This window comes from Enterobacter sp. BIGb0383, from assembly GCF_003751845.1.
Lineage (GTDB): Bacteria > Pseudomonadota > Gammaproteobacteria > Enterobacterales > Enterobacteriaceae > BIGb0383.
This window is the reverse complement of sequence record NZ_RJKQ01000002.1, coordinates 803,084-1,033,769: the sequence shown is the minus strand read 5'-3', so window position 1 is coordinate 1,033,769 and position 230,686 is coordinate 803,084. Positions and strand designations below refer to the sequence as shown.

Annotated in this window: 203 protein-coding genes, 1 tRNA gene, 1 other RNA gene, 2 pseudogenes and 1 riboswitch (2 of these 208 cut by a window edge); of the genes and pseudogenes, 111 read left to right on the top strand and 96 right to left on the bottom strand. The window is 57.5% G+C overall.

What is annotated here, in order from left to right; translation table 11 throughout:
- The 6 genes in view from apaH to lptD are tightly spaced (at most 53 nt apart) and all read right to left on the bottom strand, a layout consistent with a single transcriptional unit that may run on beyond the window.
- A protein-coding gene (gene apaH / locus EDF81_RS13195; protein ID WP_123348576.1) for a bis(5'-nucleosyl)-tetraphosphatase (symmetrical) ApaH crosses the window boundary here: on the bottom strand, positions 1-774 show its 5' portion. 84 nt of this gene lie to the left of the window's left edge; only the first 774 of its 858 coding nucleotides appear in the window; it begins with the start codon at positions 772-774; its stop codon lies beyond the left edge, outside the window.
- A 4-nt stretch (positions 775-778) separates the two neighbouring features.
- The gene (apaG, locus tag EDF81_RS13190; RefSeq protein ID WP_123348575.1) at positions 779-1,156 is read right to left on the bottom strand and encodes a Co2+/Mg2+ efflux protein ApaG; all 378 of its coding nucleotides are present in this window, start codon (positions 1,154-1,156) and stop codon (positions 779-781) included.
- Positions 1,157-1,159: 3 nt separating this feature from the next.
- Complete coding sequence (gene rsmA / locus EDF81_RS13185) at positions 1,160-1,981, bottom strand: 16S rRNA (adenine(1518)-N(6)/adenine(1519)-N(6))-dimethyltransferase RsmA (protein WP_123348574.1); 822 nt, start codon at positions 1,979-1,981, stop codon at positions 1,160-1,162.
- Positions 1,978-2,970 carry a 4-hydroxythreonine-4-phosphate dehydrogenase PdxA gene (gene pdxA, locus EDF81_RS13180; protein ID WP_123348573.1) on the bottom strand — a complete coding sequence of 331 codons (993 nt, stop codon included), beginning with the start codon at positions 2,968-2,970 and terminating at the stop codon, positions 1,978-1,980. The genes rsmA and pdxA overlap by 4 nt, the downstream gene beginning before the upstream one ends.
- A complete protein-coding gene (gene surA, locus EDF81_RS13175) occupies positions 2,971-4,263 on the bottom strand; it encodes a peptidylprolyl isomerase SurA (protein WP_123348572.1) in 1,293 nt (430 codons plus the stop codon). It abuts the gene before it with no gap.
- 53 nt (positions 4,264-4,316) lie between these two features.
- On the bottom strand, positions 4,317-6,713 hold the full coding sequence (lptD, locus tag EDF81_RS13170; RefSeq protein ID WP_123348571.1) for an LPS assembly protein LptD: 2,397 nt from the start codon (positions 6,711-6,713) through the stop codon (positions 4,317-4,319).
- A gap of 183 nt (positions 6,714-6,896) precedes the next feature.
- On the opposite strand from lptD, the gene djlA reads away from it, so the two are divergent.
- Positions 6,897-7,712, top strand: a complete 816-nt coding sequence (gene djlA / locus EDF81_RS13165; protein ID WP_123348570.1) for a co-chaperone DjlA — start codon at positions 6,897-6,899, stop codon at positions 7,710-7,712.
- Positions 7,713-7,754: 42 nt separating this feature from the next.
- On the opposite strand, the gene EDF81_RS13160 is transcribed toward djlA, so the two are convergent.
- Positions 7,755-8,456, bottom strand: a complete 702-nt coding sequence (locus EDF81_RS13160; protein ID WP_123348569.1) for a response regulator — start codon at positions 8,454-8,456, stop codon at positions 7,755-7,757.
- Positions 8,446-10,083: a sensor histidine kinase gene (locus tag EDF81_RS13155; RefSeq protein WP_123349057.1), complete on the bottom strand. Its 1,638-nt coding sequence runs from the start codon at positions 10,081-10,083 to the stop codon at positions 8,446-8,448. The genes EDF81_RS13160 and EDF81_RS13155 overlap by 11 nt, the downstream gene beginning before the upstream one ends.
- A gap of 348 nt (positions 10,084-10,431) precedes the next feature.
- On the opposite strand from EDF81_RS13155, the gene EDF81_RS13150 reads away from it, so the two are divergent.
- The 8 genes from EDF81_RS13150 to citG are packed head-to-tail and all read left to right on the top strand — an operon-like array spanning position 10,432 to position 17,799.
- Positions 10,432-11,799: a 2-hydroxycarboxylate transporter family protein gene (locus EDF81_RS13150; protein WP_123348568.1), complete on the top strand. Its 1,368-nt coding sequence runs from the start codon at positions 10,432-10,434 to the stop codon at positions 11,797-11,799.
- A gap of 22 nt (positions 11,800-11,821) precedes the next feature.
- Positions 11,822-12,685, top strand: a complete 864-nt coding sequence (locus EDF81_RS13145) for a fumarylacetoacetate hydrolase family protein (RefSeq protein WP_123348567.1) — start codon at positions 11,822-11,824, stop codon at positions 12,683-12,685.
- An 18-nt stretch (positions 12,686-12,703) separates the two neighbouring features.
- Positions 12,704-13,729 (top strand): [citrate (pro-3S)-lyase] ligase, encoded by a 1,026-nt coding sequence (gene citC / locus EDF81_RS13140; RefSeq protein ID WP_123348566.1) that lies wholly within the window; start codon positions 12,704-12,706, stop codon positions 13,727-13,729.
- 23 nt (positions 13,730-13,752) lie between these two features.
- Positions 13,753-14,046, top strand: coding sequence for a citrate lyase acyl carrier protein (gene citD, locus EDF81_RS13135; RefSeq protein ID WP_123348565.1), 294 nt, complete (start codon positions 13,753-13,755; stop codon positions 14,044-14,046).
- Entirely contained in the window at positions 14,043-14,918 is an 876-nt protein-coding gene (citE, locus tag EDF81_RS13130; RefSeq protein ID WP_123348564.1) for a citrate (pro-3S)-lyase subunit beta, read from the top strand. The genes citD and citE overlap by 4 nt, the downstream gene beginning before the upstream one ends.
- A 10-nt stretch (positions 14,919-14,928) precedes the next feature.
- Entirely contained in the window at positions 14,929-16,452 is a 1,524-nt protein-coding gene (gene citF, locus EDF81_RS13125; protein ID WP_123348563.1) for a citrate lyase subunit alpha, read from the top strand.
- Positions 16,452-16,991, top strand: a complete 540-nt coding sequence (citX, locus tag EDF81_RS13120) for a citrate lyase holo-[acyl-carrier protein] synthase (protein WP_123348562.1) — start codon at positions 16,452-16,454, stop codon at positions 16,989-16,991. The genes citF and citX overlap by 1 nt, the downstream gene beginning before the upstream one ends.
- Positions 16,969-17,799 carry a triphosphoribosyl-dephospho-CoA synthase CitG gene (gene citG / locus EDF81_RS13115; protein ID WP_123348561.1) on the top strand — a complete coding sequence of 277 codons (831 nt, stop codon included), beginning with the start codon at positions 16,969-16,971 and terminating at the stop codon, positions 17,797-17,799. The genes citX and citG overlap by 23 nt, the downstream gene beginning before the upstream one ends.
- Positions 17,800-17,829: 30 nt before the next feature.
- On the opposite strand, the gene rluA is transcribed toward citG, so the two are convergent.
- The 6 genes from rluA to araB all read right to left on the bottom strand — a co-directional run bounded on the left by rluA (position 17,830) and on the right by araB (position 27,989).
- Entirely contained in the window at positions 17,830-18,489 is a 660-nt protein-coding gene (gene rluA / locus EDF81_RS13110) for a bifunctional tRNA pseudouridine(32) synthase/23S rRNA pseudouridine(746) synthase RluA (RefSeq protein ID WP_123348560.1), read from the bottom strand.
- Between the two features lie 12 nt (positions 18,490-18,501).
- Positions 18,502-21,408 carry an RNA polymerase-associated protein RapA gene (gene rapA / locus EDF81_RS13105; RefSeq protein ID WP_123348559.1) on the bottom strand — a complete coding sequence of 969 codons (2,907 nt, stop codon included), beginning with the start codon at positions 21,406-21,408 and terminating at the stop codon, positions 18,502-18,504.
- A gap of 177 nt (positions 21,409-21,585) precedes the next feature.
- Positions 21,586-23,979, bottom strand: coding sequence for a DNA polymerase II (polB, locus tag EDF81_RS13100; RefSeq protein ID WP_123348558.1), 2,394 nt, complete (start codon positions 23,977-23,979; stop codon positions 21,586-21,588).
- A gap of 42 nt (positions 23,980-24,021) precedes the next feature.
- Positions 24,022-24,717, bottom strand: a complete 696-nt coding sequence (gene araD, locus EDF81_RS13095) for an L-ribulose-5-phosphate 4-epimerase (RefSeq protein WP_123348557.1) — start codon at positions 24,715-24,717, stop codon at positions 24,022-24,024.
- A 49-nt stretch (positions 24,718-24,766) separates the two neighbouring features.
- On the bottom strand, positions 24,767-26,269 hold the full coding sequence (gene araA, locus EDF81_RS13090; protein WP_123348556.1) for an L-arabinose isomerase: 1,503 nt from the start codon (positions 26,267-26,269) through the stop codon (positions 24,767-24,769).
- A 10-nt stretch (positions 26,270-26,279) separates the two neighbouring features.
- Positions 26,280-27,989: a ribulokinase gene (gene araB, locus EDF81_RS13085; protein ID WP_123348555.1), complete on the bottom strand. Its 1,710-nt coding sequence runs from the start codon at positions 27,987-27,989 to the stop codon at positions 26,280-26,282.
- Between the two features lie 339 nt (positions 27,990-28,328).
- On the opposite strand from araB, the gene araC reads away from it, so the two are divergent.
- Together araC and EDF81_RS13075 are read left to right on the top strand one after the other, a co-directional pair.
- Positions 28,329-29,180 carry an arabinose operon transcriptional regulator AraC gene (gene araC, locus EDF81_RS13080; RefSeq protein WP_123348554.1) on the top strand — a complete coding sequence of 284 codons (852 nt, stop codon included), beginning with the start codon at positions 28,329-28,331 and terminating at the stop codon, positions 29,178-29,180.
- 155 nt (positions 29,181-29,335) lie between these two features.
- Positions 29,336-30,106 (top strand): DedA family protein, encoded by a 771-nt coding sequence (locus EDF81_RS13075; RefSeq protein WP_123348553.1) that lies wholly within the window; start codon positions 29,336-29,338, stop codon positions 30,104-30,106.
- Here EDF81_RS13075 and thiQ read toward each other — a convergent pair.
- The 4 genes from thiQ to sgrR all read right to left on the bottom strand — a co-directional run bounded on the left by thiQ (position 30,100) and on the right by sgrR (position 35,212).
- A complete protein-coding gene (gene thiQ / locus EDF81_RS13070) occupies positions 30,100-30,801 on the bottom strand; it encodes a thiamine ABC transporter ATP-binding protein ThiQ (protein ID WP_123348552.1) in 702 nt (233 codons plus the stop codon). The two genes, EDF81_RS13075 and thiQ, sit on opposite strands and share 7 nt — an antisense overlap.
- Positions 30,785-32,395, bottom strand: a complete 1,611-nt coding sequence (gene thiP / locus EDF81_RS13065; protein WP_123348551.1) for a thiamine/thiamine pyrophosphate ABC transporter permease ThiP — start codon at positions 32,393-32,395, stop codon at positions 30,785-30,787. The genes thiQ and thiP overlap by 17 nt, the downstream gene beginning before the upstream one ends.
- Positions 32,371-33,354 carry a thiamine ABC transporter substrate binding subunit gene (gene thiB / locus EDF81_RS13060; RefSeq protein WP_123348550.1) on the bottom strand — a complete coding sequence of 328 codons (984 nt, stop codon included), beginning with the start codon at positions 33,352-33,354 and terminating at the stop codon, positions 32,371-32,373. The genes thiP and thiB overlap by 25 nt, the downstream gene beginning before the upstream one ends.
- Before the next feature lie 31 nt (positions 33,355-33,385).
- Positions 33,386-33,486, bottom strand: a riboswitch (TPP riboswitch).
- Between the two features lie 67 nt (positions 33,487-33,553).
- The gene (sgrR, locus tag EDF81_RS13055) at positions 33,554-35,212 is read right to left on the bottom strand and encodes an HTH-type transcriptional regulator SgrR (RefSeq protein ID WP_123348549.1); all 1,659 of its coding nucleotides are present in this window, start codon (positions 35,210-35,212) and stop codon (positions 33,554-33,556) included.
- Between the two features lie 88 nt (positions 35,213-35,300).
- Between sgrR and sgrT the strand changes: the two genes are divergently transcribed.
- Both sgrT and EDF81_RS13040 read left to right on the top strand, forming a co-directional pair.
- Positions 35,301-35,453 carry a glucose uptake inhibitor SgrT gene (gene sgrT, locus EDF81_RS13050; RefSeq protein WP_123348548.1) on the top strand — a complete coding sequence of 51 codons (153 nt, stop codon included), beginning with the start codon at positions 35,301-35,303 and terminating at the stop codon, positions 35,451-35,453.
- Positions 35,454-35,697: 244 nt separating this feature from the next.
- Entirely contained in the window at positions 35,698-36,876 is a 1,179-nt protein-coding gene (locus EDF81_RS13040) for a sugar efflux transporter (RefSeq protein ID WP_123348546.1), read from the top strand.
- A gap of 41 nt (positions 36,877-36,917) precedes the next feature.
- On the opposite strand, the gene leuD is transcribed toward EDF81_RS13040, so the two are convergent.
- The 5 genes from leuD to leuL form a co-directional block, all read right to left on the bottom strand.
- Positions 36,918-37,523 carry a 3-isopropylmalate dehydratase small subunit gene (leuD, locus tag EDF81_RS13035; RefSeq protein ID WP_123348545.1) on the bottom strand — a complete coding sequence of 202 codons (606 nt, stop codon included), beginning with the start codon at positions 37,521-37,523 and terminating at the stop codon, positions 36,918-36,920.
- 10 nt (positions 37,524-37,533) lie between these two features.
- The gene (leuC, locus tag EDF81_RS13030) at positions 37,534-38,934 is read right to left on the bottom strand and encodes a 3-isopropylmalate dehydratase large subunit (protein ID WP_123348544.1); all 1,401 of its coding nucleotides are present in this window, start codon (positions 38,932-38,934) and stop codon (positions 37,534-37,536) included.
- Positions 38,935-38,936: 2 nt separating this feature from the next.
- Entirely contained in the window at positions 38,937-40,028 is a 1,092-nt protein-coding gene (gene leuB, locus EDF81_RS13025; RefSeq protein WP_123348543.1) for a 3-isopropylmalate dehydrogenase, read from the bottom strand.
- Positions 40,028-41,599 (bottom strand): 2-isopropylmalate synthase, encoded by a 1,572-nt coding sequence (gene leuA / locus EDF81_RS13020; protein WP_123348542.1) that lies wholly within the window; start codon positions 41,597-41,599, stop codon positions 40,028-40,030. Before leuA ends, leuB begins: the two co-directional genes overlap by 1 nt.
- Before the next feature lie 93 nt (positions 41,600-41,692).
- A complete protein-coding gene (gene leuL, locus EDF81_RS24375) occupies positions 41,693-41,779 on the bottom strand; it encodes a leu operon leader peptide (RefSeq protein ID WP_123348541.1) in 87 nt (28 codons plus the stop codon).
- A gap of 564 nt (positions 41,780-42,343) precedes the next feature.
- On the opposite strand from leuL, the gene leuO reads away from it, so the two are divergent.
- The 23 genes from leuO (at position 42,344) to mutT (ending at position 69,692) form a co-directional block, all read left to right on the top strand.
- Positions 42,344-43,288 carry a transcriptional regulator LeuO gene (gene leuO, locus EDF81_RS13010; RefSeq protein WP_123348540.1) on the top strand — a complete coding sequence of 315 codons (945 nt, stop codon included), beginning with the start codon at positions 42,344-42,346 and terminating at the stop codon, positions 43,286-43,288.
- A 458-nt stretch (positions 43,289-43,746) separates the two neighbouring features.
- Positions 43,747-45,471, top strand: a complete 1,725-nt coding sequence (gene ilvI, locus EDF81_RS13005) for an acetolactate synthase 3 large subunit (RefSeq protein WP_123348539.1) — start codon at positions 43,747-43,749, stop codon at positions 45,469-45,471.
- Entirely contained in the window at positions 45,471-45,965 is a 495-nt protein-coding gene (gene ilvN / locus EDF81_RS13000; protein ID WP_123348538.1) for an acetolactate synthase small subunit, read from the top strand. The genes ilvI and ilvN overlap by 1 nt, the downstream gene beginning before the upstream one ends.
- A 304-nt stretch (positions 45,966-46,269) precedes the next feature.
- Positions 46,270-47,274, top strand: a complete 1,005-nt coding sequence (gene cra, locus EDF81_RS12995; protein ID WP_123348537.1) for a catabolite repressor/activator — start codon at positions 46,270-46,272, stop codon at positions 47,272-47,274.
- Positions 47,275-47,867: 593 nt separating this feature from the next.
- Positions 47,868-48,326, top strand: coding sequence for a division/cell wall cluster transcriptional repressor MraZ (gene mraZ, locus EDF81_RS12990; RefSeq protein WP_123348536.1), 459 nt, complete (start codon positions 47,868-47,870; stop codon positions 48,324-48,326).
- 1 nt (position 48,327) lies between these two features.
- The gene (gene rsmH / locus EDF81_RS12985; protein ID WP_123348535.1) at positions 48,328-49,269 is read left to right on the top strand and encodes a 16S rRNA (cytosine(1402)-N(4))-methyltransferase RsmH; all 942 of its coding nucleotides are present in this window, start codon (positions 48,328-48,330) and stop codon (positions 49,267-49,269) included.
- Positions 49,266-49,631: a cell division protein FtsL gene (gene ftsL, locus EDF81_RS12980; RefSeq protein ID WP_123348534.1), complete on the top strand. Its 366-nt coding sequence runs from the start codon at positions 49,266-49,268 to the stop codon at positions 49,629-49,631. The genes rsmH and ftsL overlap by 4 nt, the downstream gene beginning before the upstream one ends.
- Positions 49,632-49,646: 15 nt before the next feature.
- The gene (locus EDF81_RS12975; protein WP_123348533.1) at positions 49,647-51,413 is read left to right on the top strand and encodes a peptidoglycan glycosyltransferase FtsI; all 1,767 of its coding nucleotides are present in this window, start codon (positions 49,647-49,649) and stop codon (positions 51,411-51,413) included.
- Positions 51,400-52,887, top strand: coding sequence for a UDP-N-acetylmuramoyl-L-alanyl-D-glutamate--2,6-diaminopimelate ligase (murE, locus tag EDF81_RS12970; protein WP_123348532.1), 1,488 nt, complete (start codon positions 51,400-51,402; stop codon positions 52,885-52,887). The genes EDF81_RS12975 and murE overlap by 14 nt, the downstream gene beginning before the upstream one ends.
- Complete coding sequence (murF, locus tag EDF81_RS12965; RefSeq protein WP_123348531.1) at positions 52,884-54,242, top strand: UDP-N-acetylmuramoyl-tripeptide--D-alanyl-D-alanine ligase; 1,359 nt, start codon at positions 52,884-52,886, stop codon at positions 54,240-54,242. The genes murE and murF overlap by 4 nt, the downstream gene beginning before the upstream one ends.
- Positions 54,236-55,318 carry a phospho-N-acetylmuramoyl-pentapeptide-transferase gene (mraY, locus tag EDF81_RS12960; RefSeq protein ID WP_123348530.1) on the top strand — a complete coding sequence of 361 codons (1,083 nt, stop codon included), beginning with the start codon at positions 54,236-54,238 and terminating at the stop codon, positions 55,316-55,318. Before murF ends, mraY begins: the two co-directional genes overlap by 7 nt.
- Positions 55,319-55,320: 2 nt before the next feature.
- Entirely contained in the window at positions 55,321-56,637 is a 1,317-nt protein-coding gene (gene murD, locus EDF81_RS12955) for a UDP-N-acetylmuramoyl-L-alanine--D-glutamate ligase (RefSeq protein WP_123348529.1), read from the top strand.
- Entirely contained in the window at positions 56,637-57,881 is a 1,245-nt protein-coding gene (ftsW, locus tag EDF81_RS12950) for a cell division protein FtsW (RefSeq protein WP_123348528.1), read from the top strand. Before murD ends, ftsW begins: the two co-directional genes overlap by 1 nt.
- Positions 57,878-58,945: an undecaprenyldiphospho-muramoylpentapeptide beta-N-acetylglucosaminyltransferase gene (gene murG / locus EDF81_RS12945; RefSeq protein ID WP_123348527.1), complete on the top strand. Its 1,068-nt coding sequence runs from the start codon at positions 57,878-57,880 to the stop codon at positions 58,943-58,945. Before ftsW ends, murG begins: the two co-directional genes overlap by 4 nt.
- Positions 58,946-59,021: 76 nt before the next feature.
- Positions 59,022-60,497, top strand: a complete 1,476-nt coding sequence (gene murC, locus EDF81_RS12940) for a UDP-N-acetylmuramate--L-alanine ligase (protein ID WP_123348526.1) — start codon at positions 59,022-59,024, stop codon at positions 60,495-60,497.
- Complete coding sequence (locus EDF81_RS12935) at positions 60,490-61,410, top strand: D-alanine--D-alanine ligase (RefSeq protein WP_123348525.1); 921 nt, start codon at positions 60,490-60,492, stop codon at positions 61,408-61,410. Before murC ends, EDF81_RS12935 begins: the two co-directional genes overlap by 8 nt.
- 1 nt (position 61,411) lies before the next feature.
- Complete coding sequence (gene ftsQ, locus EDF81_RS12930; protein ID WP_123348524.1) at positions 61,412-62,242, top strand: cell division protein FtsQ; 831 nt, start codon at positions 61,412-61,414, stop codon at positions 62,240-62,242.
- A complete protein-coding gene (gene ftsA, locus EDF81_RS12925; RefSeq protein WP_123348523.1) occupies positions 62,239-63,495 on the top strand; it encodes a cell division protein FtsA in 1,257 nt (418 codons plus the stop codon). Before ftsQ ends, ftsA begins: the two co-directional genes overlap by 4 nt.
- Positions 63,496-63,558: 63 nt before the next feature.
- Positions 63,559-64,710 carry a cell division protein FtsZ gene (gene ftsZ, locus EDF81_RS12920; RefSeq protein WP_123348522.1) on the top strand — a complete coding sequence of 384 codons (1,152 nt, stop codon included), beginning with the start codon at positions 63,559-63,561 and terminating at the stop codon, positions 64,708-64,710.
- Positions 64,711-64,810: 100 nt separating this feature from the next.
- Positions 64,811-65,728 (top strand): UDP-3-O-acyl-N-acetylglucosamine deacetylase, encoded by a 918-nt coding sequence (gene lpxC, locus EDF81_RS12915; protein ID WP_123348521.1) that lies wholly within the window; start codon positions 64,811-64,813, stop codon positions 65,726-65,728.
- 239 nt (positions 65,729-65,967) lie between these two features.
- A complete protein-coding gene (gene secM / locus EDF81_RS12910; protein WP_123348520.1) occupies positions 65,968-66,474 on the top strand; it encodes a secA translation cis-regulator SecM in 507 nt (168 codons plus the stop codon).
- 60 nt (positions 66,475-66,534) lie between these two features.
- Positions 66,535-69,240, top strand: a complete 2,706-nt coding sequence (secA, locus tag EDF81_RS12905; protein ID WP_123348519.1) for a preprotein translocase subunit SecA — start codon at positions 66,535-66,537, stop codon at positions 69,238-69,240.
- Between the two features lie 59 nt (positions 69,241-69,299).
- Positions 69,300-69,692 (top strand): 8-oxo-dGTP diphosphatase MutT, encoded by a 393-nt coding sequence (mutT, locus tag EDF81_RS12900; RefSeq protein WP_123348518.1) that lies wholly within the window; start codon positions 69,300-69,302, stop codon positions 69,690-69,692.
- Here the strand turns inward: mutT and yacG are convergent.
- The 3 genes from yacG to coaE are packed head-to-tail and all read right to left on the bottom strand — an operon-like array spanning position 69,689 to position 71,264.
- Positions 69,689-69,883: a DNA gyrase inhibitor YacG gene (gene yacG, locus EDF81_RS12895; protein ID WP_123348517.1), complete on the bottom strand. Its 195-nt coding sequence runs from the start codon at positions 69,881-69,883 to the stop codon at positions 69,689-69,691. The two genes, mutT and yacG, sit on opposite strands and share 4 nt — an antisense overlap.
- A 17-nt stretch (positions 69,884-69,900) precedes the next feature.
- Positions 69,901-70,644, bottom strand: a complete 744-nt coding sequence (gene zapD, locus EDF81_RS12890) for a cell division protein ZapD (protein ID WP_123348516.1) — start codon at positions 70,642-70,644, stop codon at positions 69,901-69,903.
- Positions 70,641-71,264 carry a dephospho-CoA kinase gene (coaE, locus tag EDF81_RS12885; protein ID WP_123348515.1) on the bottom strand — a complete coding sequence of 208 codons (624 nt, stop codon included), beginning with the start codon at positions 71,262-71,264 and terminating at the stop codon, positions 70,641-70,643. The genes zapD and coaE overlap by 4 nt, the downstream gene beginning before the upstream one ends.
- 221 nt (positions 71,265-71,485) lie before the next feature.
- On the opposite strand from coaE, the gene EDF81_RS12880 reads away from it, so the two are divergent.
- The gene (locus tag EDF81_RS12880) at positions 71,486-72,529 is read left to right on the top strand and encodes a GMP reductase (protein ID WP_123348514.1); all 1,044 of its coding nucleotides are present in this window, start codon (positions 71,486-71,488) and stop codon (positions 72,527-72,529) included.
- A gap of 34 nt (positions 72,530-72,563) precedes the next feature.
- Here the strand turns inward: EDF81_RS12880 and hofC are convergent, their stop codons facing one another.
- From hofC to nadC, 4 genes are all read right to left on the bottom strand, one after another.
- Positions 72,564-73,763 carry a protein transport protein HofC gene (hofC, locus tag EDF81_RS12875; protein ID WP_123348513.1) on the bottom strand — a complete coding sequence of 400 codons (1,200 nt, stop codon included), beginning with the start codon at positions 73,761-73,763 and terminating at the stop codon, positions 72,564-72,566.
- Positions 73,753-75,120 (bottom strand): type II secretion system protein GspE, encoded by a 1,368-nt coding sequence (gspE, locus tag EDF81_RS12870; RefSeq protein ID WP_123348512.1) that lies wholly within the window; start codon positions 75,118-75,120, stop codon positions 73,753-73,755. The genes hofC and gspE overlap by 11 nt, the downstream gene beginning before the upstream one ends.
- Complete coding sequence (ppdD, locus tag EDF81_RS12865; RefSeq protein WP_123348511.1) at positions 75,117-75,575, bottom strand: prepilin peptidase-dependent pilin; 459 nt, start codon at positions 75,573-75,575, stop codon at positions 75,117-75,119. The genes gspE and ppdD overlap by 4 nt, the downstream gene beginning before the upstream one ends.
- Positions 75,576-75,759: 184 nt before the next feature.
- The gene (nadC, locus tag EDF81_RS12860; protein WP_123348510.1) at positions 75,760-76,653 is read right to left on the bottom strand and encodes a carboxylating nicotinate-nucleotide diphosphorylase; all 894 of its coding nucleotides are present in this window, start codon (positions 76,651-76,653) and stop codon (positions 75,760-75,762) included.
- An 87-nt stretch (positions 76,654-76,740) separates the two neighbouring features.
- Here nadC and ampD point away from each other — a divergent pair, with 87 nt between their 5' ends.
- Both ampD and ampE read left to right on the top strand, forming a co-directional pair.
- Complete coding sequence (gene ampD, locus EDF81_RS12855; RefSeq protein ID WP_123348509.1) at positions 76,741-77,283, top strand: 1,6-anhydro-N-acetylmuramyl-L-alanine amidase AmpD; 543 nt, start codon at positions 76,741-76,743, stop codon at positions 77,281-77,283.
- Position 77,284: 1 nt separating this feature from the next.
- Positions 77,285-78,139: a beta-lactamase regulator AmpE gene (gene ampE / locus EDF81_RS12850; RefSeq protein ID WP_123348508.1), complete on the top strand. Its 855-nt coding sequence runs from the start codon at positions 77,285-77,287 to the stop codon at positions 78,137-78,139.
- An 18-nt stretch (positions 78,140-78,157) separates the two neighbouring features.
- On the opposite strand, the gene EDF81_RS12845 is transcribed toward ampE, so the two are convergent.
- From EDF81_RS12845 to aroP, 3 genes are all read right to left on the bottom strand, one after another.
- Positions 78,158-79,108 carry a family 43 glycosylhydrolase gene (locus EDF81_RS12845; RefSeq protein ID WP_123348507.1) on the bottom strand — a complete coding sequence of 317 codons (951 nt, stop codon included), beginning with the start codon at positions 79,106-79,108 and terminating at the stop codon, positions 78,158-78,160.
- On the bottom strand, positions 79,108-80,514 hold the full coding sequence (locus tag EDF81_RS12840) for a glycoside-pentoside-hexuronide (GPH):cation symporter (RefSeq protein ID WP_123348506.1): 1,407 nt from the start codon (positions 80,512-80,514) through the stop codon (positions 79,108-79,110). The genes EDF81_RS12845 and EDF81_RS12840 overlap by 1 nt, the downstream gene beginning before the upstream one ends.
- Positions 80,515-80,688: 174 nt before the next feature.
- Positions 80,689-82,029, bottom strand: a complete 1,341-nt coding sequence (aroP, locus tag EDF81_RS12835; RefSeq protein ID WP_123348505.1) for an aromatic amino acid transporter AroP — start codon at positions 82,027-82,029, stop codon at positions 80,689-80,691.
- 539 nt (positions 82,030-82,568) lie between these two features.
- On the opposite strand from aroP, the gene pdhR reads away from it, so the two are divergent.
- From pdhR to acnB, 6 genes are all read left to right on the top strand, one after another.
- Positions 82,569-83,333: a pyruvate dehydrogenase complex transcriptional repressor PdhR gene (pdhR, locus tag EDF81_RS12830; protein WP_123348504.1), complete on the top strand. Its 765-nt coding sequence runs from the start codon at positions 82,569-82,571 to the stop codon at positions 83,331-83,333.
- A gap of 159 nt (positions 83,334-83,492) precedes the next feature.
- On the top strand, positions 83,493-86,156 hold the full coding sequence (gene aceE / locus EDF81_RS12825) for a pyruvate dehydrogenase (acetyl-transferring), homodimeric type (RefSeq protein ID WP_123348503.1): 2,664 nt from the start codon (positions 83,493-83,495) through the stop codon (positions 86,154-86,156).
- A gap of 14 nt (positions 86,157-86,170) precedes the next feature.
- A complete protein-coding gene (gene aceF / locus EDF81_RS12820; RefSeq protein ID WP_123348502.1) occupies positions 86,171-88,051 on the top strand; it encodes a pyruvate dehydrogenase complex dihydrolipoyllysine-residue acetyltransferase in 1,881 nt (626 codons plus the stop codon).
- Positions 88,052-88,250: 199 nt separating this feature from the next.
- Complete coding sequence (gene lpdA / locus EDF81_RS12815; RefSeq protein ID WP_123349056.1) at positions 88,251-89,675, top strand: dihydrolipoyl dehydrogenase; 1,425 nt, start codon at positions 88,251-88,253, stop codon at positions 89,673-89,675.
- Positions 89,676-89,993: 318 nt separating this feature from the next.
- Complete coding sequence (traT, locus tag EDF81_RS12810; protein ID WP_123348501.1) at positions 89,994-90,725, top strand: complement resistance protein TraT; 732 nt, start codon at positions 89,994-89,996, stop codon at positions 90,723-90,725.
- A 344-nt stretch (positions 90,726-91,069) separates the two neighbouring features.
- Positions 91,070-93,667: a bifunctional aconitate hydratase 2/2-methylisocitrate dehydratase gene (gene acnB / locus EDF81_RS12805; protein WP_123348500.1), complete on the top strand. Its 2,598-nt coding sequence runs from the start codon at positions 91,070-91,072 to the stop codon at positions 93,665-93,667.
- Positions 93,668-93,710: 43 nt separating this feature from the next.
- Here the strand turns inward: acnB and hemW are convergent, their stop codons facing one another.
- Genes hemW through EDF81_RS12780 form a run of 5 tightly spaced genes read right to left on the bottom strand, consistent with a single transcriptional unit; the run spans position 93,711 to position 97,024 of the window.
- Positions 93,711-94,853: a radical SAM family heme chaperone HemW gene (hemW, locus tag EDF81_RS12800; RefSeq protein WP_123348499.1), complete on the bottom strand. Its 1,143-nt coding sequence runs from the start codon at positions 94,851-94,853 to the stop codon at positions 93,711-93,713.
- Entirely contained in the window at positions 94,846-95,439 is a 594-nt protein-coding gene (gene rdgB, locus EDF81_RS12795) for an RdgB/HAM1 family non-canonical purine NTP pyrophosphatase (RefSeq protein WP_123348498.1), read from the bottom strand. Before rdgB ends, hemW begins: the two co-directional genes overlap by 8 nt.
- An 8-nt stretch (positions 95,440-95,447) precedes the next feature.
- Complete coding sequence (yggU, locus tag EDF81_RS12790) at positions 95,448-95,738, bottom strand: DUF167 family protein YggU (RefSeq protein WP_123348497.1); 291 nt, start codon at positions 95,736-95,738, stop codon at positions 95,448-95,450.
- Entirely contained in the window at positions 95,735-96,301 is a 567-nt protein-coding gene (locus tag EDF81_RS12785; protein WP_123348496.1) for a YggT family protein, read from the bottom strand. Before EDF81_RS12785 ends, yggU begins: the two co-directional genes overlap by 4 nt.
- A gap of 18 nt (positions 96,302-96,319) precedes the next feature.
- Entirely contained in the window at positions 96,320-97,024 is a 705-nt protein-coding gene (locus EDF81_RS12780; protein ID WP_123348495.1) for a YggS family pyridoxal phosphate-dependent enzyme, read from the bottom strand.
- 17 nt (positions 97,025-97,041) lie between these two features.
- Here EDF81_RS12780 and EDF81_RS12775 point away from each other — a divergent pair, with 17 nt between their 5' ends.
- Positions 97,042-98,022: a type IV pilus twitching motility protein PilT gene (locus EDF81_RS12775; RefSeq protein WP_123348494.1), complete on the top strand. Its 981-nt coding sequence runs from the start codon at positions 97,042-97,044 to the stop codon at positions 98,020-98,022.
- Positions 98,023-98,025: 3 nt separating this feature from the next.
- Here the strand turns inward: EDF81_RS12775 and EDF81_RS12770 are convergent, their stop codons facing one another.
- Entirely contained in the window at positions 98,026-100,284 is a 2,259-nt protein-coding gene (locus tag EDF81_RS12770; RefSeq protein WP_123348493.1) for an FAD-dependent oxidoreductase, read from the bottom strand.
- Between the two features lie 69 nt (positions 100,285-100,353).
- On the opposite strand from EDF81_RS12770, the gene EDF81_RS12765 reads away from it, so the two are divergent.
- Complete coding sequence (locus tag EDF81_RS12765; RefSeq protein WP_123348492.1) at positions 100,354-101,046, top strand: IclR family transcriptional regulator; 693 nt, start codon at positions 100,354-100,356, stop codon at positions 101,044-101,046.
- 139 nt (positions 101,047-101,185) lie between these two features.
- On the opposite strand, the gene ruvX is transcribed toward EDF81_RS12765, so the two are convergent.
- From ruvX to metK, 8 genes are all read right to left on the bottom strand, one after another.
- A complete protein-coding gene (gene ruvX / locus EDF81_RS12760; protein WP_123348491.1) occupies positions 101,186-101,605 on the bottom strand; it encodes a Holliday junction resolvase RuvX in 420 nt (139 codons plus the stop codon).
- Positions 101,605-102,168, bottom strand: coding sequence for a YqgE/AlgH family protein (locus EDF81_RS12755; RefSeq protein ID WP_123348490.1), 564 nt, complete (start codon positions 102,166-102,168; stop codon positions 101,605-101,607). Before EDF81_RS12755 ends, ruvX begins: the two co-directional genes overlap by 1 nt.
- A gap of 101 nt (positions 102,169-102,269) precedes the next feature.
- Positions 102,270-103,217: a glutathione synthase gene (gene gshB / locus EDF81_RS12750; RefSeq protein ID WP_123348489.1), complete on the bottom strand. Its 948-nt coding sequence runs from the start codon at positions 103,215-103,217 to the stop codon at positions 102,270-102,272.
- A gap of 156 nt (positions 103,218-103,373) precedes the next feature.
- Positions 103,374-104,105 (bottom strand): 16S rRNA (uracil(1498)-N(3))-methyltransferase, encoded by a 732-nt coding sequence (gene rsmE, locus EDF81_RS12745; protein WP_123348488.1) that lies wholly within the window; start codon positions 104,103-104,105, stop codon positions 103,374-103,376.
- A gap of 69 nt (positions 104,106-104,174) precedes the next feature.
- Entirely contained in the window at positions 104,175-104,882 is a 708-nt protein-coding gene (endA, locus tag EDF81_RS12740; RefSeq protein ID WP_123348487.1) for a deoxyribonuclease I, read from the bottom strand.
- Between the two features lie 94 nt (positions 104,883-104,976).
- Complete coding sequence (locus tag EDF81_RS12735; protein ID WP_123348486.1) at positions 104,977-105,477, bottom strand: SprT family zinc-dependent metalloprotease; 501 nt, start codon at positions 105,475-105,477, stop codon at positions 104,977-104,979.
- A 75-nt stretch (positions 105,478-105,552) separates the two neighbouring features.
- Positions 105,553-106,947 carry a sugar porter family MFS transporter gene (locus EDF81_RS12730; RefSeq protein WP_123348485.1) on the bottom strand — a complete coding sequence of 465 codons (1,395 nt, stop codon included), beginning with the start codon at positions 106,945-106,947 and terminating at the stop codon, positions 105,553-105,555.
- 335 nt (positions 106,948-107,282) lie between these two features.
- Positions 107,283-108,437: a methionine adenosyltransferase gene (gene metK, locus EDF81_RS12725; RefSeq protein WP_123348484.1), complete on the bottom strand. Its 1,155-nt coding sequence runs from the start codon at positions 108,435-108,437 to the stop codon at positions 107,283-107,285.
- Between the two features lie 625 nt (positions 108,438-109,062).
- Between metK and yqgB the strand changes: the two are divergent.
- From yqgB to speB, 4 genes and pseudogenes are all read left to right on the top strand, one after another.
- Positions 109,063-109,170, top strand: a pseudogene (gene yqgB, locus EDF81_RS24260) (acid stress response protein YqgB); the annotation flags it as partial.
- 157 nt (positions 109,171-109,327) lie between these two features.
- Positions 109,328-111,304, top strand: a complete 1,977-nt coding sequence (speA, locus tag EDF81_RS12710) for a biosynthetic arginine decarboxylase (RefSeq protein ID WP_123348483.1) — start codon at positions 109,328-109,330, stop codon at positions 111,302-111,304.
- Between the two features lie 151 nt (positions 111,305-111,455).
- The gene (locus EDF81_RS12705) at positions 111,456-112,187 is read left to right on the top strand and encodes a hypothetical protein (protein WP_123348482.1); all 732 of its coding nucleotides are present in this window, start codon (positions 111,456-111,458) and stop codon (positions 112,185-112,187) included.
- A 135-nt stretch (positions 112,188-112,322) separates the two neighbouring features.
- A complete protein-coding gene (speB, locus tag EDF81_RS12700; protein WP_123348481.1) occupies positions 112,323-113,243 on the top strand; it encodes an agmatinase in 921 nt (306 codons plus the stop codon).
- Between the two features lie 41 nt (positions 113,244-113,284).
- Here speB and EDF81_RS12695 read toward each other — a convergent pair whose 3' ends face one another.
- Positions 113,285-114,043: a M48 family metallopeptidase gene (locus EDF81_RS12695; RefSeq protein WP_123349053.1), complete on the bottom strand. Its 759-nt coding sequence runs from the start codon at positions 114,041-114,043 to the stop codon at positions 113,285-113,287.
- Between the two features lie 247 nt (positions 114,044-114,290).
- Between EDF81_RS12695 and tkt the strand changes: the two genes are divergently transcribed.
- The 7 genes from tkt to EDF81_RS12655 all read left to right on the top strand — a co-directional run bounded on the left by tkt (position 114,291) and on the right by EDF81_RS12655 (position 122,625).
- The gene (gene tkt, locus EDF81_RS12685; protein WP_123348480.1) at positions 114,291-116,282 is read left to right on the top strand and encodes a transketolase; all 1,992 of its coding nucleotides are present in this window, start codon (positions 114,291-114,293) and stop codon (positions 116,280-116,282) included.
- A gap of 287 nt (positions 116,283-116,569) precedes the next feature.
- Positions 116,570-117,589, top strand: a complete 1,020-nt coding sequence (gene epd / locus EDF81_RS12680; protein ID WP_123348479.1) for an erythrose-4-phosphate dehydrogenase — start codon at positions 116,570-116,572, stop codon at positions 117,587-117,589.
- An 81-nt stretch (positions 117,590-117,670) separates the two neighbouring features.
- Positions 117,671-118,834, top strand: coding sequence for a phosphoglycerate kinase (gene pgk, locus EDF81_RS12675; protein WP_123348478.1), 1,164 nt, complete (start codon positions 117,671-117,673; stop codon positions 118,832-118,834).
- Between the two features lie 95 nt (positions 118,835-118,929).
- Positions 118,930-120,009 carry a class II fructose-bisphosphate aldolase gene (gene fbaA / locus EDF81_RS12670; protein WP_123348477.1) on the top strand — a complete coding sequence of 360 codons (1,080 nt, stop codon included), beginning with the start codon at positions 118,930-118,932 and terminating at the stop codon, positions 120,007-120,009.
- A gap of 158 nt (positions 120,010-120,167) precedes the next feature.
- Positions 120,168-121,028 carry a small-conductance mechanosensitive channel MscS gene (locus tag EDF81_RS12665; protein WP_123348476.1) on the top strand — a complete coding sequence of 287 codons (861 nt, stop codon included), beginning with the start codon at positions 120,168-120,170 and terminating at the stop codon, positions 121,026-121,028.
- A 142-nt stretch (positions 121,029-121,170) separates the two neighbouring features.
- Entirely contained in the window at positions 121,171-121,806 is a 636-nt protein-coding gene (gene argO / locus EDF81_RS12660) for an arginine exporter ArgO (protein WP_123348475.1), read from the top strand.
- Positions 121,807-121,896: 90 nt separating this feature from the next.
- Positions 121,897-122,625 carry an oxidative stress defense protein gene (locus EDF81_RS12655; RefSeq protein WP_123348474.1) on the top strand — a complete coding sequence of 243 codons (729 nt, stop codon included), beginning with the start codon at positions 121,897-121,899 and terminating at the stop codon, positions 122,623-122,625.
- 31 nt (positions 122,626-122,656) lie between these two features.
- On the opposite strand, the gene EDF81_RS12650 is transcribed toward EDF81_RS12655, so the two are convergent.
- Positions 122,657-123,550, bottom strand: a complete 894-nt coding sequence (locus EDF81_RS12650; RefSeq protein WP_123348473.1) for a LysR family transcriptional regulator ArgP — start codon at positions 123,548-123,550, stop codon at positions 122,657-122,659.
- A gap of 166 nt (positions 123,551-123,716) precedes the next feature.
- Between EDF81_RS12650 and rpiA the strand changes: the two genes are divergently transcribed.
- A complete protein-coding gene (gene rpiA, locus EDF81_RS12645) occupies positions 123,717-124,376 on the top strand; it encodes a ribose-5-phosphate isomerase RpiA (protein ID WP_123348472.1) in 660 nt (219 codons plus the stop codon).
- A 265-nt stretch (positions 124,377-124,641) separates the two neighbouring features.
- On the top strand, positions 124,642-125,874 hold the full coding sequence (serA, locus tag EDF81_RS12640) for a phosphoglycerate dehydrogenase (RefSeq protein ID WP_123348471.1): 1,233 nt from the start codon (positions 124,642-124,644) through the stop codon (positions 125,872-125,874).
- Between the two features lie 37 nt (positions 125,875-125,911).
- On the opposite strand, the gene EDF81_RS12635 is transcribed toward serA, so the two are convergent.
- From EDF81_RS12635 to zapA, 3 genes are all read right to left on the bottom strand, one after another.
- On the bottom strand, positions 125,912-126,508 hold the full coding sequence (locus EDF81_RS12635) for a 5-formyltetrahydrofolate cyclo-ligase (RefSeq protein WP_123348470.1): 597 nt from the start codon (positions 126,506-126,508) through the stop codon (positions 125,912-125,914).
- Positions 126,509-126,525: 17 nt separating this feature from the next.
- Positions 126,526-126,709, bottom strand: a non-coding RNA gene (gene ssrS, locus EDF81_RS12630) — 6S RNA.
- A 41-nt stretch (positions 126,710-126,750) separates the two neighbouring features.
- Positions 126,751-127,080 carry a cell division protein ZapA gene (gene zapA / locus EDF81_RS12625; protein ID WP_123348469.1) on the bottom strand — a complete coding sequence of 110 codons (330 nt, stop codon included), beginning with the start codon at positions 127,078-127,080 and terminating at the stop codon, positions 126,751-126,753.
- A 166-nt stretch (positions 127,081-127,246) separates the two neighbouring features.
- Between zapA and EDF81_RS12620 the strand changes: the two genes are divergently transcribed.
- From EDF81_RS12620 to gcvP, 7 genes are all read left to right on the top strand, one after another.
- The gene (locus EDF81_RS12620) at positions 127,247-127,825 is read left to right on the top strand and encodes a YecA family protein (RefSeq protein ID WP_123348468.1); all 579 of its coding nucleotides are present in this window, start codon (positions 127,247-127,249) and stop codon (positions 127,823-127,825) included.
- 38 nt (positions 127,826-127,863) lie between these two features.
- Positions 127,864-129,177, top strand: coding sequence for a Xaa-Pro aminopeptidase (gene pepP / locus EDF81_RS12615; RefSeq protein WP_123348467.1), 1,314 nt, complete (start codon positions 127,864-127,866; stop codon positions 129,175-129,177).
- Complete coding sequence (gene ubiH, locus EDF81_RS12610; protein WP_260232704.1) at positions 129,174-130,355, top strand: 2-octaprenyl-6-methoxyphenyl hydroxylase; 1,182 nt, start codon at positions 129,174-129,176, stop codon at positions 130,353-130,355. The genes pepP and ubiH overlap by 4 nt, the downstream gene beginning before the upstream one ends.
- A gap of 35 nt (positions 130,356-130,390) precedes the next feature.
- Complete coding sequence (gene ubiI / locus EDF81_RS12605; protein WP_123348466.1) at positions 130,391-131,593, top strand: FAD-dependent 2-octaprenylphenol hydroxylase; 1,203 nt, start codon at positions 130,391-130,393, stop codon at positions 131,591-131,593.
- A 423-nt stretch (positions 131,594-132,016) separates the two neighbouring features.
- Positions 132,017-133,111 (top strand): glycine cleavage system aminomethyltransferase GcvT, encoded by a 1,095-nt coding sequence (gcvT, locus tag EDF81_RS12600; RefSeq protein WP_123349051.1) that lies wholly within the window; start codon positions 132,017-132,019, stop codon positions 133,109-133,111.
- A 23-nt stretch (positions 133,112-133,134) separates the two neighbouring features.
- On the top strand, positions 133,135-133,524 hold the full coding sequence (gcvH, locus tag EDF81_RS12595; protein WP_123349050.1) for a glycine cleavage system protein GcvH: 390 nt from the start codon (positions 133,135-133,137) through the stop codon (positions 133,522-133,524).
- 65 nt (positions 133,525-133,589) lie between these two features.
- Positions 133,590-136,463, top strand: coding sequence for an aminomethyl-transferring glycine dehydrogenase (gene gcvP, locus EDF81_RS12590; RefSeq protein ID WP_123348465.1), 2,874 nt, complete (start codon positions 133,590-133,592; stop codon positions 136,461-136,463).
- A gap of 50 nt (positions 136,464-136,513) precedes the next feature.
- On the opposite strand, the gene EDF81_RS12585 is transcribed toward gcvP, so the two are convergent.
- Positions 136,514-137,443: a LysR family transcriptional regulator gene (locus EDF81_RS12585; RefSeq protein ID WP_123348464.1), complete on the bottom strand. Its 930-nt coding sequence runs from the start codon at positions 137,441-137,443 to the stop codon at positions 136,514-136,516.
- Positions 137,444-137,604: 161 nt separating this feature from the next.
- Between EDF81_RS12585 and EDF81_RS12580 the strand changes: the two genes are divergently transcribed.
- From EDF81_RS12580 to EDF81_RS12570, 3 genes are all read left to right on the top strand, one after another.
- Positions 137,605-138,801 carry an MFS transporter gene (locus EDF81_RS12580; protein ID WP_260232703.1) on the top strand — a complete coding sequence of 399 codons (1,197 nt, stop codon included), beginning with the start codon at positions 137,605-137,607 and terminating at the stop codon, positions 138,799-138,801.
- Complete coding sequence (locus EDF81_RS12575) at positions 138,794-139,633, top strand: SDR family NAD(P)-dependent oxidoreductase (protein ID WP_123348462.1); 840 nt, start codon at positions 138,794-138,796, stop codon at positions 139,631-139,633. The genes EDF81_RS12580 and EDF81_RS12575 overlap by 8 nt, the downstream gene beginning before the upstream one ends.
- Before the next feature lie 65 nt (positions 139,634-139,698).
- Positions 139,699-140,442 carry an SDR family oxidoreductase gene (locus EDF81_RS12570; protein WP_123348461.1) on the top strand — a complete coding sequence of 248 codons (744 nt, stop codon included), beginning with the start codon at positions 139,699-139,701 and terminating at the stop codon, positions 140,440-140,442.
- A 34-nt stretch (positions 140,443-140,476) separates the two neighbouring features.
- Here the strand turns inward: EDF81_RS12570 and EDF81_RS12565 are convergent, their stop codons facing one another.
- Positions 140,477-141,910, bottom strand: a complete 1,434-nt coding sequence (locus EDF81_RS12565; RefSeq protein ID WP_123348460.1) for a 6-phospho-beta-glucosidase — start codon at positions 141,908-141,910, stop codon at positions 140,477-140,479.
- A 116-nt stretch (positions 141,911-142,026) separates the two neighbouring features.
- Complete coding sequence (locus EDF81_RS12560) at positions 142,027-142,755, bottom strand: MurR/RpiR family transcriptional regulator (protein ID WP_123348459.1); 729 nt, start codon at positions 142,753-142,755, stop codon at positions 142,027-142,029.
- A 51-nt stretch (positions 142,756-142,806) separates the two neighbouring features.
- Here EDF81_RS12560 and yqfB point away from each other — a divergent pair, with 51 nt between their 5' ends.
- Positions 142,807-143,118: a N(4)-acetylcytidine aminohydrolase gene (yqfB, locus tag EDF81_RS12555; RefSeq protein ID WP_123348458.1), complete on the top strand. Its 312-nt coding sequence runs from the start codon at positions 142,807-142,809 to the stop codon at positions 143,116-143,118.
- A gap of 164 nt (positions 143,119-143,282) precedes the next feature.
- On the top strand, positions 143,283-143,951 hold the full coding sequence (locus tag EDF81_RS12550) for a hemolysin III family protein (protein WP_123348457.1): 669 nt from the start codon (positions 143,283-143,285) through the stop codon (positions 143,949-143,951).
- Between the two features lie 22 nt (positions 143,952-143,973).
- On the opposite strand, the gene ygfZ is transcribed toward EDF81_RS12550, so the two are convergent.
- Complete coding sequence (gene ygfZ / locus EDF81_RS12545; RefSeq protein ID WP_123348456.1) at positions 143,974-144,957, bottom strand: tRNA-modifying protein YgfZ; 984 nt, start codon at positions 144,955-144,957, stop codon at positions 143,974-143,976.
- A gap of 220 nt (positions 144,958-145,177) precedes the next feature.
- Between ygfZ and sdhE the strand changes: the two genes are divergently transcribed.
- Together sdhE and EDF81_RS12535 are read left to right on the top strand one after the other, a co-directional pair.
- Positions 145,178-145,444, top strand: coding sequence for an FAD assembly factor SdhE (sdhE, locus tag EDF81_RS12540; RefSeq protein ID WP_123348455.1), 267 nt, complete (start codon positions 145,178-145,180; stop codon positions 145,442-145,444).
- Positions 145,425-145,841: a protein YgfX gene (locus tag EDF81_RS12535; RefSeq protein ID WP_123348454.1), complete on the top strand. Its 417-nt coding sequence runs from the start codon at positions 145,425-145,427 to the stop codon at positions 145,839-145,841. Before sdhE ends, EDF81_RS12535 begins: the two co-directional genes overlap by 20 nt.
- A 3-nt stretch (positions 145,842-145,844) precedes the next feature.
- Here the strand turns inward: EDF81_RS12535 and fldB are convergent, their stop codons facing one another.
- On the bottom strand, positions 145,845-146,366 hold the full coding sequence (gene fldB, locus EDF81_RS12530) for a flavodoxin FldB (RefSeq protein ID WP_123348453.1): 522 nt from the start codon (positions 146,364-146,366) through the stop codon (positions 145,845-145,847).
- A gap of 138 nt (positions 146,367-146,504) precedes the next feature.
- Here fldB and xerD point away from each other — a divergent pair, with 138 nt between their 5' ends.
- The 6 genes from xerD to EDF81_RS12500 all read left to right on the top strand — a co-directional run bounded on the left by xerD (position 146,505) and on the right by EDF81_RS12500 (position 153,273).
- Positions 146,505-147,401 carry a site-specific tyrosine recombinase XerD gene (gene xerD / locus EDF81_RS12525; RefSeq protein ID WP_123348452.1) on the top strand — a complete coding sequence of 299 codons (897 nt, stop codon included), beginning with the start codon at positions 146,505-146,507 and terminating at the stop codon, positions 147,399-147,401.
- 22 nt (positions 147,402-147,423) lie between these two features.
- Positions 147,424-148,137 carry a bifunctional protein-disulfide isomerase/oxidoreductase DsbC gene (dsbC, locus tag EDF81_RS12520; RefSeq protein ID WP_123348451.1) on the top strand — a complete coding sequence of 238 codons (714 nt, stop codon included), beginning with the start codon at positions 147,424-147,426 and terminating at the stop codon, positions 148,135-148,137.
- Between the two features lie 5 nt (positions 148,138-148,142).
- Positions 148,143-149,876: a single-stranded-DNA-specific exonuclease RecJ gene (gene recJ, locus EDF81_RS12515; RefSeq protein WP_123348450.1), complete on the top strand. Its 1,734-nt coding sequence runs from the start codon at positions 148,143-148,145 to the stop codon at positions 149,874-149,876.
- A 90-nt stretch (positions 149,877-149,966) separates the two neighbouring features.
- A protein-coding gene (gene prfB / locus EDF81_RS12510; RefSeq protein WP_123348449.1) for a peptide chain release factor 2 occupies positions 149,967-151,065 on the top strand; the annotation gives its coding sequence in 2 pieces (ribosomal slippage) (positions 149,967-150,041 and positions 150,043-151,065; 1,098 coding nt in all).
- A gap of 9 nt (positions 151,066-151,074) precedes the next feature.
- Positions 151,075-152,592, top strand: a complete 1,518-nt coding sequence (gene lysS / locus EDF81_RS12505) for a lysine--tRNA ligase (protein ID WP_123348448.1) — start codon at positions 151,075-151,077, stop codon at positions 152,590-152,592.
- Between the two features lie 147 nt (positions 152,593-152,739).
- Complete coding sequence (locus EDF81_RS12500; protein WP_260232702.1) at positions 152,740-153,273, top strand: hypothetical protein; 534 nt, start codon at positions 152,740-152,742, stop codon at positions 153,271-153,273.
- Here EDF81_RS12500 and idi read toward each other — a convergent pair.
- A complete protein-coding gene (idi, locus tag EDF81_RS12495) occupies positions 153,191-153,745 on the bottom strand; it encodes an isopentenyl-diphosphate Delta-isomerase (RefSeq protein ID WP_123348447.1) in 555 nt (184 codons plus the stop codon). The genes EDF81_RS12500 and idi overlap by 83 nt on opposite strands.
- 153 nt (positions 153,746-153,898) lie before the next feature.
- Here idi and actS point away from each other — a divergent pair, with 153 nt between their 5' ends.
- The 6 genes from actS (at position 153,899) to EDF81_RS24255 (ending at position 158,742) form a co-directional block, all read left to right on the top strand.
- Entirely contained in the window at positions 153,899-154,642 is a 744-nt protein-coding gene (gene actS / locus EDF81_RS12490; protein WP_260232714.1) for an amidase activator ActS, read from the top strand.
- A gap of 78 nt (positions 154,643-154,720) precedes the next feature.
- Positions 154,721-154,794: transfer RNA gene (locus EDF81_RS12485), tRNA-Gly, on the top strand.
- A 114-nt stretch (positions 154,795-154,908) separates the two neighbouring features.
- Positions 154,909-156,531, top strand: a complete 1,623-nt coding sequence (locus EDF81_RS12480; protein ID WP_123348445.1) for a site-specific integrase — start codon at positions 154,909-154,911, stop codon at positions 156,529-156,531.
- Positions 156,524-157,183: a DUF4145 domain-containing protein gene (locus tag EDF81_RS12475; protein ID WP_123348444.1), complete on the top strand. Its 660-nt coding sequence runs from the start codon at positions 156,524-156,526 to the stop codon at positions 157,181-157,183. The genes EDF81_RS12480 and EDF81_RS12475 overlap by 8 nt, the downstream gene beginning before the upstream one ends.
- Positions 157,184-158,062: 879 nt before the next feature.
- Positions 158,063-158,548: a hypothetical protein gene (locus EDF81_RS12470; RefSeq protein WP_123348443.1), complete on the top strand. Its 486-nt coding sequence runs from the start codon at positions 158,063-158,065 to the stop codon at positions 158,546-158,548.
- A gap of 2 nt (positions 158,549-158,550) precedes the next feature.
- Complete coding sequence (locus EDF81_RS24255) at positions 158,551-158,742, top strand: hypothetical protein (RefSeq protein ID WP_123348442.1); 192 nt, start codon at positions 158,551-158,553, stop codon at positions 158,740-158,742.
- Here EDF81_RS24255 and EDF81_RS12460 read toward each other — a convergent pair.
- Entirely contained in the window at positions 158,723-159,031 is a 309-nt protein-coding gene (locus EDF81_RS12460; protein WP_123348441.1) for a hypothetical protein, read from the bottom strand. The two genes, EDF81_RS24255 and EDF81_RS12460, sit on opposite strands and share 20 nt — an antisense overlap.
- A 221-nt stretch (positions 159,032-159,252) precedes the next feature.
- On the opposite strand from EDF81_RS12460, the gene EDF81_RS12455 reads away from it, so the two are divergent.
- A complete protein-coding gene (locus EDF81_RS12455) occupies positions 159,253-159,744 on the top strand; it encodes a hypothetical protein (protein ID WP_123348440.1) in 492 nt (163 codons plus the stop codon).
- A 64-nt stretch (positions 159,745-159,808) separates the two neighbouring features.
- Complete coding sequence (locus EDF81_RS12450) at positions 159,809-160,789, top strand: hypothetical protein (RefSeq protein ID WP_123348439.1); 981 nt, start codon at positions 159,809-159,811, stop codon at positions 160,787-160,789.
- Between the two features lie 495 nt (positions 160,790-161,284).
- Here the strand turns inward: EDF81_RS12450 and EDF81_RS12445 are convergent, their stop codons facing one another.
- The 20 genes from EDF81_RS12445 to EDF81_RS12350 form a co-directional block, all read right to left on the bottom strand.
- Entirely contained in the window at positions 161,285-161,701 is a 417-nt protein-coding gene (locus EDF81_RS12445) for a hypothetical protein (protein ID WP_123348438.1), read from the bottom strand.
- 136 nt (positions 161,702-161,837) lie between these two features.
- A complete protein-coding gene (locus tag EDF81_RS12440; RefSeq protein ID WP_123348437.1) occupies positions 161,838-162,908 on the bottom strand; it encodes an ABC transporter ATP-binding protein in 1,071 nt (356 codons plus the stop codon).
- Positions 162,901-164,670, bottom strand: coding sequence for an iron ABC transporter permease (locus EDF81_RS12435; RefSeq protein ID WP_123348436.1), 1,770 nt, complete (start codon positions 164,668-164,670; stop codon positions 162,901-162,903). Before EDF81_RS12435 ends, EDF81_RS12440 begins: the two co-directional genes overlap by 8 nt.
- Before the next feature lie 89 nt (positions 164,671-164,759).
- Positions 164,760-165,848: an ABC transporter substrate-binding protein gene (locus tag EDF81_RS12430; protein ID WP_123348435.1), complete on the bottom strand. Its 1,089-nt coding sequence runs from the start codon at positions 165,846-165,848 to the stop codon at positions 164,760-164,762.
- A gap of 167 nt (positions 165,849-166,015) precedes the next feature.
- Entirely contained in the window at positions 166,016-166,717 is a 702-nt protein-coding gene (locus tag EDF81_RS12425; RefSeq protein ID WP_123348434.1) for a response regulator, read from the bottom strand.
- A complete protein-coding gene (locus EDF81_RS12420; protein WP_123348433.1) occupies positions 166,710-168,362 on the bottom strand; it encodes a sensor histidine kinase in 1,653 nt (550 codons plus the stop codon). Before EDF81_RS12420 ends, EDF81_RS12425 begins: the two co-directional genes overlap by 8 nt.
- Before the next feature lie 222 nt (positions 168,363-168,584).
- On the bottom strand, positions 168,585-170,183 hold the full coding sequence (locus EDF81_RS12415; RefSeq protein WP_123348432.1) for a methyl-accepting chemotaxis protein: 1,599 nt from the start codon (positions 170,181-170,183) through the stop codon (positions 168,585-168,587).
- A 101-nt stretch (positions 170,184-170,284) separates the two neighbouring features.
- Positions 170,285-171,349, bottom strand: coding sequence for an alpha/beta fold hydrolase (locus EDF81_RS12410; RefSeq protein ID WP_123348431.1), 1,065 nt, complete (start codon positions 171,347-171,349; stop codon positions 170,285-170,287).
- A 296-nt stretch (positions 171,350-171,645) separates the two neighbouring features.
- A complete protein-coding gene (locus EDF81_RS12405; protein ID WP_123348430.1) occupies positions 171,646-173,145 on the bottom strand; it encodes a helix-hairpin-helix domain-containing protein in 1,500 nt (499 codons plus the stop codon).
- Between the two features lie 27 nt (positions 173,146-173,172).
- Positions 173,173-174,870, bottom strand: coding sequence for a PP2C family serine/threonine-protein phosphatase (locus EDF81_RS12400; RefSeq protein ID WP_123348429.1), 1,698 nt, complete (start codon positions 174,868-174,870; stop codon positions 173,173-173,175).
- Complete coding sequence (locus EDF81_RS12395; RefSeq protein WP_123348428.1) at positions 174,870-175,910, bottom strand: TerY-C metal binding domain-containing protein; 1,041 nt, start codon at positions 175,908-175,910, stop codon at positions 174,870-174,872. Before EDF81_RS12395 ends, EDF81_RS12400 begins: the two co-directional genes overlap by 1 nt.
- Positions 175,911-176,007: 97 nt before the next feature.
- Complete coding sequence (locus EDF81_RS12390) at positions 176,008-176,646, bottom strand: VWA domain-containing protein (RefSeq protein ID WP_123348427.1); 639 nt, start codon at positions 176,644-176,646, stop codon at positions 176,008-176,010.
- Positions 176,646-177,287, bottom strand: a complete 642-nt coding sequence (locus EDF81_RS12385) for a TerD family protein (protein ID WP_123348426.1) — start codon at positions 177,285-177,287, stop codon at positions 176,646-176,648. The genes EDF81_RS12390 and EDF81_RS12385 overlap by 1 nt, the downstream gene beginning before the upstream one ends.
- Before the next feature lie 25 nt (positions 177,288-177,312).
- The gene (locus EDF81_RS12380) at positions 177,313-177,951 is read right to left on the bottom strand and encodes a VWA domain-containing protein (protein WP_123348425.1); all 639 of its coding nucleotides are present in this window, start codon (positions 177,949-177,951) and stop codon (positions 177,313-177,315) included.
- Positions 177,952-178,226: 275 nt separating this feature from the next.
- Positions 178,227-178,691 carry a tellurium resistance protein TerW gene (locus EDF81_RS12375; RefSeq protein ID WP_123348424.1) on the bottom strand — a complete coding sequence of 155 codons (465 nt, stop codon included), beginning with the start codon at positions 178,689-178,691 and terminating at the stop codon, positions 178,227-178,229.
- A 176-nt stretch (positions 178,692-178,867) separates the two neighbouring features.
- Positions 178,868-179,824, bottom strand: a complete 957-nt coding sequence (locus EDF81_RS12370; RefSeq protein WP_123348423.1) for an HpcH/HpaI aldolase/citrate lyase family protein — start codon at positions 179,822-179,824, stop codon at positions 178,868-178,870.
- Positions 179,824-180,903, bottom strand: a complete 1,080-nt coding sequence (locus tag EDF81_RS12365) for a cysteine protease StiP family protein (protein ID WP_123348422.1) — start codon at positions 180,901-180,903, stop codon at positions 179,824-179,826. The genes EDF81_RS12370 and EDF81_RS12365 overlap by 1 nt, the downstream gene beginning before the upstream one ends.
- Entirely contained in the window at positions 180,903-181,676 is a 774-nt protein-coding gene (locus tag EDF81_RS12360) for a hypothetical protein (RefSeq protein WP_123348421.1), read from the bottom strand. The genes EDF81_RS12365 and EDF81_RS12360 overlap by 1 nt, the downstream gene beginning before the upstream one ends.
- Positions 181,669-182,805, bottom strand: a complete 1,137-nt coding sequence (locus tag EDF81_RS12355; protein WP_123348420.1) for a phosphoribosyltransferase domain-containing protein — start codon at positions 182,803-182,805, stop codon at positions 181,669-181,671. Before EDF81_RS12355 ends, EDF81_RS12360 begins: the two co-directional genes overlap by 8 nt.
- 11 nt (positions 182,806-182,816) lie before the next feature.
- Complete coding sequence (locus EDF81_RS12350) at positions 182,817-183,875, bottom strand: ATP-grasp domain-containing protein (RefSeq protein WP_123348419.1); 1,059 nt, start codon at positions 183,873-183,875, stop codon at positions 182,817-182,819.
- A gap of 319 nt (positions 183,876-184,194) precedes the next feature.
- Here EDF81_RS12350 and EDF81_RS12345 point away from each other — a divergent pair, with 319 nt between their 5' ends.
- The 7 genes from EDF81_RS12345 to EDF81_RS12315 all read left to right on the top strand — a co-directional run bounded on the left by EDF81_RS12345 (position 184,195) and on the right by EDF81_RS12315 (position 190,085).
- Positions 184,195-184,776 (top strand): TerD family protein, encoded by a 582-nt coding sequence (locus tag EDF81_RS12345; RefSeq protein WP_123348418.1) that lies wholly within the window; start codon positions 184,195-184,197, stop codon positions 184,774-184,776.
- Positions 184,776-185,942, top strand: coding sequence for a TerD family protein (locus tag EDF81_RS12340; protein WP_123348417.1), 1,167 nt, complete (start codon positions 184,776-184,778; stop codon positions 185,940-185,942). Before EDF81_RS12345 ends, EDF81_RS12340 begins: the two co-directional genes overlap by 1 nt.
- Positions 185,943-185,964: 22 nt before the next feature.
- Entirely contained in the window at positions 185,965-186,420 is a 456-nt protein-coding gene (locus tag EDF81_RS12335; protein WP_123348416.1) for a tellurite resistance TerB family protein, read from the top strand.
- A gap of 23 nt (positions 186,421-186,443) precedes the next feature.
- Positions 186,444-187,499 (top strand): TerC family protein, encoded by a 1,056-nt coding sequence (locus EDF81_RS12330; RefSeq protein ID WP_123348415.1) that lies wholly within the window; start codon positions 186,444-186,446, stop codon positions 187,497-187,499.
- 35 nt (positions 187,500-187,534) lie between these two features.
- Positions 187,535-188,113: a tellurium resistance membrane protein TerD gene (terD, locus tag EDF81_RS12325; protein WP_123348414.1), complete on the top strand. Its 579-nt coding sequence runs from the start codon at positions 187,535-187,537 to the stop codon at positions 188,111-188,113.
- 65 nt (positions 188,114-188,178) lie between these two features.
- Positions 188,179-188,754, top strand: coding sequence for a TerD family protein (locus tag EDF81_RS12320; protein ID WP_123348413.1), 576 nt, complete (start codon positions 188,179-188,181; stop codon positions 188,752-188,754).
- 83 nt (positions 188,755-188,837) lie between these two features.
- Entirely contained in the window at positions 188,838-190,085 is a 1,248-nt protein-coding gene (locus EDF81_RS12315) for a VWA domain-containing protein (RefSeq protein ID WP_123348412.1), read from the top strand.
- A 30-nt stretch (positions 190,086-190,115) separates the two neighbouring features.
- Here EDF81_RS12315 and EDF81_RS12310 read toward each other — a convergent pair whose 3' ends face one another.
- The gene (locus tag EDF81_RS12310) at positions 190,116-190,787 is read right to left on the bottom strand and encodes an HAD family hydrolase (protein WP_123348411.1); all 672 of its coding nucleotides are present in this window, start codon (positions 190,785-190,787) and stop codon (positions 190,116-190,118) included.
- Between the two features lie 156 nt (positions 190,788-190,943).
- Between EDF81_RS12310 and EDF81_RS12305 the strand changes: the two genes are divergently transcribed.
- From EDF81_RS12305 to EDF81_RS12275, 7 genes are all read left to right on the top strand, one after another.
- Positions 190,944-192,200, top strand: coding sequence for a nitrate regulatory protein (locus EDF81_RS12305; RefSeq protein ID WP_123348410.1), 1,257 nt, complete (start codon positions 190,944-190,946; stop codon positions 192,198-192,200).
- A 284-nt stretch (positions 192,201-192,484) separates the two neighbouring features.
- Positions 192,485-193,744: a CmpA/NrtA family ABC transporter substrate-binding protein gene (locus EDF81_RS12300; RefSeq protein ID WP_123348409.1), complete on the top strand. Its 1,260-nt coding sequence runs from the start codon at positions 192,485-192,487 to the stop codon at positions 193,742-193,744.
- A gap of 10 nt (positions 193,745-193,754) precedes the next feature.
- Positions 193,755-194,639, top strand: coding sequence for a nitrate ABC transporter permease (ntrB, locus tag EDF81_RS12295; RefSeq protein ID WP_123348408.1), 885 nt, complete (start codon positions 193,755-193,757; stop codon positions 194,637-194,639).
- A gap of 10 nt (positions 194,640-194,649) precedes the next feature.
- Positions 194,650-195,444 carry an ABC transporter ATP-binding protein gene (locus EDF81_RS12290; RefSeq protein ID WP_123348407.1) on the top strand — a complete coding sequence of 265 codons (795 nt, stop codon included), beginning with the start codon at positions 194,650-194,652 and terminating at the stop codon, positions 195,442-195,444.
- A gap of 16 nt (positions 195,445-195,460) precedes the next feature.
- Entirely contained in the window at positions 195,461-198,373 is a 2,913-nt protein-coding gene (gene nirB / locus EDF81_RS12285) for a nitrite reductase large subunit NirB (protein WP_123348406.1), read from the top strand.
- A gap of 9 nt (positions 198,374-198,382) precedes the next feature.
- Positions 198,383-202,153 carry a bifunctional nitrate reductase/sulfite reductase flavoprotein subunit alpha gene (locus tag EDF81_RS12280; RefSeq protein ID WP_123348405.1) on the top strand — a complete coding sequence of 1,257 codons (3,771 nt, stop codon included), beginning with the start codon at positions 198,383-198,385 and terminating at the stop codon, positions 202,151-202,153.
- 179 nt (positions 202,154-202,332) lie between these two features.
- Positions 202,333-202,827, top strand: a complete 495-nt coding sequence (locus EDF81_RS12275) for an ATP-binding protein (protein ID WP_123348404.1) — start codon at positions 202,333-202,335, stop codon at positions 202,825-202,827.
- Between the two features lie 23 nt (positions 202,828-202,850).
- Here EDF81_RS12275 and EDF81_RS12270 read toward each other — a convergent pair whose 3' ends face one another.
- Positions 202,851-203,591, bottom strand: coding sequence for an EAL domain-containing protein (locus tag EDF81_RS12270; RefSeq protein WP_123348403.1), 741 nt, complete (start codon positions 203,589-203,591; stop codon positions 202,851-202,853).
- A 634-nt stretch (positions 203,592-204,225) separates the two neighbouring features.
- On the opposite strand from EDF81_RS12270, the gene EDF81_RS12265 reads away from it, so the two are divergent.
- Positions 204,226-205,866: a PilZ domain-containing protein gene (locus EDF81_RS12265; protein ID WP_260232701.1), complete on the top strand. Its 1,641-nt coding sequence runs from the start codon at positions 204,226-204,228 to the stop codon at positions 205,864-205,866.
- A gap of 11 nt (positions 205,867-205,877) precedes the next feature.
- Here EDF81_RS12265 and EDF81_RS12260 read toward each other — a convergent pair whose 3' ends face one another.
- The 9 genes and pseudogenes from EDF81_RS12260 to EDF81_RS12220 form a co-directional block, all read right to left on the bottom strand.
- On the bottom strand, positions 205,878-206,867 hold the full coding sequence (locus EDF81_RS12260) for an aldo/keto reductase (protein ID WP_123348401.1): 990 nt from the start codon (positions 206,865-206,867) through the stop codon (positions 205,878-205,880).
- A 34-nt stretch (positions 206,868-206,901) separates the two neighbouring features.
- Positions 206,902-207,752, bottom strand: a pseudogene (locus tag EDF81_RS12255) (aldo/keto reductase).
- A 126-nt stretch (positions 207,753-207,878) separates the two neighbouring features.
- Complete coding sequence (locus EDF81_RS12250; protein WP_123348400.1) at positions 207,879-208,943, bottom strand: alpha/beta fold hydrolase; 1,065 nt, start codon at positions 208,941-208,943, stop codon at positions 207,879-207,881.
- Positions 208,944-208,967: 24 nt separating this feature from the next.
- Positions 208,968-209,558, bottom strand: coding sequence for a flavodoxin (locus EDF81_RS12245; protein ID WP_123348399.1), 591 nt, complete (start codon positions 209,556-209,558; stop codon positions 208,968-208,970).
- 13 nt (positions 209,559-209,571) lie between these two features.
- Positions 209,572-210,336 carry a carboxymuconolactone decarboxylase family protein gene (locus tag EDF81_RS12240; protein WP_123348398.1) on the bottom strand — a complete coding sequence of 255 codons (765 nt, stop codon included), beginning with the start codon at positions 210,334-210,336 and terminating at the stop codon, positions 209,572-209,574.
- Positions 210,314-210,793: a cupin domain-containing protein gene (locus tag EDF81_RS12235; protein ID WP_123348397.1), complete on the bottom strand. Its 480-nt coding sequence runs from the start codon at positions 210,791-210,793 to the stop codon at positions 210,314-210,316. Before EDF81_RS12235 ends, EDF81_RS12240 begins: the two co-directional genes overlap by 23 nt.
- Positions 210,794-210,889: 96 nt before the next feature.
- Positions 210,890-212,335, bottom strand: a complete 1,446-nt coding sequence (locus EDF81_RS12230; RefSeq protein ID WP_184999508.1) for a heavy metal sensor histidine kinase — start codon at positions 212,333-212,335, stop codon at positions 210,890-210,892.
- Entirely contained in the window at positions 212,328-213,026 is a 699-nt protein-coding gene (locus EDF81_RS12225) for a heavy metal response regulator transcription factor (RefSeq protein ID WP_123348396.1), read from the bottom strand. The genes EDF81_RS12230 and EDF81_RS12225 overlap by 8 nt, the downstream gene beginning before the upstream one ends.
- 16 nt (positions 213,027-213,042) lie before the next feature.
- Positions 213,043-214,176, bottom strand: coding sequence for an aldo/keto reductase (locus tag EDF81_RS12220; protein ID WP_123348395.1), 1,134 nt, complete (start codon positions 214,174-214,176; stop codon positions 213,043-213,045).
- A gap of 208 nt (positions 214,177-214,384) precedes the next feature.
- Between EDF81_RS12220 and EDF81_RS12215 the strand changes: the two genes are divergently transcribed.
- Positions 214,385-215,434 (top strand): alpha/beta hydrolase, encoded by a 1,050-nt coding sequence (locus EDF81_RS12215; protein ID WP_184999509.1) that lies wholly within the window; start codon positions 214,385-214,387, stop codon positions 215,432-215,434.
- 110 nt (positions 215,435-215,544) lie between these two features.
- On the opposite strand, the gene EDF81_RS12210 is transcribed toward EDF81_RS12215, so the two are convergent.
- A complete protein-coding gene (locus tag EDF81_RS12210) occupies positions 215,545-216,132 on the bottom strand; it encodes a TetR/AcrR family transcriptional regulator (protein WP_123348394.1) in 588 nt (195 codons plus the stop codon).
- Between the two features lie 115 nt (positions 216,133-216,247).
- Between EDF81_RS12210 and EDF81_RS12205 the strand changes: the two genes are divergently transcribed.
- Both EDF81_RS12205 and EDF81_RS12200 read left to right on the top strand, forming a co-directional pair.
- Positions 216,248-216,841, top strand: a complete 594-nt coding sequence (locus EDF81_RS12205) for an NAD(P)H-dependent oxidoreductase (protein ID WP_123348393.1) — start codon at positions 216,248-216,250, stop codon at positions 216,839-216,841.
- 195 nt (positions 216,842-217,036) lie between these two features.
- Positions 217,037-217,894: a sugar phosphate isomerase/epimerase gene (locus tag EDF81_RS12200; protein ID WP_123348392.1), complete on the top strand. Its 858-nt coding sequence runs from the start codon at positions 217,037-217,039 to the stop codon at positions 217,892-217,894.
- A gap of 52 nt (positions 217,895-217,946) precedes the next feature.
- Here EDF81_RS12200 and EDF81_RS12195 read toward each other — a convergent pair whose 3' ends face one another.
- From EDF81_RS12195 to EDF81_RS12180, 4 genes are read right to left on the bottom strand one after another with little or no spacing between them, the layout of a single operon-like run.
- Positions 217,947-218,771: an alpha/beta fold hydrolase gene (locus EDF81_RS12195; RefSeq protein ID WP_123348391.1), complete on the bottom strand. Its 825-nt coding sequence runs from the start codon at positions 218,769-218,771 to the stop codon at positions 217,947-217,949.
- A 32-nt stretch (positions 218,772-218,803) separates the two neighbouring features.
- A complete protein-coding gene (locus tag EDF81_RS12190; RefSeq protein WP_123348390.1) occupies positions 218,804-220,447 on the bottom strand; it encodes an MFS transporter in 1,644 nt (547 codons plus the stop codon).
- Positions 220,434-220,853, bottom strand: a complete 420-nt coding sequence (locus tag EDF81_RS12185; RefSeq protein WP_123349048.1) for a DoxX family protein — start codon at positions 220,851-220,853, stop codon at positions 220,434-220,436. The genes EDF81_RS12190 and EDF81_RS12185 overlap by 14 nt, the downstream gene beginning before the upstream one ends.
- A 4-nt stretch (positions 220,854-220,857) precedes the next feature.
- Positions 220,858-222,735, bottom strand: coding sequence for an amidohydrolase (locus EDF81_RS12180; RefSeq protein ID WP_123348389.1), 1,878 nt, complete (start codon positions 222,733-222,735; stop codon positions 220,858-220,860).
- 293 nt (positions 222,736-223,028) lie between these two features.
- Between EDF81_RS12180 and EDF81_RS12175 the strand changes: the two genes are divergently transcribed.
- From EDF81_RS12175 to EDF81_RS12155, 5 genes are read left to right on the top strand one after another with little or no spacing between them, the layout of a single operon-like run.
- On the top strand, positions 223,029-223,715 hold the full coding sequence (locus EDF81_RS12175) for a hydrolase (protein WP_123348388.1): 687 nt from the start codon (positions 223,029-223,031) through the stop codon (positions 223,713-223,715).
- 59 nt (positions 223,716-223,774) lie between these two features.
- Positions 223,775-223,930, top strand: a complete 156-nt coding sequence (locus EDF81_RS12170; RefSeq protein WP_123348387.1) for a DUF1427 family protein — start codon at positions 223,775-223,777, stop codon at positions 223,928-223,930.
- Between the two features lie 13 nt (positions 223,931-223,943).
- Positions 223,944-224,207 (top strand): XapX domain-containing protein, encoded by a 264-nt coding sequence (locus EDF81_RS12165; protein ID WP_123348386.1) that lies wholly within the window; start codon positions 223,944-223,946, stop codon positions 224,205-224,207.
- A 20-nt stretch (positions 224,208-224,227) separates the two neighbouring features.
- Positions 224,228-224,593, top strand: coding sequence for a response regulator transcription factor (locus tag EDF81_RS12160; protein WP_123348385.1), 366 nt, complete (start codon positions 224,228-224,230; stop codon positions 224,591-224,593).
- A gap of 6 nt (positions 224,594-224,599) precedes the next feature.
- Complete coding sequence (locus tag EDF81_RS12155) at positions 224,600-230,146, top strand: ATP-binding protein (protein ID WP_123348384.1); 5,547 nt, start codon at positions 224,600-224,602, stop codon at positions 230,144-230,146.
- Here the strand turns inward: EDF81_RS12155 and EDF81_RS12150 are convergent.
- Positions 230,143-230,686 carry the 3' portion of a response regulator transcription factor gene (locus EDF81_RS12150; protein WP_123348383.1) on the bottom strand. 77 nt of this gene lie beyond the right edge of the window, so the window shows 544 of its 621 coding nt (coding positions 78-621); the start codon falls outside the window, past its right edge; it ends in the stop codon at positions 230,143-230,145. The genes EDF81_RS12155 and EDF81_RS12150 overlap by 4 nt on opposite strands.

Genomic DNA, 230,686 nt, shown 5'->3' with positions numbered 1-230,686 from the left:
CCAGCGCAGGCAGGTCAGATCGCCTCCCCAGCAGCAGCCGGTATCAAGCGCGTAAATGCCTTCCGGCGTGCCTTTTCCATCCAGCGAGGCCCAGTGCCCGAAGGCAATACTGTACTCTTCGCTAACCGGTCCCGGGATCGCAAACCACGGCTTCAGCGGCGGCGGGGCATGCTCCGGCGACTCTTTGCTGTACATCTCCAGTTGGCCGTTAGGGAAGCAGTAGCGCATCCGGGTAAAGACGTTGGTGATAAAGCGCAGTCGGGCCAGGCCTGACAGCTCCGGCGACCAGTTATTGGGCAGGTCGCCGTACATCGCATCGAGGAACAGCGGGTAGGCGTCGCTGGCCAGCACCGCTTCCACATCGCGGGCGCAGGCTTTTGTCGTGGCGAGATCCCACTGAGGCGTAATGCCCGCGTGGGCCATCATCAGCTTTTTCTCTTCGTCGATCTGTAAGAGCGGCTGACGGCGTAGCCAGTTAAGCAGGTCATCCGCATCCGGTGCCTCAAGCAGCGGCGTCACGCGGTCTTTCGGTTTATTGCGGCTAATACCGGCATAAACCGCCAGCAGATGCAGGTCATGATTCCCCAGCACCATCCGCACGCAATCGCCCAACGACTTCACAAAGCGCAGCACATCCAGTGAGCCGGGACCACGGGCAACGAGATCGCCCGTCAGCCACAGCTCGTCGTTTTCAGGCGAAAAATTGACCTGTCGCAGCAGGGCGAGCAGTTCATCGTAGCAACCGTGAACATCGCCAATAAGATAGGTAGACATGGGATTAATGGATTAGAGTTGAGACAGCCAGCCGGAAGACCGGAATATCGAGCGTAAAGGCATTACCCTGGTCATCGACCATCTGGTAGTGGCCCTGCATGGTACCCAGCGGCGTTTCAATGACCGCGCCGCTGGTGTACTGGTATTCGTCGCCGGGGGCGATATGGGGCTGAACGCCGACCACACCTTCTCCCTGGACTTCGGTTTCCTTACCGTTGCCGTTGGTGATCCGCCAGTAGCGGCTCAACAGCTGGACGGGCGTCCGCCCCAGATTGCGGATGGTGACGGTGTAGGCGAAAACATAGCGCTCATCGTCGGGCGAAGACTGCGACTCAATATAGACGCTCTGCACCTGTACGCAAACTCGGGGCGAATCGATCATCTGTTATTTCTCCTTCGGCGGCGCGTTGTCGACCAGGTAGTTTGCCAGCTGGCAATACTGGGCGACGGAGACGTTCTCGGCACGTTTTGCCGGGTCGATACCCAGCCCGGTCAGTACCTCGGCGGTAAACACATTCCCGAGGCTGTTACGAATCGTTTTACGGCGCTGGTTGAACGCTTCCGTGGTCAGACGGCTAAGAACACGGATATCTTTCACCGGATGTGGCAGGGTGGCATGCGGCACCAGGCGGACCACGGCAGAATCAACTTTCGGCGCCGGCGTGAAGGCCGTCGGCGGCACTTCAAGGACCGGAATAACCTGGCAATAGTACTGCGCCATCACGGTTAATCGACCATACGCCTTACTGTCTGGTCCTGCAACCAGGCGGTTGACCACTTCTTTCTGCAGCATAAAGTGCATATCGGCGATAGCATTAGCAAAGCTGAAAAGATGGAACATCAGCGGCGTAGAGATGTTGTACGGCAGGTTACCAAAGACGCGCAGCGGCTGGCCCATCTCTTCGGAAAGCTTACCGAAGTCCATGGTCATCGCATCCTGCTGATAAATGGTCAGCTTAGGCGCGAGGAACGGGTGGGTCTGCAGACGTGCTGCCAGGTCGCGGTCCAGCTCGATAACGGTCAGCTTGTCGAGGCGTTCGCCGACCGGCTCGGTCAGCGCGCCCAGGCCCGGGCCGATTTCAACCATAGCCTGGTTTTTCTGCGGATTGATGGCCGAAACAATGCTGTCGATCACAAACTGATCGTTGAGGAAGTTTTGCCCGAAACGTTTACGGGCTAAGTGGCCCTGATGGACTCGATTATTCATTTAGTGTTAACAATCATTTTGATGGCGAGATTAAGCGCCGTAATAAAACTGCCGACGTCCGCCTTGTTCTGGCCCGCCAGTTCAAGGGCGGTACCGTGGTCGACGGACGTGCGAATAAAGGGCAGGCCGAGGGTGATGTTCACGCCGCGACCAAAGCCCTGGTATTTTAGCACGGGCAGGCCCTGATCGTGATACATCGCCAGCACCGCGTCGGCGTGCTCAAGGTATTTCAACTGGAAAAGGGTGTCTGCGGGCAGCGGACCGCTGAGTCGCATCCCCTGCGTACGCAGGTTTTCCAGCACGGGGATAATGGTATCGATCTCTTCCATTCCCATATGCCCGCCTTCTCCCGCATGCGGGTTAAGGCCGCATACCAGAACGTGGGGATCGCCAATACCGAACTTTTCCCGCAGATCGCGATGCAGGATGGTGATGACCTCCTGCAGCAGATCGGGGGTAATCGCCCGGGCCACATCCTTCAGAGGAAGATGAGTCGTGGCGAGTGCAACCCGCAGCTCTTCGGTCGCCAGCATCATCACGACTTTAGGCGTCGCTGAGCGGGCTTCGAAAAACTCCGTATGCCCGGTGAAGGGAATACCGGCGTCGTTAATCACCCCTTTATGTACCGGCCCGGTGACCAGGGCGGCAAACTCGCCGCTCATACAGCCATCGCAGGCGCGGGACAGGGTATCAACCACGTACTGGCCGTTATCGACGCAGAGTACGCCGGGCGTTACCGGAGCATAAAGTGGCTGAGAGAGCAGGGTGAGGGTCCCGGCACGCTGAGGCTGCGCAGGGCGCGTTGCATCATAAGGGATAAGCGACAGGGGCAGGGCGAGCATTGCCGCCCGCTCCTGTAATAGCGTGGCATCTGCACAGACAACCAGCTCAACCGGCCAGTCACGCTGGGCAAGCTGGATAACCAGGTCCGGACCAATCCCGGCGGGTTCGCCGGGGGTCAGGATAAGACGCTGTGCAGGGGCTGCCATTTAGTTGCTCAGCACCTTCACATAGGCGCTGGCGCGCTGTTCCTGCATCCAGACGGCCGCTTCTTCAGAGAACTTGCGGTTCATCAGCATGCGATAGGCACGATCTTTCTGCGCCGCATCGGTCTTATCGACGTTGCGGGTGTCCAGCAGCTCAATTAAGTGCCAGCCGAAGGAGGAGTGAACCGGACCGCTGGTCTGGCCTTTGTTCAGCTTCAGGATGGCATCGCGGAACGCCGGATCGTAGACGGTCGGGGTTGCCCAACCCAGGTCACCGCCCTGGTTTGCAGAACCCGGATCCTGGGAGAACTCTTTAGCCGCATTGGCAAACGTGGTTTTCCCGGTCTTAATATCGGCGGCGATCTGCTCCAGCTTCATGCGGGCCTGATCGTCAGACATGATCGGTGACGGCTTGAGCAGAATATGGCGGGCGTGAACTTCAGTCACCGACATGGTCTGGCTCTGGCCGCGCAGATCGTTAACTTTAAGGATGTGGAAACCGACGCCGGAGCGGATCGGACCCACGATATCGCCTTTCTTCGCCGTGCTCAGCGCCTGGCCGAAAATAGACGGCAGCTCCTGAATACGGCCCCAGCCCATCTGGCCGCCCTTCAGGGCCTGCTGATCGGCAGAGTAGGCAATCGCCAGCTTGCCGAAGTCGTCGCCGTTGCGCGCCTGGGCAATAATCGCGTTAGCCTGATTAGCCACTTCGCTAACCTGCTCTGAGGTCGGGTTTTCCGGCAGCGGCAGCAGGATGTGGCTCAGATTCAGCTCGGTGCTGGCATCATTCTGGTTGCCTACCTGCTGCGCCAGCGCGTCGACTTCCTGCGGGAGGATCGTGACGCGGCGACGCACTTCGTTATTACGGACTTCGGAGATCAGCATCTCTTTGCGGATCTGACCGCGATAGGTGCTGTAGCTCAGGCCATCGTAGGCCAGGCGGCTGCGCATCTGATCGAGGGTCATATTGTTCTGCTGGGCGATGTTGGCAATCGCCTGATCGACCTGCTCATCGGTGACCTGTACGCCCATTTTCTGGCCCATCTGCAGGACAATCTGATCCATAATCAAACGTTCAAGGATCTGATGGCGCAGCGTGGCATCATCAGGAAGCTGCTGACCTGACTGACCGGAATTCAGCTTTACCGACTGCATTAAACCATCAACGTCGCTTTCAAGGACTACACCATTGTTGACGACGGCTGCGACTTTATCGACAACCTGCGGAGCAGCGAAGCTGGTATGCGCGACAAAGATTAAAGCGATACCAGGAAGCAGCGTTTTCCAGTTCTTCATACCTTTTCCATTTCCATTAACCGCGATGCGGGTTTCGTTTTGAATCAACTGCATTACAGAGAGCTACTATAAGGCAAAATGTTGGAACGCAGCATTTGCTGGGTGCCCAGGCCATAGTTGGAACTCAGGCCACGTAGTTCAATGTTAAAGCCGATGGTTTTGTCATATTTACTTTGGTCATTGAGCCAACCGTTAATCTTACGCTCATAGCCAACGCGGATAGCGTAGCAGCAGGAGTTATACTGCACGCCCAGCATCTGGTTTGCCGGCTTGTTGGTTTTGGTGTCGTAATAGTAGGCTCCGACAACCGACCAGCGATCGACGATCGGCCAGCTGGCAACCGCGCCCGCCTGCGAAATACCGTCTTTATACTGCTCCACGTTCGCATAGGACGGGAGCGTTGCCTGCACGTATTCCGGGCTGGCATAGCGGTAATTCAGCTGCAGGATGCTATCTGAATCGCGGCGATACTCAATGCTGCTGCTGCCGGTCGCGACGCTGTCGAGGCGGGTATCATACTGCAGCCCACCGCGCAGGCCCCAACGGTCAGAGATGCGCCAGTAAGTATCACCCGCCCACAATAGCGAACCGGTCTGGTTGTCTTTTTCCCTGTTAATACTGTCATCACCGGTTCGGGATTCGGTGAAGTAGTAGATTTGACCCACAGAAACGTTAAAACGTTCAACTGCAGCCTGATCATAAATTCGCGAGGTCAGCCCGGTGGTGACCTGGTTGGCGGAGGCGACGCGATCCAGACCGCCGTAGGTGCGCTCGCGGAACAGTCCACTGTAGTCGGATTGCAGCAGCGCGGAGTCGTAGTTGTTGATGCCGCTCTGGTCGCGATAAGGCACGTACAGGTACTGTGCACGCGGTTCCAGGGTCTGCGAGTAGCCCTGGGCCAGGTCCAAATCGCGCTCGAAAATCAGCTTACCGTCGACTTTCAGCTGTGGCATCACGCGGTCAACGCTGCTTTTCATCTTGTTTGCCGAATTCAGCGTGCGCAATGTGTCGTTACCGCCGTAGAGGTTGTAGCGTGTCTGTGCGTAGGTGCGGTAGCTCTCAAGGTTATCCTGCTGGTAGTGAGTTGCCAGCATTTTGACTTCGGTATTCAGGCTGGACCAGGCGTTCGACACCGGCAGGGACAGGGTCGGTTCCAGATGTAAACGCGTGGCTTCCGGCAGGCTGCTATTGGTATTCACAAAACGCACGGCCTGTCCATAAACGCGCGCGTCAAACGGACCGAGATCCTGCTTGTAGTAGTTCACATCCAGCTGGGGCTGGGCGGCATAGGAGTTGCTGGACGCGCTGTTAAATACCTGGAACTGGCGGCTGGATATTGTGGCATCGAAGTTTTCTACCGCATAGCCCGCGCTGAAAATCTGCGTGGCATAGCCGTCGGTGCTGGAGCCGTATTTCGAGGTGAAATCATTGAAGTAGGTTTGATCGCTAACCTTGGTGTAATCAATATTGAAGCGCCAGACCTGGTCCATAACGCCGCCGTGGTTCCAGTAGAACAGCCAGCGGTGACGGTCGCTCTGACCCGGGTTCGCGTCGGCATAGACATCATCTGACGGCAGGTAGTCAAACTCTACCAGGCCCGTGCCGGCACCTGTTAAATAGCGGAATTCGTTCTGCCACTGCACGTTGCCACGCTTATGGATATAGTGCGGCGTGAGGGTGGCATCGAAGTTAGGCGCAATATTCCAGTAATACGGCAGCGAAAATTCAAAATAGTTGTTGGTACTGTATTTGGCGTTGGGGATCAGGAAGCCTGAACGTCGCTTATCGCCCACCGGCAGCTGTAAATAGGGGCTATAGAAGATAGGCACTGGCCCAAGCTTAAAGCGGGCGTTCCAGATTTCGGCAACCTGCTCTTCGCGATCGTGGATCACTTCACTGCCGACCACGCTCCAGGTATTGGAACCCGGCAGGCAGGAGGTAAAGGTCCCGTTCTCCAGAATGGTATAGCGGTTCTCGCCGCGCTGTTTCATCAGGTCGGCATTGCCGCGGCCCTGACGTCCCACCATCTGATAATCACCTTCCCAGACGTTAGTGTCTTTGGTGTTCAGATTCGACCACGCTTTCGGACCTTTCAGAATGACCTGATTATCGTCATAGTGCACATTACCTAAGGCATCAACGGTACGTACCGGTTCGGCGATGCCTTCCACCTGCTTCTGGTGCAGTTGAACTTCATCCGCGCGCAGTCGACTATTGGCCTGATTGATATCAACATTGCCGGAGAAAACGGCGTTGTCAGGGTAGTCGCCTTTGGCATGATCGGCGTTAATCGTCACCGGCTGGTTGTTGGTGTCACCTTCCACCAGCGGACGGTTATAGCTCGGGACGCCCAGCATGCACTGCGAGGCAAGATCGGCCGCCAGTCCCTGCTGACTATAGAGGGCGCTGGCGATCATGGTGGCCAGAAGGGTGGGAATACGTTTTTTCATACGTTGTATTTGTTGTTCCGTCATCTGTGGCAATGCGCTGGCGAAGAGCCAGCCTAACGTACTCATCTGCACAGCGCCAGTTTTTATCCTGCCCGCTTTCGTGCCCGGGAGGTTAGGCACGGCATACAATGACGGGTATGATAATCGATATTTTAGCCGGTGGCATGACGATTTGGGGAGTATATGCAGTATTGGGGAAAAGTAATTGGCGTTGCGGTCGCAGTAATGATGGGCGGTGGCTTCTGGGGCGCGGTACTTGGCCTGATCGTCGGTCATATGTTTGATACGGCTCGCAACCGTCGGCTAAATGGGTTTGCCGGGCAGCGGGAACGACAGTCCTTGTTCTTTATCACCACCTTTGAGGTGATGGGGCATCTGACCAAATCAAAAGGGCGCGTAACCGAAGCGGATATTCATGCCGCCAGTCGGTTAATGGACCGGATGAACCTGCACGGCGAGTCCCGGTCCGCAGCACAGCAGGCTTTTCGTGCCGGCAAGGCGGATAATTATCCGCTGCGTGACAAGATGCGCCAGCTGCGCAGCGTCTGTTTTGGCCGTATCGATTTGATTAGGATGTTTCTGGAAATTCAGATCCAGGCGGCCTTTGCCGACGGCTCGCTGCACCCGAACGAGCGCGAGGTGCTGTATGTCATCGCCGAAGAACTGGGTATTTCACGCGGCCAGTTCGATCAATACCTGCGCATGATGCAGGGCGGCGCGCAGTTTGGCGGCGGCAACCATCAGCACTCTGCGGGCGGCGGCTGGCAGCAGCCACCGCGTGGGCCGACGCTGGAAGATGCCTGCAATGTGCTGGGCGTGAAGCCTGACGACGATGCGCTGACCATTAAGCGCGCCTGGCGCAAGCTGATGGCGGAGCACCATCCTGATAAGCTGGTGGCGAAAGGCCTGCCGCCGGAGATGATGGAGATGGCCAAGCAGAAAGCGCAGGATATTCAAAAGGCGTACGAGCTGATTAAAGAGCATAAAGGAATTAAGTAACCTGCGGTCCTCCCTTTCGACGCAGAACAGGGAGGACAGGTTTCAGGATGCCGCCTGCTCCGCCCGTCGGTACATCCGGCGCGGATGACCAATTTTGCCGTACAGCATCTCGACATCGAGAAAACCCGTTTCCACGCAGTGTTCCAGATAGCGACGGGTGGTGGTTTTACTCAGCCCGGTTTCGCTCACCACCTCATCTACCGAGTAACCCTGTTTATCGCAGTCGGTAAACAGGTTACGTACCAGCGTCAGCGTTTTTTCTTCTATTCCTTTACTGCCGTTATCCAGTCGGTAATTCCTCGCCTGAAGCTGATAGAGGGAATCGACGTTTTGCTGGTCGACAAATTTCCACACCCGCTGTTGCTCATTGAACTGTACAAAGCGTTCCAGCGACTGGCTCAGCCGCTTCCAGGAGACGGGTTTCAGGATGTAATCAAACGCCCCGTTGCGGATCGCCAGGCTGCAGGTGTCCATATCGCTGGCGGCGGTAATAAAGATAACCGAGCAGTTGGCGCGGACCAGCAGCGGGTCGCTAATCAGGGTGATACCCTTGCCGTCCGGCAGGTAGTTATCCAGCAGCACCAGCTGCGGATGCAGCTCGTCAAGCAACTGCTGCGCCTGGGCAAGCGTCGAGGCGATGCCCGCCAGCCTGAGGCGTGGATGCTTGCCGACAAGCTCAGCGTGTAGCTGCGCCAGCTCACTCTCATCCTCTACAATCAACACATCAATAAATTCATGGTGCATAGTGCGCCTCCTGCAGCGCCAGAGGAGAACGTCTGACGTTTCCTTGCGCGGGGATAAATAACGAAAAAATGGTGCCCTTCGGCAGATTGTCGCTGACCTCCACCGTTCCACCGGCCTGGCTCACATAGCTGGCGATCAGATAGAGGCCAATCCCATGATCGCCACGGGTTTTGGTGGTGATGCCGCGTTCGAAAATGCGCTCGCGGATTGCCGGATCAATGCCGACGCCCCGATCGGCAACCTCGATAATCAGTTCGCGATCGTTTCGCAGGATCAGCACCTCGACGGGCAGGTGTGGGGTAACCGCACGCTGGGTCGCCTCAATGGCGTTATCGAGCAGGTTACCAATAATCGAAATCAGTTCCGCTTCGGCCAGCGTGGCCAGCGGCTGATCCATCTGGCAGGCCGGGTCAAATGCCAGCTCGACGCCTTTCTCCCGGGCGCGGGCAGTCTTGCCCAGCAGCAGGCCGCAGAGGGTGGGAGAGCTGAAGCGGGAAGAGATAAAGTCCAGCAGCTCCTGGGCGTGCTCCGACTGGGCCTGAATATAACGAATGGCTTCATCGTAGTGGCCCATATGCAGGAGGCCGGAAAGGGTGGTCATCCGGTTAAGCTGCTCGTGGCGCATAATGCGCAGGTTATCGACATAGCGTTTGACCTGACTTAGCTGGGCGCTGAGGGAGTCTATCTCGTTGCGATCGCGAAAGGTGATCACCCAACCCTGCAGTGAGTCTTCGAGCCTGATTCTGACCCGGCTGGCGATCACCGTCAGCTGGTTAAAGCGGCAGATTTCGTCGTGGGTATCTTTAGCCAGCATCGTCGCCTGGGTGAAAAAGGGCACCGGGGCGATCACTTCGCCAATCGGCAATCCGCGCAGCGCTCGCGTGGGCTGATTAAGCCCGAGTAGCGCCCTGGCCGCCTGGTTAATCACGCTGATTCGCATTCCGGCATCAATGGCGATCACCCCTTCGTAGATCGACTCCATCATGGCTTTCTGCTGACGGACCAGCAGGCCAATTTCCCGTGGCTCCAGCGAAAAGATCTGCTTCTTAATGCTGCGGGTGAAGAACCAGGAGAAGACAAACAGCGCGATCAGCAGCAGCACCGCGGCGATCAAAATATTGAGCACCTTGCCGAAGGTGATGGTATCGAGATAGCTGGTGAGATAGCCCACCGAGACAATGCCGACCACCTTGCCCGCGTCATCAAAAATGGGCGCTTTGCTGCGCAGGGAGATGCCCAGCCCACCCTGGCGGATCGTGACGGTGCTTTCTCCGGCCAGCACCGCCTGATTATCACCGCCCACCAGGGTCGTACCGACCCTGTCTTCAAACACCGAGTGGAACAGGTGGTGGCCTTTATTATCACCCACCACCATAAAACTGGCGTCGCTGCGGGAGGCCAGTTTTTGCATAAAGGGTTTGATCGCCGCGATATCTTTTTCGGCCACGGTTCGCCGTAGCGTAGGAATTAACGCAATTTCTTCAGCCTGTATTCTGGCGCGGGTGCTCATTTCCTGATAAAGCTGGCGATTAACATCGAAATAATAATACCCGCCAAGCAATGCAAACAATCCTGAGAAAAAAGCCACCAGGGAAACAAATAATTTAATCTGGAAAGAAACCTTCATGACTATCACGTGCGGTATCATTGAAAGTCGCTACTCTATCACCTTTCATTATCCCCGCGCGGACTTTCAAAGAAACTTGTGAGCCCTTGCACAGCAAGAGATTTACGGGAGGAGTCTGATGGTGCAGGGAATGTTTTTATCTATTTTTTAAAATGTTATTTGTTTGTGTGAATTATAAAAAAAACCATAAAAACCACGCCAATAACTCCGGGGTCCGGTCACATTAAATAAAAGAAACCATAAAAACCATAGTGACCATTAAAACTCCATAATTAATATGTCGGCTCTCACATAAAGTAAGTCGTCAGGCCTCTACGCTAAGCGCACAAATAACCAAGGGGCTTAATGATGAGCACGACTGACAATTCTTTTTCTGTTACCCAGGAGCCACTCGACGTTTCACAAACGTCGCTCAAAGAGAAGTGGTGGCACATTATGGATACGTGGAAGGTCGGGATTATCCCGCTGCCGCTGTTTTTGCTGGCCGGGGCGCTGATCGCGATTGACTGCATGGGCGGTAAGCTGCCGAGCGATATTGTGGTCATGGTCGCGACCCTGGCCTTCTTCGGCTTTGCCTGCGGCGAGTTCGGCAAACGTCTGCCGATTGTCGGCAAGCTGGGAGCGGCGGCGATCTGCGCCACCTTTATTCCGTCCGCGCTGGTCTATTACGGCCTGCTGCCGGATGTGGTGGTGGACTCAACGGTGAAATTCTACAAGTCCACCAATATTCTCTATCTCTATATCTGCTGCATTATCGTTGGCAGCATCATGAGTATGAACCGCACTACGCTGATTCAGGGTTTCCTGCGTATCTTCTTCCCGATGCTGTGCGGTGAAATCGTCGGCATGGTGGTCGGGATGGGCGTGGGGATGGCGCTGGGTCTTGAGCCGTTCCAGATCTTCTTCTTTATTATTCTGCCGATTATGGCGGGTGGCGTGGGCGAAGGGGCGATCCCGCTTTCTATCGGTTATGCCGCGATACTGCATATGGATCAGGGTGTTGCCCTGGGTCGCGTGCTGCCGATGGTGATGCTGGGTAGCCTGACGGCGATCATTATCTCCGGCAGCCTTAACCAGCTGGGTAAGCGCTATCCGCACCTGACCGGTGAAGGCCAGCTGATGCCTGACCGCGACAACGATGTGGGTCAGAGCACCTCATCGACGCCGGCATTTTCCGGCAAGGCAGACGTCACGACTATCGCCTCCGGCGCGCTGCTGGCGGTACTGCTCTACATGCTGGGGATGCTCGGCCACAAGCTGACGGGCCTGCCTGCGCCGGTGGGGATGCTGTTTATGGCGGTGCTGGTGAAGCTCACTCACGGCGTTTCTCCGCGCATTCTGGAAGGCTCTCAGGTGGTCTATAAATTCTTCCAGACCTCGGTGACCTATCCGATCCTCTTTGCCGTCGGCGTAGCGATCACCCCGTGGCAGGAGCTGGTTAACGCTTTCACCCTGACCAACCTGATCGTGATTATCAGCACCGTCTCTGCGCTGGTGGTGACCGGCTTCTTTGTCGGTAAAAAAATCGGCATGTATCCCATCGATGTGGCCATCGTTTCCTGCTGCCAGAGCGGCCAGGGCGGGACCGGTGACGTCGCCATTCTTACCGCCGGTAACCGTATGAGCCTGATGCCGTTCGCCCAGATTGCGACCCGCATCGGCGGGGCGATCAACGTCTCCATCTCGCTGCTGGTACTGAGCAACTTCCTCGTTTGATTAATGACTTTCAGGACTCAACATGAAACTCGCAAGTTTTCTCCATCAGGATATTCGCAGCTACGGCATCGTGAAGGCTGAAGGTGTTGTGGATTTAGGCCGCCGTCTCGGCGACCGCTATACCGATTTAAAAGCGCTGCTGGCGGCTGACGGGCTGGATGATGCCCGCTGCTACGCCGAAGAGGCGGTTGACCTGCCTCTTGAGGCGCTGACCTTTTTGCCGGTGATTGAACATCCGGAAAAAATCCTCTGCGTCGGGATGAACTACGCCGAGAAGCGGAAAGAGTTCGATCAGCACAATCCGGCGCCAACCCTGTTCGTGCGCTTCCCGGATTCGCAGACCGGCCACAACTCGCCGGTACTTAAGCCGCGTCACTCCAGCGAGTTTGACTATGAGGGCGAGCTGGCGGTGATTATCGGCCACGCGGGCGAGAATATCTCACGTGACCAGGCCCTGGCCCACGTCGCGGGCTACAGCTGCTATATGGACGGTTCGGCACGCGACTGGCAGCACACCTGGTTTACCGCCGGGAAAAACTGGCCGCAGACCGGCGCTTTCGGCCCGTGGATGACCACGGCGGATGAGATCCCCGATCCCCATCAACTGGCGATCCGCACCTGGCTGAACGGCCGTATGGTCCAGGATGACACCACCGCCAGCATGATCCACAAAGTGGCTGAGCTTATCGAATACATCAGTACCTTTACCCGCCTGAGCCCTGGCGACGTGATCATTACCGGCTCGCCGGGTGGCGTGGGGAAAAAACGCAATCCGCCGCTGTTTATGCACGCCGGGGATCGGATCGAGGTGGAAATTGAGCATATCGGCCATCTCAGCAATGTGATTATGGACGCGCCGGAAAGGGCGCTGACGGCGGCATTTTAAGTGACGGCGGACGGAAAGATGACGGCACAACCGGCTATCGATTTTCGGGTGAGTGAAGTACTGAAACATCCACAGCGTATGAGCCAGGTGCGGTATCTGCTGGCCGACAGCGGTCTGGGGATGGACAGTGATATCAGCCTGGTGGTTGAAGCGCTGGTGGATAACCGGCTGGTGGGCTGTGCGGGCCTGGCGGAGAACGTCATCAAATGCGTGGCGGTGGATGAAACCTTCCGGGGTGAAAATCTTAGCGCTCGCCTGCTGGCTGAAGTGGAAAACCTGGCGCTGCAACGGGGCCATTTCCACCTGTTTCTCTGCACCCGACCGTGCAATGAAGCGCGCTTCGCCCGCAGCGGATTCTGGTCTCTGGCCCGCAGCGGCAATAATGCGGTGCTGATGGAAAACACGCCTCAGGGCATTCGCCGCTACTGTCGCCAGCTTGAATCACTGCGTCAGCCGGGGACGCGCATCGGGTCCATTGTGATGAATGCCAATCCCTTTACGCTTGGCCATCGCCATCTGGTTGAGCAGGCGGCGAGCGCGTGCGACTGGCTGCATCTGTTTGTGGTGCGGGAGGACGCATCTTTCTTCCCGTTCCGCGAACGGCTGGCGATGGTCAATGCCGGGGTGGCGCATCTGCCGAATGTTACCGTGCATGAAGGCTCTCGCTACCTGATTTCCCGCGCCACTTTCCCGGCCTACTTCCTCAAGGAAACCGGCAGGGTACAACAGGCGTGGAGTGAGATAGACGTGCGGATTTTCCGCGACTACATCGCTCCGGCGCTGGGGATAACCCACCGTTTTGTGGGATCGGAACCCTTCTGCGACGTGACCCGGCAGTACAACGACACCCTGCATGGCGTTCTGGCGGACGCCGTGTCAGTGGTGGAGTTGCCGCGCATCAAGGCCGTCGGCAGCGCAATTTCCGCTTCTGAAGTCCGTCGTTTACTGAAAACGCAGCAGTTTTCCCGCATCCGGGAGATCGTCCCGGATACCACTTTCGCCCATCTACAGGCGCACTACGCAGCCTGTGCGGAAGTCGCTTAACTATCAGTATCAGGATGTAAATTATGAAAATTATCAGGGAGGCGCTGGCCGGGACTCAGGAGTCCAGCGACCTAATGGTGAAAATACTCCCCGCCGACGGCGAGCTTGAGGTGGTGATTCACAGCGAAGTGATCAAGCAGTTTGGCGACCAGATCCGTCAGGTCGTGCAGGAGACGCTGCGTGCGATGGACGTCCGTCAGGGCGTGATTATGGTGGACGACAAAGGCGCGCTGGACTGTGTGATCCGTGCCCGCCTGCAAAGCGCCCTTCTGCGCGCCGCCGACGTACAGCGCATCGACTGGGAGAAACTGCAATGAACAAACTTCGTCGCAGTATGCTGTTTCTTCCCGGCGCTAACGCCGCCATGCTGTCTACCGCCTTTATCTACCGTCCCGACTCCATCATGTTCGACCTTGAAGATGCGGTCGCCCTGCGCGAAAAAGACACTGCCCGCCTGCTGGTTTATCACGCTCTGCAGCACCCGATGTATCAGGATATCGAAACCGTGGTGCGCATTAACCCGCTGAATACGCCTTTCGGCCTCGACGATCTGGAAGCGGTGGTGCGCGCCGGAGTGGATGTTATCCGCCTGCCCAAAACCGACTCGCCGGAGGATGTGGCCGAGCTGGAAGGGCATCTGGAACGCATCGAAAAAGCCTGCGGTCGCGAGCCGGGTTCGACCCGGGTGATGGCGGCCATCGAATCGGCCATTGGCGTAATTAACGCGGTGGCGATTGCCCGCAGTTCCCCGCGCCTGATCGGCATTGCGCTGGCGGCTTTTGACTATGTGATGGATATGCAGACCGAGCGCGGCGACGGCACCGAGCTGTTCTATGCCCGCTGTGCGGTGCTCCATGCGGCCCGCGCCGCCGGAATTGATGCCTTCGACGTGGTGTGGTCCGACGTTAATGACGAAGCGGGCTTCCTGCGCGAAGTCGATCTGGTCCGCAAAATGGGCTTTAACGGCAAGTCGCTGATCAACCCCCGGCAGATCGATCTGCTGCATAACGCTTACGCCCCAACGCAGCAGGAAGTGGATCATGCCCGACGGGTGATCGAGGCGGCGGAAGAGGGCGAACGCAACGGCCTGGGCGTGGTATCGCTCAACGGCAAAATGGTCGATGCACCAATTATTAACCACGCGCAGATGGTGCTGGAACGCGCAGCCGCGTCCGGCGTGCGTCGTTAAGGACATAACAATGAATCAGACAGAACTTCTTCATGTGAACTACCCGCACCTGCGCGATCTGAAAGCCTTTGACGGTGCTCACAGCGCGACGCCCTGGCTGGACGATATCGCCAGCAAGCATCAGCGTAAACTCTGCGACTCGCTCGAACAGGCCATCGCCCGCAGCGGGCTGCGCGACGGAATGACCCTCTCGTTTCATCACGCGTTTCGCGAGGGTGACCGGGTCATTAATCAGGTGGTGGCGACCCTGGCCAGACTGGGCTTTAAAAACCTGACCCTCGCCTCCAGCTCCCTAATGACCTGCAACGATGCGCTGATCGAGCATATCCAGAGCGGCGTCATTACCCGCATTTACACCTCGGGGATGCGCGGCAAGCTGGCGGATGCGATCTCCCACGGGCTGATGGAAGAGCCGGTGCAAATCCACTCCCACGGCGGACGGGTCAAGCTTCTCCAGGACGGAGAGCTGACTATCGATGTCGCCTTCCTGGGCGTGCCCTGCAGCGATGAGTTTGGTAATGCTAACGGCACTCATGGTAAATCGAGCTGCGGCTCTCTGGGCTATGCCATGGTCGATGCCCACTATGCGAAAAAGGTCGTGTTGCTGACCGAATCCCTGGTGCCGTTCCCCAATATGCCCGCCAGCCTGGTGCAGGATCGGGTGGACTACATCGTGCCGGTGGAGAGCGTTGGCGACGCGGAAAAAATCAGCGTCGGCGCGGCGCGTGTCACCAGCAACCCACGGGAACTGATGATCGCCCGCTATGCGGCGGATGTGATTGAACACGGCGGCTACTTTAAAGACGGCTTCTCGATGCAGACCGGCTCCGGCGCGGCAGCCACCGCCTGTACCCGCTTTATGGCCGAGAAAATGGAACGGCACGGGGTGAAGGCCAGCTTTGCGCTCGGCGGGATCACCGGTAGCCTGGTGGATCTGCATGAGAAGGGGCTGATCGAAAAGCTGCTGGATACCCAGTGCTTCGACGGTCAGGCGGCGGCCTCCCTGGCTCGCAACCCTAACCACGTAGAGATCTCTACCAACGTCTACGCTAACCCGGGCAGTAAAGCGGCCTGCTGCGACCAGCTGGACGTGGTGATCCTCAGCGCCCTGGAGATCGACATCGACTTTAACGTCAACGTGATCACCGGCTCCGATGGGGTGATGCGCGGCGCATCCGGCGGCCACTGCGACGTCGCCGCCGCCGCCAACCTGACGATCGTGGTGGCACCGCTGCTGCGCAGCCGTATTCCGACGGTGGTGAAACGCGTGACCACCCGCCTGACGCCGGGGGAAAGTATCGATGTGCTGGTGACCGACCACGGGATTGCGGTGAATCCGGCCCGCCCGGAGGTTCGCCAGCGGCTGGAAGCCGCCGGGTTGAAGATTGTCGATATTGAGGCGCTGTACCAGCGGGCTATCTCGCTGACCGGCGTGCCAAAGCCCATCGAGTTTACCGACAGGATCGTCGGCGTGATCCGCTATCGGGACGGGAGCGTGATTGATGTCGTGCACCAGGTGAAGGAGAGCGAATAATGGAAATGATGACGCCCGCCGCTGCGGGCGTCAGCCTTGATGCCCTGCTGGCGGCGAAAGAACGTCGGGCGGCGCGTCAGGCTGACTGGCTGGAACACTATCAGCAGCCTATTATTTCTCTTACCCTGGTAACGCCGGGTGAGGTGAAAGACAGTATTCGCTATCGCAATACCATGGGGGTGGCGCTACAGGCCTGCGATCAGCTACTGTGGCAAAACCGCTGGGCGATTCAGGACCGTCAGGTTCTGTGGCTGCCGACCGGGGCGGAAGCGATCTGGTCCGTGGCGCATCCTGCGGCGGAAATTAAAGCGCACTGTGCGGCGCTGGAGCAGAGCCATCCGCTGGGACGGCTCTGGGATCTGGATGTGATTTGCCCGACAAACGGTCCCGTCGGGCGGCAGTCTCTGGGCAGCGGGATGCGTTCCTGTCTGCTGTGTAATGAAGTAGCCCACGCCTGCGCCCGTTCGCGTCGGCATCCTGTAGAGCAGGTGGTGGCAAAGGTGGAGAAAATCATTGATGACTGGTTTGCTCGCGACTAAACCGCAGCCCGTTCGCATCGCTGCGCTGGCAACGCTGGCTCTGGAAGAAGAGCTGGCGTTGACCCCAAAGCCCGGGCTGGTGGATCGGGCTAACAGCGGTGCCCATAGCGATATGGATCATGCGCTGTTTACCCGCAGTATTGCGGCGATAGCGCCCTGGTTCAGCGTGTTTGAGGAGCTTGGCGAAGAGTATGCAAATCGGGCACCGGGTGAACAGCTAAGGCTACTGCGCCCGGCGGGTATCGCCTGCGAGCAGGCAATGTTTACCGTCACCGGCGGCGTGAATACCCATAAAGGCGGGATCTTTTCGCTGGGGCTGCTGTGTGCAGCGACCGGCCGCCTGAGAGGGCTGGGCCGCGACATTCGCTCCGATTCCCTCTGTAATGAAGTCGGACAGATGTGTCACGGGCTGGTGGACAGAGAGCTGGCCTCCCGCTCCGGGATGGCAACGGCGGGCGAGCGCCAGTATCACCTGATGGGGTTGACCGGCGCTCGCGGGGAAGCCGAAAGCGGCTTTGCCACGGTACGGCGCCATGTTTTGCCCGACTGGCATAAGACAAGCGGTGAACGACGTTTACAGCGTGCGCTGCTGCAGCTGATGGCGGTTAACCCTGACAGTAACCTGGTCTCACGCGGTGGGCTGGGTGGTTTGCGCTATGTGCAAACTTATGCGCAGAATCTGCTGGCGGACGGCTGGGAGAGTGAAGACCTGGCGGAGATGGACAAACAGCTGACCGCCCGGCGCTTAAGCCCCGGCGGCAGCGCAGATTTGCTGGCGGTGGCGTGGGTGCTGGGCGCAGTGGCGTAGAACCCCTCTCGCACAAGGAGAGGGGCATCTTTAAAAATCCACCGGTGCCTTAAACGTCATACTGTTCCCGTAGACCGGGTGGGTGATGGTGAGCATTTCCGCATGCAGCAGCAGGCGCGGGGCTCGCGCCAGCGCCTCCGGGGTGGCGTAGAACCGGTCGCCGAGGATCGGATGGCCGAGCGCCTGCATATGGACGCGCAGCTGGTGTGAGCGTCCGGTAATGGGCTTCAGGCGAACGCGGGCGGTGTTGTCGTCCGCGAACTCCAGTACCTCATATTCGGTCTGCGCGCTTTTGCCGGTTTCATAGCACACCTTCTGCTTTGGCCGATTCGGCCAGTCGCAAATGAGCGGCAAATCCACCAGTCCCTCGGCCTGCGCCGGGTGTCCCCAGATGCGGGCCTGGTACTGTTTTTTCGGTTCGCGATCGCGGAACTGACGTTTCAGCTCACGCTCAGCCGCCTTGTTCAGGGCAACCACAATCACTCCGCTGGTCGCCATATCCAGACGATGCACGGATTCCGCCTGCGGATAATCCCGCTGGATGCGGGTCATCACGCTGTCTTTATGCTCCTCAAGACGCCCCGGGACCGACAGCAGGCCGCTTGGCTTGTTGACGACCATAATGTGCTCATCCTGATAGAGGATAAGCAGCCAGGGTTCCAGCGGCGGATTGTAGTCTTCCATCACCATAGACGGCTCCTGTTACTGATGGGTCACAACGATCAGACGCAGCGCGTCCAGTCTCCAGCCCGCCTGATCCAGGCTTTCCATCACCTGCTGGCGGTTGCTTTCAATCGCGCTCAGCTCGTCATCGCGAATGTTCGGGTTAACGGCTTTTAACGCTTCCAGACGCGACAGTTCGGCGGACAGCTTCTCATCGGCTTCATTACGCGCCGCGTCGATAAGCTGACGGGCTGCGCTTTCCACCTGGGCTTCACCCTGCTTCAGGATCGCGTGGACATCCTGCTGAACGGCGTTGACCAGCTTGCTGCCCGTATGACGGTTTACCGCGCTCAGCTGACGGTTAAAGCTTTCGAACTCGACCTGAGCCGCAAGGTTGTTACCGGCTTTATCCAGCAGGAGACGCACCGGCGTTGGCGGCAGGAAACGGCTAAGCTGGAGCTGTTTCGGGGCCTGGGCTTCCACCACGTAGACCAGCTCAAGCAGCAGGGTGCCGACCGGCAGGGCTTTATTCTTCAGCAGAGAAATGGTGCTGCTGCCGGTGTCGCCGGAGAGAACCAGATCCAGACCGTTGCGGATCAGCGGGTGTTCCCAGCTAATAAACTGGGCGTCCTCGCGGGAAAGCGCCACATCGCGGTCAAAGGTAATGGTGCAGCCATCTTCCGGCAGGCCCGGGAAATCAGGGACCAGCATATGATCGGACGGCGTCAGGACGATCATATTCTCGCCGCGATCGTCCTGGTTGATGCCGACGATATCAAACAGGTTCATGGCAAAGCTAATCAGACCGGTGTCATCATCCTGCTCGGCGATGCTGTCTGCCAGTGCCTGTGCCTTTTCGCCGCCGTTGGAGTTGATCTCCAGCAGACGGTCGCGGCCCTGTTCCAGCTGGGCTTTCAGCGCGTCGTGCTGTTCACGGCAGGTGGCGATCAGCGCGTCAAAGCCGTCGGTGTTTTCCGGCGCGGCCAGGTACTGGATCAGCTCGCTGCTGACGGTGTCATAGATGGTACGGCCGGTCGGGCAGGTGTGCTCGAACGCATCCAGCCCTTCGTGATACCAGCGTACCAGCACCGACTGGGCGGTTTTTTCCAGCCACGGCACGTGGATCTGAATATCGTGCGCCTGACCGATACGGTCCAGACGGCCAATACGCTGCTCCAGCAGGTCCGGGTTAAACGGCAGGTCGAACATCACCAGGTTGCTGGCAAACTGGAAGTTACGGCCTTCAGAACCGATTTCGGAACATAACAGCACCTGGGCGCCGGTATCTTCTTCGGCGAACCAGGCTGCGGCGCGGTCGCGCTCAACGATGGACATACCTTCATGGAAGACGGCAGCGCGGATACCTTCACGCTCGCGCAGAACCTGTTCCAGCTGTAGCGCGGTGGTGGCTTTGGCGCAGATCACCAGCACCTTTTGAGAACGATGGCTGGTCAGATAGCCCATCAGCCAGTCGACACGCGGGTCGAAGTTCCACCAGGTCCCGTTATCGCCTTCAAATTCCTGATAAATCTGCTCCGGGTAGAGCATATCGCGGGCGCGCTCTTCGGTACTTTTACGTGCGCCCATAATGCCCGAAACCTTAATCGCGGTCTGGTACTGGGTCGGCAGCGGCAGGCGAATGGTGTGCAGCTCGCGTTTCGGGAAGCCTTTTACGCCGTTACGGGTGTTACGGAACAGCACGCGGCTGGTGCCGTGGCGATCCAGCAGCATAGAGACCAGCTCGTTGCGTGCGGCCATTGCTCCTTCGCGGTCGCTGTTGGCCGTCTGCAGCAGCGGTTCGATATCCTGCTCACCAATCAGGTCGCCAAGCATATTCAGATCGTCGTTGCTCAGCTTGTTGCCTGCCAGCAGCAGGGCAACGGCGTCGGCAACCGGGCGGTAATTTTGCTGCTCTTCGGTAAAGCGGTCGAAATCGTGGAAGCGGTTGGGATCCAGCAGACGCAGACGGGCGAAGTGGCTCTCCATCCCCAGCTGTTCCGGGGTGGCGGTCAGCAGCAGAATGCCGGGAATGCTGGCGGCCAGCTGTTCGATAGCCAGATATTCACGGCTCGGCTCGTCTTCGCTCCAGACCAGGTGGTGGGCTTCATCCACTACCATAATGTCCCAGCTGCCTTCGCACAGATGCTCAAGGCGCTGCTTGTTGCGGCGTACAAAGTCCAGGGAGCAGATCACCAGCTGTTCGGTGTCGAACGGGTTATCCGCATCGTGACGGGCTTCGGCATAGCGCTCGTCGTCAAATAGGGCAAAGCGCAGGTTAAAGCGGCGCAGCATCTCCACCAGCCACTGGTGCTGGAGGGTTTCCGGTACCACGATCAGGACGCGTTCTGCCGCGCCTGAAAGCAGCTGCTGGTGCAGGATCATCCCGGCTTCGATGGTTTTCCCGAGGCCCACTTCATCGGCCAGCAGTACGCGTGGCGCGTGGCGGCGACCCACATCATTGGCGATATGCAGCTGGTGTGGGATCAGGCTGGTGCGCTGGCCGCGCAGGCCACTCCAGGGCATACGGTACTGTTCACTCTGATAACGGCGGGCGCGGAAACGCAGGGCAAAACGATCCATGCGGTCGATCTGCCCGGCAAACAGACGGTCCTGCGGCTTGCTGAAGACCAGCTTGCTGTCGAGCAGCACTTCACGCAGGGTGACATTTGCCTCGTCCGTATCCAGGCGGGTGCCGATATAGGCCAGCAGACCATTATCTTCTTTGACTTCATCAACGAGCAGCTGCCAGCCTTCGTGGCTGGTGACCGTATCACCGGGATTGAACATCACGCGGGTAACAGGGGAGTCGCTGCGGGCGTACAGGCGGTTTTCGCCGCTGGCAGAGAAAAGCAGTGTGACGGTTCGGGCATCCATTGCCACAACGGTGCCGAGTCCAAGCTCGCTTTCTGTATCGCTAATCCAACGTTGACCAGGTTTAAAAGGCATATGTTTTTGGCTCTATATCTTAAATTTCAGGCAATAGCATAATGACCGTCGGGAAGAAACGGCGGTTCGAAATAGGGTTTTGGAAATGGAAAGGGCGCTATGGTACTGGATGGCAAGGCGTTCGTCACCTGGTTGCATACGTCAAATTTATCCTGCGCCAACTTTCGGCAGCCCCCATTAAAATAATCCCAGCTGCCCTGTCAGTAGTGTAGCAAAATCATCGTCAAGGAAAGGAAGAATGCCGTCGGCCACCGGCTGTAATTGTTTGCTCAGATAGTGGTCATAATCCAGCGGCGAGGGCTGCCACTCGAGCGGCTCCGGGCCGCTGGTGGTCCAGACATATTTTATGGTACCGCGATTTTGATACTGCGGCGGGCGTCCCAGCGACTGGTTATGCTCATCCGCCAGCTTTGCGGCACGCACGTGCGGGGGAATATTGCGCTGATACTCCGCCAGCGGGCGGCGCAGGCGCTTGCGGTAGACCAGCTGACTGTCCAGCTCACCGGCCATTAATTTGTCGATGGTATCGCGGACGTACTCTTTATAAGGCTCGTTACGGAAGATCCGCAGATAGAGATTTTGCTGGAACTGCTGAGCCAGCGGGGTCCAGTCGGTGCGCACCGTCTCCAGCCCTTTAAAGACCATCCGTTGTTCTGTCCCTTCCTGGATCAGCCCGGCATAGCGCTTTTTACTTCCCGTCTCCGCTCCGCGAATGGTCGGCATCAAAAAACGACAGAAGTGGGTTTCATACTCCAGTTCCAGCGCGCTGGTCAGATTCTGCTCCTGCAGATGGCTGCGCCACCAGTCATTCACCTGCTCCACCAGCGCTTTGCCGATGCGGGCGGCGTCCTCTTCACCGTGAGCGCCTTTTAGCCAGACAAACGTCGAGTCCGTGTCGCCGTAAATCACGTCATAGCCCTGGGCTTCAATGAGTTCACGGGTCTGGCGCATAATTGCATGGCCGCGCATGGTGATGGATGAGGCCAGACGAGGGTCAAAAAAGCGGCAGGCGCTGGTGCCGAGCACGCCATAGAAGGCGTTCATAATAATTTTCAGCGCCTGGGAGAGCGGCTTATTGCCCTGGCGTTTGGCCTCGTCGCGCCCGTGCCAGATCTGGCTGACAATATCCGGCAGACAGTGGATTTCCCGCGAGAAGCGCGCGCCGAGATAGCCTTCGGTGCTGTGCTGCTCGTCCGGCTGCGCCATGCCTTCGACCAGTCCGACCGGGTCGATAAGAAAGGTGCGAATAATCGACGGATACAGGCTTTTATAGTCCAGTACCAGCACCGAGTCATACAGGCCGGGCCGGGAATCCATCACATAGCCGCCGGGGCTGGCCTGAGGCGGCACGTCGCCGAGGTTCGGGGCCACGTAGCCGACGCGGTGCATACGCGGGAAATAGAGATGGCCGAAGGAGGCGACTGACCCACCGTGGCGATCCACCGGCAGGCCGTTAACGGTCGCGCGCTCCAGCAAAAAAGGCATGATGGCGGTTTTATGGAAGATGCGGGTGACCAGCACGCAGTCCTGCAGGTTATAGCGGGCGAGCGCCGGTTTATCTTCTGCGAAGCGGTGCTCTATTTCATCCATTCGGTCCCAGGGCGTATCGCTGGCTTTACCTTCGCCCAGCAGCTCCTGCGACACGGCCTCCAGCGAGAAAGAGGCAAAGTTCCAGAAGGCGGATTTCAGGGCTTCGATCCCGTCAATAATCAGACGACCGCTGGCCTGGGCAAAGAAGACGCCGTTTTTAAAGCCGTGCTCGCGCCACTCGATCTCGCTATTGCCGCGCCCTAAGCGCAGCGGAATACGGTAGCGCTCGGCGTGTTTCTGCAACACCCGCAGGTCAAACTGCACCAGGTTCCAGCCAATAATGACGTCGGGATCGTGCTCGGCAAACCAGGCGTTGAGCTTTTCCAGCAGCGCGGGGCGGCTGTCGACATACTCCAGATGGAGATCGCCCGCGTCAGCCGCGTTGCCGTTGGCCGGACCGAGCATATAAACGGTACGCTGGCCGCAGCCCTCCAGCCCGATACAGTAGAGCTCGCCGTGGCGGCTGGTTTCGATATCCAGCGAAACCCATTTCAGCGGTGGACGGTAGTCGGGATTGGGTTTCATCCGGGCGTTAGCCAGCGCGTCGCCGCGCGGCTCGCCCTCAACCCAGACCGGGGCGTTGATAAAGCGCTCCATCAGAAAGCGCTCGGGCGGGCGGACATCGGCCTCATAGAGAGTGATCCCGCCTTCACGCAGCAGTTTTTCGTAGCGCATATGCTGGCGGTGGTTACGGCAATAAAGGCCGCAGACGGGCTGACGGTGGAAGTCTTTTAGCTCAAGCGGTGTCAGCCGCCAGCCGGACTCCTGGGCGAGCAGAGTGCGCACTTTCTCCTGCTGTGAGGCGGGAAGGAAGGCGACAGATTCCTGCGGCGGCAGCGTGACGCGCAGCGGCCCCTGGTCTGTTGCCAGCCAGAAGGTGACTTCGGTGCCCTGCGGCATATCCCGCCAGTGTCGGGTGAGTAAAAAGCCTTCTCGCGCCTGCGCCACGTTATTTTCTCTAAAAAAAAGACCAGGCCACATTATAGCCTGGTCTTATCGCTTTTACTGATTTTTTGTACAGTGTTACTGGCCGTAGTACGCCTTCGCACCGTGCTTGCGCAGATAGTGTTTATCCAGCAGCGTCTGCTGCATCTCCGGCAGGTCAGGCGCGAGTTGTTTGCAGAAGATGCCCATATAGGCCACCTCTTCCAGCACGATGGCGTTGTGCACCGCATCTTCCGCGTTTTTGCCCCAGGCGAACGGGCCGTGGGAGTGAACCAGCACACCGGGCATCTGCGCCGGATCGATCCCCAGGGTTTCGAAGGTTTCGGCAATCACGTGGCCAGTTTCCCACTCGTAGGCCCCGTTAATCTCCGCATCGGTCATTTTGCGGGTGCAGGGGATCGCCCCGTAGAAGTAGTCTGCGTGGGTGGTGCCGGTCGCCGGGATCGGCAATCCCGCCTGCGCCCAGATGGTGGCGTGACGCGAGTGGGTATGCACGATACCGCCGAGGGTCGGGAAAGCCTGATAGAGCAGCCGATGGGTTGGGGTATCCGATGACGGTTTTTTGTTACCTTCAACCACTTCTCCGCTGGCCAGGCTGACCACCACAATATCGTCCACGGTCATTACGCGGTAATCGACGCCGGACGGCTTAATCGCAAACACGCCGTGCTGGCGGTCGATGGCGCTGACGTTGCCCCAGGTGAGGGTCACCAGATTGTGCGCCGGGAGCGCCAGGTTGGCGTCCAGCACCTGCTGTTTCAGTGAGTCGTACATCGTCTCCTCCGCAATAATGGCCAGCTTGCGCTGGCCAGCGATGCTTCTGTTAGCGGCGAGCGCCGTAATAGACTTCGTTCCAGCGCAGCGCGTCTTTCAGGGCCGGCAGGCGCGTTTCCTGGTCGATCACCACCAGTTCGATATTGTGCAGTTCGGCGAACTGACGCATATCATCGAGGTTCAGAGCATGGCTGAAGACGGTGTGGTGCGCGCCTCCGGCGATAATCCAGGCCTCGGAGGCGGTTTCCATATCCGGATGCGCTTTCCACAGGGCGTTGGCCACCGGCAGTTTCGGCAGGTCGTGCGGGGTTTTCACCGTGTCGAGGGTGTTTACCAGCAGGCGGAAGCGGTCGCCGAGGTCGATCAGGCTGGCGACGATGCCCGGGCCGGTTTTGGTGGAGAAGATCAGACGGGCCGGATCGGCCTTGCCGCCGATGCCGAGGAACTGCACGTCGAGGATCGGTTTTTCATCCAGGGCGATGGTCGGGCACACTTCCAGCATATGCGAGCCGAGGATCAGGTCGTTGCCCTTTTCAAAGTGGTAGGTGTAATCCTCCATAAAGGAGGTGCCGCCCTCAAGGCCGGTCGCCATCACTTTCATAATGCGCAGCAGCGCGGCGGTCTTCCAGTCGCCTTCCCCGGCAAAGCCGTAGCCCTGCTGCATCAGGCGCTGTACCGCCAGGCCCGGAAGCTGTTTCAGGCCGTGCAAATCTTCAAAGGTAGTGGTGAAGGCGTGGAAGCCGCCCTCCTGCAGGAAGCGCTTCATGCCGAGTTCGATACGGGCGGCATCAAGCACGTTCTGGCGTTTCTCGCCGTGGATTTGCGCTGCCGCCGTCAGGCGATAGCTGCTTTCATATTCGTCCACCAGGGCGTTGATATCGCCGTCGCTGACCGCGTTAACCACCTGAACCAGGTCGCCGACCGCCCAGGTATTCACGGAAAAGCCAAACTTGATCTGCGCGGCGACTTTATCCCCGTCGGTCACCGCGACTTCACGCATATTGTCGCCGAAGCGGACGACTTTCAGGTTGCGGGTATCCTGTTTTGAGACGGCCTGACGCATCCAGGCGCCGATACGCTGCTGGGCGTGTTTATCCTGCCAGTGGCCGGTAACCACCGCGTGCTGCTGACGCATCCGCGCGCCGATAAAGCCGAACTCGCGGCCGCCGTGTGCGGTCTGGTTCAGGTTCATAAAGTCCATGTCGATGCTGTCCCAGGGCAGGGAGGCGTTGAACTGGGTATGGAACTGCAGCAGCGGTTTGGTCAGGATCGACAGACCGTTGATCCACATTTTGGCCGGGGAGAAGGTGTGCAGCCACACCACCAGACCGGCGCAGCGATCGTCATAGCTGGCGTCGCGGCAGATAGCGGTGATCTCATCCGGGCGGGTGCCCAGCGGCTTCAGTACCAGCTTGCAGGGAAGTTTGGCTTCCGTATTCAGGGCGTTAACCACCTGTTCCGCATGCCGGGTAACCTGCTGCAGCGCTTCCGGTCCGTACAGGTGCTGGCTGCCAATGACAAACCACACTTCATGATTCGCAAAAATTGTCATTTCGTTGTCCTTAATGGGTCAAAGTTGTCCGGCTGGCCGACGCGGTTGGCGCGGGCGTGCTGCCTGGGAGGTAATGCTGTTCCGCGCTTTCCGCCCACTGGCGGTAGCGCTGATAAAGCTGTTCAAAGCGTTGGGCCTGTTCACGGCCGGGCTGGAGCGTGCTTTCCACCCGGCTGGCCATTTTTTGCTGTGCGGCAGGAATATCTGCGTGTACTCCGGCGGCGACGGCGGCAAAGATGGCCGCGCCTAGCGCACAGCACTGATCGGAGGCAACAATCTGTAACGGGCGATTTAGCACGTCGCAGCAGGCCTGCATAATCACCGGGTTTTTGCGGGCGATACCGCCCAGCGCCATCACGTTGTTGACGTCGATCCCCTGGTCGGTGAAGCACTCCATAATGGCGCGGGCGCCAAAGGCGGTTGCGGCGATCAGGCCGCCAAAGAGCGCCGGGGCGTCGGTCGCCAGGTTAAGGTCGGTAATCACCCCTTTCAGCCGCTGGTTGGCATTGGGCGTACGGCGGCCGTTAAACCAGTCCAGCACCACCGGGAGATGATCGAGAGAAGGATTTTTCGCCCAGGCTTCGGTCAGCGCGGGCAGGAGCTGTTTCTGGCTGGTGCGGATCTGCTCGCGCAGTTCCGGATGCTGCGTGGCCAGCTGTTCCAGCGGCCAGCCGAGAATGCGGCCAAACCAGGCATAGATATCGCCGAAGGCGGACTGGCCCGCTTCCAGACCGATAAAGTCCGGCACCACACTGCCGTCAACCTGGCCGCAGATGCCTTTGATGGCGCGGTCACCGACGTCGGGTTTATCGGCAATCAGAATGTCGCAGGTGGAGGTGCCGATCACTTTGACCAGCGTGTTGGGCTGCGCGCCCGCGCCGACCGCGCCCATATGGCAGTCGAAGGCGCCGCCGGAAATGACCACCGTTTCCGGCAGGCCCAGCCGGGTCGCCCACTCGGGACTCAGGTTGCCGACGGGCAGATCGGCGGTCCAGGTCTCGGTAAACAGGGGCCAGGTCAGGTTCTGGTTGATAATCGGATCCAGGGCGTCGAAGAAGCTGGCCGGTGGCATGCCACCCCAGCTCTCATGCCACAGGGATTTATGCCCGGCGCTGCAGCGGCCGCGGCGGATATCCTGCGGTCGGGTGGTGCCGGAAAGCAGAGCCGGAACCCAGTCGCACAGCTCGATCCAGGAGGCAGCGGCCTGAGCCACGGCGCGATCCTGGCGAGTGACGTGCAGGATTTTGGCCCAGAACCACTCGCTGGAGTAAATTCCCCCGATATAGCGGGAGTAATCCACGTTGCCGGGCGTATGGCACAGGCGGGTAATCGCCTCCGCTTCTTCGACCGAAGTATGGTCTTTCCACAGCACAAACATGGCGTTGGGGTTATCGGCGAATTCGGGACGCAGGGCCAGTACCTGACCCTGGGCATCTATCGGGGCGGGCGTGGAGCCGGTGCTGTCAACGCCAATACCGCGAACCTGCTGGCGCTGCGCCTCGCTCAACGATGCCAGCACCGTTTTCAGGGCGGCCTCCATGGATTCGATATAGTCGCGCGGGTGGTGGCGGAACTGGTTATGCGCCGCGTCGCAGTATCGCCCCTCCTGCCAGCGCGGATACCACTCCACGCTGGTGGCGATCTCTTCGCCGCTGGTACAGTCCACCGCCAGCGCACGTACTGAATCACTGCCAAAATCGAGGCCTATTGCTATCGCCATCTGCTGCTCCATGAATGAAGAATCGGACATGGAGTAACACTAGAGAGTGAGCGTGAAAATGGTCAGGCAGGAACCGCTAATCTTATGGATAATAATGCTATGGGTTCGTAAAGTGTGATGCCGTGCAAATATTCAATGTGGACATTTCTGTCCTCTTTATAGACACTTTTGTTGAGCCTTTTTAACGGACTTTGGTAGGTCATAAGCACAAAATTCTTTTCTGTTGCGGGGTTGGAGACGGAATGCTCAGGCCGGTGGGTCGACCTCAGGGAAAGAGGGTAACGCGATGTGTGATATGGACAATTGGTTTCCTTTAACCCCTTAGGGAGCGCCCTGTTTATGGCTGAAACTCAAAATGATCCCCTGCTGCCGGGCTATTCGTTTAATGCGCATCTGGTGGCCGGGCTGACGCCCATCGATGCCGAAAGCTACCTCGATTTTTTTGTCGACCGGCCGCTGGGCATGAAGGGCTATATCCTCAATATGACCGTGCGCGGTGAGGGTGTAATCAACAATCAGAATAAGCAGTTTGTCTGTCGTCCCGGCGATATCCTGCTGTTTCCGCCCGGCGAGGTGCACCACTACGGCCGTCACGATGACGCCAGCGAATGGTATCACCAGTGGGTTTACTTCCGGCCCCGCGCCTACTGGCAGGAGTGGCTGAACTGGCCGACGATTTTCGCCCAGACCGGCTTCTATCGTCCTGACGAGGCGCAGCAGGCGCACTTCGCCGAACTCTTTACCCAGATTATTGATGCCGGGCAGCGGGAAGGGCGCTATTCGGAGCTGCTGGCGATCAACCTGCTGGAGCAGCTCCTGTTAAGACGTGTGGATGCGATCAACGAATCCCTGCATCCGCCGCTGGATCATCGGGTGCGCGACGCCTGCCAGTACATCAGCGATCATCTGGCGGATATTCGCTTTGATATTGCCAGCGTCGCTCAGCACGTCTGCCTGTCGCCGTCCAGGCTGTCGCATCTGTTTCGCCAGCAGCTCGGCGTCAGCGTACTGAGCTGGCGCGAGGATCAGCGTATCAGCCAGGCCAAGCTGCTGCTGAGTACGACGCGTATGCCGATTGCCAGCGTAGGCCGCAACGTCGGGTTTGAGGATCAGCTCTATTTCTCACGGGTCTTTAAAAAATGCACCGGGGCCAGCCCCAGCGAGTTCCGTGCCGGGTGCGAGCTACGATAACGTGCAGAAAGTCATCCGTTTTTTGTCATCACGGTTACACTAAAAAGCTAAGGGTTACGCGCAGTCTGGCGAGACACAGGCTAAAACAATTGATGACTTGACGATCGGGGATCTGCTCAGCAGAATCTCCGCTTCGTTATTTGACCGGATACTTTATGGAAGCGTTGCTCGACCATTTTATTACCCAGTCTGTGGTGTATTCACTGATTGCGATCCTGCTGGTGACCTTCCTGGAATCGCTGGCGCTGGTCGGCCTGATCCTGCCGGGAACGGTGATGATGGCCGGATTGGGCGCATTGATCGGCAGCGGTGATGTCAATTTCTGGCAGGCGTGGCTGGCGGGGATCGTTGGCTGTCTGCTGGGCGACTGGATCTCATTCTGGCTCGGCTGGCGCTTTAAGCAGCCACTGCACCGCTGGTCATTCCTCAAGAAGAACAAGGCACTGCTGGATAAAACAGAACACGCGCTGCATCAGCACAGCATGATGACGATCCTGATTGGTCGCTTTGTCGGGCCGACGCGGCCGCTGGTGCCGATGGTGGCCGGGATGCTCGATCTGCCGGTCAGAAAGTTTGTTCTGCCTAATATTATCGGCTGCCTGCTCTGGCCGCCGGTCTACTTCCTGCCCGGTATCCTCGCGGGTGCCACGACCGATATTCCTGCCGATGCCCAGAGCGCGAATTTTAAATGGCTGCTGCTGGCGGCGGCGCTACTGCTGTGGCTGGGCGTATGGCTGGTCTGGCGTCTGTGGCGCAGCGGCAAGACCAATCCCGATCGCTTAAGTCGGACGCTGCCGCGCAGCCGATTGCTGTGGCTGGCGCCGGTTATGCTCGGCGTGGCGGTGATGGCGGCAACGGCGGCGATCCGCCACCCGTTAATGCCGGTCTATCTCGATATTCTCGGCGGCGTGATCCGCGGTCACTGACGGGAAATTCCCAGCAGGGCGGCGGCCTCTGGCGCGCCGCTCAGCAACTCCTTCGTTTCCCCATCCCAGGCAATACGGCCGTCGGCGATCACCAGCGATCTCGGGGCGATGCGTGCCGCATCCTCAACGCTGTGCGATACCATCAGTAGGGTAAGCTGCTGCTGACGGCAGACCTCACCCACCAGAATCAGCATCTCCTGACGCAGCGCCGGATCGAGCGCCGAAAAAGGTTCATCCAGTAACAGCACCGGCTGCTCGCGTACCAGACAGCGCGCCAGCGCCGCACGCTGGCGCTGTCCGCCCGACAGTTCACCGGGAAGGCGATCGAGGAGCGCATCCAGCCCCATCTGTTGCGCAATGTCCTCCAGCTTTTGCCGTTGAGTCGGGGTGAGTTTCAGGCCCGGATGCATCCCCAGGCCGATATTTTCCCGCACCGTCAGATGGCTGAACAGATTGTTCTCCTGAAACAGCATTGATACCGGACGGCGCGCGGGCGGCGTTGCGGTATGCGGCTTGCCGTCAATCAGGATACTGCCGCTGGCCGGCGGCAGAAAACCGGCAATCAGATTGAGCAGGGTGCTTTTCCCGGCTCCGCTCGGGCCGAGCACCGCAACCTGTTCCCCGCGTGTCACCTCAAGGGTGAAACGCATTGGCAGATGGCGGTAAAGCCAGGTGACATCAATCAGTTTTAGCATGGCGTCCCGGTAGTTTTTCAATCAGGGTAAACAGCAGCAGACAGAGGATCAGCAGCAACAGGGCGGTAACCGCGCCGTCCTGGGTGCGATAGGAGCCCATCTGCTGATAGAGATAAAACGGCAGCGTGCGGAAGTCTTCGTTACCAAATAGCGCCACTACGCCAAAGTCGCCGATGGAGAGCACGCAGGCAAAGGCCAGCGCCTGGGCCAGAGGGCGTTTCAGCGCCCGCAGCTCAATGATACGCAGGCGATTGAAGCCCGAGATATCCAGCGACTGGCAGAGCGTGCTGTAGCGGGCGGTCACATCGCGCATCGGGTTTTCCAGCACCTTCAGGGCATAGGGGATCGCCATCAGGGCGTTGGTGAAGATGACAATGCCGTCGGCGCTTTCCGGCAGGCCAACGGTACTGTTAAGCAGCAAAAAGAAACCGGTGGCCAGCACGATGCCCGGCATCGCGAGAATTAACATCCCGCTGAGCTCAAGGGCCTGACTGGCGGTGACCCGCTGACGGGCGCGTAGCTCCCGGCTGCTCCACAGCAGCATCATGGTCAGGATCACGCAGAGCAGTCCGGCGGCCACGGCGATGCGCAGAGAAGTACTCAGCGCCTGCCACAGGGCCGGGCGCGCCAGGACCTGCAGTAATGTCGGGTTCAGACCGTCAACGATCACCGCCAGCAGAGGCGGCAGCAGTAGCAGCAGCGCAAGGACGATCAGCAGGGTATCGCCGATCCGGCTGAAGCGGCGATCGTCCGGATCCCGCCAGCCGGTCAGCTGCGTACTGCCCACGGCGAGGGTTTTACTGAGCCGCTGGCTGAGCAGGACCAGACCGAGGCAGCAGCCCATCTGGATCAGCGCCAGCATCGCCGCCCGGGCGGGATCGTAGTCGTAGCTGAGCGCCTGGTAGATCGCCAGCTCAATGGTGGTGGCCTGCGGGCCGCCGCCCAGCGACAGCACGGTGGCGAAGCTGGCGAAGCAGAGCATAAAGATCAGCGCTGCGACCGGGGCAATATGGCGGCGTAGCCAGGGCCATTCGACAAACCGGAAAAAGGCCCAGCCGCGCATCCCCAACTGGGCCGCCAGCTGACGCTGCTCACCGGGGATCTGCTCCAGCACCTGCAGCAGCAGGCGGGTGGCCATGGGTAAATTAAAGAAGACGTGGGCCAGCAGGATGCCCTGCAGGCCGTAGGGCGAGAAGTGCCACTCCAGGCCGAACGCCTGACAGAGAGAGGCCAGCCAGCCCTGGCGTCCGTAGACGCTAAGCAGGCCAAATACCGCCACCAGGACCGGGAGGATCAGCGTCATCGCGCACAGGCGCAGCATAAGCTGGCGGCCGGGGAAACGGCGGCGGTAGAGGGCGCGGGCCAGCAGGATCGCGGGCGCGACCGAGAGCAGCGCCGATAAGAAGGCCTGCCAGAAGGAGAAGCGCACCACGTGCCAGAGATAGCTATCCTGCCAGACCGTCAGCCACTCTACCGAGGGGGCGCTAAACCAGAGTGCAAGGAATGCGGCCAGGGCGACCGCCACCATCAGCGTGGCGGCGGCCAGCCCCGGCAGCAGCCAGCCGGGAATTAACGGCTGACGGCGCGTTGCCACTGGTTAATCCAGGTCTGGCGCTGGTCGGCGACCTGCTTAGAGGTAAATTCAAGGGTGGTGGCGGGTTTCGCCTGCTGTTCAAAGCCGTCAGGCAGAGCGACGTCCGTCACCGGATACATCCAGTTGCCGGTCGGGATCGTATTCTGGAAGGCCGGGGTCAGCATAAAGCGCAGGAATTTTTCCGCCAGCTCAGGTTGTTTGCTGGCTGCGGTACGCGCCGCGACTTCCACCTGCAGATAGTGGCCTTCGCTAAAGTTGGCCGCAGCGTACTGGTCTTTTTTCTCTTCAATCACGTGGTAGGCCGGGGATGAGGTATAGCTCAGCACCAGGTCGCCTTCACCTTTAAGGAACAGACCGTAAGCTTCGCTCCAGCCTTTGGTGACGGTGACGGTTTTTGCCGCCAGCTTCTGCCAGGCTTGTGGGGCGTTATCGCCGTACACTTTCTGCATCCACAGCAGCAGGCCCAGGCCCGGCGTGCTGGTACGCGGATCCTGATAGATCACCCGCCATTTTTCGTTGCTTTCCACTAGCTCTTTCAGGCTTTTCGGCGGGTTTTTCAGTTTGGTTTTATCGTAGACAAACGCAAACCAGCCGTAGTCAAAGGGAACGAAAGTGTCGTTTTTCCAGCCGCCCGGCACTTTTACCGTATCGGTGGCAATACCGCTGGGGGCGAAGAGTTTGGTTTGGGTTGCCGCTTCCAGCAGGTTGTTATCGAGCCCCAGAACCACGTCGGCCTTGCTGTTTTTGCCTTCCATCCGCAGACGGTTAAGCAGGGAGACGCCGTCTTCCAGCGCCACCAGCTTTAGCTCGCAGTCGCAGTCGGCTTCAAAGGCTTTTTTCACCGCAGGTCCGGGACCCCAGTCGGCGGCGAAGGAGTCGTAGGTGTAGACGGTCAGAACGGGTTTCGCGAAGGCGGGCGCGGCAAGCAGCGCCAGCAGAGGAAGTAATTTTTTTAACACTTTGCACCTCAAAAAAGGGTGGCAAAGGATTTTGAGTGGCAGCCTCAAATCCCTTCGCCGGCGTTATCCGGATCAGGTTCGACGGGTATTATCTCAGCACGTGCGCAAGGCACAGCACCCCGTTGAGTACGGCGTCATTGTAATGATTTCGTCACTATTACGAAAGTGTTAACAGCGCGTTCACCCGTTGTCAGACCTGTCAGGGATCCGGCGGCGCAAACCAGGCGGATTTAAAGTCGAACCAGCCCAGGGTATTCATTCGCAGCCCGCGCATACTGCGCTGACCCTGGATCAGCAGCCAGTGGTGGATCAGCGGCATCATGGCCCGCTCGGTGAGCAACTGCTGGCACCAGGCGGCGAGGTTTAGCTCTCCCGCGCGCCAGCTTGCCGCATCCTGCTGCCAGTCGATGGGGATACAGTTCTGAATCAGCGGGACTTCATACAGATGAGAGAAGAGCGAGAAGTCGAGCGGCAGCGTAAAGTTGGCGCTGTTAAGCCAGATGTCGCTGACGATTTCGCCGCCGTGCCACTCATCGTAATCCACCTCGTTAATCTCCAGCCGGATCTGATGTTTCGCCAGTAGCTGCGCTATTAACCGGGCAATCGCGCGGTGCTCTACGTGTTCCCGATAGTAGGTGAGGGTAAGGGTCTCCAGCCCGGCGGGCTTGTCGCCTTTTCCCGCATGGGCGTGATGCCAGCGCGGCAGCAGGCCGTAGGCCGGGAACCAGTACTCCCGGTACTGCTCATCCGCATGATAGAGCAAATTGGCCGGAGCCAGAATCTGGCTCAGCCAGTCACGCACCTGGGCGTTAGCCCCGCGTGGAGAACGCGCGTCAAACAGCAAATAGTAGCAGCCCTCTTCCAGCCGACTCTCCACCGCTTTTTCGCTGTTTTTTTCCGGGCCTTCCAGCATCAGTCCGCCGCTCAGCTCTTCGCCGATTTCCGGCAGGACCCAGACGTTGACCTCGTCGATCAGCGCCCGGTAGCCAAAGTAGTCGTCAAAGGCGTGAATTTTGAGCTGGTTCTGGTTATTGCGCACCACTGCATAAGGGCCGGTGCCGACCGGCTGGCCGGAGAAGTTGCTCATGGTCGGCCACTCCCGGGGCAGGATCATCGCGGGCGTATTGCCCATTAGCCAGGGTAGCCAGTTATCGGGCTGGTTAAGGTGAATATCCAGCGTCCAGGCGGTGGGAGAGACAATCTGCGTGATATGCGAGTAGAGCGGCAGGGCGCTGATTCGCTCCAGGGAACCGATCACATCGTCGATCTCCAGCTCCCGCCCGTGATGAAAATGGATGCCGGGGCGCAGGTAAAAACGCCAGTGCAGGGGGGAAAGCTGCTGCCAGTGGTGGGCGATATCGGCTTCCAGTTCCCCATTTTCCTCATTTATCCGCGTCAGTGCGCTGAAAATTTGCCGGGCAATATGGGTTTCCGAACGCCGCAGGGCGCTGCCGGGCAGCAGGTTTTTCATCGGACGATAGTAGAGCACGCGCAGAATATGGCGTCCCTGACGAAAGCTGCGCCCGAGATGGGAAACCAGCATCTGGCGCACCGTGGCTTTATCCCCGACCAGCTGCACCAGCTGCTCGATTTTATCCTGCTCCAGCAGGTCTTCTGCACGCTGCTGCTGGAGCGCCAGGCCCGTATAGAGGAAGGTTAAGCGCGAACGCTTACCGCGCCCGGCTTCGGCTTCCCACAGCAGCCAGCCGCGTTCCTGCATGGTATTGAGCAGGGTGCGCATATGACGCCGGGAGCAGCTGAGCAGCTCCGCCAGTTCGTTAAGGGTGGTTTCCTGCGACCGGCCATCGCAGCACTGCCACAGGCGGATAAACTGTTGTTGCAGACGCGCTGAAGACATAAAAGGGGAACTCCCGGCAAATACTCAGCAATTTATTTCTCCTCATATTAAGCCAATAATGAACTTCGATGAAGCGAGGAGATGGGTTATGAAGAAGTCATCTGCACGTCAGTTCTACCAAAACTACTTTACTGCAACACGGCGCACGGGCTGGTTAACCGGTCTGAGCGCACAGCAGCGGCTGAAGATGCTGGAAGATCTGATGCAGTGGAGCGTCACTTCACCGACTTCTGACCGTTGACTTGCTGTACCCAAAATCATTCATGCTGCATCGAGGCGGCAACTGAGTGAATCCCGGGAGCTTACACCAGTAAGTGACCGGGGTGAGCGAAGGCAGCCAACAAAGAGGCAGCTTGAAGGATGAAGGGGAATCGCATGTGTGACTGAGTATTGGTGCTAAAGGCATCCCGCCAGCAAAATCTTTTTTGCTGGCTTTTTTCGTTTATCATGCAAGCGTTTATGCCTTTCTCTGCAAGGGATCTCTTATGCTGTGGTTAGCAACAATGGGCCGTCGCCTGAACGGCGTCTATGCCTCTTTTATGCTGGTAGCCTTTATGATCGGCGTTGCCGGTGCGCTACAGGCGCCGACGCTGAGCCTGTTTTTAAGCCGTGAAGTGGGTGCTGAGCCTTTCTGGATAGGGCTGTTTTATACCATTAACGCCATCGCCGGTATTTTGATTAGCCTGTGGCTGGCCAAACGCTCCGACGCTCAGGGCGATCGCCGCAAATTAATAATGTTCTGCTGCCTGATGGCCGTCGGTAATGCGCTGCTGTTCGCCTTTAACCGTCACTATCTGACGCTGCTGACCTGCGGCGTCCTGCTGGCCTCGCTGGCGAATACCGCGATGCCGCAGCTGTTTGCCCTCGCCCGCGAATACGCCGACAGCTCCGCACGGGAAGTGGTCATGTTCAGCTCGGTGATGCGTGCTCAGCTCTCGCTGGCGTGGGTGATTGGCCCGCCGCTGGCCTTTACCCTGGCGCTGAACTACGGCTTTACCATGATGTTTTCCATCGCCGCCGGGATCTTTATCCTCAGCCTGGCGCTGATCGCGCTGACTTTGCCATCCATGCCCCGGGTCGCGCAGCCAACGGAAAGTGACACCCTTCCGACCAGCGGCTGGAAAGATCTCAACGTGCGGATGCTGTTTATCGCTTCGACGCTGATGTGGACCTGTAACACCATGTACATCATCGATATGCCTCTGTGGATCAGTAACGATCTGGGGCTGCCGGATAAGCTGGCGGGTATCCTGATGGGCACGGCGGCCGGGCTGGAAATTCCGGCAATGATCCTCGCCGGTTACTACGTCAAACGCTTCGGTAAACGGCGGATGATGGTCTCGGCGGTAGCCGCAGGCGTGGTGTTCTATACGGGGCTGATCTTCTTCCACGATCGGACGGCGCTGCTGGTGCTACAGCTGTTTAATGCGATTTTTATCGGTATTGTCGCCGGGATCGGGATGCTGTGGTTCCAGGATCTGATGCCGGGCAGAGCCGGCGCGGCCACAACCCTGTTTACCAGCAGTATTTCAACCGGTGTGATTCTGGCGGGGGTGATTCAGGGGGCGCTGGCGCAGAGCTTCGGCCACTTCTCGGTCTATTGGGCCATCGCCGCTATTTCGCTGATTACGCTGCTGATGACCTGTAAGGTGAAGGATGTGTAAGGGAAAGAATCAGGCCCGGAGACCGGGCCTGACAGAGAGCGTTAGCCCATAAACGCAGGCTGTTTGTTCTCGTAGGCGGAAATCGCCTCTTCATGCTGCAGGGTCAGACCAATACTGTCGAGGCCGTTGATCATGCAGTGGCGACGGAAAGCATCAAGGTTAAACGCATAGGTCTTATCGCCCGCTTTCACCAGCAGGGCTTCCAGGTCCACCTCAAAGGTTATCCCCGGATTTGCCTGCACCAGCGTAAAGAGTTCATCCACCTCTTCGTCGCTGAGTATCACCGGCAGCAGCTGGTTGTTAAAGCTATTGCCGTAGAAGATATCGGCGAAGCTCGGCGCAATAACGACTTTAAAGCCGTAGTCGGTTAAGGCCCATGGCGCGTGCTCGCGGGATGAACCGCAGCCAAAGTTTTCCCGCGCCAGAAGGATAGAAGCCCCTTTGTACTGCGGGAAGTTCAGCACAAACTCCGGGTTAGGCTGCTGGCCCTGGTCGTCGAGAAAACGCCAGTCGTTAAACAGATGCGCGCCAAAACCGGTGCGGGTCACTTTCTGCAAAAACTGCTTGGGAATAATGGCGTCGGTGTCGACATTCGCGGCATCCAGCGGCACCACCAGCCCGGTATGTTGGGTAAATTTCTCTGCCATGATGGTTTCCTTATTTCATGCTACGAATATCGGCGAAGTGGCCGGTAACTGCCGCAGCGGCAGCCATCGCCGGGCTGACCAGATGCGTGCGGCCGCCGCGGCCCTGACGGCCTTCAAAGTTACGGTTACTGGTGGAGGCGCAGCGCTCGCCCGGATTCAGGCGGTCGTTGTTCATCGCCAGGCACATGGAGCAGCCCGGTAAGCGCCACTCAAACCCGGCTTCGATAAAGATCTTATCCAGACCTTCGGCTTCCGCCTGGGCTTTCACCGGACCGGAACCTGGTACCACCAGCGCCTGCACGCCCGGGGCCACTTTGCGGCCTTTGGCAATTTCTGCTGCCGCGCGCAGATCTTCAATGCGTGAGTTGGTGCAGGAGCCGATAAACACTTTATCAATCGCGACATCGGTCAGCGGGATGCCCGGCTTCAGACCCATATAGGCCAGCGCTTTCTCGGCGCTGGCGCGCTCAACCGGATCGGCGAAGGACGCCGGATCGGGGATTGCGTCGTTGACGGAGATCACCTGGCCCGGGTTGGTCCCCCAGGTTACCTGCGGAGAAATATCTTCTGCCTGCAGGGTAACGACGGTATCAAAGATTGCACCCTCGTCGGTTTGCAGGGTTTTCCAGTACGCCACCGCATCGTCAAAGTCTTTGTCCTTCGGCGCGTGCAGACGGCCCTTAACGTAGTTAAAGGTGATCTCATCCGGGGCGACCAGACCGGCTTTCGCACCCATCTCAATCGCCATATTGCACAGGGTCATACGGCCTTCCATGCTCAGGGCACGGATCGCGTCGCCGCAGAACTCCACCACGTGGCCGGTACCACCGGCGCTGCCGGTTTTACCGATGATCGCCAGCACGATATCTTTGGCAGTGATCCCCGGCGCGGCGATGCCGTTGACCTCAATTTTCATGGTCTTTGCACGGCCCTGTTTCAGGGTCTGGGTCGCCAGCACATGCTCGACTTCCGAGGTACCGATCCCAAAGGCCAGCGCGCCGAACGCGCCGTGGGTTGCGGTATGAGAATCGCCGCAGACGATGGTCATGCCAGGCAGGGTGATCCCCTGCTCAGGCCCCATCACGTGTACGATGCCCTGATACGGGTGATTCAGATCGTACAGCTCGACGCCGAACTCGTTACAGTTCTTAATCAGCTCCTGCATCTGAATGCGCGCCATCTCGCCGGAGGCGTTGATATCTTTGGTCTGCGTCGAGACGTTATGATCCATGGTCGCGAAGGTTTTACCCGGCTGGCGCACCGGACGCTTGTGGGCGCGCAGGCCGTCAAACGCCTGCGGCGACGTCACTTCATGGACCAGATGCCTGTCGATATAGAGCAGCGGGGTTTCGTTTGGCGCTTCGTGAACGATATGCGCGTCAAACAACTTTTCGTACAAACTCTTAGCCATGATTAGACCCCTTCGGCGACATAGCGGGCAATAATATCGCCCATCTCATCGGTGCTGACCGCAGCCGCGCCGCGTGCCAGGTCACCGGTACGCACGCCTTCTTCCAGCGCACGGTTAATGGCGCTCTCAATCGCGCCTGCCGCCTCGTCAGCCTGCAGGCTGTAGCGCAGCAGCAGCGCCAGAGAGAGGATCTGGGCGATCGGGTTGGCAATGTTCTTACCGGCGATATCCGGCGCGGAGCCGCCCGCAGGTTCATACAGACCGAATCCCTGCTCGTTGAGGCTGGCGGAAGGCAGCATCCCCATTGAGCCGGTGATCATGGCGCATTCATCAGACAGAATGTCGCCAAACAGGTTGGAGCACAGCAGCACGTCGAACTGGGACGGGTCTTTAATCAACTGCATGGTGGCGTTGTCGATATACATATGCGACAGCGCAACGTCCGGGTACTCACCGGCGATTTCATTGACGATCTCGCGCCACAGCAGAGAGGTCTGCAGGACGTTGGCTTTATCGATGGAGGTCACCTTGTGGCGACGTTTGCGTGCGGATTCAAAAGCGATGCGCGCGATACGCTCGATTTCGAAACGGTGATAGACCTCGGTGTCGAAGGCTTTCTCGTGCTGGCCGCTGCCCTCACGGCCTTTTGGCTGGCCGAAGTAGATACCGCCGGTCAGTTCGCGCACGCACAGAATATCGAACCCCTGGGCGGCGATATCGGCGCGCAGCGGGCAGAACTCTTCCAGACCCTGGTACAGCTTCGCCGGACGCAGGTTACTGAACAGTTTAAAGTGTTTACGCAGCGGCAGCAGAGCACCGCGCTCCGGCTGCTGGGCCGGGGGCAGATTTTCCCATTTCGGGCCGCCGACGGAGCCGAACAGGATAGCATCGGCCTGCTCGCAGCCTTCAACCGTCGCGGGCGGCAGCGGGTTACCGTGGCGATCGATAGCAATACCGCCGACATCGTAATGGCTGGTGGTAATGCGCATATCAAAACGGTTGCGAACGGCTTCCAGTACTTTCAGTGCCTGTGCCATCACTTCCGGGCCAATTCCGTCACCCGGCAACACGGCAATATGGTAATTCTTCGACATCACACGGTTTCCTTGTTGTTTTCTTTATTCTGAGTTTTGCGTTGCAATTCTTTTTCGACTTCACCGGCGCGCCAGATACTGTTCAGCACGTGGACCATCGCTTTTGCTGAGGATTCGACGATATCCGTCGCCAGACCGACGCCGTGGAAATGACGGCCGTTATAGCTGGCGACGATATCCACCTGGCCCAGCGCATCTTTGCCGTGGCCCTTGGCGGTTAAGCCGTATTTGACCAGTTCGATGTTATAGCCGGTCACGCGGTTAATCGCCTGGTAGACGGCGTCAACCGGACCGTTGCCGTTAGCGGCTTCTGCTTTCACTTCATCGCCGCAGGCCAGTTTGACAGAGGCGGTGGCGATATCGCTGGAGCCGGACTGCACGCTGAAGTAGTCCAGGCGGAAATGCTCCGGCTCTTCCTGCTGTTTGTTAATAAAGGCCAGCGCTTCCAGGTCATAGTCAAAGACCTGACCTTTTTTATCTGCCAGCTTCAGGAAGGCGTCGTACAGGTTATCCATGTTGTAATCGGATTCCTGGTAGCCCATCTCTTCCATACGGTGTTTCACCGCCGCACGGCCGGAGCGGGAGGTCAGGTTCAGCTGAATCTGGTTCAGACCGATGGATTCCGGGGTCATGATTTCGTAGTTTTCGCGATTTTTCAGCACGCCATCCTGGTGGATACCGGAGGAGTGCGCGAAAGCGCCGGTTCCGACGACGGCTTTGTTGGCCGGGATCGGCATATTACAAATCTGGCTGACCTGCTGGCTGGTACGCCAGATTTCATGATGGTTGATACGAGTGTGGGCATTCAGCATATCCTGGCGCAGCTTGATGGCCATGATCACTTCTTCCAGGGCGCAGTTACCGGCGCGCTCGCCGATACCGTTCATGGTGCCTTCAACCTGACGCGCACCGGCATGAACCGCCGCCAGCGCGTTTCCGACCGCCATGCCTAAGTCGTCATGGGTGTGAACAGAGATAATGGCTTTGTCGATATTCGGTACGTGCTCATACAGGCCGGTAATAATATTCGAGAATTCAAACGGTAAGGTGTAGCCGACGGTATCCGGGATATTGATGGTGCGGGCACCGGCGTTGATGGCCGCTTCCACTACGCGGGCCAGGTCGGCAATTGGCGTGCGACCGGCATCTTCACAGGAAAACTCTACGTCGTCGGTGTAGTTGCGGGCGCGTTTCACCATATAGACCGCACGCTCAATCACCTCGTCCAGGGTGCTGCGCAGCTTGGTGGCGATATGCATCGGCGAGGTTGCGATAAAGGTATGAATTCGGAACGCCTCGGCAACCTTCAGGGATTCTGCGGCAACGTCGATGTCTTTCTCTACGCAGCGGGCCAGGGCGCAGACTCGGCTGTTTTTAACCTGGCGGGCAATGGTCTGAACGGACTCAAAGTCGCCCGGGGAGGAGACGGGAAAGCCCACTTCCATCACGTCAACGCCCATACGTTCGAGGGCCAGCGCGATCTGCAGTTTCTCTTTCACGCTCAGGCTTGCCTGCAGCGCCTGTTCACCGTCGCGTAAGGTCGTATCGAAAATAATGACTTGCTGGCTCATGGTTTAGGTCCTTTGTCTGTCCTGGGGCGCCTTGCTACGAGCATAAAAAAACCCGCGCAGTGGCGCGGGTTTAGTATTTAACCGGAAGATGACTTAACGTTGAACGTCGCCCACCGGCCTACCGCGCACTGAAGATGCGTTTAGTAGTAGTAGCCCGGTGAAACGAGTTGTGCGAATCATTCATCTTGCCTCGGTGAATTCGTAATGCTTTTAGTGGTACTGGATATGCCGATCGATGTCAACTCTTTATGCAAATTGCCCATCAATAAGAATGCCTCTGACGAGAGGTGTGGTTAGCGCAATGCTCTGTCGTTTGGCCTGATAAGCGGAATAATAGATAAGTGGCGTGTTTATGCGCGTTTACCGCAGAGGAGGGGGCTGGATTAAGATTTTTAATGACGAATTAATAAAGTCATGTCCGATCTCCAGGGAAATTCATTATCCTCCCGGGAAGGAACAGAATATTTAACTTAGTTATATTAATCGTTTTTTAAGATTATGGGGTGCTGAGAACGCGAAATATGGGCGCACCTGGTTTTTTTAACGCTATCTTTTGTGATGTGTCTTATCAAATACGAGCGTTTTTTATTGACAAATAAAATTAATATGTTTTTTCTTTTTGGCAATTGATTCCTAAAAATAAAACATTCTCTTTTGCTTATTTCATACACGTGGTAAATCATACCCTGATGAGTTATTTCTGAATTTGGATGTCAAGAAGTTAGTACGACAAGGAGTCCCGGAATGATAGAGCAGAAAACAGATACCCCCGTTGTTTCAGAAGAGGAAAAGTCAAACTTACGCCTCGTAGATTTAAACCTCCTCACGGTTTTTGACGTGGTGATGCAGGAGCAGCATATTACGCGTGCGGCGCAGGTGCTGGGGATGTCTCAACCAGCCGTGAGTAATGCCGTCGCCCGATTAAAGGTGATGTTCAACGACGAGCTCTTTGTGCGCTACGGCCGGGGGATTCAGCCTACGGTACGGGCATGTCAGCTGTTTGGCCCTATTCGTCAGGCGCTGCAGCTGGTGCAAAACGAGCTGCCGGGAGCCGGTTTCGAGCCGTTGAGCAGCGAACGCGTATTTCATCTTTGCGTCTGTAGTCCGCTAGATAGTTATTTAACCTCAACCATTTACAATAAAGTTGAAGCGATCGCGCCTAATATTCAGCTGGCGTTCAGAACCTCGCTTAATCAGAATATTGAACACCAGCTACGTTATCAGGAAGTAGAATTTGTTATCGGTTATGAAGCTTTTCATCGGCCGGATTTTTCCAGCATGCCGTTATTCCTCGATGAAATGGTGCTGGTTGCCAGCAGAAAACACCCCAGATTGAATAACTTGTTAACGGAAGCTGATATTTGGCGCGAAGGGCATGCGGCGGTTGTTCTCGATCGTTACGCCTCTTTCAGCCAGATCTGGTATGACTCGCCGGAAAAGCAAAGCGCTATTTCCTACCAGGGAATGGCCTTGACCAGCGTGCTGGGCGTGGTATCCCAAACGCAGCTGGTCGCTATCGCGCCGCGCTGGCTGGCAAAAGAATTTACGGAAAAAATGCAGCTGGCTATTCTGCCGTTGCCGTTACCGCTAAATAATCGAACCTGCTATCTCTCCTGGCATGATTCCGCCGGCAGAGATAAAGGCCACCAGTGGATGGAGCAATTGCTGGTGTCGATTTGCCGTCGCTAAGGCGCCAGGAATAAGCCGGAGTTATCTCCGGTTTATTCTGTGAGTAATGGTAAGTCTGGTATTTTATTCTGCTATGATTTTTTACATGCGCGACGGCGAGGGTAAAAAGAGACGATTTCACGCCCTGCGCGAATGAATTCAATGATTAATCATTGGCTTTTCTTATTACCGGAACTTTTCACCAGAATTGTTAGCCTTTGTCGTGGTTTCCTCTTTTCTTATCTCTGAATGCGCGGGTTTGTGAATTGCCAGGCTTTGTCGTCAGCGGTTATGTTAAGTGACCTGATTCCTTTTCTGCATGCCAGCAGGTTGCATGAATGCTTTCCGCCGACCAGGCTGGATAAGTCTGCTGGCCTGCGTCAGCGTGCAGACTCCCGGAGCCGACGGCTCCGCGCAGTGTGACAGTGCGAAAATGAGTTCCGCTGTCAGTCAAAAAAACAGAAGCCTGGAGGCAAATCATGGAGATGTTGTCTGGAGCCGAGATGGTTGTCCGATCGCTTATCGATCAGGGCGTTAAACAAGTATTCGGCTATCCCGGAGGCGCAGTCCTCGATATCTACGATGCGCTACATACGGTTGGCGGTATCGATCACGTGCTGGTTCGCCACGAGCAGGCGGCGGTGCATATGGCCGATGGCCTTGCCCGCGCAACGGGTGAGGTGGGCGTGGTGCTGGTGACCTCTGGTCCTGGCGCAACCAATGCCATTACCGGCATTGCGACGGCCTATATGGACTCCATTCCGCTGGTTGTCCTCTCCGGACAGGTCGCGACGTCGCTGATTGGCTACGATGCGTTCCAGGAGTGCGATATGGTGGGGATCTCGCGTCCGGTCGTGAAGCACAGCTTCCTGGTTAAGCAGACGGAAGATATCCCTGGCGTGCTCAAGAAAGCGTTCTGGCTTGCGGCCAGCGGTCGTCCTGGCCCGGTGGTAGTCGATTTACCGAAGGATATTCTGAACCCGGCGAAGAAGCTGCCCTATCTGTGGCCAGAGAGCGTCAGTATGCGCTCCTATAATCCGACCACGACCGGCCATAAAGGACAAATTAAACGGGCGCTGCAAACGCTGATTGCCGCTAAACATCCGGTCGTTTACGTCGGTGGCGGGGCGGTAAATGCGGCGTGCGAGACGCAGCTGCGGACCCTGACTGAAAAACTGAACCTGCCGGTCGTCTCTTCGCTGATGGGGCTGGGCGCATTTCCGGCGACCCATCGTCAGGCGCTCGGTATGCTTGGGATGCACGGCACCTACGAAGCCAATATGGTCATGCATCACTCCGACGTGATATTCGCCGTTGGCGTGCGTTTTGATGACCGCACAACCAACAATCTGGCGAAATACTGTCCGAATGCCACGGTCTTGCATATCGACATTGACCCGACCTCGATTTCAAAAACCGTTGCCGCCGATGTGCCGATTGTTGGCGACGCGCGTCAGGTGCTGGAACAGATGCTGGAGCTGCTGGCGCAGGAAGATACGGCTCAGCCGCTGGATGATATCCGCGACTGGTGGCAGCAAATTGAGCAGTGGCGCGCCCGTAAATGTCTGAGCTATGACACAGCCAGCGCCAGCATCAAACCGCAGGCGGTGATTGAAACGATCTGGCGCTTAACGAAGGGAGAGGCGTATGTCACTTCCGACGTCGGTCAGCACCAGATGTTTGCCGCGCTCTACTACCCCTTTGATAAGCCCCGACGCTGGATCAACTCCGGCGGCCTGGGCACCATGGGCTTCGGCCTGCCGGCGGCGCTAGGGGTGAAAATGGCCCTGCCGGAAGAGACGGTGGTGTGCGTCACCGGCGATGGCAGTATCCAGATGAATATTCAGGAGCTGTCCACGGCGCTGCAGTATGAGCTGCCGGTGCTGGTGCTCAATCTTAACAACGGCTATCTCGGGATGGTGAAGCAGTGGCAGGATATGATTTACTCCGGCCGCCACTCCCAGTCCTATATGCAATCGCTGCCTGACTTTGTGCGGCTGGCGGAAGCTTACGGCCACGTGGGGATCCGCATTAGCGAACCGGCGGAGCTTGAGCAGAAACTCGGCGAGGCGCTTGCGCAGGTACGCAACAACCGGCTGGTGTTTGTCGATGTGGTCGTCGATGGCAGCGAACACGTGTATCCGATGCAGATTCGCGGCGGCGGAATGGATGAAATGTGGCTGAGCAAAACGGAGAGAACCTGATGAAGCGCCGGATATTATCAGTATTACTGGAAAATGAATCGGGGGCTTTGTCGCGCGTTATCGGCCTGTTTGCCCAGCGTGGTTACAATATTGAAAGCCTGACCGTTGCGCCGACCGACGATCCCACGCTCTCAAGGATGACTATCCAGACGGTGGGTGATGCGAAGGTACTGGAACAAATTGAAAAGCAACTGCACAAGCTGGTGGACGTTCTGCGCGTCAGCGAGCTGGGGCAGGGTTCGCACGTTGAGCGTGAGATTATGCTGGTGAAAGTGCAGGCCAGCGGCTACGGACGTGAAGAGGTGAAGCGCAACACCGAGATCTTCCGCGGTCAGATTATTGACGTGACGCCATCGATCTATACCGTGCAGCTGGCCGGGACCAGCGACAAACTGGACGCGTTCCTGGCTTCTTTACGCGACGTGGCGCGAATTGTTGAGGTGGCGCGATCCGGCGTGGTGGGCTTATCACGCGGCGATAAAATCATGCGTTAAGACCGTCACAGCACGGTTTTGAGAGCCCGACAGCGCCCTGTCGGGCTTTTTTTTGCTAAAACCCTACAAAGTGGGAACAAAAGCGGTTGCCCGGGTGATTATTCTGCGCTTAGATATCAAGGTTTTTAACCCATACCCTTCATACTTCAAGCTGCCTCTGCGTTGGCTGCGTTCGCTCACCCCAGTCACTTACTGGTGTAAGCTCCCGGGGATTCGCTCCCTTGCCGCCTTGACGCAACTCGAATTATTTTGGGTATATATGGGTATATAAAGGTTATGGTGTGTCTATTTTTAAGGGGCAATTGTGAAACTGGATGAAATCGCTCGGCTCGCCGGCGTGTCACGAACCACCGCTAGCTATGTGATTAACGGTAAAGCAAAACAATACCGTGTTAGCGATAAAACGGTCGAAAAAGTCATGGCCGTGGTGCGTGAACATAATTACCACCCGAATGCGGTGGCGGCCGGGTTACGTGCAGGACGCACGCGTTCTATCGGGCTGGTGATTCCGGATCTGGAAAATACCAGCTACACGCGGATCGCGAACTACCTTGAGCGTCAGGCGCGCCAGCGTGGCTATCAGCTGCTGATCGCCTGTTCTGAAGATCAGCCGGATAACGAAATGCGCTGTATTGAGCATCTGCTTCAGCGCCAGGTTGATGCCATTATTGTCTCCACCGCGCTGCCGCCGGAACACCCGTTCTATCAGCGCTGGGCTAACGATCCTTTCCCGATTGTCGCCCTGGATCGTGCCCTGGACCGCGAGCATTTCACCAGCGTAGTGGGTGCCGATCAGGATGATGCCGAGATGCTGGCGGCGGAGCTGCGTACCTTCCCGGGTGATACGGTGCTCTATCTGGGCGCGCTGCCTGAGCTGTCGGTGAGTTTCCTGCGTGAGCAGGGGTTCCGCACGGCCTGGAAGGACGATCCCCGCGAGGTTCACTATCTCTATGCCAACAGCTATGAGCGGGAAGCCTCGGCGCAGCTGTTTGAAAAGTGGCTGGAAACCCATCCGATGCCGCAGGCGCTGTTCACCACCTCATTCTCCCTGCTGCAGGGGGTAATGGACGTGACGTTGCGCCGTGAAGGTAAGCTGCCGTCAGAGCTGGCCATTGCCACCTTTGGCGACAACGAACTGCTGGATTTCCTCCAGTGTCCGGTTCTGGCTGTGGCCCAGCGTCATCGTGACGTGGCGGAGCGGGTGCTGGAAATCGTGCTGGCAAGCCTTGATGAGCCTCGTAAACCGAAGCCAGGTCTGAGCCGCATCCGACGTAATCTGTATCGCCGCGGCATCCTGAGCCGCCAGTGATAGCAAAAAGGGCGGCGCAAGGCCGCCTCTTTAATTCGCATTAAGGTAAATTTAATTTCTTTCTTAATTCAGATAATTCCATAATTTTGTACGGTTACTCCCGAGAGCGATTCATGTTTTTTAAATTAAACGCGTGAGGGATTATTTTTGAGTAAAGAACCGTGTCAATTGTATTTTTTTGTTACAAGCCGACCTTCGGCTGTCGAATTAATCTGCAGTTAGCGATGTCCTCCCGGTTTGCGGTCCACGGATGCAGGCTATCCGGCGAAGTTATGTCGTAAAGGCACTGTTATCGGGGATGAGAATGTCCTAAAATGCCGCTCGCGTCGCAAACTGACACTTTATATTCTCCACCGATAATAGAAAGTTGTTGTTTAACGGTCTGGTGCATATTCGTTATTTTCTTACAAATATTCATAGCGTTAATTTGCCTCGCTCGTTGGGCAGAATTTAATCGCAGCGACTTTCCGTCGTAAACCCTGCTTTTTTACTCCCATTAGCCTCCCTGCTGGCTTGACAAGCTTTTCCTTCGCTCCGTAAACTTCTTGAGTGGGAATTTGTGGGGTAAAGTGGCGAAAAGGGGTATGACTGGCATGTTTCGGGGTGCGACGTTGGTCAATCTCGACAGTAAAGGACGGTTAGCCGTTCCTGTCCGTTATCGGGACAGACTGGTTGAGAGCGCGTCAGGTCAAATGGTCTGTACCATTGATCTCCACCACGCCTGCCTGCTGCTTTACCCGCTGCCCGAGTGGGAAATTATCGAGCAAAAGCTGTCGCGCCTGTCGAGCATTAACCCTGCCGAGCGCCGCGTACAGCGTCTGCTGTTAGGACATGCCAGCGAATGTCAGATGGACAACGCTGGTCGTTTGTTGATTGCGCCGGTTTTACGGCAGCATGCCGGACTGACCAAAGAAGTGATGCTGGTCGGGCAGTTCAATAAATTTGAGCTGTGGGACGAAACGACCTGGTATCAACGGGTCAAGGAAGATATCGACGCTGAGCAATCCGCTACCGAGGTTTTATCGGAGCGATTGCAGGATTTGTCTCTGTAAAATGATGGAAAATTTTAAACACACAACGGTGCTGCTGGATGAGGCCGTTAACGGCCTGAACATTCGTCCTGACGGCATCTATATTGATGGCACTTTTGGGCGCGGCGGACACTCGCGCCTGATCCTCTCACAGCTGGGGCCGCAGGGCCGACTGCTGGCTATCGATCGCGATCCGCAGGCTATTGCCGTGGCTGAAGCGATAGATGATCCGCGCTTTGCCATTATCCATGGACCATTCTCTGCGCTGGCGGACTACGTTCGCGAGCGCGATCTTATTGGCCAGATTGACGGGATCCTCCTCGATCTTGGCGTTTCCTCACCGCAGCTTGATGACGCGGAGCGCGGCTTCTCCTTTATGCGCGACGGTCCGCTGGATATGCGTATGGATCCAACTCGCGGGCAGTCTGCCGCCGAATGGCTCCAAACCGCTGAAGAAGCCGATATCGCCTGGGTGATAAAAACCTTCGGTGAAGAGCGCTTTGGCAAACGTATTGCGCGCGCCATCGTTGAGCGTAACCGTCTTGATCCGATGACCCGCACTAAAGAGCTGGCGGAAGTGGTCGCGGCGGCGACGCCGGTGAAGGATAAGTTCAAACATCCTGCGACCCGTACCTTCCAGGCCGTGCGTATCTGGGTGAACAGCGAGCTGGAGGAGATTGAGCAGGCGTTAAAGAGCTCTATCGAGGTGCTGGCACCGGAAGGACGTCTTTCGGTCATCAGCTTCCACTCGCTGGAAGACCGCATTGTGAAGCGCTTTATGCGCGAGCAAAGCCGTGGCCCGCAGGTGCCTGCCGGTCTGCCGATGACCGAGGCACAGCTTAACAAACTGGGTGGCCGCTATCTGCGCGCATTAGGCAAGCTGATGCCAGGCGAAGAAGAAGTGGCGGAAAACCCGCGTGCCCGTAGTTCGGTTCTGCGTATTGCAGAGAGGACGAACGCATGATCGGCAGAGTGACAGAAGCCCTCGACAAGGTGAAGGGATCGTTAGGCAGCAATGAACGCCATGCTTTGCCTGCCGTGATCGGCGGCGATCTTCTGCGCTTCGGCAAACTGCCACTCTGTCTGTTCGTTTGCATTATTTTTACGGCGGTCACCGTGGTGACCACCGCGCACCACACCCGATTGCTGACCGCCCAGCGTGAACAGATGGTGCTGGAGCGCGACGCGCTGGATATTGAGTGGCGCAACCTGATCCTTGAAGAAAATGCGCTCGGCGATCACAGCCGGGTTGAACGCATCGCGACGGAAAAGCTGCAAATGCAGCATGTTGATCCGTCGCAGGAAAATATTGTGGTCCAGAAATAAGGAATCTCGCGAGGCATGAGAGCAGCGGCTAAGACGCTTAAACCAAAACGCCAGGAAGAACAGGCTAGCTTTGTAGGCTGGCGTTTTGCGTTGCTTTGCGGCTGCATTTTGCTGGCGCTGGGGCTTCTGCTGGGCCGCGTCGCCTGGCTACAGATTATCAACCCGGACATGCTGGTGCGTCAGGGCGATATGCGTTCCCTGCGCGTGCAGGAAGTGGCCACTTCTCGCGGGATGATCACCGATCGTTCCGGTCGTCCGCTGGCTGTGAGCGTCCCGGTGAAGGCCATCTGGGCCGATCCGAAAGAGCTGCACGATGCGGGTGGTATCAGCCTCGACAATCGCTGGAAAGCGCTGGCCGACGCGCTGAAAATCCCGCTCGACCAGCTGGCAACCCGCGTGAATGCCAACCCGGCCGGGCGCTTTATCTATCTGGCGCGTCAGGTGAACCCTGATATGGCCGACTACATCAAAAAGCTGAAGCTGCCGGGGATTCATCTGCGGGAAGAGTCTCGCCGTTACTACCCTTCTGGCGAAGTGACCGCTCACCTCATTGGTTTTACCAACGTCGACAGCCAGGGGATTGAAGGCGTTGAGAAGAGCTTTGATAAGTGGCTGACCGGCCAGCCGGGCGAACGCGTCGTGCGTAAAGACCGCTATGGCCGCGTGATTGAGGATATCTCCTCCACCGACAGCCAGGCCGCGCATAATCTGGCCCTGAGCATCGATGAACGTCTGCAGGCGCTGGTGTACCGCGAGCTGAATAACGCCGTGGCCTTTAACAAGGCGGAGTCCGGCAGCGCCGTGCTGGTGGATGTGAACACCGGTGAAGTGCTGGCGATGGCCAACAGCCCCTCATATAACCCGAACAACTTTGCCGGTACGGCGCAGGACGCGATGCGTAATCGCGCCATCACCGACGTGTTTGAACCCGGCTCCACCGTGAAACCGATGGTGGTGATGACCGCGCTGCAGCGTGGCGTGGTCCGGGAAAACTCGGTGCTCAATACCATTCCCTATCGCGTAAACGGCCATGAAATTAAGGACGTGGCGCGCTACAGCGAATTGACCCTGACCGGGGTCCTACAGAAGTCGAGTAACGTCGGTGTTTCAAAGCTGGCGTTAGCGATGCCGTCCTCAGCGTTAGTAGATACTTACTCACGTTTTGGACTGGGAAAAACGACCAATTTGGGGTTGGTCGGAGAACGCAGTGGCTTATATCCTCAAAAACAACGGTGGTCTGACATAGAGAGGGCCACCTTTTCTTTCGGCTACGGGCTAATGGTAACCCCGTTACAGTTAGCGCGAGTCTACGCAACGATCGGCAGCTATGGCGTCTATCGTCCGCTCTCGATCACCAAAGTTGACCCACCGGTTCCCGGTGAGCGCGTCTTCCCGGAACCGCTGGTTCGCAGCGTCGTTCATATGATGGAAAGCGTGGCGCTGCCGGGCGGCGGCGGCGTGAAGGCGGCAATCAAAGGCTATCGCATCGCCATTAAAACCGGTACCGCGAAGAAAGTCGGGCCGGACGGGAAATACATCAATAAATACATTGCCTACACCGCAGGCGTTGCACCCGCCAGCCAGCCGCGCTTTGCGCTGGTGGTGGTGATCAACGATCCGCAGGCGGGTAAATACTACGGCGGCGCCGTTTCCGCGCCGGTCTTCGGTGCCATCATGGGCGGCGTACTGCGCACCATGAACATCGAGCCGGACGCGCTGGCAACGGGCGAGAAAAACGAATTCGTAATTAATCAAGGCGAGGGATCAGGTGGCAGATCGTAATTTGCGCGACCTTCTCGCTCCGTGGGTGCCAGGTGCACCGGAGCGAGCACTGCGGGAGATGGTACTCGACAGCCGAACGGCTGCCTCGGGCGATCTCTTTGTGGCGGTGCTGGGTCATCAGGCGGACGGGCGTCGATATATCCCGCAGGCGATAGCGCAAGGTGTTGCTGCCATTATTGCCGAGGCCAAAGACGAAGCCGGCGATGGCGAAATCCGTGAAATGCACGGCGTGCCGGTTATCTACCTCAGCCAGTTAACTGAACGTTTGTCCGCGCTGGCGGGCCGTTTCTACGGTGAGCCTTCCGAACGACTGAAGCTGGTCGGCGTGACCGGTACCAACGGTAAAACCACCACCACCCAGCTGCTGGCGCAGTGGGGCGAGCTGCTCGGCGAAACCGGTGCGGTGATGGGCACCGTCGGCAACGGCCTGCTGAATAAGGTCGTACCGACGGAGAACACCACCGGTTCCGCAGTCGATGTCCAGCAGGTACTCTGCGGCCTGGCGGACAGCGGCGCCACCCTTGCCGCAATGGAAGTCTCCTCTCACGGTCTGGTACAGCACCGCGTCGCGGCCCTGAAATTTGTCGCCTCGGTCTTTACCAACCTGAGTCGCGACCATCTCGACTATCACGGCGATATGGCGCAGTACGAAGCGGCAAAATGGCTGCTCTACTCAACCCATCACTGCGGTCAGGCGATTATCAACGCCGATGACGAAGTGGGCCGCCGCTGGCTCGCAAAACTGCCTGATGCGGTCGCCGTCTCGATGGAAGACCGTATTAATCCCGACTGTCACGGTCGCTGGCTGAAGGCCACCGCGGTGAATTACCACGACAGCGGAGCGACTATTCGCTTTGCCTCCTCCTGGGGCGAAGGCGAGATTGAAAGCCGCCTGATGGGCGCGTTTAACGTCAGCAACCTGCTGCTGGCGCTGGCGACGCTGCTGGCGCTGGGTTATCCGCTGGCCGATCTGCTGAAAACGGCGGCAAAACTGCAGCCGGTCTGCGGTCGCATGGAAGTCTTCAGCGCCCCGGGTAAACCGACGGTGGTGGTGGATTACGCCCATACGCCGGATGCGCTTGAAAAAGCGCTACAGGCAGCGCGTCTGCACTGTGCGGGCAAGCTGTGGTGCGTCTTTGGCTGCGGCGGTGACCGCGATAAAGGCAAGCGTCCGTTGATGGGCGCCATTGCCGAAGAGTTTGCCGACGTGGCGGTGGTGACCGACGACAACCCGCGTACCGAAGAGCCGAAGGCCATTATCAACGATATTCTGGCCGGGATGCTCGATGCCGGACGGGCAAGAGTCATGGAAGGTCGCGCGGAAGCGGTGACCAACACCATCATGCAGGCGCAGGCCAGCGACGTGATCCTGCTGGCCGGGAAAGGCCATGAAGATTATCAGATTGTCGGCACCCGTCGTCTGGATTACTCCGACCGCGTGACCGTGGCACGCCTGCTGGGAGGTGTCGCATGATCCGCGTTGCGCTGAGCCAGCTTGCCGCTGTGCTGTCAGGCGAACTGTCCGGAGCCGATCTGAACATTGATGCGGTGACGACCGACACCCGCAAGGTGACGCCGGGCTGCCTGTTTGTTGCCCTGAAGGGCGAACGCTTCGATGCCCATGATTTTGTTCAGCAGGCGAAAGAGGGCGGCGCTGCGGCGCTGCTGGTCAGCCGCCAACTGGATATCGATTTGCCGCAGCTGGTGGTCAAAGACACGCGCCTCGCGTTCGGAGAGCTGGCGGCCTGGGTGCGCCAGCAGGTGCCTGCCCGCGTGGTGGCGCTGACCGGTTCATCCGGTAAAACCTCGGTTAAAGAGATGACCGCCGCCATTCTGAGCGAGTGCGGCAACACCCTCTATACCGCCGGTAACCTGAATAACGATATCGGTGTCCCGATGACCCTGCTGCGCCTGACCCCAGAGCACCAGTATGCGGTGATCGAGCTGGGCGCTAACCATCAGGGTGAAATTGCCTGGACCGTTGGTCTGACGCGTCCGGAAGCGGCGCTGGTCAATAACCTGGCCGCTGCGCATCTGGAAGGTTTTGGTTCACTGGCTGGCGTGGCGAAAGCCAAGGGCGAGATCTTCGGCGGTCTGCCGCTAAATGGCGTTGCCATTCTGAACGCCGACAACAACGACTGGCTGAACTGGCAGAATACCATTGGCGAACGTAAAACCTGGCGCTTCTCGCCTAACGCCGCCAGTAGCGATTTCACCGCGACCAATATCCACGTGACCAGTCACGGGACCGAATTCACGCTGCAGACGCCGACCGGAAACGTCGACGTGCTGCTGCCGCTGCCGGGCCGTCACAATATCGCCAACGCGCTGGCGGCGACGGCGCTGGCGATGGCCGTGGGCGCGCCGATGAGCGCGGTGAAGACCGGCCTGGCGAGCCTGCAGGCGGTACCGGGGCGTTTATTCCCCATTCCGCTGGGCACCAACCAGCTGCTGCTGGATGACTCCTACAACGCGAACGTCGGCTCAATGACCGCCGCTGCGCAGGTGCTGTCTGAGATGCCGGGCTACCGGGTGATGGTGGTGGGCGATATGGCCGAGCTGGGTGATGAAAGCGACGCCTGCCACATGCAGGTGGGCGAGGCGGCGAAGGCTGCCGGTATCGATCGCGTGCTTAGCGTCGGAAAAATAAGTCATTTAATTAGCGATACCAGTGATGTTGGCGAGCATTTTGCCGATAAAGCCTCTCTGGTTAAGCGCCTGAAGGCGCTTATTGACGAACAACAGATCATCACCATTCTGGTGAAAGGTTCACGCAGTGCTGCCATGGAAGAGGTGGTGCATGCATTACAGGAGAATGGAACATGTTAGTGTGGCTGGCCGAACATCTGGTCAAATATTATTCTGGCTTTAACGTCTTTTCCTATCTGACGTTTCGCGCCATCGTCAGCCTGCTGACCGCGCTGTTTATCTCCCTGTGGATGGGGCCGCGTATGATCGCCCACCTGCAGAAGCTCTCTTTTGGTCAGGTTGTGCGTACCGACGGTCCGGAATCCCACTTCAGCAAACGCGGGACCCCGACCATGGGTGGGATCATGATCCTCACCGCGATTGTGGTGTCCGTCCTGCTGTGGGCCTATCCGTCGAACCCTTATGTCTGGTGTGTGCTGGTGGTCCTGATCGGCTACGGCATCATCGGGTTTGTTGACGACTACCGCAAAGTGGTCCGTAAAGACACCAAAGGCCTTATCGCCCGCTGGAAGTATTTCTGGATGTCGGTGATTGCGCTGGGCGTGGCCTTTGCCCTCTATCTGGCCGGTAAAGATACCCCGGCGACTCAGCTGGTCGTGCCGTTCTTTAAAGACGTCATGCCGCAGCTGGGACTGTTCTATGTCCTGCTGGCCTACTTCGTGGTGGTGGGAACCGGTAACGCGGTCAACCTGACCGACGGTCTGGACGGCCTGGCGATTATGCCGACCGTGTTTGTGGCGGCGGGCTTTGCGCTGGTGGCATGGGCGAGCGGCAACATGAACTTTGCTGGCTACCTGCATATTCCGTACCTGCGACACGCGGGTGAACTGGTGATTGTCTGTACGGCCATTGTCGGGGCCGGGCTGGGCTTCCTGTGGTTTAACACCTATCCGGCGCAGGTCTTTATGGGCGACGTCGGTTCGCTGGCGTTGGGCGGCGCACTGGGCATTATCGCCGTGCTGCTGCGTCAGGAATTCCTGCTGGTCATTATGGGCGGCGTGTTTGTGGTGGAAACCCTGTCGGTGATCCTACAGGTGGGCTCCTTTAAGCTGCGCGGACAGCGTATTTTCCGCATGGCGCCGATTCATCACCACTATGAACTGAAAGGCTGGCCGGAGCCGCGTGTGATTGTGCGCTTCTGGATTATTTCGCTGATGCTGGTCCTGATTGGCCTGGCAACGCTGAAGGTACGTTAATCATGGCAGATTACCAGGGTAAAAAGGTTGTCATTATTGGTCTGGGACTGACCGGTCTCTCCTGCGTGGATTTCTTCCTGGCGCGTGGCGTGACGCCGCGTGTCATGGATACGCGTGCGGCACCGCCGGGACTGGACAAGCTGCCGGAGGCCGTTGAGCGCTATCTCGGTAGCCTGAATGATGACTGGCTGCTGGCGGCGGATCTGATTGTTGCCAGCCCTGGTATTGCGCTTGCGCACCCGTCCCTGAGCGCGGCGGCTGACGCGGGCGTTGAAATTGTTGGCGATATCGAACTGTTCTGCCGCGAAGCGCAGGCTCCGATTATCGCCATTACCGGTTCCAACGGCAAAAGCACCGTCACTAAACTGGTCGGGGAAATGGCTTCTGCGGCCGGGGTTAACGTTGGCGTGGGCGGCAATATCGGCCTGCCAGCCCTGATGCTACTCGATGTCTCCCGCCAGCTGTACGTGCTTGAACTCTCCAGCTTCCAGCTGGAAACTACCGCCAGCCTGCAGGCGGTTGCCGCGACGATCCTTAACGTCACCGAAGATCATATGGATCGCTACCCGTTCGGGCTGCAGCAGTATCGTGCCGCCAAGCTGCGGGTCTATGAAAATGCGAGCGTCTGCGTGGTCAACGCGGACGATGCCCTGACGATGCCGGTGCGCGGCGCCGATGAGCGCTGCGTTAGCTTTGGCGTGGACGTCGGGGATTACCACCTCAATCGCCAGCAGGGGGAAACCTGGCTGCGGGTGAAAGGGGAGAAAGTGCTGAACGTGAAGGAGATGAAGCTCTCCGGTCAGCACAACTACACCAATGCTCTGGCCGCACTGGCGCTGGCGGATGCCGCAGGCTTGCCGCGGGCGAGCAGCCTGAAGGCGCTGACCACCTTTGACGGTCTGGCGCACCGCTTCCAGCTGGCGCTGGAGCACAACGGCGTGCGCTGGATTAACGACTCGAAAGCGACCAACGTCGGCAGTACCGAGGCGGCGCTGAACGGCCTGCAGGTTGATGGCACGCTGCACCTGCTGCTCGGCGGAGACGGTAAGTCGGCGGATTTCTCATCGCTGAAACGCTATCTGAACGGCGACCGCGTTCGCCTGTACTGCTTTGGCCGCGACGGCGACGAACTTGCCGCGCTGCGTCCGGAGATCGCCGAGCGGACAGACACGATGGAGCAGGCAATGCGTCAGCTGGCTCCGCGTCTGCAGCCGGGCGATATGGTGCTGCTGTCACCGGCCTGCGCCAGTCTCGATCAGTTTAAGAATTTTGAACAGCGGGGTGATGTCTTTACCCGCCTGGCGAAGGAGTTGGGTTGATGCGTTTATCTCTGCCTCGCCTTTTACCGTCGCGTTTCCCGGGCTCAGGTCTTCTGGGCTGGGTGTTCACGTCGCTGAAAGGCTGGGTAATGGGCTCGCGGGTTAAAGATACCGACAGCCTGATCATGTATGACCGCACGCTGCTGTGGCTGACGCTCGGCCTCTCTGCGCTCGGGTTTATTATGGTCACCTCCGCGTCAATGCCGGTCGGACAGCGTCTGGCGGATGACCCGTTCCTGTTCGCCCGTCGTGACGGTATCTACCTGTTCCTGGCGCTGTGTCTGGCGATGATCACCCTGCGCATGCCGATGGAGTTCTGGCAGCGCTACAGCACCACGCTGCTGATTATGTCGATCATTATGCTGCTGATCGTACTGGTTGTCGGCAGCTCGGTTAACGGGGCCTCGCGCTGGATTTCCGTTGGGCCGCTGCGTATCCAGCCGGCGGAATTTACCAAGCTGGCCCTGTTCTGCTACATCGCTAACTATCTGGTGCGTAAGGGCGATGAAGTGCGTAATAACCTGCGCGGATTCCTAAAGCCGATGGGCGTAATTTTTGTGCTGGCGATCCTGCTGCTGGCGCAGCCTGACCTCGGGACGGTGGTGGTGCTGTTTGTCACCACCCTGGCGCTGCTGTTCCTTGCCGGCGCCAAGCTCTGGCAGTTTATCGCCATTATCGGAATGGGCATCTCTGCCGTGGTGCTGCTGATCCTGGCGGAACCTTACCGTATCCGCCGCGTAACCTCCTTCTGGCGGCCGTGGGACGATCCCTTTGGCAGCGGTTATCAGCTGACCCAGTCACTGATGGCATTTGGTCGCGGTGAACTCTGGGGACAGGGACTGGGAAATTCGGTACAGAAACTGGAATATTTGCCGGAAGCACATACCGACTTTATCTTCGCCATCATCGCGGAGGAGCTCGGTTATATCGGTGTGGTACTGGCACTTTTAATGGTATTCTTCGTCGCTTTCCGCGCCATGTCGATTGGGCGCAAGGCGCTGGAAATTAATCAGCGCTTCTCAGGTTTTCTGGCCTGTTCAATCGGGATCTGGTTCAGCTTCCAGGCGCTGGTAAACGTCGGTGCGGCGGCGGGTATGCTGCCGACCAAAGGTCTGACGCTGCCGTTAATCAGCTACGGCGGCTCCAGTTTGTTGATTATGTCGACGGCCATTATGTTGCTGTTGCGTGTTGATTATGAGACGCGTCTGGAAAAAGCCCAGGCGTTTGTAAGAGGTCCACGATGAGCGGTCAGGCGAAGCGATTAATGGTGATGGCGGGCGGTACCGGCGGACATGTGTTTCCGGGGCTGGCGGTTGCGCACCATTTGCAGGCCCAGGGTTGGGAAATTCGCTGGCTGGGTACCGCAGATCGCATGGAGGCCGATTTAGTGCCTCGCCACGGGATTGAGATCGACTTTATTCGTATCTCCGGCCTGCGGGGTAAAGGCTTACAGGCTCAGCTGTTGGCACCGCTGCGTATTTTCAATGCCTGGCGTCAGGCACGGGCGATTATGCGCCGCTTTAAGCCGGACGTGGTGCTGGGAATGGGTGGCTATGTTTCCGGTCCGGGTGGTCTGGCGGCGTGGTCGCTGGGGATCCCGGTTGTGCTGCATGAGCAAAACGGTATTGCCGGGCTGACCAATAAGTGGCTGTCTAAAATTGCCAAAAAGGTTCTGCAGGCGTTTCCGGGCGCATTCCCCGGTGCGGACGTTGTGGGCAACCCGGTACGCGAAGACGTGCTGGCGCTGCCGGAGCCGCAGGCGAGGCTGGCCGATCGCGACGGCGCTATCCGCGTGCTGGTGGTCGGTGGCTCTCAGGGCGCTCGCGTGTTGAATCAGACGCTGCCGCAGGTTGCGGCCGCGCTGGGCGATGCGGTGACGATCTGGCACCAGAGCGGGAAAGGTGCGCAGCAGACGGTGGAGCAGGCCTATGCCGATGCCGGTCAGCCGCAGCATAGAGTGACGGAATTTATTGATGATATGGCCGCCGCCTACGCCTGGGCTGACGTGGTGGTATGCCGCTCGGGCGCGCTAACGGTGAGCGAACTCGCCGCTGCGGGCTTACCGGCGCTGTTCGTGCCGTTCCTGCATAAGGATCGCCAGCAGTACTGGAATGCGCTGCCGCTGGAGCAGGCGGGCGCGGCGAAGATCCTTGAGCAGCCGCAGTTTACCGTGGAGGCCGTTGTCACCACGCTGGCGGGCTGGGATCGTCAGACATTACGGGATATGGCCGCACGCGCACGCGCGGCGTCGATTCCCGATGCGACCGACAGGGTGGCAAAAGAAGTGAGCGCCGCAGCACGGGCGTAACGAACTCTCGCGGTGTGCCATAGGGCCTGCCGCACGATTTTTGCACTATTTTTGGCGTTTAGCCGCAGGTTAGAAAATGAATACAGAAGAACTGGCAAAACTGCGTTCCATAGTGCCCGAGATGCGTCGCGTCCGGCACATTCACTTTGTTGGCATCGGTGGTGCTGGCATGGGCGGTATTGCCGAAGTGCTGGCCAACGAAGGTTATCAGATCAGCGGTTCCGACCTGGCCCCGAATCCGGTGACCCAGCAGCTGACAGCGCTTGGCGCGACGATTTATTTCAACCATCGCCCGGAAAACGTGCGCGATGCCAGCGTTGTTGTCGTCTCCAGCGCGATTTCTGCGGAGAACCCGGAAATCGTCGCGGCACATGAAGCCCGTATCCCGGTGATCCGCCGTGCGGAAATGCTGGCGGAGCTGATGCGTTTTCGTCACGGTATCGCTATTGCCGGGACGCACGGTAAAACCACCACCACCGCGATGGTATCGAGTATTTATGCCGAGGCCGGACTGGATCCGACCTTTGTTAACGGCGGGCTGGTGAAGGCGGCGGGCGTGCATGCGCGTCTGGGCCACAGCCGCTATCTGATTGCGGAAGCGGATGAGAGCGACGCGTCGTTCCTGCATCTGCAGCCGATGGTGGCGATTGTCACCAATATCGAAGCCGACCATATGGACACGTACCAGGGCGACTTTGAGAACTTAAAGCAGACGTTTATTAACTTCCTGCACAACCTGCCATTCTACGGCCGGGCGGTGATGTGCGTTGACGATCCGGTGATCCGCGAGCTGCTGCCGCGCGTCGGGCGTCAAATCGCCACCTACGGCTTTAGCGACGATGCGGACGTGCGGGTTGAGGCCTATCAGCAGATTGGCCCGCGTGGACACTTCCGCCTGATTCGTCAGGATAAGCCTGTTCTGCAGGTGACGCTGAATGCGCCGGGTCGCCATAACGCCCTGAATGCGGCGGCGGCGGTTGCGGTCGCAACGGAAGAAGGCATCGAGGACGAGGCTATCCTGCGCGCGCTGGAGAACTTCCAGGGCACCGGACGTCGCTTCGATTTCCTCGGCGAGTTTGCGCTGGACGCGGTCAACGGCAAAGCCGGTACCGCGCTGCTGGTGGATGACTACGGTCATCACCCGACAGAAGTGGATGCGACCATTAAAGCGGCACGTGCGGGCTGGCCGGATAAAAATCTGGTCATGCTCTTTCAGCCGCACCGCTACACGCGTACCCGCGATCTCTATGACGATTTCGCCAACGTGCTGACTCAGGTTGATGCGCTGCTGATGCTGGATGTGTATTCCGCCGGTGAAGCGGCGATCCCGGGTGCCGACAGCCGTTCCCTGTGCCGTACGATCCGCGGGCGTGGCAAGGTCGATCCGATCCTCGTGTCCGATCATGCGCAGGTCGCAGAGATGCTGGCGCCGGTATTAACCGGTAACGATTTAGTGCTGGTACAGGGTGCCGGTAACGTCGGTAAAATCGCCCGTCACCTGGCTGACGTGAAGCTGGTGCCGCAGCGCCCGGAGGATGAGCACCATGGCTGAGAAAGTCGCGGTTCTGCTGGGCGGTACCTCCGCCGAACGTGACGTGTCGCTGAACTCCGGTGCGGCGGTGCTGGCCGGGCTTCGTGAAGGCGGTGTGGATGCGCAGGCTATCGATCCGCGTGACGTTGACGTCACGCAGCTGAAAGCAATGGGCTTCGATAAAGTCTTTATTGCCCTGCACGGTCGCGGCGGTGAAGACGGCACGCTGCAGGGGCTACTGGACCTGATTGGCCTGCCGTACACCGGCAGCGGCGTGATGGCGTCGGCCATCTCAATGGATAAGCTGCGCAGCAAGCTGCTGTGGCAGGGGGCCGGTTTGCCGGTCGCGCCCTGGGTCGCGCTGACGCGTGATGCCTTTGAAGCAGGCCTGTCTGATGATGTTAATCAACGGATTGCTGACCTGGGGTTACCGGTTATCATCAAGCCCAGCCGCGAAGGCTCCAGCGTCGGGATGTCACGGGTTACGCAGAAAAGCGATTTACAGGCTGCATTAGCGCTGGCATTTCAGCACGATGATGACGTTTTGATCGAAAAATGGCTCAGAGGGCCGGAATTTACCGTTGCGCTCCTGGGTGAAGAAATTTTACCGGCTATTCGCATCCAGCCTGCCGGGATATTCTATGATTATGAGGCGAAGTATCTCTCTGATGAGACAAAATATTTCTGCCCATGTGGTCTGGAAAGCGACCAGCTGAAGGAAGTTGAGGCTCTGGTACTGAAAGCCTGGCAGGTTTTAGGCTGTCACGGCTGGGGACGTATCGATGTGATGCAGGACAGCGACGGCGGGTTTTATCTGCTGGAAGCGAACACCTCTCCGGGGATGACCAGCCACAGCCTGGTGCCGATGGCGGCACGTCAGGCCGGTCTGAGCTTCTCGCAGCTGGTGGTGCGTATTTTGAGTCTGGCGGGCTGATATGTCGCAGGCTGCGCTGAATACGCGGAACCGTGAGGAGGAGCTTCCTCCTTCACGGCGTAGTAATGGAACGCGCCTTGCGGGTATTGTGTTCCTGCTGACGGTACTTTGTACCATCCTGGTCAGCGGCTGGATGGTATTAGGGTGGATGGACGACGCGCAGCGGCTGCCGCTGTCGAAGCTGGTGGTCACCGGTGAACGGCACTACACCCGCAATGATGATATTCGTCAGTCGATCCTCGCGCTCGGCGCGCCGGGGACCTTTATGACTCAGGATGTCAACATCATCCAGAGCCAGATTGAACGCCTGCCGTGGATCAAGCAGGCCAGCGTCAGAAAGCAGTGGCCGGACGAATTGAAGATTCATCTGGTTGAATTTGTGCCGATTGCGCGGTGGAATGATCAGCATATGGTGGATGCGCAGGGAAATTCCTTCAGCGTACCCGCCGCAAGAACCAGCCAGCAGGTGCTGCCCATGCTCTACGGCCCGGAAGGAAGTGAGAGTGAAGTCCTGCAGGGATTCCGTGATATGGGACAGATACTGGCGAAGGACAAGTTCACACTGAAGGACGCGGCAATGACCGCCCGGCGCTCCTGGCAGTTGACGCTGAATAACGACATTAAGCTCAATCTGGGGCGGGGTGATACGATGAAACGGCTGGCGCGCTTTGTGGAACTCTACCCGGTTCTGCAGCAGCAGGGTCAGGCGGAAGGAAAACGGATAACCTACGTTGATTTACGTTATGACTCAGGCGCGGCGGTTGGCTGGACACCGATACCGGTTGAGACACCGAATCAGCAACAGAATCAGGCACAGGCAGAGCAACAATGATCAAGGCGACGGACAGAAAACTGGTAGTTGGACTGGAGATTGGCACCGCGAAGGTTGCCGCTTTAGTAGGGGAAGTTCTGCCCGACGGTATGGTCAATATCATTGGCGTCGGTAGCTGCCCGTCACGGGGTATGGACAAAGGTGGGGTCAACGACCTTGAGTCGGTGGTGAAGTGCGTACAGCGCGCCATCGATCAGGCCGAACTGATGGCGGACTGCCAGATCTCCTCTGTGTATCTGGCGCTGTCAGGCAAGCATATCAGCTGCCAGAATGAGATAGGGATGGTGCCTATCTCTGAAGAGGAAGTGACCCAGGAAGATGTAGAGAACGTGGTGCATACGGCGAAGTCCGTGCGCGTGCGCGATGAACACCGCGTACTGCATGTGATCCCGCAGGAGTACGCCATCGACTACCAGGAAGGGATTAAAAACCCGGTCGGGCTGTCTGGCGTGCGCATGCAGGCGAAAGTGCATCTGATCACCTGCCATAACGATATGGCGAAAAATATCGTGAAGGCCGTTGAACGCTGCGGTCTGAAAGTTGACCAACTTATTTTTGCCGGACTGGCTGCCAGCTATTCCGTGCTGACCGAAGATGAACGTGAACTGGGCGTCTGCGTTGTAGACATCGGCGGTGGTACAATGGATATCGCCGTTTATACCGGCGGGGCGCTGCGCCACACGAAAGTGATCCCTTACGCGGGGAACGTGGTCACCAGCGATATCGCCTACGCCTTCGGCACGCCGCCGAGCGATGCCGAAGCGATTAAAGTGCGTCACGGTTGCGCGCTGGGTTCGATTGTCGGCAAAGACGAAAACGTCGAAGTGCCGAGCGTGGGTGGACGACCACCGCGTAGCCTGCAGCGCCAGACGCTGGCCGAGGTCATTGAGCCGCGCTATACCGAGCTGCTCAACCTGGTCAACGAAGAGATTTTGCAGTTGCAGGAACAGCTTCGCCAGCAGGGCGTGAAACATCACCTGGCGGCGGGGATCGTTCTGACGGGCGGTGCCGCACAGATTGAAGGTCTGGCGGCCTGCGCTCAGCGGGTATTCCATACCCAGGTAAGAATTGGCGCGCCGTTGAACATTACTGGCCTGACGGATTACGCTCAGGAGCCTTACTATTCAACGGCGGTCGGTCTGCTGCACTACGGGAAAGAGACCCATTTAAGTGGTGAAGCAGAAGTCGAAAAACGGGTGTCAGTCGGCTCATGGTTTAAACGCCTTAACGGCTGGCTGCGAAAAGAATTTTGATTTTTTAAAGAGACCGCAGATGATTAGCGGTATCAGGCGACAGGCACAAGACGGAGAGAGAACATGTTTGAACCAATGGAATTAACCAACGACGCGGTGATTAAAGTCATCGGCGTCGGTGGCGGCGGCGGCAATGCCGTCGAGCACATGGTGCGCGAGCGCATTGAGGGCGTCGAGTTCTTCGCCGTCAATACCGACGCACAGGCACTGCGTAAAACGGCGGTGGGCCAGACGATTCAGATCGGCGGCGGCATCACCAAAGGGCTGGGCGCAGGCGCTAACCCGGAAGTCGGCCGCAATGCGGCAGAAGAAGACCGCGAAGCGCTGCGCGCTGCGCTGGAAGGCTCTGACATGGTATTTATCGCTGCGGGTATGGGCGGTGGTACCGGTACGGGTGCGGCTCCGGTCGTGGCCGAAGTGGCAAAAGACCTGGGCATCCTGACCGTTGCCGTGGTGACCAAGCCGTTTAACTTCGAAGGCAAGAAGCGTATGGCCTTCGCTGAGCAGGGTATCGCCGAGCTGTCCAAACACGTCGACTCCCTGATCACTATCCCGAACGACAAGCTGCTGAAAGTGCTGGGTCGTGGGATCTCCCTGCTGGACGCGTTTGGTGCGGCTAACGACGTGCTGAAAGGCGCAGTGCAGGGTATCGCCGAGCTGATCACCCGTCCGGGTCTGATGAACGTTGACTTTGCTGACGTGCGCACCGTGATGTCCGAAATGGGCTACGCGATGATGGGCTCCGGCATTGCCAGCGGTGAAGACCGCGCGGAAGAAGCCGCTGAAATGGCGATCTCCAGCCCGCTGCTGGAAGATATCGACCTCTCCGGCGCGCGTGGCGTACTGGTCAACATTACTGCGGGCTTCGACCTGCGTCTGGACGAGTTCGAAACCGTCGGCAACACCATCCGTGCCTTCGCGTCGGATAACGCCACCGTGGTTATCGGTACCTCGCTTGACCCGGATATGAACGACGAACTGCGCGTGACCGTTGTGGCCACCGGTATCGGTATGGACAAACGTCCTGAGATCACCCTGGTGACCAACAAACAGCAGCAGCAGCCGACGATTGACCGCTACCAGCAGCACGGCATGGCGCCGCTGACGCAGGAGCAGAAACCGGCCGCGAAGGTGGTGAACGACACCACGCCGCAGACCACCAAAGAACCCGATTACCTTGATATTCCGGCATTCCTGCGTAAGCAGGCGGACTAAGAATCTGCTGGAAGTTGGGAATCTGCGCTCTTTGTGCTAAAGTGGCGTACCGAATGTGTAGTACACTTCGGTTGGATAAGTAATTTGGCGAGATAATACGATGATCAAACAAAGGACATTAAAACGTATCGTTCAGGCGACTGGTGTCGGTTTACATACCGGCAAGAAGGTCACACTGACGCTGCGCCCTGCGTCGGCAAATACCGGGGTCATCTATCGTCGCACTGACTTGAATCCACCGGTAGATTTTCCGGCCGATGCCAAATCTGTGCGTGATACCATGCTCTGTACTTGCCTGGTTAACGAGCATGACGTACGGATATCGACGGTAGAGCACCTTAACGCTGCTCTGGCGGGCCTGGGTATCGACAACATCGTTATCGAAGTTGACGCACCGGAAATCCCGATTATGGACGGCAGTGCTGCGCCGTTCGTCTACCTGCTGCTTGACGCCGGTATTGACGAACTGAACGTCGCCAAGAAATTCGTTCGTATCAAAGAGACTGTTCGCGTCGAAGACGGCGACAAATGGGCTGAATTCAAACCGTACAATGGTTTTTCGCTGGACTTTACCATCGATTTTAACCATCCGGCGATTGATGCAGGCAACCAGCGCTACGCGATGAACTTCTCGGCTGACGCGTTTATGCGCCAGATCAGCCGCGCACGTACCTTCGGCTTTATGCGTGATATCGAATACCTCCAGTCCCGCGGTCTGTGCCTGGGCGGTAGCTTCGATTGTGCCATCGTTGTTGACGATTATCGCGTACTGAACGAAGACGGTCTGCGTTTTGAAGACGAATTCGTCCGCCACAAAATGCTCGACGCCATTGGCGACCTGTTCATGTGCGGCCACAACATTATTGGTGCATTCACCGCGTACAAATCCGGTCACGCGCTGAATAACAAACTGTTGCAGGCTGTCCTGGCAAAACAGGAAGCGTGGGAATATGTGACCTACGAAGACGAAGCTGAACTGCCGCTGGCATTCAAAGCGCCCTCGATGGTAATGGCATAATTCATCCCGTCGCATAAAAGCGGCTGGTTATCCTGGCGAACACTCTCTCCGGCCAGGGAAACCAGTCGTTTTTTTATTTTCATTTCCCCTGTTGTGCCTTTCTGCGCTCTCTGACGCGATATTTCTTCCTTACCCGAGTCATTCCTGCTGCCTGTACGCGGCTTTAATGGTAAGATTCCGGGCGCGAATAACCATGTAATAACGAGACTTCCCACGAAAGGGAATCGGGTGGCAATGACGTGAGCGGAATACTGACGCGCTGGCGACAGTTTGGTAGACGATACTTCTGGCCGCATCTCCTGTTGGGGATGGTCGCGGCTGGTTTTGGTCTGCCTGCGCTTAACGGCAGCGGCGCGACGCCGGCCGTCTCCTCGAAGACCACGGCCAGCGATCATACGCGAGCGACCAACGTTAACTTTACCCAGCTGGCGCTACTGGAAGCCGTTCGTCGGCCTAACTTCAGCGTCGACTATTGGCACCAGCACGCAATTCGCACGGTTATCCGTCATCTTTCCTTCGCGATGGCGCCACAGGCGCTGACCGTCGCAGAAGAACCGCTCCCGATTCAGGCACATCATCTGGCACTGCTGGATACCCTGAGCGCCCTGCTGACGCAGGAAAGCAAGCCGCCGGCCATTGTTCGCCAGCTGGCACCCACGCCTTTTACCGAGCGCAGCGCCTTTTATATTGCGACCTGGCTAAGCCAGGTGCAGGGCATCCGCGCCGGGCCTCAACGCCTTAGCTGAACAGAACTTCCTTCAACTAATTTTTGTGACTCCGCTGCGCGGGGCGTTTGAGATTTTATTATGCTAATTAAATTATTAACCAAAGTATTCGGTAGTCGTAACGATCGTACCCTGCGCCGTATGCGCAAAGTCGTGGGCGTCATCAACGCCATGGAACCGGCAATGGAAAAACTTTCAGACGACGAGCTGAAAGCCAAAACGACCGAGTTCCGTGCGCGCCTCGAGAAAGGCGCGACCGTAGAAAGCCTGATCCCAGAAGCCTTTGCGGTGGTTCGCGAGGCGAGCAAGCGCGTGTTTGGCATGCGTCACTTCGACGTTCAGCTGCTCGGCGGTATGGTGCTGAACGAACGCTGCATTGCGGAGATGCGTACCGGTGAAGGTAAAACCCTGACCGCAACGCTGCCGGCCTACCTGAACGCGCTGAGCGGCAAAGGCGTCCACGTGGTTACCGTGAACGACTACCTGGCCCAGCGTGACGCCGAAAACAACCGTCCGCTGTTCGAATTCCTTGGCCTGAGCGTCGGCATCAACATGTCCGGTATTCCGGCTCCTGCGAAGCGTGAAGCCTACGCGGCCGACATCACCTACGGCACTAACAACGAATACGGCTTTGACTACCTGCGCGACAATATGGCGTTCAGCCCGGAAGAGCGCGTTCAGCGCAAACTCCACTATGCGCTGGTGGATGAGGTCGACTCCATCCTGATCGATGAAGCCCGTACCCCGCTGATCATTTCCGGTCCTGCGGAAGACAGCTCCGAGATGTACAAGAAGGTGAACGTGATCATTCCTCATCTGGTGCGCCAGGAGAAAGAGGACTCTGACACGTTCCAGGGCGAAGGCCACTTCTCCGTTGACGAGAAAGCCCGCCAGGTAACCCTGACCGAACGCGGTCTGGTGCTGGTGGAAGAGCTGCTGGTACAAGAGAAAATCATGGAAGAGGGCGAGTCGCTCTATTCGCCAGGCAATATCATGATGATGCACCACGTGACCGCCGCCCTGCGCGCCCACGTGCTGTTCACCCGCGACGTTGACTACATCGTGAAAGACGGCGAAGTCATCATCGTCGATGAACACACCGGTCGTACCATGCAGGGCCGTCGCTGGTCCGATGGTCTGCACCAGGCGGTAGAAGCCAAAGAAGGCGTGGAGATCCAGAACGAGAACCAGACGCTGGCGTCCATTACCTTCCAGAACTACTTCCGCCTGTACGAGAAGCTGGCCGGTATGACCGGTACGGCGGATACCGAAGCCTTCGAATTCAGCTCCATCTACAAGCTGGATACCGTCGTTGTGCCGACCAACCGTCCGATGATCCGTAAGGATATGGCGGATCTGGTCTATATGACCGAAGCGGAAAAAATCCAGGCAATCATCGAAGATATTAAAGAGCGCACGGCGAACGGCCAGCCGGTCCTGGTGGGTACCATCTCCATCGAGAAATCCGAAGTGGTTTCTAATGAGCTGACCAAAGCCGGTATCAAGCACAACGTACTGAACGCCAAATTCCACGCCAGCGAAGCGGACATCGTTGCTCAGGCGGGTTACCCGTCTACCGTGACCATCGCCACCAACATGGCCGGTCGTGGTACCGATATCGTGCTCGGCGGCAGCTGGCAGACTGAAATTGCCGATCTGGAAGCGCCGACTGAAGAACAGATCGAGCAGATCAAAGCCGACTGGAAAGTGCGTCACGAAGCGGTACTGGCCGCAGGCGGCCTGCATATCGTCGGTACCGAGCGTCACGAATCCCGTCGTATCGATAACCAGCTGCGCGGCCGTTCCGGTCGTCAGGGCGATGCGGGTTCCTCCCGTTTCTATCTGTCGATGGAAGATGCCCTGATGCGTATCTTTGCCTCTGACCGCGTGTCGGGCATGATGCGTAAACTGGGGATGAAGCCGGGCGAAGCGATTGAGCACCCGTGGGTGAGCAAGGCGATTGCCAACGCCCAGCGTAAAGTGGAAAGCCGTAACTTCGATATTCGTAAGCAGCTGCTGGAATACGACGATGTGGCGAACGATCAGCGTCGCGCTATCTACACCCAGCGTAACGAGCTGCTGGACGTGTCCGACGTCAGCGAAACCATTGCCAGCATCCGTGAAGACGTCTTTAAAGTGACCATCGATGCCCATATTCCGCCGCAGTCTCTGGAAGAAATGTGGGATATCCCTGGCCTGCAGGAGCGTCTGAAAAACGATTTCGACCTCGATCTGCCGATTGCCGACTGGCTGGATAAAGAGCCTGAGCTGCACGAAGAGACGCTGCGCGAGCGCATTCTGGCAAGCGCGATTGAAGTCTATCAGCGCAAAGAAGAGGTGGTGGGCATCGAGATGATGCGTCACTTCGAGAAAGGCGTGATGCTCCAGACCCTCGACTCCCTGTGGAAAGAGCACCTGGCGGCGATGGACTACCTGCGTCAGGGTATCCACCTGCGCGGCTATGCGCAGAAGGATCCGAAGCAGGAGTACAAGCGTGAATCCTTCTCCATGTTTGCAGCCATGCTGGAATCGCTGAAATATGAGGTCATCAGCACCCTGTGCAAAGTGCAGGTGCGGATGCCGGAAGAAGTTGAGGCTATGGAGCAGCAGCGTCGTGAAGAAGCCGAACGTCTGGCACAGATGCAGCAGCTCAGCCACCAGACCGATGAAGCCGAAGCCGCCGCGTCCATCGCTGCTCAGACCGGAGATCGCAAAGTGGGTCGTAACGATGCTTGTCCGTGCGGTTCCGGTAAAAAATACAAGCAGTGCCATGGTCGTTTAAGCTAAGCCGCGACGATAAATTAAAATCAGGCGCAGATTTCTGCGCCTTTTTTATGGGGTAAAGCATGAAAATACTGAACATCGCCGTCGGCATTATTCGCAATGCGCAGGGTGAAATCTTTATTACCCGTCGGGCTGCCGATGCGCATATGGCCAACAAGTGGGAGTTTCCAGGCGGGAAAATTGAGAGTGGTGAAAGCCCGGAGCAGGCGCTGACGCGGGAATTACAGGAAGAGGTCGGGATTGCCGTCACGGGTTCCAGCCTGTTCGACAAGCTGGAGTATCAGTTCCCAGACCGGCATATCACCCTGTGGTTTTTCCTGGTGGAAAGCTGGGAAGGCGAGCCCTGGGGAAAAGAGGGGCAGCCTGGGCGCTGGCTGCAACAGCAGGCGCTGATTGCCGATGAGTTCCCGCCCGCCAATGAGCCGGTGATTACCCGGCTGGTGCAGCAGCCTTAAGGCTGCTGTTCGCTCCAGTCGTCGCTCTCGGAGAGATCGCCGCTGCTGGGGATGCGTTTCTCTTCGTCTGCCCACTCGCCTAAGTCAATCAGCTGGCAGCGCTTTGAGCAGAAGGGGCGGAACGCGCTTTTCTCATTCCATACGACCGTCGTGCCGCAGGTGGGACAGTTTACCGTTGTAATATCAGACATCTTTACTCCTTAACGCCTTAACAGCAGGCCAGTTCAAAATCCAGGCGCTCCGGCACCAGGCCGTTCTCGCTGTCGAGCGGCAGGAAGCGAATCGCGAAACGGCTCTTATGGCCGGAAACCTGCGGATAAAGCTCGTCAGCAAGCGGCAGCCGCAGACGCAGCAGATCCGCCCCCTCGGCGTTATCCTGATAAAAGCCGTTAAGGCTGGTTTGCTTGCGGAACTGGGCGGAATTACGGATCAAATCGAGGATCAGGGTCAGCGCCTGCAGGAGCGGATCGAGGCTGCGCAGCCAGATCTCTACCTGGGCATCACGCTGCGCCTGGGGTAAATGCAGCCAGATATGCAGCGTCGGCAGATCGAAGCTACAGCAGCCGCCTGGAATACTCAGGCGCTGTCGCACCAGGGCAATAAGGCGGTCTTCGCGCAGCAGCTGGCCAATACGCGGGGCGGACATCAGCACGCTACCGCAGGACCTGAGCTGCTGGCGCAGGCTATCAATACGATCGCGATCGACGCCGGGAACCGCCTCCCAGGCCTGCAGTTTACGCTGCTGGCGATCCAGCTCTTTGAGCAGTTCACTGCGGACTTCACCGCGCTCGAACACGTCCAGCAGATCGCCTGCGTTGCGGAAGAAATGAAGTGCACCAGCATGATCGGCAATGGTCTGTGCACCGGAAAGCTGCTGGGTCAGAAATTCGATCCGCAGCCATGTCCGCATTTTTTCATTCAGCGGATGTTCAAAAAGGACATCGGTGGTCATGAGGGTTTTTCCTGTGCTACGGCCTGTGACGCATACCTGAGGTATTGTGCGTGCAGGCGGGCAACATCCGATGCGATGGCATCCGGTGCGCCATTATTGTCAATGACATCATCCGCGATCGCCAGCCGCGCTTCGCGGGTGGCCTGGGCGGAGAGAATGCGTTGGGCAAGTTCGCGCGGCACATTGTCGCGCTGCATCGTGCGGGCCAGCTGCGTCTCTGGTAAAACATCGATCACCAGCACCCGATTGGCCTGCGCGGCAAGCCGGTTCTCCACCAGTAGCGGAACCACCCAGAGAAGATAGGGCGAGGTTGCCAGGCGCATCTGTCGACGGGTTTCCTGCTGGATCAGCGGATGCAGCAGGGCGTTCAGCCAGGTTTTTTCATCGGCATTATTGAAAATTCGCTCACGCAGCAGGCGCCGATTAAGCGTGCCATCAGCGGCAATCATCCCGGGTCCGAAATGCATCGCGATAGCGTTTAGCGCGTCGGTTCCAGGCTCTACGACCTGGCGGGCGATAATATCGGCATCAATAACCTGCACGCCCAGGTGCGCAAAGGCGTCGGCGACCGTGCTTTTGCCGCTGCCAATCCCACCCGTTAGCGCTACTGTATAGGTCATTACACCACGTCTCTGATTTGGTTTGTTTTAAATATCAACAAATTAGAATCGATACTTTCGGTACTGATACGAGAGGGAATGATCCTCACCGTTCATCAGGTAAATTTCTGGGATTGTAGCGTAAAAAAAGTGTTTTTCGCAGTCTTGCGGCGGTCTTATTCATGCGTATGATAGCGTCACTGGAGTTGCGCTTTTTTTGCCTTTAACCCCAGGAATCTGACATGCGTATTGAAGAAGATCTGAAGCTCGGTTTTAAAGACGTTCTTATCCGCCCTAAACGCTCCACCCTCAAAAGCCGTTCCGATGTTGAACTGGAACGCGAATTCACCTTTAAACACTCAGGCCAGCGCTGGTCCGGCGTGCCGATCATTGCCGCCAATATGGACACCGTGGGCACCTTCGCGATGGCGCAGGCCCTGGCATCCTTCGGGATCCTGACCGCAGTACATAAACATTATAGCGTTGAGCAGTGGAGCGCCTTTATTAACAGCGCGCCAAAAGACGTTCTGAAGCATGTGATGGTCTCCACCGGCACCTCCGACGTGGACTTTGCGCGTACCGGCGAGATCCTCAATCTGCATCCGGATCTGAATTTTCTCTGTATTGACGTCGCTAACGGCTACTCCGAGCACTTTGTGCAGTTCGTAGCAAAAGCGCGTGAAGCCTGGCCGACCAAAACCATCTGTGCGGGCAACGTTGTTACCGGTGAAATGTGTGAAGAGCTGATCCTCTCTGGCGCCGATATTGTCAAAGTGGGTATTGGTCCAGGCTCCGTCTGTACTACCCGCGTTAAAACCGGCGTGGGCTACCCACAGCTTTCTGCCGTTATTGAGTGCGCGGATGCGGCTCACGGTCTGGGCGGACAGATCGTCAGCGACGGCGGCTGCACCATGCCGGGTGACGTGGCGAAAGCCTTCGGCGGCGGCGCAGATTTCGTGATGCTTGGCGGGATGCTGGCGGGTCACGATGAAAGCGGCGGCACCGTGGTGGAAGAGAATGGCGAGAAGTTTATGCAGTTCTACGGCATGAGCTCCGAGTCGGCGATGAACCGCCACGTAGGCGGCGTAGCCGGTTACCGTGCGGCAGAAGGTAAAACCGTTAAGCTGGCGCTGCGCGGCCCGGTTGAGAACACCGCCCGCGATATTCTCGGCGGCCTGCGTTCTGCCTGTACCTATGTTGGCGCATCCCGCCTGAAAGAGCTGACTAAACGCACCACGTTTATTCGCGTTCAGGAGCAGGAAAACCGCGTCTTTAACAGCCTTTAAGGCTGGTCTCTGGCGCAGGCTCCTGCGCCAGATTTCACCCCATACTTATCGCATCCCCCAGCTGGAACACGGGCAAATACATGGCCACGACCAGCGTTCCGACGATTGCCCCTGTCACCACCAGCAGCAACGGTTCCAGCAGTGCCGCAAGGTTATCCGCCTGCTGCCAGGTCGCTTCACTATGATGACGAGCGAGATTGCCGAGCATCCTGTCCAGCGCGCCAGAGGCTTCACCGGTCATCACCAGCTGCAGGCAGAGCGGACTAAACTCACCGCTATTTTTCAGCGCCTGCCAGATGGGCACGCCTTCGCTAATTTGCAGATAAAGCTGACGGATAACATCGCGCCAGTAAGGGCAGGTTAACGTCTCTTCAACGCTTTCCAGCCCCTGCAGAAAAGCAATGCCCGTGCTCTGGGTGAGCGAGAGGACGGTGAAAATCTGGCTGAGTTTCTGCCCACGGGCCAGCTCGCCGAGCACCGGTGTGGTGAGAATAAGGCGTTGACGAAGCCGCTGCCAGCGAGGTTGTCCGTGTAGCAGAAGCGCGGCGATGCCCGGCAGTATCAGCGCCGCCAGCAGCAGTGGCCCTGCGCGCTGCATGCCGTCGGCAAAGGCCAGTACGCCACGGGTAAGCGCGGGCAACGGGGCGTTAAAGGTCTGGTAGATCGCCGCAAATTCCGGCAGAACCAGCCACACCATCGCCAGCATCACGCTCAGCGCCAGGAGCAGAATAATCAGCGGATAGCGCAGCGCTTTTTTCACTTTTTGTACCAGCAGCCGCTGGGCCTGCTGCTGGCGAGCCAGCTGGAGACAGCACTCATCAAGCTTACCGGTCAGCTCCCCGGTGCGGATCATCGCCTGGTAAAGCGGCGGAAAGACCTGCGGCCAGGCCTGCATGGCGACGGAGAGCGCCACGCCGTTTTCCAGATCCTCTGCCAGACGGTTCAGCAAAGCCTGCCACTGGCGACTGGGATGCTGCCCGGCCAGCAGGGTCAGGCCGGTAGAGAGGGTTAACCCCGCCTGTAGCAGCGTGGCCAGCTGTTGTATCAGCTGGCAGCTGAATTCACTGCGCCATCCTGAGTTTTTAACCGAGCAACGTTTCAGGGACAGCGGTGTAATCTGCCGCTGCTGTAGCATCTCTGCCGCCGCGATGCGGTCTGCCGCCCAGAGAGCCCCTTCCCGCGACTCTCCCGTCAGGCTAAGCCCCTTCCACCGCCATAGCTTCTTAGCCGACATGCGGCATTCCCAGAACCCTGATCACTTCTTCCAGCGTGGTTTGTCCCCGGCTGACGGCCAGGCAGCCGCTCTCAAAGAGGGTGCTCATCCCCGCCTGTCGCGCCAGCTGTTCAATGGTTTGTACATCCCGGCCCTCGGCAATGGCCTGTCGCAGATCGGCGTTGATATCCAGCACCTCGAATAGCGCGATACGGCCATAGAAGCCGTGGTAGCAGCTGTCGCAGCCGACCGCTCGCCAGCGTGGCAGAGGGTGAGGCCAGAGCGATTCGGGCAGCGGGTCGGCCGCCGCACTTTTTTGCCGACAGTGCGGGCAGAGCTTGCGTACCAGCCGCTGGGCGATAACCAGCGTCAGGGCTGCCGAGAGCATCCAGCGTGCCACGCCCATTTGCTGCAGCCGCACCAGGGTTTCGCTGGTGGAATTGGTATGCAGCGTCGACAGCACCAGGTGGCCGGTTTGTGCCGCGTTCAGTGCGATTTCAGCGGTTTCGCCATCGCGAATTTCGCCGACCATGACAATATCCGGATCCTGGCGCAGAAGCGCCCGCAGCACGCTCTGGAAGGTCAGCCCCGCGCGGGGGTTAACCTGGGTCTGATTGAGTCCGGCAATAGGGATCTCGACCGGATCTTCCACGCTGCAGATGTTGACCTCTGCCGTATTCCGCGCCTGCAGCGCGCTATAGAGGCTGACGGTTTTGCCGCTACCCGTTGGTCCAGTAACCAGCAACAGCCCCTGAGGCTGGTGCAGGCGGCGTTCAACCCGTTCCAGCTGCGGTGGCGTCAGCCCCAGCGCGTTAAGTTCCAGCGCCTGCTCGACCAGATGCAGCAGACGCAGGACGATTTTCTCTCCGCCGCGACAGGGCAGGGTGGCAATACGAAAGGAGACGGGCGTTCCGGCAATATCGACCGTGAACTGGCCATCCTGCGGCAGGCGACGTTCGGCGATATCCAGATTGCCGAGTACTTTCAGGCGGGCGGTCAGGGTCGAGGCGGCGTCGGCGGAGACGGGGGCGAGGTCGTGCAGCACGCCGTCTACGCGCAGGCGAATACGGTAGTGGGTCTCCGCCGGTTCAAAATGAATATCCGAGGCGCGCTGCGTCAGCGCCTGCTGTAGCGTCTGGCTTAACAGTTCCGCCGCAGGCAGGTTATCCGTTGCGGCGGGCATCAGATGCTGATGGCTGTCCATCCGTTCCTGGGTCCAGCACTCAATATCCACCCGTTTCTGGGTAGCGAAACGCAGAGCGTCCATCAGCTCCGTTGACGGATTACCGACCACCGCGATACAGAGCATCTCGTCATCGCTGTTAAGCAAGAGCGCATGATGGCGCTGACATAAATTCACCAGTTTATCCGCTTTCATGCGCCGCCTCCTGCATCTGCCGGTGCATTGAAGCGGAAGACCTCACCGCAGGCCTGCTTCAGGGCGCTGTCGCTCTGGATATCACAGCTGCGCTGCCAGCCGGTTAGCCCGTTAGCATTATCCCAGGCTGGGGTCATAACAACCTGCAGGCCGGTCAGGCTTTCTCGTCCGGTCAGGGTGACGATTCCCCGGCTAACGGCAATTGCCGACACGTAGCGGGTGGTGGTCGGTGACGGCACGCCGTTGCTGCCTGCGCTGCAATCCTGCGGGCCCCCGCGATCGAGGGCGCAGAGTTCGATAGCGGTACGGTAGGGCATAAAGGCCTGCAGCATATCGGTGAGCGCCGCTTTGCGAAGATAGTTCTGCCAGGCGGGGACGCCGATGGCGCTAAGAATTGCGATGATGCCGATGACCACCATCAGTTCGATAAGGGTAAATCCTCGTTGTTTGCTCATAGTCACTCCTTTGTTGGCTGGGCGTAATCTGACAGCCGCAGTTAAAGGAGGCGAGGCACAAAAGATGAGTTGTGAAGGCGGGTTCCGGTTTTTATTTCCGCTGTGCAGCGGTGAAGCGGGCGTTGCGAAGCCGCTCGAAAAAAACGGGCCAGCGGCCCGTTAGTCAACATCAGCGCAGCAGGCGTTAGCGAAAACGCATGGAGAGATCGAGGGCGCGCACGTGCTTGGTCAGCGCCCCGACGGAGATAAAATCAACGCCGGTTTCGGCAAACTCACGCAGGGTGTCGGCGGTGACGTTACCGGACACTTCCAGCTGTGCCTGGCCGTTGGTGATACGCACCGCTTCGCGCATCTGTGCCGTGTCAAAGTTATCCAGCATGATGATGTCCGCCCCGGCGTGCAGCGCGTCGCGCAGTTCATCCAGGGTTTCGACCTCCACTTCGACCGGCACGTCCGGGTGCAGCCAGAAGGCTTTTTCAACAGCCTGACGCACCGAGCCGGAGGCAATAATATGGTTCTCTTTGATCAGGAAAGCGTCGGAAAGGCCGAGGCGGTGGTTAGCTCCGCCGCCGCACAGCACCGCGTATTTTAGCGCGGTGCGCAGGCCGGGCAGGGTTTTGCGCGTATCCAGCAGCTGGGTACGGGTACCGGCCAGCAGACTGACATAGCGATGTACTTCGCTGGCCACGCCGGAAAGCGTCTGGACAAAGTTCAGCGCCGTACGTTCACCGGTCAGCAGCACACGCGACGGTCCGTCCAGCTCAAACAGCGTCTGTCCGGCGGTCACGGTATCGCCGTCTTTAACCTGCCAGGTCATACGCACGTCGTCACCGGCCAGCTGAATAAAGACTTCTTCCACCCAGCGTTTGCCGCAGAATACGCCGTCTTCACGGGTAATGATGATGGCATGGGAGCGTGCATCCGACGGCAACAATTGGGCCGTAATATCGTTACTGGCATCCACTTCGCCGCCCAGGTCTTCACGCAGCGCCTGCTCCACCGTGGCGGGGATATCCAGATGGATACGCTCAAGGAGTGCGTCGCGTCGTTGGTCGGGGTTATAGCGGCGAGGCGGCATCATAAAACTCCAAATTGGTAACGAATCAAAAGATTGAAACATGCTACTCTGAACCGGCCGTTGGCACCATATATAAGGAGTTCTTGCATGGCGTTACACGAGGGCTGGCTGAGCGAGGCGCGACGAGTACCTTCTCCCCATTGCGATCTGCGTCCGGATGACGAAACCCCTTCGCTGCTGGTGGTACATAATATCAGCCTGCCGCCCGGTGAATTCGGCGGGCCATGGATCGATGCGCTCTTTAGCGGCACCCTCGATCCTGACGCACATCCCTTCTTTGCTGAGATTGTCCACCTGCGAGTATCCGCCCACTGTCTGATCCGCCGCGACGGTGAAATCGTGCAGTACGTGCCCTTTACGAAGCGCGCCTGGCATGCGGGCGTTTCCTGTTATCAGGGACGTGAGCGCTGCAATGACTTTTCGATTGGTATTGAGCTGGAAGGCACCGATACCCTGGCCTACACCGATGCACAGTATCAGCAGCTGGCGGCGCTGACGCAGCAATTAATCGAGGTTTACCCGGCAATCGCCGACCATATGACCGGCCACAGCGATATCGCGCCGGTGCGTAAAACCGATCCCGGCCCGGCGTTTGACTGGGCGCGGTTTCGTGGTCAGATAAGGAGATAAGATGACACTGTTTACCGCACTTCTCGTGCTGCTGGCCGAGCGTCTGTTTAAGCTGGGTGAGCACTGGCATCTGGACCATCGCCTGGAGGCGCTGTTCCGCCGTGTTCGCCACTTCTCCCTGCTGCATACGCTACTGATGACCGCGCTGGCGATGGCGGCAACCTTCCTGATCCTGCGTGCACTCTCCGGTCTGCTGTTTAATGTCCCGCTGCTGGTGGTCTGGATCCTGCTGGGACTGCTCTGTATCGGCGCGGGCAAGGTGCGTCTGCATTACCATGCGTACCTGAAGGCCGCCGCCCGCGATGATGCCCACGCCCGCGATGCGATGGCCAGCGAGCTGACCCTGATCCACGGCGTGCCGCCGGAGTGCGACGAGCGTGAATATCTCCGCGAGCTGCAAAATGGGCTGCTGTGGATCAACTATCGCTTTTATCTGGCTCCGCTGTTCTGGTTTATCGTCGGCGGCCCCTGGGGACCGGTAACGCTGGTGGGCTATGCCTTTTTACGCGCCTGGCAGTCGTGGCTGGCGCGCTATCAGACGCCGCATCAGCGCGTACAGTCGGGTATCGACGGCGTGCTTCACGTGGTGGACTGGCTGCCGGTGCGGCTGGTGGGCGTGGTCTATGCCCTGATTGGTCACGGTGAAAAGGCGCTTCCCGCCTGGTTTGCCTCACTTGGCGATCGCCATACCGCCCAGTATCAGGTACTGAGCTACCTGGCCCAGCTTTCGCTGGCCCGCGAGCCGCATGTCGATAAGGTGGAAACGCCGAAGGCGGCCGTGCTGATGGCGAAGAAAACCTCGCTTGCCGTGGTGGTCGTGGTGGCACTGCTGACGATTTACGGCGCGCTGATGTAGCCCGCGCGCCGTTGTCGATTAATGTGAATCCGCATGCGGGATGCCGAAGTCAGGCATCCCGTTTTCCTGCCAGCGAATCAGCTTCAGGCGGGTGTGGCGATTCGGATCGTAAAGCGGATCGCCTTCGATCTCGGTGTAGTTCCTCGCGTGATAGACCAGCACGTCCTCACCCTCAGGGGTTTGCGTAAAGCTGTTGTGGCCCGGCCCAAACTGACGATTTTCCCAACTGGTGGTAAACACCGGCTGCGGCGATTTATGCCAGTTGGCGGTTTCCTGCGGGTCGGCCTTGACGTCTATCCATAACAGCCCGATACAGTAGTTCTCATCGGTGGCGCTGGCGGAGTAGGTGACAAACAGCTTATCGCCGTGGCGAATGACCGCCGGACCTTCGTTGACCAGAAAACCGCGGCACTCCCACTCCAGTTCCGGTTTGCTGAGCATCACCGGCTTACCCTTAATCGTCCACGCATTTTCCAGCTCGGCCAGATAGAGGTTGGTATTACCGGGTATCGCGGGATCTTTTTGCGCCCATAAATACCACTGCCTGCCCTGATGCGAGAAGGTGGTGGCGTCGAGGGCGAAGCTGTCAAACTGGGTTTTTAACTCACCGCGTTCAACCCATTTCCCGCGCTGAGGATCGCTGTCGGCACACTCCAGCACGAACATGCGGTGCTGGAACATGCCCAGCGCGTCGAAAGCCTGCGTATGCGCGGCGGCAAAGTAGATCACCCATTTGCCATCGATAACGTGCAGTTCCGGCGCCCAGATCAGATGGCTCATCGGGCCGCTGTCCGGCTTGCGCCATACCACTACGCCCGGCGCATCGCGCAGACCTTCGAGGGTGGTCGAGCGACGAATTTCCAGCCGGTCATACTCCGGTACGGAAGCGATAAAGTAGTATTCCCCTTCATGGCGCAGAATAAACGGGTCGGCGCGCTGTTCAATAAAGGGATTGGGCCAGTTTTTCATTACGCTTTCCTTACGTTGTGTACGCCACCGATATCTGACGTCTCATTTAACTCGCGGTAGTTGGCACGGCGTTTTTCCAGATCCTGCTGGATCCGCTGCATCAGCTCGCGGTCCACTTTCATCAGGCGCACCACGCCCGCGGTGATCAGATAACCTACGCCCGGGATCACGGTAAAGAGCAGCACAATCCCGTTGATGGCGGTTGCGCTCTGCTGTTTGGCGCCGGCGTCATAGCCGTACCAGGAGAGCAGGAAGGCTACCATCGCCCCGGCCACGGCCAGGCCGATTTTGAGGAAAAAGATGTTGCCGGAGAAGCTGATCCCGGTAATACGTTTCCCGGTTTTCCACTCGCCGTAGTCATCCACATCGGCCATCAGAGACCAGTGCAGCGGGGACGGGATCTGATGCAGGACATTGAGCAGGAAGTAGAGCACCATAATAAGCGTGGTCGCCCGCGGGTCAAAGAAGTAGAAGGCGCTGGAGAAGATCGCCAGTGCGATATTGGTCCAGAAGAAGACTTTCAGTTTGCACCAGCGGTCGGTCAGCACCTTCGCCAGCATACTGCCGATCATCATGCCCACCACGCCGAGGCTGATAAACAGGGTGGCAAAGTGGGTACTTTGCTGCATCACCCAGGTGACGTAGTACATGGTGGCCGCCATGCGGATAAAGCCGGGGCAGACGTTGCACAGGGTCAGCAGCAGGATGCGGACCCACTGATCGTTTTTCCAGACGTCACGGAAGTCTTTTTTCAGCTCGTCATTGCTCTGGACCGCCGGACGAACGCGTTCGCGAACGGTGGCGAAGCAGAACAGGAACATACACATGCCGATAAACGCCAGCACGGTCATCGCCATCTGATAGCCTTTGGCTTTATCCTCGCCGCCGAACCATTCTGCCATTGGCAACAGGGTCAGGGAGAGCAGCAGGGTGGCAATCCCCACCATCACAAAGCGGTAGGACTGACAGGCAACGCGCTCTTTCGGGTCGTTAGTGATCACGCCGCCCAGCGAGCAGTACGGAATATTGATGGCGGTATAGGTCAGCGACAGCAGGAAGTAGGTAACGAAGGCATAGATAACCTTGCTATTGTAGGTCCAGTCCGGCGTGGTAAACATCAGGACGCTGAACAGGGCATAGGGCAGGGCAATCCACAGCAGCCAGGGACGGAATCGGCCATATTTACTGCGGGTCCGGTCGGCCAGCGCGCCCATAATCGGGTCGGTAACGGCGTCTATCACGCGGATCGACAGCAGCAGCACGCCCACCAGCGCCGGGGCCAGGCCGAAGATATCCGTATAGAAATAGTTAACAAACAACATTATAGCGCCGAAGATAATATTACAGCCGGCGTCACCCATGCCGTAACCAATCTTCTCTTTGACTGACAGTTTGCTATTGTCCATCCACAGGTCTCCACCTCAGGGTATGGCGAGAATTATTTGCCTGCGAAGCGATAATTGCGTAGCAGTAATAGGTCGCTGATATGGACGAAATGGTTGTCGGAAGGAAAGTGTGAAGTCTGTAACAGGCTCTGCACCCTGAAACGGGTGCAGAGAGGAACAAATAGCGCTTAGCGCTTATGCATTTTTCTGCTTGATCAGATAGCCGATGCCGAGAATCACCACCCAGACCGGGATCAGCCAGACGGAGATCGCCATCCCCGGCGTTATCGCCATAATCACCAGTACCGCCGCCATAAACAGCAGGCAGACCCAGTTACCCAGCGGATAGAGCAGGGCAGGGAAGCGCGTGGTGACGCCCTGCTGCTTTTTGGCGCGGCGGAACTCCATATGCGCCAGGCTGATCATCGCCCAGTTAATCACCAGAGCAGAGACCACCAGCGCCATCAGCAGGCCAAAGGCCGAGTCCGGCGCCAGGTAGTTAATCAGCACGCACAGGGCAGTGACCGTGGCCGAGACGATAATGGTGTTAACCGGCACGCCGCGCTTATCGACCTTCAGCAGCGCTTTTGGCGCGTTGCCCTGCTGGGCAAGGCCGAACAGCATCCGGCTATTACAGTAAACGCAGCTGTTATAGACCGAGAGTGCGGCGGTCAGGACCACGACGTTAAGCGTGTTCGCCACAAGGGTATCGCCCAGCTCATGGAAGATCAGGACAAACGGGCTGGTATCAGCGGTAACACGGGTCCACGGCAGCAGCGACAGCAGGACTGCCAGCGAGCCCACGTAGAAGATCAGAATACGCCAAATCACCTGGTTGGTGGCTTTCGGGATGCTCTGCTCCGGGTTGTCGGCTTCAGCGGCGGTGATCCCCACCAGCTCCAGTCCGCCAAACGAGAACATAATGATTGCCATCATCATCACCAGCCCGGTTATGCCGTGAGGCAGGAAACCGCCCTGCTCCCAGAGGTTGCGAACGGTCGCCTGCGGGCCGCCGTTGCCGCTGAACAGCAGCCAGCCGCCGAACAGGATCATCGCCACTACGGCAATGACTTTAATAATCGCAAACCAGAACTCCATTTCGCCAAACACTTTTACGTGGGTCAGGTTGATGGCGTTGATGACAACGAAGAAGACCGCAGCGGAGACCCAGGTCGGGATCTCGGGATACCAGAATTGCACATATTTGCCGACGGCGGTCAGTTCCGCCATCGCCACCAGGACATAGAGCACCCAGTAGTTCCAGCCGGAAGCAAAGCCTGCGAAACCGCCCCAGTATTTATAGGCGAAGTGGCTGAAGGAACCGGCAACCGGCTCGTCAACGACCATCTCGCCCAGCTGGCGCATAATCAGAAAAGCAATAAAACCGGCGATGGCATAGCCCAGAATAATGCCGGGGCCGGCGGACTGAATAACGGATGCGCTCCCCAGGAACAGGCCTGTTCCTATCGCGCCGCCGAGGGCAATAAGCTGGATATGCCGGTTTTTAAGGCCGCGCTTTAGCTGTTGACCTTCCATTTAAACCTCGTGAGTGTGGTTGTTATGTGTACACGGTTGTGTGCGTGTAATTATAAGATTCCATTCTTTGTATTAATTTGTTTACGGAAAGAGGGGCGGGATTATCGTCCTAATGCTTTCACAAGATTAAGAATAGTGGTAAGCGCAGACGAATGCACCTGCTTTATAAAGGTCAATAACGACTTGAATAAAAAGAAACCATTTGTAACCCGAGGGATCGCCCCAAAAGGGGTACGATTTTTCGATTCTCATGCGAGGTAAGTGCATTTCTATTCATATATTCACATGGTGAATCGGTTCAGGGTGACGTTTATAGCGTTTCACAAAAGTTAAAATTGCCGCTTTGGGGGTAAATTGCTCATTTGTGCAAGGTTACATGTTTGAAACGTTATTTCTGTAACGTTGTTAAAATGTGCAGGCTTTAATGATTTCAATCAAAACCTGTATGGACAGAAGGTGAATACTTTGTTACTTTAGCGTCACGAATATGAAATTGGTAAGACCAATTGACTCCGGGCTAATGGCAGAGACAGGGAATAATGGCCTACAGCAAAATCCGCCAACCAAAACTATCCGATGTGATTGAACAGCAGCTGGAGTTTTTGATTCTTGAGGGGACATTGCGCCCCGGCGAAAAACTTCCACCTGAACGCGAACTGGCGAAACAGTTCGACGTTTCCCGTCCCTCTCTGCGCGAGGCGATTCAACGTCTCGAAGCGAAGGGCCTGCTGCTTCGTCGCCAGGGCGGCGGTACCTTTGTTCAAAGTAGCCTCTGGCAGAGCTTCAGCGACCCGCTGGTAGAATTGCTCTCCGACCACCCTGAATCCCAGTTTGATCTGCTCGAGACGCGCCACGCGCTGGAAGGCATCGCCGCATACTATGCCGCGCTGCGCAGCACGGACGAAGACAAGTCGCGCATTCGCGAATTGCACCAGGCCATCGAGCGGGCACAGCAGTCCGGCGATCTTGACGCCGAGTCCGACGCGGTTGTGCAGTATCAAATTGCTGTCACCGAAGCGGCGCATAATGTGGTGCTGCTTCATCTGCTACGCTGCATGGAGCCGATGCTGGCACAGAACGTCCGTCAGAACTTCGAGCTGCTGTACGCGCGACGGGAGATGCTCCCGCTGGTCAGCAAGCACCGTACGGACGTGTTTGAAGCCATTATCGCCGGTGAGCCGGAAAAGGCGCGTGAAGCGTCCCATCGCCACCTGGCCTTTATTGAAGAAATCCTGCTGGATCGCAGTCGTGAGCAAAGCCGTCGTGAACGCTCAATGCGCCGCCTGGAGCAGCGGAAGAATTAATGATTTTTCTGGCAGAAGATTTGCCGGGAGATGTGAAACTGAAGCGCCTTTAATGTGCGCGGCAACTAAACGCAGAACCTGTCTTATTGCATTCTTACTGGAGAGTGCAATGGGACAGGTTCCAGATAAATCAACGAACTAGATAGATAAGGAATACCCATGTCAGAACGTTTACAAAATGACGTGGATCCGATCGAAACTCGCGACTGGCTACAGGCGATCGAATCGGTCATCCGTGAAGAAGGTGTTGAGCGTGCTCAGTATCTGATCGACCAACTGCTTTCCGAAGCCCGTAAAGGCGGCGTGAAAACTGCAGTTGGCACTGGGGTTAACAACTACGTCAACACTATTGCCGTTGAAGATGAACCGGAATACCCGGGCAATCTGGAGCTGGAACGTCGTATTCGTTCTGCTATCCGCTGGAACGCCATCATGACCGTGCTGCGTGCGTCTAAAAAAGACCTCGAGCTGGGCGGCCACATGGCATCCTTCCAGTCTTCCGCAACCGTTTATGAAGTGTGTTTCAACCACTTCTTCCGCGCGCGCAGCGAGCAGGACGGCGGCGATCTGGTGTACTTCCAGGGTCACATCTCTCCGGGCGTGTACGCACGTGCGTTCCTGGAAGGCCGTCTGACTGAAGATCAGATGAACAACTTCCGTCAGGAAGTTCACGGTAACGGTCTGTCTTCTTACCCGCACCCGAAACTGATGCCGGAATTCTGGCAGTTCCCGACCGTATCCATGGGCCTGGGCCCGATTGGTGCGATCTACCAGGCTAAATTCCTGAAATATCTGGAACACCGTGGCCTGAAAGACACCTCCAAACAGACCGTTTACGCCTTCCTGGGCGACGGCGAAATGGATGAGCCGGAATCCAAAGGTGCGATCACTATCGCCACCCGTGAGAAACTGGACAACCTGTGCTTCATCATCAACTGTAACCTGCAGCGTCTGGATGGTCCGGTAACCGGCAACGGCAAGATCATCAACGAACTGGAAGGCATCTTTAGCGGCGCCGGCTGGAACGTTATCAAAGTCATGTGGGGCGGTCGTTGGGATGAGCTGCTGCGTAAAGACACCAGCGGTAAACTGATCCAGCTGATGAACGAAACCGTTGACGGCGACTACCAGACCTTCAAATCCAAAGACGGTGCCTACGTTCGTGAGCACTTCTTCGGTAAATATCCGGAAACTGCAGCGCTGGTTGCCGACTGGTCTGACGAACAGATCTGGGCACTGAACCGCGGTGGTCACGATCCGAAGAAAGTCTACGCTGCACTGAAAAAAGCGCAGGAAACTACCGGCAAAGCGACCGTTATCCTGGCCCATACCATCAAAGGTTACGGCATGGGTGATACCGCTGAAGGTAAAAACATCGCTCACCAGGTGAAGAAAATGAACATGGACGGCGTGCGCTATATCCGCGACCGCTTCAATGTTCCTGTCTCCGATGAGCAGGTTGAAAAACTGTCTTACATCACCTTCCCTGAAGGGTCTGAAGAGCACACCTATCTGCACGCACAGCGTCAGAAGCTGAACGGCTACCTGCCGTCTCGTCAGCCTAACTTCAGCGAGAAGCTGGAACTGCCGGAACTCTCTGACTTCTCCCAGCTGCTGGAAGAGCAGAACAAAGAGATCTCCACCACCATCGCTTTCGTTCGTGCCCTGAACGTGATGCTGAAGAACAAGTCGATCAAAGATCGTCTGGTTCCGATCATCGCCGACGAAGCGCGTACCTTTGGTATGGAAGGTCTGTTCCGTCAGATCGGTATTTACAGCCCGAACGGCCAGCAGTACACCCCGCAGGACCGTGAGCAGGTTGCCTACTACAAAGAAGACGAGAAAGGTCAGATTCTGCAGGAAGGGATCAACGAGCTGGGCGCAGGTTCTTCCTGGCTGGCCGCTGCAACTTCTTACAGCACCAACAATCTGCCGATGATCCCGTTCTACATCTACTACTCCATGTTCGGTTTCCAGCGTATCGGCGACCTGTGCTGGGCAGCAGGTGACCAGCAGGCGCGTGGCTTCCTGATCGGTGGTACTTCCGGTCGTACGACTCTGAACGGTGAAGGTCTGCAGCACGAAGATGGCCACAGCCATATTCAGTCTCTGACTATCCCGAACTGTATCTCTTACGATCCGTCCTTCGCCTACGAAGTTGCGGTCATCATGCATGACGGTCTGCATCGCATGTACGGTGAAGCGCAAGAGAACATTTACTACTACATCACCACCCTGAACGAAAACTACCACATGCCGGCTATGCCGGAAGGTGCTGAGGAAGGTATCCGTAAAGGTATCTACAAACTGGAAACAGTTGAAGGCGCGAAAGGTAAAGTTCAGCTGCTGGGTTCAGGCTCCATCCTGCGTCACGTTCGTGAAGCAGCGCAGATCCTGGCGAAAGACTACGGCATCGGTTCTGACGTGTTCAGCGTAACCTCCTTCACTGAACTGGCGCGTGATGGCCAGGATTGTGAGCGCTGGAACATGCTGCACCCGCTGGAAACTCCGCGTGTGCCGTACATTGCTCAGGTTCTGAGCGACGCACCGGCAGTAGCATCTACTGACTATATGAAACTGTTCGCCGAGCAGGTTCGTACTTATGTACCGGCTGATGATTACCGCGTACTGGGTACCGACGGCTTCGGTCGCTCTGACAGCCGTGAAAACCTGCGTCACCACTTCGAAGTTGATGCTTCTTACGTGGTGGTTGCAGCACTGGGCGAACTGGCTAAACGTGGCGACATCGATAAGAAAGTGGTGGCTGACGCTATCACCAAATTCAACATCGATGCAGATAAAGTTAACCCGCGTCTGGCATAAGAGGTAAAGAGAGAATGGCTATCGAAATCAATGTACCGGACATCGGGGCTGACGAAGTTGAAGTCACCGAGATCCTGGTCAAAGTGGGCGACAAAGTTGAAGCTGAACAGTCGCTGATCACCGTAGAAGGCGATAAAGCCTCTATGGAAGTTCCGTCTCCGCAGGCCGGCGTTGTTAAAGAGATCAAAATCTCTGTCGGCGGTAAAGTGGAAACCGGTTCTCTGATCATGATTTTCGAATCCGCCGAAGGTGCAGCGACCGCTGCACCTGCTCAGGCAGAAGAGAAAAAAGAAGCGGCTCCGGCGGCAGCACCTGCTGCTGCGGCAGCAAAAGACGTTAACGTACCGGACATCGGCGGCGACGAAGTTGAAGTTACCGAGATCATGGTTAAAGTTGGCGACACCGTTGCGGCTGAGCAGTCTCTGATCACCGTTGAAGGCGACAAAGCCTCAATGGAAGTCCCGGCACCGTTCGCGGGCGTGGTTAAAGAGATCAAAATCAACACCGGCGACAAAGTGTCCACCGGCTCCCTGATTATGGTCTTCGAAGTTGCGGGCGCAGCGCCGGCAGCTTCTGCACCGAAAGCGGAAGCGGCTCCGGCTGCGGCTGCAGGTCCGAAAGACGTTAACGTTCCGGATATCGGCGGTGACGAAGTTGAAGTGACCGAAGTGATGGTGAAAGTGGGCGATAAAGTTGCCGCTGAACAGTCACTGATCACCGTAGAAGGTGACAAGGCTTCCATGGAAGTCCCGGCACCGTTCGCGGGCACCGTTAAAGAGATCAAAATCAGCACCGGCGACAAAGTGTCCACCGGCTCCCTGATCATGGTCTTCGAAGTAGAAGGCGCTGCGCCTGCTGCGGCTCCAGCTCAGGCTGCTGCTCCGGCACCGGCTGCTGCACCTGCTCAGGCGGCTAAACCTGCTGCTGCTCCGGCGGCTAAAGCGGAAGGCAAATCTGAGTTCGCTGAAAACGACGCTTACGTTCACGCAACCCCGCTGATTCGCCGTCTGGCGCGCGAGTTTGGCGTTAACCTGGCGAAAGTGAAAGGGACTGGCCGTAAAGGTCGTATCCTGCGCGAAGACGTTCAGGCTTACGTGAAAGACGCGGTTAAACGCGCTGAGTCTGCACCTGCTGCCACCGGCGGCGGTCTGCCTGGCATGCTGCCGTGGCCGAAAATCGACTACAGCAAGTTTGGTGAAATCGAAGAAGTGGAACTGGGCCGTATCCAGAAAATCTCTGGTGCTAACCTGAGCCGTAACTGGGTGATGATCCCGCACGTTACCCACTTCGACAAAACCGATATCACCGATCTGGAAGCGTTCCGTAAACAGCAGAACGCCGAAGCTGAGAAGCGTAAACTGGACGTGAAATTCACCCCGGTTGTCTTCATCATGAAAGCCGTTGCTGCCGCTCTGGAACAGATGCCGCGCTTCAACAGCTCTCTGTCCGCAGATGCACAGAAGCTGACGCTGAAGAAATACATCAACATCGGTGTTGCGGTTGATACCCCGAATGGTCTGGTTGTTCCGGTCTTCAAAGACGTGAACAAGAAGAGCATCACCGAGCTGTCTCGTGAGCTGACCGTGATTTCTAAGAAAGCGCGTGATGGTAAGCTGACCGCTGGCGAAATGCAGGGCGGCTGCTTCACCATCTCCAGCATCGGTGGCCTGGGTACAACCCACTTCGCGCCGATTGTTAACGCGCCGGAAGTGGCTATCCTCGGTGTGTCCAAGTCTGCGATGGAACCGGTGTGGAACGGTAAAGAGTTTGTGCCGCGTCTGATGATGCCAATCTCTCTCTCCTTCGACCACCGCGTGATCGACGGTGCTGATGGTGCCCGCTTCATTACCATCATCAACAACACGTTGTCCGACATCCGCCGTCTGGTGATGTAATCAAAAAAGCCGGCCTGACGGCCGGCTTTTTTCTGGTAATCTCATAGGGTTGTTGGGGTTACCGGCAGACAGAATGAATTCGTTTGCCGTTTGTGTTTCAAAATTGTTAACGGTTTTGTAAGATACGAGCGGATAGAACGTCCCGGTGGATGAAGGGCGACAAGTACCCAGGATCGCCGGAAATAATTAAGAGGTCATGATGAGTACTGAAATCAAAACTCAGGTCGTGGTACTTGGGGCAGGCCCGGCAGGTTACTCTGCAGCCTTCCGTTGCGCTGACTTAGGTCTGGAGACCGTCATCGTAGAACGCTACAGCACCCTCGGTGGTGTTTGTCTGAACGTCGGCTGTATCCCTTCTAAAGCGCTGCTGCACGTTGCTAAAGTGATTGAAGAAGCTAAAGCGCTGGCTGAACACGGTATTGTTTTCGGTGAGCCGAAAACCGATATCGACAAAATTCGTACCTGGAAAGAAAAGGTTATCACGCAGCTGACTGGTGGTCTGGCCGGTATGGCGAAAGGCCGTAAGGTTAAAGTGGTTAACGGTCTGGGTAAATTTACCGGGGCGAACACCCTGGAAGTGGAAGGCGAAAACGGCAAAACCGTGATCAACTTCGACAACGCGATCATCGCAGCGGGCTCCCGTCCGATCGAACTGCCGTTTATTCCGCATGAAGATCCGCGCGTGTGGGATTCCACCGATGCGCTGGAGCTGAAATCCGTACCTAAGCGTCTGCTGGTTATGGGCGGCGGCATCATCGGTCTGGAAATGGCTACCGTGTACCATGCGCTGGGTTCAGAGATCGACGTGGTTGAAATGTTCGACCAGGTGATCCCGGCTGCTGACAAAGATATCGTTAAAGTCTTCACCAAACGCATCAGCAAGAAATTCAACCTGATGCTGGAAACCAAAGTGACCGCCGTTGAAGCAAAAGAAGACGGTATCTACGTTTCCATGGAAGGCAAAAAAGCGCCGGCAGAAGCACAGCGTTACGATGCGGTGCTGGTGGCTATCGGTCGTGTACCGAACGGTAAAAACCTCGACGCGGGCCAGGCTGGCGTGGAAGTGGACGACCGTGGCTTTATCCGCGTGGACAAACAGCTGCGCACTAACGTGCCGCACATCTTTGCTATCGGCGATATCGTCGGTCAGCCGATGCTGGCGCACAAAGGTGTTCACGAAGGTCACGTTGCCGCTGAAGTTATCGCCGGCATGAAGCACTACTTCGATCCGAAAGTGATTCCGTCAATTGCCTATACTGAGCCAGAAGTTGCCTGGGTAGGTCTGACCGAGAAAGAAGCGAAAGAAAAAGGCATCAGCTACGAAACCGCCACCTTCCCGTGGGCTGCTTCCGGCCGTGCTATCGCTTCTGACTGCGCAGACGGTATGACCAAACTGATCTTCGACAAAGAGACCCACCGTGTTATCGGCGGCGCGATTGTCGGCACCAACGGCGGCGAGCTGCTGGGTGAGATCGGTCTGGCAATTGAAATGGGCTGTGACGCTGAAGATATCGCGCTGACCATTCACGCGCACCCGACGCTGCACGAGTCCGTTGGTCTGGCAGCTGAAGTGTTCGAAGGTAGTATCACCGACCTGCCGAACCCGAAAGCGAAAAAGAAATAATTCGCCATAAATGAAATTAACGCCTCTTCGGAGGCGTTTTTTATATTCGCTAAAAAAATGAATTCTCTCAATATAACAACTGCTGTTTATAGTAGGTAATTTGTTGTTTTAATCGCCTCCTTTTTCCCCGATACTACTCGATACTCAATGATTGTATTTTTAATGATATACATCAGGGATGATGCGCAGCTAAAGGGATACAGGCAGCTTTTTATTTCTCTCCTGTCGACTTTTTTACCCCTTCTCTTTCATCGCATTATTTCTGCATGTCTTTCGCATTGTATTTTTTGGGATTTAAGTCGAATAAAAGGAAATAAAATGTCTTTTAAGAAATTGGCCGTTGTTAGCGTTATGTTGGCGACCTTTGTCCTTACCGGCTGTGGTGCGATGACCACCGCCATTAAAAAACGTAACCTCGAAGTCAAAACGCAGATGAGCCAGACTATCTGGCTGGAACCGTCTTCCGAAAAAACCATCTATATCCAGGTGAAAAACACCTCCGATAAAGATATGAGCAACCTGCAGACCCTGTTAGCGAATGAACTGACGGCGAAAGGCTTCAAAGTGACCAGCTCTCCGGATACGGCTCACTTCTGGGTTCAGGCTAACGTGCTGAAAGCGGACAAAATGGATCTGCGTCAGGCTCAGGGCTTCCTGAACAGCGGTTATGAAGGTGCCGTTGCCGGTGCCGCGCTGGGTGCAGGTATCACCGCCTATAACAGCAACTCTTCCGGTGCCGCACTGGGCGTGGGTCTGGCGGCTGGCCTGATCGGTATGGCTGCAGATGCGATGGTAGAAGATGTGAACTACACCATGGTAACCGACCTGCAGATCTCCGAGCGCAGCAAAGCGAAAGTGACCACCGATAACGTCGCCGCGCTGCGTCAGGGCACTTCCGGCTACAAGGTTCAGACCAGCACCGAGCAGGGCGACCGTGCGAAATATCAGACCCGCGTTGTTTCCAATGCCAACAAGGTTAACCTGAAATTCGAAGAAGCCAAACCGCAGCTTGAAGCGCATCTGGCGAAATCCGTGGCGAATATTTTCTAATCCCCCCGGACGTGAAAAAAGCGGCTGACTCAGCCGCTTTTTTTATTGCCGGATCCCGGCAAACCGCATTTTTGCAGTAAGGTGACGCATTCCCTCGACCATTATCGCGTTCTTAACGATTCAGCAAAAATATAATGTTGCTTTTTTGTAAACAGATTAACACCCCCTGAAAATCCTGCTATGCTGCCCGACGCGGTACCGGCATTTACCCTACAAACTGCTGTCTCACAGGAGTGTGAAGATTTCGCCAGGTTACACAACATCATTCAGGATGCACACCCAACGCAAAGGCACCTGAAAGAAGTGTTTGCCGCATTATGACAATGAGAGCGAGGAGAACCGTCGTGCTAGAAGAATACCGTAAGCACGTAGCCGAACGTGCCGCTGAGGGAATTGTTGCTAAACCTTTAGATGCCACCCAGATGGCTGCACTTGTCGAGCTGCTGAAGACCCCGCCTGCGGGCGAAGAAGAATTCCTGTCCGATCTACTGATTAATCGTGTTCCACCTGGTGTTGATGAAGCGGCTTATGTGAAAGCCGGTTTCCTGGCCGCCATTGTCAAAGGCGAAGCCTCTTCCCCTCTGGTGACCCCGGAAAAAGCCATTGAGCTGCTTGGCACCATGCAGGGCGGTTACAACATTAACCCCCTGATTGACGCGCTGGACAACGATAAGCTGGCGCCGATTGCCGCCAAAGCCCTGTCCCATACCCTGCTGATGTTCGATAACTTCTACGACGTGGAAGAGAAAGCCAAAGCTGGTAATGAATACGCGAAGCAGGTGATGCAGTCCTGGGCGGACGCCGAGTGGTTCCTGAGCCGTCCTTCTCTGGCGGAAAAAATCACCGTGACCGTGTTTAAAGTCACCGGCGAAACCAACACCGATGACCTTTCTCCGGCACCGGATGCCTGGTCCCGCCCGGATATCCCGCTGCACGCCCTGGCGATGCTGAAAAACGCCCGTGAAGGCATTGAGCCGGATCAGCCTGGCGCCGTCGGCCCAATCAAACAGATCGAAGCCCTGCAGGCGAAAGGTTTCCCGCTGGCCTACGTCGGTGACGTTGTGGGTACCGGTTCTTCGCGTAAATCTGCTACCAACTCGGTGCTGTGGTTTATGGGCGACGATATCCCGTTCGTGCCGAACAAGCGCGGCGGTGGCCTGGTGCTGGGCGGCAAAATTGCGCCAATCTTCTTTAACACCATGGAAGATGCCGGTGCGCTGCCGATTGAAGTGGACGTTAACGACCTGAATATGGGCGACGTAATTGACGTTTACCCGTTCAAAGGTGAAGTCCGCAATCACGAAACCGGCGAACTGCTGGCCAGCTTCGAACTGAAAACCGACGTGCTGATCGACGAAGTGCGTGCCGGTGGCCGTATCCCGCTGATTATCGGCCGTGGGCTGACCACAAGGGCGCGTGAAGCCCTTGGTCTGCCGCACAGCGACGTCTTCCGTCAGGCGAAAGACGTGGCGGAAAGCAGCCGTGGCTTCTCGCTGGCACAGAAAATGGTCGGTCGCGCCTGCGGCGTTGCCGGTATCCGTCCGGGCCAGTACTGCGAACCGAAAATGACCTCCGTCGGGTCTCAGGACACCACCGGGCCGATGACCCGCGATGAGCTGAAAGACCTGGCCTGTCTGGGCTTCTCGACCGACCTGGTGATGCAGTCCTTCTGCCACACTGCGGCCTATCCGAAGCCGGTCGACGTGACCACACACCACACGCTGCCTGACTTTATTATGAACCGCGGCGGCGTCTCTCTGCGTCCGGGCGATGGCGTAATCCACTCCTGGCTGAACCGCATGCTGCTGCCGGATACCGTGGGCACCGGCGGTGACTCCCATACCCGTTTCCCGATCGGTATCTCCTTCCCGGCAGGTTCTGGTCTGGTGGCGTTTGCCGCTGCGACCGGCGTAATGCCGCTGGATATGCCGGAATCGGTGCTGGTGCGCTTTAAAGGCAAAATGGAGCCGGGTATCACCCTGCGTGACCTGGTTCATGCCATCCCGCTGTACGCGATCAAACAGGGTCTGCTGACCGTTGAGAAGAAAGGTAAGAAAAACATCTTCTCCGGCCGTATCCTGGAAATCGAAGGTCTGCCGGATCTGAAAGTTGAGCAGGCGTTTGAGCTGACCGATGCCTCGGCAGAGCGTTCCGCAGCTGGCTGTACCATCAAGCTGAACCAGGAACCTATCGTTGAGTACCTGACCTCCAACATCGTGCTGCTGAAGTGGATGATTGCCGAAGGCTATGGCGACCGTCGTACGCTGGAGCGTCGCGTTGAAGGGATGGAAAAATGGCTGGCGGATCCGCAGCTGATGGAAGCCGATGCCGATGCGGAGTACGCGGCGGTGATCGACATCGATCTGAGCGAAATCAAAGAGCCGATCCTTTGTGCGCCGAACGATCCGGACGATGCGCGTCTGCTGTCTGACGTTCAGGGCGATAAGATCGATGAGGTCTTTATCGGTTCCTGTATGACTAACATCGGCCACTTCCGCGCCGCCGGTAAGCTGCTGGATACCCATAAAGGCCAGCTGCCGACTCGTCTGTGGGTGGCACCGCCAACCCGTATGGATGCGGCACAGCTGACGGAAGAGGGCTACTACAGCGTCTTTGGTAAGAGCGGGGCGCGTATTGAGATCCCGGGCTGCTCCCTGTGTATGGGTAACCAGGCGCGCGTGGCGGACGGCTCAACCGTGGTGTCGACCTCAACGCGTAACTTCCCGAACCGCCTCGGTACCGGCGCGAACGTCTATCTGGCTTCTGCGGAGCTGGCGGCGGTTGCGGCGCTGATCGGCAAACTGCCGACGCCGGAAGAGTATCAGACCTTTATTGCGCAGGTGGATAAGACCGCGGTGGATACCTACCGCTATCTGAACTTCGATCAGCTCTCTCAGTACACCGAGAAAGCCGACGGGGTTATCTTCCAGACCGCAGTCTAAGCGTCACAAATACGGCCTGCCGGTTATCCGCCAGGCCGTATCTTTATTGCTCTTCAGCAAGAAACAGTTCAAGCAACGAATTTAAGAACAGCTTACCGTGCTCGGTAATCTGCCACTCCAGTGCCGTTTCCGTCAGATACCCTTTTGCCAGCGCTTCGTCAATTTGCGGGCGGATCACGCTCTCATTCAGCCCGGTATAGCGGCTAAATTCTTCGCGCGGCGCGGCTTCCAGCAGGCGGAAGCGGTTCATAAAGAACTCGAATGGCTTATCCTCTGCGGCGACCTCATGCTGCTTATCGAGGTATTTACCCTGCATATAGCCACGCGGATGGCGGGTTTTGGCGGTACGCAGGATCTGCCCGTCCGCCAGCGTTACCTTGCCGTGTGCGCCACAGCCGATGCCCAGGTAGTCGCCGAAACGCCAGTAGTTGAGGTTGTGCTGACACTGGTAGCCCGGCTTCGCGTAGGCGGAGGTTTCGTACTGCTGATAGCCTGCGGCGCTCAGAAGCTGATGTCCCTGTTCGAAAATATCCCACAGGGCATCGTCGTCCGGCAGAACCGGCGGACGTGAGCCAAAGAGGGTATTGGGTTCGATGGTCAACTGATACCAGGAGAGATGCGGCGGATTCAGGGCGATGGCCTGACGTAAATCGTCCAGCGCCTCCTCCAGCGTCTGGTCCGGCAGGCCGTGCATCAAATCGAGGTTAAAGCTGCGCAGGCCAAGGCCGCTGGCCAGATTTGCCGCCCGCTTTGCCTCTTCAGCGCCGTGGATACGCCCCAGACGCTGCAGTTTGGGTTCGCTAAAGCTCTGCACGCCGATAGAGATACGGTTGACTCCGGCGCGCTGGTACTCGACAAAGCGGTCGGCCTCCACGGTGCCGGGATTTGCCTCCATGGTGATCTCCGCATCGTCAGCCAGAGTCAGACGCGCACGCACGCCGTCGAGCAGGGTCTGCATGGCCGGACCGGAGAGCAGGCTCGGCGTGCCGCCGCCGATAAAAATCGTTTTTACTTCGCGGCCCTGAGCCCAGGGCGCGTCGTTATCCAGATCGCTCAGCAGATGCTGAACGTAGTCGTCATGCGGGACTTCGCCCTTGAGCGCGTGCGAGTTGAAATCGCAGTAGGGGCACTTCTGCACGCACCAGGGGATATGAATATAGAGACTTAAAGGTGGCAAATTAGCCATTACGCAGGGCTTCCAGTAACAGTTTCAGCGCCTGGCCGCGATGGGAGATCGCAATCTTCTCCTCGCGGGTCAGCTCTGCGGCAGTTTTGCCCTCTGACGGCACAAAGAAAATCGGATCGTAGCCAAAGCCACCTTCACCTGCAGCCGCACGGGTAATTACGCCCGGCCAGCTGCCGTGGCACACCAGCGGGGTCGGATCTTCCGCATGACGCAGATAGACCAGCACGCAGTGGAACTGCGCCTGACGCTGGCCGTCCGGCACGTTTTCCAGGGCGTCGAGCAGCTTCAGCAGGTTCTTCTGGTCACTGGCATCCACGCCCGCGTAGCGGGCGGAGTAGATCCCCGGCGCGCCGCCGAGAAAATCCACTGCCAGACCGGAGTCGTCGGCGATGGCGGGCAGGCCGGTAATGTGCGCCGCGTGGCGCGCTTTAAGGATGGCGTTCTCAATAAAGGTCAGGCCGGTCTCTTCGGCCGACTCCACGCCAAGCTCGGTCTGGGCAACAATATCCAGACCGAAATCGCTCAGCAGCGTGGCAAGCTCACGCACTTTACCGGCATTGCCGGTTGCGAGGACAACTTTTTGCATGGGAAATCCTAATTTGTCAGTGCCGCGACGCCCTGAGGGATCTGCTGCGGATGAATGATTTTTACCTGCTTGTGGCGGCCCAGTTCGCCTTTTTCAAGGATCACCTGACTCTTCGCCACGCGGAACTGCTTTGCCAGATATTTAACCAGATGCGCATTGGCCTGGCCGTCCACCGGAGGCGCGGTGATGGCGACTTTTAGCTCGTCGCCATGTAAACCTACAATGCTGTCGCGGCTGGCCTTCGGCTGAATATACAGCCGAAGCACCAGCCCGTCAGTTAAGACGTCGACGGCACTCATGTCGCCATCCACAGTCCCAGAAGCAGAGGACTACCGGTGCTCTGCAGCAGCTCGGCTACGCCCATATTGATAACGTACAGCAGCAGCACGAGGATCATCGGGGAAAAGTCGATGCCACCCATCGCAGGCAGCAGGCTGCGGATTGGGCGCAGCAGCGGCTCGGTCAGCTGACGCAGGGCAAACTCAACCGGGCTGCGGCCCTGGCTGACCCAGCTCATAATCGCCATCACCAGCAGGACCCAGAAAATCATCATGCCGAGGGTTTTCAGCATCACCAGAAGGGCGGCAATCCAGATCACCGGCTGAAGGGTAATGACCATCAGGAGCACGATAACTTTAATCAGGCTCAGGACAAAGGCGACCAGCAGCGAGGAGGTATCCAGCCCGCCGATGGAGGGGATCACCCGGCGCAGCGGGCCGACAATCGGCTGAGTGGCTTTCACCACAAACTGGGCAAACGGGTTGTAAAAATCACAGCGGGCCCACTGCATCCAGACGCGTAGCAACAGCACCATCGTGTACAGCTGAATGGCCGTTGAAAGCAGGAAAGTCAACGTGTTCATGGCGTTCCTCAATATTCCTTAATTTTTTGTGTAATCACGCGTACCAAAAATGGCGGTGCCGATGCGTACCATAGTGCTGCCTGCCGCAATCGCGGCGGACATATCATCTGACATGCCCAACGACAGGGTATCCACCGTCGGGTAAATCGTTTTTAGCTGCGCAAATGCTACTGCCATTTGCTGTGCGACGGCAATCTGCCGTGCATATTCCGCTTCCGGCGCCGGGATCGCCATCAGCCCGCGCAGGGTAATACCCGGCAGCTGTGCTACCTCAGCGGCCAGCGCGTCCAGCTCAGGCAGAGCAATCCCTGACTTGCTGTTCTCATCGCTGATATTGATTTGAATCAGAACGTTAAGCGGCGGCAGATGGGCCGGTCGCTGCTCGCTGAGTCGGCTGGCGATGCGCAGCCGGTCCACTGTATGGCACCAGTCAAAATGCTCCGCCACCAGACGGCTTTTGTTGGACTGCAACGGGCCAATAAAGTGCCATTCCAGCCCGTTAAAACCACGCTCGCGGAAGTGAAGGATCTTCTCCACGCCTTCCTGAACGTAATTTTCCCCGAAGGCACGCTGCCCGGCGGCAACGGCTTGTTCGACGGCGCTCGCAGGCTTGGTTTTGCTGACTGCAAGCAGAATAACTTCTTCTGGAGTACGACCGCACTGTACAGAAGCGGCTGAGATTTTATCCCTGACCTGTGCCAGGTTATGCGCAATGTCGTTCATGTTTCCCGGATGGTTCTATGAATATGCAAGAAATCGTCGCCCTTAGTGTAAAGCATAACGTCTCGGATCTACACCTGTGCAATGGTCGTGCGCCGCGCTGGCGACGCTGCGGCAGGCTCGAACCTGCGCCTTTTCCTGCGCCGGATGTCGATGCGCTGCTTCAGGAGTGGCTGACGGCGGAGCAGCTGGCCTGCTGGCGTCGGCAGGGGCAGACCGATTTTGCGGTGGCGCTGAGCGATAATAAACGGCTGCGCGCCAGCGCGTTTACCCATCAGAGCGGCGTCTCGCTGGCGCTGCGCCTGTTGCCGGATGCCTGTCCGCAGCTCGCGGAGCTGGGCGTGCCGCCCGCGCTGGCAAATCTGCTGCATGAAGAGAACGGCCTGCTGCTGGTGACCGGGGCGACGGGCAGCGGCAAGTCCACGACCCTGGCGGCGATGGTGGACTACCTCAATCAGCATCTCGACGGCCATATTCTGACTCTCGAAGATCCGGTCGAGTTTATCCATCGCAGCGGGCGCTGCCTGATCCAGCAGCGGGAGGTTGGCCAGCACTGCCTCTCCTTTGCCGACGCCCTGCGGGCGGCGCTGCGTGAAGATCCGGACGCTATTCTGATCGGCGAGCTGCGCGATAGCGAAACGATCCGTCTGGCGCTGACCGCCGCCGAAACCGGGCATCTGGTGCTGGCGACCCTGCATACCCGTGGCGCGGCGCAGGCGGTGGAGCGGCTGGTGGATGCCTTCCCGGCCAATGAAAAGGATCAAATGCGCAGCCAGCTGGCCGGAAGCCTGTGCGCGGTGCTGGCGCAAAAGCTGCTGCCGGATAAACAGCAGGGCAGGGTCGGACTGTTCGAGCTGCTGGTCAATACCCCGGCGGTGGCGAACCTGATCCGCGAGGGTAAAACCCACCAGCTTCCCGGCATTATGCAGACCGGGCAGCAGGCGGGTATGCAGACCTTCAGCCAGAGCTACCAGCAGCGAGTGGCTGCTGGCAGGCTGTAGTGGCTAGCGTACGTTGAGGGAATAAACCGCCGGCAGTGCCCCTGCGGTGGCAACAATCTCCAGACGGATTTCCCGTGCGTTCAGGGGCGTGTCAAAGCGGTGGTGGCACAGAGAGTGGTGGTTGTGGGTCACCTCCGCCACCAGGGTATCATCCGCCCACAGGCGGTAGTGGGTGATGCAGTGCGGCGTGACGGGCGCGTGGTGGCCCATCTGCACGGTTTCCATCGCGTTGTCGAAGTCGTTGTCCTGCAGCAGCGTCAGGGCGCTAATACGCTGCGGTTCAGGCCAGCGCCAGCGGACCACTGGTGCAGTATCGTCTGCTGCCGGAACCCAGGCGTTGGTTTGCTGCTCCGGGCGGAGGCGGCCGTTAAGCAGGTTCTCAGCGCCGTAGCAGCGCAGGAGCGTACCGAAACGCATGGCGGGCATTATCTGGTTCGGGTGGCGGCGGGGCAGCCAGAAGTCGAACTCATCCACGCCGTAGTCGCCGTCCGCCTGCTGGCGGGTATGTTTGGCCACCCGCGCATTAAGGCTGTTGAACACGGTCATGATACCGACCGGTGCGCTACGGGTCAGCGCAATACTGACGCCTTCGCAGGCGTCAAACGCGACAAAGACGTACTGGTCCCGGTCGCTGCGCCAGTTGAAATCGCAGGTATACTCGCCCTCGTCCGCGATTCGGATCTGGCTGCGTGCGTGCGTTTCCTCGGGCGTAAAGTTGCCGGGTTTCAGGCTGCCGAGCAGGGTCAGCGTCAGCGTTTGCGGGCTGTCGCTGCGCAGGCGGAAGGTCAGGGCGGGCAGGGTTTCTCCGGCTTTGACCGGCAGCAGAATAGCCATGCGTTCGGCAAGCGGATACCACTCGCCGCTGGCGGGCAGTTCCTGAAGCTCAAGCTCGCTGCTGGCGGAAACCCTGGCGCTGCGTGCCGGGTCATCGAGCCACTGGCGCGGAATATAGCAGCCGCTGGCCTGCAGATGCTGCTGCAGAGCACCCACGCGATCGGGGCTTGCCAGCTCATGCGGCGTTAGCGTTTGCCGGTGGCAGAGGGTGGCTGCCCGGCCCACCACTTCGCCAAGCAGGCCGCAGGTGCACATCACCCTGGCGCTGCCGAAGGCAACGTGGGAGGCGGAAATCAGGCGTCCGGTCAGGAACAGATTGTCCAGGGATCGGCTGTAGAGGCTGCGCAGGGGGATGGTGTAGGTGCCTTTACTGTGGAACTGTCGGCAGCCGTCGTGGGTGCTGTAAACCCCGTCCGCCGGATGCAGGTCGATGGACCAGCCGCCATAGGCGACGGCGTCGTAGTGGTCCCGCTGCTCGATGATATCCTGCTGGCACAGCAGATGGTCGCCAACGAAGCGGCGGCTTTCGCGCTTGCCGGGAATGGCACCGACCCACTCGATGGTCATATTCTCCGCTTCGGGAAACTCGCCGGAGTTTTTGATGTAATCCCAGACGCCCCAGACGATGCGCCACAGCTCCCACTTGATCGTTTCGCTCTCGTACACCGTATCCAGACGGCCGCCCCATTCCAGCCACCATAGATCGCAGCCGTTCAGCGTCGAGGTCAGCCGCTTATAGCGCGGGATCGCGGTAATATCATCGAGGGCGAACGAGGGCGGAACAAAGTTAACCGGGCCATCGGTGCGTTTGGTATAGAAGTAGATCGAGTGCCCCAGCTTATGGCCGAAGTTGTCGCCGGGCGCCATTTTTTCGCCCAGCTCGTCGGCCGCTTCCGCGCCTTCACGGAACTCTGCCCCGGCCAGATACCCGAGCACGCCGTCGCCGGTGGCGTCGCAGAACTGCGTCCCGCTGACCTGATAGAAGGTTTCGTTAATCGGATTAAAGGCCTGCAGCCCGGTGATGCGTGAACCTTCGCGATCCACGGCGTAGACGGCGGTATTGAGCAGCAACGTTAACCCCGGCTGGCTTTTGGCCAGGTCCAGCAGGACCAGGTCAAACATCACCGGGTTGCCCTCTTTATTGCGCCACAGATTCTCTTCGAGGATCTCGCCCATAATGCCGCCTTCGCGGGCCCAGCGGTTGTTGTTACCCATATGTGAAGTCGCACCGTTGGCCCACAGCCTGACTTCGCTGGAGGCGTTACCGCCGAGCACCGGCCGGTCCTGAATCAGCACCACCGCCAGCCCGTCTCGTGCGGCGGCGAGCGCCGCACAGAGCCCTGCCAGCCCGCCGCCGGCAACGATCAGATCTGCCGTCAGGGACTGCACGGGAAAGGTTCTGCTGTCGGTCTGGCTAAAAATTTTCATAACCTTGTATCCTTCTGTACTGGCGGTAGAATCGGTGCTTCGTTGAGCCTGAATCGGACTAAAGCCGCTATGTCATCACAACCCAATCAAAGCCTGATCGACGGTATTCGCTGTCTGCAGTATCTGGTCTCCAGCGGCCGCGCTATCGGCTGTCGCGAGCTGGCTCGCCTGATGGGTATCAACACCACCCGCGTTAACCGCCTCCTGATGACCATGGCCTCTATCGGCCTGACGATGCAGGACGAGCAGCGTCGTTATTTGCCGGGGCCGGGCATTCACGCCCTCGCCGCGCAGTCCATTCGCGGCTCGGCGCTCTTCTCCCAGGCACTGCCTCTGCTGGAACGCCACGCCCCGAAAGATATCGTGGTGGCGATGGGCGTTCTCTGGGAAGACCAGGTCATTTATATCTGGCACTCCGCACCCGGTACGCAGATGAGCCAGGCCCTGGCCGGTTTTCATATGCTGCCTGCCTGGCAGTCGGTGATCGGTATGGCCCTGCTGGCGGCGGAAAGCGACGAGGATCTGATGGCACGCTTTACGCCAGAGCAGTGGCAGCAGCTGGGGCCTCATATTCACCAGCAGCGGGAACAGGGCTACGTGGTCTGGCACCATGACGACGGTGAAGTCTCGATGGCTCAGCCGCTGGGGGCTCACTCTGCGGCACTGGCCTTTGCCGGTATGTGGCAGGTCGATGAGGCCCGGATCCGTTCCCGGCGCGATGAGCTCCAGCTTCTTGCCGGGCTGTTAACCCGAAAATCCTGATCTGTCTTTATGTTTCTTTTATAGAAACAATATGCGGCTGGCAAATAGTCGTAGCGGAAAGTGTGAGCGGGATCGAGAGGAGAGGCTGCGGCGTCAGAAACGCCGCATGCCGGAGTAACGGGTAAAAAGAGGGGAAGGGCTAGCTGCCGTGCTGGTCGAAGTAGCTTTCCAGAATAATCACCGCCGATGCGGAGTCGACGCTGCCTTTGTTCAGGGCGCGGAAGCCGCCGTGCTCGAACAGACCGGCGCGGGCTTCAACGGTGCTCAGACGCTCATCGTGCAGCAGCACTTTTGCGCCAAAACGGCCGTGGATCTTATTCGCAAAGTTGCGTGCCCTGGCGGTCAGCGGCTGTTCGGTGCCGTCCATATTCAGCGGCAGGCCGACAATCACCGCGTCGGGCTGCCACTCTTTGAGCAGGCGAGCAATCAGGTTCCAGTCCGGCGTGCCGTCCTGGGCTTTGAGCGCCGTGAGCGGGCGGGCGGTGCCGGTAATGGTTTGACCGATAGCGACGCCGATGCTTTTAGTGCCGAAATCGAAGGCCAGTAAGGTTCCGCTCATTATGCGTGCCCCGCTACGCCGGGCATGGTCTGAATATCGATGCCGATTAGCTTCGCCGCGTCGCGCCAGCGGTCGGCGATGGGGGTTTTGAACAGAATGTTGAGATCTGCCGGGGCCGTTAGCCAGGCGTTATCGAGGATCTCCTGCTCAAGCTGTCCCTTCTCCCAGGAGGCGTAGCCGAGCGTCACCAGGACTTCGCTGGGCTGTTCACTGGTGCCGAGGGTTTCCAGCACGTCACGGGAGGTGGTGATGATGGTGTTATCGGAGATGCGGATGCTCGATGAAAAGGACGCGGGCGGGGTGTGCAGGATAAACCCGCGATCTTCCGCCAGTGGGCCACCCAGCATAACTGGTTTATCGAGACGCACCGCCGGATCGCGCGGTTCAGGCACGATCTTCAGTTTCTCCAGAATGCCTTCGACCTTCAGATTTTCCAGCGGCTTATTGATGATAATCCCCATCGCACCCTGATCGTTGTATTCGCAGATATAGACCACGGCACGGCGGAAAATCGGGTCCTGGAGTGTGGGCATGGCAATCAGAAAGTGATGCTGTAAATTCATTGGCAGAGGTTCTGTCCTGGTTCAAAAAATAAACGAATCCCAGTATGCGGGTAAAGTTGTACGCTGTCACTCATAGCGGGTTCCCTCCCGCTATCCCGTGATTATTTTGCGAGGCGTTTCTCTATCGCGTCCATCAGCATACCGGTGATAGACACCGGGAATTCGGCTTCGATCTCGCGGATGCAGGTCGGGCTGGTGACGTTAATCTCGGTCAGGCGGTCGCCGATAATATCGAGGCCCACAAAGATCAGCCCTTTCGCTTTCAGCGTCGGTCCAACGCGGCGGGCAATCTCCCAGTCGCTTTCGCTCAGCGGACGTGGTTCACCCCGGCCACCGGCCGCCAGGTTACCGCGGGTTTCGCCGCCCTGCGGAATACGCGCCAGGCAGTAAGGCACCGGCTCGCCGTCGACGACCAGCACGCGCTTATCACCGTCTTTAATGGCCGGAAGGTAGTTCTGCGCCATACAGTAGCGGTTACCCAGCTCGGTCAGGGTTTCCGCAATCACGCCCAGGTTAGGGTCGCCCTGCTTAACGCGGAAGATAGACGTGCCGCCCATGCCGTCCAGCGGCTTGAGGATGATATCCCCGTGCTTCTCCCAGAAGGCTTTCAGCTGTGACTTATTGCGGGTGACCAGCGTCTCCGGCGTCAGTTCGGCGAACCAGGCGGTAAACAGCTTCTCGTTACAGTCACGCAGGCTCTGCGGCTTGTTAACGATCAGGGTGCCTTTCTCTTCCGCACGCTCAAGGATATAGGTCGCGTAGATAAATTCGGTATCAAACGGCGGATCTTTACGCATCAGAATCACGTCGAGGTCGGCCAGAGGCAGGTCCTGTTCGCTGCCGAACTGGTACCAGCTGTCATAGTTCTGCTCAACGTTGACCAGACGGGTACGGGCGCGGGCTTCACCGTTGATCAGGTATAGATCGGCCATCTCCATATAGTGCAATTCATAGCCGCGACGCTGGGCTTCCAGCAGCATGGCAAAACTGGAGTCTTTCTTGATGTTGATGCTTGCGATGGGGTCCATCACGATGCCGAGCTTAATCATTGTTCTTTATCTCCATAAAAATGAGCTATATGGCGTTATCGTTGCAGGCAGTCTGTTCCCGGTCAGCGCACAGCACCCGGAGCGTACAAAAGTACGTGAGGATGCGAGCACTGAGCGGGGGCAGAATGGCAAATAAGGTAGCCATATGCCCTTTTTTTATCCCAGATCGCCAAAGCGCACTTGTAGTGCGGTAATGGCGGTGAGCGCAGTAGTCTCAGTGCGCAGAACGCGAGGTCCCAGCAGAATATCAGTAAAGTCGTAGCGTGCGGTCATGGCGATTTCATCGGCTGACAGGCCGCCTTCCGGGCCGATCAGCAGCCGCACGCGCTCAACCGGCAGCGGCAGCGTGTTGATGCTGGCGCTGGCACGCGGGTGCAGGTTCAGCTTCAGACCGTTTTCCTGCTCGGCGCACCAGGCTTCGAGATCCATCGCCGGGCGAATTTCCGGTACCCGGTTGCGACCGCACTGCTCGCAGGCGGCGATGGCGATCTTCTGCCACTGCTGGAGCTTCTTATTCAGACGCTCAGGATCCAGTTTAACGCCGCAGCGCTCAGAAAAAAGTGGCGTAATGAGGCTTACACCCAGCTCAATCGATTTCTGGATGGTGAATTCCATCTTCTCCCCGCGGGACATCACCTGTCCCAGGTGGATATGCAGAGGAGATTCGCGATCGTCCAGCTCGCCGCGCAGGATGCTGACCCGGACGCTTTTTTTATCGGCGTGGACAATTTCTGCCTCGAAGACCTGATTGCTGCCGTCAAACAGCTGAAGAGCCTGGCCCGCGCCCATGCGCAGCACGCGGCCAATATGGTTAGCCGCGTCGTCGTCCAGCGCAATCTGGCTACCTGCGGTCAGCGTCTCGGGGTGATAAATGCGGGGAATACGCATAGTCTGAAATTCCGTTTGTCGGGTGCAGCGTACCGCACCCTCTGAATCAATAATTGTCGCTAGTGTAGGTTAGCTCTTTTGCGCCAGGCAAGCGCGCTGCACATAAGGGTTGTGATTCCCCTGAACCTTCGCGATGCGGATATCGCGCTGGCACTCCCAGCGGCTCACCGGATACTGCTTATCCCAGGCGTTAAACAGCTGGGTCTGCTGACGGGAGAGGGTCAGCTGATACTGGTCGCGCATATAGAAATACGTTCGGGCGATAGCACCGCGTGCACGAACCGGTGGCTCGGCCACCTTGCCTTTAAAATCGACCTTCATGGCGCACTGGCCGTACTGGCCTTCGCCGCCGTTCCACTGACCGTACATAAAGTTAGCGCGATCCCCGTTCACTTCTCCGACCGCCGGCTGCAGATTATGCATATCGCTTTCAATCTTGCGGTAAACCGGGTCGCGGGAACAGTTTTTGCGACCGCCATCCTGCCAGCACTGACGCTGGTGGCCAAACTGCCAGGCGGGCACCACGTGCTCCCATTCGATGCGGCTGGCGCGGTTCTCGTTCTTGCGCACCTTATAGCCACAGGACGCCAGGTCCACGACGCCTTTTTTACCCTGCCAGTTGATTTTGCACCCGCAGTAGAAATCACCGGGGGCGTCGGCATTGACCTTTACCCCGGCGGCTTTGGCCTGGGAAAAACTGTTGATACCGTCGGCCAGCGCGTAGCCTGAGAAGGCCGCGGCAATGATTGCCACGGCAAAAGAAAGTTTACGGGACATCAGGAACTCCGTTTCAAAGCGAGTTCGCAACTTAGCGAAGGAGCTATCCCGATGCAATCAGTATGAGCAGAAATATTCCAGCAAGGCGCGTGAATCAGGTCTCGGCGACCAGCGGCTCGCCGCAGCGAATACAGCGATAAACGGCTTCGTTGCGCAGCACGCGGTTATGGCGGCGAATGGTCAGCTGGTGCTGCTGGCACTTACAGCGGTAGGGGAAGGTGTTGCTGCGCACCGAGTCCAGCTCAAACTGGTGGGTACGGCGGGCGGGGATGCCGAAGACGCTCTCCATCATCCATTTCCACTCGCGGCCGTGAGGCGCGACGCGGCCAAAGCGTTTCCAGACCAGCAGATGCGCCAGCTCGTGGGGAACGACCTCGTCGACAAACGCCTGCAGGTTTTCCGTCAGCAGTACCGGGTTAAGGCGGATTTCGTACTTTTCCAGCCAGGCGGTTCCGGCGGCGGTGCCCCGCTGCTGATAGACCACTTTCGGCAGCGGATAGTCGGCGGCCAGTTTTTCGTTGGCCTGCTCCAGCCTCTCGCGCAGGGCGCGCATAACGGCTTGTTGGACGGCAACGGGAAGACGAAGGGTTTTCATAGGCGCAAAGCATAGAATTTGCGCCACGACGGCGCAAGGGGAAAGCGTCCTCCCGATGGGGAGGACGCGGGAAGGTTAGTCGCGAGCGCCGATATGACGCAGCGAGCGGCCCTTCATCAGATTACGTTCGATATGTTCCAGCGAGACGTGCTTGGTTTCAGGAACCAGCCAAAGTGTCAGAACAATAAAGAATGCGTTCAGGCCTGCATACACCCAGAAGGTGTTGGCATTGCCGAGCGTATTCAGCATCGTCAGGAAGGTTGCACCGACGATCATATTGGCGATCCAGTTGGTGGCCGTCGAACAGGTGATCCCGAAGTCGCGGCCTTTCAGCGGCTGAATTTCAGAGCAGAGTACCCAGATCAGCGGACCGGCGCTCATGGCGAAGCCGACGATAAACATCAGCAGCATGGCCACGGCGAAGTACTGTGCCGTCGCTGAACTGATACCGATATGCATCATCGTCCCGAGAATGCCCATTCCCGACGCCATCACCAGGAAGCCGAGGATCAGGGTCGGCCTGCGTCCCCAGCGATCCACCAGTCCGATAGCGATAAAGGTCGCCAGCACGTTGGTCAGGCCAACGATCACGGTGCCCCACATCTGCTCGGTGGTGTTGCTGTAGCCCGCCATCTCGAAGATTTTCGGCGCGTAGTACATGATCACGTTCATCCCGGTGAACTGCTGCATGACCTGCAGGAGCACGCCGAGGAAAACCGCCCGACGGAAGTTGCTGTTGTCTTTAAACAGCGCCCAGCCGGACTGTTTGATCTTCAGGCTTTCGCGGATCTCTTCCAGCTCGTTTTTGGCCTCGGCGCTGGTATCGCGCAGGCGCAGCAGGACCCGCTCCGCATCATTGAAGCGGCGTCTGGAGGCAAACCAGCGCGGACTGTCCGGAAGGAAGATCACGCCAATCAGCAGCAGAACCGCCGGAATAATGATCACGCCCAGCATCCAGCGCCATGCTCCGCTATAGCTGAAGGCGGTATCCGACAGATAGGCACCGAGGATACCGATGGTGATCATCAGCTGATACATCGAAATCATACTGCCGCGAATTTTTTCCGGGGCGATCTCGGAGAGATAAAGCGGCGCGGTGTAGGAGGCAACGCCCACCGCCAGGCCCAGCAGCACGCGGGAGAGGATCAGCACTTCGACGTTTGGCGCGGCGGCAGAGAAGAGGGAGCCGATAACAAACAGGATGGCGCCGATCATCAGGCTTTTTTTACGCCCGAGGCGATACGACAGCCAGCCGCTGCCGACGGCACCGACGGCGGCACCAAACATCATGGAGCTGACCACCCACTCCTGGGTGTGGGCGCTAATCTGGAATTCGTCGGTGATAAAGGGCAGGGCACCCGCGATCACGCCAATATCAAGGCCGAAAAGGAGTCCCGCCAGCGCGGCGAGAAAGCAGACAAAGAAGGTCATTGTCTTGTTGGAATATCCCTGTTTTTTAGTGTCAGGCATGCTGCCCTCCATTGGATTATGAGTCTTATCAATGTAAAGGGTAGGTTAGCGGCGGGTGAAAATATGTGAGATAAATCACATTGGTGTAATCGGTTACATATTGATGGTGTTTTTATTTTTGTTAAGTATCAAATATATCAGTAAATTACTGTCGGTTAATTGTATTTGTCTGTAGGCATTATCAGACAAAACCTAAGATATTTGTAACAGAAGAGTCATTGAAACAAGCGAGGTGTTTTTTGAGTCTTGCGGTGTAGGTGTAATCGCTTCCACTGTCGAGCTGAAAACAAAAAGGCCAGCACGAGGCTGGCCTTTAAGACGATGATGCGGGTCGATTATTTCAGACCGGCAGCCTCGCGCAGCTGTGCGGCTTTGTCGGTTTTTTCCCACGGGAAATGTTCGCGACCAAAGTGGCCGTAAGCGGCGGTTTCTTTGTAGATCGGGTGCAGCAGATCCAGCATCTGGATCAGGCCGTACGGACGCAGGTCGAAGAATTCGCGCACCAGCAGGGTCAGCTGCTCGCTCGGCACTTTCTCGGTACCGAAGGTTTCCACCATGATGGAGGTCGGTTCTGCCACGCCGATAGCGTAGGAGACCTGAATTTCACAGCGGTCGGCCAGGCCTGCGGCAACGATGTTTTTCGCCACATAGCGCGCCGCGTAGGCTGCAGAACGGTCAACCTTAGACGGATCCTTACCGGAGAACGCACCGCCACCGTGACGGGCCATGCCGCCGTAGGTATCCACGATGATTTTACGGCCGGTCAGACCACAGTCACCCATCGGTCCGCCGATAACAAAACGGCCGGTTGGGTTGATAAAGAATTTGGTGGAGGCGTTCAGCCACTCAGCCGGCAACGTCGGCTTGATGATCTCTTCCATCACTGCTTCCTGCAGGGATTTCTGATCGATGTCTTCGGAGTGCTGAGTAGAAAGCACAACCGCATCGATACCAACGACTTTGCCGTCGTCGTACTGGAAGGTCACCTGGCTTTTTGCATCCGGACGCAGCCACGGCAGGCTGCCGTTTTTACGCACTTCGGCCTGACGCTGCACCAGACGGTGTGCGTAGGTGATCGGTGCCGGCATCAGCACGTCGGTTTCGTTAGTGGCATAGCCAAACATCAGGCCCTGATCGCCCGCACCCTGTTCCAGCGGATCGGCGCGATCCACGCCCTGGTTGATATCCGGGGACTGTTTACCGATGGCGCTCAGTACCGCACAGGAGTTCGCATCGAAGCCCATGTCAGAGTGAACGTAGCCGATTTCACGGACGGTATTACGGGTGATCTCTTCGATATCAACCCAGGCGCTGGTGGTGATCTCACCGCCCACTAATACCATGCCGGTTTTAACGTAGGTTTCACATGCCACACGCGCTTTCGGATCCTGTTCGAGGATCGCATCCAGCACGGCGTCAGAGATTTGGTCAGCGATTTTGTCAGGATGTCCTTCTGATACGGACTCGGACGTAAAGAGGTGTTTAGCCATGTTTTGTTTCACCTAATAAGCATTCGTATAGCTCAGTCTGCTGGACAAGTGTGTCAGCTGAGAAGTTTCTGCTGAAGTTGCAGGTAAGTATCACCAGCAGTCTGAGTGTTAATCGGTATAGATGGATTAACATCTGGACGGCTATTTTAGGTCACATCTTAATCTCATTGCCAGCGTTTTTTGATGCAGGTCGCATTCATACAAAAGGGTAAGGGAAATATCATTTTTTAACGCGAGGAGAAGGGCTGGTTTTGTTTGCATTTCACCCCCTTTGACGGTATAAAACGCCGCGCGCTGCCCCATAAGACAACGCGTACGATAACGTCCTTCCCAGGAAGAGTTTTAGCATGTCGCAAGTCGTAAGGCTGGCGTGGAGGTGGTACAAGATAATGAACCGTTGTTTGCCGCTGATTCCGTCATGCCGTCCTGGCATCTATTTGTCCCCCGCACTCCGCATCGCTCTTTTGCATACCTGCCGATGTTATACCCATCTCGGCGCTTCTCAGGATTCCAGAGCCGGTCAGGCCCTGTAACAACTGAACAAGGGCGCTCTTGCACAGGCAAGAGTTTTCTCGTGGTTTCGCCGAACCGTCATCTATCGTTCGGTTACGTGTTTTACAATGCTATGAAAAAGAAACCGGTCGCACAGTCGGCGTGTCAGTACTATGTGCTGGAAACACCGGCCGTTTATGGGTTGTTATCGCAACGTTACGCTGCGATAGTGGTCAACTGTCCTATACCCGTCGTCTTTCGCGCGGCAGCTGCGTTAGCTGTCCTCGCTCACCCCGGTCACGTACTCTGTGTACGCTCCCGGGGACTCGCTGCGTTGCTGCCTTTCTGCCGCACGAAAGCCATAGGGTATATACTTTTTAGACAATTTGAGGTTCGCTATGTCTGACGACATGTCTTCATTTTCGCCTTCGTCAGCAGGCGAACAGCGTGTACTACGTTCCATGCAGGAGGTTGCGATGAGCTCCGACGAGGCCAGCAAGATGCTACGTACTTACAATATTGCCTGGTGGGGTAATAACTACTACGACGTGAACGAACTGGGCCATATTAGCGTATGCCCGGATCCGGACGTTCCAGAGGCTCGCGTCGATCTGGCGAAGCTGGTTAAGGCCCGTGAAGCACAGGGTCAGCGCCTGCCCGCGCTGTTCTGCTTCCCGCAGATCCTGCAGCATCGCCTGCGCTCCATTAATGCCGCCTTTAAGCGCGCACGGGAGTCCTACGGTTATAACGGCGACTACTTCCTGGTCTACCCGATCAAGGTTAACCAGCATCGTCGCGTCATCGAATCCCTGATCCACTCCGGCGAACCGCTGGGGCTGGAAGCCGGTTCCAAAGCCGAACTAATGGCGGTACTGGCCCACGCCGGGATGACCCGCAGCGTGATCGTCTGTAACGGCTATAAAGACCGCGAGTATATTCGTCTGGCGCTGATCGGCGAAAAGATGGGCCACAAAGTTTATCTGGTCATCGAGAAGATGTCGGAAGTGGCTATCGTGCTGGAAGAAGCCGAGCGTCTCAACGTGATCCCGCGTCTTGGCGTGCGTGCGCGTCTGGCTTCCCAGGGTTCCGGTAAGTGGCAGTCCTCCGGCGGTGAAAAATCCAAATTCGGTCTGGCGGCAACCCAGGTACTGCAGCTGGTAGAAATTCTCCGCGAGCGCGGCCGTCTGGACAGCATCCAGCTGCTGCATTTCCACCTCGGTTCGCAGATGGCGAACATTCGCGATATCGCCACCGGCGTGCGTGAATCGGCGCGCTTCTACGTTGAGCTGCACAAACTGGGCGTTAACATCCAGTGCTTCGACGTGGGCGGCGGCCTCGGCGTGGACTATGAAGGTACCCGTTCCCAGTCCGACTGTTCGGTGAACTACGGCCTGAACGAATATGCCAATAACATTATCTGGGCTATCGGCGACGCCTGCGAAGAGCACGGCCTGCCACACCCGACGGTGATCACCGAATCTGGTCGTGCGGTAACCGCACACCATACGGTGCTGGTCTCCAATATTATCGGCGTGGAACGTAACGAATATACCCAGCCAGTTGCACCGGCAGAGGATGCGGCGCGAGCGCTGCAAAGCCTGTGGGAAACCTGGCAGGAGATGCACGAGACGGGCAACCGCCGCTCTCTGCGCGAATGGCTGCACGACAGCCAGATGGATCTGCATGATATTCATGTCGGCTATTCATCGGGCACCTTCAGCCTGCAGGAGCGTGCGTGGGCGGAACAGCTCTATCTGAGCATGTGCCACGAAGTGCAGAAACAGCTCGACCCGAGCAACCGTGCTCACCGGCCGATTATCGACGAGCTGCAGGAGCGTATGGCTGATAAGATTTACGTCAACTTCTCCCTGTTCCAGTCAATGCCGGACGCCTGGGGTATCGATCAGCTGTTCCCGGTGATGCCGCTGGAAGGGCTGAACCACGCCCCGGAACGCCGTGCGGTGCTGCTGGATATCACCTGTGACTCCGACGGTGCTATCGACCACTACGTTGACGGCGACGGTATTGCCACCACCATGCCAATGCCGGAGTACGACCCGGAGAACCCGCCGCTGCTGGGCTTCTTTATGGTCGGTGCCTATCAGGAAATTCTGGGCAACATGCACAACCTGTTCGGTGATACCGAAGCGGTGGACGTGTTTGTCTTCCCTGACGGCAACGTGGAAGTGGAGCTCTCCGACGAGGGTGATACGGTCGCGGATATGCTGGAATACGTTCAGCTCGATCCGAAAACCCTGCTGACGCATTTCCGCGATCAGGTGAAACGCACCGGCCTTGACGATGTGCTGCAGCAGCAGTTCCTCGAAGAGTTCGAGGCGGGCCTCTATGGTTACACCTATCTTGAAGATGAGTAATTAGGGTTATTCCTCTTAAGGGCCGATTTATTTTTATAAATCGGCCTTTTTTATGGATATCTTTTTGAAAAGCGCCCGCGCCGCTTTTTTTCTGACCTGTACGCTATACAATCATCGGTTGAATAACTCCATGCAGATCAAAGGAAAGGGAATGAAAGGATTTAAGGTAAATGGCTTATTGGTTGCCGGGCTGCTGCTGTTAAGCGGCTGTAGTACCCTGCATCACTACGATAGCTCTCCGGCGCCGGTTGTCGGTACCGCCTGGGGCGAGGACGTCAGCTCAGCGGTAAAAGAAGTCTACGCCGAGCGTGAGACGCGGGACCCGACAGAAGTCATCGTCATTAATTACTCGGCGAAATATCCGGCGGGTAATGACAGGGTCTATAGCATTCGCAACGGCGATCTCGAATATGCTATTCGCGATGCCAACTTTAACTCTCTCCCGCTTTTTTCCCGCTATAACCGGGGCGGCGCTGAGCAGCAATATTCTGTTCAGGCCAGAGTCGGCATGAAATACCAGCTGTACGTGCGTAACTACAGCCGCGATACCAACTACGAGATCGTCGCCACGGTGGATGGCCTGGACGTACTGAACGGTCAACCCGGCTCTTTGAACAATAGCGGCTATATTGTTAATGCAGGGACGTCGCTCTCTGTCCAGGGTTTCAGGAAGGACCGGAATACGGAAGCGGCGTTTACCTTTGCGGAGGTGAAAGCCTCCTACGCGGCGAACTCGGCGCAGGGCGATATCCGTAACGTCGGGGTCATTGGCTTCGCGGCCTTTGAGCTGAAGGGCAAGGCGAAAACCAGCCTGCCGCCATGCTCGGCGCAGGCCTTCCCGGGAGATAACAACGGCTATGCGCCGCCGCCCTGCCGGAAGTAAATGCCTCGCTTGAAGCCGGGGAAGTTTACGGCGATAATCAGGCGAATCAGGTAACACGCAAATCAATCCCTTCCTCGTCGGGTTTAACGACGCGGAGGGGATTTTTTTTATATTGACGTTAAAAGAGGTCAAAACATGAGCACCTTAGGTCATCAGTACGATAACTCTCTGGTATCTAACGCTTTCGGTTTTTTACGCCTGCCGATGAACTTCCAGCCATACGACAGCGATGCCGACTGGGTTATTACCGGCGTGCCGTTTGATATGGCGACCTCCGGTCGCGCTGGTGGCCGTCACGGTCCGGCGGCGATCCGTCAGGTGTCCACCAATCTGGCCTGGGAGCATAACCGCTTCCCGTGGAACTTCGACATGCGCGAACGCCTGAACGTGGTGGACTGCGGCGATCTGGTGTACGCCTTTGGCGACGCACGCGAAATGAGCGAAAAGCTGCAGGCCCACGCGGAAAAACTGCTGGCGGCCGGTAAGCGTATGCTCTCCTTCGGCGGCGACCACTTCGTGACTCTGCCGCTGCTGCGCGCCCACGCGAAGCACTTCGGTAAAATGGCGCTGGTGCACTTCGATGCGCACACCGACACTTACTCTAACGGCTGCGAATTCGATCACGGCACCATGTTCTACACCGCGCCGAAAGAAGGCTTAATCGATCCGCACCATTCGGTGCAGATCGGGATCCGTACCGAGTTTGATAAAGACAACGGCTTTACCGTGCTCGACGCCTGCCAGGTGAACGACCGCAGCGTGGACGATATTCTGGCTCAGGTGAAGCAGATTGTTGGCGATATGCCGGTGTACCTGACCTTCGATATCGACTGTCTGGATCCGGCCTATGCGCCGGGGACCGGTACGCCGGTGATCGGCGGCCTGACCTCGGACCGCGCCATTAAGCTGGTTCGTGGCCTGAAGGATCTGAATATCGTCGGGATGGACCTGGTGGAAGTGGCTCCGGCGTACGACCAGTCCGAAATTACCGCACTGGCGGCGGCGACGCTGGCTCTGGAAATGCTTTATATTCAGGCCGCAAAGAAGGGCGAGTAAACTGTCAACGCCAGTAACGGAAACGCTACTGGCGCGGCTGATTATTTAATCCCGTCTGCCGCCATCCGATCCCGGATATGCTGGGCGCGGGCGGCGGAAGCCGGATGGTCGTCAAACATTGAGCTTTGACGACCATCTTCCAGTTTCGCCAGTTTCTCAAAGCTGGTGGCAAGACCGGCCGGGTTGATATTGCGTTTGCGCAACAGGTCGTAAGAGTAGTCATCCGCCTCGGCTTCCTGACGCTGGGAGAACTGCGAGTTCACCAGCTTTTCGCCGAGATCGCCGATCTGCGACTGGGACAGGTTGCCCAGCACGCCACCTGCCGATGCCGCCGCAATTCGCACGGCGTTGGTGCCCATCGCCACCTGCATCCCTTTCTTAACGTGGCCCAGCGCGACGTGTCCCATTTCGTGGCCGAGAACGGCTTCGACCTCATTATCCGTCATCATATCCATCAGCCCGCTGTAGACGCGGATACAGCCGTTGGCCATCGCGAAGGCGTTAACGTCTTTGGCCTGATAAACCTTGTAGTTCGCCGGCTGGCCGTTGATATCGTTACCCAGCGCCGCGGAGATTTTGCTCAGTCGTTTGGCGTAGTCGCTTCCGGCAGGGGCGATAGTGGCCTTGCTGTCCATCTCCGCACAGGCTTTATCACTCAGGGTCTGTACCTGCTCGTCGCTCAGGGAAAAGGCCTGATAAGCACCCGCGCCGGAGCTGAGCAGGCCGTTGGAATCCATGTTCTGGCAGCCGGCCAGTAGCGTTGTCATACCGAGGGCCAACAGGAGGGGGCGTATCTTCATCATTGTTATCTTCCGCAAGGGGTTAGTCAGCTTTTACAGATGAGTATAAAGAAAGAATGGACGGGCGGGCGAGGAGATTGCGCAACGCCTGAATGCGTTCCAGAGATTTCTTAAGAGCCGCAAGGATGCTCCATGTACATGACCTGCCGCTTGGGTTACATTGTTGTCACTTTTTTCCGGCACAGACCAAAACGCGCGGTTTTTACGCCGTTTCGGCATCGCCTTAACAGTCCGATCTGGAGTCAAAATGTCCTCACGTAAAGAGCTTGCGAATGCTATTCGTGCCTTGAGCATGGACGCAGTACAAAAAGCCAAATCCGGTCACCCGGGTGCCCCGATGGGTATGGCTGACATTGCCGAAGTGCTGTGGCGTGATTTTCTGAACCACAACCCGCAGAACCCGGCCTGGGCTGACCGTGACCGTTTTGTCCTGTCGAACGGCCACGGCTCCATGCTGATTTACAGCCTGCTGCACCTCACCGGCTATGACCTGCCGATGTCCGAGCTGCAGAATTTCCGTCAGCTGCATTCCAAAACCCCGGGTCACCCGGAAGTGGGCTACACCGCCGGTGTTGAAACCACGACCGGCCCGCTGGGTCAGGGTATTGCTAACGCAGTAGGCATGGCGATTGCTGAAAAAACGCTGGCGGCGCAGTTTAACCGTCCGGGCCACGACATCGTTAACCACCACACCTACGCTTTCATGGGCGATGGCTGCATGATGGAAGGGATCTCGCACGAAGTGTGCTCCCTGGCCGGTACCCTGAAACTGGGTAAACTGGTTGCCTTCTATGATGACAACGGCATCTCCATCGACGGCCACGTTGAAGGCTGGTTCACCGATGACACCGCGAAACGCTTTGAAGCCTACGGCTGGCACGTGGTGCGTGGCGTTGACGGTCACGATGCGGCCGCCATTAAAGCTGCCGTTGAGCAGGCTCAGGCCGTGACCGACAAACCGTCCCTGCTGATGTGCAAAACCATCATCGGTTTCGGCTCTCCGAACAAAGAAGGCACTCACGATTCCCACGGTGCGCCGCTGGGCGACGCGGAAATCGCGCTGACCCGCGAGAAACTGGGCTGGAAACATCCGGCATTCGAAATCCCGTCTGAGATCTACGCGCAGTGGGATGCAAAAGAAGCCGGTAAAGCGAAAGAAAGCGCGTGGAACGACAAGTTCGCCGCTTATGCCAAAGCCTTCCCGCAGGAAGCTGCCGAGTTTACCCGTCGTATGAAAGGCGATATGCCGTCTGACTTCGATGCCAAAGCGAACGAATTTATCGCGAAGCTGCAGGCTAACCCGTCCAAAATCGCCAGCCGTAAAGCGTCCCAGAATGCTATCGAAGCCTTCGGTCCGCTGCTGCCGGAATTCCTGGGCGGCTCCGCTGACCTGGCCCCGTCTAACCTGACGATCTGGTCCGGCTCTAAAGCGATCAACGAAGATGCCGCCGGGAACTATATCCACTACGGCGTGCGCGAATTCGGTATGACCGCGATCGCCAACGGGATTACGCTGCACGGTGGTTTCCTGCCGTACACCTCCACTTTCCTGATGTTTGTGGAATATGCGCGTAACGCGGTGCGTATGGCTGCGCTGATGAAACAGCGTCAGGTGCTGGTCTACACCCACGACTCCATCGGTCTGGGCGAAGACGGCCCGACTCACCAGCCGGTCGAGCAGGTGGCTTCCCTGCGCGTGACCCCGAATGTCAGCACATGGCGTCCGTGTGACCAGGTTGAATCCGCAGTGGCGTGGAAATATGGCGTTGAGCGTCAGGACGGTCCGACCGCGCTGATCCTCTCCCGTCAGAACCTGGCTCAGCAGGAACGTACTGAAGCGCAGCTGGCGAATATCGCCCGCGGTGGTTACGTGCTGAAAGACAGCAACGGCCAGCCTGAGCTGATCTTCATTGCGACCGGTTCAGAAGTTGAACTGGCGGTAGCCGCGTGGGAAAAACTGACCGCCGAAGGCGTGAAGGCGCGCGTGGTCTCCATGCCGTCGACCGACGCGTTCGATAAGCAGGATGCTGCGTACCGTGAATCCGTACTGCCGAAAGCCGTCTCTGCCCGTGTGGCAGTGGAAGCGGGTATCGCCGACTACTGGTTCAAATACGTGGGCCTGAACGGCGCAATCGTCGGCATGACCACCTTCGGTGAGTCTGCACCGGCTGAGCTGCTGTTCGAAGAGTTTGGTTTCACCGTGGATAACGTGGTCAGCAAGGCGAAAGCGCTGCTGTAATCATGTATTAGCGTGGAAAACGGGTCGCTTCGGCGGCCCGTTTTTGTTTTTAGTGAAGGCCACTATTCCTGAAAAAATGTGACGCATGTCAGATTAATGCCTTATCTGCCGGTGCGCTGATTCCTTTTATTCCTCTTTTGACATACTCTAGCTGAAGCGTTTCAGTCGTTTAAATGTTCGACAAATAATCAATCAGTCGCAGTTTTAAAGAAGCGAGGTTTTCCTGGACGTGCCGCTGCATTACTCTGTCAGCCACACCTTTTCAGGGATATCTTTGCGGGAGACCTATGACCGTACGCGTAGCGATTAATGGCTTCGGTCGCATCGGGCGCAATGTGGTTCGTGCCTTGTATGAATCCGGACGTCGGGCCGAAATCACCGTGGTGGCGATCAATGAGCTGGCCGATGCCAGCGGCATGGCGCATCTGTTGAAATACGACACCACCCACGGCCGTTTCTCCCGCGACGTGCGCCAGGAGCGCGAGCAGCTGTTTATTGGCGATGACGCAATCCGTCTTCTGCACCACCGCGAGATTGCGGCGCTGCCCTGGCGAGAGCTGGGCGTGGACGTGGTACTCGATTGTACCGGCGTCTACGGCAGCCGCGAAGACGGCAAGGCGCATCTTGCCGCCGGTGCGCGCAAGGTTCTCTTTTCTCACCCCGGCGGCCATGACCTGGACGCCACCGTGGTGTTCGGCGTTAACCATGGCGAACTGCGTGAAGAACACCGCATCGTCTCCAACGCCTCCTGCACGACGAACTGTATTATTCCCGTCATTAAACTGCTGGACGATGCGTATGGCATCGACTCCGGGACGGTGACGACGATCCACTCGGCGATGAACGATCAGCAGGTGATCGATTCCTGGCACCCGGACCTGCGACGCACCCGCGCCGCCAGCCAGTCGATCATCCCGGTGGATACCAAACTTGCAGCCGGTATTACGCGAATTTTTCCGCAGTTTCACGACCGTTTTGAAGCGATTGCGGTGCGAGTACCGACCATTAACGTCACCGCCATTGACCTGAGCGTGACGGTGCAAAAACCGGTAAAAGCCTGTGAAGTCAACCTGTTGCTGCAAAAAGCAGCGCAGGGAATATTTCATGGTATAGTTGACTATACGGAATTACCGTTGGTCTCAACAGATTTTAACCACGATCCCCACAGCGCCATCGTGGATGGCACGCAAACGCGGGTCAGTGGTGCACACCTGATAAAAACCCTTGTCTGGTGTGATAACGAATGGGGCTTCGCTAACCGAATGCTCGACACGACGTTAGCGATGGCAGCTATTGGTTTCAGGTAAGGCGTTAACGACACAGCACCCTTGCATAAGGATGCTGTGCGGATGCCTCAAAAACTTTAAGAATCAACGAGAGGATTCACCATGTCTGTAATTAAGATGACCGATCTGGATCTGGCTGGTAAGCGCGTTCTGATCCGTTCAGATCTGAACGTACCGGTTAAAGAAGGCAAAGTGACCAGCGATGCGCGTATTCGTGCTTCTCTGCCGACCATCGAGCTGGCCCTGAAACAGGGTGCTAAAGTGATGGTGACATCTCACCTGGGTCGCCCGACCGAAGGTGAATACAACGAAGAATTCTCTCTGCTGCCGGTTGTTAACTACCTGAAAGAAAAACTCTCCAGCCCGGTTCGTCTGGCAAAAGACTACCTCGACGGCGTTGAAGTGGCTGCCGGTGAGCTGGTGGTTCTGGAAAACGTTCGCTTTAACAAAGGCGAGAAGAAAGACGACGAAGCTCTTTCCAAAAAATACGCTGCCCTGTGCGACGTATACGTGATGGATGCTTTCGGTACCGCGCACCGTGCGCAGGCGTCCACCCACGGCGTAGGCAAATTTGCCGCTGTCGCCTGTGCGGGTCCGCTGCTGGCCGATGAGCTGGAAGCGCTGGGCAAAGCCCTGAAAGAGCCTGCACGTCCGATGGTGGCTATCGTGGGTGGTTCTAAAGTCTCCACCAAACTGACCGTGCTGGACTCCCTGTCCAAAATCGCTGACCAGCTGATCGTTGGCGGCGGTATCGCTAACACCTTTATCGCTGCACAGGGCCACAACGTAGGTAAATCCCTGTACGAAGCGGATCTGGTTGATGAAGCTAAACGTCTGCTGACTATCTGCGATATCCCGGTCCCGACCGACGTGCGCGTGGCAACCGAGTTCTCCGAAACCGCCACGGCGACCCTGAAACCGGTCAGCGAAATCAAAGATGATGAGCAGAGCCTGGATCTGGGTGATGTTTCCGCAGAGCGACTGGCTGAAATCCTGAAAAATGCCAAAACTATCCTGTGGAACGGTCCGGTAGGCGTGTTCGAATTCCCGAACTTCCGTAAAGGTACCGAAATCGTGGCGAACGCGATCGCCGACAGCGACGCCTTCTCCATCGCTGGTGGTGGCGACACCCTGGCAGCGATTGACCTGTTCGGCATCGCTGACAAAATCTCCTACATCTCCACCGGTGGCGGCGCATTCCTCGAATTCGTGGAAGGCAAAGTTCTGCCGGCAGTGGCTATGCTCGAAGAGCGCGCTAAGCAGTAATGTTTACCAGGCGGGGAAACCCGCCTGTTTTTCAGCGTGCTACGTGGCTCGCTACCCCTTTTAAACGGCCGAAGATACAGATACAGGACGACAACATGTCTAAAATTTTTGATTTCGTAAAACCGGGCGTCATCACTGGTGACGACGTTCAGAAAGTGTTCCAGGTTGCTAAAGAAAACAACTTCGCACTGCCGGCAGTAAACTGCGTTGGTTCCGACTCCATCAACGCCGTACTGGAAACCGCAGCGAAAGTTAAAGCGCCGGTTATCGTTCAGTTCTCTAACGGCGGTGCTGCATTTATCGCCGGTAAAGGCGTGAAAACCGATATTCCACAGGGTGCGGCAATCCTCGGTGCTATCTCCGGCGCGCATCATGTACATCAGATGGCTGAACACTACGGTGTGCCGGTTATCCTGCATACCGACCACTGTGCGAAGAAACTGCTGCCGTGGATCGACGGCCTGCTGGACGCTGGTGAAAAACACTTTGCCGCAACCGGCAAACCGCTGTTCTCTTCTCATATGATCGACCTGTCTGAAGAGTCTCTGGAAGAGAACATCGAAATCTGCTCCAAATACCTGGCGCGCATGGCCAAAATTGGCATGACTCTGGAAATCGAACTGGGCTGCACCGGCGGTGAAGAAGATGGCGTGGACAACAGCCATATGGACGCATCCGCTCTGTACACTCAGCCGGAAGACGTTGACTACGCGTACACCAAACTGAACGCGATCAGCCCGCGCTTCACCATCGCGGCCTCCTTCGGTAACGTACACGGCGTGTACAAGCCGGGTAACGTGAAGCTGACCCCGACTATCCTGCGCGACTCTCAGGAATATGTTTGCAAGAAACATAACCTGCCGCACAACAGCCTGAACTTCGTGTTCCACGGCGGTTCCGGTTCTACCGCTCAGGAAATCAAAGATTCCGTCAGCTATGGCGTTATCAAAATGAACATCGATACCGATACCCAGTGGGCTACATGGGAAGGTATCCTGAACTATTACAAAGAAAACGAAGCCTATCTTCAGGGCCAGCTGGGCAACCCGAAAGGCGACGACCAGCCGAATAAAAAATACTACGATCCGCGCGTATGGCTGCGCTCTGCTCAGACCTCTATGATCACCCGTCTGGAGCAGGCGTTCAAAGAGCTGAACGCTGTCGACGTACTGTAATTCTCCGCTGAGAATTGCCCAAAGGGCCTGCAGAAATGCGGGCCTTTTTTATTGGGAATTCAAGGGGCTGGTAACAACTGGTAATGCCTTCTTTTTGGCATTATGCGGTTTTTTGTTTACCCTTAAGTCGCTATCCGGCTAAACAGAAGGAAATCGGAATGGAAGATCTTAATGTCATTGATGGCATAAACAACGCAGGCTCGTGGCTGGTACGTAACCAGGCGTTGCTGCTGAGCTATGCGGTCAATATCGTGGCGGCCGTCGTTATTATCATCGTGGGGATGATCGTGGCGCGCATTGTCTCCGGTGCCCTGAATCGCCTGATGGTATCCCGGCAGATTGATGCCACCGTGGCTGATTTTCTCTCCGCTCTGGTGCGCTACGGTATTATCGCCTTTACGCTGATCGCCGCCCTGGGACGCGTGGGCGTGCAGACGGCTTCGGTCATTGCCGTGCTCGGTGCTGCCGGTCTGGCGATTGGTCTGGCGCTGCAGGGCTCGCTCTCTAACCTTGCCGCGGGCGTGCTGCTGGTGACCTTCCGTCCGTTCCGCGCCGGGGAGTATGTCGATCTCGGTGGGATCGCCGGGACGGTGCTGCAGGTGCAGATTTTCTCCACGACGCTGCGCACGGTGGATGGTCGTATCGTGGTGGTGCCGAACGGCAAGATTATCGCCGGGAATATCATTAACTTCTCCCGCGAGCCGGTGCGCCGTAACGAATTTATTATCGGCGTGGCGTATGACTCTGATATCGACAAGGTGAAGCAGCTCCTGACCGCGATTATCGAGTCCGACGAGCGCATTCTGAAAGAGCGCGAGAGAACGGTACGCCTGAACGAACTGGGTCCGTCATCGATCAACTTTGTGGTACGCGTCTGGAGTAAAAGCGGCGACCTGCAGAACGTCTACTGGGACGTGCTGGAGCGCATCAAGCGTGATTTCGATGCGAACGAGATCAGCTTTCCCTACCCGCAAATGGACGTGAATTTTAAGCGTGTCAAAGAGGCGCTGGAAGAGTAAGTCCTGCCGGGGCCGCTTCTGCGGCCCCTGTTTTACCCTCAATTATTAACGTAGCTTATTACCGATTAATATTATCAATTTCCGCTAATAATTTTCTCGCGCTATAGTCGGCATCCATCACCACATAGCGAGAGAGTTTTCCGTGTTATCTTATTATTTTCAAGGGGTTGTGCTTGGTGCTGCTTTGATCCTGCCCCTCGGCCCGCAAAATGCCTTTGTGATGAACCAGGGCATTCGCCGCCAGTACCACATTATGATCGCCTTTCTCTGTGCGCTGAGCGATATGGTGCTGATCGTCGGCGGGATCTTCGGCGGCAGCGCATTGCTGATGCAGTCCCCGTGGCTGCTGGCGCTGGTGACCTGGGGCGGCGTCGCTTTTCTGCTATGGTACGGTTTTGGCGCGCTGAAAACCGCCTTCAGCCAGCAGCTGGCGATGGCCGAGGCGGAGATTGCGCAGCAGGGACGCTGGAAAATCATCGTCACCATGCTGGCCGTGACCTGGCTTAATCCCCACGTTTATCTCGATACCTTTGTGGTGCTGGGCAGCCTCGGCGGGCAGCTGGACGTCGAGCCAAGGCGCTGGTTTGCGCTGGGTACGGTCAGCGCCTCCTTCCTGTGGTTCTTCGGCCTGGCGCTGCTGGCGGCCTGGCTGGCCCCGCGTTTGCGTACCGCAAAGGCTCAGCGGATCATTAATTTCCTTGTAGGTGCTGTGATGTGGTTTATCGCTTTTCAGCTGGCAAAAGAAGGGGTTGCGCATCTTAGCGCGCTGCTGAACTAAGCCTTGTCTGATGGACATTCACCCCGGAATAGCTAAGCTTGCTGGCATAGCCCGTATCGCGGGTGAATCATCATTAAGGGAGGTGCGACAGTGAAGTTCAAAGTGATGGCCCTTGCGGCCCTGGTAGGACTTAGCAGCGTCCCGGCCCTGGCAAGCGAATTGCCGGACGGCCCGCATATCGTGACTTCTGGCACAGCGAGCGTGGATGCCGTACCGGATATTGCCACCCTGGCGATTGAAGTGAACGTCGCGGCGAAAGACGCGGCCTCCGCCAAGAAACAGGCGGATGACAGAGTCGCGCAGTATATGACGTTCCTTGAAAAAAACGGCGTGGCGCGTAAAGACATTGGTGCGGCTAATTTGCGTACCCAGGCAGATTACGACTACCAGAATGGCAAAAGTATTCTGAAAGGTTACCGTGCGGTGCGTACGGTCGAGGTGACGGTGCGCGAGCTGGATAAGCTAAATGCGCTGCTCGACGGGGCGTTAAAAGCGGGGCTGAATGAAATCCGCGCGGTGTCATTAGGCGTTGCGCAACCGGAAGCCTATAAAGATAAGGCGCGGAAGGCAGCGATTGATGATGCTGTCCATCAGGCGCAGCAGCTGGCGGCCGGTTTTGGCAGCAAGCTGGGACCGGTTTACAGCGTTCGCTACCATGTCTCGAACTATCAGCCAGGCCCGATGGTCCGCATGATGAAGGCCGAAGCCGCACCGGCGGACGCCCAGCAGACCTACGAGCAGCCGACGATTCAGTTTGACGATCAGGTTGATGTGGTGTTCCAGCTGGAGTCTGCGCCACCGCAGGCGGCAGCGCAGTAATCTGATGGCCCTCTTCGTGAGGGCCATTTTTTTAGTCCTGTCTCAGCACTCTGTGCCCATATTCCAGCAGCGCTTCCGTTACGTTGCGCATCATCCGACTTTCCGGCGCAAAGCGGTGCCAGTAGAGCATCCGGCGCTGAAGCAGCCCTGGTGTCAGGTCGACAAGCTCACCTGAAGCCAGCTCTCTCTCAATTTGCAGATGCGGGATCATACAGCAGGTCGTGCTCTGGCGCGCCAGCTGCACGAAGGCTTCCGATGAGTTCACGATATGGCAGGGCACGCTGCCCGGCGGCAGGTCGAAGTACTGCTGTAAAAAGGCCTGGTGCATATCATCGAGATGGTCGAACGCCACCGCGGGTGCTTTCAACAGCGCGGCGCGGGTCACCCCGTTGGGGAAATAGCGTGCGGCAAAATCTTTTGACGCAACAAACAGGTAGTCGAGCGCGCCCAGCTGATCCACAAGGCAGCTTGGCAGCGCCTGGGGCTGGATACTGACGGCACCCACCACTTCACCCCGGCGCAGACGCTCCTGGGTGCGGGTTTCATCCTCCACCTGTAAATTCAGGCGAATAGGGGAGTCGGAAAGAACCGTTGCCAGCGCGGGTAGCAGCCAGGTTGCCAGACTGTCGGCGTTGACCGCCAGCGAGAGCAGCAGCGGGGTAGAGCCGGTTTGTTCATCGCCGAGCCACTCCTCTTCCAGCAGCTCAACCTGGCGCAGCAGGGCGAGGAGTTTCTGCCCCTGTTCTGTCGGGCGCGGCGGCACGGTACGCACCAGTAGCGGCTGGCCGAACATATTTTCCAGCTGTTTAATACGCTGCGAGACGGCGGACTGGGTAATACACAGTTTCTGCGCGGCGCGCTCAAACCCGCGTTCGCGGATCACCGCATCCAGCGCCTGTAGTGTTCTGTAGTCCGGACGTTTCATTGCTCTGGCTGGCTCCATTATTTTTGCTTATCCAGCACTATGACATAAAACCCCGTGAGGTACAGACGAAAATATGACTCTCTGGAATGTGACGGGGGTCACAGGGACATTTCACCCGTCGATGCCTTATAATACGGCATGAGTTTTCACATCACAGGCAAAAACCATGACGCAGGATGAACTGAAAAAAGCGGTGGGCTGGGCGGCTCTGGACTACGTTAAGCCGGGCACCATCGTTGGGGTAGGGACAGGCTCGACCGCCGCGCACTTTATTGACGCGCTGGGCACCATGAAAGGCCAGATCGAAGGGGCGGTTTCCAGCTCTGACGCCTCTACCGCCAAACTCAAGAGCCTCGGCATTACCGTGTTCGACCTCAACGAGGTGGACAGACTGGGGATCTACGTTGACGGCGCGGATGAGATCAACGACCAGATGCAGATGATCAAAGGCGGCGGCGCTGCCCTGACGCGTGAAAAGATCATCGCTTCGGTGGCGGATAAGTTTATCTGTATCGCCGATGCCTCCAAGCAGGTACCAATCCTCGGCACCTTCCCGCTGCCGGTTGAAGTGATCCCGATGGCGCGCAGCGCTGTCGCACGCGAGCTGGTGAAGCTGGGTGGTCGTCCGGAGTATCGCCAGGGTGTGACCACCGATAACGGCAATATCATCCTCGATGTGTACGGTATGGAAATCCTTAATCCGATTGCGATGGAAGATGCGATCAACGCGCTTCCTGGCGTGGTGACCGTGGGCCTGTTTGCCCGACGCGGCGCGGACGTAGCGCTGATCGGCACCGCCGACGGCGTGAAAACTATCGTGAAATGATCTGACGGGGAGAAGCCTCTCCCCGTTAAAAAAATCTGCAGACGGCAATTTTGGTGACTTGTGTCACGTTAAGGCGTCTGTTCTGGCGATCCTGCCAGCACACAGGCGCTTATCAGTATTTTACTCTGGCATTTCCCGCTGAATGACATCTCTTCAGGTTGTTGACGCAAACGTTCATATTGCTGCAATAGTTTTTTTTGATATGTTGACTGGACGGACTTAAGTCCGACACAACATCAGACAAGACAAAAACAGGGTCGGGGAAATGGCAAAGGTATCACTGGAAAAAGACAAAATTAAGTTTCTGCTGGTCGAAGGCGTGCACCAGAAAGCGCTGGATAACCTTCGTGCGGCAGGTTACACCAATATCGAATTTCATAAAGGCGCGCTCGACACGGAGCAGCTGAAAGAGTCGATCCGTGATGCCCATTTTATCGGCCTGCGATCCCGCACTAACCTGACTGAAGAAGTACTGGCTGCCGCAGAAAAACTGGTGGCGGTAGGCTGCTTCTGTATCGGTACCAACCAGGTCGATCTCGCTGCGGCGGCAAAACGTGGCGTGCCGGTCTTTAACGCTCCGTTCTCCAATACCCGCTCCGTGGCTGAGCTGGTGATTGGCGAACTGCTCCTGCTGCTGCGCGGCATTCCGGAAGCCAACGCCAAGGCGCACCGTGGTATCTGGAACAAGCTGGCTTCCGGCAGCTATGAAGCCCGTGGTAAAAAACTGGGGATTATCGGCTACGGCCATATCGGCACCCAGCTGGGGATTCTGGCGGAATCGCTGGGGATGCACGTCTTCTTCTACGATATCGAAAGCAAGCTGCCGCTGGGCAACGCGACGCAGGTACAGCATCTCTCCGATCTGCTGAACATGAGCGACGTGGTCAGCCTCCACGTGCCGGAAAATGCCTCCACCAAAAACATGATGGGCGCGGAAGAGATGGCCCTGATGAAGCCGGGTTCTCTGCTGATCAACGCCGCACGCGGTACCGTGGTGGATATTCCGGCCCTGTGCGATGCGCTGGCGCGTAAGCATCTGGCGGGCGCGGCGATCGACGTCTTCCCGACCGAACCGGCGACCAACGCCGAGCCCTTTATCTCTCCGCTGAGCGAGTTTGATAACGTCCTGCTGACGCCGCATATCGGCGGTTCCACCCAGGAAGCGCAGGAAAATATCGGCCTCGAAGTGGCGGGTAAACTGGCTAAGTATTCCGATAACGGTTCTACGCTATCGGCAGTGAACTTCCCGGAAGTGTCCCTGCCGCTGCATGGCGGTCGTCGTCTGCTGCACATCCACGAAAACCGTCCGGGCGTGCTGACGGCGATTAACCAGATCTTTGCCGCACAGGGCATCAACATTGCAGCGCAGTATCTGCAGACTACGCCGCAGATGGGCTATGTGGTTATCGATATCGAAGCGGAAGAAGATGTGGCGCAGAAAGCGTTGCAGAGCATGAAGGCGATCCCGGGTACCATCCGCGCACGTCTGCTTTACTGATTTGGTTTTCTCCCTCTCCGCAAGGGGAGGGAACCGCTTACCAGCGCCAGACCTTTGACGGCGTCACCACTGCCGGCAGTGGAATATCCCACTGCTCCACCGGCAGCGCATCCACCTGCTGACAATCATGGGCGTAGCCCACCGGCTGCACGCCATAGCGCTGCCAGTTCTGCAGTGTGCGATCGTAAAAACCTCCCCCCATGCCCAGACGCTGTCCCTGAACATCGAAGGCGACCAGCGGCGTAATCAGCACGTCCAGATCGCTCAGCGGCAGCACGTCACGCACGTCGAGGCGCGGCTCGTGGATTTTCAGGCGATTGACCACCAGTTCGCTTTGCGGATGGTAGTGCAGAAACAGCAGATTACCGGGGCTAAAAGGGTGCAATACCGGCAGATAGAGGCGTTTACCGGCTCGCCACAGCTGTTCTATCAGCGGGCGGGTGTCGAGCTCGCCGTCAAAAGAGAGAAACAGGGCGACGCTTGTGGCCATCACTACTGGCGGATACGCCATCATGCGGGCGGCGGCCTGGTCGGCAAAATGGCGTTGCTCTTCGGGCGTCAGCGCATGACGACGCTGGCGGATAAGCTGCCGTATTTGCTGTCGTGAGGAGGGTACTTCAGGGAATTGTGTCATGGTAGACGTAAAAAGAGGGAATCTCCGAGATGCCGCCGCTGGCTGTAACCCTTGAACCCTTGGTTCAAGGTGAATGCGTCGTCACAGTTTTAAGGCTTCTCGGACGGACCGAGCATGCTCACCAACCGTGGAGCGCCACATTCTGTTGGTATGAAATATCGGCTCAGGGGACTGGCCCGCTTGCGAACATCTCAGAGAAATTTTTGCTTCACGACCACTCTACCACAGGCGATCATAAAGTGTTATTCAAACTTCGGCCCCGTTCTCTCGGATATGCGACCCTGGTCAAGCAATGCCTGCTCAATGGTCTGCTGTAGCATCCGAATGCGCTGCTCCATATCGGCGGCGTAATCCCGGGTTTTTGCCTTTTCCTGAGCCAGCTCGTAACTTATGTTCAGTGCGGCAATGAACACCAGCTGCTCAGTATTTGTGACTCTAGTGCGAACTTTCAGATCTTGCAACCGCTGATTCAGATCCTCAGCTGCCTGATTTAACGCATCCGTTTGTTCAGGCGGGCAATTCACTCGCAGTGAACGGCCAAAAATTTGGATATCGACGGGTTGTGCAGACATGCCACCTTCCTGCTGATTGACTGCGCTACCCTCGCGCCCTGACCTGGGTCCGCGAAGGGGCGACACTATATCTATCATGGTTCGTAGATACAAGCCCTTTTCTGGTATCACCAGGGCTCAAAGTGGTAGCATATCACGATATTCCTCCCAACGACGACGAATGCGCATGTCTAAACAGAATGAAATGCCTGGTTACATTGATGTAAACCAGTTACTGAACCAACAGGGCATCGGCTTAACGCCTGCCGAAATGCACGGTCTGATCAGCGGGATGCTTTGTGGCGGCAACAACGACAGCAGCTGGCAGCCGCTTCTGCACGACCTGACCAACGAAGGGCTGGCCTTCGGCCACGAGCTGGCGGAAGCCCTGCGTAAAATGCACACCGTCACCGGCGACTCGCTGGAAGACGACGGTTTTCTGTTCCAGCTGTATATGCCCGATGGCGACGACGTCAGCGTCTTTGAACGCGCCGATGCGCTGGCCGGCTGGGTAAATCACTTCCTGCTTGGCCTGGGTGTGACCCAGCCGAAGCTCGACAAGGTGACCGGCGAAGCCGGAGAAGCCATCGACGATCTGCGTAATATCGCCCAGCTGGGCTATGACGAAGAAGACGATAAGGAAGAGCTGGAGATGTCGCTGGAAGAGATTATCGAGTACGTCCGCGTTGCGGCGCTGCTCTGCCACGACACCTTTACCCGCCAGCAGCCGACCGCACCGGAAGTGCGCAAACCGACATTGCATTAATACTGACTTCGCCGACACAGCGTTTTTAAGGAGGTGTCATGACACAGCAAGTATTTCTTCGCCGTCGCCAGGCTCTGCTGGCAACGATGTCGCCGGGTAGCGCGGCGCTGATCTTTGCCGCGCCGGAAGCGACGCGCAGCAACGACAGCGAATATCCTTATCGACAGAACAGCGATTTCTGGTATTTCACCGGCTTCAACGAGCCGGAAGCGGTGCTGGTGCTGATTAAAAGTGATGACACCCACAACCACAGCGTGCTGTTTAACCGGGTCCGCGATCTGACCGCTGAAATCTGGTTTGGCCGCCGTCTGGGCCAGCAGGCCGCGCCGGAAAAACTGGGCGTCGACCGGGCGCTGGCCTGGGGCGAAATCGACGAGCAGCTGCATCAGCTGCTGAACGGCCTCGACACGGTGTATCACGCCCAGGGCGAGTACGCCTTTGCCGATGAAATTGTTTTTGCCGCGCTGGATAAACTGCGTAAAGGCAGCCGCCAGAATCTGCGTGCGCCAGCCTCCATCACCGACTGGCGGCCGCGGGTGCACGATATGCGCCTGTTTAAGTCGTCGGAAGAGCTGACATTAATGCGCCGCGCCGGTGAAATCAGTGCCCTCGGACATACGCGGGCGATGCAGACCTGCCGTCCCGGTATGTTCGAATACCAGCTGGAAGGCGAAATCCACCACGAATTTAACCGCCACGGCGCGCGTTTTCCCTCCTATAACACCATCGTTGGCGGCGGTGAGAATGGCTGCATTCTTCACTACACTGAGAATGAGAGTCCGCTGCGCGATGGCGATCTGGTCCTGATCGACGCCGGATGCGAGTATCAGGGCTACGCGGGCGATATTACCCGTACCTTCCCGGTCAACGGCAAATTCACGCCTGCCCAGCGGGAGATCTATGACATTGTCCTGGAATCTCTGGAGACGGCGCTGAGGCTCTATCGCCCAGGCACCTCCATTCAGGAAGTGACCGGCGACATCGTGCGCGTCATGATTCGCGGGCTGGTGAAACTCGGCATTCTGCAGGGTGACGTGGAGCAACTCATTACCGAAGGCGCTCATCGCCCGTTCTTTATGCACGGCCTGAGCCACTGGCTGGGGCTGGACGTTCACGATGTCGGTGCCTACGGCGTGGATCGCTCGCGGCCGCTTGAGCCAGGCATGGTCCTGACCGTCGAGCCGGGCCTCTATATTGCGCCGGATGCGGACGTGCCCGCTCAGTATCGCGGCATCGGTATTCGTATCGAAGATGACATTGTGATCACCAAAGCCGGCAACGAGAACCTCACCGCCAGCGTGGTAAAAACGGCGGACGATATCGAGGCGCTGATGGCAGCGGCGCGGCAGTGAACGGCGTCATTATCGTTGGCGGCGGTATGGTCGGCGCGACCCTCGCCCTGGCTATCTCACAGCTGACGCGTGGCGCGCTGCCGGTACACTTGATTGAAGCGGCGGCTCCGGAATCCCAGGGGCATCCGGGGTTTGACGCCCGCGCGATTGCGCTGGCGCAGGGCACCTGCCAGCAGCTGGCGCGGATTGGCGTCTGGCAGGCGCTGGCTGACTGCGCCACGGCCATTAAAACGGTTCACGTCAGCGATCGCGGCCACGCCGGTTTTGTCACCCTGGCCGCCGCCGACTACCAAATTGATGCGCTGGGCCAGGTAGTTGAGCTGCACGATGTCGGGCAGCGGCTGTTTGCCCGCCTGCGGCGTGCGCCCGGCGTAACCCTGCACTGTCCGGCTCGGGTTGCCCGCGTCCACAGAACGCAGGAGCAGGTACAGGTCGAGCTGGAAGACGGCACGCGCATTGACGGCGCGCTGGTGGTTGCCGCCGACGGCACCGGCTCTGCGCTCGGCAGCGCCTGCGGGATCCGCTGGCAGCAGAGCGATTACCAGCAGGTGGCGGCAATTGCCAACGTCACTACCGCGCTGCCCCATAACGGACGCGCCTTCGAGCGCTTTACCGAACACGGTCCGCTGGCGATGCTACCGATGTCAGACGGGCGCTGCTCGCTGGTGTGGTGCCATGCCCGGGAGCAACGGGACGCGGTGCTGGGCTGGTCTGACGCGGTTTTCAGCCAGCAGCTCCAGCAGGCGTTTGGCTGGCGGCTTGGGCGCATCGTCCACAGCGGGAAGCGAACGGTCTATCCGCTGGCGCTGACCACCGCAGACAGCAATATTACCCATCGCACGGTGCTGGTCGGCAATGCCGCCCAGACTCTGCATCCCATTGCCGGGCAGGGTTTTAATCTGGGAATGCGCGATGTGATGAGCCTGGCGGAAACCCTGACGGCGGCCTGGCAGAATGCCGAAGATCCTGGCGCATGGCCGGTGCTGTGCCGCTATCGTCAACGTCGCGATGCGGATAAAGCCGCGACGATTGGCGTGACGGATGGCTTAGTGCATCTCTTCGCTAACCGCTGGGCGCCGCTGGTGGCCGGGCGCAACGTCGGATTGATGGCGATGGAATTATTTACCCCGGCACGTAATGTGCTGGCGCAGCGCACCCTGGGTTGGGTGGCGCGTTAAGCCTGCTATAGCAGGCGCGAAGGAGTAAACAAACAGTGCAAAGTGTTGATGTGGCGATTGTAGGCGGTGGCATGGTCGGTCTGGCCGTGGCCTGCGGGTTACAGGGAAGCGGGCTGCGCGTTGCCGTACTGGAGCAGCATCCACCGCAGCCGCTGGCCGCCGATGCGCCTCCGGCGCTGCGGGTTTCCGCCATTAATGGTGCCAGCGAAAAGCTGCTGACGCATCTTGGCGTCTGGTCAACTATTGTGGCCCAGCGCGCCAGCTGCTATCACGGTATGGAAGTGTGGGAAAAAGACAGCTTTGGCCGCATTGCGTTTAACGATGAGAGCATGGGCTACAGCCATCTTGGTCATATTGTGGAAAACGCCGTGATCCATAGCGCCCTGTGGCAGAAAGCGCAAAGCTGTGCGGATGTCACCCTGCTGGCACCGGCTGAACTGCAGCAGGTGGCCTGGGGTGAAAACGACGCGTTCCTGACCCTAAAAGACGGCACGATGCTGACGGCCCGGCTGGTGGTGGGGGCCGACGGCGCACGCTCCTGGCTGCGCGAAAAGGCGGATATTCCGCTGACCTTCTGGGATTACCGGCACCATGCCCTGGTGGCGACGATCCGCACCGCCGAACCGCACGGGGCCGTTGCGCGCCAGGCGTTTCACGGCGACGGGATCCTCGCGTTCCTGCCGCTTGGCGATCCGCATCTCTGCTCGATTGTCTGGTCCCTGTCGCCGCAGGAGGCTGAACGTCTCCAGCAGGCGCCGGAAGACGAATTTAACCGTGCGCTGTCGGTGGCCTTCGATAACCGGCTGGGGCTGTGTCAGGTCGAAAGCGAGCGTCAACTCTTCCCGCTGACCGGACGCTACGCCCGTCAGTTTGCCGCACACCGTCTGGCGCTGGTGGGCGACGCCGCCCACACCATCCATCCGCTGGCGGGGCAGGGGGTTAACCTCGGCTTTATGGATGCGGCTGAGCTGATTGATGAACTGCGTCGTCTGCATCGTCAGGGCAAAGATATTGGTCAGCATCTCTATCTGCGTCGCTACGAGCGCAGCCGTAAGCACAGCGCGGCCGTCATGCTGGCCGGGATGCAGGGTTTCCGCAATCTGTTTGCGGGCGATAACCCTGGTCTGAAGCTGCTGCGTGATGTGGGCCTGAAGCTGGCCGATACGCTGCCGGGGGTCAAACCCCAGCTTATTCGTCAGGCGATGGGCCTGAACGACCTCCCCGACTGGTTACGTTAACTCCGTCACACTTTCCTCTCCCGGCCCCTGTGGCCGGGTGCTTCTCCTCGTTTGAATTATTCTAATTTCACCACATTTTTCGGATTAGATTTTCTAATTTGGCGTTTTTTGCATTACGGGAATTTGGCCTCTGTTTCCCGATAAAATGCCGCTGCGCTCGGTGAGGTATGTCTTTTACCTGTTTTAATCACTATCCTTTACGCTAAATCGTGGTTTTTTCTTCTGTTGGCAATCTGCCCGTTTTTGTCCATAAGCTAATGTGATGACCCATTTTTCCTTATGGTTAAATGCGTTTTTCGGTGGTAAGTTCAGGCAAAAGAGAACGTTTGCGCCGGTGCCGAAAAGCCGCATCGACGCCGGGTTAGGTGGTGCGTTTTTCGCCCTGAAAACCGCATGGCTCCGCTGACTTCTAATGAGGATAAGATGGCTCAACAGACGCCCCTGTTCGAACAACACAACGCCTGCGGCGCACGCATGGTGGACTTCCATGGCTGGATGATGCCGCTGCATTATGGCTCGCAGATTGATGAACATCACGCGGTGCGCACCGATGCCGGGATGTTCGATGTGTCGCATATGACCATCGTCGATCTGCGCGGCAGCCGCACCCGCGAGTTTCTGCGCTATCTGCTGGCGAACGACGTGGCGAAACTCACCCAGACCGGCAAGGCGCTCTACACCGGGATGCTGAATGCATCAGGTGGCGTGATTGATGACCTGATCGTCTACTTCTTCTCCGATGATTTCTTCCGCCTTGTTGTTAACTCCGCCACCCGTGAAAAAGACCTCGCCTGGATTACTCAGCAGGCCGAGCCCTTCGCGATTGAAATCACCGAGCGTGATGACCTGTCGCTTATCGCCGTGCAGGGACCGAATGCAAAAGCCAAAGCGGCCACCCTGTTCAGCGACGCGCAGCGCGCAGCGGTTGAAGGCATGAAGCCCTTCTTCGGCGTTGAGGCGGATGACCTGTTTATTGCCACCACCGGCTATACCGGTGAGGCGGGCTATGAAATTGCCATGCCAAATGAGAAAGCGGCGGATTTCTGGCGCGGGCTGCTGGCGGCAGGCGTCAAGCCTTGCGGTCTGGGCGCACGCGATACCCTGCGTCTGGAATCGGGCATGAATCTTTACGGTCAGGATATGGACGAAGGCGTGTCTCCGCTGGCGGCGAATATGGGCTGGACCATCGCCTGGGAACCTGCCGACCGTGACTTTATTGGCCGCGAGGCGCTGGAAGCGCAGCGCGCTAAAGGCACCGAACAGCTGGTAGGCCTGGTGATGACGGAAAAAGGCGTTCTGCGCGGCGAGCTGCCGGTTCGCTTTACCGATGCGGGGGGTAACGCGCAGGAAGGGACCATCACCAGCGGCACCTTCTCACCAACCCTCGGCTACAGTATTGCTTTGGCACGTGTTCCTGCGGGTATTGGTGACACGGCCATCGTTCAGATCCGTAACCGCGAAATGCCGGTTAAGGTGACCAAACCTGTTTTTGTGCGCGCCGGTAAAGCCGTCGCCTGATTCTTTTTTCTGGAGATTGAATGATGAGCAACGTACCTAACGAACTGAAATACAGCCGCGAACACGAGTGGCTGCGCAAAGAAGCCGACGGTATCTGGACCGTGGGGATCACCGAACACGCGCAGGAACTGCTGGGCGATATGGTGTTTGTCGACCTGCCTGAAGTGGGCACCGTCGTAGGCGCGGGTGACGACTGCGCGGTGGCCGAATCGGTCAAAGCCGCTTCCGATATCTATGCCCCTATCAGCGGCGAGATCGTGGAAGTGAACGAAGAGCTGCAGACTTCGCCTGAGCTGGTCAACAGCGAACCCTACGGCGACGGCTGGATCCTGAAAATCAAAGCCAGCGACGAATCGGAAATCGATGCGCTGCTGGATGCTGACGCCTACGGCGCCCTGCTGGAAGACGAATAAGTTATTCCGCTGTTCTCCCTCTCCTGCGGGAGGGGGAATCATCACTCTCTCAGGAAACCTCCCTCATGACTCAGACGTTAAGCCAGCTTGAACACCGCGGTGCCTTTATCGATCGTCATATCGGCCCGGATGCACAGCAGCAGCAAGAGATGCTGAAAACGGTTGGCGCCGACTCCCTGGATGCCCTGATCGGCCAGATTGTGCCGCAGGATATCCAGCTCGCAACCCCGCCGCAGGTGGGCGATGCGACCACAGAATACGCCGCGCTGGCGGAGCTGAAAGCCATTGCCAGCCGCAACAAACGCTTTAAATCCTATATTGGTATGGGCTACACCGCCGTGCAGCTGCCGCCGGTGATCCTGCGCAATATGCTGGAAAACCCGGGCTGGTACACCGCCTATACGCCGTATCAGCCGGAAGTCTCTCAGGGCCGTCTGGAATCCCTGCTTAACTTCCAGCAGGTGACTCTGGATCTGACCGGTCTGGATATCGCCTCCGCCTCGCTGCTGGACGAAGCGACCGCCGGTGCAGAAGCCATGGCGATGGCGAAGCGCGTCAGCAAACTGAAAAACGCCAACCGCTTCTTTGTCGCGGCCGATATTCATCCTCAGACTCTGGACGTGGTGCGTACCCGTGCGGAAACGTTCGGTTTTGAGGTGATCGTTGATGAAGCCGATAAAGTGCTGGATCACCAGGATGTCTTCGGCGTGCTGCTTCAGCAGGTCGGTACCACCGGTGAAGTACACGACTACAGCGCGCTTATCAGCGAGCTGAAATCCCGCAAAATTGTCGTCAGCGTGGCGGCCGATTTTATGGCGCTGGTGCTGCTGACCGCGCCGGGAAAACAGGGCGCGGATATCGTGTTCGGCTCCGCCCAGCGCTTCGGCGTACCGATGGGCTACGGCGGTCCGCACGCGGCCTTCTTTGCCGCAAAAGATGAATTTAAACGCTCCATGCCGGGCCGTATTATCGGCGTCTCCAAAGACGCGGCGGGCAATACCGCCCTGCGTATGGCGATGCAGACCCGCGAGCAGCATATCCGCCGCGAGAAAGCCAACTCCAACATCTGTACTTCTCAGGTGCTGCTGGCCAATATCGCCAGCCTGTACGCGGTCTATCACGGCCCGGTTGGCCTGAAGCGTATTGCCGGGCGTATCCACCGATTGACCGATATTCTCGCCAGCGGTCTGCAGCAGAAAGGCCTGAAACTGCGCCACGCTCACTACTTCGACACCCTGTGCGTGGAAGTGGCGGACAAAGCCGCCGTGCTGGCGCGCGCTACAGCTACAGAGATCAACCTGCGCAGCGATATCCTGGGCGCCGTTGGTATGACTCTCGATGAAGCGACGACCCGCGAAGACGTGCTGCAGCTGTTCAGCGTGCTGATCGGCGACGATCACGGCCTGGATATCGATAGCCTGGACAAAAATGTCGCCCACGACAGCCGCGCTATTCCGGCGGCCATGCTGCGCGATGACGCGATCCTCTCGCATCCGGTCTTTAACCGCTACCATAGCGAAACCGAGATGATGCGCTATATGCACAGCCTGGAGCGCAAAGATCTGGCCCTGAATCAGGCGATGATCCCGCTCGGCTCCTGCACCATGAAGCTGAACGCCGCCGTCGAGATGATCCCGATCACCTGGCCGGAATTTGCCGAGCTGCATCCGTTCTGTCCGGCCGATCAGGCCGAAGGCTACCATCAGATGATCGGTCAGCTCTCCGACTGGCTGGTCAAACTCACCGGTTACGACGCGCTCTGTATGCAGCCGAACTCCGGCGCGCAGGGTGAATACGCCGGTCTGCTGGCGATCCGCCACTATCATGAGAGCCGCAACGACGGCCATCGTGATATCTGCCTGATCCCGAGTTCCGCTCACGGTACCAACCCGGCTTCCGCACAGATGGCGGGGATGCAGGTGGTGGTCGTGGCCTGTGACAAGAACGGCAATATCGATCTGGCCGATCTGCGCGCGAAGGCGGAACAGGCGGGCGAGAACCTCTCCTGCATTATGGTTACCTATCCGTCGACCCACGGCGTGTATGAAGAGACCATCCGTGAAGTGTGCGACGTCGTCCACCAGTTCGGCGGTCAGGTATACCTCGACGGGGCCAATATGAACGCTCAGGTCGGCATTACTTCGCCGGGCTTTATTGGCGCGGACGTGTCGCACCTTAACCTGCACAAAACCTTCTGCATTCCGCACGGCGGCGGCGGTCCGGGTATGGGACCGATTGGCGTCAAAGCGCACCTGGCCCCGTTTGTGCCGGGCCACAGCGTGGTGCAGATAGAAGGGATGCTGACCCGTCAGGGCGCGGTCTCCGCTGCACCGTTCGGCAGCGCCTCCATTCTGCCCATCAGCTGGATGTATATCCGCATGATGGGCGCTGAAGGGCTGAAGCAGGCGAGCCAGACGGCGATCCTTAACGCTAACTATATTGCGACCCGTCTGAAAGCGGCCTATCCGGTGCTCTACACCGGACGCGATGGCCGCGTGGCGCACGAATGTATTCTTGATATTCGTCCGCTGAAAGAAGAGTCCGGTATTAGCGAGCTGGATATTGCCAAGCGTCTGATCGACTACGGCTTCCACGCGCCGACCATGTCCTTCCCGGTGGCCGGAACCCTGATGGTGGAACCGACCGAATCCGAGAGCAAGGTGGAGCTGGATCGCTTTATCGATGCCATGCTGGCGATCCGCGCAGAGATCGATCGCGTGCAGCAGGGCGAGTGGCCGCTGGATGACAACCCGCTGGTTAACGCTCCGCACACCCAGAACGAGCTGGTGTCCGACTGGACCCACGCCTACACCCGCGAGCTGGCGGTGTTCCCGGCAGGCGTGGCGAACAAGTACTGGCCGCTGGTGAAACGCCTGGACGACGTATACGGCGACCGCAACCTGTTCTGCTCCTGCGTGCCGATGAGCGAATATCAGTAACCTGATTGACAGACAGTCAAAGGGCGCCGAATGGCGCCCTTTCTTTTTGGCTATTCCCCGTCGCCCCGCATACTTTCCCGCAGGACGTCAGCCAGCTCTTTCAGGCCCGGCGGAGGATTGCGGTGGCCGGGATAGTAGAGGTACATCGCCGGTTCCGTCGGGGACCAGTCGGGCAGAACAACCCGAAGTTCGCCGCTTTGTAGCTGTTTTTCCACGCGTTTTTCCGGACAGTAGGTAATACCCACATCGGCCAGGGCCAGATCGATCCCGGTAATGGTATCGCCGACGCAGACCTGTCCCGGCACGTCAATTTCACGGTACGCTTCGCCTTTACGAAACTCCCATTTGTAGATCACGCCCGCGCCGGTGCGGATCTGGATACAGGAGTGAGAAAGCAGATCTTCCGGGAGCACGGGGGTCTGATGGTGATACAGGTAGCGAGGTGAGGCCACCGCCACCCATTTTAGTTCCCGGCCAAGCTTCACCGCGACGTAATCTTCCGGGACCGTGCCGCCATAGCGGATCCCCGCGTCAAAGCCTTCCGCCACGATATCCACCATTCGATCATCGACGGTGATATCCACCTGCACCTCCGGGTAGCGCTTCAGAAAGGCGGGTAAATGCGGGCCGATCACCAGCCGTGCGCCGTCATGCAGGACATTCAGGCGGATACGCCCGACGGGCCGCTCGCGAAAGGCGTTGATGTCATCCAGCGCCTCGCTGATTTCGGCAAAGCCGACGTTTAGCCGCTCGGCCAGCCTGGCTCCGGCTTCCGTCGGCGATACCGTTCTGCTGGTCCGGTTGAGCAACCTTACCCCAAGACGCGTTTCAAGATTGCGCACCGCATGGCTCAGTGCGGATGTGGTGATCCCCAGTTCCACCGCAGCCTGGGTAAAGCTGCGCAGGCGTTCCACGGCCCGGAACGCATTCAGATCGGTCAGATCGCTACGGGACAGGCGCATAACGGGGCGAACGGGCATCAAGGCCTCCGGCGTATTGTTGAAACGGTTTCACTGGTTCGTCAATTTTCACTCAATAATTAGCAGTGAATGACGTGTTAATTTTAGTTTTATTCAACAATTGTCTGCAATCGGTAATATCGTGCTGAGCCGCTGACGCCGCTTCTTTTCAGGAAATTATTGTGTCTTTTCTCTCTATGTCCGTTCCGACAGGCCAGTCGACAAGGCTTTTCGCCGCCGTCCTCACTTTGGCTATCGGCGGGTTATTTATCGGTACCGGCGAATTCGCCACCATGAGCCTGCTGCCGATGCTGGCCGATGCGACGCAGGTGTCCATTCCCGTTGCAGGCCAGTATATCAGCGCCTATGCGATCGGCGTGGTGGTGGGTGCCCCGGCGATAGCCGTGCTGGGTGCGAGAGCGTCGCGCAAAACCCTGCTGCTGGTTTTGCTGCTGATGGTGATTCTGGGCTACGCCGCCAGCGCGGCGGCCTGGAGCTACTCCTCTCTGCTGCTCTTCCGGTTTCTGTCCGGCCTGCCACACGGGGCCTGGTATGGCGTGGCGGGGTTGACCGCCGCCATGATGGTGCCGGCATCACGACGCACGCAGTTTATCGGCTACGTGATGCTGGGGCTGGCGGCGGCCAACGTCGCGGGCGTACCTGCGATGACCTGGCTGGGTCAGCATATGGGCTGGCGCACGGCCTTTGTCTTTGTCTCGCTGGGCGCGGTACTCACCGCCGTGATGGTGATGCTGTTTGTTCCCGCCACGCCCGGCAATAAAAACGCGTCTCCCCTGACCGAGTTGAGCGCGCTGGCGAACCCGCAGGTCTGGCTGACCCTGGCGGTGGCCTCTGTAGGTTTTGGCGGGATGCTGGCCGTTTACAGCTATATCACCCCCACGCTTACCGAGCTGAGCGGCTTCTCTCTGGCACAGGTTCCCGGCGTGCTTATCCTCTGGGGAATTGGCATGGTCTGCGGGAATATCCTCGGAGGCTGGATGGCCGACCGTGCGCTGGTTCCGGCGATTTTTATCATGCTGGTGTGGAACGTGCTTTGCCTGATGCTATTTGCGCTGGTGGCGGAGTGGAAGTGGGCCGTGATGCTGGCGCTCTTCTTACTCGGCAACGGTTTTGCCCTGGTCCCCGCGCTGCAAAGCCGACTGATGTCCGTTGCCAGCAATGCCCAGACCCTGGCCGCTTCGCTGAATCACAGCGCCTTTAATATCTCTAACGCCATCGGCGCTTCGCTTGGCGGTTTCGCTATTGCTGCAGGCGCGGGCTGGGCATCCACCGGCTGGGTCGGTGCCGCACTTGCGGCGGGCGGGATCTTGTTTATGTGTTCATCCGTTCTCTGTGCCAAAGGAGGCAAAAATGAGTGACTCAGTGATTTCCAAAGGCCGCGTAGCCGTGATTACCGGCGCGGCCCGCGGGATCGGCGCGGCGATGGCGCGTCGCTTTTCAGAAGAAGGTATGCGCCTGAGCCTGTTCGATCGCGATAAGGCCGCGCTGGAATTGCTGGTAAAAGAGCTGAAAACAGAAACGCTCTGTACCGTCGGGGATGTTTCCCGTGAAGACGATCTGCAGCGGTTTTACGCGCGAACAGCGGAGGCATTCGATGAGGTTGCCCTGCTGGTAAACAATGCGGGGGTAAATACAGGTGCAGGGCCGTGGGATCCGCCTGCGGCATGGCGGAACCATCTGCAGACGAATTTGCTCTCAGCGGTGACGCTACAGCATCTGTTTGTACCTCACATGCTGGCGCAGACGTCGCAGGCAGCCATCGTAAACCTGGGCTCGAAAGAGGGGATCACAACCCCGCCGGGTAACGCCGCCTACAGCGTGGGGAAAGCCGGGATTAAAGTGCTGACCGAGCAGCTGGCTAACGAGCTGCGCAACGTTGCGGGGGATCGCGTTACCGCGCATTTGCTGGTGCCTGGCTATACCTGGACGCCGATGAACTTTCCCGGCATGGATGAGCGGAAAGATAGCCAGCCGCAGGCGGCGTGGACCAGCGGTCAGGTGGTTAATCACTTTATGGATTCTTTCAGACGCGGGGATTTCTATATTCTCTGCCCGGATAATGAAGTGACGCCGGAAATGGACAGAAAACGCATTCTCTGGGCCGCGCAGGATCTTATCGATAATCGTCCGGCCCTGTCTCGCTGGCATCCGCAGTGGGAGGCGCATTTTGCTGCCTGGATGAAAGGCTAACCCGACTTGCTTTCACCCCTCACTGGATGTTACTTGTTGTTATCACCGTCTTTTGGGGAAGAATAATGGCAATTGCACTGGTTACCGGCGGCAGTCGGGGGATTGGCAGAGCGACCGCGCGACAGCTGGCGCAGGAAGGGTATCGAGTGGTGGTGAACTACCATCGTAATCTTGATGCGGCGAACGAGGTGGTGGAAGCCATTCAGGCTGCGGGCGGTAATGCGCTGGCGATCTGCGCGGATATCGGCGACGAGCAGCAGGTCGAGGCCATGTTTACCGAGATTGACGCGCTGGGCGAGCCGCTGAGCGCGCTGGTGAACAATGCCGGGATCCTGTTTACCCAAAGCCCGCTGGAAAAACTGACCGCAGAGCGAATCAACCGCGTGCTGACCACCAACGTCACCGGCTATTTTCTCTGCTGCCGTGAGGCGGTTAAAAGGATGTCCCATGCCCACGGCGGTCAGGGTGGGGCGATTGTTAACGTCTCCTCTGCCGCATCCCGCCTTGGCGCGCCCTTTGAATATGTTGATTACGCCGCGTCGAAAGGCGCTGTCGATACGCTGACCACCGGGCTGGCGCTGGAAGTGGCGGCGCAGGGGATCCGCGTGAACTGCGTACGTCCTGGGCTTATCTATACGGAAATGCACGCCGACGGCGGCGAACCGGGTCGGGTGGACCGGGTTAAAGACGCGCTGCCGATGCGGCGCGGCGGCCAGCCGGAAGAAGTCGCGCAGGCCATTGTCTGGCTGCTGAGCGATAAAGCCTCTTACGTGACGGGAAGTTTTCTCGAACTGGCGGGCGGGAGATAAAGAAAACCCTCTCCGAAGAGAGGGTTGAGTGCGATCAGAGCTGCTCGCCGTTGCTGGCAATCACGGTTTTATACCAGTCAAAGCTCTTCTTACGGGAACGGGACATATCGCCGGTGCCGTCGTCATGCTTGTTGACGTAGATAAAGCCGTAGCGCTTGCTGTACTGGCCGGTGGTGAAGGAGACGCAGTCGATACAGCCCCACGGCGTATAGCCCATCAGATCCACGCCGTCGTAAGTGACGGCGGTAACCATGGCTTCCACGTGGGCGCGCAGGTAGTCGATACGGTAGTCATCGTTAATGCTGCCGTCGGCTTCAACTTTATCGTAGGCACCAAAACCGTTTTCCACGATAAACAGCGGCTTCTGATAGCGCTCGTACAGCTCGCTCATCGCATAACGCAGACCGGTCGGGTCAATCTGCCAGCCCCAGTCGGACGCTTTAACGTGCGGGTTTGGCACGCTGCCCTGGAAGCCAGAGATCGCGTCGCCGCTGCCGCCGTCGGCTTTCACCGCGTTGGTCATATAGTAGCTAAAGCCCAGGTAGTCGCAGGTGCCTTCGCGCAGCGCTTCCAGATCGCCTTCTTCCATTTTGATATTGAAGCCACGGCGTTCCCACTCGTTCAGCACGTAGGATGGGTAGTAGCCGCGCAGCTGAACGTCGGTAAAGACATAGCGCTCGCGCATCGATTCCTGGGCATACATCACGTCGTCCGGCTTGCAGGAGAACGGATAGAGCGGAACCATCGCCAGCATACAGCCGATCTGCATGGACGGATTGATACGGTGGCCGATTTTCACCGCGATGGCGCTGGCCACGAACTGGTGGTGCAGCACCTGGTACATGGTCTCTTCCGGATTTTCGTGATCCGTATAGACCACGCCGGAGCAGCAGTAGCCAAACAGCGGCGCGCGCCAGTTGCGTTGGTTGTTGATCTCGTTAAAGGTCATCCAGTATTTGACCTTGTTCTTGTAGCGCTCAAACACCACTTCGGCGAAGCGTACAAAGAAATCAACCACTTTACGGTTGGTCCAGCCGCCGTATTCCTGCACCAGGTGCAGCGGCATTTCGAAGTGGGAAAGGGTGATCACCGGCTCGATGTTGTACTTCAGCAGCTCATCGAACATATCGTCGTAGAACTTCAGCCCTTCTTCATTCGGCTGCAGCTCATCGCCTTTCGGGAAGATACGGGTCCAGGCAATGGAGGTGCGGAAGCATTTGAAGCCCATTTCAGCAAACAGCTTGATGTCTTCTTTGTAGTGGCTGTAAAACTCGACCGCTTCATGGTTCGGGTAGTATTTGCCCGGCACCACCGAGTCGGTAATTTCACGCGGAACGCCGTGGGCACCGCCGGTCAGCACGTCGCAGATGCTGGGGCCTTTGCCGCCCTGGTTCCAGCCGCCTTCAACCTGATGCGCCGCGACCGCGCCGCCCCATAAAAAGTCTTTCGGTAAGGTGATCTTTTTCATTTTGCTAATCCCGATTATTAATTCTGCCATCGAGTCTAACAAAGCGAAGTGAAATGTCACGCTATAACAAATAAGCGCGGAGGGAACTTGTTACATCAAAAAAACACCCTGTTTTTTTATGCTATTTTTCTCGCCAATTTTCGTCCCAGGGTTTCCAGAATATAAATCACCGGGATCTGAGTGGTAATATCATAGCCCCCGGTAATACGGGTTTGCGGCGCGTGCCAGGAGAGATTAAAATCCGCCAGCTTTGACAGGCGGGAATGCTCATGGCCGGTTATCGACAGCACTTTGCAGTGGTGAAGGTTGAACTGGCTGGCAAAGCGCAGGATCTCTTCGGTTTCGCCCGAGACGGAAAGCACAATCGCCAGCGCGTTTTTGGCCATATCGCTGGTGACCGGGAAATAAGGGTCGTCAATATGGTTGCTGAATTTACCAATATTTGAAAAGAAGCGTGCGCCATATTTTGCCAGCGCGCCAGATGTCCCCGCGCCGACGAAAATAATACGTTCCGATGACGAGATAATATCTACGGCACGATCTAATAACGCATCAAATTCATCGTTATTGACGCTTTTGAAAAAGCTGATCACTTCACCCGCGCCGAAATTAGCCTGTTGCGGTTCTTCCTGCTCTAAATATAATTTAAAGCGCACGCGAAACTCAGAGTAGCCTTCACAGTTAAGCTTGCGGCAGAAGCGCAGCACGGTGGTGGTCGACACGCCAACGGCGTCCGCCAGCTCGCGGATGGTCATATACATCACCTTGTCACGGTTCTTAATGACGTAGTGGTAAACCATCACTTCAAGGTTATTGAGGCTGGCGATAGCGGCGTGGGAGAACATACTCACAGTGGCGAAACTCACAATTCAGGTTCATCTTCAGGGAATAATACCATGCAGCCCAACGACATCACTTTTTTTCAGCGCTTCCAGGACGACATTCTGGCCGGTCGCAAAACCATCACCATCCGCGATGCCAGCGAGTCGCATTTTAAGGCCGGGGATATTCTGCGCGTCGGGCGCTACGAAGATGACGGCTATTTCTGCACGATAGAAGTGCAGGGGATGTCCACCGTTACGCTGGATACCCTGAACGAGCGTCATGCGCAGCAGGAAAACATGTTGCTGGCGGCGCTAAAGCAGACGATCGCGGAGATCTACCCGGACCAGACCGCGTTTTATGTCATTGATTTCAAATGCGTTTGAAATAAAATTTGTACACGTGTTAGTTGAAAATGTCTTTTATCTATCTGATTTTAAAGGGTGGTTTATTTTGTTGTAATTTATTTTAGCTAACAGGTGTTCACTGAAATCATTCTCAGTTAGGCTAGGGGACGTTACCGTTACTGTCTGTTCTCGCGGAGTCCACTATGGTTCGTCAACCGCCCCTTATCGCCCAGGGCTATTCCCTGGCCGAAGAAATTGCCAACAGCATCAGCCACGGTATCGGGCTGGTGTTTGGTATTGTCGGCCTGGTGCTGCTGCTGGTTCAGGCGGCGGATAGCAACGCCAGCGCGATGGCGATTACCAGCTATAGCCTTTACGGCGGCAGCATGATCCTGCTGTTTCTCGCCTCGACCCTCTACCATGCCGTTCCGCACCCGCGGGCCAAACTCTGGCTGAAAAAATTCGACCATTGCGCCATCTATCTGCTGATTGCCGGCACCTACACCCCATTCCTGCTGGTGGGCCTGGATTCGCCGCTGGCGCGGGGATTGATGGTGGTGATCTGGAGCCTGGCGCTGCTGGGGATCATCTTTAAGCTGACGATCGCGCACCGCTTTAAGGTGCTGTCGCTGGTGACCTATCTGACCATGGGCTGGCTGTCGCTGGTGGTGGTGTATCAGCTGGCGATAAAGCTGGCGTCAGGCGGCGTCACGCTGCTGGCGGTCGGTGGGGTGGTTTACTCGCTGGGGGTGATTTTCTACGTCTGCAAACGCATCCCGTATAACCATGCTATCTGGCACGGGTTTGTGCTGGGCGGCAGCGTCTGCCATTTTCTGGCGATCTATTTATATGTCGGGCAGAGTGCGGCCTGAGCAGGCCGCACACCGTTAAAAATTACTCGTCGTCCAGCGAATAAGGCAGCGGCTGGATGCTCAGCGTAGAGCTGTCATCGCGCACGCGGAACACGCTGTCCGGCTCCATATCGTTATTCATGACCGCTTGCACCAACACGCGACCGTCATCCAGCTGCACTGCCGCCAGAATGGTGCCGGTGCGGCGCCAGTTCTCGCCCATCTGCAGTTCGAGATCCTCACCCGCTTCCGGGACGCGGCTGGCGTTGCCTGCCAGGGACCAGAGCGCGCGCTTATTGGCACCGCGGAATTTGGCGCGGGCTACCATCTCCTGACCGCTGTAGCAGCCTTTCTTAAAGCTGATACCGCCCAGCGCCTGCAGGTTGGTCGCCTGAGGGATAAACTGGCCGCTGTTGGCAGCATCGATAATTGGCAGGCCGGCTTCAATATTCAGCGCCAGCCACTGCTGGCTGTTATTCAGCTGGGCTTCACCGCGCAGGGCCTCGCTGACGCGCTCCGCGGTGGCATCGTCGGTGACCAGCAGGAAGCGCTCTTCCGGGTGGGCAAACCAGAGAATGCTGGTTTCACCGTCCAGCACGCGCGGGGTTTCGGCATCCGGCAGCTGGCTAAACAGATTGGCCAGCGCCGCACGGGCCTGGAAACCGGCCACGCCGAGCAGCACACGCTGCTCGTCGGCAGCAATGACCACTTTGGAGAAGACCGCGTACTTTTTCATTTCGGTAAGCTGAGCCGCCTGCAGGCTACGGCGCTCAATCCAGGCAAATCCGTCCTGATGGCGGAACAGACGCAGGTTACTCCACATCTTTCCTTTTGCGTCGCAGTGCGCCGCCAGAAGATGCTGGGTTTCGGTCAGCTTCGCGACGTCGGCGGTCACCTGACCCTGCAGATATTTCTCGCTGTCGGCACCGGTAATGGTAGCCAGCGCCCAGTCATCGAGGGTCATCAACGTCAGCGGTAAACGCGCAGAGGCGGAAGGCTGGCGGGGAGGAAAGGGAGTAAAAGCCATAGTCATGTCCTGATTAGCTTAACGCAGAGGTAAGGTTCAATGGTAAAAGAGCTGGTTGCCATTGCAAGCGGTTTAGGCGGCCATTTGTGCCATTTACCGCCTCGGATGAAAAAGTGGACCGCCGTTTCCTTCTGCCCGGCTCGCAGTTAGCCAAGATTCCGCTGAGGGAACCGCGAAAAACAGGCTACACTAGGCACCTTCTTGCTGCAGGAATGAAGACATGGACATTACGAACAAGGCCCGTATTCACTGGGCATGCCGTCGGGGCATGCGTGAACTCGATATTTCCATCATGCCGTTCTTTGAGCATGAGTATGAGTCGCTGAGCGACGATGACAAGCGGCTCTTTATTCAGCTGCTGGAGTGCGACGATCCGGATCTGTTCAACTGGCTGATGAATCACGGCCAGCCTGACGATGCCGGTCTGCAGCGCATGGTAACCTTAATTCAGACACGGAACCGCGAACGTGGTCCTGTGGCAATCTGATCTCCGCGTCTCCTGGCGCTCGCAGTGGCTTTCGCTGCTGCTGCACGGCGTCGTTGCGGCCATCATCCTGCTGATGCCCTGGCCGCTCAGCTATACGCCGTTGTGGCTACTGCTGCTGTCGCTGGTGGTATTTGACTGCGTGCGCAGCCAGCGGCGCATCAACGCCCGTCACGGCGAAATCAAGCTGCTGATGGACTCGCGCCTGCGCTGGCAGGGAAAAGAGTGGGCGATTGTCGGCCAGCCGTGGATGCTGCGCAGCGGCATGATGCTGCGGCTTCGCGGTATCGAAGAGCCTAAACGCCAGCACCTGTGGCTGGCGTCTGACAGCATGGACGCACGCGAATGGCGCGACCTGCGGCGGATGCTGCTCGCCAGCCCGCCGGGTGCCGTGGAATAGCCCTCAGGAAAAGCGTTCCGCCATTTCACCGAGGATCTGCTCGCACCAGCTTTCAATGCGTGCGTCGCTCAGGTCGTATTGATTGGTTTCGTCCAGCGCCAGGCCGACAAACAGCTGCCCGTCGGCAATAACGGGTTTGGCGCTGGTAAACTCATAGCCTTCCGTCGGCCAGTAGCCGATAAAGTTAGCGCCCGTCGGTGCCAGCTTATCGTGCAGCATGCCCAGCGCGTCCAGGAACCACTCCCCGTAACCCAGCTGATCGCCCATGCCGTACAGCGCGACGATCTTACCTTCCAGCTTGAGTGAACCCAGCTGTTCCCACACCGCTTCCCAGTCCTCCTGCAGCTCGCCAAAATCCCAGGTCGGAATACCGAGGATCAGCGCGTCGTACTGTTCCATCAGCGCCGGGGAGTCATCTTTGAGGTTATGCAGGGTAACCAGCTCCGCGCCGATAATATCGCGAATTTTCTCCGCCGCCATTTCGGTGTAGCAGGTGCTGGAGCCGTAAAAAAGACCAATGTTCATAGCGTGAATATCTCAATATCGGGTATGACTTTGCGCGCAGTGTAACAGAATCGTCGCGGCTGTTTCCAAAACCAATAAAAGGGCAGGGCGGATAACAATCAGGCATAATGCGCTGACGTTAACCGCGGAGGGAGCGAAGTGGAACAGGATCTGGCACGCATTGAACAATTTCTCGATGCTCTCTGGCTGGAGCGCAATCTGGCGGAAAACACCCTCAGCGCCTATCGTCGTGATTTGACCCAGCTGGTTCAGTGGATGCACCATCGCGGGCGCGATCTAAAGAGCGTTGACGGCGGCGATCTGCAGGATCTGCTGGCCGAGCGGGTAGCCGGAGGCTATAAGGCGACCAGCTCCGCGCGACTGCTCAGCGCGGTGCGCCGCTTCTTCCAGCATCTCTATCGGGAAAAGTTTCGTGAAGACGATCCCAGCGCGCTGCTGGCGTCGCCGAAGCTCCCTCAGCGGCTGCCGAAAGACTTAAGCGAAATGCAGGTCGAGCGCCTGCTGCAGACGCCGGTAGTTGACCAGCCGCTGGAGTTGCGCGATAAAGCCATGCTGGAAGTGCTCTATGCCACCGGCCTGCGCGTCTCTGAACTGGTCGGGCTGACCATGAGTGATATCAGCCTGCGTCAGGGCGTGGTGCGGGTGATCGGTAAAGGTAATAAAGAGCGGCTGGTGCCGCTGGGCGAAGAGGCGGTGTACTGGGTGGAAAATTACCTGCAGTATGGTCGTCCCTGGCTGCTGAACGGCGTCTCTATCGACGTGCTTTTCCCCAGCCAGCGCGCACAGCAGATGACTCGCCAGACCTTCTGGCACCGCATCAAGCACTACGCGACGCTGGCCGGCATCGACAGCGAGAAGCTCTCGCCGCACGTATTGCGGCACGCGTTTGCCACGCATTTACTGAACCACGGCGCCGACCTGCGCGTGGTACAAATGCTGCTTGGTCACAGCGATCTGTCGACCACTCAAATTTATACGCACGTCGCCACCGAGCGGCTGCGACAACTTCACCAGCAGCATCACCCGCGGGCGTGATGCGGTTATAAAAGGATCGGTTATGAAGAAAGGTTTGATGATGTTTACCCTGCTGGCGGCCGCGCTGTCGACCACGGCGCAGGCGGATGACGCTGCCATTAAGGCCTCGCTGGCGAAGCTGGGTATCGGCGATGCGGTGATCCAGTCCGCGCCGGTTGCCGGTCTGAAAACGGTCCTGACCCGCAGCGGCGTGCTCTATGTGACCGAAGACGGTAAGCATATGATCCAGGGCCCGCTGTACGACGTGGGCGGCGCGCAGCCGGTCAACGTGACTAACCAGCTGCTGATGGGCCAGCTTAACGCGCTGGAAAAAGAGATGATCGTCTACAAGGCGGCGCAGGAAAAACACGTCATTACCGTGTTTACCGATATCACCTGCGGCTACTGCCACAAGCTGCATGAAGAGATGAAAGACTACAACGCGCTGGGTATCACCGTGCGCTATCTGGCGTTCCCGCGCCAGGGGCCGCAAAGCCCGGCGGCAAAAGATATGCAGGCTATCTGGTGTGCGAAAGACCGCAATAAAGCCTTTGATAAAGCCATGACCAGCCAGACCGTTGATCCTGCCAGTTGCGATATCGATATCAGCGAACACTACGCCCTGGGCGTGCAGTTTGGCGTAAACGGTACGCCTGCTATCGTGCTGAAAGACGGCTACGTGGTGCCAGGCTATCAGGGACCGAAGGAGATGAAAGCCTTCCTCGACGAGCACCAGAAACAGACCAGCGGTAAGTAATTCGCGTGAAACATGAGATGCAACTTCGCCGCCGCGTCGTCGATGACGCGGCGGATTTACCCGCCGATCTTTCTCCGCTGCTGCGCCGCTTATACGCCAGCCGCGGCGTTGGTTCGGCGCAGGATTTAGAACGCGGCGTCAAAGGGATGCTGCCCTGGCAGCAGCTGGCGGGCATTGAACAGGCCGCGGAGCTGCTGTACCAGGCATTTCGTCAGGGACAGCGCATTGTGGTGGTCGGCGACTTCGACGCCGACGGCGCGACCAGCACCGCATTAAGCGTCCTGGCGCTGCGATCCCTCGGCTGCGATAACGTCGCCTTCCTGGTCCCGAACCGCTTTGAAGATGGCTATGGCCTGAGTCCTGAGGTGGTCGATCAGGCCCACGCCCTCGGGGCGCAGATGATCATGACCGTCGATAACGGGATCTCATCCCATGCCGGGGTCGATCGGGCGCATGCGCTGGGGATCCCGGTGCTGGTCACCGACCACCATCTGCCCGGCGATACGCTGCCGGATGCCGATGCCCTGGTGAACCCTAACCGCCGCGACTGTGAATTTCCGTCCAAATCCCTTGCCGGCGTGGGCGTGGCGTTCTATCTGATGCTGGCCCTGCGCAGCCATCTGCGCGACAAAGGCTGGTTCGAAGAGCGCGGTATCGCCATTCCTAACCTCGCCGAGCTGCTGGATCTGGTGGCGCTGGGGACGGTGGCGGATGTGGTACCGCTGGACGTTAACAACCGTATTCTGACCTGGCAGGGCCTGAGCCGCATCCGTGCGGGCAAATGTCGGCCGGGGATCAAAGCCCTGCTGGAGATTGCCAACCGCGAACCGCAGAAGCTGGTTGCCAGCGATCTGGGCTTCGCGCTGGGGCCGCGCCTTAACGCCGCCGGACGGCTGGACGATATGTCGGTCGGCGTCGCGCTGCTGCTGTGTGACAACACCGGTGAAGCGCGAATGCTGGCTAACGAACTGGATGCGCTGAACCAGACGCGTAAAGAGATAGAGCAGGGGATGCAGGCGGAAGCGCTGGCCCTGTGCGAAAAACTTGAGCGCGGCAGCGAGTCGCTGCCCGGCGGGCTGGCGATGTACCATCCCGAGTGGCACCAGGGCGTGGTGGGTATCCTGGCCTCCCGCCTTAAAGAACGTTTCCATCGCCCGGTGATCGCCTTTGCGCCTGCCGGTAACGGCACCCTGAAAGGCTCCGGCCGCTCGATTCAGGGGCTGCATATGCGCGATGCCCTGGAGCGGCTGGACTCGCTCTATCCGGGAATGATGCTCAAATTTGGCGGTCACGCCATGGCGGCAGGTCTGTCGCTGGAAGAGGATCGTTTCCCCGAGTTCCAGCAGCGCTTTGGCGACCTGGTCACCGAGTGGCTGGATCCCTCTCTGCTGCAGGGTGAAATCGTCTCCGACGGCCCGCTGACGCCAACGGACATGACTCTTGAGGTGGCGCAGATGCTACGCGAAGCCGGTCCCTGGGGGCAGATGTTCCCGGAGCCGCTGTTTGACGGGCGTTTCCGCCTGCTCCAGCAGCGTCTGGTCGGTGAGCGTCATCTGAAGGTGATGCTGGAACCTGCAGGCGGCGGCCCGCTGATTGACGGCATTGCGTTTAACGTCGATACCACCCGCTGGCCGGATAACGGCGTGCGCGAAGTGGAAATCGCGTATAAGCTCGATATCAATGAGTTTCGTGGCAATCGCAGCCTTCAACTCATCATAGATAATATCTGGACGATTTAGCGTCACTATTCTCTATAAAAAAGAGCGGGAATCCGTTAAAATCCCGCTCTTATCGCCGCATTTTACAAGCCTAATATAAGATCTCAGACCATGTTTGAAGTTAATCCGGTAAAAAACCGCATTCAGGATCTCACCGAACGCTCCGACGTTCTTAGGGGGTATCTTTGACTATGATGCCAAGAAAGAGCGTCTTGAAGAAGTAAACGCCGAGCTGGAACAGCCGGACGTCTGGAACGAACCTGAGCGCGCACAGGCGCTGGGGAAAGAGCGTTCCTCTCTCGAAGCGATCGTCGAGACCCTCGACCAGATGTCTCAGGGTCTGGAAGATGTTTCCGGCCTGCTGGAGCTGGCCGTTGAAGCCGACGACGAAGAGACCTTCAACGAAGCCGTTGCCGAACTCGACGTGCTGGAAGAGAAACTCGCCCAGCTCGAATTCCGCCGCATGTTCTCCGGCGAATACGATAGCGCCGATTGCTACCTCGATATCCAGGCCGGTTCCGGCGGTACAGAAGCCCAGGACTGGGCGAGCATGCTGACCCGTATGTACCTGCGCTGGGCCGAAGCACGCGGTTTCAAAACTGAGATTATCGAAGAATCTGAAGGTGAAGTGGCGGGTCTTAAATCCGTGACCATCAGGATCTCCGGTGACTATGCCTTTGGCTGGTTGCGCACCGAAACCGGCGTTCATCGCCTGGTGCGTAAGAGCCCGTTCGATTCCGGCGGCCGTCGCCACACCTCGTTCAGCTCCGCGTTTGTTTATCCGGAAGTGGACGACGATATTGATATCGAAATCAATCCGGCGGACCTGCGTATCGACGTATATCGCGCCTCCGGTGCGGGTGGTCAGCACGTTAACCGTACAGAATCCGCGGTGCGTATTACGCACTTGCCGACCAATACCGTGACCCAGTGTCAGAACGACCGTTCCCAGCATAAGAACAAAGACCAGGCCATGAAGCAGATGAAAGCGAAGCTTTATGAACTGGAAATGCAAAAGAAAAATGCCGAGAAACAGTCGCTGGAAGACAACAAGTCTGACATTGGCTGGGGCAGCCAGATTCGTTCTTATGTCCTGGACGACTCCCGTATCAAAGATCTGCGCACCGGGGTTGAAACCCGCAATACGCAGGCGGTACTGGACGGCAGCCTGGATCAATTTATCGAAGCAAGTCTGAAAGCAGGGTTATAAGGAACCAACATGTCTGAACAACAAGCACAGGGCGCTGACGCGGCAGTCGATCTTAATAATGAACTGAAAGCACGCCGCGAGAAGCTGGCCGCTCTGCGCGAGCAGGGCCTGCCATTCCCGAACGATTTCCGTCGCGATCGTACCTCAGACCAACTGCACGCTGACTTCGATGCCAAAGAGAACGAAGAGCTGGAAGAGCTGGGCATCGAAGTGGCCGTTGCCGGTCGTATGATGACCCGCCGTATTATGGGCAAAGCTTCTTTCGTGACTCTGCAGGACGTGGGCGGCCGCATCCAGCTGTACGTGGCTCGTGACGACCTGCCGGAAGGCATCTATAACGAACAGTTTAAGAAGTGGGATCTCGGGGATATCCTCGGCGCGCGCGGCAAGTTGTTTAAGACAAAAACCGGCGAGCTGTCGATTCACTGTACCGAACTGCGTCTGCTGACCAAAGCCCTGCGCCCGCTGCCGGACAAGTTCCACGGCCTGCAGGATCAGGAAGCGCGCTATCGTCAGCGCTACCTGGATCTCATCTCTAACGATGACTCCCGCAACACCTTCAAAATTCGCTCGCAGATCATGGCCGGTATTCGCCAGTTCATGGTGGGCCGCGACTTTATGGAAGTGGAAACCCCGATGATGCAGGTGATCCCGGGCGGCGCGTCAGCGCGTCCGTTTATCACCCATCATAACGCCCTGGATCTGGACATGTACCTGCGTATCGCGCCGGAACTGTACCTCAAGCGTCTGGTGGTCGGTGGCTTCGATCGCGTCTTCGAAATCAACCGTAACTTCCGTAACGAAGGCATCTCCGTTCGCCATAACCCAGAGTTCACCATGATGGAACTCTATATGGCGTATGCGGATTACAAAGATCTGATCGAGCTGACCGAATCCCTGTTCCGCACCCTGGCACAGGATATTCTGGGCAAAACCGAAGTGCCATACGGCGACGAGGTGTTCGACTTCGGCAAGCCGTTCGTGAAGCTGACCATGCGCGAGGCTATCAAGAAATACCGTCCGGAAACCGAAATGGCGGATCTGGACAACTTCGACAGCGCCAAAGCGATTGCCGACAGCATCGGTATTAAGGTAGAGAAAAGCTGGGGTCTGGGCCGTCTCGTGACCGAGATCTTCGAAGAAGTGGCGGAAGCGCATCTGATTCAGCCGACCTTTATCACCGAATACCCGGCAGAAGTTTCGCCGCTGGCGCGCCGCAACGACGTTAACCCGGAAATCACCGACCGCTTCGAGTTCTTTATCGGCGGCCGTGAAATCGGTAACGGTTTCTCGGAGCTGAACGATGCTGAAGACCAGGCCCAGCGTTTCCAGGACCAGGTTGATGCAAAAGCTGCAGGCGATGACGAAGCGATGTTCTTCGACGAAGACTACGTGACCGCGCTGGAACACGGTCTGCCGCCGACGGCGGGCCTGGGTATCGGTATCGACCGTATGGTGATGCTGTTTACCAACAGCCACACCATCCGCGACGTGATCCTGTTCCCGGCGATGCGTCCGGTTAAATAAGACGTCCTGACGTTAAAAGCCCCGTCGTGAAAGCGACGGGGCTTTTTTTTATCTGCTGTCGTCGGGCAAAAGTTGTGACATTTCAGGTTGTGTGATTAACTCAAAAGGATGTTCCAGGATAATTCTTACTGTGTCAGGAACCCCTTTATGAAAAAAACAGTGTTGTTACTGGGCAGTCTGTTTTCTTCCGGCCTGTTCGGTGCTGCCCTTTATTCTGAATACAATACCTGGTATTACAATAACGGCGTGCTCTACGATGTGGCGCAGACGTCTGGCTCGCAGCCGGTGCTGATAAGTATCTCGCAGGCGGGGTTTGAAACGGCCAATCTGGTGGTGTCGTATTTTTCTGAAGAGGCGTGTCCGGCGACCGGCACCAGCAGCAAGCTGGCGGTTAACGGCAGCGATGTGGCGACCAGCTATCTCTGTGTCACCACCGACAAGGGCCGAATCGAACACTTTATGGTGACCGATGCCGCCCTGGTCAATCAGCTGGTGGATCGCCTGAAGTCAGACTTTACCGTGGTCCTGCAAAAGGACATTAAAGTCTGGGCGGCAAACTTTAAGACGCCGAAATACGGCATGGCGCCCCGGATGTCTTTTAGCGCGGAAGCGCCGCAGCCAGGGCAAATAACGACTCGCGCGTTGTCGCCGATGAAGCCTCCAGCACCATCCACGGACTAAAGGCCCAGGGCGTGGCGTCGATGGCGCGAAACAGCGCCTGTGGCTCGACCCACTGGTAGTCCATCACCTCATCCTTATTGGCCTGCACGGCGCTGGTCGCCAGCGCCGCATACACCGGGCAGACTTCGTTTTCCACAATGCCGGACGGGTCCGTCTCGCAGTAGCGAAAATCCGGGTCGATAACGGAGATTGCCGTGATGTCGAGGCCGACCTCGTAACGACAGCGGCGGATAATCGCCTGCTCGGTGCTCTCACCGGTTTGTGGATGCCCGCAGACCGAGTTGGTCCAGACGCCGGGCCAGGCCTTTTTACATAAGGCCCGACGCGTCACCAGCAGCTGCCCCTGAACATTGAAAAGCCAGCAGGAAAAGGCCAGGTGTAAAGGGGTATGCGTTCCGTGCGCTGCGTATTTCTCCAGAGTCCCGGACGGCTTACCCGCGTCGTCCAGTAAAATCACATGTTCATACTGCATAACCGCTCCGCAAAACAAAAAACCAGCCGGGCTGGCCTGCTGATTATACGCTAATTCCGGGTAAGTATTTGGCCTGCAGAGCGGGAAGGGAGAGCAAATTTTATCGGGGGATTGGGCATCACGGCGAGGGCTGGTATTATACTCCCGCCGTTAATTTTTAACCGAGGAACTGTTTTGATCGCAGGACGCCAGACGAGAAACCCCGCTGCTATCGCACTTTGCCTGACCATGGTGCTATTGCTGGCTGGCTGCTCCGGCAGCAGCAATTCCGGTTCGGTCTATACCGTAAAGCGCGGCGATACTCTGTATCGCATCTCGCGGATAACCGGGACCAGCGTCAATGACCTGGCGCGGATGAACGGTATTTCCGCTCCCTATACCATTGAAGTCGGCCAGCGGCTGAAGATCAAAGGCGCGGCGAAGGCCTCCTCCGGCAAGAGCAGCGGCAAAACGGCGAAGGTGGTTCCCTCTTCAGCAGTGCCACAATCCTCCTGGCCACCGGTAGGGCAGCGCTGCTGGCGCTGGCCAGCCAGCGGCAAAGTGATCATGACCTACTCAACCTCTGACGGCGGCAATAAAGGCATTGATATCGCGGCTAGCCGCGGTACGCCGGTTTACGCCGCAGGCGCGGGCAGAGTGGTCTACGTCGGCAGCCAGCTGCGCGGCTATGGCAATCTGATTATGATCAAGCACAGCGAAGACTACATCACCGCCTATGCTCACAACGACCAGCTGCTGGTCAGCAACGGGCAGAATATTAAGATCGGCCAGAAGATTGCCACCATGGGCAGCACGGATGCCGATTCTGTCCGGCTGCACTTCCAGCTTCGCTACCGGGCCACCGCTATCGATCCGCTGCGCTACCTGCCGAAACAGGGCAGCGCGCCGAAGTGCTAGCGGCGAATTAATCGCCAGTCAGTCGCGTGAAGCTTGCCTGGCGATGCGTAACGTTTATAATGCCTTACGCACTTCGATGCGGGTGTAGTTCAATGGTAGAACGGCAGCTTCCCAAGCTGCATACGAGGGTTCGATTCCCTTCACCCGCTCCATAACCATTCTTAAAGTCTACTAACTTACTGAATCCTAAGGGACATGGCTTAAAGCCTCCTTGCAGAGTTACTTACTGTAACCCACTGTGTAACCCTCTCAGGGCATACAGACATATGATTCAGCCATCAAGCAAGCAACTCCAAATTACCGCCTATCTCTATGAGCGCAGAGGCGTCTACTATTTCCGTCTACGGCACCGTCAGTCAAACACTGATAGAATGACCTCATTGTCACTACGGACTAAGGACAGACGCACCGCCATGGCTCACTCTCGGCACATCAAGTCAGCACTTAAAGCAATCCACGCAGACAGCCCTAACGCCTCTTATGAGGAGCTACGGGAGCACTTGAAGACCATTGTCGAGTGGGAACTTAGTGTCAGCCGTGATGACCTGAACGACCCTGAGTCCTACCAGCTTTACGTTGACCAGTACGATGACATCCGGTCCAACCTTCGGGAAGCTGTAGCGACTGAGCGTCTGACTGTAGACCAGCATCGCTATATCAATGACGTTATCGGCGTGCTTAAGGCCTGTCAGGATAGACTCAAGGGCGATAGCTCTGGCCTGTTGTCTTACCTTGAGCCTGAGACTGGCAGTCTAAGACCGTCCGTCTCCCTATCTGTATTGGCAGAACCAGAAGTCCCTGAACATCTCGTGACTCTGGAACGAGTAACTAAAGCTCTGACCCTCGCGTCTCTCATTGATCAGTACGAGCAGGAGAACGCCCAGAACTGGAAGCCAGCGACCCTAAGCGAGAACCGAGCGTCTCACTCTACGTTAATCGAGATATTCGACTATCTGAGTATTCAGGATGTCAGTAAGGCGACCCGCTCAGATATGCTCAGGGTCCGTGAAGTCCTCCAGCAGATACCGAAGAACCGTAAGCAACGCTTTAAGGATATGCAGCTGTCAGACCTGCTGAACCGAGAGGCTAAGACTGACTGTCTGGACGTCGTTACCATCAACAATAAATACCTTATCAAGATGGCTGCTGTCTTTAAGTGGGCGGTACGCAACGACCTGATAGCTAAGAACCTGACCGAAGGTCTTGAACTGAAAGTCCCTCAGCGTAAAGCCTCTGACGCTCGTGATGCGTTCAGTCCTGAGCAGGCAGGACAACTACTGGTCGCCGCTAAAGCGTACTCTCAGAAGACCTCAGGTAAGCCATACCATTATTACGTCACCGCTCTGGCTGCGATTACAGGTGCGAGACTTAACGAGGTGGCCCAACTTCAGGTCAAAGACGTCAGGGCTACTGAGGCCGGTAGCGTCTACATCCATATCAACGAAGACGATAGCAGCTTACCGGGCAAGAGTATAAAAAACGCTCACAGCGATCGCTGTGTCCCGCTGGTCGATGGCGCTTATGGTTTTGTATTGGCTGACTTTATGTCGCTTGTGGAAGACCGTAGAAAGACTGCGGGTGATAATGCTATGGTATTCGATGGCCTCAAGCTGATGAAGAATGGCTACGGTGAGCAGGTGAGCAAATGGTTTAACCGGACGCTGTTGCCTAAAGTCCTCGCTGACCGTAGCGGCTTAGCTTTTCACTCGTTTAGACATACGGTTGCGACCCAGTTAAAACAACATGGTGTCGAGTTAGCGTATGCTCAGGCGATTATGGGTCATAGCTCAGGGTCTATAACTTACGACCGTTACGCGAAAGAGGTCGAGGTAGATAGATTGGTTAATGTGATGGCTGGTGTTTATAAGGAGACTGGAGTAAATGACTGAGTATTATCCGGCGGTGTTTGATGGTAAAGCTTTTAATTGCCCACACTGTGGTGTTTATTCCAAGCAAAGCTGGCGGCCAATGGTGGGAGTTGCGCCTCATTCTACTTCTATGGAAACTGATTTCTACTTATCATATTGTCAACATTGCTATGAAAGTGCTTATTGGTATAAAGGCAATATGATGATTCCTGCGGCTGGTAGTGTTGAGCTGCCTAATCCAGACATGCCAGACGACTGCAAGTCCGACTACATGGAAGCCAGAAGCATCGTTAATCTGTCACCTAAAGGCGCTGCTGCACTCCTGCGCTTGAGTCTCCAGAAGCTGATGGTCCACCTTGGGGAACCGGGGAAGCATATCGACACTGACATTAAGTCCCTCGTGGTTAAAGGTCTGTCACCACTGGTCCAGCGAGCTGCGGATATCTGCCGTATCGTTGGCAATCAGGCGGTCCACCCCGGACAGATTAACCTTGATGACGACCCTCAGTTAGCACATAGTCTCTTTAAGCTGCTGAATATTATTGTGACTGAGCAGATTACTAGGCCAAAAGAAGTTGAGGCCATGTTTAACAGTATGCCTGAAGGACAGCTTAAGGGCATTGAAGACCGGGACAGGAAGGCGAGGGAACAGCAACAGGCCGCTAACGAGTAGTGCTGACGGGGAAGGGGGACTAAACTATCACTATAGGGAGAGACCCTAAGTCCCTGGCTTAATGCAGCCCCTCGACCTACATTCATATAGTCTCAGGCTTCCGGTAGCGGACCGATTGGAAACCATCCGCAGACGCCTAGTGTTAAATCACCTTGGCCTGAGACCATTCTCTTTTAACGTAGCTATCTCTCTCCTTTGACAGGCGGAGAACATCAGACCTCAGCGGAACTTCCGTCTATGAGACCATCGGTGTGCGAGATTGTGAAGAACCAAGACACCATTACTGAGGTCTGCCATCCATTTGTGGACAGGCGGAAACTCAAAGTGATTGACCAGTGGTGTCTGAGGTTGGAGCTTTGAGATGACCAGCAGGCTGGAGGAGACCCATTGTTACTATGGTTTGACTAGAGTCCTCTTTGATGGATTGTGTTATCACAATTCCAATAAGGAGAACTTTAAGTCCTACCAGCCAAAGTAAATATGGTCGCAAATCTTAAACCCTCACTACAGGGAGTGGACCCTTAGCTATCACTATAGGGACTGTACATACGCCTCTGGTCTTGATGCGTCAAGCCATGCGGAAGCTCTCCCGACATTAAGTCTTTCTCCGAAGACATCCCAAGGCAAGACAGCCTCTGTCAGACCTCCAGCCCGTTAGCGTTCTCGTGTCTTCATTTTGACTTGAGTCTATCACCGCTCACCATCTGGTCGTCCTGACACGCTGTCGCACCTTCGTCTCTATGGTCATCGCAGACCACAACACAATTACCTCAAGTCATTCTGTTTGCGTCCTGTTGCCTGCTGGTCTCCCTTTACGTGGGGGCTTGAGTAGGTCAGTAGGGTGCGACTTCAGGGTGCAAACAAAAGGAGTACACGTAAATGTCTCAACAAGAATACACTATCCATATCTTCGGTCAGGACCTCACCAGTCAGGACGGATTGTTTCGACTGGATGAAATTCGCCGGGTCGGTATCCAGATTGGCAAAGTTGCAGATGGCAATAGTACAGAAGTCAGACGCTTTGCCCGTACCAAAGTCGGACGCTATCTTATGGGACCGAAAAGTGGTCGCATAAAGAAAGTCGATATGGGTCGCCTCGGTACGTCATGGCTTGCTGACCCCACGTCCGCCGTGAAGTTTGGCGAGTGGCTGGACTTTGAGTACGGAATAGCTGTAGCGGATGCCTTCGTGTCTATGACCTCCAGTGCCAGCGTACAGGCCGCTGTAGCATCTTCGGATGACATCTTGCCGGACTCTAAGGCATTCATTAAGAAGCACACTGTATCGCACTACAGGGCTGGACAACTCGTCTCGAAAGAGGAGTTTGAGGAGCTACGTGTTGGTCGCTGCGAGTGGAGACTTTAACAATGGCTATGATTGACCCACGCACACCTAGCGGTAAATTGACCCTGCGTTACCGGGGTCTTCCCACTTCTATTCTATTGTCGATGCTTGGCGTGGATAAAGCGGCTACGAATGACCGACCATTTTATTCTCGTAATGAGCTAATCGAACAATTGGTCATTCGCAATATGTCAGTTAACCGAGAAAGTAAGTAAGAAATTCTCTGGTCACTGCGTCAGTAAATCCTATAAGTAGTGCGATAGCCGAAGGGATGATGTTAATTGCTGCGACAGAAAGTGATTTTATTATTCCTTGTCTTCTGGGGGAGTTTAATAAAACCGCAAAGATAAAGACCGGAATGAATGCAAGTAGGGCTACGGTGATTATACGTTCAAGCATATACAGTGTGTGCCAAGTTATCCCACCTGTTATATATCCAGCGCCGTATCCAACTGCATAAAAGCAGGCCAAGTAAAGCAATAAGCTAATAGCTAATTTAGGCATGAAGCATTCCTGAGTGTCTTTGTAAAAGGTTTTCGCAGCTTAGCAAATAACCACATACCTATTGATCGTTTGTTCCAATCATAATGTCTTCAATTGATCGTTCAGAGTGATCAAACCTAATCCTATTTAACCTTTTGAGATGACCGATGCGGGGAGACGCCGCAGGACTAAACACGCCTGTAGCAGACCGATAGTCTCAACTCTCAAGAGGAGTAATTACTATGTTATTCAATAACCAAGACTGGAAACTGTCAGTCACCGACATCAATCTCTACGAGAATACTGTAAGGCTGGACGGTCAGTCCTATCCGCTGTCCCTCGCTATCAAGACCCTCATTCCGGGCTACCTGTCAGGCATGCCGTCTACCAGCCGCGAGGCAATGGAGTTACTGGAAGCTCTGGCTGAAGCTGGCGTGACCATTGGTAACTTCTTCAGTAATGACCTGATGACCGCCTACCAACGCCGCCAGATGAATAAGCGTGTCGAGGCTGAGCGTATCGCTAAAGAGCTGGCGTCTCAGAAAGAGCGTACCCGCGAAATGTTCATGACCGAAGACGAATGGCAGAAAGAGTTACAGCGCCGCGAACAGGTTAAAGCTGAACGCCGGACCTATGGTGAGAACCTCCGCAGTGCTACCCATTCCGCTGGTCGCTCCAAGGCTGCAATTATGGCTGACCTCGATAGTGGCGCTAACTGGATGGATTCCATCTAGGAACACACGGTCCCTGACTTACTGTTAGGGGCTTCAAGTATTTGACTCAAGGAGATTAATTATCATGACTATGACTAAAGACGCTTTCCAGTTTGGCATTGAGCCTGTTCGTATCACCGACACCGACAACCTCCAGATTAACGAAGGCTTACCAACTAACGCGGACCCGCAGGTCTACGCTCTTGAACTGGCTAAGCTGGTCAAGTCCATGCTGAACGGTGTGCTTAAAGACGCTCAGGAGAACATCCCGTTCCCGGTAGAACTGCTGCCAACACGCAATAGCTTACCGACTCCAATCATCGCTCACACTCTGGCAGACCGCTCGGTTGTCGTTCCGGTCCGTGGCGGTAAGGCTCCCGCTGTGGTCACTGCTGCCGCTGGTAGCGAGATTACAGTTGAACCAATCGAAAAGGCTATCCTCGTCAGCCATCAGGCGAAGCTGTGGGATTCCAAGTCCGCTACTGGTTTCACTGTTGGCACACTTCAGCAAGACGCTCTGAACATCTGCGAGAATGTGGTCCGTACAATCAACGCTAAAATGGTCGATGTATTACTGACCTCTAAGCTGCTGAAGACGGTGGATTACCCGAAGCTGACCGGGAGTCTCCTGCCACGAGCAGAGGCTATCGTAGACGCACTGTTTGAGAGCACCGAGTCCGCTTATGGCTCTGAGGTGTCCAGCTATGGCATCCTTGCTCATGAGTCGCATATGTCTGCTCTCTCCCGTCTGGCTATGAAGAACGGCTTTGGTGGTGAGGATGCAGTAAAGGACATGCTGGGGACAGACATCGCGTATTACAACGGTACTGACCGAGGTGCCTTTATGCTTGCTAAGCATTTTACCTGTCTGTCCTTTGGTTGTCTGCGTCATGATGGTGAGCATATCACCGTGATTCTTTCCCGTGATGGTAACTCCCAGTCTCACGACCTTGAGATTCTCGGTAAGGTCTTTGTTGTGGCTGAAGCCGCTACGACTGTTAAGATGAAGACAGGTAGTGCTGCTGCTGTTCTGCCTGTGGTTAAGTGCCTGAGCTTTAGCAAGTAATCTAACTAACAGTAACGACTATTGGTCAGGATCTTCGGGTCTTGGCCCCTTATTTGATGTTATGTTATATCATAACCACGCGAGAGAGGGGGGGGAACATATGGACCTACACAAAGTTTATCTGGTAGTCCTCCTGCTGAAGCTGGGGCTGGTGGTCGTTCTGATGTCAGCTCGCTGATGATGGTTCTTAGACGATGAGTTTTGACTGAAAAATGTGAGGACCCATCTAATACGATGAGCCTGACGTTTTACCCCCATAGCCCGACCCTCAGCCAGACCAAAAGGGCCGGGTAGTCAGACCGTGAGTTCTATTCCTTTAGAGGGAATATTACGTGCTTCAAGTCTTGACCTTCAGCCTCTCCATGTGTAACCATCACTGTAACCGCTGGATTCATCAGTCTTTAAGAAACAAGAAGTTAGCTAGCTGTCCTCGGCTCCCTTCACCCGCTCCATAAACCTGCTGCTTTTTCGCCCATTCATAACTCGTTTCTGAAATTAATAGTTTCGCGTATCTTGCCCGCCGAAAATATTGCTCCGGCTGGTTGAGGACTTACCATTGCTGTAGTGAGTATCCTGGCCGTCGAAAATGTTGGACCGACTGGTGGAGCGACTACCGTCGCTGTAACTGGTGTCCTGACCGCCGAAAGTATTGGTCCGGCTGGTGGACGTTTTGCCGTCGCTGTAGTTCGTATCTTGTCCACCAAAAATGTTCGGTCTGCTGGTTGCCCTTCTTCCGTCGCTGTAAGTCGTATCCTGCCCGCCAAAAGTATTGGCCCGGCTGGTGGATGTTGTGCCATCGTCATAGCTGCAGTCCTGCCCATCAAAAATGTTGGATCGGCAACTATCCGCCAGTGCAGTATTCAACGAGCCCGCAAAAATAATTAATCCTAAAACCCACGGTTTAGCGTTCATAGCGATTCTCTGAAAATGGATGGGAACAACGAGAGCTATGCTATGCCTGAAAGCGTAACGCGGGAGGTTATGTTGTCCTAATTTTCGCAACAAAATGCAGGGCTAAGGGAGCAGTGCATACCGCTCCCTTAATGCATTATAGCGTCGGGAAGATCCAGACATGTTTTTCCGGCAGTATCAGGTGGCAGTGCTGCGGATCGCGAATGTCGTTGCCGTAGGCCCGGATAACAAAATCATCGCCCGATGTGCGGAACAGATATTCCCAGCGATCGCCGAGGTACATGCTGGTGAGCAGCGGCAGTTCAAGCTGGTTTTCACCCGGGCCGTCGGCGAATGCCACGCGTTCGACGCGGATCACCGCCGTGGCCTTCTGGCCGCTTTGCACGCCTTCTCCGGCCTGGCCCCACAGCACCCAGCCGCTTCCCTCAATGCGTGCTTTGCCATCGCGAACCTCCGTCACGTTACCATGCAGGCGATTGTTACTGCCCATAAATTCGGCTGTAAACAGCGTTTTCGGCGAGCCGTACATCTCCTGTGGCGTGCCCTGTTGTTCGATCTTGCCGTTGTTCAGCAGCAGGATACGATCTGAAATCGCCATGGCCTCATTCTGATCGTGGGTGACCATCAGCGCGGATAAGCCCAGTTTGATAATCAGTTCGCGCAGGAAGACGCGGGCTTCTTCACGCAGTTTCGCATCCAGGTTAGACAGCGGTTCATCAAGTAGAATCACCGGCGGGTTATACACCAGCGCCCGGCCAATCGCCACGCGCTGCTGCTGCCCGCCGGAAAGCTGGTGCGGGTGACGCTTGCCCAGATGCCCAAGCCCAAGCTGATCCAGCACGGCCTGAACCCGCTGGTTGATCTCCTGCGTGGCCACTTTGCGCAGTTTCAGAGGGTACGCTACGTTCTCGAAAACGGTTTTGTGCGGCCACAGGGCATAGGACTGGAACACCAGCCCCAGGTTGCGTTCTTCCGCCGGGACCTCGCTGCGTGGCGTACCGTCGTAAACGGTGTTTTTGCCGATCACAATTGAACCCTGAGTCGGTTTTTCCAGCCCCGCAACGGCGCGCAGAAGCGTGGTTTTACCGCTGCCGGACGGGCCTAACAGGGAGACTACCTCGCCGCGCTTCAGGTTCATGGAAACCCCTTTCAGGACCGGGTTGTCGCCATAGGTTAAGTGCAGATTCTCGACCGTTAATTCAATCATGTAATTTGACTCCAAAACGAAGGGCAATCCCCAGACCGACTACGACCAGCAGGATATTAATAAAGGAGAGCGCGGCCACGATATCGATAGCGCCCGCCGCCCACAGTGAAACCAGCATTGAGCCAATGGTTTCCGTTCCCGGCGAAAGCAGATAGACGCCCGTTGAGTATTCGCGCTCAAAGATCAGGAACATCAGCAGCCATGAGCCAATCAGCCCGTAGCGCGAGAGCGGGATAGTGACGTGACGGGTAACCTGTCCGCGCGTGGCGCCGGTGCTGCGCGCTGCCTCCTCCAGCTCCGGTCCAACCTGCAGCAGCGTCGAGGAGATAAGCCGCAGCCCGTAGGCCATCCACACCACGGTATAGGCCAGCCAGACGCTGAAAATGGTACTGCGCAGCGAACGCAGCCAGACAATCAGGTTATCGCGCAGCCACTGCGACCACGGCATGCCTGAAAGCCAGCCGGATTTCAGGGCGTTATCGAGCCACATCGGCACGAACAGGAAGACCCACAGAAACGCCAGCCCGGCCAGCAGCCCGGGGACCGCACGCGGCACCAGCACGCTGTAGTCGAGGAAGCGCGTGGTATTGTCCGGCTTGCGGTGCATCGCAATGCCGACAAACAGATAGCAGACCACCGCCAGCGCCCCGCCAAACACGCCAATCGCCATGGAGTTAACGATCGCCCGCATCAGGTTTGGCTGCGACAGGATGGTATGGAAGGTATTCAATGACAGCTGATCCCAGACGGAAACGCCGACGCCCCAATTGGAGACAAACGCGCGCAGCACGACGCCAAGCAGCGGAATTCCGATGGTAACGGTCAGCCAGAATGCCACAACGGCACCGGCGACCCAGCGCCATTTCCCCAGCGGGAGCGCGCGGGCCTGGGAGGCTTTGCCTTTCACGGTCACAAAGCGGTTAGCGGTACGCATCAGGCGGCGCTGCAGCATCACCAGCGGAATAGTGATACAAATCAGCACCACGGCGACCGCTGCCATCAGGTGGTAAGACGGTGTGCCGAGTTTGTTGGTGAGCTTATACAGATAGGTTGCCAGCACCATATTGCCTTCCGGATCGCCCAGCACCAGCATCAGGCCGAACACTTCCAGTCCGAGGAAAAACAGCAGCACCATGGCGTACAGAATCGAGGGCCTGACCATCGGCAGGCTGACGGCGGTCATCACCTGCAGCGGTGAAGCTCCGGCGGTACGCGCAGCCTCTTCCACATCCGAGCCGACGCTGCGCAGCGCTGAGGAGATATAGAGATAGGCGTGCGGCACGTGCGTCAGACCGGCAATCACCACGATGCTCGACATGTCGTAGATATTCCACGGCACGAAGCCAAGCAGCGATTGCGCCCACAGCGAGAGGAAGCCCACGGGGCCGGTGGCGACCACATAGCCAAACCCGAGCACCATCGGCGAGACAAAAATCGGCACGAGGATCAGCGGCTCAATAATCCGCCTGCCCGGTAAATCGGTGCGCACCATCAGAAACGCCAGCACGCCGCCAAGCGGGATCGCGATGGCGATCAGGCCGAAAGCAAGAATAAAGCCGCTTTTCAGCGCCTTATAAAAGTCAGGGTCGGTAAAAATAAATTCAAAGGATTCCAGGCTCCACGCTTTTGACGGCGTAAAGAACGGCGCGGACAGGAAACTTTGTATCACGATGAACGACAGCGGGGTGTAGATAACCAGCGTTGTTATCAGCACGACGATGCCACGCGGCAGGCTTTGCCACTTTCTGCGTAATGCATTCATAAGGTAATCCCAGGCTAAAAAAATCCGCTACTGCGAATGTGGGAAGAGAGAAGAAAGCGCGTCATTTAAGACGCGCTTTGTCTGCGCCTTTATTTGCCTGCGGCTTCACGCCACTGCCTGATATAGTCCAGGCGCTTTTTCGGCTGCAGATATTCGAGTAAGGATTCATCGACCGGGATAGGTTTCAGGGCGTTGCCCAGCATTTTGGTCAGCCCGTCGATGTCATTTTTACCGTCAATATCGTTGCGAATTGACGGAATATCGGCCTGATTCGCCAGAATGTTTTGCCCTTTTTCAGACAGCACATAGTCGAACCACAGTTTTGCGGCATTGCTGTTTTGCGCCTGCTGGCTGATAAAGGAGACGCGGGACAGCACCAGGGTGTAATCCTTCGGATAGACAATGCCCATCGACGGATCCGTTTTGGCACGCGTTTCTGCGTAGGAACCCAGGATATTAAACCCAATCAGGTTCTCGCCCGACGAGACCCTTTCCATCATCGTGCCGGTGGAGGACTGCACGGACAAACCGCCTTTCGCCACGTCGGCCAGCGTTTTGAAGTAGTTGGGTTCGGCTTTGAAATCCTGCACCGAGAGCATAAAACCAATGCCCGACTTTTCGATATCGTAGGTCGTGACTTTGTTTTTGAATTTATCTGCCTGACTGGCGATCAACTTCGCCATCGCCGCGTGGGAATCAGGCACGTCGCCCGCCGGGATGAGGCGTTTGTTATAGACAATCACCGCGGGTTCGTAGGTGGTGCCGTACGCTTTATTGCTCCAGATGGCCCACTTCGGGAGCTGGCCTTGCTCGGGAGAGTTGTACTCCAGCGCATAGTCGGTGGCGAGCTTCAGCGCCGTATCCATCGATGAGCTCCAGACCACATCGCCGCTAACGCCACCGGCAGCCTGTTCGCTGATAAAACGGTTGTACAGTTCGGTACTGTTCATATCGTTGTATTCAACTTTGATACCCGGGTAGGTCGACTCAAAACCCTTGATCAGCGGTTCTGCTGCCTTGGTATCGGTGGTGGAATACACCACCACTTTTCCCTCTTTGGTCGCGGCATCGACGACTTTTTGATAGTCGGCCGGATACCCCTGAGGCAGGGCGGACAGGGCGGAGAACGACATAAAAACAGCGGCAGAGAGTGATGCGATGCGGAATGTGCTTGTCATTTTTGTTAACCTTTTAGTTACACGCCAAGAACTAAAAATCAACATAGCCTGTGGTGTTTTGCTGACAAGAGGGGGAGGCGCGTACGCTGTCGGGAATGTGATAGCCGACATTTTTTAAGCAATTAACACCATAGAAACCGCGAAAACCATCAAGGCTATTGCGCGGCTTAATCCGCTTTCGCGACTTTTCGATACAGCCGTCGGGGATGGCCAATATTGCCGTACTGAATTTCAATGGCGATAAAACCCACCTCCACGCAGTACTCAAGATAGCGTCGGCCCGTGGTTTTGCTGATCCCCGCCTCTTCCACGACCTGCTCGACTGACCAGCTGATATCAGGGCTGGCGGTAAAAATGCGCTGAACCCGCTCAAGGGTGGCGGGTTCAATACCTTTGGTCGATGGCGGGGCGGAGCCGTCACCGGCGGGCAAACTAAACAGCTTGTCCAGCGCATGTTGATCGACCACCTTCACCTGCTGCAGCGAGTGAACCAGCCGCATAAAGCGCTCCAGCGACGCGTGCAGGCGCTGAAAGAACACCGGCTTAATCAGGTAGTCGAAGGCGCCGCTGCGCATGGCGTGACTGCAGGTCTGCATATCACTCGCGGCGGTGATAAAAATCACCGAGCAGCCAACCTGTTTCAGCAGCGGGCTGTCGATAAGCTCTACGCCCTGGCCGTCCGGCAGGTAGTTATCCAGCAGCACCAGACGCGGCTGATACTGCGAAATCAGCTCCCTGGCGTGCTCCAGGGTTCCGGCGATCCCCGCCACGCGGAGATGGAAGTTTTGCTCGATAAACTCGCGGTGCAGCTCGGCCAGATGCGGTTCATCTTCCACAATAACGACGTTAAGCGGACGGCTGTCAGTCATGAGAGTGTCCTTCTGCAAGAGGGAGCCGGAACGGAATAAAGACCGAAAAAAGCGTTCCTGTGGGGATGTTATTTGTCATTTCGATAGTGCCTCCGGCCTGACGAACGTATCCGGCGACCAGATAGAGGCCAATACCGTGCTCTGAACCGGTCAGCTCGCTACCTTCAGATGACTTGCTGGTAAAACCCTGCTCAAAAAGGTGTGGTTTGATAGCGTCATCCACACCGCAGCCGCCGTCGGCCACCTCAATCACCAGTTCGTGATTTCTGTCGGAGATATAGATCTCAACCGGCGCCGAGCGCGTTGGGGTCTTTAGCGTGGCATCAACGGCGTTGTCCACGAGGTTGCCAATAATTGACATCAGTTCCGTCTCGCTCAGCGCGGCCGGAATAAGGGAGAGCTGGCAGGCAGGGTCGAATATTAGCGTAATGCCTTTCTCGCGGGCGCTGGCATATTTCCCCAGCAGTAATCCGCACAGCGCCGGTGAGGCGAAGTGCGCGGAAACAAAATCCAGTACCTGCTGCGCGCCCTCGGACTGCGCCTGAATATAGCGCATCGCATCATCGTAACGCTGCATCTGCATCAGCCCGACAAGCGTCGCGGTCCAGTTAAGCTGTTCATGGCGCATAATGCGTAAATTGTCGGCGTAGCGCTTAACCTGGCTCAGCTGGCTGCTGAGGGTATTGATGTCATTCTTATCGCGGAAGCTGAATACCCAGCCGTTTTCGACGCCCGGCTCCATTTCAATCGCGACGCAGTTGACGATAGTCTGCCGCTGATTCAGCACGGCGATGCGATCGTGGTAGCGGCTATGGCTGGCCGTACCGTCAGAGGCAAAAAACGACGGTGGGACCTCAACAACCTCCTCCAGTGGTTTCCCGAGTAATGCCTTCTCGTTCTGGCGAATACCGAGCATTTCCCTGGCCGCCCGGTTAATTAAGATCAGTTTCTTTTCCGTATTGACCGCAAACACGCCCTCATACATCGCTTCGAGCAGCGCCTTTTGCTGCAGCACCAGCTGGGCAATATCCTGTGGCTCCAGCCAGAACATCTGTTTTTTCAGCATCCGGGTCAGCATCCATGAAAAAACAAACAGCATCAGCAGCAGGGCAAGGCCATATAGTCCCGATTGCCAGAGAAGGCGGAGATTGATATTGGCGATATAGGACGTAAGGTAGCCGATAGAGACAATGCCAATCACCTGGTGATGGCTATTGAAAATAGGCGCCTTACTGCGTAACGACACGCCAATTCCGCCCTTGCGCACGGAAATAATCGTTTTGCCCTGCAGTACCTCCGCATTATCCCCGCCGATCATCGGCAGATTAAGGCGCTCCGGTGATTCGGAATGGTAAAGATGTTGTTCATTCCTGTCGCCAATCACGAAATAGCTGGCATCGCTCTGGTCACGCAGAGGCTGAATCAGACGGGCAATGCCCTGAATATCCCGCTGCTCGACTTTTTCCGCCAGGCCCGGCATCAGCGCGATTTCACTGGCCTGCACGCGGGCGCGCAGGCCCAGATCGTGGTGAAGCTGCCTGTCGATAAAATGAAACAGCAGCGTGCCAAGGAGCGCGAGCAGCAGGCAGGAAAAAACCACCAGGGAGAGAAAAAGCTTCACCTGAAAGGGCTGTCTGGGTTTCATATGTTCCACGGCACAAGGAGCAGAAAAGAGACATCTGCAAAACCTGACATGCAAAAATGGCGACTGCAATCGGGTGCAGACAGAGTTGTGAGCTGACGAGGGTATCTGGCGTTTTGGGGCGTGAGGGAGAGGGGCTGAGAGAAAGCGTGAGTACAGTCGTGTATCTGCGATGATAGCCGAAGCCTTCCCAATATTACGGTAAAGGCTTCGGCTTTTTACACCTTAGCTCTGATGCGCGAACGCCAGCTCCTGCGGTGCATTGACCTGATCTTTATCCGTCTGGAAACGGGTAACCGACTGCTGCAGATTCACAACCTGCTGCTGCAGAGAGCTGGCCGCCGTGGAGACTTCTGACACCAGCGAGGCGTTTTGCTGGGTCACGCCGTCCATCTGATGGATCGCAATATTAATCTGGGTAATACCGCGCGTCTGCTCTCCGGAGGCGAGCATCACTTCATCCATAATCTCGACCACTTCTTTAACGTCGACCATCACCTCATTCATGGTGATGCCAGCCTCTTTCACCAGGCCCGAACCCTGCTCGATACGGCTAAGCGAGTCGTTGATCATGGTGCCGATCTCTTTCGCGGCGGTGGCGCTGCGTTGTGCCAGCACGCGAACTTCAGAGGCCACCACGGCAAACCCACGTCCGGCTTCACCGGCGCGAGCCGCTTCTACCGCGGCGTTGAGCGCCAGCAGGTTGGTCTGGAAGGCAATGCCGTCGATCACGCCAACGATATCGCCAATTTTGGACGAGCTCTTCTCAATAGAGTCCATGGTGGAGACAACCTGAGACACTACGTTGGCGCCGCGGGAGGCGGAATCCGACGCTTTCAGCGACAGATCGTTCGCTTTGCGCGTGTTCTCTTCGTTGTTTTTCACCGTCGCCATGATCTGCTCCATGCTGGAGGCCGTCTCATCCAGGGCCGCAGCCTGCTGTTCCGTGCGGCTGGAGAGATCGATATTGCCGGTCGTGATCTCTTCCACGCCGGTACTGATCGAATCCGTACCGCCACGCACCGTCAGCACCATGCTCTCCAGGCCGTCGCGCATACGCTGTACGGCGGCAAAGAGCTGGGCGATTTCGTTCTTACCGGCAACGTTAATGCGTGCGCGCAGATCGCCTTCGGCAATACGGTCGAATACATTAATCACATTATTCAGCGGCTTGACGATCAGGTTGGTCATTACCAGCCAGGCCAGAACGGCCAGAATCAACGCGCAGGCGATGGACGTATAAAGAACATACTCCATACGGTTTACGCGGCTGTTGGAATCTTCGTAGGCGACATCAATGCTCTTAAGCTTATAGGCGACCAGCGCTTTTGATGCTTTATCAAATGCGCCATACAGCGCCGTCGATTTCCCGGCGAACTGGCGATATTCGTCCAGTTTACCCGCCTGTAAGGCGACAAACGCCGGGTCAATAAAGGTGGTCATCAGCGTATCGCGGGCGGTGGCCATTTCTGTCGCAATCGCCTGCTCTTCACCTGACTGAGGGTATTTCAGGTAGTCCTGCCATTTTGCCGTGGCGGTATCGATCTTGCCCCGCGCGCGATCCAGCGCGACCTTCGCTTTTTCCGTGTCGCCGCTGCCCATCAGGGATTCATACAGACGTAAATCCAGGCGGCCACGTAATAAAAGCTCTGAGCTTTCATTCAGCGCAACCAGACCGGGTAACACTTCGGTATCCACGCGTGCAAAGGATTTATTCCCTGACTGCACGGCAACCAGCCCCAAAACGCCAACGAAGAGTAATAAAGCAGTCAGTGAAAAAACCATCAGGCTGAGTGCAGTACGGATCTTTATTTTACGAAACATTGAGTTTTCCCTGTTACCGATATCATCAAATAGAGAGTGGCGGTGAAAAATAAAGGCATAACAAAATTAACAGGCGGGAGCTTTCCCGCCTGTTACGAAGATTAATGCTTGTCGTGGCTGGCTAAGAATGACTTCAGCTTCTCAGCGTAAAACTTCGCCGACATCATGGTGCCATGTCCGCTGGTTTCAGCGCTTGCCGGGATCAGGAACAGTTCCGCCTGTTTCAACTTCGTCATTTCATTCGCGAGAATGCCGGTTTCCACCGGATTACGTTCATCATCTGCGGAATTGACGACCAGCATCGGAGCGGTAATACGGCCTAAATCAGGCTGCGCATTATAGTTAGCGGAAGAACCCCAGATATAAATAAAGTCGTTAGCATCGGCGGTGACCGGTGCCGCGAGGCGCTCGTCCACCAGCTTATCGGCCAGCGCACGGGTAGGGGCTTTATGCTGGAACGCCAGGGTGCCGCCGGTGGTGGCAATGCTGAACATAATATTGGCGGTTTTCAGCGACGGCGGCTGCTGGCTGTAATTACCTTCTGCCCAGGCCGGATCGTTTTTGATGGTCTCAATCAGCATACGGCGCATCATCCAGTTACGGCCGGAGAGCTCATTAGGCTGTGACGCCATCGGCACCAGAGCATCCATCATTGACGGATATTTTTCACCCCACATCCAGGTCTGCATCCCGCCCATGGAATAACCCATCACCAGGCGTAAATGAGAAATACCCAGACCTTCTTTGACTAAGCGATATTGCGCGGTAACCATATCGTCATAATCGTAGCGCGGAAATGTCATACGCAAGCCATCTGACGGCTTAGAGGATTTTCCTGAACCGATACTTTCCGGCATGATAATAAAGTATTTGCTGCTGTCCAGCGCCTGTCCTGGGCCAAATAACTGGCCGCCAAACCCCTGGGCTAATAGCGCTTTAATGGGCTGATTAGTTCCGTGAAGTAATAATACGGCAGGTTTGCTTTTATCACCGATCGTATAGTAGTGAATACGCAGATCGTTTAATTTTTGACCGCTATTAAAGGTAAATTCTTTCGCCACCCAGTCAGCTTCTTTAGGGGCAGGAAATGTACTGGCGGCCTGAATTAAAGGTGACACGGTTAACAGAATGGCGCAGGCCATCCCTGATATCATGCGATTAAACATACAGTAACTCTTATGGTTTGGTGCAGGCTGTGGGAGCTTGATGTTAATTTCAAATCAGAAAAATCCCAATAAACATCAACAATATCAATGAAAAAACACACGATGTGCTGCCACTTTGTGTTTTCGCCAGATCTATTCTGAGTAGTTTTCCTTATGCTGCTATCTTCCTGCGCTTTTAATAAATGGCCGCAGCTTCATCTATTACGGCGAATGTAATATCACTGAAATAAAGGGTTCTGATAGGGCAGGGCGTTAAATTGAGGCCGCGAATGCGGCCTCAGACTCTTTATGCGGGATTAATTCGAAACCAGCTGAACGACCACCAGTCGTCCGCCTTCCTCCTGGGAGAGGACAAACTGGGCGTTATCGTCCAGCGCCAGCTTATCGCCGATGGCGATCTGCTTTTTATCCGGCAGCGACATCAGCCCTTCTATCCCTTCGTTGACCAGCCACCAGCGGTCGTTATGCAACACGAAGTAGCCGACCCTTTTCTTCTGCTCTGGCGTGGTCCGCTCGTTGGGGGCGATCAGGCGGTTGACGTGCCAGGCATAGAGCGACTGCCCGCTCCAGACCATCAGGCGATGGTCATCCGGCCTGAAGCTGCCCGCCTTGCGGGAAGAGTAAAGGTTGAGGATCGGCAGCTTCCCTTTGTAGGCGGTTCCACAGTAAGGGCAGACGGGCTGGGTTTTGCCGGAGAAAACATACCACTTCTGTTCGCAGGCAATGTTCTGGCAGGGCTGAATAAGATCCACCGTTTTGACCAGCGCGCTTTCCCACTCATCCGCCGTCGGGCGTTTGGCCGGATCGTGCAGTCCCTCGATAAAGGCGCGCTCGAAAAGCGGGGTAAGCCAGGGGCCCATAATCGTATAAGGGATCTTTTGCGGGTCGGCCCAGGGCAGCGCCGACGGCGAAACCTGGTTGAGCTTCACGGCATTGCTGCGGTCGGTCGGATGCTCGATAAAGAGCGCCTTTTCCCCCATCGCCAGCGACTCATCCCTGACCTCATCATCGATATCGTGAATTTTGCCGCCCCGCAGCGGATGGCGGTAAAACAGATACATATAGATCAGCACCGATAGCGCATGGCGGTCCGTGGCGATACTGGGGAGAACGCGCTGGGGATCTTCTTTCTTCAGATGGCTGGTTTTGACCACTTCAGGCGCGATAAAGTCAGGCGTGCCGACCACGTCGGGCGGATATTTTCCTGGAACAACCAGACCATCAACATCGATGATACAGGCGTGTCCCTGTTCCGGGTCGATCAGCACGTTTTTATAGCTGAGGTCGCTGTGGCAGAGCCCGGCGGCGTGCATACGCCTGACGGCGCGGGTCAGCAGCAGGCAGACTTTCAGGTAGTTCAGCGTATTCCCGCGCTCGCGGGGATCGAGGAACTTATTCTGGTTATTGGCGCTGGCAAACCATTTCCCCTCTTTCTCCCGTCCCTTAATGCCGAGGAAATCGTCATTTTTGGAACCGTATTTGAAGAAGAAATGGCTCTGGTACGTGGGAACCACGATCCCCAGCTTGCCGTTCATCTCGACCACGTCGGTGGGCCAGCAGAACAGATCTTTCCAGTATTCCCCGCCCAACTGCTCGAAAATATTCTGCCGGTAGCGACCGGTGATCATATCGATACGTTCCCGGGCCTGGGCGTTCTGGGGCTTCTGATAAAAGGCCACGACGTAGGACTTGTCCGGAGAGAAGTAGACGTCTTTCATCGATCCCGAGCCGATAATCTCATCGACATACTGAACCGTGTGCCCGTTTTGGGTCGTGCAAGTAACAATATTTGCCATAAGTAATCACCAGGGGAGCTTACATGCTCACCATGAAACAATAAGGGTGCGGTCGTCGTGATTGCCCGGAGAGAAGAAATTCAGCCACTCCACCAGGTGTAACGAGGCAGTTTCGGGATCGGCAAGGCTGGGCGAGAGATCGGCCAGCAGGTTGTCCCATTTTGCTGCATTCTGCAGTCCGTTATCGGTTTCGAAAATCGGATCGGAAACCCCGTCCGTCATCAGGAACAGATGCGTCACATCGTTCCATTTACCGATACTGATACGCTTGCTGAACCCTGCGTCCTGCACCGCTTCCGCGTCGAGGAAACGTGTCTGGCCCGCGTACTCACCGCTGTCCGGTGCGCCGAGCACACGGACCTTCCCGGCCGGGCCGTAGGCCGCAATCGCGCCATCGCCGAGCCAGAACGACGCGGCAAACAGCTCCTCACCTTCCCGGAAGGTGAGGGTGGCCAGCAGCGTGGTGGCATAGGTTTTGGTTTTCTCTTCGGCAAGAATGGCTTCGCGGCTGATATTGTTAACGGACAGCGCCGCCGCCTGACGGAAATGGCGGTTGATAGTTTCCCAGACCTGCTGCTGATCTTCCGCATCCCAGCGCAGGATACGCTCTTTCAGAGCAATGCCTTTCTCACCCTTCAACTGCTCAGAAAGGTATTCCCCGGCGGTCTGGGTGGCAATACGCGACCCTTCGCGGGAGTTTTTCGCGCTGCCCGCACCGTCGGCAACCAGCAGAACGCTCCAGCCCGATTCCGGGATCAAATTGACGTAGAAATCATCGTCCCGGAAGGTGCCCGCATGTTCATGGGAGCGGCCCCGACGGCTTGCCGCCGCGATATTCACGCCAGTTTCAATAATCTTCTGATGAGCAAGATTCTCTTTAAAGTAGGGCGCGTCTGACGGCGGCTCGACCACTTTCCACAGGCTTCGCGGATTGGGATTGACGATAAACAGCTGGCGGGATTCGCACTCCGGGTGGGCGGCGCAGGACCAGACCACCGTGATCTCGGTATCGCCGCTTTCCGTTGGGGTTCCGCTCAGTATCTGCGTTTCCGGGTCAAAATGCAGGCTGGTCTCCGTGGGGAATCGGACGTCCAGCACGCGGGCCTCGGCACCGTTTTCCAGGGCAACATCAACGCGGGTCTGGAAAAATTCGTCGACGCGGGCGTTTGCCAGCGTGATTTTTGCAGCCGGTGGCGCAGGCACGCGCGGCGCAGCAGAGGCGGAGGCCGACGGAGACGGAACCTGTCCGGGTCGTAATGCCTCTGTTTCTGCGGAAGGCTGATCCGATTTTTCGAGTGGTTCGAACGGCATCGGCTCCCAGGCTTTTTCGGCCGTATCGGCAACCTCAGCCTCCGGCTGCGCTTCGGGTTCCGCAGGCGAAGCGTCCGGCGCGGGCTCTTCGGCTTCAGTCGCCTCCGGCGCTGACGGCGTTTCCGCCGTGGCCTCTACGGTCTCGGCGGTGATAACCGGGCTCTCTTCTTCCGCGTTTTCCTGCCCGGTCAGAGGCGCTTCGCTCTCTTGCGCATCGGTCGGCTCTGCCAGTGGCGCGGCCATATCGGGCGCGGAGGCGGCTTTCTGCTTTACGTCGCTTATCAGCTGGCGCACGCTGTCGGCCAGCTGAGGGTCCGCAAAGAGTGTCTCTGCGGTTGCGTCGTCAATCGCTAATCCGGCCTCCTCCAGAATCAGCGTCAGGATCTTATGCTCCACAGACGGGCAGGTATTCATTAGCCTCTTCCTCTACTGACGTCGAAATCTGAATTATTGCCATCGTTGCTGAATGACAGCCCTTTTTCACACCACGGACAGACAACATCGTCAGGTCCGTCAATACACAGCAGCTTCCCGCAGGAGCACATCGCAAACGCGCTGCTGTTACCACAGTGCGGACAGCCGGGCACGCCGTGCAGTTCGCTGGTGTTCACCTGCTGGACGAAGGCGGATTCATCGCTCCAGGTAAAATAGTCTTCATCGATGGGGAAGCAGCCGGCGATGTTAAAGCTGTTCAGGTTGAGGTTGAAATCCAGGCCTGAGGCTTTGATATTCGGACGCTCGTACTTCATCAGATAAGGACGTCGGGTTTTGCTGCACCGGCCGGTCAGGGTGACGCAGTTTTCATCGTAGGCCCGCACGACATCCTCTTTCGCCAGCTTGACGATATAGTCGGTCTGGGCAATTGCCGGCTGGGTATCTTCCCCGACGCTGCGGCTGTGGGCGGTGACGGAGGCGGTGATCCACTTGATAAAGCGGGTGAAATCGCCCTCGTTGGCCTCGGTGAACAGCAGCGCATTTTCCGTCAGCTGACGGAGAATATTCAGGTCGGCAGAAGGGCCAAGGCCGATGGCAATCAGGTTGACCTTGCTGGCGTAGTGCTCTTTCCAGCGTTTGATCTCGGCGGCGGTATCATCGGTTGGATGACCGTCGGTCAGAAGGTAAACCACCGGCTTCCAGTCGCCTTTGCGCTCATGGGTGGTTTTCCGCACCTGGGTATCAATTTGCACCGTCAGTTCGCGCAGCGCTGCGCCCAGGCTCGTGCCGCCGCCAACGGGCAGCCGGGGAGGGTAGAAAGAGACGATCTCATGCAGGGGAACAATGGTTCTGGCGATACCGGCGAAGGCGATAACGGAAACCCAGGCGGTTTCTAACGCGTGCGGATCTTTGCGCAGATCGCTGACGATCATCTGCAGACCGTCGTTCATTTTTTTCAGGTTATCGCCAATCATGGACTCGGAGCAGTCCAGAACGAAGAATACGGGCAGCCTTCTCATCAGAAAACCTCGTCAGGCAAAAGTGTTATTAAGCAATCGGGCAGAGGTGCAAAAAGGCAAAGCCGTAAGCGGGCTCTGCCTTTTTTGACGCACCGGGTTAAAGTACCAGCTGGATCTCGGGAGGAGGAGGAGGCAGCGTATCGGTACCCGCATTGACGCCTGCACTGCTGCTGCCTGACGCGACGCTTGCGGAAACCCACTTGAAGAAGCCGGAGAAGGCCGTTGAGTCCAGCGTCTCCAGGGCCACCACTTTATCCGTCAGCTGCTTCAGATGCTCATGCCCCGCCTTGGGTCCGACCGCACAGGCGATGATCGAGCCGAAAGCGCGTTTTTTCACTTCGCTGACGGCCTCACCGTAGGCCATGGAATCGGAAGGCGTGCCGTCGGTCATCAGGAACACCAGAGGACGCCAGTCACCTTTCTGATCGCCATCGGAACGCTGGATATCGCGGTCCACGCAGGCGATCAGGCACTCCAGCGCTGCACCGGTAAAGGTGCCACCGGCGCTGGGAACGACGATATCGGTAAACTGGAAATCTTCCAGCGCCGTCAGCGGGCTATGCTCTTTGGCCGAGTTATCAAAGGTGATGATCGAGATATGCACGCTTTCCAGCGCATAGGGATCCTGGCGCAGCGCGCTCAGCATCGCCTGCACGCCCACGTTCACGGCGTGGATCGATTCGCCGCGCATTGAACCCGACGTATCAATCAGCAGGTAGACGGGTAACCGGCGCATTACAGGTAGTTCCTGAGATGGGTGACGAAGGAATCCGACTGGGACGGCTCGCCGATAGCGTTAAGCTTCCAGCCGCCAGACTCCCTGACCAGCTCAGCAAAGACCATCGAGCACTGGTTAGCAAACGCCGGGCCGCCGGAGAGATCGAAACGGGCCATCTCGACGTTTTTGGCATCGACGGCGCGGATAAAGGCGTTCTGTACTTTGCCAAAGTTCTGATTCAGGCGTTCGCCGTTATAGATCTGCACGATGAAAACGATTTTTTCATATTTCGCGTCGAGGGAGTTCAGCTGAACGATAATTTGTTCATCGTCGCCATCGCCCGCGCCGGTACGGTTATCGCCGGTCAGCCAGATCTCGCCGGATTTATGTCGCTGGCTATTAAAGAAAATAATATCGCCGTTGACGAGCGTCGGTTTGCCATTTTCCACGCTGCCTAAATCGGTCACTTTCCCTTCGGCATTACAGAGGAACGCGACGACATCGAGGTCGTATTCTTCCTCTTTTTTGCCGAGCAGGCTGCCGAGGAACCCTTTTTTCTCTTCCCTGATATCCCATCCGAGGCCAATGGTGACCGATGAAAGATCGTGTTCGTTTTTGCGCAGGCTAACGCCCTGTCCTTTACTCAGGCTGACTGACATAACATCCCCTTAATGATCAGTATGATTATAAAACTACGTTAACTTCAGGCGGTGGCGGCGGAAGATCGTCGAGGCCAATCACCTCTTTTTTACCCGACTCCACTTTCTGGCTGCCGACAGAAACGCTGGCGGAAACCCATTTGAAGAAGGCTTTAATGGACGAGCTGTCCGCGGTATCGAGCTGCAGAACGATCTCGGTTATCTCTTTCAGCACGCTGGTATCCGCCGTATGTCCGGCGGCGCAGGCCACCACAACCCCGGTTCGGGCCGCTTTGAACGCGCTCAGGCCCTTGCGCCAGTCGTCGGTCGGAGAGCCATCGGTCATCAGGAAAACGAGCGGACGCCAGTCGCCTTTGGTATCGGCGGTCGTTTTCTGGACTTCCTGTTCAATACTGCTGGCGGTTAATGCGAGGGCGTCACCCAGCGCGGTGGTACCGCTGGCGGCGAGTGTCGGAAGCTGGAAGCTTAGCAGGTCCGTTAACGGAACGGCCTGACGGGCGCTGGAATCAAAGGTGATCACCGATATCCAGGCGGTTTCGAGCGCGTAAGGATCCTGCTTGAGCGTGGTCAGCAGCGTCTGGACGCCGTTCTTGACGGCTTCAATCGGCTCGCCATGCATTGAGCCTGAGGTATCCAGAAGGAGATATACGGGTAGTCGTCTCATCAATAACTCCTTTAAATTTTTGAGCGCGGCGGCGAATAGTCCTGAACATAAAATTGTCTTCGTTGAATATATCGCTTCTGGCGACATTATTCCCCTGCAAAATTTCGTTGTATTTGCCGGATTCGGGGGTATTTCACAGTAAAAATGCAGAAGGTTAAGCGAGGGGATGGTTCTATTTGCTTTAAGTCGCCGATATATCGTGGGGGAAAAGAATGAAGAAAAACGTTCACAGAGGGCAAACCCGAGTCTTCCTTTCCCGGGTGATGGTTAAGGCGTTACTTTTTGCGTTTGTACTCCATAATCAGGTCGTCGATAGCCCTGAGCGCGATCTTTTCCACCGCCTCGCTGCGGGAGGAACCCATCAGCTCGGCCAGCTTGTCGATTTTCCGCAGGACGCGCATCCGCAGTGAAAGCGATACGGCGGTTTTCATCTCTTTATCGAGAACGACCCGGAAACCTGAATCGCTGCTCTTCAGCTCGGCGTTAAGCGCCAGCGCCTCGGTCATCCGGCGCAGCGTTTTTTTATCCAGCTGTCCGGGGTTCACCAGGTGATAGGAGTGCGTCGCCTTACTGTATTTGATCTCCGCCGAATAGGCGTCCCGAAGCTCTTTCAGGGCGCGGGTCAGCGTCGGCTCCGAGCATGCCAGCGTGGCGATAATCTCGTTCGCCGCCACGGGTTTTCCCGTGCCGAGAAGGTTGGCGAGCGTAAAGATGCGTGTCTGCCTGGTGTTTAGTTGCATAGTCAGTTAAAGCCTGCATTAGGGTCAGTGGTTCAACATCGGGACATGAATCCTGAACTTCTCTTTATGAATACGGTGCCGTACGGCCGAGCATCCTGACACACCGATCCTCAATCTTAGCTAAATCAACGTTAAACCAGAGGATAATCTCCCCGGTGCGACCTCACGATCGCGCCTTATTTTTGTTGCAACATGGACATCAGCCTGATGCCGTCGGGTTTTTGTCCCGTCGTCAGGCCGTAGACGCGGGCGCGTTCCAGGATCCCCGCGGCCCAGCGGCGGTGGGTGGCCGGTTCGCACATCGCGCCCTGAGACTTAAAGACGGCCTGGGTGGAGTTCAGAATGCGCAGGGCGTCAGAATGCTCGCCGGGCGAGACCGTCAGCGCCTGTTCAATCACGTCAATCTGTCCCGGATGAATCGCCGTTTTGCCGACAAGCCCGTGGGCCATATCCAGCGCCAGTTCGCGGGCCATCACCGCGTGATCGTCAATATGCTCGCAGACCGGTGCCGTCAGGGCAAAATTGCGGGAGGCGAAAACCGACACCAGCATTTTAATCACGTAGCCCATCGGGCTGTCATACAGGGTCAGATTGCGCGGACGGCGCAGCGAAACGACGTTCATCAGGTCGTTACCGCCAATTCGCAGGGCGATGATCCGCTCATGGCAGGGATGATCGACCAGCGTTACGGCAAGCTCGCGCATCTGCGTGACGTCAAAGACATCTTCTGTTTCCAGCGTGGGCATCATGCAGAGATGCGTATTCTCCAGCATCTCCCACCACACCGGCAGCGAGGCGAGGGTAAATTTAGGCAGCACCAGGCCGTCTACCGCGTTCAGATCCAGATGGCGGGTCAGCCATTGCCCCATCTCCGGATGCCGGGGGCGAATAAAGACCAGCGGCCAGTCGTGGTTTCCGCCTGCGGCTTTGGCCGCGTTCAGCACCTGCAGCAGCTGCGTCAGATTTTGCAGCGCCTGAGGAATATCGTCCTCGTTGACGGCATCTTCCAGGCAGATCACCAGCGAGCGTAGGCCGGGGATTTTCCCTTCGAGGATCGCGTCGCCGATATCGTCGCGCGTGGCAGGCATATAAAGGGTGGCGCCCAGGTTCCAGGGCGAACGTCGATTATCCATTAAAGCACCTTCTTTATGATAGTAACGGCCCTGTACTGACCGATGTCGTTGCCCAGCTCGGTGACGGTAATGCCTTTATCGCGGGCCAGACCAACCAGCAGCGCGACGTCCGGGTCATCAATGGCACGGACAAAGACATGATCGGGCACCCGGCGCAGCACGGCACGCGTCGCCTCAGCGATCCCCGGTTTAATACGGTTGATGCTGTCTACAGTATAGCGCTCGGCCAGGCGGGTAATGACCTCCCGGCTGAGCTGCCACAGACGGGCATTCCCTTCGGCGTGCCAGGCCAGCGGGGCGATCTCCGCTTGCGCAATTTCTTCGCGGCAGCGGGCAACGGTATCGACCAGCATACGGCTGCATTCGTACTCGCTGAGGTGATCGCAGACGACGCAGCCGTGCAGCCCTTGTGCGGTCCACACCGAGCGTGAGATCAGGCCGGACACCGGCGCACCCATAATGCCAAAGGGAATCAGCCAGTCGTCATCGCTGGCGGCAAGCCAGGCGCATCCGCAGGGATCGGCCAGCACCACCAGCCGCGGCTGTTCGGGATAGCCTTCGCGGCCGTTAAGCGCACGGATCAGCTCGCCGGTAATGGCGCCTTTTCCGGTCCACCCGTCAACAAAAACGATGCCCGCTGTGCCGTGCCGTGATTCAATCCACTCCAGCGCGGCGGTATCGATACCCCGGTCGCGAATAATACTGATCCCGTAGTGATAAGAGCGTTTTCCCATTGCGCGGAGCGCCTGGTGTAGCATCACGCCCAACGGGACGCCAGCCCGGACCAGGCTTGCCAGGACGATGGGCTCGTCGCCAGCGCGAGCGGCCAGCTCCCGCGCAAGCTGTAACACTTCGCGTGCGAGCCGGACGGCACCCGTTTCCAGGGCGCGGGCAAACACGTCAAGGTGCCACTGGGTCGGAGCAGGTTCCTGACTGAGCATATCCGAGTAGTGCTTGCGCCCGGACTGGATCAGTTCCTCTTTCAGCTCGACCGGCGTCATTTCCATGGCGATCGGGGTGAGCAAAAAATGTACATCTTCAGGCAGGTAAGAGCCTGAGAAGGGGATCAGATTTTCCATTATTCTTCTCCAAAAACGCGGCGGGAAATCGCCTCGGCAAACTGACTCTGACGGGGGATCCCGAACCAGCTACACAGCTTCATAAAGCGGTGATCGCTTAAGCTATCGCCGAGGCCGATAACCGGGAATACGCCGCGCTCCGCCCGCAGTTTATCCAGCAGCCAGGTCACGGCCAGCCCTTTTTCGACGGGGTGCGGCAGCCAGGCCACGTTGTTACTGTTACGGTGAATATAAAAACGCTCGCCGGGGAAGATCTGCTCAATCTCATCGGCAATGGCATAGAGTTCGTCAATCCGCGTGCTGTCACGGTGCTTCATCACCAGATAGACCGGGACATCGCCATACTCGTAGTTAATACGCGCCCAGGCGTTGATGCCCCGCTCGGCCATCATATCGGTGATGCGCTGCTGCATGGTCGTCAGCGTTTCGCCATAGGGGGCCAGGCGCTGTAGCATCAGTGCTTTCCACTCTTCATCCGGCTCGCCCTGCGGGTTGAGGATCACGGCACCGTGGGTGGCAATCGCCCAGGAGCGAAACGGGATCTGTACCCGGCTGATCTCTTCCGTGCCGCGTGCCGTGACGGGGATCAGCTCGGCCTGCTCCAGCAGCCAGTCCACCAGCATAGACTGCTCTTCGGTCATAAAGCTGCGCGGTGACAGGCTTCTGTCCAGCGCGCCGGTGCGAAAAGGCTCCAGCGCCAGCTCATCGACCATTTTTCGGCGGGTCTGAAATAGCGTGTCGTCGAGATCGCTTAACACAACGGGCTTATTCATAGGTGACGATCTCCACGGCTGGCGCGACCTTCGCCAGGGCGTTCAGTAAAAGAGTGTCCACGCTGCTGGCGGGGGTCTCCGTACACAGCAGGATACGATCGAACTGCTGGTGGGCAACGTTATAGACAAAGTTAGGAATGCCCAGGCCGTAGTTATCGGTAAAGGCAATTGCGGACTGGATGGCAAACCCGGTGGCAATCGGGGAGCGCGTTGTCGAGCTATACAGCACCGTCGCGCCCTGCGCCTCAAGGCGCTCTGCCAGCAGGAAGGGTTCCCAGACAAACTCGCCGCTGCCCAGCACCAGCACTTTCTCTTCGGCGGACACCGTAATATGTCGTCCCAGATCCTGACCCGACTCGATCATACCCAGTCTTCCCCACGACTGTCTGCCGACAATCGGGACCGATCCACGCGAGGTGACATTCACCGCCGGCATCACCGGCAGCGGCGCATCCGGATCGGCATGCCACTGCCAGTGGCCTTTGACCAGCGAGAGGCTCTCGACCGGCAGCGGACAGCGCTGGCGCAGAGCGTCGCCGCTCCAGTCCGTCAACGTGACCACCACCACCCGCTCCAGCTTCTCCAGCGCACCGCTGGCGCGAAGGGCGGACAGCAGATTGATAAAGGTGTTTCCGGTCGTGGCTTCATCATCTACCAGCACCAGGGTGCGTGCGTCATGCACGCGCCGACGCTTCTCCGGCGAATCCGGGAGATAAATTAAGTGGTCCGTGGCGTGGCTATGCTCTTCTTTAAACTCGCAGAGCAGCTCACCGTCGACGGGATGCCGGGTCGAGGTCAGGTAAACCGCGTCCTGATGGCGTAGGGTGTCAAAGACGCCCGCGCCCAGGCCGACCGCGGTTTCGGCCATGCCGATCACCAGCACCGGACCGGCGATATCCTGCGGAAACTGCCCGGCAAGCTGGCGATAGGCCTGACGCATCACCGAGGGCGGGACGGGAATATGTCGACCCAGCACCTTGCTGACAAACAGAAAGGCGCGCTTAGGATTGCGACGCTCCGCGATGTCGAACAGCGCGTCCAGGGGATAATCGCCCTGGGTGCTCTCAACCTGGATAGTGCCGCAGGACAGGGTCTGGCGATAAAGAGTACCGCCCGTCTTGTTAGACATGCTCCGCTTCCTTAATTCAGTCGGTTGGTTAACGTCGGCGAGTAGTTGATAACATCCGTTACCGACCTGACGATGGCGGGTTTGAAATCGCTCTTCGCCATCGCCGTGACCTCTTCGGCCTGGAGCTGATCCAGCCGACGGGCGGCAAACATGCCTGGTAAATTGACGCCGCTGTGCAGCGTGTAGCCGATCCCGCCGGACGGGCGCATATTGATCTCCAGCAGAAGCGGCTTGCCGCTGCTGTCATTGCGGGTCTGGACGTTGACCAGGCCGTCAGCCTGCATCAGTTCGGCGCAGGCGCAGGCTAAGCGGAAGGCTTCACCTTCATTGACCAGATACTGCAGCGCCCCTTCTTTACGGCGTCCGACCGCCGCCAGCACCTTGCCGTTCTCTGCCAGGATGTCCACGGAGTATTCCGGGCCGGGAAGCCAGGGCATTAACACCAGCGGCGTAAAGGTTTCCGCCCCGGCCAGCGCCGTTAAATAGTGCTGCGGGTGAACACGACGCTGCTCGGGATGATTAAAGACCGCCATCGGGGAGACGCTGTCATCAAAACGCCAAAAACCCATGCCATAAATGCCGGTAACGGGCTTGACGCAAAGCGGCTCGCTGGCAAAGGGCGGATTCTCAATCCGGGCCTGTAGCGTCTCAATATCGTTAATGCGGACAGAGGGCACCACGGGAAGGCCGTGTTTCGCCATCAGTTCGGCGAAGCTCACTTTGTCATCGGCGAGCGCAAAATGATCCGGGTCTGAGGAGCCGGTGGTGAGCGAGGCGCCGCTGGCTTCAATTTGCGCACGATGCGCCTCAAACCAGCCGCAGTTACGCCCGGTATGGATGGCATCGATCCCCCATTGCGCGACGGTGCTGAGGATAAAGGCAAGGCGTTCTTCGGCATCCTGAGGCTCTATCAAAGCGCGATCCGCCACGGAGAGGATTTCGTTTCTCTCGTGGCGGTGGGAAGCAAAAATGGCGATGTCAGTCTGATTTTTTTTTGAGAAGGACTTAATGCCAAGAATGATATCCCGCTGAGACGATAAGCCTTCCATAAGCCAAATGTTTTTTTTCATGCCCTTTACGATTACCTGATGAGATGAGCCCAATAAGACAGTTCGATGAGTCTATGAATGTCCATAGGCCATGTCAATCATGTTATGATTTAAAACCTTTTCTGTGAGCGACATCGAAAAATAAATGTATTTCTACTTATTGCATATATTTCAATTTGTTATGTTTTGTTTTTCGCGTAAAAAACGGTCCCCGGAGTGGGTGTGATAAAAAACCACCAAAATTTGCCTTGTCAGAGAACTTCATCATGATATGATTTTTTGCGAATGAATGAACGTCATTCGCGTTGTCTCAGCCAATACCATTTAAAGGAAAGTAAATATGGTTTCGTTAAGCAAAAACCAGACGGTATCACTCAGCAAACAATCCCCTTCGCTCAGCCAGCTGCAGTTCGGGCTCGGATGGGACCCGATCAAGAAAAAAGGACTCTTTGGCGGTTTGTTTGGTGGCAACGACTCTATCGACCTCGATGCCGGCTGCGTGTTAATGGACAGCACCGGTAAGAAAATCGACACCATCTGGTTCCAGGCGCTGAAGTCTCGCTGCGGTTCCGTGATCCACAGCGGCGACAACCTGACCGGCGAAGGTGACGGTGACGACGAAGTTATCCGGGTCGATCTGGGCAAGCTTCCGGCGCAGGTCGAGTACCTGGCTTTCACCGTGAACAGCTTCCGTGGTCAGACGTTCAATGATGTCGATAACGCGTTCTGCCGCGTGGTCGATCAGAGCAACAAAGAGCTGGCACGTTACAAACTGACCGAACAGGGTTCCCATACCGGGATCGTGATCGCCTCGCTGCGCCGCAATAACGGCAACTGGGACTTCACGGCGCACGGCTTTGCCTGTCGCGGCCGTACCATTGACGACATGCACGCGGATATCGTTGCGACGGTGGTGAAATAATGAACCTGACTCCAGGGGGCAACGCCCCGGTTCCTGCCCAGGAACTGACCGTTCGCGTAACGTCCGGCGGCCCGGTTGACGCTTCCGCCTTCCGCCTTTTCCAGAACGGGAAAGTGCAGGGCGATGCCGACATGGTCTTCTACGGACAGCCGAACAACAACGACAGCACCGTGTCCCTTACCCGCGAAGGGAATAACAGCACCTTTACGGTTGCGTTAAATCGCCTGAAGCCTGACGTCGAGAAAATTGCCTTTACGGTGACCTGCGACGGGGGACAGACCGTCTCCGGGCTGCGCAACCTGACGATTGATGTCCTGCAGGGGGCAAGCTCGCTCGTTAGCGGCAACGTCGATCTCTCCGGCCGTCAGGAAGCCGCCCTGATTCTGGGTGAACTCTATCGCCGTAACGGCGAGTGGAAATTCCGCTTTGTCGCCCAGGGTTTTAACGGTGGTCTCCAGCCGCTGGCAGAACACTTTGGCGTGAATATCGCCGATGAACCGGCTCCGCCGCCGCCGGTAGTGACGCCGCCGCCGCCGCCGGCACCGGCACCTGCCGCTGACCGGGTAAGCCTGAGCAAAGTTTCTCTGACCAAAGAGAAGCCGGCAATCAGCCTGACCAAACGCGACAACTTCGGTGAAATCCGCATTAACCTCAACTGGCATCGCGGTACCGCGGCTACCGGTCTGCGCGGCCTGTTTGGCTCGAAAGGTATCGATCTGGACCTGGGGGCGTTTGTCGAACTTCAGGACGGCAGCAAAGGGGTTATCCAGGCGCTGGGGGACACCTTTGGTAACTATCACTCTGAGCCTTTTGTCCAGTTGCAGGGCGATGACCGTACCGGCGATGTCTCCGATGGCGAATGGCTGCACGTCAACGGCCAGCAGTGGAAACACCTGCGTCAGATTCTGATCTACGCTTTCATCTACGAAGGTGCGCCAAGCTGGGATAAAACGGACGGCGTGGTCACCATTCACGTCCCGGAACAGCCGCCGATTGAAACGCGCCTGACAGAGGGCGACAACAAACGCACCCTGTGCGCGATCGCTCGCCTGGTGAATGAAAACGGGTCAATCAAAGTCGAACGCATTAACCAGTACTTTAAAGGCCAGTCCGAAATGGATCGGGCGTTTGGCTGGGGCTTTCGCTGGTCATCAGGTTCTAAGTAAGACAGTCACTGAGGGTTTACACATGAGTTTCTTTAACAAAGTTAAAAGCGCGATTAACTCCGGTCGCGATGAGCTGACCCGTCAGGTTGGCCGTTTCAAAAACAAAAAGTTTATGCAGGGCACCGTGGCTGTCTGCGCCCGTATCGCTGTCTCCAGCGACGGCGTGAGCGCCGAAGAGAAGCAGAAAATGATTGGTTTCCTGCGTGCCTCTGACGAACTGAAAGTTTTCGAAACCACCGAGGTTATCGAGTTCTTTAATAAACTGGTTTCAAGTTTCGACTTTGATCTGGAGATCGGCAAAGGCGAAACCATGAAATACATCCTGGCGCTGAAAGATCAGCCTGAAGCTGCCCAGCTCGCGCTGCGCGTGGGAATTGCGGTTGCCAAAAGCGACGGTAACTTCGACCAGGATGAGCAAAAAGCCGTACGTGAAATCGCCACCGCTCTTGGTTTTGAGCCGGCTGAATTTGGTCTCTGATAATCATCCTTTAAGGGTTAGCTATGGTTTCAACACACATTGGTTTTCCGACTGAAACAGTCATCGTTTTTATCGCGCTGTCTGTCGGTGCCATTTTTATTGACTTGTTTATGCACCGTCATGACAAGCCAATCTCCCTGAAAAGTGCCGCGCTGTGGTCCATTTTCTGGGTGCTGATTGCGATGGCGTTTGCCGGGTTCCTGTATATCCACCACGGCGCTGAAGTTGCCAGCCTCTTCGTCACCGGTTATGCCCTGGAGAAAGTGCTCTCCGTCGATAACCTGTTTGTCATGATGGCTATCTTCTCGTGGTTTGCCGTACCTGACCGCTACCGCCACCGCGTCCTCTACTGGGGGATTATCGGTGCGATCGTCTTCAGGGGCATCTTCGTTGCCATCGGTACCAGCCTGCTGAGCCTGGGGCCTTACGTTGAAGTTGTCTTCGCCATTATTGTGGCCTGGACGGCGGTCATGATGCTGAAAAGCGGTGATGATAACGACGAGATCGAGGATTACTCCCAGCATATGGCCTACCGGCTGGTTAAGCGTTTCTTCCCTATCTGGCCGAAGCTGAAAGGTCATGCCTTCCTGCTGACCCAGAAAGAAGTGGATGAAGAGCTGGCAAAACCGGAAAACAACGACGTGACTATCGGGCGCGGTAAGAAAGCGGCCCTGTATGCTACCCCGCTGATGCTGTGTGTGGCGGTCGTTGAACTGTCGGATGTGATGTTTGCGTTTGACTCCGTACCGGCCATTATTGCCGTCAGCCGTGAACCGCTGATTGTCTATAGCGCCATGATGTTTGCTATCCTCGGTCTGCGTACCCTCTACTTTGTACTTGAGGGACTGAAACAGTACCTGGCGCATCTGGAGAAAGCGGTTATCGCACTTCTGTTCTTCATTGCCGTGAAGCTTGGATTGAACGCCACGGACCATATCTGGCACCATGGGTACAGTATCGAAGCCACGACCAGCCTTTACGTTGTTCTGGCTGTGCTGGCAGTGGGTATCATCGCGAGCGTGATGTTCCCGGAAAAGCCCGATGCTGAAGAAAAGGATGGTCAGTCTCCGGATGCCTGACAACCAATCTGATATTAACGTAAGAGGTTAAATTTATGAGTGTTTCTCTTTCCAAAGGCGGCAACGTATCCCTGAGTAAAGCTGCGCCGACAATGAAAAATGTTCTGGTTGGGCTGGGTTGGGATGCCCGTTCCACTGACGGCCAGGACTTTGACCTTGATGCCTCAGCGTTTCTGCTGGCAGCGAATGGAAAGGTTCGTGGTGACGCCGATTTTATTTTCTACAACAACCTGAAATCGACCGATGGTTCGGTAACGCACACCGGTGACAACCGTACCGGTGAAGGCGACGGGGATGATGAATCCCTGAAAATCAAACTGGATGCGATCCCGGCTGACGTAGACAAAATCATTTTCGTGGTCACCATCCATGACGCTCAGGCTCGCCGCCAGAGCTTCGGCCAGGTCTCTGGCGCATTTATTCGTCTGGTTAACGATGACAACCAGAGCGAAGTGGCGCGCTACGATCTGACCGAAGATGCCTCTACCGAAACGGCCATGCTGTTCGGTGAGCTCTATCGCAACGCCGGCGAGTGGAAATTCCGCGCGGTTGGTCAGGGTTATGCAGGTGGCCTGGCTTCCGTGTGTGCGCAGTACGGTATCAACGCGTCCTGACGGACAACGTTTTAACTGAGGGCTGCGCTGTCAGCCCTAACATCAACACATAGCAGGAGCTAGAAATGGCAGTTTCTCTCGTAAAAGGCGGTAATGTATCCCTGACCAAAGAAGCACCGACCATGAATATCGCCATGGTTGGCCTTGGCTGGGATGCACGTGTGACTGATGGCCAGGGATTCGACCTGGATGCGTCCGTATTCCTCGTTGGCGACGAAGGCAAAGTGCTGTCCGATGCGCATTTTATTTTCTTCAACAATAAAGTGAGCACCGACGGCGCCGTTGAGCACCAGGGCGACAACCGTACCGGTGAAGGCGACGGTGATGACGAGCAGGTCAAAATCGAGCTGGGCAAAGTCTCTGCTGACGTTAAAAAACTGGTTTTCGCCGTCACCATCTATGACGCTGAAGCCCGTAAGCAGAACTTCGGCATGGTAAGCAACAGCTTTATGCGCGTTTACAACAACGATACCGGCGCTGAAATTGCCCGTTTCGACCTGTCTGAAGACGCCTCTACCGAAACCGCGATGATCTTCGGTGAGCTGTACCGCCACGGTGCAGAGTGGAAATTCAAGGCTGTTGGCCAGGGCTTCGCAGGCGGCCTGTCCGCGCTGGCAGCCCAGCACGGCGTGAACGTTTAATTCGTTAACGTGCGCACAACCCCGGCCAGGTCGCCGGGGTTTTTTTATTAAAGGACTCGGGTGATTCAATAAGGAAAGCGAACATGCAATTGCAACCGGGACAAAACATTCCTCTTACGGCGTCAGCCGTCACGCTGAACCTCAATTATCCGGCCGGACCCGGCTTTCGCGGCGAGCTGGACACCTGCGTGTTCCTGCTCAATGAGCAGGGGAAGGTGAGAGGCGATGCCGACTTTATCTTTTTCAATAACCTCGCGTCGCCAGAAGGGGGCGTTACGCTCTCGCCGGGCGGACAGCAGTCTTCCGTTCATCTCGCGCTGGATCGTATTCCTGCTGCGGTGCAAAAAATTGCCGTTACCCTGGTGATTGACGGGGCTGACACCATCAGCAGCCTGCGCCAGCTGGCGCTGGCCGTGGTGGGCACGGCGGACTTTGTGCTGGAGGTCAATGGCCGCAGTGAAAAAGCGGTCGTGCTGGCCGAAGTCTATCGCCACCAGGGCAACTGGAAAATTCGTGCGCTGGGGCAGGGCTTTAACGGCGGCCTTGAGCCGCTGGCTATCGGCTACGGGGTGGATGTAGCCCCGGCGTCAGAGGCGGCGCCGCCTGCGGCCGTCAGCAGGATCTCGCTGGAGAAAAAGCTGGAGGCCAAAGCGCCCAGGCTGGTCAGCCTGGCGAAAACCGCGACCGTCAGCCTGGCGAAGCACAAGCTCGATACCCTCCAGGCCAGCGTGGCTTTTGTGCTGGATGCCTCCGGCTCCATGACCGCAGAGTTCAAAAAAGGCCACGTACAGTCCGTACTGGATCGGATCGCGGTCCTGGCAACCCAGTTTGACGACGACGGCACCATGGACGTCTGGGGCTTTGCCGAGCGCCATAAGAAATACCGTGACGTGACCCTGGATAATCTGGATGGCTATATTCATGCCATTCGCGGCGAGGGCAAACGCTCCATGTGGGAGATCCTCCCCGGCCTGGGCGGCACCAATAATGAGCCGCCGGTCATGGAGGAGATTGTCGACTATTTCCGCGACAGCAAGCTTCCGGTCTATATCGTCTTTATCACCGACGGCGGGATCAGCAAAACGCGGGCGATCAAAGAGGCGATCCGACGTTCGGCCAACTACCCTATTTTCTGGAAGTTTGTCGGGCTGGGCGGGTCAAACTACGGGATCCTCAAAAATCTCGATGATTTCACCGATCGCCGACTGGATAATACGCACTTTTTTGCCATGGACGACTTCGCCACGGTCAAAGACGACAGGCTATACGATCAGCTGCTTGAGGAGTTCAAAGAGTGGCATGACGAGGCGATCCGCCAGCGTATCCTGTAATGTGAATAACGCGCCTTGCGGCGCGTTTTTTTATCGTATGGAGAGCGGTTCGATACGCGGCGTTTTGCGTCTTGCCCACGCTGGATGGAAATAACGCCAGTGGGCGTCATTGGCGGCGGCAAGCAGTTCATGATCGCCACGGGAATCGCCCCAGGCGCGCAGATGGAACGCCGTCAGCGGGCCATACTCTGCCTCCAGCCGTTCGATTTTCTGAATACAGCGGCAGTTATGCCCGGAAATTCGCCCCGTCAGGATGCCATTTTCAGACTCCAGCTCCGTGCCGATAAGCTTAATGCCCAGTCGCTGAGCAAAGGGCTGCAGAACCATTGCCGGAGAGGCGGAGCAAATGGTCACCGTGGCACCGGAAGCCACTTCCTGAGACACGGAGAGCAATCCCTGCGGCCGCATCAGTTTTCCCCATTTTAGCTGGCAAAACACTTCGGCTTTCTGCCGGATCCAGGCCTCTTCCACCCCGGTCAGAAAGGTGGTGATCAGCACCTCTTTCAGTTCATCCCGGGTTAATTTCCGCCGTAGACACTTTAGCGTCGGCAGCGTCATTCGCAGCAGTTTTCGGGTAAATACCCGGGGTCCAAACGCATAACGCAGAAAGGGAATAAAGCTATCGTGTCGGGTCAACGTGCCGTCAAAATCAAAAACGGAGAGCGTTTCTTTGATTGCCCCTGACGTGGCGAGTGGTTGCATAGCAGGATGTCTCTGATTTAACAGTGAAAAACTGTTGAGTATAAAATTTTCTCAATTGTAGCACAGAATCGACCGGCAGAGCCCGTCCTGCGCCCGGGATAAGGTTCTGGCCCGCCCTTTGCATTGCTTATCCCATGACTGACCGGGAGCCTGCCTATGATCGCTAACTCTGCCACCACCATCCGATTTCTGCTGGCCTCCCGCCAGTGTGAGCTAAACGGCCTGCGTGCCCTGCTGCAAAGCGGGGAGCTGGTCGGCAGTATCAGCCAGCTGGTGCATATGCTCCAGCGCGAGCGCGGGACGTCCAATATGTTCCTCTGTGCCGTCGACGCGCAGTTCAGCGGCGAGCTGGCGCTGCGCGAAGAGGAAGTGGAAAAGGCGCAGGCGCCGCTGATGGCGCAGCTTGCCCGCCTTGAAAGCCAGATAGCCGAACTGCCGCAGGCCAGCCGCCTGTTCAGCCACGCGGCAAGCGTGGTCTATGCTCTCAGCCTGCTGCCCTCTGTGCGTCAGCAGATCCGCCAGCGGGCGCTGCCGTTACCGCAGGCGATGGTCTTTTTTAACGATGCGATCCGCCATCTGATGGCGCTGGTCTTTGAACTCTCCGACACCGCCGCCGAGCCGGGTATTTCCCGACTGCTTATCGCCATGTTCAGCTTTATGCAGGGGAAAGAGTATGCCGGGCAGGAGCGCGCTATCGGCGCGGCGGCCTTTTCCAGCGGGCGTTTTAGCGAGGAGGCGAAACAAAAACTGGGCGATCTGATCGAGCGCCAGGAGCGCTGTTTTGCCACCTTTGCTGATTTTGCCGATGACGCGCATCGCCTGCGCTGGCAGCGGGTTGTCACCCACAGTCAGTTCGAGCGCCTGCGGCGCATCGCCTGTACCGGGCGGGAAGGCGACGGGGCTGACGTGTGCCTGGAGTGGTTTGCCCTCGCCACGCAGCGTATTGATGAGATGAAAACCCTGGAGGATAGCCTGGCGCAGGCGCTGATGACATATTGCCGGGAACGGATCGCCGCCGCCGAGCGGGCCAGCAGCGAGCAGATGGCGGATATCGAAAGCCTGATGTCACTGAGAGAGAGCGATGAGAGCGGCTACTCCGTCTTTATCGATTCTCACGGCTGGCTGGAGAGCGGCGGCGTCCGGCCTCAGCTCGGGCGCTCGCTGCTGTCGCTGGTGCAGCAGCAGTCCCGGCGTCTGCAGGCGCTGGATACGGAGCTGGCGGCGCTGCGGGACACCCTCAACGAGCGTAAACAGATCGAGCGTGCCAAAAGTATGCTGATGCAGCACCGGCGGATAAGCGAAGAGGAGGCCTATAAAACCCTGCGCAAAATGGCGATGAACCAGAACAAAAAGCTGGTGGATATTGCCAGCGCCATGCTGGCCGTGGCCGATGTCTTTCAGGGTACTCCCTAAGGAGTATCTGCACGTCAAGAGTGCGAAACCTGCTCTGCAACAGTGCGCAAAAGGTACTTTCTCGTCGCGAGCAGTCGCGCAAAGCGCGCTGTGACCGGCCTCGCACATTTTGGCACAGCCCTTGCTTTAACCCTTCAGTAACAACATAGCGTAATGCGAAACGGCCAACGGCGGCCGGAACGCGTTAACCGGACAACGGCGTCCATAAGCGTGCAGCTTTGCACGGGCTTATGGGCGCCGTTTTTTTTGCCGCCGCAGCTGCGGGCAGCGTGAGGGTGTCGTGAATGAGTGATAACAACAGCAAGGGGATGACGGTATCCCGCCGCCGCTTTTTACTGGGCAGCGCTGCGCTGGGCAGCAGCCTGCTGCTGCCGGGCATGATAAACCGCGCATGGGCCGCTGGCTCCGATGCGCCGGAGCAGACAACCGTCCGCGTGGGCTTTATTCCGCTTACCGACTGCGCCTCGGTGGTGATGGCGTCGGTCAAAGGCTTCGATAAAAAATATGGCATCACCCTGGTCCCAAGCAAAGAGGCAAACTGGGCGGCGGTACGCGACAAACTGGTCTCCGGCGAGCTGGACGCGTCCCATATTCTCTACGGTCAGCTCTACGGCCTGCAGATGGGGCTGTCCGGGCCGAAAAGCGAGATGGCGGCCCTGATGACCCTGAATCAAAACGGGCAGGGGATTACCCTGGCAAACCAGCTGCATACGGCGGGCGTCAGCGACCTGGCGACGCTGCAAAAGCATATTGCCGCAAGCCCGGCGGGGACTTACACCTTTGCCCAGACCTTCCCGACCGGCACCCACGCCATGTGGCTGAATTACTGGCTGGCGAGCGCGGGCATCCATCCTCTGAATGACATCAGAAGTGTCGTGGTCCCGCCGCCGCAGATGGTGATGAACATGAAGATCGGCAATATGGTGGGCTACTGCGTGGGCGAACCGTGGAACCAGCGCGCCATTAGTGACGGCCTCGGCTTTACCGCCGCTACCAGTCAGGAGATCTGGCCGGATCATCCGGAAAAAGTGCTCGGCACCCGCGCCGACTGGGTGGCAAAAAATCCCAACACGGCCAGGGCCGTCACCGCCGCCGTGCTGGAAGCCTCCCGCTGGATCGACGCTTCCGATGACAACCGTCGCGAAACCGCGAAGGTCATTGCCGGACGTGCATACCTCAATACCAAAGAAGAGACCATCCTCGGGCGCATGCTGGGCCAGTACGAAAACGGGCTCGGTAAAAGCTGGAAGGACGAGCACGCTATGCGCTTCTTCCACGACGGCAGCGTCAACTATCCCTGGCTCTCCGACGGCATGTGGTTCCTGACCCAGCATAAACGCTGGGGGCTGCTGACCGAGGATCCCGACTACCTGGGCATCGCCCGTCAGGTTAACCGTATCGACATCTATAAGCAGGCCGCCGCCGCGGTCGGCAGCGTTCCCTTGCCCGACAGCGAGATGCGCAGCAGCGTCTTAATGGACGGTATCCGCTGGGACGGCAGTAATCCTGCCGCCTACGCCAACGGCTTTAGCGTGAAGAAGTGAGAGGTAGCTTATGAAAAATCAGGCGCAGATTATCCCCATCCCGCTGGAGAGCAGCCCTCAGGCGGTGCAGGAAGCGGAAATTGTTACCCTTCCGGCAAGAAAAGTGACGCGACGTCGTGCCACCTGGGCTCGCCCGCTGGCCCAGCGCGTGGTCCCGGCGCTGCTGGGCCTCGGTCTGCTGCTTTGCCTCTGGCAGGTGGCGGCGCTGAACAGCAGCGACTTCCCCACGCCGTGGCAAACCGCGCTGGCGGCCGTCGATATCTTTGCCGACCCGTTCTATATCGCCGGTCCTAACGATCAGGGCATTGGCTGGAACGTGCTGGCCTCGCTCCAACGTGTGGCGGTGGGCTTTGGCCTGGCGGCGCTGGTGGGCATTCCGGCCGGTTTTCTGATTGGCCGCTTCCAGTTTGTCGCCAGCATGCTTAACCCACTGATCTCCCTGCTGCGTCCGGTCAGCCCGCTGGCCTGGCTGCCTATCGGTCTGCTGCTGTTTCAGCGTGCGGAACCGGCGTCCAGCTGGACCATTTTTATCTGCTCCATCTGGCCGATGATCCTCAATACCGCCGACGGTGTGCGGCAGATCCCGCAGGACTATCTCAACGTGGCGCGGGTACTGCGTCTCTCCGAATTCGCCATTATGCGCAAGATCCTGCTCCCCGCCGCATTGCCGGGCATTCTCACCGGGATGCGCCTCTCTATCGGTATCGCCTGGCTGGTGATTGTGGCGGCCGAGATGCTGACCGGCGGGATCGGGATTGGTTTCTGGATCTGGAACGAGTGGAACAACCTGAATGTGGAAAACATCATTATCGCCATTCTGGTGATCGGGGTTGTCGGCCTGCTGCTTGAGCAGGGACTGATGTGGATTGCCAGCCGTTTTAACTACAGCCGCTAAGGAGGCCGTGATGCGTACCACTCCTATTATTCAGGTCCAGCAGGTCAGCCAGCGTTTTAACACCAGCAGCGGTGAGTTTCTGGCGCTGGATAACGTCAGCTTCGATATCCACAGCGGCGAAACCCTGAGCCTGATTGGCCACTCCGGCTGCGGTAAATCGACCCTGCTTAATCTCATTGCCGGTCTGACGCTGCCGACCAGCGGCGGCCTGCTGTGCAACAACCGCGAAATCGACGGCCCCGGCCCCGAGCGCGGGGTGGTGTTTCAGAACCATTCCCTGCTGCCCTGGCTGACCGCCTACGACAACGTGGCGCTGGCCGTGCGCCAGGTCTTTCGCGGTGAAATGCGCAAAGAAGAGATGCATGAATGGATCATGCACAATCTCGATCTGGTGCATATGGCCCACGCCTGGAACAAGCGCCCGCACGAAATCTCCGGCGGCATGAAGCAGCGCGTAGGCATTGCCCGCGCGCTGGCGATGAAGCCTGCCGTGCTGCTGATGGATGAGCCGTTTGGCGCGCTGGATGCCTTAACCCGCGCCCATTTGCAGGATGCGGTGATGGAGATCCAGCAGCGGCTGCACACCACCATTGTGCTGATCACCCATGACGTCGACGAAGCGGTGCTGCTCTCGGATCGCGTTCTGATGATGACCAACGGTCCGGCGGCCACCATCGGCGAGATCCTCCATGTTGAGCTGGAACGTCCTCGCTCCCGCGTGGCGCTGGCGGACGATGCGCAGTATCAGCGCTATCGCCAGCAGGTGCTGCATTTCCTCTATGAAAAGCAGCCGAAAGCCGCCTGAGATAAGGAACCCGATAATGAAAAAGCCAGTACTGATCGTGGTGGGCCACGGTATGGTCAGCCACTATTTTTTACAGCAGCTTGTCGAGCGCGAGCTGCATCAACAGTATGAAGTCGTGGTCTTTGGCGAAGAGCGTCTGCCCGCCTATGACCGCGTGCACCTCTCGGAATACTTCGGCGGACGCAGCGCGGCGTCCCTGTCGCTGGTCAGCGAGGGCTTCTTTGCCGGGAGCGGTATTACGCTGTGCTGCGGGCGGCAGATTGTTGCTATCGACCGGGAGCGTCGCTGCGTGCGGGACCAGTCCGGCGAAGAGACCGCTTACGACACCCTGGTGCTCGCCACCGGATCTTATGCCTTTGTCCCGCCCATTGAGGGCAATACGCGTCCGGGCTGCCTGGTCTATCGCACCCTCGACGATCTCGATGCTATCGCCGCCCAGGCGAAAAATGCCCGCACCGGCGTGGTGATCGGCGGTGGTCTGCTGGGGCTGGAGGCTGCCAATGCCCTGCGTCAGCTGGGGCTGGAAACCCACGTGGTGGAGTTTGCGCCGCGCCTGATGGCGGTACAGCTGGACGACGGCGGGGCGGCGATGCTACAGCGCAAAATTGCCGCACTGGGCGTGCAGGTCCATACCGGGAAAGCGACTCGGGAGATTGTCGACGGCGAGCAGGCGCTGCATCGCCTTAACTTTGCCGACGGCAGCGCCCTGGAAACGGATCTGGTTCTGTTCTCAGCGGGTATCCGCCCGCGCGACGAGCTGGCGGAGAGCGCTGAGTTGCAGAAAGGGCCGCGCGGCGGCATTGTCATCGACGATCGCTGCTGCACCTCCGATCCGGCCATCTTCGCCATCGGTGAGTGCGCCCTGTGGAACGGGCAAATTTTCGGCCTGGTCGCACCTGGCTACCAGATGGCGCGCAGCGTGGCGGATACTCTTGCCCTGCGCGATACCCCGTTTAGCGGGGCGGATATGAGCACCAAACTCAAGCTGCTGGGTGTGGAAGTGGCCTCGCTGGGAGATGCTCATGGCACCACGGCGGGCAGCCAGAGCTACCAGTGGACCGACGGTCCGAACGACATCTACAAAAAGATTGTGGTATCGGCTGACGGTAAGCGGCTGCTGGGCGCGGTGCTGATCGGCGACAGCGCCGACTACAGTATGCTCCTGCAAATGATGCTCAACGCGATGCCGCTGCCCGCGCAGCCGGAAACCCTGATCCTGCCCGCCCGCAGCGGCGATGCGCCGAAAGGGCTGGGCGTTGCGGCGCTGGCCGCCAGCGCGCAGATTTGCTCCTGCCATAACGTCAGCAAAGGCGATATTGCCGCGGCGGTGGCCGGAGGCTGCACCGAGCTGGGCGCGCTGAAAACCTGCACCAAAGCCGGGGCCGGCTGCGGCGGCTGCGTCCCGCTGCTGAAGCAGGTGATGGAGCATGAGCTGACCCAGCTCGGCGTGGAAGTGAAAAAGGATATTTGCGAGCACTTTGCCTGGTCCCGTCAGGAGCTGTACCACCTGATCCGCCTGCACGATATTCGTACCTTTGAAGCGCTGCTGGCGGGCTTCGGGCGCGGCTGCGGCTGCGAGGTCTGTAAGCCGCTGGTGGGCTCGATGCTGGCCTCCTGCTGGAATGACTATCTGCTTAAACCGCAGCATCTGCCGCTGCAGGACACCAACGACCGTTTCTTTGCCAATATCCAGAAAGACGGCACCTATTCGGTGGTGCCACGTATTCCGGCGGGAGAGATTACGCCGCAGGGGCTGATCGCCATCGGGGAAGTGGCCCAGCGCTACAACCTCTATACCAAAATTACCGGCGGCCAGCGGGTGGATCTTTTTGGTGCACACCTGGAGCAGCTTCCCGCTATCTGGGAAGAGCTGATCGCCGCCGGATTTGAAACCGGCCACGCCTACGGTAAATCCCTGCGCACGGTGAAATCCTGCGTGGGTTCAACCTGGTGCCGCTTCGGGGTGCAGGATTCCACCGGGATGGCCATCGTGCTGGAGAACCGCTACAAGGGGCTGCGTGCGCCGCACAAAATCAAAATGGGGGTCTCGGGCTGTACCCGCGAATGCGCCGAAGCCCAGGGGAAAGATATCGGCGTCATCGCCACCGATAAGGGCTGGAATCTCTACGTCTGCGGCAACGGCGGAATGAAACCGCGCCATGCGGATCTCTTTGCCAGCGATCTCGATGATGCAGGGCTGCTGCGCACCATCGATCGCGTGCTGATGTTCTATATCCGCACCGCCGACCGGCTCCAGCGAACCAGCACCTGGCTGGATAATATGGAGGGCGGCCTCGACTACCTGAAAGAGGTGATCCTCCACGATAGCCTCGATCTTGGCGAGACGCTGGAGCAGGAGATGCAGCAGGTGGTGGAGAGCTACCAGTGCGAATGGAAAACCACCCTCGACCATCCGCAAAACCGGCTGTTGTTCCGGGGCTTTATCAACAGCACCGCGCCCGATGAGGCGGTGGTGATGATCCCCGAGCGCGGGCAGATCCGCCCGGCTCAGGCTGCGGAAAAACCGCCGGTGCCGACGGCCACGCCGGTCCATGACGCCGAGTGGGTTCACGTCGGCGCGCTGGCCGATATCCCGGCCAATGCGGGAATGGCCGCGCGTCTGGGCCAGCAGCAGATTGCCCTGTTTCATCTTCCCGGCGCAGAGCCGCAAATTTTTGCCCTCGAAAACCATGAGCCGGGTAGCGGCGCCAACGTGCTGGCGCGCGGTCTGCTGGGCGACGCAGCCGGTGAACCCATTGTGATCTCGCCGCTCTATAAAAAGCGTTTCCGGCTGTGCGACGGGGTCAGCCCTGACGATGCGGATCTGCGGGTGCGCGTCTGGCCGGTCAGGGTGATGGACGGGCAAATCTGGGTCCACCCTCAGCCCCTCAGCCAGGCTGACTACCCGGCTATGGCGCAGGCGTCATAAGGGGCAAAAATGAGTGTAAAAGCGACCCGGGAGGTAAAGAGCGTCTGCCCGTACTGCGGCGTGGGCTGTGGGCTGCTGATGCAGGTAGCGGATAACCGCATTATTGGCGTGACGGGGGATCCAGGGCACCCCAGCAATGCGGGCCGTCTCTGCACCAAAGGCAAAAGCTGCGCGGAGGCCATTACCGCGCCGGGTCGACTGGAGCAGGCGTATCTGCGCAGCGACCGCCAGCATGAACCGGCCCGCGTGGCGATGGACCATGCCCTGCGTGAAAGCGCCCGTCGCCTGCGGGCGATTATCGATAATCACGGCCCGGATGCGGTAGCGCTGTATGTTTCCGGGCAGATGTCGCTGGAAGCGCAGTACCTGGCGAACAAGCTGACGAAGGGATTTATCGGCACCAACAATATCGAATCCAACTCCCGGCTCTGTATGGCCAGCGCCGCCAGCGGCTATAAGCTGTCGCTGGGATCCGACGGCCCGCCGGGATCCTATGATGACTTCGATCGCGCCGATCTCTTTTTTGTTATCGGGGCCAATATGGCCGACTGCCACCCGATCCTGTTCCTGCGCATGATGGATCGGGTGAAGGCCGGAGCGAAGCTGATTGTGGTCGATCCTCGTCGTACCGCCACGGCGGAGAAAGCGTCTCTGTTCTTACAGATTACGCCCGGGACCGATCTCTCCCTGCTTAACGGCCTGCTGGCGCTGCTGGTGGCAAACGAGCGGATCGACCGGGAATTTATCGACGCCTTTACCGAAGGCTGGCAGACGATGCCGGACTTTTTACAGGACTACACCCCACAGCAGGTGGCGGCGCGTACCGGCCTTGCGGAGGCCGATATTCACCAGGCGGCACAGTGGATAGGCGAGGCAGGGGAGTGGATGAGCTGCTGGACCATGGGGCTGAACCAGAGTACCCACGGGACCTGGAGCACCAACGCCCTCTGCAACCTGCATCTGGCGACCGGGGCGATTTGCCGCCCCGGCAGCGGGCCGTTCTCGCTGACCGGCCAGCCCAATGCGATGGGCGGGCGTGAAATGGGCTATATGGGCGGCGGCCTGCCCGGCCAGCGTTCGGTGCTGGTGGCTCAGGACCGGGCCTTTGTCGAACGGCTCTGGCAGCGACCGGCGGGAACGCTGCGTCATGATATCGGCGACGGTACCGTGGCCCTGTTTGAAGAGATGAGCGCCGGAAAGGTCAAAGCCTGCTGGATTATCTGCACCAATCCGGTGGCGACGGTGCCCAACCGGCAAAAGGTGATTGCGGGCCTGCAGCAGGCCGAGCTGGTGATCGCCCAGGATGCGTTTCTCGACAGCGAAACCAACCGCTATGCCGATATTCTGCTGCCCGGCGCGCTCTGGGCCGAGGCGGAAGGGGTAATGATCAACTCCGAGCGCAATATGACCCTGATGCCGCAGGCCGTTTCGCCGCCGGGCGATGCGATGGCCGACTGGCAAATTATCGCCCGTATTGCCTGCGAGATGGGTTATCAGGAAGGGTTTAGCTACGCCAGCGCTGATGAGGTTTTCGACGAGATCCGCCAGGCGAATAATCCGGCGACCGGGTACGATATTCGTGGCGTCAGCTATACACGTCTGCGGGATGGGCCGATACAGTGGCCCTTTGCGCCGGAGGAGACCCGGACACGCAGCCCGATCCGCTATTTACAGGATGCGGGGCAGATCCGCTTTGCCACCCCGAGCGGCAAGGGGCAGTTTTTTGCCCGTCCGGATCTGGCTCTGGCGGAAATGCCCGATGAGGATTTCCCCTTTGTTCTCAATACCGGCCGCGTACAGCACCAGTGGCATACGCTGACCAAAACCGGCAAGATCCCGATGCTCAATAAGCTGAATCCCGGACCCTTTATTGAGATCCACCCGCAGGATGCGGAGCGGCTGGGGATCAAGGATAAGGACCGCGTTGATATCGTTTCCCGGCGCGGTCGGGCAACGCTCCCCGCAGTGGTGACCGACCGCGTCCGGCCCGGCAACGGCTTTGCGCCCTTTCACTGGAACGATCTGTTTGGCGACGATATCGCCATTAACGTCGTGACCAGCGATGCGGTTGACCCCATCTCCCTCCAGCCGGAGCTAAAACACGCCGCCGTGGCGCTGGAACGCAGCGCACTACAGCCGGAAATACGCTGGGCCGGGGAACCGCCTGCTGTTCTGTCCGAGCCTGACGCCACGTCGGTACTGGTGCTCTGGGCCTCGACAACCGGCACCGCCGAAACCTTCGCCGATGCCTGCGTTCGACGGCTGCAGCAGGTGGAACTGACGGCCACGCCACGCTGTATGGACAGCGTCGGCGTGGCGGAGATTGCTGCCGCATCGCGGGTGTTGCTGATTGCCAGCACCTTCGGTGACGGCGATCCCCCCGATAACGGCGCGGCGCTGTGGGCCGCACTGGCCGATCAAGGCGCACCGTCACTGGCGGAAACCGCTTTTTCGGTACTGGCCTTTGGCGATACCCGTTACGAGCGATTTTGTGGCTTTGGCCGTCGGCTGGATAGCCGACTGGCTGAACTGGGCGCACAGCGCCTGACTGCACGGGTTGACTGCGACGCTGACGGCAGCGGGGCGGCGCAGCGCTGGCTGGATGCGCTCTTGCCGCAGCTGACCGGCCAGGCGGTTGAGGCCGCACCCGTGACAAACGACGTTGTTGCGGGCTACAGCCGCCACGCGCCCTTGATGGTTCCTCTGGTCGGCAACCGGCGGCTGAATGCGCCCGAATCGGAGAGGGAGATCCGCCAGTTCACCTTCGATCTGCGCGATAGCGGCCTGCGTTATCAGGCCGGAGATGCCCTGGGCGTCTGGCCGCTTAACTGCCCCGAGCGCGTGGCGGAGTTTATTGAAGCCCTCGGCCTGTCGCCGCAGACGAGCGTGACGGTGGGGGAGCATGGCGAGATGGCGCTGCGCGAGGCGCTACTCCGCCACTACGATATCAGCCGTATTACCCCGGATATGCTGGCGTTTGTCCAGGCGTGGGCGAAGAGTGAAACCTTAGATGTGCTGCTCTCCAGCGGCCACGAGGCGGAGCTCAAACAGTGGCTGTGGGGACGGCAGATTATCGATCTGCTGCGAATGTTCCCGGTCCGGGTCGATATCAGCGAATGGCTGGCGGTTCTGCGGCCCTTACAGCCGCGTCTCTATTCCATCTCCTCCGGCCCGACGGCCAGCCCGGAGCAGGTGGCGTTAACGGTTTCCACCGTGCGCTACGGCGACAACAAAGAGAAGGGCGGGGTCTGTTCCACCTGGCTGGCGGACAGGGCGGAATCGGCGGAGATTTTTATCCAGTCGTCGGCGCATTTCCACCTGCCGACGGATCCGCAGACGCCGATCATTATGGTCGGGGCCGGAACGGGGATCGCGCCCTTTCACGGCTTTTTACAGGAGCGCGAGGCGACCGCCGCGCCGGGCCGCAGCTGGCTGTTCTTTGGCGAGCAGTACAGCGCGACGGACTTTTACTACCGCGACGCGCTGGAGGAATGGCTAAAGAACGGTGTCCTGACACGTCTGGATACCGCTTTTTCCCGCGACGGGACGGAGAAAATCTATGTCCAGCAGCGGATGCTGGAGCAGGGCGCGGAGCTGTGGCGCTGGCTGCGCGACGGGGCCTTTTTCTATATCTGCGGTGATGCGAGCCGGATGGCAAAAGATGTGGATCTCGCCCTGAAGCAGGTGGTGCAAACCCACGGTAATATGCGTGCTGATGAGGCCAGCCGCTGGGTGGAGGCGATGGCGAAAGAGAAACGCTATCGGCGCGATGTTTATTAAAACCGAATGACAAGGATGTCTGATTATTGCTACGTTGTTGAGATGCAAAAACAGTATTCAGCTTTGTTCCCGATTATTCGCATTATTCACACCGCGCAAATGATGGTGGGATAGCGTTTATCCTTTTTCCCGCCAGCAAGGCGGGAGCCTGCTGGCATTAACCGTGAGGTAATAACAGCATGCAATCCCTTCCCGTTAGTCACGCCACGCTCCATCTTCTGTGCGGCAAAATCGCATCGGGTAAATCCACGCTTGCCGCAACGCTCGCGCAAACGTCCGGCACCGTGGTGCTTAGCGAAGACAAATGGCTGGCGGCGCTGTTTAAAGAGTCGATGCACAGCGTAGAGGACTATGTTCACTACGCGGCAAAGTTAAGAAGCGCCATCCAGCCCCATACGGTTTCCCTGCTGCGCGCGGGCGTTAACGTGGTGCTGGATTTTCCGGCCAATACGCCCGCCAGCAGGCAGTGGATGATGTCTGTCATCAATGAATCGGGCGCACAGCATCGGCTGCATTATCTTGAGGTCAGCGACGAGGTCTGCAAGGCGCGACTGCACCAGCGCAATGCGCAGGGAGAGCATGACTTTGCCGCCACGGAAGCCCAGTTTGATTTTATTACCCGCTACTTTGTGGCACCCGCAGAGGAAGAGGGGTTTACCCTTCTGCGCTACTGAGAGAGCGCAGAAGGGCGCTGCTGTTAAAAGTCTTCCAGCAGCTTTAACTGATTGAAAGTTAAAGGTCGATAGAAGATATACCCCTGAATCGCAATCTCGTTGTAGCGTTTAAGCTGCGCGAGATCGGCCTGCTTTTCGACGCCCTCGCAGACAATATTGACCCCAAGCGGGAGCAGCGTTGTCATCAGCGACTGCAGGCGGCTCCAGCGGTCTGCGTCGCTGCCGATATTGGCGATCATGCTGCGATCGATTTTGATGGTATCGAAGCGGAACGCATCGAGGCTGTCGCGGGATAAGTTTCCGGCACCAAAATCATCCAGCGAGACGGTAAAGCCGCAGGATTTTGCGTACTCTAAAACCGGGCGCGCGGCGACAAGCTGCGGGTGGGTCACTCTTTCGCTGATTTCGATATCAATACGTCGGGTGGCGATGCCCTGTTCCGCGCATTTGTGATGGAGCTTTTTTATATAATCGAGATCGTTTAGCAGCACAGGTGAGAGGTTAAAGGAGAAGTTTAGCTGCGCTTTCTTTTTTAACAGCTGACAAATGTAGTCAAATATAAAGTCGGTCACTTCATGGATCGCACCGCTGGCTTCGGCAACCTTAATCGCCTCCAGAGTGGAGAGCTGTAACCCGTCTTCATTATAAAATCTGGCCAGGGCCTCATAGCGGAAGATGGTGTTTCTGGAAAGATGGATGATAGGTTGAAACTCTGCTGTTAACCGTCGCTTCTCCCCCAAAATAGTTAATTCTTTAGCGATCATTATTTTTCTATTTATCCCTTGATGGTAAAAAGGAACTTTTCAGCTGTGGTCAGGATGTCTTGCGCGCATCTGTTTTGACAATCTTACACACTTCGTCGGAAAATCTGAAAATTGTTTTAAATGATCGATGACGATATCTTTGATAGTTAAAAGCTATTGTGAACCTTTTAATGATCGCTTAAATCTATTTATGCTGTTGACTTTTCCCGTTCTCTTAGTTAAATTTCGTCGGCAAAATCTGCTCCATAAATCAAATTGTAAATCTAGTTGATTGATTTTGTTTCTTTTTGTGATTTTTCCATTAAAAGGTGCATTTTAGCGTCCTTTTTTCCTGGATGTCGGCGTTTTCCTGCTTTGACGTGAAAATCCGGGTCTTATGTCATCTTCTTCGGGATATGAAGTCGAGTTTTCTTCTGTTTTTTTGATGGATCGCTGGCAGGTATTCATCCTGTGGGAATGATGAATTTAATGTGACACTTCTATTTCAGGGAGCGGCACGTCTTTTTATCATAATTAAAAAACCAACATTGCATTAAAAGGTATATTGAAAGTGAATCTTTATGCCCCTCCCGCAGCGAATGTTATTCGTTCTTTGCTTCAGCATCCCTATGTCTTATCGGTGTATACGAAGGATATGCCTTACGTATTAAATGCCGATGTTGCCGAGCTGGATATGGCAACAAGTCGCATGATTTTAAATGTCGAATATTCGGGAACGGATATTGAACATTATTTACCTGACGGTGAAGTCAGTTTTGATCTTGAGGCGATAAAGGGCACGGAATTCCCCGAACGGGAAACCTATAGTCTCAGTCATATCACCGCGAGAGCGCTTAAAACCGACGCGATGCTGTACCGGCTTGAGTGCCAGCTTCCCGAGTCCGTGTTTGTCACGGAAAAGCGCGGTGAGGTGCGCATTCCCTTTATTCTGGGGATGCAGGCGCGGGTGCATATTGACGTCTATCCGCACGCCTTAAATATTCCCGGCAAGCTAAGAAATCTCTCCGTGGGTGGATGCATGGTCGAGATCGACCTGATCGAGAGTATCGCCCTCGAAGCCGGGCAGATAATCCCCGGTATTACGCTGGAGTTTCCCAACGGGGAGCGCTTCTACGCCGAGGGAAAAATCCGCCATATCCGGCCCTTTGGTAACAGCGGGCATGCCGCGCTGGGCATCCAGTTTATGCATCTGCAGCCCTCGGCCGGTGAAGCCCTGTTTCACTTCGTCAACGAGGCGGAAAGGGAAGCCGCCTTTCGCAGCGGCATGACCAGCAGCATGGTCTATCCCTCTCCGCTGTTTATTGCCGGCGCGAAGGAGAAGAGGATCGTGCAGCGAGAAAATGAAATTCGGGAAAAACGCATTCGCCAGACGCCCATGGAGCAGGGCGTACAGGAAGTGGCCCATCGGCTGCAAATCGGCCTGATGTATATGAAAAGCCACAATACCTTTCCCCATGAGATTTTCTACGACTGCGTGGATACGCTGATCTATCTGGTGGGTAAAGATCGTAAATCCCTGCTTTACGCCTTGTCTATTCTGCGCGACGAGCCCGACTGGGTCAGGCAGGCGGTGCAGGTCGCCGGGAAACTGGCGGATATGCTGCTGCTGCGCGACCCGCATAGCTATGAAGTGCGGGAAGCAGTGCTGGGTGCGCTGCTGCATACCCTGGGCAAACCACTGTTGATTAGCGCGGATCTGCCGTCGCTAAAGGTGAATATGAACCCGGCGCAAAAGGCGATTCTGCGCGGGCATGTCCTGGTACTGCGCAATAAGCTTGCAGCCTTAGGCTGGGAGCTCACCCCGATCTGTGCGGATGTTATCGACAACGCCAGTGAACGTCTGGACGGAGGGGGTTATCCGCAGGGAAAACTGGCGGCGCAGCTCTCACCGCTGGCCCGACTGGTATCGATTATTAAAGTGATTAATAAGCTGGTACACGCCCGTAACGGCAGGCCACCGCGTATGCCGCTGGAAGCTTATCGTAAGATCTACAATGCCGAGGCGGCTTACGACCGCGAAACCATGATTGAGTATATCCAGACCTACGGCCTCTACCCGATTGGTAGCCTGGCGAAATACGCCGGGGGCTATTTGGGCTGGGTGGTGGATATTGAAAATAAAGGCAAGCCGCGCAAGGTGCATATCGTCAAGAACCTGCGCTTCCCGGAGACCAATATCAGCAGTGTGATGTCGAAGGGCGATCTGGCCCAGCTCGGGAAGCTGGAAAAAATAGTGAATCCCGCAGATTACGGGATTCGGGTCTTAAAAGAGTAACGCGGGGCGGGCTATCGACCCACGCGCGCCTGCAGGTGTGCCGGATAGCGATCGCCCACCACGTTTACCGCATCGAGGGCGGCGGCAATTTTCTGCAAATCGCCGTCCGTCAGGATAAGATCCGCCGCGGCCAGGTTTTCTTCCAGGCGGTGCAGTTTGGTGGTGCCGGGGATCGGGGCGATCCACGGTTTCTGCGCCAGCAGCCAGGCCAGAGCAACCTGAGCCGGCGTCGCGCCTTTATCAGCGGCAAGCTGCGTCAGCAGGGTCACCAGCTGTTCGTTAGCGGCGATAGCCTCTGCGGCAAAGCGCGGCACTTTGCTGCGGAAGTCATCGGCGGCAAAGGTGGTCCCGGAGCGGATTGCGCCAGTTAAGAAGCCTTTGCCCAGCGGGCTGAAGGGCACAAAGCCAATCCCCAGTTCCTCAAGCAGCGGCAGGATCGCCTGCTCCGGCTCGCGCCACCACATAGAGTATTCGCTTTGCAGCGCCGCAACCGGCTGTACAGCATGTGCGCGACGAATCGTATCGACACCGGCTTCAGACAGGCCAAAGTGTTTCACCTTACCTTCGGCAATCAGATCTTTCACCGTTCCCGCCACATCCTCAATCGGCACCTCAGGATCGACACGGTGCTGATAGAGAAGGTCGATCACGTCGGTTTTCAGTCGACGCAGGGAGCCTTCTACCGCTTCACGAATATGTTCCGGGCGGCTGTTGAGGATCTGCTGCTTATTATCGTCGCCGAAGGTAAAGCCAAACTTGGTGGCAATGACTACACGGTCGCGGAACGGCTGCAGGGCTTCGCCCACCACCTCTTCATTCAGATACGGGCCGTAAACTTCGGCGGTATCGAAGAAGGTCACGCCACGCTCCACGGCGGCGCGGATCAGTTCGACGGCCTGGCGGGTATCGGTTGCCGGACCGTAGCCAAAGCTCAGCCCCATACAGCCCAGGCCCAGAGCTGAAACTTCCAGGCCAGAGTGGCCGAGAGTACGTTTTTGCATGGTTAATTCCTCGTGGTTACGTGAATTCTTGCTCTCAGACATCGAGTTTGCGGCCGGTCAGCCACTCGACCATTGCGGGTCACGATGGGAGAAGAACGCGCTGGTCGCCGTGTCCAGCGCGGCTACCTGCATCATCTCTGCATCGCTCAGCGCGAAGTCGAGAATAGCGATGTTTTCCTGCATCCGTTCTTTACGCACCGATTTCGCCAGCGAGACAATCCCGCGCTGATAAATCCAGCGCAGCACAACCTGGCCCACGCTTTTGCCGTATTTTTTGCCAATTTCAGTGAGTACGGGATGCTGGAACAGACCGTTTTTACCTTCGGCAAAGGGTGCCCAGGCTTCTGGCTGGATACCGCGGCTCTGCATCCAGGGCACGGCGTGAAGCTGCTGGTTAAACGGGTTCACTTCAATCTGGTTAACCGCCGGAACGATATTGTTAAAGGCTGTCAGGTCGGCCAGCCGATCAGGATGGAAGTTGCTGACCCCGATGGCGCGCACTTTCCCCGCCCACAGCAACTCTTCCATGGCACGCCATGCGCCGTGGACGTCACCGTAGGGCTGGTGAATCAGGTAGAGATCGACATAGTCCAGCTGCAGTCGGTTCAGGGAACGTTCAAACTGCGCTTTCGCCCCTTCATAGTGGGCGTCCTGCAGCCACAGCTTGGTGGTGACAAACAGCTCATCGCGTGTGATACCGCTCTGCTTTAGCGCGTTCCCCACCTGGGTTTCATTCTGGTAAGAGGCGGCGGTATCAATCAGGCGATAGCCGGTGTCAATGGCGTCGATCACCGCCCGCTCGCACTCTGCCGCGTCGGTCATCTGGAAGACACCAAAGCCCAGCAGGGGCATTTCAATCCCGTTATTCAGTTTTACCGTTTGCATGACGTTATCCTTGAGCTGTTGTTGGTGAAAAGCATAACGCAGGGCGATTTATTCGATTAGAGGGCATAATTTGCTAGAGGTAATGAGCAGGATTCATTAATCGTTCAACAAACCCTGCATTTCAGGTTACTGGAGGTTTTTGTCTTTCAGAAACTGACTGACCAGGTCGGCAATTTGCACGTTGTTCAGGTCTGAGAACGGAAAATGGGTATTCCCTTTTATTCCCGCTTCCGGCAAGTGGGTCACCGTCACATCGCCCCCGTGTTTGTTGACCACGTCACGCCACTCCCGGGCCATTGCCAGACGAACGCGCCAGCTATCCTGGGCGGGCATCGCAACAGGTTTATCCGGAATGTTATCGCCATAAATAATCAGAATCGGAATTTTGGTCAGCGCCATAAACTGCGCCATCGGAACAGGCTCACCCTTCAGCGTATCGAATGCACTGGGCATCGGCGCGGGTAATTCATTCTCGGGGAAGGTAAAGCTGCTGCCAGGTTCAAAGGCAACAATGGCTTTGACTCTGTTGTTTTTCATCGCGGTATACCAGCCTGGTCCGCCGCCCTGCGAGTGGGTAAACAGAATCGCCGGACCCGATTTATCCACCACCGCTGACATGGCATCGGAAATCACGTTGATATCGAAGGGGCCGGTGTTCGGGGTCATCTGGCGAAAGTACTGATTTAGCACTTCTTTATCGTGAGAAAACTGAACGCCGCTAAAATAGTCTGGCCAGACACCGACGCGAAACTGATTAAACCACATTTGCTCATCGGGTTTTGGTGTAACCCTCCCTTCAACCGTGCTACGCCCTGCATTGCCCCGACGGGGTTGATCAACCAGATATGTCGAGAAGCCACGACGCAGGAAAAGAGTCTGGAATCCTTCGCGGCCATCCGGCGTGCTCTCCCAGGTGCGGGAAAACTGCCCCGCACCGTGTAGCATCACTATTGGATACTTATGTGGGTTTTCCGGGATTTGATAAAACACCGACGCGTGGTCGCCATGATAAGTCTGGCCCGCTGATTCAAGCGGTTTTTTAGCATCGAATGTTCCCGGTGCCGTTATGACGGTGCCACCGGCGGAAAAGCTTCCCTGCGCCTGAATAACCAGAGGCTCAGCATAAGCGGACTGAGCGGCAAGGCCACCCGCCATCATGCACAGCGCCAGCGTTTTTAAAAGTATCTTCAAGGTATGTCCTCTTTATCGAGTAATTTAGCTACGTATGGCTTCCAGCCAGCGGGCCACGGTTTCGGTGGTTCTTCTTTCCTGGTCACACTCCATCACTAATGGCTTTTCACGCGTCGCATCCGGAGCCAGACGGGCCAGCACCGCCTCGCTGTCACCGGCTCCGTAGCCGCCGTGGGTAATAAAGGGGATCAGCGTTTTGCCGGTGAAGTCATGCTGGCTGAGAAAGGAGCGGACAACCGGTGGGACCGTGGTACCCCAGATGGGAAAACCTAAATAGATCGTCTGGTAGGGGGCGATATCGGCAAGACTGTGTTTTAGCGCGGGCTTTATATCGCGTTCGCGTTCGGCTGACGCCTGCGCCACCGTCTGGAAATAGTCTTCCGGATAAGGGGCAGCAGGCTCAATTTCGAACAGGTCGGTACCCAGGCTGCGCTGGATAACGCCCGCAATCACGCGTGTGTTGCCACTTCGCGAGAAGTACGCCACCAGACCAGGGCTGTTACCCTGCACGTTCCCCGGTCCGGGCGCGGCACGGAGCAGTGGAGTATTGACCAGCGTTAGCCCTGCCAGGGCGGTAAGCAATATTCTGCGGCCAGGATCGTGAGCATCTGCCATCGTCGCCTCCGGTTTATCTCGCGTCAGCCAGAGCCTGGCGGAGCGCATTTTCGGCCCGCGTGGCGGCATCCTGCTCGTCGTGTTCACGCAGAACCTGTGCAAGCTGGCGCAGCTGTCCTGCCGTCAGACCGACGCGCAGGCTGGCACGCGTGTGCGACAAAAGCTGAGATTCCACGCCTGGCGTGGCGGCTAACGCGCCGACCGTGGCCAGCTCGCGGCTTTGCCAGTCAAGATTGTCACGGGCAAAAATATCGCCAAACAGATGGGTCTGCAGGAACTGATTAATGACCGGGGCAAAGTCGAAGAGCGGGCCCTGTACCGGTCCACCCGATATTTTAGTCTGGTTCGCGGTCCCTGTACGGCGGAGTTCATCCCCGACGGGAACGGGGCTAACGGGTTCTTTACCTTCAATATCGGTGATGCCCTGCAGCCTGCGTGTCTCGACGACCTTCATCAGTTCATTTAAGGCGTTAAGACTGCGAGGAAAGCCGGTGTAGGCATACAGCTGAACCAGGATTTCTTTCGTCTCGTTCACCGTCAGCCCGTCATTCAGCCCCTGATTTAGCGCGACGTTGAGCTTTTCCATCTGGCTACTTGCCATCAGTGATGCGATGACCGGAATGGCTTTCTGGCGTGCAGAAAGCGTGTCGGAAACGGGTTGTTGCTGTGTCATTTCTGAGGCTCCTTGCGCCACGGGGGCGGCATTTGACGTAAACGTTGTGCCAGCAAGCAGTAACGTCGCTGCAGTGAGTGTTTTAATGCGCGTGGTATTGTTCATCAGTGACTTTCTCCATCCATTGAACACTTTTCCCCTCAGCAACGCCGGTCACCGCCAGATGCGTCATAGCGCTATCAGGGGTGGCGCCATGCCAGTGCTTCACTCCCGGTGGGCACGACACGACGTCACCAGGGCGGATGATTTGCACCGGCTGACCTTCCTGCTGGGTCAGACCGATCCCGGCAGTGACAATGAGCCGCTGGCCTGCCGGATGGGTGTGCCAGGCAGAACGCGCGCCCGGCTCGAAGGTGACGTACGCGCCGGATACCGCAATATCGCTATCCGCAGCAAAGAGCGGATCAACGCGGACGCTGCCGGTAAAATAGTCTACCGAACCGGAAACCGGGTTCTGGCTTCCGGCAGGAGCGATATGGACTGATGTGCTCTGCTGCTGGGCGAAAGTTGATAATGAGGAAAGAGAGAGGAGCAACCCGACAAATCCAGTTTTTCCGATCATAAGAACAGGTCCTGTGGTGAGAAAGTGGAAACGTTGTTTGCGGTGAGTTTAACCAGCGCCGAATGTCCTCAGGCTGACGCCTCCCTGACAATCGTGTCAGGAAGCGCCTGAAAATACGTTTTTCCATCCCGAACGCGGGGGCGTCTTTTTCTCCTCCTGCTGGCTATCTGACGGGAGCGCAAACGTCAGACCAAAGGTATTAATGCCGTTCTCGCTGCGTGCAAAAACCTCTCCCCGATGCATAATGGCGACCGCCCGAACGATGGAGAGTCCCAGTCCGTGGTGGGTATCGCTTTTAGCTCGCGAGGCGTCTATTCGATAAAAACGCTCAAACAGACGATGCAGATGTGCAGGATCGATGGGATCGCCGGGGTTGGATACGGCAACACAGGCCTGGTTTTCTTTCTGGTATAAGTTGACCGTGATGGTGCTGTTCTGCCGGGAATGCCGCGCGCTGTTTTCCAGAAGGTTTGCCAGCGAGCGGTGGAACAGCCGTCGGTCGATACAGGCAATCGCGTCCCCTTCGATCTGCAGGGAAAGCTGCTTTTCAGCACAGGATGGTTCAACATACTCCGCCGTTTTAAGCGTTTCTTCGCGCAGGGAAACTTCGGTGAGCTGGGAAGCGTGTTCACCGGCATGGGCATGTGCCAGAAACAGCATATCGTTCACGATAGAAGTCATGCGCTCCAGCTCTTCCAGATTTGAACCGAGTAACTCCTCAAGCTCTTCCTGTGAATGCCGGTGGGATAACCCCAGCTGCGTTTGACCCATCAGATTCGTCAACGGAGTACGCAATTCATGGGCCACATCGGCGTTAAAGCTATCCAGCTGTCGCCAGGCAATTTCCTGACGTTCCAGTACGCCATTAAATGAGGACGCCAGTTGCTGTAGCTCGTCAGGTAGCGGGGTGATATCCAGGCGCTGACCGTGATCGCCGGGTGCCAGCTGATGAGCCTGCTGGCTCAGCGTGCTCACCGGGCGTAAACCTATTCTGGAAACGATATAACCCAGCAGAGCGACAATCATCACGCCAAACGCGGTAATCATCAGTAGCGTGCGGGTGAAGGCTTCCAGCGTACCCATATAGGGCGTCGAGTCGATAGCGACGACATAGCGCAGCGCAGGTCGCTCACCGTTGGCTGGGAGGGTTTTAACCAGCAGGAACAGGGAGCAGGCACCTTCCGATGCGCCGGGCACTTTATTAAAGCCCTCACTCAGGGAAGACCAGCTAACGCCGATAGGCGGTGTGCCTCCTACATTAAAGCGAGGGTCGGTGCTGACGATCCAGTAGCGTACCCTTTCCCCTTCGGAGCTGGCGAGAACGCTAAACTTATTCGCCAGAACATCCCAGCCTTCACTCGAGGTGCGTGCGGTGATCCACGGGCCCATCAATGACTCACGAAAAAGCAGTTCGTTGTGCATCTGTTTTTGCAGCGAGTCATGCAGCGAACTTCTGAGCAGAATCCCCAGGGCCGAGACGATGAGCACGGCGCTAAGGGCAAACATCCATGCCAGATGGCCGGAAATGGAGCGCTTAAACATGCCTCACCCCGTCTTCAGCTCTGGCTTCAAGGACATAGCCCATACCGCGTACCGTATGGATTAATTTAATATCGAAGGGCATATCAATTTTCGCACGCAGCCGTTTTACCGCGACCTCCACGACGTTGGCATCGCTGTCGAAATTCATATCCCAGATTTGCTCGGCAATCATCATTTTCGGCAGGATTTCGCCCTGGTGGCGGGCCAGCAGGCTGAGCAGGGCAAACTCTTTGGCGGTGAGTTCCAGCCGCGTTCCGTCCCGAAACACGCGCCTGGCCAGCAGATCCAGATGCAGGTTATGAATCTGGATCTGCGTGATATCGACCCCCTCGTTTGAGCGTCGACGCACTAAGGCCTGAATGCGGGCGACCAGCTCAATCAGGGAAAAGGGTTTGGGCAGATAATCATCGGCCCCAAGACGAAGACCCTTGACGCGTTCATCTACGGAACCCCGGGCTGAGAGCATCAGCACCGGAGTTTGTTTACTGGCGCGAATCCCTTCCAGCACCCGATAGCCATCCATTGTGGGAAGCATGACGTCAAGAACGATCGCGTCGTAGTCGAATTCCTGCGCATAGTGCAGACCTTCTGCTCCGTCAGCGGAGACATCAACGGTAAATCCGGTTTCTGTCAGCGCACGGCTAAGCCAGGCGGATGTTTTCTCTTCATCTTCAACGAGCAGCAGACGCATAACCTCTGTTTCCTTATTAACGTTTCAGGGGCGCTTCCACATCGGAATAGACCTGTACCGCGTCGGGTAACCTTTGGCCCTTAATCACGATGGCATCCAGCGAGCGGGTCAGTTCCGTCATCTCGGATGCGCTGAACTGAATCGCTGCAGCGGACGTGTTCTGCAGCATATGATCTCCGTTTGTCGTGCCCGGGATCGGGACAATCCAGGGTTTCCGCGCCAGTAGCCAGGCCAGGGCAATCTGACCCGGAGCCGCTTTTTTTCGCGTCGCCCAGGTCTTCAGTAACTCGACCAGGGCAAGATTGTGCGCCAGATTTTCAGGGGCGAAGCGGGACTCGGTGGCGCGAAAATCGCCGGGCGCGAAGCGGGTATTACCATCGATCCAGCCGGTCAGAAACTGTACGCCCAGCGGGCTCCAGGGGACAAAACCGATCCCCAGCTCTTCACAGATCGGCAGAACGCTTTTCTCTGGTCCCCGCCAGAGCATTGAATACTCACTTTGTACGGCACTGACCGGGAGGGCGGCGTGAGCGCGTCTTAAGGTACTGGTGCCCATTTCAGACAGTCCCCAGTGCAGGACTTTGCCCTGATCCATCAGGTCTTTGATCGCACCGGCAACGTCTTCAATCGGTACCTCAGGATCGACCCGATGCTGATAGAGCAAATCGATGCGGTCAGTACGCAGTCGGCTCAGCATCCCTTCGACAACCCGTTTGATATGCTCAGGACGGCTGTTCAGTCCCGGCAGGCGTTTGCCCGTCTGCTGATCGATGTTCCAGCCGAATTTGGTGGCGATCACGACCTTGTCGCGAAAAGGTGCCACGCCTTCGCCGAGGATCCTTTCGACTTCATGCGGGCCATAGGCCTCCGCCGCGTCAAACAGGGTTACGCCGTGGTCGAAAGCACGGCGAATCACGTTCACCATCTCTGGACGCCAGGGGGTGCTGGTGTCGTATTTACGGCTCATATTCTGGACGCCCAGCCCCATGGCCGACACTTCAAGCTTGCCCAGCTTTCGCGTGCTGACCGCGGCGGGCTTTGTCCGGGCAGGCTTCTCGGCAGCAGATATTGATACCGGGGCGATAAGCGATGCCGCCGCGACGCTGGCACCCGCAATAAGCAGCCTGCGTCTTTCTGTGTTATGTCTCATCAATGACTCCTTTCTACGTTAATTGTGCACCGAGCCCATCCTGGTCCTTGCTTGCCGACATCACGCTGACCGGAACCTGACAGCCTTGTCAGAAAGGCATTTTGCTGGCGCTAACTGACAAAAATGTTATTCACCGGTCAGGGTGCTGACAGTCGATTCTCCCTACCCTGACGGCTGAATACTTGCTGTCACATACTCGGGAGAGATCATGAAATTCACGCTTTTAAATACAATATTGCTCACGGCTATCGTGGGATCCGCTTCTGCCTGCGCCGCTGATTATCGACAGAATCCCTTTACCCTGGTCTATGACGGTGCTATCACCGAAAACGTCAGCGGCAGGGTCAACATCCACCCGGTGAAATACAACCTTCATGGCATCCAGATTGCCGCGAACGTCTACACGCCAGCCGGATACGATCCGGCAAAAAAATACCCTGCTGTGGTGGTGGCCCATCCTAACGGCGGCGTAAAAGAGCAGGTTGCCGGGCTCTATGCCCAGCGCCTGGCAGAGCACGGGTATATCACCATTGCTGCCGATGCGGCCTTCCAGGGAGCCAGCGGCGGTATGCCGCGCAGCGTCGATAAACCGGCGAACCGCATTGAGGATATTCACGGCATGGCCGACTACCTCAGCCAGTATCCCGGCGTGGATGCCGGACGCATGGGGCTGTTAGGCCTTTGCGGCGGCGGAGGCTATTCGCTAAAAGCGGCTCAGACGGACAAGCGTTTCCACGCCCTGGCGACATTAAGTCTGTTTGACTCCGGCCTGGTGCGTCGTAATGGCTATCAGGACTCCCAGCTGCCCACGATTCAGGAGCGCCTGAAGCAGGCAACCGATGCCCGTATAAAAGAAGCCACCACGGGAGAAGTGAGCTATTCCGGTGATGCCAGACTGACGGATGAACAAATCGCCAAACTGCCGTTCGACCTGTATCGGCAGGGATTTGAGTACTACTGGAAAACTCATGCCCATCCGAACTCAACGTTCCGCTATACCACGAGCAGCCTGCTTGATTTGATGCGCTTTGACGCGCAAAGCAATATGGACCTGATCAATCAGCCGCTGCTGATGATGGCGGGCTCGAAGGCGGATTCTCTTTACATGACCGAAAGCGCGTTTAAAAAAGCGACAGGTACAAAGAATAAAGAGCTGTTCCTGATCGATGGTGCGACGCATATCGAAACCTACTGGGTGCCTCGCTATGTCGACCAGGCCATCAATAAACTTGAAACCTTCTTTGATAAAAATATCTGATGTTGTCACCCGCGATAATGGGTTGCCGGGTGATAGAGCCTATGAGCGGTACTCATAAGTCAGGGGGGAGATAAAAGAAAAGGGGCCCTGCGGTGCAGGGCTGTCTGTCTTCAGGCCGCCTGCACCATGGTGATAATCACCCGCTGCAGCTCCTGCTTTGCCTGCTGTTCACCGACGGTGTTTTTCACCACCGCCCAGGAGAGCCCTTCGGCGGCACCGAGCATCGCCCAGAGTGCGGCGTCGCTCAGGTCCTGGCCATCGCGAAAGGGAGCAAACAGCATCCGGCATTTTTGCGTAAATTCCACGGCGTAGTCGTGGCGGAGTTTTTCCAGCTCGGGCGTGCCGGTCAGCGCCGCCATGACGTTCGGCATTTCGCGGCCCTGCTGCTGGACGCAGTCGATATAAGCTCCGGCAATCACCGCAGCTCGCTTCTCCAGCACCGCTTCCGTCTTATCGAGCATCTCGTCCATCAGGCGCGTCTGGCGCAGATCGTATTCACGATAAAGTGCCGCTAACAGCCCAGAACGGCTGATAAAATGGTCATAAACCACCGGTTTTGTGACGCCAGCGCACTCTGCCAGATGGCCCAGCGTCAGCGCTTCGGTGCCTTCGTCGTGAATAATCTTTCTGGCGACCTCAATCAACTGTGTATAGCGATCTTCCCGGCTAAGCCGCTGGCGCACGCGCGTTTCGGACATGGCTATTTTCCCCATTGACAGGCTTATATACTAAAGGTAAGTTACTAGTGGTAGGTTACCTTTGGTACATAATGTTACGTCCGTTAACGTCGGATGGCAACTGAGGAGGTTCAGAATGCATACCCTAATCGTCGTTTCACATCCGTTAGAGAACTCGTTAACCCACAGTGTGGCGAACGCAATCGCGGAAGGGATCGCTGGTGCAGGCCCGCAGAATACGCTGGAGATCGCCGATCTTACCCGGGAAGGATTTAACCCGATCTTTAATGCGGCGGATATGGCCGCGTTTCAGCTCACTGCGCCGGTACCTGACGACGTGGCGGCAGAGCAGGCCCGACTCGACGGAGCCGATGCGCTGGTGCTGGTATTCCCGATTTACTGGTGGACCATGCCGGGCCTGCTGAAAGGCTGGATTGACCGGGTCTTCTCCAACGGCTGGGCCTATGAAGAGAGCGCCGAGGGCAGGGTGATTAAAAAGCTCGGCCATCTGCCGGTGCATTTAGTCGGACTCGGCGCGGCGACGCAGAAAACGTATCAGAAGCACGGCTTTTTCGATGCTTACAACACCCAGATCGCCAAAGGGATCTTTGACTACTGCGGCGCGCCGGTGATGACCAACGCTACCCTGATGCTGCCGGATCTCGGCACCCCCGAAGCCTGTCTTCAGGCGGCGCGGGAGATTGGGCAGCGGATTGCTGCACAGGCATAAGCCATTACCGAAGCCCGCCGCCAGGCGGGTTCTCCATAGATCGTGATCTGCTCCACAAATCCTTCCAATATCAAGCGCTTTAAGAATATAAGCCTTGAGCGCAGAATGCGCGCCTGTCAGATTTGTAATCGATTACTTTTTAAAAACCACAACAAAGTAATCGATTACAATCAAATAACAGGATGGAGATGTTGCATGACTCACAACGTATTCGGTGCCGTGGTCTTATCGCTTTCACTGCTGGTCAGCGGCTGTAGCAATGCTGCAAACAAAGCGGACAATCAGGCACCTATTGCCCTGCAAATGTATACCCTGCGTGACAGCGGTACCCTGGAGCAGCAGTTTGCTATCGCCCAGCGGGCCGGTTTCCATGCGGTAGAGTTGGTGGGCGATCAGGGCGTTAGCGCCACGGAAATGAAGCGTCTGTTGGGTAAATATCGCCTGAAGGCCATTGCCGATCACGTTCAGCTGGAGGATCTGCAAAACGATCCGGCGAGCATTATTGCCTTTAACAAGGCCATCGGGAACAAAACCCTGGTGATGCCGTGGCTGAAGCTGGAAGTGCGCCCGGACAGCGCGGCGGAGTGGCAGCAGCTGGGGCAGAAACTGGATGCGATCGGCAAACAGCTGAACGCACAGGGGATGACCCTGGCCTTCCACAACCATAATTTCGAGATGAAAAAGTACGACGGCAAAACCGCGCTGGATATCCTGATGGAATCCACCCAGCCGGAGAACCTCAAGCTGGAGCTGGACGCGGCCTGGGCTTCCCGTGGCGGCCAGGATCCTGCGGTTATCCTCAGCAAATATAAAGGGCGTATTTTTGCCATCCACGCCAAGGATAATGCGTCTATCGGCGTGCGCGATGATGAAATGAACTTCGCCCCGGCGGGCGAGGGACTGCTGGCCTGGAATGAGATCCTGCCTGCGGCAAAAGCGGCCGGTACCCAGTGGTATATCGTTGAACACGACAAGCCGAAGGATGCCGAAAGCATTATCACCACATCTAATCGCTTCCTGAAAGCCGAGCTGGCGCCTGCGGCAACAAAATAATCACTTCCGGCACCGTAAAAACAACCGGCCAGCAAGCTGGCCGGTATACGCCTTAACCTAAGGTCTTCACAAACGCCAGCAGGTCCTCGTTAAGCTGGTCCTGATGGGTCACAGCAAAGCCATGCGGGGCGTTGTCGTACACCTTCAGGCCGGCGTCGCGGATCATCTCTGCGGCGACTTTCCCGGTCACTTCAAACGGCACGACCTGGTCATTGCTGCCGTGGATCACCAGCGTCGGCACCTCGATACGTGCCATATCGGTACGGAAATCCGTTTCGGAGAACGCGGTAACGCAGTCGAGCGTGCCCTTCAGCGAGGCCAGCAGCGCGATATTCAACGTCTGGGTCAGAACGCCTTCGGAGACGGTCTGCCCGGCGTTCAGGCCGTAGAACGGCGTTGAGAAATCGCTGATAAACTGGGCGCGGTCTTTACGCAGCCCGTCGCGGATCCCTGCAAACACGGACATATCAACGCCCTGCGGGTTATCGTCGGTCTTGCCGAAAATCGGCGTCACCGCGCCAAGCAGTACCAGACCCGCAACGTTCAGGTTACCGTGACGGCGGATATAGCGTACGACGTCGCCGCCACCCATCGAGAAGCCGACCAGCGTCACGTCCTGCAGATCCAGCTGGGTAATCAGGTCGTGAATATCCGAGGCGAAGGTGTCGTAGTCATAGCCGTTCCACGGCTGATCCGAACGGCCAAAGCCGCGGCGGTCAAAGGCGATTGCCCGGTAGCCATTCTCGGCCAGAAAATTCATCTGGCTATCCCACATATCCGCATCCAGCGGCCAGCCGTGGCTGAAGAGAACCGGTTTCCCTTCGCCCCAGTCTTTGTAGTAAATCTGCGTGCCGTCCTGCGTGGTGATTGTGCTCATATTCTGCCCTCTTAAGTTGTGCTTAACGGTATTTAGCGATGTTGTGTGCTTACCGGTGCGACCAGGAAGCGGACCTCTGGCGGTGTGCTGCCCTGATGGAAGGCAAACACCCGGTGTTGTATTTTTCGGTCATTAATAGTGTAGCGGTCCTGCTGGCGGAGGTAGTCCACCCAGGAACCGACAACAAACGTTTCCACAAACAGACCCGGCTGAAGAATATCTTCATAGACCGCCCAGTTCATGGCGCCGCCGCGACGTCGTACCCGGCGCATATCCTGCATGCAGACGGTAAAGGCGTGCGCCTCTTCGACGTTGATCCAGTAGTGATAGTTGACCATCACCGGGCCGCGATCCTGGGCGATTTCCGGCACCGGAACGGCGCTCTCTTCGGCGCTGATATCGAGGTTCAGATCCGGATCTTTATCCAGCCGCCAGCGCCAGACCGTGGCGCAGGCCAGCACCATTCCCACGGTTGCGACGGTCAGTGAAAAAGGAATGCCGAAGCGGGACGCCAGCTGTCCCCAGATGGCGCTGCCGACGGTCATTGAGCCGAAGAAAACCGTCAGATAGACCGCCAGCGCCCGGGCCTTAACCCATTTTGCCGCGCTGCGCTGTGCGCCAAGGTTCAGCGTCGACAGCACCGCAATCCACGCGAAGCCGGTGAAAAACTCAAAGGCGTTAAGCAGCCAGAAATCGCGGACCCAGGCCAGCGCCAGCATCGTGATGGCGAACATCACGCTGGCCAGCACCATCAGCCGGTCCGGGTTAAAGCGCGCGCGCAGGCGCGGGAGCATAATGGCCCCGACGATGGCGCCTACGCCGATCGCCGCCAGCATAATGCCGTAGCCGCCCGGACCCAGACCGAGTTCACGACGGGCGACCAGCGGCAGCAGCGCCCAGCCCGCGCTGCCAAAAACAAAGAACGCGACGGTACGCACCAGTACGTTGCGCAGCACCGGCGCGGCGTGGACATAGCGCACGCCCGCGCGCACGGCGGAGAAAAAGTTCTCCGGCGGCAGCCGCTGTACGCTCGGCTCCGCTTTCCAGCGCCACAGCACCCAGGCCACGCCCAGCACCGAAATCGCGTTCAGCAGAAACACCATCCAGGTTCCGGCAAAGGAGAGGATCAGCCCGCCGAGCGCCGGGCCGATGGCGCGGCTGATATTGATCCCCAGCGAGTTCAGGGCGATGGCGGCGCTCAGCTCTTTTTTCTCGACCAGATCCGGCACGATAGCCTGGAAGGGCGGAGAGCTCATCGCCGCGCCCGCACTCAACAGGAAGGCGGCAATCAGCAGCACCATTGGCGTGGTATAGCCAATAAACGCCAGTACCGTCAGGCCCGTCGCGGCGATAAACACCCACAGCTGAGAAAAGAGCAGGAATTTACGCCGGTCGACGATATCGGCCATCACACCGGAAGGCAGCGCAAACAGAAACATCGGCAGGCTGCTGGCGGCCTGCACCAGCGCCACCGACAGCGGGTCGGCGCTAAGGCTCAGCATCGCCCAGTTAATGCCGACGTCGTTCATCCATGAGCCGATATTCGACACCACGGTGGCGATCCACAGCATCCTAAAGACCGGCTGGCGCAAGGGCTGCCAGGAGGAACCATTCGTGGCAGGCGTTGCCGCCGGGGTTTCGCTCCCGGCGTGATGAATGTCGTTAACCTGCGCCATAGCGCGCCTCCCGTCCGCCGACCCGCCAGCGTCCCGCGCCGGTCAGGGCGAGGGTGGTAAAGATAATCAGCAGCAGCCAGCCAAACTGACCTTCGGCAATCGACCAGCCAGGATGCACAAACAGCATCGCGACCAGCAGCACGCCGATAATCGGCAGGCAGGCAAGGCGCGTGGCAAACCCGGCAATAATCAGAATCGGGCAGACCACCTCGGCGAAGATTGCCATTATCAGGCTGAAGTGCGTGCCGAGACCGAAGGGATCTTCGATACGCGTCAGTTCTTCGCTGAAGTGAAAAATTTTCGGCAGCCCGTGAACCCAGAGCAGCAGCAGGCTGCCGGTCAGGCGCAGGAAAAACAGCCCCAGGTCAACCTGGGGCAGCAGAGAGCGTGATGATGAATTTTTCATGGTATCAGAACGCAAAGCAGCTACAGCCGAGCGCGCCCCAGAAGGCGTTATCGTCGGACACGGGAACCGCAGAGCGGCGGGCAATATCGTGCTGGTGGCTGTGCACGCCGCACGGTCCGCTACAGTGGTGCACCTGCGGCATCATGCCCACGCGGGCGTTGGCCTGCGGCGGAGCACTGCGATAGTGGCCCGGAACCGTGACCACCGGGGACCAGTCCGGCAGGACCGGAATAGACGGCGGAGCCTCTGAACCAAAGCGTCCGGCGGCGTAAACCACATTGCCGTCCACCACCGTCAGGACGGATTCGATCCCTTTGATCTCCTCTTCCGGCACGCTGAAGTAGTCTTTTGACAGCACCACGAGATCCGCCAACTGACCGGCTTTGATCTGCCCTTTTTTACCCTGCTCGCTGGAGAACCATGCGCTACCCTGGGTCCAGAGCATCAGCGCCGTATCGCGATCCAGACGGGCATTCACGTCATACATCTGCATCCCGCCCACCGTGCGACCGGAGACCAGCCAGTAAAGCGCGGTCCACGGATTATAGCTGGCCACGCGGGTGGCGTCGGTACCCAGACCTACCGGCACGCCAGTTTCCAGCATCCGGGCGACCGGCGGCGTATGGCGGGTCGCTTCGATCCCGTAGCGCTCGGCAAAGTACTCGCCCTGGAAGGCCATACGGTGCTGCACGGCAATGCCGCCGCCCAGTTCTTTAATGCGGTCGATATTCTTCTGGGTCACGGTTTCGGCGTGGTCAAAGAACCAGTGCAGCCCGTTAAAGGGGATCTCGCGGTTAACTTTTTCAAACACGTCCAGCATCCGGCTGATGGATTCGTCATAGGTCGCGTGCAGGCGGAACGGCCAGCGGTGCTCAACCAGATGGCGCACCACGCGCTCCAGCTCATCCTCCATGCCCGGCGCAAGATCCGGACGCGGTTCGAGGAAATCCTCAAAGTCGGCGGCGGAGAAGACCAGCATTTCACCCGCGCCGTTATGGCGGAAGTAGTCGCTGCCCTGGCCCGGCGACAGCATATCGGTCCACTTTTCGAAGTCTTCCAGCTCGTGGCCGGGACGTTGGGTAAACAGGTTATAGGCGATGCGCACGGTCATCTGCTTCTTCTCGTGCAACTCGGCGATCACCTGGTAATCTTCCGGGTAGTTCTGGAAACCGCCACCCGCGTCAATCGCGCTGGTCAGGCCCAGGCGGTTCAGCTCGCGCATAAACTGGCGGGTCGAGTTGACCTGCAGCTCCAGCGGCAGCGTCGGCCCTTTTGCCAGCGTCGAGTAAAGGATCATCGCGTTCGGGCGTGCAATCAGCATCCCGGTCGGGTTGCCGTTATTGTCGCGCTGAATTTCGCCACCCGGCGGGTTAGGCGTATCGCGGGTATAGCCCACGGCTTTCAGGGCCGCACGGTTAAGCAGGGCGCGATCGTAGAGATGCAGAATAAAGACCGGGGTATCCGGCGCGGCTTCGTTGATTTCATCCAGCGTCGGCATCCGGCGTTCGGCAAACTGGAATTCGGTCCAGCCGCCGACCACGCGTACCCACTGCGGCGAGGGCGTACGCAGGGCCTGCTCTTTCAGCATGCGCAGCGCGTCGGCCAGTGACGGCACGCCTTCCCAGCGCAGCTCAAGGTTGTAGTTCAGACCGCCACGGATCAGGTGCAGGTGGGAGTCATTCAGACCCGGGATCGCGGTGTGGCCCTGCAGGTCAATGACCTTTGTCTCTTCGGCGTGATACTGCATTACCTCGGCAACCGAACCCGCTTCGAGGATCTTACCGTCGCGGATGGCAACGGCCTGAGCCAGGGGATTTTCACGGTCGACGGTATGAAATTTACCGTTCGTTAGGATCAGATCTGCTTTACCGGGCGACACCATACAACCTCCTCAACTGAATTTTCCACCGCGGGCAGAAGTGCCCCCGGCGGTGCTAAATCAGGCGGATTATGGTCAGTGCGATCTGACAGCGTCTAGTTATACGAAGGGATACTTATCCGATCGTATAGGTATACACAGAGATAATGGTGACGGCCAAAAAAGCCCCCTAGACTCCGCCCTGAAAAGTGATGGTCGTACCGGGACATCTGCAAGAGGCCGGGGTGACTGTCAGGTTTATGCCGTTTCATCACGACACGGAAAATTAGTTTTATTAACGCTCAATGGGTGAACACATGACGACATCTAAGCTTGAAGTACTGACCCCGCATAACTGCCAGATGATTTTTATCGACCAGCAGCCGCAGATGGCCTTCGGCGTCCAGTCGATTGACCGCCAGGTTCTGAAAAACAACACCGTAGCGCTGGCAAAAGCGGCTAAAGTCTTCAACATTCCGACCATTATCACCACCGTTGAAACCGAGAGCTTCTCCGGCAACACCTACCCGGAACTGCTGGACGTGTTCCCGGGCCAGGACATCCTGGAACGCACCTCTATGAACTCCTGGGATGACCAGAAAGTGCGTGATGCGCTGGCCGCTAACGGCAAGAAGAAAATCGTGGTCTCCGGTCTGTGGACCGAAGTCTGTAACAACAGCTTCGCGCTCTGCGCCATGCTGGAAGGCGACTACGAAATCTATATGGTGGCAGATGCGTCCGGCGGCACCTCTAAAGAAGCGCACGACTACGCGATGCAGCGCATGATCCAGGCCGGCGTGATCCCGGTGACCTGGCAGCAGGTGATGCTGGAGTGGCAGCGTGACTGGGCGCGTAAAGAGACCTATAACGCGGTAATGGATATCGTGAAAGAGCACTCCGGTGCCTACGGTATGGGTGTGGATTATGCCTACACCATGGTGCACAAAGCGCCTTCCCGTCAGAAAAGCGAACACCAGACGCTGGCACCGGTTCCGGCACGCTAAGCGCTTCGCGCAGATCGGCTCTCGTGGCCGGTCTGCACGCTTCTGACAGGAGATTCACCATGAGTATTTGGGCAATTTCTCTCGGCGCGGGCGTGTTAATCGGGCTGGTTTATGCCGTGCTCAACGTCCGCTCGCCCGCACCTCCAGCTATCGCGCTGGTGGGGCTACTGGGGATGCTGATCGGCGAGCAGCTCACCCGCCACCTGATTCTCTGACGGGCAGGTCACGATGTTTAAATCTTACGTACTTTCTCTGGCGGTGGGCATTCTGGCCGGGGCGATCTACGCCCTGATCGCTGTCCGTTCGCCCGCGCCGCCGGTTATCGCGCTGCTGGGGCTCTTCGGCATGCTGGTTGGCGAACAGCTGATCCCGCTGGCGAAACGGCTGATTAAACGTGAGCCGGTGAATATGGCCTGGTTCCGTCATGAATGCGTGCCCAAAATCAGCGGCACGCCGCCACCGCCGGATGATAACACCCGCCAGGGCTCGTAAGCCTCTCTGAGGGCTGTCGCATGAAAACGATTGTGATCGTCGATGATGAACGCTCGGTGCGCAGCGCGCTGAGCAATTTGCTGATGTCGGAAGGCTATACCACCGCTCTTTTTGCCTGCGCCGAGGATCTCCTCGTCGACAGCGCCGCGCTGGCGCAGGCGGCAGCGTTTATTATTGATGTGCGACAGCCGGGAATGAGCGGTTTCGAACTCTTTAAAGCCCTGACCCGACGGCTGGATAAACCGGTCGGGATTATTATCTCCGGCGACGGCGATGAGAATATGCTCTGGTACGCTATCAGCCTGGGGGCCATCGCTTTTTTGCATAAACCGATCGACATTGATATGTTGCTGGAACATATCCGCCGTGAGGTCCGTCCCGGATAACACCCTATGACCACAATTCCCGACGTTCCGCCCGAAATGAGCGGGGACGGATTTTCCCTGTCGGAAGGCACGATCGTTTCATCTCTGGCGCAGGATGGCGGGCTGGTCTGGCTCTTGTGCCAGGATCCGGCGCTGCATACGTCCTGCATCCTGGCGACCGCCGCCAGCGATGAATCGACGTTTCAGGTCACTCCGCTGCTTAAAAATGCCTTTTCCCTGCGCGAGCAGATAGCCAGCGACTGGGGGATTACGGCCCGTGCCAGAACCCTCTGGCACGGCCGCTATGCGCTGGTGTACCCGCCGTTTTCCTTCCGCTGCCTGGCGGGACTTATCGGTCTGCCGCCGCGCCATATCGCCGACTTTCTTAATAACGCGATTCGTCTGTGCACGCCGCTCGGGCAGATGCATCAGCAGGGGCTGGTGCATGGCGATATTAAGCCTGCCAGCTTCTTTATTAATGACGAGGGTGAATACCGGCTGGCGGGATTTGGTCTGAGCGCCGCCGGGCCTGCGCTGCAGCGGCATTTATCCGCCGTCAGCGGTTCTCTGGCGTGGGTTTCGCCGGAGCATACGGGACGTACGCCCCATCCGATTACCGCCCTGAGCGATCTCTATAGCCTGGGCGTGGTGCTGTACCAGATGCTGACCGGCAAATTGCCCTTCGGTTCGGCGGGATGCAGTCAGTCCGAGTGGGTCCATCACCATATTGCCTCTGCGCCGAGGCCGCTAAATCTGCTGCGGGCCGATGTGCCGCCGGTGCTCTCAACGATTCTGCTCCGCCTGCTGGAGAAGTCGCCGGAAAAACGCTACCAGACGGTTGAGGGGCTGCTGGCCGACCTGCGTCGCTGCCTGGCGACGCTTAACGAGCGGGGGACTATCGCCAGCTTCTCGCCGGGACAGCAGGATAGTCAGCCTGTGGGTTACGCGGGCGACGCGCTGTTTAGTGAACATCCGCAGGCTCGCGAACTGCTGGCGGCCTGCGAGGTGGTTGCCGCCAGCGGTAAACACTGTCTGGCTGTCGTCAGCGGGCCAACGGGCTGCGGGAAGTCGGCCCTGCTTGCATCGGCCTTAAAGCCGCTACAGCAGTCCACGCGGCTGCTTACTCTCGGGAAAGTCGATCACCATTCGCCCATGCTGCCCTATGCGGTGCTGACCTCGGCCCTGCGTGCGCTAACGTTACATCTGCTGGGGCTGCCTGCGGAAGAGGTGGCCCGCTGGAAAGGGCGTATTTTACGCCTGGTCGGAGATTACGCCGGGCTGGCGGTGAACCTGGTCCCGGAGCTGGGCGTGCTGCTTAACCAGCGCGGCCTGCCGCCGACGGATGTTCACTCTCTCGACGCCAGAGATCAGTTTACCCGTATGGCGTGCAACCTGCTGAAGGCGTTTGCCACCTCCGGCACGCCGCTGGTGATACTGATTGATGACGTGCACGCGGCGGATCGGGCCAGCCTGCAGCTGCTCGAACAGGTCTTTGGCCACGGCGAAGATATCCCGCTTTTGCTGGTGGTCAGCCACCATGACAGCCACTCGCGGGTCGACGAACACCTCTCTCGCCTGCGTGCCAGCGCGGCTCGCGTGGTGGATATCACGCCCGAGCCGCTTTCCGTCAGGGCGGTGTCACGCTGGCTGGCGACGATACTGCATACGCGGGCGTCGGCCACGATGGCGCTGGCGCAGATAATTTATGACAAAACCCTGGGCAACCCGCTGTTTGCCCATGAATTTGTCCGCCAGGCCGTCGAGGATGGTTTGATTACCCTGGCCAAACCCCCGGCCAGATGGTCATTCGATAGCGCGGCGCTTCAGGCCTGCCAGTACACGGAAAACGTCGCCAGCCTGGTGCTGCAGCGGCTTAAAACGCAGCCGCAGCCGGGCCGGAAGCTGCTGGGGAGTCTGGCCTGTATGGGGGCATCCGGCTCTCTCTCCCTGTTTAGCGCCATTGCCGGGCACAGCATGGAGACGATCCACGCGCTGCTGGCGCCGGCGATCGATGCCCAGCTGCTCTCGCTGACGGGGGATGCCTTTGCTTTTACGCACGATAGCGTGCATAAAGCCTCGCTGGGACTGAGCGGGCCGGAAGAGCAGGATCGCCTGCACGCGCTGGCCGCAGAGCATATGGCCGGGCTGGCGCTACAGGCGGCGGGCAATGAGCTGCTGTTCCGCACGGTTTACCATATTGCGCGGGTGCAGGATACGCAGCGGCTTTTACCCCAGGCGGCACGCTTTACCCAGCTTGCGATCCTCGCCGCTCAGCGCGCCAAAAATACCGGGGACTACCGTTCCGCACTGCGCTTTTTGCGCACCGCACGACGTCTGCTTTCGCCTGATGTCTGGGATGAACAGGCGTTTATCCTGCATCTTGAAGAGGCCGAGTGCACCTTTTTACAGGGTGATTTACCCGCCGCGCAGGCGCTGTGCGCGAGGCTGCTGGCCGCGCCGGGCAAGCTGACCGATAAGGTCGTGGCGGTCTGCCTGATGGCAGAAATCCATATGCGCCAGTCGGATAGCGCCCTGGCGCTGGAAACGGCGATTGCCTGGCTGGCGGTGTTTGGCATTCATCTGAATCGCTATCCCGACAGGGCCGAATGCGATGCCGCCCGGGTTCGTCTTAAGGCGCGAGTGGGCAAAAATCCCTACACCACCTTCCGGCCGCTGCCGCTGATGAACAACCGCGAAACGGAGGCGGTGATGAATCTGCTGGCCAGCGCCAGTATGTTTGCCGCATTTGTTGCGCCGAAGGTGCAGTTCCTGATCGTCTGTGAAATGCTGCACCTGACCATGGAGCAGGGGATGACCGGGGCGTCGACCTTCGCGCTCTCCTGGTACGGCGTGCTGTGCGGCGATCACTATGATGAATACGGTCGCGGGTTTTCCAGCGCCCTGCTGGCGCGCGAGCTGGTGGAGCAGCATGACTTCACCAGTTTCAAGGCCCGCACCCTGATGCCGCTGGATCAGGTCAGCATCTGGATGATGCCGGTTAGCTATGCGATTGCCTGCGCCAAGGATGCCTTTACCGCCGCCGTGGCCAACGGCGACCGGACCTCCGCCTGCCTGGCGCTGCGCCACCAGATTATGAATTACCTGACGCGGGGCGATCATCTCGACGGCGTGTTAACCACCATCGAGCGCGGACTGGCGTATGTCCGCAAAGCCCGCTACCCGGACGTTGAGCTGATCCTGCAAATGCAGCGCAGCTATGTGCTGCACCTGCGCGATCTCCCTGAAGGCCCCTTTACCGGGGATAATTTTTTCCAGCCGGAGCTGCTCAAGCTGGCACCGGGCAGCGCCGTCGAGCCGATATTTCTGATGCAGTTCTGGTCGCTGCTCTATAAAGGGATGGCGCACTTCTTTGCCGGGGAGTATGCGCAGGCGCGCCGCTATTTTGTCCAGGCCGGGCCGCTGACCGGCTCCATTCCCGGCCATATTCATATGCTCGACTTTCATCTCTACAGCGCCCTGTCGCTGACCATTCCGCTGGCCGCCGGGGAGTGTTTGCCGGATACCCGCGAGATCGTACAGCGTCACGCTGACAAGATTGCCCTCTGGGCGGCGGGAAACGCCCGCACTTTTGCCGATAAAGCGGCGCTGCTGGAGGCGGAAATGCTGCGTCTGGATGGCAACCAGACCGGCGCTTCCGCCGCCTATGAGAAGGCTATCGATCTGGCGGGAAAAGGGGGCTTCGAGCAGATTAAAGGCTTGGCCTGTGAACTGGCCGCCCGCAGCGCTACCGACTGTGGGTTGGGCATCGCCGCCGATGCGTATCTGCGCGGCGCTCTCGGGGCCTGGCAGCGTTTTGGCGCGGCGGCAAAAGTGCGCCAGCTCGAACTGCAGCATCCGCATCTTGCCCGTGCGCTGTCCGGTCGCGAGGCGGCGCTTAACCCGGACGAAGCGGTGAATGATTTAGAGAACGTGGTGACGGCGGTGCGTGCACTGACGGAGGAGATCAACCTTGACCGGCTGATTAATATTCTGATGCGTATGCTGCTTGAACGTGCCCGCGCCCAGCGCTGCCTGCTGATCCGCCTGCTTAACGATAATGCGCCGGAGATCGAAGCCGTGGCGGAGAGCACGGCGGAAGGGATTGGCGTCCAGATCGTCAACGCCGCACCGCTCGATACGGATCTACCTCTCTCGGTGCTCTCGGCCGTGATCCGCACCGGCCAGGAGATCCGCACCGGCAAGCCGGAGGTCTTTAGCCCCTTTAGCCAGGATCCCTATCTTGTTGCCTCTGGCGCTGCGGTGATGTGCGTTCCGATGTTTCGCCAGGCCAAAATGGTCGGCGTGCTGTATCTGGAGAACCGGCTGATGCCGGACGTGTTTACCGCCGAACATTCACGCATTATCGGGATCCTCAGCGCCCAGGCCGCGGTCTCGCTGGAGAGCGCCCGTCTCTACGCCGAATTGCTGGAGGAGAACGTGCAGCGGCGGCGGGTGGAGAAAGCGCTGCGCGCCAGCCAGACCTCGCTAATGCTGGGGGAAAAAATCAGCCATACGGGCACCTGGCGCTGGACGCTGGAGCACGACATGATGATGGTCTCCGACGAGTACTCGCGCATTCTGGGTCTTCCTGAATCGCAGAGAACGATCTCGATGGCGGACTTTCTGACCCGCGTGCATCCTGATGATCACCTGCGTATCAGCGGGCTGGTGACGGAAAGCGTGCGCGGCGGGGTGAGTATGAGCGCCGATTTCCGCATTCTGCGTCCGGACGGGGAGTGCCGCTATATTAAAGGGATTGGCGATCCGGTTGATAGCTGGCCCGAGGTGAAAGAGTATTTCGGGACGATTACCGACATTACCGGCCAGCGACAGACTGAGGATGCGGTGCGCAGCGCCCAGGCGGATCTGGCCCGCGTCTCGCGTGCCACCACCGTCGGCCAGTTGACGGCGTCTATTGCCCATGAAATTAACCAGCCCTTGATGTCCATCGTGGCCAACGCCGGGGCAAGCCTGCGCTGGTTAAAACGGGATGTTCCCCATCTGGAGAATGCCTGCCTGAGCCTGGAGGAGATTATCGACGAGGGGAAACGCGCCGGGGATATTATTCGTGGTCTGCAGGCGCTGACCCGCAATCAGGCCTCGGTCTTTGCCCGCGAGAATCTGCACGACATTGCCCGCCATATTCTCTCCCTGACTCGCCTGGAACTGGAGCGGAAATGGATCGCCCTTGAGCTGGACTACCGGGCGACCTGCGCCGATATCTTCTGCGACAGCGTGCAGATCCAGCAGGTGCTGCTGAACCTGATCGTCAACGCCGTGGATGCCATGATGCTGGTGGAGGATCGCCCGCGCACCCTGAGGCTCACCTCGTCGAATCCGTCGCCGGAGACGCTGCTGTTTGAGGTCGTGGACAGCGGGCCGGGGATTGCTCCCGAGGTGCTGAAACGCATCTTTGAGTCGTTCTATACCACCAAAACAGAGGGCATGGGGATGGGGCTGACGATCAGCAAAGGCATCATTGTCCGCCATCGGGGCGAGTTAAAGGCTGAACAGCGGGAAGAGGGCGGCAGCCGATTCTGGTTTACGCTGCCTGTCGATAACCCCACAGACTAGCGCGAGCGGGTCTGCACGATATTCAGCCGCTCGGCGGCGCGCACCAGGTCGGAGAGGGAGCGCGCCTGCATCTTCTCCATCACCCGGCGCTTATGCACCTTGGCGGTAATTTCGCTGATGCCCATTTCGGTGGCGATCTGCTTATTGAGCAGGCCGCCAATCGCCAGCAGCATCACCTCGGACTCACGCGGAGTAAGGGAGTGGTGGCAGACGGTCAGATTCAGGCGCTCGATGGCCTGCTCCATATTGTCTTCGGAGATCTTCAGGGCATCACTGACGCTTTTCAGCAGCAGCTCCGGCTCGGCGGGCTTGGTCAGAAACTCCCAGGCCCCGGCTTTCATCGCCCTGACCGTCACCGGAATGGTGCCAAAACCGGTCAAAAAGATGGTCGGAATGCTGTAGCCTTTGGCGTGCAGGGCTTCGGTCACGTCAAAGCCGTCGGCGCCGGGCATATTAATATCGAGGATCAGGCAGCAGGGTGCGGGATAGATCGGGTGATTGAGAAAGGTCTCCGACGACGAAAAATCCGCGACCTCATAA

Excerpts from the sequence above, each read along its gene's own strand:
- apaG (WP_123348575.1), bottom strand. The coding sequence starts at position 1,156 with ATGATCGATTCGCCCCGAGTTTGCGTACAGGTGCAGAGCGTCTATATT.
- rsmA (WP_123348574.1), bottom strand. The coding sequence starts at position 1,981 with ATGAATAATCGAGTCCATCAGGGCCACTTAGCCCGTAAACGTTTCGGG.
- pdxA (WP_123348573.1), bottom strand. The coding sequence starts at position 2,970 with ATGGCAGCCCCTGCACAGCGTCTTATCCTGACCCCCGGCGAACCCGCC.
- surA (WP_123348572.1), bottom strand. The coding sequence starts at position 4,263 with ATGAAGAACTGGAAAACGCTGCTTCCTGGTATCGCTTTAATCTTTGTC.
- lptD (WP_123348571.1), bottom strand. The coding sequence starts at position 6,713 with ATGAAAAAACGTATTCCCACCCTTCTGGCCACCATGATCGCCAGCGCC.
- djlA (WP_123348570.1), top strand. The coding sequence starts at position 6,897 with ATGCAGTATTGGGGAAAAGTAATTGGCGTTGCGGTCGCAGTAATGATG.
- EDF81_RS13160 (WP_123348569.1), bottom strand. The coding sequence starts at position 8,456 with ATGCACCATGAATTTATTGATGTGTTGATTGTAGAGGATGAGAGTGAG.
- EDF81_RS13155 (WP_123349057.1), bottom strand. The coding sequence starts at position 10,083 with ATGAAGGTTTCTTTCCAGATTAAATTATTTGTTTCCCTGGTGGCTTTT.
- EDF81_RS13150 (WP_123348568.1), top strand. The coding sequence starts at position 10,432 with ATGAGCACGACTGACAATTCTTTTTCTGTTACCCAGGAGCCACTCGAC.
- EDF81_RS13145 (WP_123348567.1), top strand. The coding sequence starts at position 11,822 with ATGAAACTCGCAAGTTTTCTCCATCAGGATATTCGCAGCTACGGCATC.
- citC (WP_123348566.1), top strand. The coding sequence starts at position 12,704 with ATGACGGCACAACCGGCTATCGATTTTCGGGTGAGTGAAGTACTGAAA.
- citD (WP_123348565.1), top strand. The coding sequence starts at position 13,753 with ATGAAAATTATCAGGGAGGCGCTGGCCGGGACTCAGGAGTCCAGCGAC.
- citE (WP_123348564.1), top strand. The coding sequence starts at position 14,043 with ATGAACAAACTTCGTCGCAGTATGCTGTTTCTTCCCGGCGCTAACGCC.
- citF (WP_123348563.1), top strand. The coding sequence starts at position 14,929 with ATGAATCAGACAGAACTTCTTCATGTGAACTACCCGCACCTGCGCGAT.
- citX (WP_123348562.1), top strand. The coding sequence starts at position 16,452 with ATGGAAATGATGACGCCCGCCGCTGCGGGCGTCAGCCTTGATGCCCTG.
- citG (WP_123348561.1), top strand. The coding sequence starts at position 16,969 with ATGACTGGTTTGCTCGCGACTAAACCGCAGCCCGTTCGCATCGCTGCG.
- rluA (WP_123348560.1), bottom strand. The coding sequence starts at position 18,489 with ATGGTGATGGAAGACTACAATCCGCCGCTGGAACCCTGGCTGCTTATC.
- rapA (WP_123348559.1), bottom strand. The coding sequence starts at position 21,408 with ATGCCTTTTAAACCTGGTCAACGTTGGATTAGCGATACAGAAAGCGAG.
- polB (WP_123348558.1), bottom strand. The coding sequence starts at position 23,979 with ATGTGGCCTGGTCTTTTTTTTAGAGAAAATAACGTGGCGCAGGCGCGA.
- araD (WP_123348557.1), bottom strand. The coding sequence starts at position 24,717 with ATGTACGACTCACTGAAACAGCAGGTGCTGGACGCCAACCTGGCGCTC.
- araA (WP_123348556.1), bottom strand. The coding sequence starts at position 26,269 with ATGACAATTTTTGCGAATCATGAAGTGTGGTTTGTCATTGGCAGCCAG.
- araB (WP_123348555.1), bottom strand. The coding sequence starts at position 27,989 with ATGGCGATAGCAATAGGCCTCGATTTTGGCAGTGATTCAGTACGTGCG.
- araC (WP_123348554.1), top strand. The coding sequence starts at position 28,329 with ATGGCTGAAACTCAAAATGATCCCCTGCTGCCGGGCTATTCGTTTAAT.
- EDF81_RS13075 (WP_123348553.1), top strand. The coding sequence starts at position 29,336 with ATGGAAGCGTTGCTCGACCATTTTATTACCCAGTCTGTGGTGTATTCA.
- thiQ (WP_123348552.1), bottom strand. The coding sequence starts at position 30,801 with ATGCTAAAACTGATTGATGTCACCTGGCTTTACCGCCATCTGCCAATG.
- sgrR (WP_123348549.1), bottom strand. The coding sequence starts at position 35,212 with ATGTCTTCAGCGCGTCTGCAACAACAGTTTATCCGCCTGTGGCAGTGC.
- sgrT (WP_123348548.1), top strand. The coding sequence starts at position 35,301 with ATGAAGAAGTCATCTGCACGTCAGTTCTACCAAAACTACTTTACTGCA.
- EDF81_RS13040 (WP_123348546.1), top strand. The coding sequence starts at position 35,698 with ATGCTGTGGTTAGCAACAATGGGCCGTCGCCTGAACGGCGTCTATGCC.
- leuD (WP_123348545.1), bottom strand. The coding sequence starts at position 37,523 with ATGGCAGAGAAATTTACCCAACATACCGGGCTGGTGGTGCCGCTGGAT.
- leuC (WP_123348544.1), bottom strand. The coding sequence starts at position 38,934 with ATGGCTAAGAGTTTGTACGAAAAGTTGTTTGACGCGCATATCGTTCAC.
- leuB (WP_123348543.1), bottom strand. The coding sequence starts at position 40,028 with ATGTCGAAGAATTACCATATTGCCGTGTTGCCGGGTGACGGAATTGGC.
- leuA (WP_123348542.1), bottom strand. The coding sequence starts at position 41,599 with ATGAGCCAGCAAGTCATTATTTTCGATACGACCTTACGCGACGGTGAA.
- leuL (WP_123348541.1), bottom strand. The coding sequence starts at position 41,779 with ATGATTCGCACAACTCGTTTCACCGGGCTACTACTACTAAACGCATCT.
- leuO (WP_123348540.1), top strand. The coding sequence starts at position 42,344 with ATGATAGAGCAGAAAACAGATACCCCCGTTGTTTCAGAAGAGGAAAAG.
- ilvI (WP_123348539.1), top strand. The coding sequence starts at position 43,747 with ATGGAGATGTTGTCTGGAGCCGAGATGGTTGTCCGATCGCTTATCGAT.
- ilvN (WP_123348538.1), top strand. The coding sequence starts at position 45,471 with ATGAAGCGCCGGATATTATCAGTATTACTGGAAAATGAATCGGGGGCT.
- mraZ (WP_123348536.1), top strand. The coding sequence starts at position 47,868 with ATGTTTCGGGGTGCGACGTTGGTCAATCTCGACAGTAAAGGACGGTTA.
- rsmH (WP_123348535.1), top strand. The coding sequence starts at position 48,328 with ATGATGGAAAATTTTAAACACACAACGGTGCTGCTGGATGAGGCCGTT.
- ftsL (WP_123348534.1), top strand. The coding sequence starts at position 49,266 with ATGATCGGCAGAGTGACAGAAGCCCTCGACAAGGTGAAGGGATCGTTA.
- EDF81_RS12975 (WP_123348533.1), top strand. The coding sequence starts at position 49,647 with ATGAGAGCAGCGGCTAAGACGCTTAAACCAAAACGCCAGGAAGAACAG.
- murF (WP_123348531.1), top strand. The coding sequence starts at position 52,884 with ATGATCCGCGTTGCGCTGAGCCAGCTTGCCGCTGTGCTGTCAGGCGAA.
- mraY (WP_123348530.1), top strand. The coding sequence starts at position 54,236 with ATGTTAGTGTGGCTGGCCGAACATCTGGTCAAATATTATTCTGGCTTT.
- murD (WP_123348529.1), top strand. The coding sequence starts at position 55,321 with ATGGCAGATTACCAGGGTAAAAAGGTTGTCATTATTGGTCTGGGACTG.
- ftsW (WP_123348528.1), top strand. The coding sequence starts at position 56,637 with ATGCGTTTATCTCTGCCTCGCCTTTTACCGTCGCGTTTCCCGGGCTCA.
- murG (WP_123348527.1), top strand. The coding sequence starts at position 57,878 with ATGAGCGGTCAGGCGAAGCGATTAATGGTGATGGCGGGCGGTACCGGC.
- murC (WP_123348526.1), top strand. The coding sequence starts at position 59,022 with ATGAATACAGAAGAACTGGCAAAACTGCGTTCCATAGTGCCCGAGATG.
- EDF81_RS12935 (WP_123348525.1), top strand. The coding sequence starts at position 60,490 with ATGGCTGAGAAAGTCGCGGTTCTGCTGGGCGGTACCTCCGCCGAACGT.
- ftsQ (WP_123348524.1), top strand. The coding sequence starts at position 61,412 with ATGTCGCAGGCTGCGCTGAATACGCGGAACCGTGAGGAGGAGCTTCCT.
- ftsA (WP_123348523.1), top strand. The coding sequence starts at position 62,239 with ATGATCAAGGCGACGGACAGAAAACTGGTAGTTGGACTGGAGATTGGC.
- ftsZ (WP_123348522.1), top strand. The coding sequence starts at position 63,559 with ATGTTTGAACCAATGGAATTAACCAACGACGCGGTGATTAAAGTCATC.
- lpxC (WP_123348521.1), top strand. The coding sequence starts at position 64,811 with ATGATCAAACAAAGGACATTAAAACGTATCGTTCAGGCGACTGGTGTC.
- secA (WP_123348519.1), top strand. The coding sequence starts at position 66,535 with ATGCTAATTAAATTATTAACCAAAGTATTCGGTAGTCGTAACGATCGT.
- mutT (WP_123348518.1), top strand. The coding sequence starts at position 69,300 with ATGAAAATACTGAACATCGCCGTCGGCATTATTCGCAATGCGCAGGGT.
- yacG (WP_123348517.1), bottom strand. The coding sequence starts at position 69,883 with ATGTCTGATATTACAACGGTAAACTGTCCCACCTGCGGCACGACGGTC.
- zapD (WP_123348516.1), bottom strand. The coding sequence starts at position 70,644 with ATGACCACCGATGTCCTTTTTGAACATCCGCTGAATGAAAAAATGCGG.
- coaE (WP_123348515.1), bottom strand. The coding sequence starts at position 71,264 with ATGACCTATACAGTAGCGCTAACGGGTGGGATTGGCAGCGGCAAAAGC.
- EDF81_RS12880 (WP_123348514.1), top strand. The coding sequence starts at position 71,486 with ATGCGTATTGAAGAAGATCTGAAGCTCGGTTTTAAAGACGTTCTTATC.
- hofC (WP_123348513.1), bottom strand. The coding sequence starts at position 73,763 with ATGTCGGCTAAGAAGCTATGGCGGTGGAAGGGGCTTAGCCTGACGGGA.
- gspE (WP_123348512.1), bottom strand. The coding sequence starts at position 75,120 with ATGAAAGCGGATAAACTGGTGAATTTATGTCAGCGCCATCATGCGCTC.
- ppdD (WP_123348511.1), bottom strand. The coding sequence starts at position 75,575 with ATGAGCAAACAACGAGGATTTACCCTTATCGAACTGATGGTGGTCATC.
- nadC (WP_123348510.1), bottom strand. The coding sequence starts at position 76,653 with ATGCCGCCTCGCCGCTATAACCCCGACCAACGACGCGACGCACTCCTT.
- ampD (WP_123348509.1), top strand. The coding sequence starts at position 76,741 with ATGGCGTTACACGAGGGCTGGCTGAGCGAGGCGCGACGAGTACCTTCT.
- ampE (WP_123348508.1), top strand. The coding sequence starts at position 77,285 with ATGACACTGTTTACCGCACTTCTCGTGCTGCTGGCCGAGCGTCTGTTT.
- EDF81_RS12845 (WP_123348507.1), bottom strand. The coding sequence starts at position 79,108 with ATGAAAAACTGGCCCAATCCCTTTATTGAACAGCGCGCCGACCCGTTT.
- EDF81_RS12840 (WP_123348506.1), bottom strand. The coding sequence starts at position 80,514 with ATGGACAATAGCAAACTGTCAGTCAAAGAGAAGATTGGTTACGGCATG.
- aroP (WP_123348505.1), bottom strand. The coding sequence starts at position 82,029 with ATGGAAGGTCAACAGCTAAAGCGCGGCCTTAAAAACCGGCATATCCAG.
- pdhR (WP_123348504.1), top strand. The coding sequence starts at position 82,569 with ATGGCCTACAGCAAAATCCGCCAACCAAAACTATCCGATGTGATTGAA.
- aceE (WP_123348503.1), top strand. The coding sequence starts at position 83,493 with ATGTCAGAACGTTTACAAAATGACGTGGATCCGATCGAAACTCGCGAC.
- aceF (WP_123348502.1), top strand. The coding sequence starts at position 86,171 with ATGGCTATCGAAATCAATGTACCGGACATCGGGGCTGACGAAGTTGAA.
- lpdA (WP_123349056.1), top strand. The coding sequence starts at position 88,251 with ATGAGTACTGAAATCAAAACTCAGGTCGTGGTACTTGGGGCAGGCCCG.
- traT (WP_123348501.1), top strand. The coding sequence starts at position 89,994 with ATGTCTTTTAAGAAATTGGCCGTTGTTAGCGTTATGTTGGCGACCTTT.
- hemW (WP_123348499.1), bottom strand. The coding sequence starts at position 94,853 with ATGGCTAATTTGCCACCTTTAAGTCTCTATATTCATATCCCCTGGTGC.
- rdgB (WP_123348498.1), bottom strand. The coding sequence starts at position 95,439 with ATGCAAAAAGTTGTCCTCGCAACCGGCAATGCCGGTAAAGTGCGTGAG.
- yggU (WP_123348497.1), bottom strand. The coding sequence starts at position 95,738 with ATGAGTGCCGTCGACGTCTTAACTGACGGGCTGGTGCTTCGGCTGTAT.
- EDF81_RS12785 (WP_123348496.1), bottom strand. The coding sequence starts at position 96,301 with ATGAACACGTTGACTTTCCTGCTTTCAACGGCCATTCAGCTGTACACG.
- EDF81_RS12780 (WP_123348495.1), bottom strand. The coding sequence starts at position 97,024 with ATGAACGACATTGCGCATAACCTGGCACAGGTCAGGGATAAAATCTCA.
- EDF81_RS12775 (WP_123348494.1), top strand. The coding sequence starts at position 97,042 with ATGAATATGCAAGAAATCGTCGCCCTTAGTGTAAAGCATAACGTCTCG.
- EDF81_RS12770 (WP_123348493.1), bottom strand. The coding sequence starts at position 100,284 with ATGAAAATTTTTAGCCAGACCGACAGCAGAACCTTTCCCGTGCAGTCC.
- EDF81_RS12765 (WP_123348492.1), top strand. The coding sequence starts at position 100,354 with ATGTCATCACAACCCAATCAAAGCCTGATCGACGGTATTCGCTGTCTG.
- ruvX (WP_123348491.1), bottom strand. The coding sequence starts at position 101,605 with ATGAGCGGAACCTTACTGGCCTTCGATTTCGGCACTAAAAGCATCGGC.
- EDF81_RS12755 (WP_123348490.1), bottom strand. The coding sequence starts at position 102,168 with ATGAATTTACAGCATCACTTTCTGATTGCCATGCCCACACTCCAGGAC.
- gshB (WP_123348489.1), bottom strand. The coding sequence starts at position 103,217 with ATGATTAAGCTCGGCATCGTGATGGACCCCATCGCAAGCATCAACATC.
- rsmE (WP_123348488.1), bottom strand. The coding sequence starts at position 104,105 with ATGCGTATTCCCCGCATTTATCACCCCGAGACGCTGACCGCAGGTAGC.
- endA (WP_123348487.1), bottom strand. The coding sequence starts at position 104,882 with ATGTCCCGTAAACTTTCTTTTGCCGTGGCAATCATTGCCGCGGCCTTC.
- EDF81_RS12735 (WP_123348486.1), bottom strand. The coding sequence starts at position 105,477 with ATGAAAACCCTTCGTCTTCCCGTTGCCGTCCAACAAGCCGTTATGCGC.
- EDF81_RS12730 (WP_123348485.1), bottom strand. The coding sequence starts at position 106,947 with ATGCCTGACACTAAAAAACAGGGATATTCCAACAAGACAATGACCTTC.
- metK (WP_123348484.1), bottom strand. The coding sequence starts at position 108,437 with ATGGCTAAACACCTCTTTACGTCCGAGTCCGTATCAGAAGGACATCCT.
- speA (WP_123348483.1), top strand. The coding sequence starts at position 109,328 with ATGTCTGACGACATGTCTTCATTTTCGCCTTCGTCAGCAGGCGAACAG.
- EDF81_RS12705 (WP_123348482.1), top strand. The coding sequence starts at position 111,456 with ATGAAAGGATTTAAGGTAAATGGCTTATTGGTTGCCGGGCTGCTGCTG.
- speB (WP_123348481.1), top strand. The coding sequence starts at position 112,323 with ATGAGCACCTTAGGTCATCAGTACGATAACTCTCTGGTATCTAACGCT.
- EDF81_RS12695 (WP_123349053.1), bottom strand. The coding sequence starts at position 114,043 with ATGAAGATACGCCCCCTCCTGTTGGCCCTCGGTATGACAACGCTACTG.
- tkt (WP_123348480.1), top strand. The coding sequence starts at position 114,291 with ATGTCCTCACGTAAAGAGCTTGCGAATGCTATTCGTGCCTTGAGCATG.
- epd (WP_123348479.1), top strand. The coding sequence starts at position 116,570 with ATGACCGTACGCGTAGCGATTAATGGCTTCGGTCGCATCGGGCGCAAT.
- pgk (WP_123348478.1), top strand. The coding sequence starts at position 117,671 with ATGTCTGTAATTAAGATGACCGATCTGGATCTGGCTGGTAAGCGCGTT.
- fbaA (WP_123348477.1), top strand. The coding sequence starts at position 118,930 with ATGTCTAAAATTTTTGATTTCGTAAAACCGGGCGTCATCACTGGTGAC.
- EDF81_RS12665 (WP_123348476.1), top strand. The coding sequence starts at position 120,168 with ATGGAAGATCTTAATGTCATTGATGGCATAAACAACGCAGGCTCGTGG.
- EDF81_RS12650 (WP_123348473.1), bottom strand. The coding sequence starts at position 123,550 with ATGAAACGTCCGGACTACAGAACACTACAGGCGCTGGATGCGGTGATC.
- rpiA (WP_123348472.1), top strand. The coding sequence starts at position 123,717 with ATGACGCAGGATGAACTGAAAAAAGCGGTGGGCTGGGCGGCTCTGGAC.
- serA (WP_123348471.1), top strand. The coding sequence starts at position 124,642 with ATGGCAAAGGTATCACTGGAAAAAGACAAAATTAAGTTTCTGCTGGTC.
- EDF81_RS12635 (WP_123348470.1), bottom strand. The coding sequence starts at position 126,508 with ATGACACAATTCCCTGAAGTACCCTCCTCACGACAGCAAATACGGCAG.
- zapA (WP_123348469.1), bottom strand. The coding sequence starts at position 127,080 with ATGTCTGCACAACCCGTCGATATCCAAATTTTTGGCCGTTCACTGCGA.
- EDF81_RS12620 (WP_123348468.1), top strand. The coding sequence starts at position 127,247 with ATGTCTAAACAGAATGAAATGCCTGGTTACATTGATGTAAACCAGTTA.
- pepP (WP_123348467.1), top strand. The coding sequence starts at position 127,864 with ATGACACAGCAAGTATTTCTTCGCCGTCGCCAGGCTCTGCTGGCAACG.
- gcvT (WP_123349051.1), top strand. The coding sequence starts at position 132,017 with ATGGCTCAACAGACGCCCCTGTTCGAACAACACAACGCCTGCGGCGCA.
- gcvH (WP_123349050.1), top strand. The coding sequence starts at position 133,135 with ATGAGCAACGTACCTAACGAACTGAAATACAGCCGCGAACACGAGTGG.
- gcvP (WP_123348465.1), top strand. The coding sequence starts at position 133,590 with ATGACTCAGACGTTAAGCCAGCTTGAACACCGCGGTGCCTTTATCGAT.
- EDF81_RS12585 (WP_123348464.1), bottom strand. The coding sequence starts at position 137,443 with ATGCCCGTTCGCCCCGTTATGCGCCTGTCCCGTAGCGATCTGACCGAT.
- EDF81_RS12575 (WP_123348462.1), top strand. The coding sequence starts at position 138,794 with ATGAGTGACTCAGTGATTTCCAAAGGCCGCGTAGCCGTGATTACCGGC.
- EDF81_RS12570 (WP_123348461.1), top strand. The coding sequence starts at position 139,699 with ATGGCAATTGCACTGGTTACCGGCGGCAGTCGGGGGATTGGCAGAGCG.
- EDF81_RS12565 (WP_123348460.1), bottom strand. The coding sequence starts at position 141,910 with ATGAAAAAGATCACCTTACCGAAAGACTTTTTATGGGGCGGCGCGGTC.
- EDF81_RS12560 (WP_123348459.1), bottom strand. The coding sequence starts at position 142,755 with ATGTTCTCCCACGCCGCTATCGCCAGCCTCAATAACCTTGAAGTGATG.
- yqfB (WP_123348458.1), top strand. The coding sequence starts at position 142,807 with ATGCAGCCCAACGACATCACTTTTTTTCAGCGCTTCCAGGACGACATT.
- EDF81_RS12550 (WP_123348457.1), top strand. The coding sequence starts at position 143,283 with ATGGTTCGTCAACCGCCCCTTATCGCCCAGGGCTATTCCCTGGCCGAA.
- ygfZ (WP_123348456.1), bottom strand. The coding sequence starts at position 144,957 with ATGGCTTTTACTCCCTTTCCTCCCCGCCAGCCTTCCGCCTCTGCGCGT.
- sdhE (WP_123348455.1), top strand. The coding sequence starts at position 145,178 with ATGGACATTACGAACAAGGCCCGTATTCACTGGGCATGCCGTCGGGGC.
- fldB (WP_123348453.1), bottom strand. The coding sequence starts at position 146,366 with ATGAACATTGGTCTTTTTTACGGCTCCAGCACCTGCTACACCGAAATG.
- dsbC (WP_123348451.1), top strand. The coding sequence starts at position 147,424 with ATGAAGAAAGGTTTGATGATGTTTACCCTGCTGGCGGCCGCGCTGTCG.
- lysS (WP_123348448.1), top strand. The coding sequence starts at position 151,075 with ATGTCTGAACAACAAGCACAGGGCGCTGACGCGGCAGTCGATCTTAAT.
- EDF81_RS12500 (WP_260232702.1), top strand. The coding sequence starts at position 152,740 with ATGAAAAAAACAGTGTTGTTACTGGGCAGTCTGTTTTCTTCCGGCCTG.
- idi (WP_123348447.1), bottom strand. The coding sequence starts at position 153,745 with ATGCAGTATGAACATGTGATTTTACTGGACGACGCGGGTAAGCCGTCC.
- EDF81_RS12480 (WP_123348445.1), top strand. The coding sequence starts at position 154,909 with ATGATTCAGCCATCAAGCAAGCAACTCCAAATTACCGCCTATCTCTAT.
- EDF81_RS12475 (WP_123348444.1), top strand. The coding sequence starts at position 156,524 with ATGACTGAGTATTATCCGGCGGTGTTTGATGGTAAAGCTTTTAATTGC.
- EDF81_RS12470 (WP_123348443.1), top strand. The coding sequence starts at position 158,063 with ATGTCTCAACAAGAATACACTATCCATATCTTCGGTCAGGACCTCACC.
- EDF81_RS24255 (WP_123348442.1), top strand. The coding sequence starts at position 158,551 with ATGGCTATGATTGACCCACGCACACCTAGCGGTAAATTGACCCTGCGT.
- EDF81_RS12460 (WP_123348441.1), bottom strand. The coding sequence starts at position 159,031 with ATGCCTAAATTAGCTATTAGCTTATTGCTTTACTTGGCCTGCTTTTAT.
- EDF81_RS12455 (WP_123348440.1), top strand. The coding sequence starts at position 159,253 with ATGTTATTCAATAACCAAGACTGGAAACTGTCAGTCACCGACATCAAT.
- EDF81_RS12450 (WP_123348439.1), top strand. The coding sequence starts at position 159,809 with ATGACTATGACTAAAGACGCTTTCCAGTTTGGCATTGAGCCTGTTCGT.
- EDF81_RS12445 (WP_123348438.1), bottom strand. The coding sequence starts at position 161,701 with ATGAACGCTAAACCGTGGGTTTTAGGATTAATTATTTTTGCGGGCTCG.
- EDF81_RS12440 (WP_123348437.1), bottom strand. The coding sequence starts at position 162,908 with ATGATTGAATTAACGGTCGAGAATCTGCACTTAACCTATGGCGACAAC.
- EDF81_RS12435 (WP_123348436.1), bottom strand. The coding sequence starts at position 164,670 with ATGAATGCATTACGCAGAAAGTGGCAAAGCCTGCCGCGTGGCATCGTC.
- EDF81_RS12430 (WP_123348435.1), bottom strand. The coding sequence starts at position 165,848 with ATGACAAGCACATTCCGCATCGCATCACTCTCTGCCGCTGTTTTTATG.
- EDF81_RS12425 (WP_123348434.1), bottom strand. The coding sequence starts at position 166,717 with ATGACTGACAGCCGTCCGCTTAACGTCGTTATTGTGGAAGATGAACCG.
- EDF81_RS12420 (WP_123348433.1), bottom strand. The coding sequence starts at position 168,362 with ATGAAACCCAGACAGCCCTTTCAGGTGAAGCTTTTTCTCTCCCTGGTG.
- EDF81_RS12415 (WP_123348432.1), bottom strand. The coding sequence starts at position 170,183 with ATGTTTCGTAAAATAAAGATCCGTACTGCACTCAGCCTGATGGTTTTT.
- EDF81_RS12410 (WP_123348431.1), bottom strand. The coding sequence starts at position 171,349 with ATGTTTAATCGCATGATATCAGGGATGGCCTGCGCCATTCTGTTAACC.
- EDF81_RS12405 (WP_123348430.1), bottom strand. The coding sequence starts at position 173,145 with ATGGCAAATATTGTTACTTGCACGACCCAAAACGGGCACACGGTTCAG.
- EDF81_RS12400 (WP_123348429.1), bottom strand. The coding sequence starts at position 174,870 with ATGAATACCTGCCCGTCTGTGGAGCATAAGATCCTGACGCTGATTCTG.
- EDF81_RS12395 (WP_123348428.1), bottom strand. The coding sequence starts at position 175,910 with ATGAGAAGGCTGCCCGTATTCTTCGTTCTGGACTGCTCCGAGTCCATG.
- EDF81_RS12390 (WP_123348427.1), bottom strand. The coding sequence starts at position 176,646 with ATGCGCCGGTTACCCGTCTACCTGCTGATTGATACGTCGGGTTCAATG.
- EDF81_RS12385 (WP_123348426.1), bottom strand. The coding sequence starts at position 177,287 with ATGTCAGTCAGCCTGAGTAAAGGACAGGGCGTTAGCCTGCGCAAAAAC.
- EDF81_RS12380 (WP_123348425.1), bottom strand. The coding sequence starts at position 177,951 with ATGAGACGACTACCCGTATATCTCCTTCTGGATACCTCAGGCTCAATG.
- EDF81_RS12375 (WP_123348424.1), bottom strand. The coding sequence starts at position 178,691 with ATGCAACTAAACACCAGGCAGACACGCATCTTTACGCTCGCCAACCTT.
- EDF81_RS12370 (WP_123348423.1), bottom strand. The coding sequence starts at position 179,824 with ATGGATAATCGACGTTCGCCCTGGAACCTGGGCGCCACCCTTTATATG.
- EDF81_RS12365 (WP_123348422.1), bottom strand. The coding sequence starts at position 180,903 with ATGGAAAATCTGATCCCCTTCTCAGGCTCTTACCTGCCTGAAGATGTA.
- EDF81_RS12360 (WP_123348421.1), bottom strand. The coding sequence starts at position 181,676 with ATGAATAAGCCCGTTGTGTTAAGCGATCTCGACGACACGCTATTTCAG.
- EDF81_RS12355 (WP_123348420.1), bottom strand. The coding sequence starts at position 182,805 with ATGTCTAACAAGACGGGCGGTACTCTTTATCGCCAGACCCTGTCCTGC.
- EDF81_RS12350 (WP_123348419.1), bottom strand. The coding sequence starts at position 183,875 with ATGAAAAAAAACATTTGGCTTATGGAAGGCTTATCGTCTCAGCGGGAT.
- EDF81_RS12345 (WP_123348418.1), top strand. The coding sequence starts at position 184,195 with ATGGTTTCGTTAAGCAAAAACCAGACGGTATCACTCAGCAAACAATCC.
- EDF81_RS12340 (WP_123348417.1), top strand. The coding sequence starts at position 184,776 with ATGAACCTGACTCCAGGGGGCAACGCCCCGGTTCCTGCCCAGGAACTG.
- EDF81_RS12335 (WP_123348416.1), top strand. The coding sequence starts at position 185,965 with ATGAGTTTCTTTAACAAAGTTAAAAGCGCGATTAACTCCGGTCGCGAT.
- EDF81_RS12330 (WP_123348415.1), top strand. The coding sequence starts at position 186,444 with ATGGTTTCAACACACATTGGTTTTCCGACTGAAACAGTCATCGTTTTT.
- terD (WP_123348414.1), top strand. The coding sequence starts at position 187,535 with ATGAGTGTTTCTCTTTCCAAAGGCGGCAACGTATCCCTGAGTAAAGCT.
- EDF81_RS12320 (WP_123348413.1), top strand. The coding sequence starts at position 188,179 with ATGGCAGTTTCTCTCGTAAAAGGCGGTAATGTATCCCTGACCAAAGAA.
- EDF81_RS12315 (WP_123348412.1), top strand. The coding sequence starts at position 188,838 with ATGCAATTGCAACCGGGACAAAACATTCCTCTTACGGCGTCAGCCGTC.
- EDF81_RS12310 (WP_123348411.1), bottom strand. The coding sequence starts at position 190,787 with ATGCAACCACTCGCCACGTCAGGGGCAATCAAAGAAACGCTCTCCGTT.
- EDF81_RS12305 (WP_123348410.1), top strand. The coding sequence starts at position 190,944 with ATGATCGCTAACTCTGCCACCACCATCCGATTTCTGCTGGCCTCCCGC.
- EDF81_RS12300 (WP_123348409.1), top strand. The coding sequence starts at position 192,485 with ATGAGTGATAACAACAGCAAGGGGATGACGGTATCCCGCCGCCGCTTT.
- ntrB (WP_123348408.1), top strand. The coding sequence starts at position 193,755 with ATGAAAAATCAGGCGCAGATTATCCCCATCCCGCTGGAGAGCAGCCCT.
- EDF81_RS12290 (WP_123348407.1), top strand. The coding sequence starts at position 194,650 with ATGCGTACCACTCCTATTATTCAGGTCCAGCAGGTCAGCCAGCGTTTT.
- nirB (WP_123348406.1), top strand. The coding sequence starts at position 195,461 with ATGAAAAAGCCAGTACTGATCGTGGTGGGCCACGGTATGGTCAGCCAC.
- EDF81_RS12280 (WP_123348405.1), top strand. The coding sequence starts at position 198,383 with ATGAGTGTAAAAGCGACCCGGGAGGTAAAGAGCGTCTGCCCGTACTGC.
- EDF81_RS12275 (WP_123348404.1), top strand. The coding sequence starts at position 202,333 with ATGCAATCCCTTCCCGTTAGTCACGCCACGCTCCATCTTCTGTGCGGC.
- EDF81_RS12270 (WP_123348403.1), bottom strand. The coding sequence starts at position 203,591 with ATGATCGCTAAAGAATTAACTATTTTGGGGGAGAAGCGACGGTTAACA.
- EDF81_RS12265 (WP_260232701.1), top strand. The coding sequence starts at position 204,226 with ATGCCTTACGTATTAAATGCCGATGTTGCCGAGCTGGATATGGCAACA.
- EDF81_RS12260 (WP_123348401.1), bottom strand. The coding sequence starts at position 206,867 with ATGCAAAAACGTACTCTCGGCCACTCTGGCCTGGAAGTTTCAGCTCTG.
- EDF81_RS12245 (WP_123348399.1), bottom strand. The coding sequence starts at position 209,558 with ATGGCAGATGCTCACGATCCTGGCCGCAGAATATTGCTTACCGCCCTG.
- EDF81_RS12240 (WP_123348398.1), bottom strand. The coding sequence starts at position 210,336 with ATGAACAATACCACGCGCATTAAAACACTCACTGCAGCGACGTTACTG.
- EDF81_RS12235 (WP_123348397.1), bottom strand. The coding sequence starts at position 210,793 with ATGATCGGAAAAACTGGATTTGTCGGGTTGCTCCTCTCTCTTTCCTCA.
- EDF81_RS12230 (WP_184999508.1), bottom strand. The coding sequence starts at position 212,335 with ATGTTTAAGCGCTCCATTTCCGGCCATCTGGCATGGATGTTTGCCCTT.
- EDF81_RS12225 (WP_123348396.1), bottom strand. The coding sequence starts at position 213,026 with ATGCGTCTGCTGCTCGTTGAAGATGAAGAGAAAACATCCGCCTGGCTT.
- EDF81_RS12220 (WP_123348395.1), bottom strand. The coding sequence starts at position 214,176 with ATGAGACATAACACAGAAAGACGCAGGCTGCTTATTGCGGGTGCCAGC.
- EDF81_RS12215 (WP_184999509.1), top strand. The coding sequence starts at position 214,385 with ATGAAATTCACGCTTTTAAATACAATATTGCTCACGGCTATCGTGGGA.
- EDF81_RS12210 (WP_123348394.1), bottom strand. The coding sequence starts at position 216,132 with ATGTCCGAAACGCGCGTGCGCCAGCGGCTTAGCCGGGAAGATCGCTAT.
- EDF81_RS12205 (WP_123348393.1), top strand. The coding sequence starts at position 216,248 with ATGCATACCCTAATCGTCGTTTCACATCCGTTAGAGAACTCGTTAACC.
- EDF81_RS12200 (WP_123348392.1), top strand. The coding sequence starts at position 217,037 with ATGACTCACAACGTATTCGGTGCCGTGGTCTTATCGCTTTCACTGCTG.
- EDF81_RS12195 (WP_123348391.1), bottom strand. The coding sequence starts at position 218,771 with ATGAGCACAATCACCACGCAGGACGGCACGCAGATTTACTACAAAGAC.
- EDF81_RS12190 (WP_123348390.1), bottom strand. The coding sequence starts at position 220,447 with ATGGCGCAGGTTAACGACATTCATCACGCCGGGAGCGAAACCCCGGCG.
- EDF81_RS12185 (WP_123349048.1), bottom strand. The coding sequence starts at position 220,853 with ATGAAAAATTCATCATCACGCTCTCTGCTGCCCCAGGTTGACCTGGGG.
- EDF81_RS12180 (WP_123348389.1), bottom strand. The coding sequence starts at position 222,735 with ATGGTGTCGCCCGGTAAAGCAGATCTGATCCTAACGAACGGTAAATTT.
- EDF81_RS12175 (WP_123348388.1), top strand. The coding sequence starts at position 223,029 with ATGACGACATCTAAGCTTGAAGTACTGACCCCGCATAACTGCCAGATG.
- EDF81_RS12170 (WP_123348387.1), top strand. The coding sequence starts at position 223,775 with ATGAGTATTTGGGCAATTTCTCTCGGCGCGGGCGTGTTAATCGGGCTG.
- EDF81_RS12165 (WP_123348386.1), top strand. The coding sequence starts at position 223,944 with ATGTTTAAATCTTACGTACTTTCTCTGGCGGTGGGCATTCTGGCCGGG.
- EDF81_RS12160 (WP_123348385.1), top strand. The coding sequence starts at position 224,228 with ATGAAAACGATTGTGATCGTCGATGATGAACGCTCGGTGCGCAGCGCG.
- EDF81_RS12155 (WP_123348384.1), top strand. The coding sequence starts at position 224,600 with ATGACCACAATTCCCGACGTTCCGCCCGAAATGAGCGGGGACGGATTT.